At 72.3% G+C, this 169,608-nt stretch carries 156 protein-coding genes, 1 tRNA gene and 3 pseudogenes; 99 read left to right on the top strand and 61 right to left on the bottom strand.

The window, feature by feature from the left end; translation table 11 throughout:
- The first annotated feature begins 107 nt into the window (after positions 1-107).
- From ACFYUZ_RS33895 to ACFYUZ_RS33860, 8 genes are all read left to right on the top strand, one after another.
- On the top strand, positions 108-755 hold the full coding sequence (locus ACFYUZ_RS33895; protein ID WP_389315768.1) for an HAD family hydrolase: 648 nt from the start codon (positions 108-110) through the stop codon (positions 753-755).
- 43 nt (positions 756-798) lie between these two features.
- Complete coding sequence (locus ACFYUZ_RS33890; RefSeq protein ID WP_389315766.1) at positions 799-1,998, top strand: MFS transporter; 1,200 nt, start codon at positions 799-801, stop codon at positions 1,996-1,998.
- A complete protein-coding gene (locus ACFYUZ_RS33885) occupies positions 1,967-3,142 on the top strand; it encodes an acetoin utilization protein AcuC (protein WP_389315764.1) in 1,176 nt (391 codons plus the stop codon). Before ACFYUZ_RS33890 ends, ACFYUZ_RS33885 begins: the two co-directional genes overlap by 32 nt.
- A gap of 94 nt (positions 3,143-3,236) precedes the next feature.
- Positions 3,237-4,052 carry a phosphatase gene (locus tag ACFYUZ_RS33880; RefSeq protein WP_389315784.1) on the top strand — a complete coding sequence of 272 codons (816 nt, stop codon included), beginning with the start codon at positions 3,237-3,239 and terminating at the stop codon, positions 4,050-4,052.
- Between the two features lie 127 nt (positions 4,053-4,179).
- Positions 4,180-4,389, top strand: a complete 210-nt coding sequence (locus tag ACFYUZ_RS33875) for a helix-turn-helix domain-containing protein (protein WP_030223786.1) — start codon at positions 4,180-4,182, stop codon at positions 4,387-4,389.
- Positions 4,390-4,552: 163 nt separating this feature from the next.
- A complete protein-coding gene (locus ACFYUZ_RS33870) occupies positions 4,553-4,651 on the top strand; it encodes a 30S ribosomal protein bS22 (protein ID WP_003948845.1) in 99 nt (32 codons plus the stop codon).
- 138 nt (positions 4,652-4,789) lie between these two features.
- Positions 4,790-5,863, top strand: coding sequence for an NAD-dependent epimerase/dehydratase family protein (locus ACFYUZ_RS33865; protein WP_389315761.1), 1,074 nt, complete (start codon positions 4,790-4,792; stop codon positions 5,861-5,863).
- 15 nt (positions 5,864-5,878) lie between these two features.
- Positions 5,879-6,973 (top strand): lysophospholipid acyltransferase family protein, encoded by a 1,095-nt coding sequence (locus ACFYUZ_RS33860; protein ID WP_389315760.1) that lies wholly within the window; start codon positions 5,879-5,881, stop codon positions 6,971-6,973.
- Positions 6,974-7,028: 55 nt separating this feature from the next.
- Here ACFYUZ_RS33860 and ACFYUZ_RS33855 read toward each other — a convergent pair whose 3' ends face one another.
- The 3 genes from ACFYUZ_RS33855 to ACFYUZ_RS33845 form a co-directional block, all read right to left on the bottom strand.
- Entirely contained in the window at positions 7,029-8,276 is a 1,248-nt protein-coding gene (locus ACFYUZ_RS33855; RefSeq protein ID WP_389315758.1) for a DUF5667 domain-containing protein, read from the bottom strand.
- Between the two features lie 298 nt (positions 8,277-8,574).
- Positions 8,575-9,360: an ECF subfamily RNA polymerase sigma factor, BldN family gene (locus tag ACFYUZ_RS33850; RefSeq protein ID WP_030694341.1), complete on the bottom strand. Its 786-nt coding sequence runs from the start codon at positions 9,358-9,360 to the stop codon at positions 8,575-8,577.
- A gap of 440 nt (positions 9,361-9,800) precedes the next feature.
- A complete protein-coding gene (locus ACFYUZ_RS33845; protein WP_389315756.1) occupies positions 9,801-10,748 on the bottom strand; it encodes an HAD family hydrolase in 948 nt (315 codons plus the stop codon).
- 106 nt (positions 10,749-10,854) lie between these two features.
- Here ACFYUZ_RS33845 and ACFYUZ_RS33840 point away from each other — a divergent pair, with 106 nt between their 5' ends.
- The 6 genes from ACFYUZ_RS33840 (at position 10,855) to hemB (ending at position 17,343) form a co-directional block, all read left to right on the top strand.
- Positions 10,855-11,151: a glutaredoxin family protein gene (locus tag ACFYUZ_RS33840; protein ID WP_389315754.1), complete on the top strand. Its 297-nt coding sequence runs from the start codon at positions 10,855-10,857 to the stop codon at positions 11,149-11,151.
- A 272-nt stretch (positions 11,152-11,423) separates the two neighbouring features.
- Entirely contained in the window at positions 11,424-12,230 is an 807-nt protein-coding gene (locus ACFYUZ_RS33835; RefSeq protein ID WP_389315752.1) for a redox-sensing transcriptional repressor Rex, read from the top strand.
- Positions 12,227-13,582: a glutamyl-tRNA reductase gene (locus ACFYUZ_RS33830; RefSeq protein WP_389315751.1), complete on the top strand. Its 1,356-nt coding sequence runs from the start codon at positions 12,227-12,229 to the stop codon at positions 13,580-13,582. Before ACFYUZ_RS33835 ends, ACFYUZ_RS33830 begins: the two co-directional genes overlap by 4 nt.
- Positions 13,579-14,565 (top strand): hydroxymethylbilane synthase, encoded by a 987-nt coding sequence (gene hemC / locus ACFYUZ_RS33825; RefSeq protein ID WP_389315749.1) that lies wholly within the window; start codon positions 13,579-13,581, stop codon positions 14,563-14,565. Before ACFYUZ_RS33830 ends, hemC begins: the two co-directional genes overlap by 4 nt.
- Positions 14,562-16,232, top strand: a complete 1,671-nt coding sequence (locus ACFYUZ_RS33820) for a uroporphyrinogen-III synthase (RefSeq protein WP_356903115.1) — start codon at positions 14,562-14,564, stop codon at positions 16,230-16,232. The genes hemC and ACFYUZ_RS33820 overlap by 4 nt, the downstream gene beginning before the upstream one ends.
- 106 nt (positions 16,233-16,338) lie before the next feature.
- On the top strand, positions 16,339-17,343 hold the full coding sequence (gene hemB / locus ACFYUZ_RS33815) for a porphobilinogen synthase (RefSeq protein WP_389315747.1): 1,005 nt from the start codon (positions 16,339-16,341) through the stop codon (positions 17,341-17,343).
- Here the strand turns inward: hemB and ACFYUZ_RS33810 are convergent.
- Positions 17,340-18,128 carry a DUF4253 domain-containing protein gene (locus ACFYUZ_RS33810; protein ID WP_389315745.1) on the bottom strand — a complete coding sequence of 263 codons (789 nt, stop codon included), beginning with the start codon at positions 18,126-18,128 and terminating at the stop codon, positions 17,340-17,342. The genes hemB and ACFYUZ_RS33810 overlap by 4 nt on opposite strands.
- A gap of 114 nt (positions 18,129-18,242) precedes the next feature.
- Between ACFYUZ_RS33810 and ACFYUZ_RS33805 the strand changes: the two genes are divergently transcribed.
- Positions 18,243-18,512 (top strand): DUF1876 domain-containing protein, encoded by a 270-nt coding sequence (locus ACFYUZ_RS33805; RefSeq protein ID WP_030691685.1) that lies wholly within the window; start codon positions 18,243-18,245, stop codon positions 18,510-18,512.
- Positions 18,513-18,575: 63 nt separating this feature from the next.
- On the opposite strand, the gene argS is transcribed toward ACFYUZ_RS33805, so the two are convergent.
- The gene (gene argS / locus ACFYUZ_RS33800; RefSeq protein ID WP_389315743.1) at positions 18,576-20,345 is read right to left on the bottom strand and encodes an arginine--tRNA ligase; all 1,770 of its coding nucleotides are present in this window, start codon (positions 20,343-20,345) and stop codon (positions 18,576-18,578) included.
- A 173-nt stretch (positions 20,346-20,518) separates the two neighbouring features.
- Here argS and lysS point away from each other — a divergent pair, with 173 nt between their 5' ends.
- Positions 20,519-22,240, top strand: a complete 1,722-nt coding sequence (gene lysS, locus ACFYUZ_RS33795; protein WP_389315741.1) for a lysine--tRNA ligase — start codon at positions 20,519-20,521, stop codon at positions 22,238-22,240.
- A gap of 80 nt (positions 22,241-22,320) precedes the next feature.
- On the opposite strand, the gene ACFYUZ_RS33790 is transcribed toward lysS, so the two are convergent.
- The 3 genes from ACFYUZ_RS33790 to ACFYUZ_RS33780 form a co-directional block, all read right to left on the bottom strand.
- Entirely contained in the window at positions 22,321-23,604 is a 1,284-nt protein-coding gene (locus ACFYUZ_RS33790) for a DUF2637 domain-containing protein (protein WP_389315739.1), read from the bottom strand.
- Between the two features lie 129 nt (positions 23,605-23,733).
- The gene (locus ACFYUZ_RS33785) at positions 23,734-24,480 is read right to left on the bottom strand and encodes a DUF3558 domain-containing protein (protein ID WP_389315738.1); all 747 of its coding nucleotides are present in this window, start codon (positions 24,478-24,480) and stop codon (positions 23,734-23,736) included.
- Between the two features lie 137 nt (positions 24,481-24,617).
- Positions 24,618-25,544, bottom strand: coding sequence for a DUF3558 domain-containing protein (locus tag ACFYUZ_RS33780; RefSeq protein WP_389315736.1), 927 nt, complete (start codon positions 25,542-25,544; stop codon positions 24,618-24,620).
- 174 nt (positions 25,545-25,718) lie between these two features.
- On the opposite strand from ACFYUZ_RS33780, the gene ACFYUZ_RS33775 reads away from it, so the two are divergent.
- Entirely contained in the window at positions 25,719-26,912 is a 1,194-nt protein-coding gene (locus ACFYUZ_RS33775) for an RtcB family protein (RefSeq protein WP_389315782.1), read from the top strand.
- A 61-nt stretch (positions 26,913-26,973) separates the two neighbouring features.
- Here ACFYUZ_RS33775 and ACFYUZ_RS33770 read toward each other — a convergent pair whose 3' ends face one another.
- The 3 genes from ACFYUZ_RS33770 to ACFYUZ_RS33760 form a co-directional block, all read right to left on the bottom strand.
- Entirely contained in the window at positions 26,974-27,846 is an 873-nt protein-coding gene (locus ACFYUZ_RS33770; protein WP_389315734.1) for a hypothetical protein, read from the bottom strand.
- Positions 27,847-27,988: 142 nt separating this feature from the next.
- The gene (locus ACFYUZ_RS33765) at positions 27,989-28,753 is read right to left on the bottom strand and encodes an SDR family NAD(P)-dependent oxidoreductase (protein WP_389315732.1); all 765 of its coding nucleotides are present in this window, start codon (positions 28,751-28,753) and stop codon (positions 27,989-27,991) included.
- A 65-nt stretch (positions 28,754-28,818) separates the two neighbouring features.
- Entirely contained in the window at positions 28,819-29,154 is a 336-nt protein-coding gene (locus ACFYUZ_RS33760; protein WP_389315730.1) for a YnfA family protein, read from the bottom strand.
- A 76-nt stretch (positions 29,155-29,230) separates the two neighbouring features.
- Here ACFYUZ_RS33760 and ACFYUZ_RS33755 point away from each other — a divergent pair, with 76 nt between their 5' ends.
- Positions 29,231-29,713 (top strand): hypothetical protein, encoded by a 483-nt coding sequence (locus ACFYUZ_RS33755; RefSeq protein ID WP_389315728.1) that lies wholly within the window; start codon positions 29,231-29,233, stop codon positions 29,711-29,713.
- A 49-nt stretch (positions 29,714-29,762) separates the two neighbouring features.
- On the opposite strand, the gene ACFYUZ_RS33750 is transcribed toward ACFYUZ_RS33755, so the two are convergent.
- Positions 29,763-31,178, bottom strand: coding sequence for an FAD-dependent oxidoreductase (locus ACFYUZ_RS33750; protein WP_389315726.1), 1,416 nt, complete (start codon positions 31,176-31,178; stop codon positions 29,763-29,765).
- 114 nt (positions 31,179-31,292) lie between these two features.
- Between ACFYUZ_RS33750 and ACFYUZ_RS33745 the strand changes: the two genes are divergently transcribed.
- Positions 31,293-31,853 carry a TetR family transcriptional regulator gene (locus tag ACFYUZ_RS33745; protein WP_389315724.1) on the top strand — a complete coding sequence of 187 codons (561 nt, stop codon included), beginning with the start codon at positions 31,293-31,295 and terminating at the stop codon, positions 31,851-31,853.
- A gap of 83 nt (positions 31,854-31,936) precedes the next feature.
- Complete coding sequence (locus tag ACFYUZ_RS33740) at positions 31,937-32,422, top strand: MarR family winged helix-turn-helix transcriptional regulator (RefSeq protein ID WP_389315722.1); 486 nt, start codon at positions 31,937-31,939, stop codon at positions 32,420-32,422.
- Between the two features lie 89 nt (positions 32,423-32,511).
- Here the strand turns inward: ACFYUZ_RS33740 and ACFYUZ_RS33735 are convergent, their stop codons facing one another.
- Both ACFYUZ_RS33735 and ACFYUZ_RS33730 read right to left on the bottom strand, forming a co-directional pair.
- The gene (locus ACFYUZ_RS33735) at positions 32,512-33,252 is read right to left on the bottom strand and encodes a Mut7-C RNAse domain-containing protein (protein WP_389315720.1); all 741 of its coding nucleotides are present in this window, start codon (positions 33,250-33,252) and stop codon (positions 32,512-32,514) included.
- A 147-nt stretch (positions 33,253-33,399) separates the two neighbouring features.
- Positions 33,400-34,251, bottom strand: a complete 852-nt coding sequence (locus ACFYUZ_RS33730) for an NAD(P)H-binding protein (protein WP_389315718.1) — start codon at positions 34,249-34,251, stop codon at positions 33,400-33,402.
- A gap of 111 nt (positions 34,252-34,362) precedes the next feature.
- On the opposite strand from ACFYUZ_RS33730, the gene ACFYUZ_RS33725 reads away from it, so the two are divergent.
- Positions 34,363-34,809 carry a GNAT family N-acetyltransferase gene (locus ACFYUZ_RS33725; RefSeq protein ID WP_389315716.1) on the top strand — a complete coding sequence of 149 codons (447 nt, stop codon included), beginning with the start codon at positions 34,363-34,365 and terminating at the stop codon, positions 34,807-34,809.
- A gap of 68 nt (positions 34,810-34,877) precedes the next feature.
- Here the strand turns inward: ACFYUZ_RS33725 and ACFYUZ_RS33720 are convergent, their stop codons facing one another.
- The 3 genes from ACFYUZ_RS33720 to ACFYUZ_RS33710 are packed head-to-tail and all read right to left on the bottom strand — an operon-like array spanning position 34,878 to position 36,559.
- Complete coding sequence (locus ACFYUZ_RS33720; protein ID WP_389315714.1) at positions 34,878-35,396, bottom strand: GNAT family N-acetyltransferase; 519 nt, start codon at positions 35,394-35,396, stop codon at positions 34,878-34,880.
- Positions 35,397-35,410: 14 nt separating this feature from the next.
- Entirely contained in the window at positions 35,411-36,271 is an 861-nt protein-coding gene (locus ACFYUZ_RS33715; RefSeq protein ID WP_389315712.1) for a DUF6597 domain-containing transcriptional factor, read from the bottom strand.
- A gap of 39 nt (positions 36,272-36,310) precedes the next feature.
- Entirely contained in the window at positions 36,311-36,559 is a 249-nt protein-coding gene (locus ACFYUZ_RS33710) for a hypothetical protein (RefSeq protein ID WP_389315710.1), read from the bottom strand.
- 259 nt (positions 36,560-36,818) lie between these two features.
- Here ACFYUZ_RS33710 and ACFYUZ_RS33705 point away from each other — a divergent pair, with 259 nt between their 5' ends.
- Positions 36,819-37,760, top strand: coding sequence for an ABC transporter substrate-binding protein (locus ACFYUZ_RS33705; protein WP_389315708.1), 942 nt, complete (start codon positions 36,819-36,821; stop codon positions 37,758-37,760).
- Between the two features lie 42 nt (positions 37,761-37,802).
- Here ACFYUZ_RS33705 and ACFYUZ_RS33700 read toward each other — a convergent pair whose 3' ends face one another.
- Positions 37,803-38,216 (bottom strand): MerR family transcriptional regulator, encoded by a 414-nt coding sequence (locus ACFYUZ_RS33700; RefSeq protein WP_389315780.1) that lies wholly within the window; start codon positions 38,214-38,216, stop codon positions 37,803-37,805.
- Positions 38,217-38,377: 161 nt separating this feature from the next.
- Positions 38,378-38,980, bottom strand: a complete 603-nt coding sequence (locus ACFYUZ_RS33695) for a hypothetical protein (RefSeq protein WP_185094935.1) — start codon at positions 38,978-38,980, stop codon at positions 38,378-38,380.
- Positions 38,981-39,211: 231 nt separating this feature from the next.
- Here ACFYUZ_RS33695 and hemL point away from each other — a divergent pair, with 231 nt between their 5' ends.
- From hemL to ACFYUZ_RS33655, 8 genes are all read left to right on the top strand, one after another.
- The gene (hemL, locus tag ACFYUZ_RS33690) at positions 39,212-40,558 is read left to right on the top strand and encodes a glutamate-1-semialdehyde 2,1-aminomutase (RefSeq protein ID WP_389315706.1); all 1,347 of its coding nucleotides are present in this window, start codon (positions 39,212-39,214) and stop codon (positions 40,556-40,558) included.
- On the top strand, positions 40,555-41,247 hold the full coding sequence (locus ACFYUZ_RS33685; RefSeq protein ID WP_389315705.1) for a histidine phosphatase family protein: 693 nt from the start codon (positions 40,555-40,557) through the stop codon (positions 41,245-41,247). Before hemL ends, ACFYUZ_RS33685 begins: the two co-directional genes overlap by 4 nt.
- A 324-nt stretch (positions 41,248-41,571) precedes the next feature.
- On the top strand, positions 41,572-42,852 hold the full coding sequence (locus ACFYUZ_RS33680; protein WP_389315778.1) for a hypothetical protein: 1,281 nt from the start codon (positions 41,572-41,574) through the stop codon (positions 42,850-42,852).
- Between the two features lie 77 nt (positions 42,853-42,929).
- The gene (locus ACFYUZ_RS33675) at positions 42,930-43,544 is read left to right on the top strand and encodes a TlpA family protein disulfide reductase (protein WP_389315703.1); all 615 of its coding nucleotides are present in this window, start codon (positions 42,930-42,932) and stop codon (positions 43,542-43,544) included.
- 4 nt (positions 43,545-43,548) lie between these two features.
- The gene (locus tag ACFYUZ_RS33670; protein ID WP_389315701.1) at positions 43,549-44,286 is read left to right on the top strand and encodes a cytochrome c biogenesis CcdA family protein; all 738 of its coding nucleotides are present in this window, start codon (positions 43,549-43,551) and stop codon (positions 44,284-44,286) included.
- 5 nt (positions 44,287-44,291) lie between these two features.
- Positions 44,292-45,992 (top strand): cytochrome c biogenesis protein ResB, encoded by a 1,701-nt coding sequence (locus ACFYUZ_RS33665; RefSeq protein ID WP_389315699.1) that lies wholly within the window; start codon positions 44,292-44,294, stop codon positions 45,990-45,992.
- A 38-nt stretch (positions 45,993-46,030) separates the two neighbouring features.
- Complete coding sequence (ccsB, locus tag ACFYUZ_RS33660; protein ID WP_389315776.1) at positions 46,031-47,077, top strand: c-type cytochrome biogenesis protein CcsB; 1,047 nt, start codon at positions 46,031-46,033, stop codon at positions 47,075-47,077.
- A gap of 37 nt (positions 47,078-47,114) precedes the next feature.
- Complete coding sequence (locus tag ACFYUZ_RS33655) at positions 47,115-47,645, top strand: SRPBCC domain-containing protein (RefSeq protein ID WP_389315697.1); 531 nt, start codon at positions 47,115-47,117, stop codon at positions 47,643-47,645.
- 14 nt (positions 47,646-47,659) lie between these two features.
- Here the strand turns inward: ACFYUZ_RS33655 and ACFYUZ_RS33650 are convergent, their stop codons facing one another.
- From ACFYUZ_RS33650 to ACFYUZ_RS33625, 6 genes are all read right to left on the bottom strand, one after another.
- Positions 47,660-49,207 carry an ABC transporter substrate-binding protein gene (locus tag ACFYUZ_RS33650; protein ID WP_389315695.1) on the bottom strand — a complete coding sequence of 516 codons (1,548 nt, stop codon included), beginning with the start codon at positions 49,205-49,207 and terminating at the stop codon, positions 47,660-47,662.
- Positions 49,208-49,211: 4 nt separating this feature from the next.
- The gene (locus ACFYUZ_RS33645; protein WP_389315693.1) at positions 49,212-51,275 is read right to left on the bottom strand and encodes a hypothetical protein; all 2,064 of its coding nucleotides are present in this window, start codon (positions 51,273-51,275) and stop codon (positions 49,212-49,214) included.
- 120 nt (positions 51,276-51,395) lie between these two features.
- Entirely contained in the window at positions 51,396-52,304 is a 909-nt protein-coding gene (locus ACFYUZ_RS33640) for an isopenicillin N synthase family dioxygenase (protein WP_389315692.1), read from the bottom strand.
- Positions 52,297-52,749 (bottom strand): nucleoside deaminase, encoded by a 453-nt coding sequence (locus ACFYUZ_RS33635; protein WP_389315690.1) that lies wholly within the window; start codon positions 52,747-52,749, stop codon positions 52,297-52,299. Before ACFYUZ_RS33635 ends, ACFYUZ_RS33640 begins: the two co-directional genes overlap by 8 nt.
- A gap of 87 nt (positions 52,750-52,836) precedes the next feature.
- Positions 52,837-53,604 carry a GntR family transcriptional regulator gene (locus ACFYUZ_RS33630; RefSeq protein ID WP_389315688.1) on the bottom strand — a complete coding sequence of 256 codons (768 nt, stop codon included), beginning with the start codon at positions 53,602-53,604 and terminating at the stop codon, positions 52,837-52,839.
- Positions 53,604-54,149, bottom strand: a complete 546-nt coding sequence (locus ACFYUZ_RS33625) for a GntR family transcriptional regulator (protein WP_389315686.1) — start codon at positions 54,147-54,149, stop codon at positions 53,604-53,606. Before ACFYUZ_RS33625 ends, ACFYUZ_RS33630 begins: the two co-directional genes overlap by 1 nt.
- 426 nt (positions 54,150-54,575) lie before the next feature.
- Between ACFYUZ_RS33625 and ACFYUZ_RS33620 the strand changes: the two genes are divergently transcribed.
- Positions 54,576-54,905 (top strand): hypothetical protein, encoded by a 330-nt coding sequence (locus tag ACFYUZ_RS33620; protein WP_389315684.1) that lies wholly within the window; start codon positions 54,576-54,578, stop codon positions 54,903-54,905.
- 187 nt (positions 54,906-55,092) lie between these two features.
- Positions 55,093-55,284, top strand: coding sequence for a hypothetical protein (locus ACFYUZ_RS33615; protein WP_389315682.1), 192 nt, complete (start codon positions 55,093-55,095; stop codon positions 55,282-55,284).
- Between the two features lie 54 nt (positions 55,285-55,338).
- On the opposite strand, the gene ACFYUZ_RS33610 is transcribed toward ACFYUZ_RS33615, so the two are convergent.
- Complete coding sequence (locus ACFYUZ_RS33610) at positions 55,339-55,959, bottom strand: flavodoxin family protein (RefSeq protein ID WP_389315680.1); 621 nt, start codon at positions 55,957-55,959, stop codon at positions 55,339-55,341.
- 162 nt (positions 55,960-56,121) lie between these two features.
- On the opposite strand from ACFYUZ_RS33610, the pseudogene ACFYUZ_RS33605 reads away from it, so the two are divergent.
- Positions 56,122-56,268 (top strand): annotated as a pseudogene (locus ACFYUZ_RS33605) (EamA family transporter); the annotation flags it as partial.
- Between the two features lie 641 nt (positions 56,269-56,909).
- On the opposite strand, the gene ACFYUZ_RS33600 reads toward ACFYUZ_RS33605, so the two are convergent.
- Positions 56,910-57,311 carry a PLD nuclease N-terminal domain-containing protein gene (locus ACFYUZ_RS33600; protein ID WP_389315678.1) on the bottom strand — a complete coding sequence of 134 codons (402 nt, stop codon included), beginning with the start codon at positions 57,309-57,311 and terminating at the stop codon, positions 56,910-56,912.
- A 90-nt stretch (positions 57,312-57,401) separates the two neighbouring features.
- Here ACFYUZ_RS33600 and ACFYUZ_RS33595 point away from each other — a divergent pair, with 90 nt between their 5' ends.
- From ACFYUZ_RS33595 to ACFYUZ_RS33585, 3 genes are read left to right on the top strand one after another with little or no spacing between them, the layout of a single operon-like run.
- Positions 57,402-58,859: a menaquinone biosynthesis decarboxylase gene (locus tag ACFYUZ_RS33595; protein WP_389315677.1), complete on the top strand. Its 1,458-nt coding sequence runs from the start codon at positions 57,402-57,404 to the stop codon at positions 58,857-58,859.
- On the top strand, positions 58,856-59,758 hold the full coding sequence (gene mqnP, locus ACFYUZ_RS33590; protein ID WP_389315675.1) for a menaquinone biosynthesis prenyltransferase MqnP: 903 nt from the start codon (positions 58,856-58,858) through the stop codon (positions 59,756-59,758). Before ACFYUZ_RS33595 ends, mqnP begins: the two co-directional genes overlap by 4 nt.
- 32 nt (positions 59,759-59,790) lie before the next feature.
- The gene (locus ACFYUZ_RS33585; RefSeq protein ID WP_389315673.1) at positions 59,791-60,465 is read left to right on the top strand and encodes a UbiX family flavin prenyltransferase; all 675 of its coding nucleotides are present in this window, start codon (positions 59,791-59,793) and stop codon (positions 60,463-60,465) included.
- Here the strand turns inward: ACFYUZ_RS33585 and ACFYUZ_RS33580 are convergent.
- Positions 60,462-60,599, bottom strand: coding sequence for a hypothetical protein (locus ACFYUZ_RS33580; protein WP_389315671.1), 138 nt, complete (start codon positions 60,597-60,599; stop codon positions 60,462-60,464). The genes ACFYUZ_RS33585 and ACFYUZ_RS33580 overlap by 4 nt on opposite strands.
- A gap of 112 nt (positions 60,600-60,711) precedes the next feature.
- Here ACFYUZ_RS33580 and ACFYUZ_RS33575 point away from each other — a divergent pair, with 112 nt between their 5' ends.
- Both ACFYUZ_RS33575 and mqnE read left to right on the top strand, forming a co-directional pair.
- A complete protein-coding gene (locus tag ACFYUZ_RS33575; RefSeq protein ID WP_030691729.1) occupies positions 60,712-61,167 on the top strand; it encodes an Lrp/AsnC family transcriptional regulator in 456 nt (151 codons plus the stop codon).
- A gap of 49 nt (positions 61,168-61,216) precedes the next feature.
- Entirely contained in the window at positions 61,217-62,380 is a 1,164-nt protein-coding gene (gene mqnE, locus ACFYUZ_RS33570; protein ID WP_389315669.1) for an aminofutalosine synthase MqnE, read from the top strand.
- Between the two features lie 69 nt (positions 62,381-62,449).
- On the opposite strand, the gene ACFYUZ_RS33565 is transcribed toward mqnE, so the two are convergent.
- Entirely contained in the window at positions 62,450-62,983 is a 534-nt protein-coding gene (locus tag ACFYUZ_RS33565; RefSeq protein ID WP_389315667.1) for a GNAT family N-acetyltransferase, read from the bottom strand.
- A gap of 135 nt (positions 62,984-63,118) precedes the next feature.
- Between ACFYUZ_RS33565 and ACFYUZ_RS33560 the strand changes: the two genes are divergently transcribed.
- The 4 genes from ACFYUZ_RS33560 (at position 63,119) to ACFYUZ_RS33545 (ending at position 67,817) form a co-directional block, all read left to right on the top strand.
- Positions 63,119-63,385: a DUF4229 domain-containing protein gene (locus ACFYUZ_RS33560; protein ID WP_389315665.1), complete on the top strand. Its 267-nt coding sequence runs from the start codon at positions 63,119-63,121 to the stop codon at positions 63,383-63,385.
- 367 nt (positions 63,386-63,752) lie between these two features.
- Positions 63,753-65,084, top strand: coding sequence for a dicarboxylate/amino acid:cation symporter (locus ACFYUZ_RS33555; protein ID WP_389315664.1), 1,332 nt, complete (start codon positions 63,753-63,755; stop codon positions 65,082-65,084).
- A 99-nt stretch (positions 65,085-65,183) separates the two neighbouring features.
- On the top strand, positions 65,184-65,852 hold the full coding sequence (locus ACFYUZ_RS33550) for a TetR/AcrR family transcriptional regulator (protein WP_389315662.1): 669 nt from the start codon (positions 65,184-65,186) through the stop codon (positions 65,850-65,852).
- Positions 65,853-65,930: 78 nt separating this feature from the next.
- Entirely contained in the window at positions 65,931-67,817 is a 1,887-nt protein-coding gene (locus ACFYUZ_RS33545; protein WP_389315661.1) for an AMP-dependent synthetase/ligase, read from the top strand.
- A 25-nt stretch (positions 67,818-67,842) separates the two neighbouring features.
- On the opposite strand, the gene ACFYUZ_RS33540 is transcribed toward ACFYUZ_RS33545, so the two are convergent.
- The 4 genes from ACFYUZ_RS33540 to ACFYUZ_RS33525 form a co-directional block, all read right to left on the bottom strand.
- Positions 67,843-69,135 carry a phosphatidylserine/phosphatidylglycerophosphate/cardiolipin synthase family protein gene (locus tag ACFYUZ_RS33540; protein ID WP_389315659.1) on the bottom strand — a complete coding sequence of 431 codons (1,293 nt, stop codon included), beginning with the start codon at positions 69,133-69,135 and terminating at the stop codon, positions 67,843-67,845.
- An 88-nt stretch (positions 69,136-69,223) separates the two neighbouring features.
- Positions 69,224-69,877, bottom strand: a complete 654-nt coding sequence (locus ACFYUZ_RS33535) for a pyridoxal 5'-phosphate synthase (protein ID WP_389315657.1) — start codon at positions 69,875-69,877, stop codon at positions 69,224-69,226.
- Positions 69,874-71,121 carry an FAD-dependent monooxygenase gene (locus ACFYUZ_RS33530; protein ID WP_389315655.1) on the bottom strand — a complete coding sequence of 416 codons (1,248 nt, stop codon included), beginning with the start codon at positions 71,119-71,121 and terminating at the stop codon, positions 69,874-69,876. The genes ACFYUZ_RS33535 and ACFYUZ_RS33530 overlap by 4 nt, the downstream gene beginning before the upstream one ends.
- 112 nt (positions 71,122-71,233) lie before the next feature.
- A complete protein-coding gene (locus tag ACFYUZ_RS33525) occupies positions 71,234-72,397 on the bottom strand; it encodes an acetyl-CoA acetyltransferase (RefSeq protein WP_389315654.1) in 1,164 nt (387 codons plus the stop codon).
- 106 nt (positions 72,398-72,503) lie between these two features.
- Between ACFYUZ_RS33525 and ACFYUZ_RS33520 the strand changes: the two genes are divergently transcribed.
- Positions 72,504-73,694, top strand: coding sequence for an acyl-CoA dehydrogenase family protein (locus ACFYUZ_RS33520; protein ID WP_389315652.1), 1,191 nt, complete (start codon positions 72,504-72,506; stop codon positions 73,692-73,694).
- Positions 73,695-74,165 carry a nitroreductase family deazaflavin-dependent oxidoreductase gene (locus ACFYUZ_RS33515; RefSeq protein WP_389315650.1) on the top strand — a complete coding sequence of 157 codons (471 nt, stop codon included), beginning with the start codon at positions 73,695-73,697 and terminating at the stop codon, positions 74,163-74,165. It begins immediately after the preceding gene.
- Between the two features lie 144 nt (positions 74,166-74,309).
- Here ACFYUZ_RS33515 and ACFYUZ_RS33510 read toward each other — a convergent pair whose 3' ends face one another.
- On the bottom strand, positions 74,310-74,957 hold the full coding sequence (locus ACFYUZ_RS33510) for a TetR family transcriptional regulator (protein ID WP_030691742.1): 648 nt from the start codon (positions 74,955-74,957) through the stop codon (positions 74,310-74,312).
- A 329-nt stretch (positions 74,958-75,286) separates the two neighbouring features.
- Here ACFYUZ_RS33510 and ACFYUZ_RS33505 point away from each other — a divergent pair, with 329 nt between their 5' ends.
- Together ACFYUZ_RS33505 and ACFYUZ_RS33500 are read left to right on the top strand one after the other, a co-directional pair.
- The gene (locus ACFYUZ_RS33505) at positions 75,287-76,078 is read left to right on the top strand and encodes a VOC family protein (protein ID WP_389315648.1); all 792 of its coding nucleotides are present in this window, start codon (positions 75,287-75,289) and stop codon (positions 76,076-76,078) included.
- A 162-nt stretch (positions 76,079-76,240) separates the two neighbouring features.
- Positions 76,241-78,670 (top strand): PQQ-binding-like beta-propeller repeat protein, encoded by a 2,430-nt coding sequence (locus ACFYUZ_RS33500; protein ID WP_389315646.1) that lies wholly within the window; start codon positions 76,241-76,243, stop codon positions 78,668-78,670.
- Positions 78,671-78,682: 12 nt separating this feature from the next.
- On the opposite strand, the gene ACFYUZ_RS33495 is transcribed toward ACFYUZ_RS33500, so the two are convergent.
- Positions 78,683-79,372 (bottom strand): hypothetical protein, encoded by a 690-nt coding sequence (locus ACFYUZ_RS33495; RefSeq protein ID WP_389315645.1) that lies wholly within the window; start codon positions 79,370-79,372, stop codon positions 78,683-78,685.
- 113 nt (positions 79,373-79,485) lie between these two features.
- On the opposite strand from ACFYUZ_RS33495, the gene ACFYUZ_RS33490 reads away from it, so the two are divergent.
- Positions 79,486-80,073 (top strand): hypothetical protein, encoded by a 588-nt coding sequence (locus ACFYUZ_RS33490; RefSeq protein WP_389315643.1) that lies wholly within the window; start codon positions 79,486-79,488, stop codon positions 80,071-80,073.
- A 193-nt stretch (positions 80,074-80,266) separates the two neighbouring features.
- On the opposite strand, the gene ACFYUZ_RS33485 is transcribed toward ACFYUZ_RS33490, so the two are convergent.
- From ACFYUZ_RS33485 to ACFYUZ_RS33475, 3 genes are read right to left on the bottom strand one after another with little or no spacing between them, the layout of a single operon-like run.
- A complete protein-coding gene (locus ACFYUZ_RS33485; protein ID WP_389315641.1) occupies positions 80,267-81,043 on the bottom strand; it encodes an enoyl-CoA hydratase/isomerase family protein in 777 nt (258 codons plus the stop codon).
- Complete coding sequence (locus ACFYUZ_RS33480) at positions 81,040-81,471, bottom strand: Zn-ribbon domain-containing OB-fold protein (RefSeq protein ID WP_389315639.1); 432 nt, start codon at positions 81,469-81,471, stop codon at positions 81,040-81,042. Before ACFYUZ_RS33480 ends, ACFYUZ_RS33485 begins: the two co-directional genes overlap by 4 nt.
- A 6-nt stretch (positions 81,472-81,477) precedes the next feature.
- A complete protein-coding gene (locus ACFYUZ_RS33475) occupies positions 81,478-82,620 on the bottom strand; it encodes a lipid-transfer protein (protein WP_389315637.1) in 1,143 nt (380 codons plus the stop codon).
- Positions 82,621-82,728: 108 nt separating this feature from the next.
- Between ACFYUZ_RS33475 and ACFYUZ_RS33470 the strand changes: the two genes are divergently transcribed.
- Positions 82,729-84,285: a FadD3 family acyl-CoA ligase gene (locus tag ACFYUZ_RS33470; protein WP_389315774.1), complete on the top strand. Its 1,557-nt coding sequence runs from the start codon at positions 82,729-82,731 to the stop codon at positions 84,283-84,285.
- A gap of 80 nt (positions 84,286-84,365) precedes the next feature.
- The gene (locus ACFYUZ_RS33465; RefSeq protein ID WP_389315635.1) at positions 84,366-85,004 is read left to right on the top strand and encodes a hypothetical protein; all 639 of its coding nucleotides are present in this window, start codon (positions 84,366-84,368) and stop codon (positions 85,002-85,004) included.
- A gap of 257 nt (positions 85,005-85,261) precedes the next feature.
- On the opposite strand, the gene ACFYUZ_RS33460 is transcribed toward ACFYUZ_RS33465, so the two are convergent.
- Positions 85,262-85,492, bottom strand: coding sequence for a hypothetical protein (locus ACFYUZ_RS33460; protein WP_389315633.1), 231 nt, complete (start codon positions 85,490-85,492; stop codon positions 85,262-85,264).
- Between the two features lie 219 nt (positions 85,493-85,711).
- Positions 85,712-88,648: a BTAD domain-containing putative transcriptional regulator gene (locus ACFYUZ_RS33455; RefSeq protein WP_389315631.1), complete on the bottom strand. Its 2,937-nt coding sequence runs from the start codon at positions 88,646-88,648 to the stop codon at positions 85,712-85,714.
- A gap of 274 nt (positions 88,649-88,922) precedes the next feature.
- On the opposite strand from ACFYUZ_RS33455, the gene ACFYUZ_RS33450 reads away from it, so the two are divergent.
- The 8 genes from ACFYUZ_RS33450 (at position 88,923) to ACFYUZ_RS33415 (ending at position 100,362) form a co-directional block, all read left to right on the top strand.
- Positions 88,923-90,140, top strand: coding sequence for an amidohydrolase family protein (locus tag ACFYUZ_RS33450; protein ID WP_389315629.1), 1,218 nt, complete (start codon positions 88,923-88,925; stop codon positions 90,138-90,140).
- Between the two features lie 438 nt (positions 90,141-90,578).
- Positions 90,579-91,880 carry a hypothetical protein gene (locus ACFYUZ_RS33445; protein WP_389315627.1) on the top strand — a complete coding sequence of 434 codons (1,302 nt, stop codon included), beginning with the start codon at positions 90,579-90,581 and terminating at the stop codon, positions 91,878-91,880.
- A gap of 239 nt (positions 91,881-92,119) precedes the next feature.
- A complete protein-coding gene (locus ACFYUZ_RS33440) occupies positions 92,120-93,037 on the top strand; it encodes a TIGR03619 family F420-dependent LLM class oxidoreductase (RefSeq protein WP_389315625.1) in 918 nt (305 codons plus the stop codon).
- An 11-nt stretch (positions 93,038-93,048) separates the two neighbouring features.
- A complete protein-coding gene (locus tag ACFYUZ_RS33435) occupies positions 93,049-93,810 on the top strand; it encodes an SDR family NAD(P)-dependent oxidoreductase (RefSeq protein ID WP_389315624.1) in 762 nt (253 codons plus the stop codon).
- Between the two features lie 99 nt (positions 93,811-93,909).
- The gene (locus ACFYUZ_RS33430) at positions 93,910-95,034 is read left to right on the top strand and encodes an LLM class flavin-dependent oxidoreductase (RefSeq protein ID WP_389315622.1); all 1,125 of its coding nucleotides are present in this window, start codon (positions 93,910-93,912) and stop codon (positions 95,032-95,034) included.
- A 314-nt stretch (positions 95,035-95,348) separates the two neighbouring features.
- Positions 95,349-97,076 (top strand): amidohydrolase family protein, encoded by a 1,728-nt coding sequence (locus ACFYUZ_RS33425; protein WP_389315620.1) that lies wholly within the window; start codon positions 95,349-95,351, stop codon positions 97,074-97,076.
- Positions 97,073-98,530, top strand: coding sequence for an aldehyde dehydrogenase family protein (locus ACFYUZ_RS33420; protein ID WP_389315619.1), 1,458 nt, complete (start codon positions 97,073-97,075; stop codon positions 98,528-98,530). The genes ACFYUZ_RS33425 and ACFYUZ_RS33420 overlap by 4 nt, the downstream gene beginning before the upstream one ends.
- Positions 98,531-98,790: 260 nt before the next feature.
- Positions 98,791-100,362, top strand: coding sequence for an APC family permease (locus tag ACFYUZ_RS33415; RefSeq protein WP_389315617.1), 1,572 nt, complete (start codon positions 98,791-98,793; stop codon positions 100,360-100,362).
- Between the two features lie 75 nt (positions 100,363-100,437).
- On the opposite strand, the gene ACFYUZ_RS33410 is transcribed toward ACFYUZ_RS33415, so the two are convergent.
- Positions 100,438-100,656: a hypothetical protein gene (locus tag ACFYUZ_RS33410; protein ID WP_389315615.1), complete on the bottom strand. Its 219-nt coding sequence runs from the start codon at positions 100,654-100,656 to the stop codon at positions 100,438-100,440.
- 152 nt (positions 100,657-100,808) lie between these two features.
- Entirely contained in the window at positions 100,809-101,267 is a 459-nt protein-coding gene (locus ACFYUZ_RS33405; RefSeq protein ID WP_389315613.1) for a carboxymuconolactone decarboxylase family protein, read from the bottom strand.
- Between the two features lie 23 nt (positions 101,268-101,290).
- On the opposite strand from ACFYUZ_RS33405, the gene ACFYUZ_RS33400 reads away from it, so the two are divergent.
- The gene (locus tag ACFYUZ_RS33400) at positions 101,291-101,782 is read left to right on the top strand and encodes a GNAT family N-acetyltransferase (RefSeq protein ID WP_389315611.1); all 492 of its coding nucleotides are present in this window, start codon (positions 101,291-101,293) and stop codon (positions 101,780-101,782) included.
- Here ACFYUZ_RS33400 and ACFYUZ_RS33395 read toward each other — a convergent pair.
- Positions 101,748-102,215 (bottom strand): carboxymuconolactone decarboxylase family protein, encoded by a 468-nt coding sequence (locus ACFYUZ_RS33395; RefSeq protein ID WP_389315610.1) that lies wholly within the window; start codon positions 102,213-102,215, stop codon positions 101,748-101,750. The two genes, ACFYUZ_RS33400 and ACFYUZ_RS33395, sit on opposite strands and share 35 nt — an antisense overlap.
- 128 nt (positions 102,216-102,343) lie before the next feature.
- A complete protein-coding gene (locus ACFYUZ_RS33390) occupies positions 102,344-103,084 on the bottom strand; it encodes a GNAT family N-acetyltransferase (protein WP_389315608.1) in 741 nt (246 codons plus the stop codon).
- 113 nt (positions 103,085-103,197) lie between these two features.
- Here ACFYUZ_RS33390 and ACFYUZ_RS33385 point away from each other — a divergent pair, with 113 nt between their 5' ends.
- The 4 genes from ACFYUZ_RS33385 (at position 103,198) to ACFYUZ_RS33370 (ending at position 109,180) form a co-directional block, all read left to right on the top strand.
- Positions 103,198-103,905: a hypothetical protein gene (locus ACFYUZ_RS33385; protein ID WP_389315606.1), complete on the top strand. Its 708-nt coding sequence runs from the start codon at positions 103,198-103,200 to the stop codon at positions 103,903-103,905.
- A 135-nt stretch (positions 103,906-104,040) separates the two neighbouring features.
- Positions 104,041-104,871: an LLM class F420-dependent oxidoreductase gene (locus ACFYUZ_RS33380; RefSeq protein ID WP_389315604.1), complete on the top strand. Its 831-nt coding sequence runs from the start codon at positions 104,041-104,043 to the stop codon at positions 104,869-104,871.
- Between the two features lie 70 nt (positions 104,872-104,941).
- Entirely contained in the window at positions 104,942-107,527 is a 2,586-nt protein-coding gene (locus ACFYUZ_RS33375; RefSeq protein WP_389315602.1) for a bifunctional FO biosynthesis protein CofGH, read from the top strand.
- 534 nt (positions 107,528-108,061) lie between these two features.
- Positions 108,062-109,180 carry an ADP-ribosylglycohydrolase family protein gene (locus ACFYUZ_RS33370; RefSeq protein WP_389315600.1) on the top strand — a complete coding sequence of 373 codons (1,119 nt, stop codon included), beginning with the start codon at positions 108,062-108,064 and terminating at the stop codon, positions 109,178-109,180.
- 9 nt (positions 109,181-109,189) lie between these two features.
- Here the strand turns inward: ACFYUZ_RS33370 and ACFYUZ_RS33365 are convergent.
- Together ACFYUZ_RS33365 and ACFYUZ_RS33360 are read right to left on the bottom strand one after the other, a co-directional pair.
- Positions 109,190-109,609: pseudogene (locus ACFYUZ_RS33365) on the bottom strand (RNA-guided endonuclease InsQ/TnpB family protein); the annotation flags it as partial.
- Between the two features lie 49 nt (positions 109,610-109,658).
- On the bottom strand, positions 109,659-110,441 hold the full coding sequence (locus tag ACFYUZ_RS33360; protein ID WP_389315598.1) for an SDR family oxidoreductase: 783 nt from the start codon (positions 110,439-110,441) through the stop codon (positions 109,659-109,661).
- 92 nt (positions 110,442-110,533) lie between these two features.
- Here ACFYUZ_RS33360 and ACFYUZ_RS33355 point away from each other — a divergent pair, with 92 nt between their 5' ends.
- Positions 110,534-111,367: a hypothetical protein gene (locus ACFYUZ_RS33355; protein WP_389315596.1), complete on the top strand. Its 834-nt coding sequence runs from the start codon at positions 110,534-110,536 to the stop codon at positions 111,365-111,367.
- Between the two features lie 158 nt (positions 111,368-111,525).
- Here the strand turns inward: ACFYUZ_RS33355 and ACFYUZ_RS33350 are convergent, their stop codons facing one another.
- The 3 genes from ACFYUZ_RS33350 to ACFYUZ_RS33340 all read right to left on the bottom strand — a co-directional run bounded on the left by ACFYUZ_RS33350 (position 111,526) and on the right by ACFYUZ_RS33340 (position 113,681).
- Positions 111,526-111,726, bottom strand: coding sequence for a DUF397 domain-containing protein (locus tag ACFYUZ_RS33350; RefSeq protein ID WP_093875591.1), 201 nt, complete (start codon positions 111,724-111,726; stop codon positions 111,526-111,528).
- Between the two features lie 179 nt (positions 111,727-111,905).
- Complete coding sequence (locus tag ACFYUZ_RS33345; protein WP_093875592.1) at positions 111,906-112,766, bottom strand: helix-turn-helix transcriptional regulator; 861 nt, start codon at positions 112,764-112,766, stop codon at positions 111,906-111,908.
- A gap of 216 nt (positions 112,767-112,982) precedes the next feature.
- Complete coding sequence (locus ACFYUZ_RS33340; RefSeq protein ID WP_116160457.1) at positions 112,983-113,681, bottom strand: GPP34 family phosphoprotein; 699 nt, start codon at positions 113,679-113,681, stop codon at positions 112,983-112,985.
- Positions 113,682-113,864: 183 nt separating this feature from the next.
- On the opposite strand from ACFYUZ_RS33340, the gene ACFYUZ_RS33335 reads away from it, so the two are divergent.
- From ACFYUZ_RS33335 to ACFYUZ_RS33325, 3 genes are all read left to right on the top strand, one after another.
- A complete protein-coding gene (locus ACFYUZ_RS33335) occupies positions 113,865-116,255 on the top strand; it encodes a D-alanyl-D-alanine carboxypeptidase family protein (protein ID WP_389315594.1) in 2,391 nt (796 codons plus the stop codon).
- 134 nt (positions 116,256-116,389) lie between these two features.
- A complete protein-coding gene (locus tag ACFYUZ_RS33330; protein ID WP_389315592.1) occupies positions 116,390-118,315 on the top strand; it encodes an MFS transporter in 1,926 nt (641 codons plus the stop codon).
- A gap of 99 nt (positions 118,316-118,414) precedes the next feature.
- The gene (locus tag ACFYUZ_RS33325) at positions 118,415-118,708 is read left to right on the top strand and encodes a hypothetical protein (RefSeq protein ID WP_389315590.1); all 294 of its coding nucleotides are present in this window, start codon (positions 118,415-118,417) and stop codon (positions 118,706-118,708) included.
- Positions 118,709-118,781: 73 nt separating this feature from the next.
- Here ACFYUZ_RS33325 and ACFYUZ_RS33320 read toward each other — a convergent pair.
- Both ACFYUZ_RS33320 and ACFYUZ_RS33315 read right to left on the bottom strand, forming a co-directional pair.
- Positions 118,782-118,854 (bottom strand) — tRNA-Arg (locus ACFYUZ_RS33320).
- A gap of 142 nt (positions 118,855-118,996) precedes the next feature.
- On the bottom strand, positions 118,997-120,166 hold the full coding sequence (locus ACFYUZ_RS33315; protein WP_389315588.1) for an IS701 family transposase: 1,170 nt from the start codon (positions 120,164-120,166) through the stop codon (positions 118,997-118,999).
- A 165-nt stretch (positions 120,167-120,331) separates the two neighbouring features.
- Here ACFYUZ_RS33315 and ACFYUZ_RS33310 point away from each other — a divergent pair, with 165 nt between their 5' ends.
- On the top strand, positions 120,332-120,985 hold the full coding sequence (locus ACFYUZ_RS33310) for a TetR family transcriptional regulator (RefSeq protein ID WP_389315586.1): 654 nt from the start codon (positions 120,332-120,334) through the stop codon (positions 120,983-120,985).
- A 367-nt stretch (positions 120,986-121,352) separates the two neighbouring features.
- On the opposite strand, the gene ACFYUZ_RS33305 is transcribed toward ACFYUZ_RS33310, so the two are convergent.
- Positions 121,353-121,979 (bottom strand): ScbR family autoregulator-binding transcription factor, encoded by a 627-nt coding sequence (locus ACFYUZ_RS33305; protein WP_389315584.1) that lies wholly within the window; start codon positions 121,977-121,979, stop codon positions 121,353-121,355.
- A 109-nt stretch (positions 121,980-122,088) separates the two neighbouring features.
- On the opposite strand from ACFYUZ_RS33305, the gene ACFYUZ_RS33300 reads away from it, so the two are divergent.
- From ACFYUZ_RS33300 to ACFYUZ_RS33280, 5 genes are all read left to right on the top strand, one after another.
- Positions 122,089-123,033 carry a ScbA/BarX family gamma-butyrolactone biosynthesis protein gene (locus tag ACFYUZ_RS33300; RefSeq protein WP_389315583.1) on the top strand — a complete coding sequence of 315 codons (945 nt, stop codon included), beginning with the start codon at positions 122,089-122,091 and terminating at the stop codon, positions 123,031-123,033.
- A 156-nt stretch (positions 123,034-123,189) separates the two neighbouring features.
- Positions 123,190-123,798: a sigma-70 family RNA polymerase sigma factor gene (locus tag ACFYUZ_RS33295; protein WP_389315582.1), complete on the top strand. Its 609-nt coding sequence runs from the start codon at positions 123,190-123,192 to the stop codon at positions 123,796-123,798.
- A 61-nt stretch (positions 123,799-123,859) separates the two neighbouring features.
- The gene (locus ACFYUZ_RS33290; protein ID WP_389315581.1) at positions 123,860-125,080 is read left to right on the top strand and encodes an MFS transporter; all 1,221 of its coding nucleotides are present in this window, start codon (positions 123,860-123,862) and stop codon (positions 125,078-125,080) included.
- A gap of 303 nt (positions 125,081-125,383) precedes the next feature.
- Entirely contained in the window at positions 125,384-126,589 is a 1,206-nt protein-coding gene (locus ACFYUZ_RS33285) for an IS701 family transposase (RefSeq protein WP_389315580.1), read from the top strand.
- 50 nt (positions 126,590-126,639) lie between these two features.
- Positions 126,640-127,323, top strand: a complete 684-nt coding sequence (locus ACFYUZ_RS33280; RefSeq protein ID WP_389315579.1) for a response regulator transcription factor — start codon at positions 126,640-126,642, stop codon at positions 127,321-127,323.
- Between the two features lie 89 nt (positions 127,324-127,412).
- On the opposite strand, the gene ACFYUZ_RS33275 is transcribed toward ACFYUZ_RS33280, so the two are convergent.
- Positions 127,413-128,165 (bottom strand): arylmalonate decarboxylase, encoded by a 753-nt coding sequence (locus tag ACFYUZ_RS33275; RefSeq protein WP_389315772.1) that lies wholly within the window; start codon positions 128,163-128,165, stop codon positions 127,413-127,415.
- Between the two features lie 285 nt (positions 128,166-128,450).
- Between ACFYUZ_RS33275 and ACFYUZ_RS33270 the strand changes: the two genes are divergently transcribed.
- The 21 genes and pseudogenes from ACFYUZ_RS33270 (at position 128,451) to ACFYUZ_RS33170 (ending at position 152,931) form a co-directional block, all read left to right on the top strand.
- The gene (locus tag ACFYUZ_RS33270; protein ID WP_389315578.1) at positions 128,451-129,605 is read left to right on the top strand and encodes an isopropylmalate synthase; all 1,155 of its coding nucleotides are present in this window, start codon (positions 128,451-128,453) and stop codon (positions 129,603-129,605) included.
- Positions 129,606-129,658: 53 nt separating this feature from the next.
- On the top strand, positions 129,659-129,847 hold the full coding sequence (locus tag ACFYUZ_RS33265; protein WP_389315577.1) for a lysine biosynthesis protein LysW: 189 nt from the start codon (positions 129,659-129,661) through the stop codon (positions 129,845-129,847).
- A gap of 27 nt (positions 129,848-129,874) precedes the next feature.
- Positions 129,875-130,726, top strand: a complete 852-nt coding sequence (locus ACFYUZ_RS33260) for a RimK family alpha-L-glutamate ligase (protein ID WP_389315576.1) — start codon at positions 129,875-129,877, stop codon at positions 130,724-130,726.
- Complete coding sequence (argC, locus tag ACFYUZ_RS33255) at positions 130,723-131,781, top strand: N-acetyl-gamma-glutamyl-phosphate reductase (RefSeq protein ID WP_389315575.1); 1,059 nt, start codon at positions 130,723-130,725, stop codon at positions 131,779-131,781. Before ACFYUZ_RS33260 ends, argC begins: the two co-directional genes overlap by 4 nt.
- Positions 131,778-132,590, top strand: a complete 813-nt coding sequence (locus ACFYUZ_RS33250; protein ID WP_389315573.1) for an acetylglutamate kinase — start codon at positions 131,778-131,780, stop codon at positions 132,588-132,590. Before argC ends, ACFYUZ_RS33250 begins: the two co-directional genes overlap by 4 nt.
- Before the next feature lie 28 nt (positions 132,591-132,618).
- Positions 132,619-133,182 carry a type 1 glutamine amidotransferase gene (locus ACFYUZ_RS33245; protein WP_389315571.1) on the top strand — a complete coding sequence of 188 codons (564 nt, stop codon included), beginning with the start codon at positions 132,619-132,621 and terminating at the stop codon, positions 133,180-133,182.
- A gap of 146 nt (positions 133,183-133,328) precedes the next feature.
- The gene (locus ACFYUZ_RS33240; protein ID WP_389315569.1) at positions 133,329-134,465 is read left to right on the top strand and encodes a Glu/Leu/Phe/Val dehydrogenase dimerization domain-containing protein; all 1,137 of its coding nucleotides are present in this window, start codon (positions 133,329-133,331) and stop codon (positions 134,463-134,465) included.
- A complete protein-coding gene (locus tag ACFYUZ_RS33235) occupies positions 134,462-136,195 on the top strand; it encodes an AMP-binding protein (RefSeq protein ID WP_389315567.1) in 1,734 nt (577 codons plus the stop codon). Before ACFYUZ_RS33240 ends, ACFYUZ_RS33235 begins: the two co-directional genes overlap by 4 nt.
- A gap of 5 nt (positions 136,196-136,200) precedes the next feature.
- On the top strand, positions 136,201-137,496 hold the full coding sequence (locus tag ACFYUZ_RS33230; protein WP_389315565.1) for a pyridoxal phosphate-dependent aminotransferase: 1,296 nt from the start codon (positions 136,201-136,203) through the stop codon (positions 137,494-137,496).
- Between the two features lie 97 nt (positions 137,497-137,593).
- Positions 137,594-138,559, top strand: a complete 966-nt coding sequence (locus tag ACFYUZ_RS33225; protein WP_389315563.1) for a fumarylacetoacetate (FAA) hydrolase — start codon at positions 137,594-137,596, stop codon at positions 138,557-138,559.
- A gap of 91 nt (positions 138,560-138,650) precedes the next feature.
- A complete protein-coding gene (locus ACFYUZ_RS33220) occupies positions 138,651-139,619 on the top strand; it encodes a PDR/VanB family oxidoreductase (protein ID WP_389315561.1) in 969 nt (322 codons plus the stop codon).
- A gap of 125 nt (positions 139,620-139,744) precedes the next feature.
- Complete coding sequence (locus ACFYUZ_RS33215) at positions 139,745-141,124, top strand: acyltransferase family protein (protein WP_389315559.1); 1,380 nt, start codon at positions 139,745-139,747, stop codon at positions 141,122-141,124.
- Entirely contained in the window at positions 141,121-142,194 is a 1,074-nt protein-coding gene (gene pdhA, locus ACFYUZ_RS33210; RefSeq protein ID WP_389315557.1) for a pyruvate dehydrogenase (acetyl-transferring) E1 component subunit alpha, read from the top strand. The genes ACFYUZ_RS33215 and pdhA overlap by 4 nt, the downstream gene beginning before the upstream one ends.
- A gap of 1 nt (position 142,195) precedes the next feature.
- The gene (locus tag ACFYUZ_RS33205; protein ID WP_389315555.1) at positions 142,196-143,218 is read left to right on the top strand and encodes an alpha-ketoacid dehydrogenase subunit beta; all 1,023 of its coding nucleotides are present in this window, start codon (positions 142,196-142,198) and stop codon (positions 143,216-143,218) included.
- 43 nt (positions 143,219-143,261) lie between these two features.
- A complete protein-coding gene (locus ACFYUZ_RS33200; RefSeq protein WP_389315770.1) occupies positions 143,262-144,644 on the top strand; it encodes a dihydrolipoamide acetyltransferase family protein in 1,383 nt (460 codons plus the stop codon).
- Between the two features lie 52 nt (positions 144,645-144,696).
- Positions 144,697-146,559, top strand: coding sequence for an acetolactate synthase large subunit (locus ACFYUZ_RS33195; RefSeq protein ID WP_389315553.1), 1,863 nt, complete (start codon positions 144,697-144,699; stop codon positions 146,557-146,559).
- 27 nt (positions 146,560-146,586) lie between these two features.
- Positions 146,587-147,084, top strand: a pseudogene (ilvN, locus tag ACFYUZ_RS33190) (acetolactate synthase small subunit); the annotation flags it as partial.
- 53 nt (positions 147,085-147,137) lie between these two features.
- The gene (gene ilvC, locus ACFYUZ_RS33185) at positions 147,138-148,145 is read left to right on the top strand and encodes a ketol-acid reductoisomerase (protein WP_389315551.1); all 1,008 of its coding nucleotides are present in this window, start codon (positions 147,138-147,140) and stop codon (positions 148,143-148,145) included.
- A complete protein-coding gene (locus ACFYUZ_RS33180; protein ID WP_389315549.1) occupies positions 148,142-149,860 on the top strand; it encodes an AMP-binding protein in 1,719 nt (572 codons plus the stop codon). Before ilvC ends, ACFYUZ_RS33180 begins: the two co-directional genes overlap by 4 nt.
- 257 nt (positions 149,861-150,117) lie before the next feature.
- Positions 150,118-151,344 carry a cytochrome P450 gene (locus ACFYUZ_RS33175; RefSeq protein ID WP_389315547.1) on the top strand — a complete coding sequence of 409 codons (1,227 nt, stop codon included), beginning with the start codon at positions 150,118-150,120 and terminating at the stop codon, positions 151,342-151,344.
- Positions 151,345-151,464: 120 nt separating this feature from the next.
- A complete protein-coding gene (locus ACFYUZ_RS33170; protein ID WP_389315546.1) occupies positions 151,465-152,931 on the top strand; it encodes an MFS transporter in 1,467 nt (488 codons plus the stop codon).
- Between the two features lie 132 nt (positions 152,932-153,063).
- On the opposite strand, the gene ACFYUZ_RS33165 is transcribed toward ACFYUZ_RS33170, so the two are convergent.
- Entirely contained in the window at positions 153,064-153,774 is a 711-nt protein-coding gene (locus tag ACFYUZ_RS33165) for a DsbA family protein (RefSeq protein WP_389315544.1), read from the bottom strand.
- Between the two features lie 230 nt (positions 153,775-154,004).
- On the opposite strand from ACFYUZ_RS33165, the gene ACFYUZ_RS33160 reads away from it, so the two are divergent.
- Positions 154,005-155,648 carry a class I adenylate-forming enzyme family protein gene (locus tag ACFYUZ_RS33160; protein WP_389315542.1) on the top strand — a complete coding sequence of 548 codons (1,644 nt, stop codon included), beginning with the start codon at positions 154,005-154,007 and terminating at the stop codon, positions 155,646-155,648.
- Between the two features lie 69 nt (positions 155,649-155,717).
- Here ACFYUZ_RS33160 and ACFYUZ_RS33155 read toward each other — a convergent pair whose 3' ends face one another.
- A complete protein-coding gene (locus ACFYUZ_RS33155) occupies positions 155,718-156,989 on the bottom strand; it encodes a M6 family metalloprotease domain-containing protein (protein WP_389315540.1) in 1,272 nt (423 codons plus the stop codon).
- A 289-nt stretch (positions 156,990-157,278) separates the two neighbouring features.
- On the opposite strand from ACFYUZ_RS33155, the gene ACFYUZ_RS33150 reads away from it, so the two are divergent.
- Together ACFYUZ_RS33150 and ACFYUZ_RS33145 are read left to right on the top strand one after the other, a co-directional pair.
- A complete protein-coding gene (locus ACFYUZ_RS33150; protein WP_389315539.1) occupies positions 157,279-157,941 on the top strand; it encodes a TetR/AcrR family transcriptional regulator in 663 nt (220 codons plus the stop codon).
- Between the two features lie 96 nt (positions 157,942-158,037).
- Positions 158,038-159,567: an MFS transporter gene (locus ACFYUZ_RS33145; protein WP_389315537.1), complete on the top strand. Its 1,530-nt coding sequence runs from the start codon at positions 158,038-158,040 to the stop codon at positions 159,565-159,567.
- 141 nt (positions 159,568-159,708) lie between these two features.
- Here ACFYUZ_RS33145 and ACFYUZ_RS33140 read toward each other — a convergent pair whose 3' ends face one another.
- On the bottom strand, positions 159,709-160,215 hold the full coding sequence (locus tag ACFYUZ_RS33140) for a MarR family winged helix-turn-helix transcriptional regulator (RefSeq protein WP_389315535.1): 507 nt from the start codon (positions 160,213-160,215) through the stop codon (positions 159,709-159,711).
- A gap of 81 nt (positions 160,216-160,296) precedes the next feature.
- On the opposite strand from ACFYUZ_RS33140, the gene ACFYUZ_RS33135 reads away from it, so the two are divergent.
- A complete protein-coding gene (locus ACFYUZ_RS33135) occupies positions 160,297-161,085 on the top strand; it encodes a dioxygenase (RefSeq protein ID WP_389315533.1) in 789 nt (262 codons plus the stop codon).
- Positions 161,086-161,089: 4 nt separating this feature from the next.
- Here the strand turns inward: ACFYUZ_RS33135 and ACFYUZ_RS33130 are convergent, their stop codons facing one another.
- On the bottom strand, positions 161,090-162,097 hold the full coding sequence (locus ACFYUZ_RS33130; protein WP_389315531.1) for a questin oxidase family protein: 1,008 nt from the start codon (positions 162,095-162,097) through the stop codon (positions 161,090-161,092).
- A 437-nt stretch (positions 162,098-162,534) separates the two neighbouring features.
- Here ACFYUZ_RS33130 and ACFYUZ_RS33125 point away from each other — a divergent pair, with 437 nt between their 5' ends.
- Positions 162,535-163,536, top strand: coding sequence for an RNA polymerase sigma factor RpoD/SigA (locus ACFYUZ_RS33125; protein ID WP_389315529.1), 1,002 nt, complete (start codon positions 162,535-162,537; stop codon positions 163,534-163,536).
- Positions 163,537-163,720: 184 nt separating this feature from the next.
- Here ACFYUZ_RS33125 and ACFYUZ_RS33120 read toward each other — a convergent pair whose 3' ends face one another.
- Positions 163,721-164,680, bottom strand: coding sequence for a helix-turn-helix transcriptional regulator (locus ACFYUZ_RS33120; RefSeq protein ID WP_389315527.1), 960 nt, complete (start codon positions 164,678-164,680; stop codon positions 163,721-163,723).
- Between the two features lie 62 nt (positions 164,681-164,742).
- Here ACFYUZ_RS33120 and ACFYUZ_RS33115 point away from each other — a divergent pair, with 62 nt between their 5' ends.
- Positions 164,743-166,275 carry an MFS transporter gene (locus ACFYUZ_RS33115; RefSeq protein WP_389315525.1) on the top strand — a complete coding sequence of 511 codons (1,533 nt, stop codon included), beginning with the start codon at positions 164,743-164,745 and terminating at the stop codon, positions 166,273-166,275.
- A gap of 213 nt (positions 166,276-166,488) precedes the next feature.
- Here ACFYUZ_RS33115 and ACFYUZ_RS33110 read toward each other — a convergent pair whose 3' ends face one another.
- The 3 genes from ACFYUZ_RS33110 to ACFYUZ_RS33100 all read right to left on the bottom strand — a co-directional run bounded on the left by ACFYUZ_RS33110 (position 166,489) and on the right by ACFYUZ_RS33100 (position 169,301).
- Positions 166,489-167,331 carry a DUF6227 family protein gene (locus ACFYUZ_RS33110; protein WP_389315523.1) on the bottom strand — a complete coding sequence of 281 codons (843 nt, stop codon included), beginning with the start codon at positions 167,329-167,331 and terminating at the stop codon, positions 166,489-166,491.
- 72 nt (positions 167,332-167,403) lie between these two features.
- Entirely contained in the window at positions 167,404-168,480 is a 1,077-nt protein-coding gene (locus tag ACFYUZ_RS33105) for a P1 family peptidase (RefSeq protein ID WP_389315521.1), read from the bottom strand.
- Positions 168,481-168,521: 41 nt separating this feature from the next.
- Positions 168,522-169,301, bottom strand: a complete 780-nt coding sequence (locus ACFYUZ_RS33100) for an SDR family oxidoreductase (protein ID WP_389315519.1) — start codon at positions 169,299-169,301, stop codon at positions 168,522-168,524.
- Between the last annotated feature and the right edge of the window lie 307 nt (positions 169,302-169,608).

Here is a 169,608-nt window from a genome sequence, read left to right as displayed (position 1 = left end):
TGCAGGGGGGACCCTGTGGGAGAGTAGGACGCCGCCGAACAATTTTTAGCCTCAACCCCCGGACTCCGTCCGGGGGTTGAGGCATTTTTGCGTTCTAGGCTGTGGCCATGCGATACGACCTGGTCATCTTCGACAACGACGGTGTGCTCGTGGACAGCGAGCCGATCTCCAACACCCTGCTGGCCGGCTATCTGACGGAGCTCGGGCACCCCACGACGTACGAGGAGTCGGTGCGGGACTACATGGGGTCCGCCATGCACCGCATCCACGAGCTGGTCGGGGAGCGGAGCGGGCAGCGGCTGCCGGCGGACTTCGACGAGACCTTCCACGCGCGGGTCTTCGCCGCTTTCCAGGCCGAGTTGGAGGCCGTGGTCGGCGCCGCCGACGTGCTCAAGGGGCTGGTCGCCGCCGGCGTTCCGTACTGTGTGGCCTCCTCCGGGAGCCATGAGCGGATCCGGGTCGGACACCGGAAGACCGGGCTCGACGCCTGGTTCCGGGACGACATCGTGTTCAGCGCCGAGGACGTCGGCCGGGGCAAGCCCTGGCCTGACCTGTTCCTGCACGCCGCCGAACGGATGGGCGTCGCTCCCGAGCGGTGCGTGGTCGTCGAGGACAGCGGGCCCGGTGTGCGGGCCGCTCTGGCCGCCGGGATGGACGTGTACGGGTTCACCGCGATGACGCCCGAGGAGAAGCTCACGGGGGCCAGGGGCTTCTTCGGGAGGATGGACGAGCTCCCCGCGATTTTGGGGACGTGATCCATCTACCCAGCGGTAGGTTCCGGCCGTACGCTGTGCCGCCATGACAGATGCGCGGTTGCGGCGTGGGCGGGGATCCCTGGCGGTCAGTTTCTTCGTGCAGGGGGTCACCTTCGCCCTGCTCGTGACCCGGATACCGGCGATCCAGGACCGGTACGGGATCTCGGACGGGCTGCTGCCGGCCTTCCTCGCCGCCGTGCCGATCCTGGCCGGGGTGGCGAGCGTGGCGACCGAGAAGGTCGTCGCCCGGGTGGGTCCCGCGGTGGTCCTCCGGTGGGCGCAGCCCTTCGTGCTGCTGGCCCTCCTCTCCGTGGGGCTGGGCTCCGAGCTCTGGCACGCGGCGGTCGCGCTGGGGTTCTTCGGGATCGCGGTCGGCGCGCTCGACGCGTCCATGAACATGCTGGGGGTGAGCCTCCAGCGGGCGTACGGCCGGAGCATCATGCTCGGCTTCCACGCCTCGTACAGCCTCGGCGGGATCGCGGGGGCCTCGCTGGCCTGGGTGGGGGCGCACTGGCACCTGTCGTTGTTCGTGTCCTACCTGCCGGTGGTGGCCGTGCTGCTGCCCGTCGCGTTCGTCGGCAGCCGGTGGTACGTGGCCGGCGAGGGGTCCGTGCCGGTCGAGGTGGGGGAGGGCAAGGGGAGCGGTGTCGTCTTCAAGGTGCTGCTGCCGCTCTGTCTCGTGATGACCTTCGCGTACATCGGGGACTCGACCGTCTCCAACTGGAGTGCCAAGTACCTCCAGGACGTGCTCGGCGGCTCCGAGGAGCTGGCGACCGTGCCGTACAACGCGTACATGGTGACGACGCTGATCGGGCGGGCCGTCGGGGACTTCGGGGTGCGTCGCTTCGGTGCCGTCGTGGTGGTCCGGGCGGGGGCGGTGCTGGGGGGCCTCGGGTTCGCGCTGGTCGCGCTGGCTCCGGGGGCCTGGGTGGGGATCGCCGCGTTCACGGTGCTCGGGCTCGGTCTGAGCGTGATCGTGCCGCAGACCTTCGCGGCGGCGGGGCGGTTGTTCCCGGGGGCCAGTGACGCGGCGGTCGCGCGGCTGAACGTCTTCAACTACGTCGGTTTCCTCGTCGGCTCCCCCCTGGTGGGGGCGCTGGGGGACGCGTGGAGCTATCGGGGGGCCATGGCGGTGCCGATGGCGCTGGTCCTGGTGACGGTGGTGTATGCCACGTCGTTCGGTTCGCGAGAGGCCCGATACGGTGGCGGGCATGAGCGGCCGCGCACTGTTGATGTGGGATGAAGCTGTCACGCAGTACGACTTCGGGTCCGAGCATCCGATGGATCCGGTACGGCTCGCGCTGACGATGTCGCTGGTGCGGGCCTACGGGCTCGACCGGGCGGTGGACGTGGTGGCGGCGAAGCCGGCCGGGGACTCGACGCTGCGGCTGGTGCACCGCGAGGACTACGTGGCGGCGGTGCGGTCGGCGTCGGCGGATCCGCGCCACGCCGACCAGGCGTACGGGCTCGGCACGGTCGACGATCCGGCGTTCGCCGGGATGCACGAGGTGTCGGCGCTGATCGCCGGGCAGTCGGTGGGGGCGGCGGAGGCGGTCTGGCGCGGGGAGGCCGCGCACGCGGTGAACTTCGCGGGCGGTCTGCACCACGCGATGCCGGGGAGCGCGTCCGGGTTCTGCATCTACAACGACGCCTCGCTGGCGATCGCGCGGCTGCTCGAACTGGGCGCGGAGCGGGTCGCCTACGTGGATGTGGACGTGCACCACGGGGACGGGGTGCAGGCGGCGTTCTGGGACGATCCGCGGGTCCTGACGGTCTCGCTGCACGAGCATCCGCGGACGCTGTTCCCGCAGACGGGCTGGCCGGAGGAGACGGGCGCGGCGGGGGCCGGCGAGGGCGGGGCCGTGAACGTGGCGCTGCCGGCCGGGACGGGGGACGCGGGGTGGCTGCGGGCCTTCCACGCGGTCGTGCCGGAGCTGCTCGCGGACTTCCGGCCGCAGGTGCTCGTGACGCAGCACGGGGCGGACACGCACTTCGAGGATCCGCTGGCGCACCTGGCGGTTTCGCTGGACGCGCAGCGGGCGGTGCAGGAGGCCTGCCACGAGCTCGCGCACGCATACGCGGAGGGGCGCTGGCTGGCCCTGGGCGGCGGCGGGTACGCGGTGGTGGACGTCGTACCGCGGTCGTGGACGCATCTGGTGGGGATCGCCGCGCACGCTCCGGTGGACCCGGAGTCGGTGATCCCGGCGTCCTGGCGGGACGAGGCGTACGCGCGGACCCGGCAGCCGGGGCCGCTGCGGATGACGGACGGGCGGTGGCCGGTGGGCTTCCGGGACTGGGCCGAGGGGTACGACCCGGCGGACCGGCTCGACCAGGCGGTGCTGGCGACGCGGCGGGCGGCCTTCCCGCTGCGGGGGCTGCTGGCCTAGGCGGTCTAGAACGTTCTCCTGGGTGTTACGCCGACTGTGGGGTGTCCGGGAGGTTCGGATCCCCGGGCGGTGGCGTTCGGGCAGCATCGGACGGGTGTTGAGTACCGGGGCGCTGCGGGCGCATCTGTTGGCGTCGGGGTTGGCCGGCACGGTGGCGACCTCGCGGGAGGAGAACCTGCGGAGCTATCGGCTCTTCGCCGCGCGCGATCCGCGGGTGCTGCTCGGGCTCGACCCCGACTGGGGGTGGGACGAGGCCGGTCTGCTGCGGCTGATGGCGGACAAGTGCGGGGTGTCGGGGGATCCGCTGCACCGGGCGGGGCCGGACGTCATCGATCCGGAGCGTACGGTGCGGGGGCTCGACGCCTTCGCGGCGCGGCTGGGCGCGGCGGCCGCGCGGCGGGTTCCGGTGCTCCTCGGGACGGGTCATCCGCACCGGCTGCTCGGTTTCTACGTCGCCCTCGCAGACGCTTTGTCGGCGGCGGGATGTCTTGTCCTCACACCGGCGCAGGGGCGATGTGTCGACATAACGACCCGGTTCGGCGTACGCACGTACCTCCTCGACTACGTACGCGGGGTCGCGCTGGTACGGGAACCCGGGCCGCCCGTGGACGGGCGCGTGCCGGGGGCGCATTCCCACTCGCCGCTGCCGGTTAGGGCCGCCCTGGAGAGCGCGGCCGAGAGCGGCGGGCCGCTGCCGGAGCTCGTGGTGGGGGACCACGGATGGGTCTGCGGGGCAGGTCAGCTGGGTATCGAGGCCATCGGTCTCGCCGATACGGATGATCCGGCGCTGTTCGTCGGGGAGGCCGAGGGGCAGGTGTCGGTGGCCGTTCCGCTTGATGACGGCGTGTGCTCCGCCTCGTACCTCCCGCTGACGCGCTATGTACTCAATCGAGCGTGTCTGTCACGGTAAACGGCCGATGGCAGCTCCTCTTCCCCACTCGTACCACCCGCCCCTAGTCTGGAGAGTGAGCGCTCGGCGACGAAGAGTCACCGGAGGGGAAGCCGGTGGGCGTCGCGGCGGAAGGTACAGGTGGGTCATGGCTGCTGGCGATCGACCTCTCAACGAGGTCAAGTTTCTGACCGTGGCGGAAGTCGCCTCGGTGATGCGCGTGTCGAAGATGACCGTGTACCGCTTGGTGCACAGCGGTCATCTGCCGGCGATCCGGGTGGGCAGGTCCTTCCGGGTGCCGGAACAGGCCGTTCACGAGTACCTGCGGGAGTCCTTCGTGGGGGTGGGGACCGCGTAGCGAGCGCGCGGCCGAACAGCCGGTGAGCGGAGTCCGGCCCTCGGATTACTTGCGCGGTGCTCGGGACGGTAGGCTAGGCCGACGTAGGTCGTGTGGGCCCAGACGCCCCGCACCGATCCCCGCCGGGAGGCGGGGATGTTCCGAGAAGTGAGCGAGGGTAGTCGTGGGCTCTGTTATCAAGAAGCGGCGCAAGCGGATGGCGAAGAAGAAGCACCGCAAGCTGCTCAAGCGCACGCGCGTTCAGCGTCGCAACAAGAAGTAAGGCGACAGCTGCTTCGCAGCGTTTGCGCGTCAGGCGTGGCCCTTCACCGTTCGCGGTGGAGGGCCACGCTTTTGTCCCGGGGAAATGTCGAGGCGCTACGGTGTCGACCAACGGGAGTGACGGACGGAAGGCGCTGCTGTGGGCAAGGTCGTGCTCGTCACCGGTGCAGCCCGGCATCTGGGTGGCCGCTTCGTGCGGCGGATCCAGCGGGACCCGGAAGTGGAGCGGGTGATCGCCGTGGACGCGGTCGACCCCGCGCACCAGCTCGGCGCCGCCGAGTTCGTACGGGCGGACATCCGCCGGCCCGAGATCGCCAAGGTCCTCGCCGAGCACGACGTCGACACGGTGGTCCACCTCGACGTCACCGGCACGGCGCTCGGCGGCGGCGGCCGGACGTCGGTCAAGGAGACCAACGTCATCGGCACCATGCAGCTCCTCGGCGCCTGCCAGAAGTCGCCCCGGATCCGGCGGCTGGTGATCAAGTCCAGTACGAGCGTCTACGGCTCCGCGCCCCGGGACCCGGCCGTCTTCACCGAGACGACGCCCGCGAAGTCCCTGCCGAGCGGCGGCTTCGCGAAGGACGCCGTCGAGGTCGAGGGGTACGTCCGGGGCTTCGCCCGGCGCCGGCCGGACGTGGCCGTGTGCGTGCTCCGCTTCGCGAACATCCTCGGGCCCCGGATCGACTCCCCGCTCGCCGAGTACCTGGCGCTGCCGGTGCTGCCCACCGTCCTCGGCTACGACCCGCGGCTGCAGTTCGTCCACGAGGACGACGTGATCGACGTCCTGCGCCTGGGGGCGCACGAGCCGCGCAGGGCGACCCAGAACAGCGGCACGTTCAACGTGGCCGGGGACGGGGTGCTGCTGCTCTCCCAGTGCGCGCGGCGGCTCGGGCGCCCGACGGTTCCGGTGCTGCTGCCCGCGGTCACCTGGGTGGGCACCGCGCTGCGCACGGTCGGGATCACCGACTTCGCGCCCGAGCAGATCCGGCTGCTCACGCACGGCCGGGTCGTCTCGATGGCCCAGACGCGCGAGGTCCTCGGCTTCTCGCCGCGCTACTCGACGGCGGAGACGCTCGACGACTTCGCGCGGGGCCGGGGGCCGGGGCTGCTGCCGCCCGAGCTGCTCGCCGGGGCGGTCGACCGGCTCGCCGCGCGGCTGGCTCCGCCGGCCGCTCACCCCACCGAAGCCTCCCCCCTTCACCACGGCGCCTGAGGAGACCCGACTGCGATGGCGGACGCCAAGGTCATTCCGTTCGACGACGACCGCTCACGGGCCCGCAGGAGGCCCGCCAGGGCCGAGGGCGAGGCGGCGGCCGTACGGGCCCTGCCCGGACCGCAGCAGGCCCCGGAGGAGTCCGGGGAGCCGGGAGGGTCCGGGAGGGCCTCCGGGGCCCCTGAGGCTTCCAGGGCCCCCGAGGCGCCCGGTGTCTCCGGGCCGGAGGCCGCCGTGGGCCCGGAGCCGGGACGGGGCGCGGCCGGCGGGAGCGGCTGGGAGCGGCGGCTCGCGAGCGGGCTCGCGTTCCTGCGGCGGCGGGTCACCGGCGAGTACGAGGTCGACGAGTTCGGCTACGACGAGGAGCTCACCGACCAGGTCCTGATGTCGCTGCTGCGCCCGCTGTACGAGAAGTACTTCCGGGTGGAGGTGAAGGGCGTCGAGAACATCCCGGCCAAGGGCGGGGCGCTGATCGTCGCCAACCACTCCGGGACGCTGCCGCTGGACGGCCTGATGATGCAGGTCGCCGTCCACGACCACCATCCGGCCGGGCGGCACCTGCGGCTGCTCGCCGCGGACCTGGTCTTCGTCCTGCCCGTCGTCAACGAGCTGGCCCGCAAGGCGGGGCACACGCTGGCCTGTGCGGAGGACGCGGAGCGGCTGCTGCGCGCCGGCGAGATCGTCGGGGTGATGCCGGAGGGCTTCAAGGGGATCGGGAAGCCCTTCGGGGAGCGGTACAAGCTCCAGCGGTTCGGGCGGGGCGGTTTCGTCTCGACGGCGCTGCGGGCCGGGGTGCCGATCGTGCCCTGCTCGATCGTGGGGGCGGAGGAGATATACCCGATGCTCGGGAACGCCAAGACCCTGGCGCGGGTGCTCGGTTTCCCGTACTTCCCGCTCACTCCGACCTTCCCGTGGCTGGGGCCGGTCGGGGCGCTGCCGCTGCCGACGAAGTGGACGATCCAGTTCGGCGAGCCGATCGAGACGGACTCGTACGCGCCGGAGGCGGCGGAGGACCCGATGCTGATGTTCAACCTGACGGACCAGGTGCGGGAGCAGATCCAGCACACGCTCTACAAGCTGCTGGTGCAGCGGCGGTCGGTCTTCTTCTGAACCGGCGCAGCGAAGAAGGGGCGCCCCCGTTCCCGGGGGGCGCCCCTTCTTCCTGCTAGCGAGCGTCCTCGCTGTCGATGCCGAGGCCCGGAAGGAGGCCCGGCAGGAGTGGCGGAAGGGTCACGTCCGGCACGTCCGGGGCCACCTGGTCCGCCGTGGGTGCCGTCGGCGTGCCCGTCGGGGAGGGCTTGAGCAGTCCGCCGGCGCTGCCGCCGAGGAGGCCGTCGTCCTCGGTCGAGCCGGTGCCGCTGCCCGTGCTCGGGGTGGCTCCCGCGCTGGACCCGGACGGGCGGGGCGAGGAGGAGTGGCTGCCCGGGGGGGACGTCTCCTGGCCGGTCGACGGCCGGTGGGTGTCCGTGCCCTGGGTGCCCCTCGGGGCGGAGGGGCTGCTGCGCGGTCCCTCGGAGCCGATCGCGCCCTTCTCGGGGGTGCGGGGCAGCACCGACTGGAGCGGCTCGACGTCTTCGTCTATGGCGTCGAAGACGTCCGTCACCTCGCTGCCGACGTCGGCCAGCTGGACGGGCAGCCGGTCGCGGAGGCCGTTCCAGGTGTCCCGGTGGGCCTGGGCGAAGGAGTTGAGGCGGGCCATCGGGCCGATCTCGCCGTCCCGCTCGTACGCCTCGCGGAGCAGCCGGCGGCCCTCGGAGGCGTCGTGCTTCATGCCGCCCAGGACGCGGCGGATCTCGGCGAGGGACTCGTGGTCGAGCTCCCCGAGGCGGCCGCGCTCCATGAGCCGGCGGGCCTCGCTGAGCCGGGTGGAGGCCTGGTCGAGGTAGATGCCGCCGCGGTCGGCGTCGTCGTCCGCCATGCCCAGCTTGATGTCCTCCATGCCCCGCTTGAGTCCGTAGAGCGAGTCACCGGGGAGGGCGTCGGAGCTGGCGGCGGCGACGCCGCCGAAGGCGCCGGCCGCCACGCCGACCGTGAGGCCGCCGGCGGCGAGGCCCTTGGTCCAGCGGGAGCGGGGGCGCAGTTTCCTCAGGGGGGACGCCCGGTGGGATCCCTTGCCGGTGGACGTCCGCTGCTCCGGCACCGTAGGGCCCGCGGCGGCGCTCCCCTCCAGGAGCATCGCTTCCATGGCGGCGACCAGCTGGGCTCGCTGCACCACCTTGACCTCGGGGTCGAGCTGTGGTCTGGGCAGCTCGCCGAGGCCGTTCGCCAGGGCCAACAGCCGCCCCTGTTCGGCGGGTTCGGCCGGCTCCGCCGGGGCCTCGGGCTGCTCGGCCGCCGCGTCCTCGGACGCCCGGTCCTCCAGGGCCTGGGCGAAGGCGTTCGCCCGCCGGTGCGCCGATACGTTCGCGATCACTGGCGGCACCTCCTCTCGTCATGACGGTCGACTCTCCGGGGTGTCCGGAAGGTTGCACACCTTGAGCACATCCACACGAAAGAGTGAGTGGCTGTGGACAAGGCGTGACCACAGGGAGTCTGCATCCCGCACAACGAGCGGCGCGGCACTTGGGTTACGCGCGAAAGATGATCGGACCAGTGCGTCATCGAGTCGTCACCGACTGTGAGTTGGGCGGGGGTCGTGGGGATGTGGGGGGAAGGCCGGGCGTGGGGGCGCGGGCCGGGACAGGGGGGTGCGTGTGGGGGGCGCGGAGCGGTCAGCGGGCGTCGTCCGGAAGGAGGCGGGCCAGGGTGCGGACGGCCCGGTACTGGAGGGTCTTGATCGCGCCCTCGTTCTTGCCCATGACCCGGGCGGTCTCGGCGACCGAGAGGCCCTGCAGGAAGCGGAGCGTCACGCACTCCTGCTGCTGGGGGTTGAGGCGGCGGACCGCGTCGAGCAGGGCGGCGTTCGACAGGGACTCCAGGACTGAGTCCTCGGGGCTGCGCTCGACCTCGTTGGCGTCGAGCATCTCGCCGGTGGTGACTTCCAGGCGGAAGCGGCTGGACTTGAAGTGGTCGGCGACCAGGTTCCGGGCGATGGTGACGAGCCAGGCGCCGAAGTCGCGGCCCTGCCAGGTGAAGGTGGAGATCCGGCGCAGGGCGCGCAGGAAGGTCTCGCTGGTGAGGTCCTCCGCCGTCGCCTTCCCGCCGACGCGGTAGTAGATGTAGCGGTAGACCGTGTCGCTGTACTGGTCGTACAGGCGGCCGAAGGCCTCGGCCTCGCCGGCCTGGGCGCGCTCGACCAGGTCCATCATGCGGGCGCTGTCGCTGTCCGCGGTGGGTCGGCGGGCAGGGGTCGAGGTTCCGGAGCGGGCGCCCCGTCTGCCCACGGCGGCGCCGCCGTCGGCCAGGGCGTAGCAAGGTCCGGCGGGTGCCGGTGCGGCGAAGGCGAAGGCGGGGACAGGGCCGGCGTACGCGGTGGGGACGAAGCCGCGCAAGTGGTCGAGGACCGTTGCGCGCAGCGTAGCCAGGCCCGAGGTGTCAACCCCGACGTGTGGGTACACGGGACTCCCAGAGGCAGAGCTTCCATCACGTGCAGTGCGGGACCGTTCACCCGTCGTGGCGACGCGAGGGGTCCTTTGTGCGTCTGAGGAGAATAACGCTTCGTACAGGCAGCGCTACACCCAGTTGCTCAAATCACCGGTTCCGTCGTATCTGTTACTGCTTGTAGTCGCATCAAGTCGCAGTTCGTGACCGTTTGTTGATCGGTTTGCTTCCGAGTGTGACTGCGCCGGCGATGCGTTGTGCTCAAGTCCGGGGTGCGTGAGTGAACGGGGCCGCTGCGGGGTAAGGAGGCCGGAATGCCCGGGAGTCGACCTGTGCGGTGCTGTTCGACCACGGACGGGTGAGCGCCCCTGGTCCGGGGTTGTCGCAGATGATCGCAGCCGAAACGTATCGGCAGAGCGGCCGGGCGTGCCGGGGCGCGCCCCCGAGGGGAGCAGCGTCAGTGGCGGCGGCGGTGCAGGGCGACCGCGGCGGCGGTGCCGCCGGCCAGCGCGCCCAGGCCCGCGGCGGCGGGGATGCCGACCTTCGCGGCCTTCCGGCCGGTCCGGTAGTCGCGCAGCCGCCAGTCCCGGTCCTTCGCGTGCTTGCGCAGCTTGGCGTCCGGGTTGATCGCGTACGGGTGCCCCACCAGCGACAGCATCGGGATGTCGTTGTGCGAGTCGCTGTACGCGGCGCAGCGGCCCAGGTCGAGGCCCTCGGCGGCGGCGAGGGCCCGTACCGCCTCGGCCTTGGCCGGTCCGTGCAGGGGCTCGCCGACCAGCTTGCCCGTGTAGACGCCGTCGATCGACTCGGCGACCGTGCCCAGCGCGCCGGTCAGGCCGAGCCGGCGGGCGATGATCGTGGCCGTCTCGACCGGGGCGGCCGTCACCAGCCAGACCTTCTGGCCCGCGTCCAGGTGCGCCTGGGCGAGGGAGCGGGTGCCGGGCCAGATGCGGTCGGCCATGTACTCGTCGTAGATCTCCTCGCCGATCGACATCAGCTCGGAGACGCGGTGGCCCTTGACGATGGACAGGGCGCTGTCGCGGGCGTCCTGCATGTGCTCGGGGTCCTCGACGCCGGCGAGCCTGAACCAGGCCTGCTGCCAGGCGAAGCGCGCGAGTTCGCGGCGCTGGAAGAACTTCCGCTTGTACAGGCCGCGGCCGAAGTGGAAGAGCGCGGCGCCCTGCATCACGGTGTTGTCGAGGTCGAAGAAGGCCGCCGCGCGCACGTCGCCGACGACCGGGAACTCGGGCTCGGCGGCCGCGGGTTCGGTGGCGGCGGCCTCCTCGCGCTCCTGTTCCAGCTGGAGCGAGGACTTGCGCGCCGCCTCGGCGGCGGCCTCGCCTGCCAGGACGCTGCGCGCGGTGGCGGAGCGCCTACGGGGGGTGAGCCATCCCAGTGCGGCCATGTCGTTGAGCATAGCCAGTCTGTTCGGTACTTCCCGACTTGTGAGGATGCCGGGGTGTGAACAGTCGGCGCCGACCGTGTTACCGGGGGGCCGGGGGCCCCGCAGAATGGACGTCATGTTCGGACGTGCGAAGAAGAAGGACGCCGGATCGGGGAAGGCCGCCGCCTCGCGCGTGGTGACCCTGATCGGCAAGCCGGGATGTCATCTCTGCGACGACGCCCGCGCGGTGATCGAGGCCGTCTGCGCGGAGACCGGGGCCTCCTGGGAGGAGAAGGACATCACCCGGGACGAGGAGCTCCACCGGGCGTACTGGGAGCAGATCCCCGTCGTCCTGGTCGACGGCGAGCAGCACACCTTCTGGCGCGTGGACGCCGGACGGCTCCGGCGCGAACTGGGTGCGTGACCGGAGGCCGGTTACCATCATGGACGTTTTGTTGGGTTTCGGGGGCGGCATCGTGAGGAGAGTGTGCGGCTTTGCCCCCTTCGGGTTCTCAACGCTCTGACGCGCTCCGCGGTTCCACGACGATACGAACCGGCCGCGTGACCCCGGTCACTTTGGGCGGACAAAACGGACACCATCTTTGTGCACGCGTTCACAAAGACATAGCCTGCATTCGACGGGGCGGTCTTGGGACATATGGCCGCCTGCAGCCCCGCTCATCCCGCAGGAGCACCGTGGCAACTGGCCGAACTCACCGACCGGCGACCCGTAGCCGAGGAATTCCCGAGGCCACCGTCGCCCGGCTTCCGCTGTATCTGCGCGCCCTGACCGCGCTCTCGGAGCGCTCCGTACCCACGGTCTCCTCCGAGGAGCTCGCGGCGGCGGCGGGGGTCAACTCCGCGAAGCTGCGCAAGGACTTCAGCTACCTCGGCTCGTACGGCACCCGCGGTGTCGGCTACGACGTCGAGTACCTCGTCTACCAGATCTCCCGCGAGCTCGGCCTGACCCAGGACTGGCCCGTCGTGATCGTCGGCATCGGCAACCTCGGCGCCGCCCTCGCCGGCTACGGCGGCTTCGCCTCCCGCGGCTTCCGCGTCGCCGCGCTCATCGACGCCGACCCCGCCATGACCGGCAAGCCGGTCGCCGGGATCCCCGTCCAGCACAGCGACGACCTCGAGAAGATCATCAGCGAGGACGGCGTCTCCATCGGCGTCATCGCGACCCCGGCCGGCGTCGCCCAGCAGGTCTGCGACCGGCTCGTGGCCGCCGGAGTCACCTCCATCCTGAACTTCGCCCCGACCGTCCTCTCCGTGCCCGACGGCGTGGACGTGCGCAAGGTCGACCTCTCCATCGAGCTGCAGATCCTCGCCTTCCACGAGCAGCGCAAGGCCGGCGAGGAGACCAGCGCCGAGGAGGGCCCCGACACGGGCGCCGAACCCGAGGCCGCAGCGGTCGTCGCGCCGCCGGCCCCCCGCGGCGCCACGGGCGACAGCGGCCGCAAGGGACCCGACGGGGACGTCCCCGCGGTGATGCCGGCATGAGCCTCCTCGTCGTCGGACTGAGCCACCGCAGCGCCCCGGTCTCCATCCTGGAGCGGGCCTCGCTGTCGGCGGACACCCGGGCCAAGCTGCTCCAGGACACCCTCGCCGCCGAACCGGCCACCGAGGGCGCCGTCCTGGCCACCTGCAACCGCATCGAGCTCTACGCCGACGTGGACAAGTTCCACGCCGGCGTCGCCGAGCTGTCCACGCTCCTCGCGCAGCACAGCGGCGTCGGCCTGGACGAGCTCACTCCTTATCTCTACGTGCACTACGAGGACCGGGCCGTCCACCACCTCTTCTCGGTGGCCTGCGGACTCGACTCCATGGTCGTCGGCGAGGGCCAGATCCTCGGCCAGATCAAGGACGCCCTCGCCCTCGGCCAGGACCTCCACACCGCCGGCCGGCTCCTCAACGACCTGTTCCAGCAGGCCCTGAGGGTCGGCAAGCGCGCCCACAGCGAGACCGGCATCGACCGGGCCGGACAGTCGCTCGTCACCTTCGGCCTGGAGCAGCTCGCCCAGGACACGGACGTCGAGGCCTGGGCCAAGGGCAAGAAGGCCCTCGTCATCGGCGCCGGCTCGATGTCCTCGCTCGCCGCCGCGACGCTCGCGCGCTCCGGCGTCTCCGAGATCGTCATCGCCAACCGCACCCTGGCCCGCGCCGAGCGCCTCGCCCAGATCCTGACCGAGCCCGGAGGTACGGGGGTCGCCGCACACGCGGTCGAGATGGTTGCCGTCGGCGACGAACTGACACGTGCCGACATCGTCGTCTCCTGTACCGGCGCCACCGGACTCGTCCTCACCGGCGAGGCCGTCGAGGACGCGGCGCGGGGCCGCACGGCTCCGCTCTTCCTGCTCGACCTCGCCATGCCCCGCGACATCGACGCCGCCGCCCACCGCGCCCCCGGCGTCCGGCTCGTCGACATCGAGTCGCTCGCCGAGGCCTCCGCCGACGCGCCCATGGCCGCCGACGTCGACCAGGTGCGCGGCATCGTCTCCGACGAGGTCGCCGCCTTCGGCGCCGCCCAGCGCGCCGCCCACATCACCCCGACCGTGGTCGCCCTGCGCACCATGGCCGCCGACGTGGTGGCCAGCGAGGTCGCCCGCCTTGAAGGCCGCCTCCCCGGCCTCGACGACAAGCAGCGCGCCGAGATCACCCAGACCGTGCGCCGCGTCGTCGACAAGCTCCTGCACGCGCCGACCGTGCGGGTCAAGCAGCTGGCCAGCGAGCCCGGCGGCGCCGGGTACGCGGACGCGCTGCGGACACTCTTCGACCTCGACCCGGAGACGGTGGCTTCCGTCAGCCGGGCCGACCTGAATGACGCCGACGTCAAGAACCGAGGGCGAGTATGACCGAGAGGGCACTGAGGCTCGGGACCAGGCGCAGCAAGCTCGCCATGGCCCAGTCCGGGCACGTGGCCGACGCCGTCCGGCAGCTGACCGGCCGGCCCGTCGAGCTCGTGGAGATCACGACGTACGGGGACACCTCCCGGGAGCACCTCGCGCAGATCGGCGGCACCGGCGTCTTCGTCGCCGCCCTGCGCGACGCGCTGCTCGCCGGGGAGGTGGACTTCGCCGTGCACTCCCTGAAGGACCTGCCGACCGCCCAGCACCCCGACCTGGTGCTGGCCGCGATCCCGCGCCGCGAGGACCCGCGCGACGTGCTGATCGCCCGCGAGGGCCTGACGCTGGACCGGCTGCCCGCGGGCGCCCGGATCGGCACCGGCTCCCCGCGGCGGATGGCACAGCTCCACGCCCACGCGCGGGGCCACGGGCTGGACATCACCTGCGTCCCCATCCGCGGCAACGTCGACACCCGCGTCGGCTACGTCCGCAAGGGCGAGCTGGACGCGGTCGTCCTGGCCGCGGCCGGACTCAACCGCATCGGCGGGACCGACGAGCTCCTCGACGGCCTGACCGCCGAGCCGCTGGCCGTCGACACCGTCCTGCCCGCCCCCGGCCAGGGGGCCCTGGCCGTCGAATGCCTGGCGTCGAACACCGAACTCGTCGCCGCGCTCGCGCCGCTCGACGACCCGCACACGCGGGCCGCCGTGACCGCCGAGCGATCCCTGCTCGCCGCCCTGGAGGCCGGCTGCTCCGCACCCGTGGGTGCGCTGGCCGACCTGCTGGCCGACGACCCCGGTCACGGGCAGGTTGTCACCGAAATGCGCCTGCGCGGCGTCGTCGGCACCACCGACGGCTCGACGCTGGTGCAGCTGTCCACCACCGGACCCGTACCCACCTCGCACGACGAGGCCCTGGCGCTCGGACGCGAACTCGCGGACGAGATGCTCGCCAAGGGTGCGGCCGGTCTTATGGGGGAGCGAGCACTTTGAACCCCACCAGCCCGACCACCAGCCCGCTGTCCCCGGCCTTCGCGGGCCACGGGCACGTCACATTCCTCGGCGCAGGCCCCGGTGACCCCGGACTCCTGACCCTCAGGGCCGTGGAGGCTCTCGCCGGAGCGGATGTCCTGATCGCCGAGCCGGAGGTGCTCGAGGTCGTTCGCGGCCATGCGCGCGCGGGGGTGAGCACGCCTGAGCTGACGGTCGTTGACGAGGCGTCAACAACCGCCGGTGTCCCCGTGTTGAGGGATGCCGCCAATCTTGTCATGGAGGCCGCGCGGGGCGGCAGGCGGGTCGTCCGTGCGGTGACCGGCGACCCCGGCCTCGACGGGAACGCGGGCGCCGAGATGCTCGCCTGCGCCGCCGAGGGCATCCCCTTCGAGGTCGTCCCCGGCGTCGCCACGGCCGTCGGCGTGCCCGCGTACGCCGGTGTGCCGCTGCGCGACGGGCAGGGCACCGACGTGCGCTTCGTCGACGCCCGGACCGCCGACGAGCGGTGCTGGGCCGAGGTCGGCGCCTCCGACGGAACCGTCGTCGTGTCCACCTCCCTCGACTCGGTCGCCGCGGCGGCCGGTGAACTGGTGGCGGCTGGCCGTAAGCCGGACACCCCGCTCACCGTCACCATCGCCGGCACGACCACCCGCCAGCGGACCTGGAACGCGACCCTCGGGACCATCGCCCAGGTCTTCAAGCAGGGCAAGGTCCTCCCCTCGCCCGAGGGACACCGGCCCGTCATAGCCGTGGTCGGCGAGCGCAGCGCCCCGGCGCAGCGGGACCAGCTGTCGTGGTTCGAGTCGAAGCCGCTCTTCGGGTGGCGGGTCCTCGTGCCGCGCACCAAGGAGCAGGCCGCGTCGCTCTCCGACCAGCTGCGCTCGTACGGCGCCGTGCCGCACGAGGTGCCGACGATCGCCGTCGAGCCGCCGCGCACCCCGCAGCAGATGGAGCGGGCGGTCAAGGGACTCGTCACCGGCCGGTACGAGTGGATCGCCTTCACCTCCGTCAACGCCGTCAAGGCCGTACGGGAGAAGTTCGAGGAGTACGGGCTCGACGCCCGCGCCTTCGCCGGCATCAAGGTCGCGGCGGTGGGCGAGCAGACCGCGGCGGCGCTCGTCGACTTCGGCGTGAAGCCGGACCTCGTGCCGTCGGGCGAGCAGTCCGCGGCGGGCCTCCTCGAGGACTGGCCGCCGTACGACCCGGTCTTCGACCCGATCGACCGCGTCTTCCTGCCGCGCGCCGACATCGCGACCGAGACGCTGGTCGCGGGCCTGATCGAGCTCGGGTGGGAGGTCGACGACGTCACCGCCTACCGGACCGTCCGGGCCTCGCCGCCGCCGGCGGACACGCGGGAGGCGATCAAGGGCGGCGGCTTCGACGCCGTGCTCTTCACGTCCTCCTCGACCGTGCGGAACCTCGTCGGCATCGCCGGCAAGCCGCACAACGTGACCGTGATCGCCTGCATCGGGCCCGCCACGGCCAAGACCGCCGAGGAGCACGGGCTCCGGGTCGACGTGCTCTCGCCCGAGCCGTCCGTCCACAAGCTCGCCGAGGCGCTCGCGGACTTCGGCCTGCGGCGGCGGGAGTCCGCGCTGGAGGCGGGGGATCCGGTGACGCGGCCGAGCGAGCGGCGGCCGGGGGCCAGACGGCGCCGGACGACGTAGGCAGTGGTTCCGCGAGGTGCGGGCCCGGTCTCCCCGGGCCCGCACCCTTCGCGTTGCAACACCGTGTCGGTAAAAGCAGTGTTTGGGCGGGCGTAGCCTCGGGTCTATGAACTCGTACGGATCCTTTCCCGGGGCGCGGCCGCGGCGGCTGCGGACGACGCCCGTCATGCGCCGGATGGTGGCCGAGACGCGGCTGCATCCCGCCGACCTGATCCTGCCCGCGTTCGTGCGCGAGGGGATCACCGAGCCCGTGCCGATCCAGGCCATGCCCGGGGTCGTGCAGCACACCCGGGACACCCTGCGGAAGGCCGCCGTGGAGGCGCTGGAGGCCGGGGTCTCCGGGATCATGCTCTTCGGCGTGCCCGAGGACGCCAAGAAGGACGGCGCCGGCACCGCCGGCACCGACCCGGACGGGATCCTCCAGGTCGCCATCCGCGACGTGAAGGCCGAGGTCGGCGACGACCTCGTCATCATGTCGGACCTGTGCCTGGACGAGTTCACCGACCACGGCCACTGCGGCGTCCTGGACGCCGAGGGCCGCGTCGACAACGACGCCACGCTGGAACGTTACGCCGAGATGGCCCAGGTGCAGGCCGACGCCGGCGTCCACGTCGTCGGCCCCTCCGGGATGATGGACGGCCAGGTCGGAGTCGTCCGCGACGCCCTGGACACCATCGGCAAGGAGGACGTGGCGATCCTGGCCTATACGGCCAAGTACTCGTCCGCCTTCTACGGGCCCTTCCGCGAGGCCGTCGGCTCCTCCCTCAAGGGCGACCGCAAGACCTACCAGCAGGACCCCGCCAACCTCCGCGAGTCGATGCGCGAGCTCGCCCTCGACCTGGAGGAGGGCGCCGACATGGTGATGGTCAAGCCGGCCGGCCCCTACCTGGACGTGCTCGCCAAGGTCGCCGAATCGGTCGACGTGCCCGTCGCCGCCTACCAGATCAGCGGCGAGTACGCGATGGTCGAGGCCGCCGCCGAGAAGGGCTGGATCGACCGCGACAAGGCGATCATGGAGACCCTCACCGGCATCCGCCGCGCCGGCGCGCAGATGATCCTCACCTACTGGGCCACCGAGGCCGCGCGGAACCTGTCCGCCGGCCGGGGCTAGTCCCACCAGAAGGACCACACCGGGGCGTCGAGGAGGGCCTTCTCGGCGTACCCCCGCAGGGTGGAGGTGTCACGGTCCCCCTGCGTGATGTTGTCCGGACAGAACGCGAAGTGCTCCGCCGCCACCGCCTCGGCCTCCTCCACGGTCCGGGGCGGTGCCGCCACCGACACCACCAGCTGGTCGAAGGTGAGCGCGACGACCCGGGCGCCGAAACGGTCCTCCCAGGAGCGCAGCACCGCGCACAGGCGGGCCACGTCGTTCTCGTGGTTCAACGGCCCGCTCCAGCCGATGACCGCCGGTACGTCGGCGCTCCGCCGCGCCGGGACCAGGGCCGGACGGGCGTCGTCCAGCCAGAAGCCCGGCTCCGTCAGCATCTCCGCGACATCGGCCGCCGCCCGGTCGGGATCCGCGGTCAACGGCTGTGCCGGAGCCAGGCCCGGCCAGCCGACGGCGGGCGAAGCCCCGATCCCGTCCGCCGCGTAGTACTCCCAGAACGCGGCGAGCACCTCGTCCGCGTCGTGGTCCGCCGGATCGCTCATCCGCTCCGGCTCCAGCTCCCACCTGTCCAGACCCCACTCACCGCCCAGCAGGACCGGCAGCAGCCCCGCCGTACGCGCCGCCGGGCGCAGGGCGCCCCATGCGGTGGGCCCCGCCGCCCCGTGTCCCGACCACAGGTACGGGTCGTCCGCCGGGCCCGTCAGGGCGCCGGGCGGCAGGTCGAGGCCGAGGGAACGGCCGGTCGGATCGGACACGAGCCTGGGCAGCCGGTTCGGGATCATCGCCATGACCAGAAGGTAGGGGGACCCACTGACAACGGCCCGGGGCGAGTGGTGGGGCGGCAGCGCGCGGCGCACTCTGGAGGGGTAGCCGACAGGTCCTCGGTGGAGGTGGTCCTCATGATGCACACGCTTGTCGGATGGCATGTGGAGATGGAGTTCCAGGAGGAAGGCGACCGGACACGGGCCGCAGCCATGGTCCGGCTCGGCGACGGCACCGAGTTCCGGGCCCACGGCACCGCGAACCGTCACCCTTCCGACCCCGACCAGCTGCGGGTGGGCGAGGAGATCGCCGGCGCACGCGCCCTCATGGACCTCGCCTCCCAGCTCCTCCAGAAGGCCCACAAGGAGATCGACGAGGTCTCCGGCCGGACCTCCCACGCCATCCGGTGACGACACGGTGACGACGAAGCCCCCGGCACGGCGCACCGTACCGGGGGCTTCGTACCGGGCGTGTCAGAGGCGCTCGGGCGTCCGGATGCCCAGCAGCGCCATGCCCTGGTGGAGCGTGCGGGCCGTCAGGTCACAGAGGAAGAGGCGGTTCTCCGCGACCTCCCGCGCCGGCTCCGGCTTGATGACCGGGCACTGGTCGTAGAACGTCGTGTACAGCGAGGCGAGCTGGTACAGGTACGCGGTGAGCTTGTGCGGCGCGTACTCCGTGGCCGCTTCGGACACCGTCTCGGCGAACTGGTCCAGGTGCAGACCGAGCGCGCGCTCCGCCGGAGCGAGCTCCAGCTCCGGGTGGGCGACAGGGGTGCGGTCGCCCGCCTTGCCGAAGATCGACCTGATACGGGCGTACGCGTACTGGAGGTACACCGACGTGTCGCCGTTCAGCGACACCATCTGGTCCAGGTCGAACTTGTAGTCACGCGCCGCGGACGTCGACAGGTCGGCGTACTTCACCGCCCCGATGCCGACGTACTGCCCGTTCTCGACGATCTCCGTCTCGGTCAGGCCCACCTTCTCGGCCTTCTCGCGGACGACCGCCGTCGCCCGGTCCACCGCCTCGTCCAGCAGATCCACCAGCCGGACCGTCTCGCCCTCACGCGTCTTGAACGGCTTGCCGTCCTTGCCCAGGACCGTGCCGAAGGCCAGCTGGACGGCCTTCACCTCGTCGTTCAGCCAGCCGGCCCGGCGGGCCGTCTCGAAGACCATCTTGAAGTGCAGCGACTGACGGGCGTCCACCACGTACAGCAGGGAGGTCGCCTTCAGGTTCTGCACCCGGTCCCGGATCGCCGACAGGTCCGTCGCAGCGTAGCCGAAGCCGCCGTCGGACTTCTGCACGATCAGCGGCGTCGGGTTGCCGTCCGGGCCCTTCACGTCGTCGAAGAACACGCACAGCGCGCCCTCGGAGCGGACCGCGACGCCCGACTCCTCCAGGATGCGGCAGGTCTCCACCAGCATGTCGTTGTACCCGGACTCGCCGACGACGTCGCCGTCCCGGATGTCCATGTCCAGCTTGTCGAAGACCGAGTAGAAGTAGATCTTCGACTCGTCGACGAACCGCTGCCAGAGCGCGAGCGTCTCCTCGTCCCCGGCCTGCAGGTCCACCACGCGCGCCCGGGCCCGCGTCTTGAACTCCTCGTCCGAGTCGAACAGGGCGCGCGAGGCCTTGTACAGCCGGTTCAGGTTCGACATGGCCTCCTCGCCGGAGACCTCGGCCTCCGACGAGTGGTCCAGCTCGTGCGGGTGCTCGATCAGGTACTGGATGAGCATGCCGAACTGGGTGCCCCAGTCGCCGATGTGGTGACGCCGGACCACCGTCTCGCCGGTGAACTCCAGGATCTCGACCATCGCCGCGCCGATCACGGCGGACCGCAGGTGGCCGACGTGCATCTCCTTGGCCACGTTCGGCTGGGCGTAGTCGATGACCGTCGTGCCCGCCGACTCGTTGAACGGCACGCCGAGACGCGCGTCCGCCGCGCGGGCCGCGAGGGTGTCGACGATCGCCGCGTCCGTCACCGTGATGTTCAGGAAGCCGGGGCCCGAGACCTCGATCTCCTTCAGGACGTCGTTGGCCGGGATCGCCTCGACGACCTTCGTCGCCAGCTCGCGCGGGTTGCCCTTCAGCTGCTTGGCCAGCGCCAGGATGCCGTTGGCCTGGAAGTCGGCCCGGTCGCTTCGTCGCAGCAGCGGGTCGGCGGACGCGGCGTCCGGCAGGGCCGCCGAGAGGCCGTCCGCGAGGCGCTGCTGCACGGTCGAAGCGAGGGAAGGGACCGAGGCCATGAGCTTCCGTTCCTGTTGAGTCCGTCAGGTCTGATTCGCTTGTCAAGTGTCCCATGGGAGCGCAACGTGATTTCCCCGCCTGTGGACAACCTCGGAGAGTCCCGTTCCGTCTGGGAGAATGGTTGTCGCAGGGCCGTCAGGCAGAACCTCTCAGGAAGAAGGACGTACCGACCGTGGCTCAGAGCAGCACCGAGACCGACTGGGTCTCCCGTTTCGCGGACGAGGTCATCGCCGAGTCGGAGCGACGTGCGCCTGGCAAACCGGTCGTCGTCGCCTCCGGTCTCTCCCCGTCCGGCCCGATCCACCTCGGCAACCTCCGCGAGGTCATGACCCCGCACCTGGTCGCCGACGAGATCCGCCGCCGCGGGTACGAGGTCCGGCACCTCATCTCCTGGGACGACTACGACCGCTACCGCAAGGTGCCGAACGGCATCGAGGGCATCGACGCGTCCTGGGCCGAGCACATCGGCAAGCCCCTGACCTCCGTCCCGGCCCCCGCCGGCTCGCCCCACCCCAACTGGGCCGAGCACTTCAAGGCCGCCATGGTCGAGTCCCTGGCCGAGCTGGGCGTCGAGTACGACCCGATCAGCCAGACCGAGCAGTACACCACCGGCGTCTACCGCGAGCAGATCCTGCACGCGATGAAGCACCGCGGCGACATCGACGCCATCCTCGACCAGTACCGGACGAAGAAGGCCCCGAAGAAGCAGTCCCAGAAGCCCGTCGACGAGGCCGAGCTGGAAGCCGAGGAGGGCTCCGGCGCCGCCGCCGAGGACGACGGCTCCGGCGGCGCCTCCGGCTACTTCCCGTACAAGCCCTACTGCGGGCGGTGCGAGAAGGACCTCACCACCGTCACCTCGTACGACGACGACACCACCGAGCTCGCCTACACCTGCACGAGCTGCGGCTTCTCCGAGACCGTCAAGCTCAGCGAGTTCAACCGCGGCAAGCTGGTCTGGAAGGTCGACTGGCCCATGCGCTGGGCCTACGAAGGCGTCATCTTCGAGCCCTCCGGCGTCGACCACTCCTCGCCCGGCTCGTCCTTCCAGGTCGGCGGCCAGATCGTCCGCATCTTCGACGGCGTCCAGCCCATCGGCCCCATGTACGCCTTCGTCGGCATCAGCGGCATGGCCAAGATGTCCTCCTCGAAGGGCGGCGTGCCCACCGCGGCCGACGCCCTGAAGATCATGGAGCCCCAGATCCTGCGCTGGCTCTACGCCCGCCGCAGGCCGAACCAGTCCTTCAAGATCGCCTTCGACCAGGAGATCCAGCGGCTCTACGACGAGTGGGACAAGCTGGAGACCAAGGTCGCCGACGGCTCCGTCCTGCCCGCCGACGCCGCCGCGCACTCCCGCGCCACCCGCACGGCCGCCGGCGAGCTGCCGCGCACCCCGCGCCCCCTCCCGTACCGCACCCTCGCCTCCGTCATGGACATCACCGCCGGCCACGACGAGCAGACCCTGCGGATCCTCACCGAACTCGACCCCGAGAACCCGGTCACCTCCCTCGACGAGGTCCGCCCGCGCCTCGACCGCGCCGAGAACTGGATCACCAACCAGGTCCCGGCCGACCAGCGCACCATCGTCCGCGACGAGCCCGACGCCGAACTCCTCGGCTCCCTGGACGACGAGGGCCGCGAATCGCTCCGCCTCCTCCTGGAGGGCCTCGACACCCACTGGTCGCTCGACGGACTCACCACCCTCGTCTACGGCGTCCCGAAGGTCATGGCCGGACTCGACCCCGAGGCCAAGCCGACCCCGGAGCTGAAGCTCGCCCAGCGCGCCTTCTTCGCCCTGCTCTACAAGCTCCTCGTCAGCCGCGAGACCGGCCCCCGCCTGCCCACACTGCTGCTCGCCGTGGGCGCGGAGCGGGTGCGCAAGCTCCTCGGCGCGTGAGCACCTGACCCGAGCACGTGAAAGGGCCGCCGCCCGGATCCCTCCGGGCGGCGGCCCTTTCGCACGCGCTCCTCACACCCCTACGGGGCGTCCACGTCGGCCCTCGCCTGCTGAACCCGCTCCTGCGCACCCGGCACCGCCTGCCGCAGCAGATCGATGTCGGACGCCGGGAACTCCGGAAGGCCGTACTGCTCGGCCACCAGCTGCGCCAGCTCGTCCTCGGCCGGGAACCGCTCGTGCTCCAGCACGTACGACCCCATGACCTTGTAGACCACGTCCTCGAACTCGTTGACCGGCTGCTCCGGCTGCTCCACGTACTCCGGGTACTCCACGAACTCCTCGGGACCCGCCGGAGGCACGTCCTCCGGCCCCTGCGGCACCGGCACCGGCATGGGCTCCAGGCCCTCCACGATCTGCGGGTTGTACGTCCCCTCGTACGCCTCCGGAGAGACCTGCGGTGCGTCGAACCACGGGCTCTCGTGATTCACCGGGCCACCCGGAACCTGCGCCTGACCCGGAACCTGCACCTGGCCCTGCACCTGGCCCTGAGCCTGACCCGGAACCTGCGCCGGGCCCTGAGCCTGACCCGGAAGCTGAGCCTGCAGCGCCGCCGGCTGCTGCGCCTGCGCGAACGGCACCGCCTGAGCCGGAACCGGCTGGGAAGACCCCGGCGGAAGCACGGCCGGCTCGATGCCGGCCGCCGCCAGACCCGCCGGCGCCGTCTCCGCCAGCGGCACCCCGTACCGCGCCAGCCGCAGCGGCATCAGCGCCTCCACCGGAGCCTTGCGCCGCCAGCCCCGCCCGAACCGCGCCTGCAGCCGGGCCTGGTAGATCAACCGCTCCTGCTCCAGCTTGATGACCTGCTCGTACGAGCGGAGCTCCCACAGCTTCATCCGGCGCCACAGCCGGAACGTCGGCACCGGCGAGAGCAGCCAGCGGGTGATCCGGACGCCCTCCATGTGCTTGTCGGCCGTGATGTCCGCGATCCGGCCCACCGCGTGCCGCGCCGCCTCCACGGCCACCACGAACAGCACCGGGATCACCGCGTGCATGCCCACGCCCAGCGGGTCCGGCCACGCGGCCGCGCCGTTGAAGGCGATCGTCGCCGCCGTCAGCACCCAGGCGGTCTGGCGCAGCAGCGGGAACGGGATCCGCAGCCAGGTCAGCAGCAGGTCCAGGGCGAGCAGCACACAGATGCCCGCGTCGATGCCGATCGGGAAGAAGTACGAGAAGGTGCCGAAGCCCTTCTGCAGGGCGAGCTCGCGCACGGCGGCGTACGAACCCGCGAAACCGATCCCCGCGATGATCAGCGCACCGCCGATGACGAGGCCGATGAGTATTCGGTGTGTGCGTGTCAGCTGCATCGCGGCCACCCGCGATCCCCTCCCGTCATTCGACATCCGGCGCGCACAGAGTGGCACATGTGAGCGAAGCCCGGCCCTCGGGGGAGGGACGGGCTCCGCGCGAATGTGTCGCTCTGCACGGGTTCGTGACTACTTGTTGGCTGCGGCGACCGCGGCCACGGCCTCCTTGACCGCCGACCCCGCACCGTTCGTGATCGTCTTCGCCGACGGGGTCTCGGCACCCGCGTAACCGGCACCGTTGTACGACAGCAGGACCAGCACGTTGCCCGTGCGCACCAGGATCGACGTGTACACGAAGTCCTCGTCCGTCTTGCGCAGCTGGTACGTGACCGTCTTCGCCTCGTCCCCGACGCCCGATCCCGTGACCGTCCGGAGGTTCTTCGCGCCCGGCGTCTCCTGGACCTTCGCCAGCTCCTTCGCGAAGTTCTCCCGCGCGCGGTCCTGACCGCTGCCGAGCACGACATCGGAGTCGTACCGGTAGAAGGACACGTCCAGCCAGCGGTACTGCGAGCCCTTCACGCCCTTGTCGTCGAGCCCGTTCCACGAACAGCCGCCACGGCTGGTCAGGTCACTGGAGACCGCCGGCGTGCCGCCCTTCGTCTTCGCCTTGGGCACCAGCACCGCCGTCGTCTTCGCCGAGATCGACTTGCAGACCTCCGGCAGCTTCGCGAACCTCGCCGGCTCCACCGTCTTCGTCGACTGCGAGGGCGACGGGGTCGCCGACGCCGACGCGCCCGTCTTGTCCTGACCCTGCGTCTTGCCGGAGCCACCGGAGTCGCCGGAGTCCGAGGAGCACCCCGCGACCACGAGCATCACCGGGACGGCGGCGCAGGCGAGTATGCGGGTGAGACGCGTTCGCGGAGCTGATCGCTGCATGGTTCCTTCAGTCGCTTGTCGTACGGTCCGGCCGACGGCCCGCCGGCCGCAGCCACGGGCGCGCGGCCACGGACACGGCCACGGGTACGCCGACACGTTACGTGGTCGCCGTCCGCTCACGGAGCGGATGCGAACGGCTACTCCTCAAGCCGCTCGGCGAGCTGCCGGGCCAGATTCCGGGCCTTTTCCTGCAGCTCCGCGCTGTCGGGGGCCTCGATGGAGCCCGTGGTCTGCTCCCGGTACCAGACCGTCACGATCACGTTCGATGTGCGGAAGACCACGCTGACGGCACGCTGGTGACTGTTCGCACCGACCGTGCTGAGGACGTCGTCGAGGTACGCCACGTCCCCCAGGCCCTCGAGGACGCGGGGCTCCAGACCGGTCGAGGTCGAGCCGGCGCCGGGGGCCGAGGAGCTCGTGGGGGCACCGGTGGGGGTCCCGGCGGGAGCGCTCGTGGAGGGGGTGCCCGCCGACGGCGCCTTGCCCGCCAGGGCGACGGCGCCCGTGGCCGGCTTGCCCGTGGCGGAAGGGGTGCCCGTCGCCGGAGCCGTCGGGGTCCCCGTGGCGGTGGGCGGCGTCGCCGGCACCGGGATGCCCGCCGCCAGCTGCTTGCGGACGTACACCTCCTGCGCCCGGTCGTCGTCGCTGACGGCCGCGTCGTACGACACCACCCGCTCGATGTCCAGGGAGAGCCGGTGCGAGGTCTCCGGGGTGTCGGCCTTCCACGCGCAGCCGACGCGCCGGTCGGTGTCGTACGTGACGGCCGCGACGCCCCGGTACGCCTTGTCGCGTTCGGCGTCGGGCAGTGCGGCGGCGCCCGGGAGCAGGTCCTTGAGGGTGGCCGACGGGACGGCGCCGCAGGCTTCGAAGAGGGTGCGGTAGCGGCCGGGGGGTGCGACGGGGGCGGCGGCCTGGCCGGCCTTGGCGTCGACGGCGACCTCGTCCGCGGGGGTGCCGGCGGAGCACGCAGTGAGGCCGGCCCCCAGGCCCAGGCCGAGTGCGAGGGCGACGGCGGTGCGAGCCGTGGACCCGGTGCGGCCGGGTGCGTACCTCTTTCGCTGCACGGTCCCAGGCTCCCTTCACCCGAAGTCTTTCCCGAAAACTGTTTGCCGCGCGAACCCGGCCGGTGGACACAATGTCTATCGCACACGCAGCTGTTGATGCCGGTCCCCTGTCACCTGTACGGGCTTTGGCTCCGGTTTTTGCGTTATCAGTCTTTTCGGGGGAATCGAGGAAGTATGTCGTACGTAGAGGTGCCGGGCGCGAAAGTGCCGATCAGGATGTGGGCCGACCCCGCCTCGGTCGAGGGCGGCGCCATGCAACAGCTGCAGAACGTGGCCACGCTGCCGTGGATCAAGGGCCTCGCCGTGATGCCGGACGTGCACTACGGCAAGGGCGCGACGGTCGGGTCCGTGATCGCGATGCAGGGTGCGGTCTGTCCGGCGGCGGTCGGTGTGGACATCGGCTGCGGCATGTCGGCGGTCAAGACCTCCCTGACGGCGAACGACCTGCCGGGCGACCTGTCGCGGCTGCGGTCGAAGATCGAGCAGGCGATCCCGGTGGGCCGTGGCCTCCACCGCGAGGCGGTGGACCCGAAGCGGCTGTACCAGTTCCCGACGGCGGGGTGGGACGACTTCTGGTCGCGGTTCGACGGGGTCGCGGACGCGGTGAAGTTCCGTCGCGAACGTGCAGGTCAGCAGATGGGAACGCTCGGAAGCGGAAATCACCTAATCGAGGTATGTCTCGATGAGTCAGGTTCGGTCTGGCTGATGCTGCACTCCGGCTCCCGCAACATCGGCAAGGAGCTGGCCGAGCACCACATCGGCGTGGCGCAGAAGCTGCCCCACAACCAGGGGCTGGTCGACCGCGACCTGGCGGTGTTCGTTTCGGACACCCCGCAGATGGCGGACTACCGGCACGACCTGTACTGGGCGCAGGAGTACGCGAAGTACAACCGCGCGATCATGATGGCGCTCCTGAAGGAAGTGATCCGCAGGGAGTTCCGGAAGGCGAAGGTGACTTTCGAGACCGAGATCTCCTGCCATCACAACTACGTGGCGGAGGAGCGGTACGAGGGCATGGACCTGCTGGTCACGCGGAAGGGCGCGATCCGCGCCGGCCGTGGCGACTTTGGGATCATCCCCGGCTCAATGGGCACCAGCTCGTACATCGTGAAGGGGCTCGGCAACGAGAAGGCCTTCAATTCCGCCTCGCACGGCGCGGGGCGCAGGATGAGCCGGAGCGCGGCGAAGCGGCGCTTCACCGTGCGGGACTTGGAGGAGCAGACGCGGGGCGTCGAGTGCCGTAAGGACGCGGGTGTACTGGACGAGATCCCGGCTGCTTACAAGCCGATCGAGCAGGTGATGGCGCAGCAGCAGGACCTGGTCGAGGTGGTCGCGAAGCTCAAGCAGGTCGTGAACGTGAAGGGCTGACGCCTGAGAGCGAAAACGAACGGCCCCTGACACGAGGTGTCGGGGGCCGTTCAGTCGTAACCTAGGAGCTGCGCGGATTCGGCTCGATGCCGTTGACCAGGCGCCAACGTCGCACCTGGCAGCTGCTCTGGGACCGGCCCAGTTCTGCGGCGGCGTGAGCCAGAGTGGGCGCCGCGAGCAGGACGCGGTCTTCTTCGGCGGTCCAGGGCTTTCGAGGAGGCCGAATCTTCATACCGGCCGGACGTACCCACTCGACGAGGGACGCGGCGGCGGTCTTCTTGCGCTCCAGGGCGAGGCAGCCGGGGTAGTAGAGGTGTGCGGACAGTTGGACGGCCGCCTCCTTCGTGTACAGGACGTTGTAGATCCGGTCACGAGTGTTCCGCTTGATCTGGCGTTCGGCGCCAGTGACCTTCTTCGCGTAGTGGCACAGGTACGCGCCGATCGCCGTGCTGGCGGTGGTGAGAGAAACGAACGGGAAGCCTTGGCCGGTGAAGCCGATCGAGCCGTCCGCATCGATCACGCCGCGGAGGTAGTCCCGGCGGGAGAAGGGCACGCGGGGCGGCGTGATCTTCTTGGACTTCTTGCCGTAGGGAAGGCCGAGCTGGTTGATCGTGGTCCGTGCTTCCAGCGCGGACAGAGCCCAGGTGGCTGAGTGGTGGCTCTCCGAGAAGTTTGTCGACCGGGTGCGTTCGGTGATGCTGCTGTTGTACGGGGTCAGCCGCTGGAACTCGCGGAGGATGTCGATGTCCCGCACGTTGAGCTCGACGGTCAGCCGCCCCCGGTGACGGGTCTGTTCGCTGAGGTGCCCATCGGCTTGCAGAAAGCCGAACATGTAGGCGTACTCGGGGTCTTCCAGGTCCATGAAGGACGGCGTGTTGGGCGTGAAGGCACTGATGTCGAACAGTGCGGGCGCGCTAGGGTCTTGTTCAGCCATGGGAAGAGTTGCCTTCCTTCTGGTGAGGCCCTCGGCCGGGACGGCAATCCCGGTCGAGGGCCGTTCTGTATGGAGTTGTTTTCGACGTTAGGGCGCGTCTTCGGGTGGCGTGTGGGTGATCGAGGGGGTTCACCCGGACGTGTCAGAGTTCGCGGTGGACCTTCGTGTTGGAGGCCTGGGCTCGGGGGCGGACCACCAGGAGGTCGATGTTGACGTGCGGGGGGCGGGTGCAGGCCCAGGTGATGGTGTCGGCGACGTCGTCGGCGGTGAGGGGTTCGGCGACGCCGGCGTAGACCTTGGCCGCCTTCTCGGCGTCGCCGCGGAAGCGGGTGGTGGCGAACTCGTCGGTCTTGACCATGCCGGGGGCGATCTCGATGACGCGGACCGGGGTGCCGACGATCTCCAGGCGGAGGGTCTCGGCGAGGACGCGGGCGCCGTTCTTGGCGGCGACGTAGCCGGCGCCGCCCTCGTAGGTGGAGTGGCCGGCGGTGGAGGAGAGGACGACCACCGTGCCGTCGCCGCTCGCGGTGAGGGCGGGGAGCAGGGCCTGGGTCATGTTGAGGGTGCCGAGGACGTTGACCTCGTACATCCGGCGCCAGTCCTCGGGGTCGCCGGTGGCGACGGGGTCGGCGCCGAGGGCGCCGCCGGCGTTGTTGACGAGGACGGCGAGGGTGCGGAAGGCGGTGGCGAAGTCGTCGACGGCGGCGCGGTCGGTGACGTCGAGGGCGTAGGCGGTGGCCTGGTGGCCGGCTTCGTTGATCTCGGCGGCGAGGGCTTCGATGCGGTCCTTGCGGCGGGCGGTGAGGACCACGCGGTAGCCGGCGGCGGCCAGCTGTCGGGCGGTGGCGGCGCCGATTCCGCTGCTTGCTCCGGTGATGACGGCGATGGGGGTACCGGGGCCGGTCATGACGTGCTCCTCGCGCAGGTGGTCGATTACGTCGATCGCCCGGTCAGGATAGGTCGGGGCGCGGGTCAGCGGCCTCGTGGGGCGTACATGATCACGGCCATGCCGGCGAGGCAGACCAGGGCGCCGATGACGTCCCAGCGGTCGGGGCGGTAGCCGTCGGCGGCCATGCCCCAGGCGAGGGAGCCGGCGACGAACACTCCGCCGTAGGCGGCGAGGACGCGGCCGAACTCGGCGTCGGGCTGGAGCGTGGCGACGAAGCCGTAGGTGCCGAGGGCGATGATTCCCGCGCCGATCCAGATCCAGCCGCGGTGTTCCCGTACGCCTTGCCAGACGAGCCAGGCGCCGCCGATCTCGAAGACGGCGGCGAGGACGAACAGGGCGATGGAGCGGGCGATCGACATGGGGGGCAGGGTGTCATGGGACACGCGGGCTGATGAGTTGTCAGAACATGTGAAGATTGCTGGGTATTTTGTGGTCATGCGTGGATTGAAGGAAGGTGTGCTCGGGGTCGCTCTCGCGGCCGTCGTGGTGGGCGTGGGCACCAGCGCCGGTGCCGTGGGTCCGGTGGCGGGCGGGAGCGAGGCGGATCTGTCCCATCACGGCCATGTCTCCCTCTGGGACGGGAGGGTCGGGGTCTGGCTGGTGAGCGAGAACCACGGGCCCTCCGACATCCCCCAGGCGACGGTCCGGCTCGCCTTCTCCGAGCCGATGGCGGGCGGCCAGGAGCTGCCGCCGGCCTGTCTGTGGAGCAGCGACCGGGTGGTGTCCTGCCGGACAGGCATGCTCCGGGCCGCGGGCGGCGTGGGTGAGCTGGCGCTCGACCTGCGGACCGCGGCCTTTCCGGACGAGATGACGGTCGAGGTCACCACGGCCTGGCGGGACGGGGTGGCCGACCGGAATCCCCGGAACGACCGGCACCGCGTGCTGGTGCTCGCCACCGGGGATCCCTATGTCTTCTGAGCCGGTGTCTTCCGGGCCGGTGGTTTCTGAGCCGGGGCGGGCCTGATCCTCAGTTGCTCGCCCAGTGGACGTATCCGTCCGGGCGGACCAGCACCGCGGCCTTCTTCTCCGGGTCCGTCCAGGTGGCCCGCACGAGGCGCTTGGGCGTGACGGGGGCGGTCGTCGGCGGCGCCGGCGCCGCTCCTTCGGGGGCGATCAGGACGAACTCGCCCTGTCGGAGCAGCTCGTGGAGCCGTCCTTCGCGCAGCTGGACGTCGGGCGCGCGGCGGCCCGAGGGTCGGGGGGTGCCCGGCGCGGGGGCGTAGGAGATGCCGATGCCGCTGAGCATGCCCATGGCGCGGGCCGAGGCGGGCGGGACCGCGTTCAGGAAGCGGGCGGCGAGGGAGCGGGCGGCGCGGGTGAGGGGGGTGTGGGCCATCGCGAGGCGGACGATCGCGCCGCTGCTGCGGAGCACCGTGGCGCCGACGGGGTGGCGCTCGGACTGGTAGCTGTCGAGGAGGGCCTCGGGGTCGGGTGCGTCGCCGCGGAGCGCGGCGGTGAGCTTCCAGGAGAGGTTGGCGGCGTCCTGGAGGCCGGTGTTCATGCCCTGGCCGCCGGCGGGGGAGTGGACGTGGGCGGCGTCTCCGGCGAGGAAGGCCCGGCCGACGCGGTAGGCGGGGGCCTGGCGCTCGTCGCTGTGGAAGCGGGAGATCCAGCGGGCGTCGTGCATGCCGTGGTCCGTGCCGAGGGCCTTGCGGGCGATCTCGCGGACCTCGTCGAGGTCGACGGGCTCGCTGTCGGCGACCTGGCGGGTGCGGGTCCAGCCCATCACCCGGTACCAGCCGTCGCCGAAGGGGGCGAGGAAGGCGAAGGTGTCCCCGGAGCCGGCGACGCTGAAGGAGTCGGCGGGCTCCTCGGCCAGGCGCACGTCGGCGAGGACGATGGAGCGGATCACGGACCGGCCGGGGAAGGGCAGGCCGAGGGCGGTGCGGACGGAGCTCCGGACGCCGTCCGTGCCGACCAGGTAGCGGGCGCGGAGGGCGAGCGGGGTGCCGTCGGGGTCGGTGAGCCGGGCGGTGACGCCGTCGGCGTCCTGGCTCAGTCCGCGCAGCTCCGTCCCGTACCGGAAGGTGACGCCGGCGGCGACCGCCCGGCGCTCCAGGAGGCGCTCGACCTCGTACTGCGGGGTGACGAGCAGGTGGTTGAAGCGGGTGGGCAGCCGGGTCAGGTCCAGGTCGAGGCGGCCGAAGAGCCGTGCGGTGGTCAGGGCGGTGCCGGTGGTGAGGAGTTCGTCCGCGAGGCCGCGGGCGTCGAGCTGCTCCAGGGTGCGGGCGTGGACGCCGAAGGCGCGGGTCAGGTTGCCCAGGCCGTGCGGGCGGCGCTCGACGAGGGTGACGTCGATGCCGGCGGCGGCGAGGTCTCCGGCGAGGAGGAGCCCGGTGGGGCCCGCGCCGATGACGAGTACGTCCGTGTCCGTGGTGCTCATGGCTGCCTCCAGGGTGCCCACGACCGTTTGCCAACAGTTGTTGGTCAACGCTTGTTGGCAACGTTAGGGCCGCTCGAATGGAGTGTCAACGCCTGTTGGCCTACAGTTGTTGGCATGACGACCGTCCGCCGCTCCGACGCCACCCGGGCCGCCATCCTGGAGGCCGCCCGCGAGCGCTTCGCCTCCGACGGGTACGAGCGCGCCACCATCCGGGCCATCGCCCGCGACGCCGGGATCGACCCGTCGATGGTGATGCGCTACTACGGCAACAAGGAGGGGCTGTTCGCCGCCGCCTCCGAGGTCGACATCGGCCTCCCCGAGCTGGGCGCCCTGCCCGCGCGGCACGTCGGGGCCGTCCTGGTCGCGCACTTCCTGGAGCGCTGGGAGAGCGACGAGGTCCTCACCGCGATGCTGCGGGTGGGCGTCACCAACGAGGCCGGGGCCGCGCGCATGCAGGAGATCTTCGCCCAGCAGCTCGGTCCGGTCGCCCGGGGCGTCTGCCCGGACCCCGCGGACGCCCCGCGCCGGGCGGCGCTCGTCGCGTCCCAGATCCTCGGCATGGCCCTCACCCGGTACGTGCTGCGCCTGCCGCCGGCCGTCGCGATGTCCGCCGAGGAGATCGTGGCCTGGCTGGCGCCCACCGTGCAGCGCTACCTCACCGCCGAGGCGCCCTGAGCGACCGGGCCCCTGGCCCGCCGGGCCCGCCCGGGGTCGGCCCGCTCCGCGCCCCGGGGGTGACCGGCTCGTACAATCTCTGCATGACGCAGAAGAGTTCCGTCCGGCGCCAGGCGCTCATGAGCGAGCTGCACGGGGAGGCCCGCCGCTACATGGCCGCCTACGCCCTGTTCAACCAGGCCGTCGCCGACCACCTGGGGCTCCACCCGACCGACGTGCAGTGCCTGAACCTCCTCAGCCTGGAGGAAGGGCCGGTGACCACCGGACGCGTCGCCGAGCTCACCGGACTCACCACCGGTTCCGCCACCCGCCTCGTCGACCGGCTCGAACGCTCCGGCTACGTGACCCGCGAGCGCGACACCGAGGACCGGCGCCGGGTCCTGGTGACGCTCGTCCCCGGGCGGATGGCGGAGCTCGGCGACCTCTGGCGGAAGCTCAACAGCACCTGGGGCACGATGTTCGACGTCTACAGCGACGCCGAGCTCGCGCTGCTCATCGCCCACATGCGGCGCACCGTCGAGGTCAGCGCCGCACAGGTCGAGCGACTGCGCGGGGGCGACCTCGGCTGACGGGGGCGGCGCCGGGGCCACGGCCGGCGCCGGGCGCGCCCCGGCGCCTTCTGGCGGGCCCTTTCCGGCGGTCCCCCGGCCGGCGCCCTCTAGTGGGTCGTCGCCCCGCCGAACTCCCTCACCGCGTCGGAGACGATCGCCTCCAGACGCGCGTGGTGCGCGCCGCGCCAGTACACCCGGCCGCACTCCACACACTCGGCGAACACGTCGTACGTCTTCTCGGTGCCCTGCTCCAGACGCTCCCGCACCGTGTCCTTGTCGGCATCGCTCAGCTCCCCGTTGCACGCCGTGCAGCGGGTCCAGGGCGCCAGCGGCGGGGCGAACCGCTCCAGCACGTCGCGGAGTTGGTCGTCCGGCCGGTCGCTGTAGACATAGGCTCCCGCCCACAGCTCGCGGCGGCGCAGCAGGCCGCGGTCCCGCGAGAGCATCACGCGCCGCTCGCGCGCGGAGAGCGCGGCGAGGGCGGGGTCGCCGATGTCCTCGCTCTCGTACGCCGCGTCCACGCCGAGCAGTCGCAGGCGCCGGGCCAGCGTGCCGAGGTGCACGTCCAGTAGGAAGCGGAGCGGTGCGCCGGTCGGCACCGGCTGCGGGCGGACCACGCCCTCCACCTCGACGGTCTCGCCCGCGCCGGGGACGTGCGAGGCGTCGACGGGCCGCCCGTCCACCAGGAGCCGGCCGGCCTCGGTGAGCGGCACGCCCAGCGATTCCACGACGTGGCCGAGCGACGAGGAGCCGTCGGTGGTCAGGGGGGTGCGGCCGGAGCGGCGGTCCGCCGGGACGAAGAGGTGGAGGGCGGGGGCGAAGCTGATCTGGATCTCTGGTCCGTTCACGGGGACCAGGATGGCATCGGGGCTTGGGCGGCGGCCAGGGAATTCGGCCCCGGCAAGGGGGCCGTCCGTTGTGCCACCCCCATCGCCCTGGGGGCGCCTCCCGGACGAAGTCCGGGGGAGGAACGACTGCCCACGACGGGGTGGGGGCTACGGCTGGAAGGCGTCCGCGTGGTCTTTCGCCCAGGTGGTGAACGTGCGGGGCTCGTGGCCCGTCAGGGTTTCCACCGTTCTGGTCAGGGGGGTCGGGCGGCCGTCGTGGGAGGACCAGTAGGAGAGCAGGGCGTCCGCGAACGGCTCCGGCACGAAGGCCGCCACCGAGTCCTTCCATTCCTCGGGCGTGACCGTCGTGTACGGCGCCGGGCGGCCCGTGACCTCCGCCAGGATCGCCAGCTGGTCGGTGAAGTCCAGCGACTGGGGGCCGGTCAGCACGTACGAGGAGCCGCGCAGCCGGGGCTCGGTGAGCACTGCGAAGGCTGCCTCGGCGACGTCCCGCTCGTGGATCGGGTCGCCGTGCGCGTGCGGGTACGGCAGCGCCGGGCCGTGGCCGTCCTTGAGGGCCCGTGCCCACTGCAGGGCGTTGGTGGCGAAGGCGCCCGGCTGGAGGTGGGTGGCCTCGAAGGCGCCGGACTCCGCGGCGGCCGACAGGGCGCGCTCGGCCGCGAGGTGCGAGGCCGCGATGGCGTTCTCCGCGGCGTCCGGCGCGAGGACGGAGCTGGAGGAGAGCAGGACGACGTGCTCGACGCCGGCGGCGCGGGCCCGGTCGGCGAAGGTGCCGACGTGCGCGGCCTCGGCGTACAGGAAGACGGCGTCCACGCCTTTCAAGGCGGTGTCGAAGGTGGCCGGATCGGTGAGGTCGCAGCGCACGGTGTCCACGCCCGGTGGTGGGGCGAGGTCCGCGGGGTTCTTGGATCCGGCCCTGGCCTCGACGCCCGCGGCGTCCAGCAGGCCGAGCAGGGTGGTGGCGACACGGCCACGGCTTCCGGTGACGAGGACGGTCATGAGGGGCCTCCGAGTTTCTCTGTGTAGTGCATTCTCTGTGTTCCGCAGATAAATATCCGCGATCACCCCTCGCCCGTCAACCCTGAAAAAACCTGGGGTACCGTCCCCGACATGAAGATCATCGACCTTGCCCCCGGCGACCCGCGGCTGGAGGACGACCTCCTGCCGGTCCTCCGCGAGCTCCGCCCCCACCTCACCCCGGAGCTCTTCCGCGAGGTCTACGAGGCCGGGCACCCGCAGGGGCTGCGGTTCAGCGCCGCCTACACGGACGGCGGCCGCTGCGTCGGCGCGGCCGGCTGGCGGATCGTCAACAACACCAGCTCCCTGCGCCAGCTCTACGTCGACGACCTGGTGACCGCCGCCGCGGACCGCTCCACCGGCGTCGGGCACGCGCTCATCGCCCACCTGGAGGGCCACGCCCGCGAGGCCGGGTGCCACGAGCTCAACCTCGACTCCGGCACCCACCGCACCGGCGCCCACCGCTTCTACCTGCGCGAGCGCTTCGACATCGTGGCCTTCCACTTCGTCCGGCCGCTCACCGCTCCGGACACCGTCTAGCCGACCGGCGCCGACCGTTCGACGGACGCCGACCGTTCGACGGACGCCGACCGGCCGACGGACGCCGGCTAGCCGAGGTCGAACCGCCAGTCGTTGCAGCGCATCGGACGGCCCGGCGGGTACTCGAAGTCCCGCTCGCCGAGCAGTTCGAACCCCGCCTTGCGGCACACCGCGTTCGACGCGACGTTGTCCCCGGACGGGAACGCGTGCAGGTGGCGGTGGAGCCCCGCGGCCCGGGCCTCGGCCACCACCGCCCGCGTGGCGGCCGTCGCCACCCCCCGGCCCTGGAAGCCCGGCAGCACCGCCCAGCCCGTCTCGTACACGGGCTCGCCGTCCCAGGTCCGCGCCCAGAAGCCGATGCTGCCGACCGCGACCTCCTCCGGCAGCAGCACGATCCGGAACATGCGCCCCGCGCCCGTCCCGTCGGCGCTCAGCCTCACGTACCGCCGGTGTCTCCGGACGAGCTGCTCCTCGGTCTCCGGACCGCCGAGGTGGTCCGTCAACTCCGGTGCGTTCAGGGCGCGCAGCAGTCCGGCGTCCCCCTCGGACCAGGCTTCCAGGCGTACGGCTGAGGCGTCGGTGTCCATGTCCCTACGGTAGGTCAGGGCACTGACACCGCACGGGCGTACGCGGTGGGCGGCACCCCGATCGTCGCCGTGAAGTCCCTGACGAGATGGGCCTGGTCGCTGTAGCCCAACTCGGCGGCGAGCGCGGCCCAGTCGGCGTCGGCGGCCGACTCCGCCCGCTCCAGGGCCTCGTGGAACCGGTAGCGCAGGATCACCCACTTCGGGCCGACGCCGACATGGCCGGCGAAGAGGCGCTGGAGCGAGCGCGCCGACAGGCCGCTCGCGGCGGCCAGCCGGGACACCCTGCGGACCGTGCGGTCCGAGCGGATCAGGTCCACCAGCTCCATCGCCTGCCCGGCGGCCGGGTCGGGCTCCGGCCCGTGCGCCAGGAGGAAGGCGTCGAGCGCCGCCACGCGCGCGTGGTCGTCGTCCGGGTACAGCACGGCCGCCGGGGTGCCGACGCCCCCGTCCCCGTCCCCTTCCGGGAACACCTCCTCCAGCGGCACCCGCCGGCCCGTCCAGGCCGACACCGGCCACGCGGGCGCGAAGGGCCGGAAGCCGCCCGGCCGGAACTGCACCCCGCAGACCCGGCCCGCCCCCGTCAGCTTCTGCGTGAACAGGCCCAGCCCCACCCCCGCCACCTCGGCCCACGCGCGCGCCGCCGCCGGGACGCCCGGCGGCCCGTACCGCTGGAAGACGACGTTCACCGAGGGGTGCGGGACGAGGTGGCTCGCGTACGGCTCCGACAGCTCCCAGTCGATCAGCCAGTAGTGCTCCAGGTACGGCCGCAGTTCCGGCGCCGGGACATGGCGGCGGAAGCGGACCCGGGAGAGCAGCTCGGCGGGGTCGACGATGCCCCGGGTGTCCCGGCGGGGGCGGGGGGCGGAGGCGGACATGGTCCGCATGCTAGGCCGGGTGGCCGGGGGCCGGGTCGGTCAGCGCCGGCGGCCCGCCGGGCCCGGAGCGAGCCGGGAGACGACCTGGCCGAAGGCGTGCTCCTCCTCGGGCGTCAGGGGCACCGACTCCTGCGGGTGCCAGACCCGTTCCAGCAGGGTGTCCGCGGGCTCGCGGCGGGCGCGGGCCCGGGCCCGCAGGCTCAGCGTCAGCCACGTCACCGTCGAGACGGCGAGCAGGCCGAAGAACGTGATCACGCGGGGGTCCGAGAACTGGCCGGGCAAGGACATGGCTCGCTCCAGGGCGTGAGGGCCGCCCGTGTCCGGCGCGCCCGGCAGGCGGCGCGTGTGCGTGACGGCGCTGGTGATTCCTGCTGCTTCCTCCCGACCCGTTCAGTTAACACCACTCTGGGGGATTTCCGGCAGGGGGACCGGGACGGAAGCCCCGGCCCGGTCCGCCGGCGGCGGGCGACAGGCCCTCTTGTGCGGTCCGGGGAACCCCTCCAAGGTGACGGACGAGGGAGATTCCGGCCGGGGAGGGAGCAGCCGCATGTCCGGAACAGAGGGATGGGGATTCACGGACGACAGGGGTGCGGAGCTGGGGGCGGACCGCGTGCCGCTGCGCGTCGCCGCCTACGTACGGGCCGGTGCGGCGCTGCTCGACCTCGGGGTGACGCCGGTCGCCGTGTACGGCTCCGGGCACGACGGCGAGGAGCTCGATCCGGCCAAGGCCGGTGGTCTCCGGGCGGCCGGAGTGCCGTACCTCGGGCCGGGTCGGGCCCTGGACGCGGAGGCGCTGAGCGAGCTGCGGCCGGACGTGATCGTCGACGTGACCTATGACGGCAAGAGCCCGTACGCGCTCGACGAGGCGGTCGCCGAGCGGCTCGGGATCCCGCTCGTCGCGCTCTCCGTCGGCAGCGAGCTCCCCCTGCCGGCGATCCTCGACCGCTTCGCCGCACTGGCCGCGAGCCTCGCCTCCGAGCCGGTGCGGCCCGCTTCCGGTGCCGGGTCGGCCGCCGAGCCGGTGCGGTCCGCTTCCGGTGCCGCATCCACCGCGGGGTCCGGGCCCGCCGTCCCCGTCGCCGAGTCCGCGCCCCCCGCCCCCGTCGCAGACCTCGCCGCCGCCGAGGCTCTCCTCCGGGGCGTCGCCGCCAGGTCCGGGGTCGCCGTGCTCGCGCTCTCCGGGGCGGGGGCCGAGCAGGTGCACCTCGCCCGGCCGCAGGCCTGGCCCGAGCTGGCGCGCCTCGCCGGGCTGGGCGTCCGGCTGCTCGACCCCGGCCCGGGGCCCGGCGCCAACTGGCTCACCGGCGACTGGGCCAGGGTCGCCGAGCTCCGTCCCGGCCTGGTCCTCTTCGACGGCCGGGAGCACGCGACCACGCCGTACGGGCTCCCCTCCGGCGTCCGTCTCGTCCCCTGGAACCCCGAGACCCCGCCCAGCCCCGCCGCGTACGCCCGCTTCTTCCGCGACCTGGCCGAGGCCCTGGCCGCATAGGCGCACGAGACCCCCGGGCGGGCCCGGCCCGGAAGGGAGGCGCTAAACGCCCTGTGCGAGGCGCGCGCGGAGGGAGGCGGCGAACTCCTCGGCGCGGGCGAGCTGGGCCCGCAGTTCGGCGACGCGCTCCGCCGCGGCCTCCTCGTAGCGGCGGACGCGGCTCACCAGGGCGGCCCGCTCGGCCGGTTCGAGTTCGCCGTCCGTGCCCGGGCGGTCGGCGGACAGCCGGTCCACGGCGCCGAGGAGCTCGCGGGTCTCGTCGAGGGTGAAGCCGAGCGGCCCCATCCGGCGGACCACCATCAGCCGGGACACGTCCGCGTCCGTGTAGAGGGGGAAGCCGCCCGGCGAGGACGCGGACGGGGCGACCAGCCCGCTGTCCTCGTACTGCCGGATGGTCCGCAGCGACAGTTCGGTCCGTGCGGCGACCTCGCCGATCTGCATGGGCCGGCCGGTCATGCGTACTGCGCTCACGCGTCTGGCTCCTTCCTCGTACGGGGAGTCGCCAGGGCGTACGGACTCCCCTCAGGGTGCGACTTCCGCGCATTCCATAGGATTCGTCCTAATTTCAGCACCTATGAGGGGTGGAAGTGCGGCGAAACGCCTGCGCGCCGTCCGGCTCACGGCCAGACCAGGCAGTACGGCTGGTGCCCCGCCTCGTGGAGGCGGACCGAGAAGTCCTGCCATTCGTGGAGGAGCCGGTAGACGTCGAAGGCGTCGCGCGGGCCGCCGCGGTCCGGGACCGTCGACCAGATGAAGGCGGCGGCACCGACCGACTCCTCGCCGATCCCGCGCAGCGGGTCGACCACGGTCATCGGCAGCTTCACCACCGCGTAGTCCGGGTGCAGCACGACCAGCTCCAGCGGCGGCACCTTGTGCAGGGGCATCCCCTGGATGCCGGTCAGGACCATGGCCGCTATCGTCTCGGGCTTGATCTTGGTGAACATGCCGCCCATGCCGAGCTCGTCCCCGCCGAGCTCCTCGGGGCGCATCGAGATCGGGACCTGGGCCGCGGTGGCGCTGTTCGGCGCGCCGAAGTACTTGTACGTCACCCCCAAGCTCCGGCCCCCGGTCGTAGGGGCCGAATCCGCGACGGGCTCCGGCTTCGGCCGGTGCTCCGAAGCGGTCGGCTCCTCGGATCGCCTGCGCCGGTGCCTTCCCCGCCGGGCAGACTCCGGACCCAGGTCGTCCGTCCCCTCGCCCGGTCCGCCACCGCGATGCATATCTCCACCCGACTGCTTTTTCTCGGCAACACGACCCCGCCGCGCAACCCGATCATCGTGTCAGTGACCTCCCCCGCGTTCGTACGGTGAAACACCTGTCCGCAAGAACGCCGTGGCCTCTGACACCATGGATTCCGTGAGTCATCCCTATGACGCCCCAGTTTCGCAGACGCGGACGGGGAGCGCCTCGGCGTAACAGACAGGATGCTCACCGCCGTCCCTCCGTTCCCGATGTCGTGCCCGAAGTCGTTCTCGCAGGTCAGGATCACAGTGCCGTATTCATACGAAGCCCCAGTCTCACAGACGCTTTTCGACCGCGCTTCCCTCGTGACGCCCGGCGGCGTGAACTCACCGGTGCGTGCCTTCCGGGCCGTGGGCGGAACGCCCCGGTTCATGGTGTCCGGTACCGGTCCGTACCTCACCGACGCGGACGGCCGTGAGTACGTCGACCTCGTCTGCTCGTGGGGACCGATGATCCTCGGCCACGCGCACCCCGAGGTCACCGCCGCCGTGCAGGCCGCCGTGGCGCGCGGCACCTCCTTCGGGACGCCCGGCGAGGGCGAGGTCGCGCTCGGCGAGGAGATCGTCGCGCGGATCGAGCCGGTCGAGCAGGTGCGGCTCGTCTCCTCCGGCACGGAGGCCACGATGTCCGCGATCCGCCTGGCCCGCGGTTTCACCGGGCGCGCCAAGGTCGTCAAGTTCGCGGGCTGCTATCACGGTCACGTGGACGCGCTGCTCGCCGCCGCCGGTTCCGGTCTGGCCACCTTCGCCCTGCCGGACACGCCCGGCGTGACCGGCGCGCAGGCCGGTGACACGATCGTGCTGCCGTACAACGACCTGGAGGCCGTGCGGGAGGCGTTCGCCGCGCACCCGGGCGAGATCGCCTGTGTGATCACGGAGGCCTCGCCCGGCAACATGGGCGTCGTGCCGCCGCTGCCGGGCTTCAACCAGGGCCTCGCGGACCTGTGCCGGGAGAACGGCGCGCTGTACATCTCCGACGAGGTCATGACCGGTTTCCGCACCTCGCGGGCCGGCTGGTACGGCGTCGACGGCGTGAAGCCCGACCTGATGACCTTCGGCAAGGTCATGGGCGGCGGCTTCCCGGCGGCCGCGTTCGGTGGCCGCGCGGACGTCATGGGGCACCTGGCGCCGGCCGGTCCGGTCTACCAGGCGGGCACCCTCTCCGGTAACCCGGTCGCGACCGCCGCGGGGCTCGCGCAGCTGCGGCTGCTCGACGAGGCCGCGTACGACAAGGTGAACGCGGTCTCGGAGGAGATCCAGGGCCTGGTCACGGGCGCGCTGGCGAAGGAGGGCGTGGCGCACCGGCTGCAGACCGCGTCCAACATGTTCTCGGTGTTCTTCACCGCCGACGAGGTGCGGAACTACGACGACGCGAAGAAGCAGGAGGCGTTCCGCTTCAACGCCTTCTTCCACTCGATGCTGGCCGACGGCGTGTACCTGCCGCCGTCCGCGTTCGAGTCCTGGTTCGTGTCGACCGCGCACGACGAGCGGGCGATCGAGCGGATCGCCGCCGCCCTCCCGGCCGCGGCCCGCGCCGCCGCGGAGGCCACGGCATGAGCGAGAACACCCGTGACCAGGACATCACCGTCGTCCACCTGATGCGCCACGGCGAGGTCCACAACCCCGACGGCGTGCTGTACGGCCGCCGGGCCGGCTACCACCTGTCCGAGCTGGGCCGGCAGATGGCGGACCGGGTGGCCGAGTCGCTGGCCGGCCGGGACGTCACGTACGTCGTCGCCTCCCCGCTGGAGCGGGCGCAGGAGACGGCGACGCCGATCGCCAAGACGCACGGTCTGGATCTGGCCACCGACGAGCGGCTGATCGAGGCGGCGAACGTCTTCGAGGGCAAGACCTTCGGCGTCGGCGACGGGGCGCTGCGCAAGCCGGGGAACTGGAAGCACCTCACCAACCCGTTCCAGCCGTCCTGGGGCGAGCCGTACGTCGAGCAGGTCGTGCGCATGATGGGCGCGCTGGACGCGGCGAAGGACGCGGCCCGGGGGCACGAGGCGGTCTGCGTCAGCCACCAGCTGCCGATCTGGATCGTCCGCAGCTTCGTGGAGAAGCGGCGGCTCTGGCACGACCCGCGCCGTCGTCAGTGCACGCTGGCCTCGCTGACCTCGTTCACGTACCGGGGCGACAAGATCGTCTCCGTCGGGTACAGCGAGCCGGCCAGGGACCTCGTCCCGGCGCACCTCCTCGCGGGCGCGAAGCCGGTCAAGGGGAAGTCGAAGGCCTTCGGGGCGTAGCCCCGGAGCTGCCCCGCGGCCCTCGCCGGAGGGCGGCCCTCGGCCCCGCGGGCGGCGGCCCTCGGTCCCGCCGGCGGCGGCGCGCGGTCCCGCGGGCGGCGCCGTGCGGCCCCCACCGGACGGGCGCCGTCCGGTCTCCACTGGACAGCGGGGGGCCGAAGGGCCACAGTTCAGGGCGGTCGGATGATGTTCATGTCATCCGTCCGCCCTAAAATTTTTGTGCGATTTTCCGGAACCTCCGTGTTCCTCCCGGCATCTCACTCATTGTCGGTTTGGATGACGTTCAGGTCATACGTCAGCGCGAATGGGGATGTCATGCGCGGGATCAGCGGGATCAGCCGAAGGGGGCTTCTCGGAGCGGGCGTTGGGGCCGCTGCGGCGATGGGCGTCGCCGCGTGCAGCACCGGCCGGCAGGACAAGCCGGGACGTTCCGGACCCGGCAAGGGGGGTGACGTCTCGGCGGACCCGGGCACGCCCACCCCGACCAAGGACGACGCCCGGCTCATCGGCGACGGTTCCACCGCCGACACCGGCAAGCAGCCGCACCAGCCCGACGCCCCCGTCCCGCTCGAACCCGGCCAGACCCCTCCCCAGTTCGTGGTCTTCTCCTGGGACGGCGCCGGCGAGGTCGGCAACGGCCTCTTCCCGCGCTTCCTCGAACTCGCGAAGAACAACGACGCGGCGATGACCTTCTTCCTCTCCGGGATCTACCTCCTCCCCGAGTCGAAGAAGGACCTCTACCGCCCGCCGAACAACCGCGTCGGCGCCTCCGACATCGGCTACCTCACCGACGACCACATCAAGGAGACCCTGAAGCACGTCCGGCAGGCCTGGCTCGACGGCCACGAGATCGGCACCCACTTCAACGGACACTTCTGCGGCGGCTCCGGCTCCGTCGGCAACTGGACCCCGGCCCAGTGGCAGAGCGAGATCGACCAGGCGGTGAAGTTCGTCACCGAGTGGAAGACCAACAGCGGCTGGACCGACCTCGACCCCCTGCCCTTCGACTACTCCAAGGAGCTCGTCGGCGGCCGCACCCCCTGCCTCCTCGGCCAGGACAACCTGCTCCCCACCGCCAAGCGCCTGGGCTGGCGCTACGACGCCAGCTCGCCCGGCGGCCGGCAGACGTGGCCGACGAAGCGCCAGGGGATCTGGGACCTCCCCCTCCAGGCCGTGCCCTTCCCCGGGCACTCCTTCGAGGTCCTCTCCATGGACTACAACATGCTCGCCAACCAGTCGAAGAACACGACCAAGGGCATGCCCTCGCGCTATCCGGGCTGGCGCAAGCAGGCGGCCGAGGCGTACCTTTCCGGCTTCACGCGCGCGTACGAGTCGAATCGCGCGCCTTTCTTCGTCGGCAACCACTTCGAGCAGTGGAACGGCGGCATCTACATGGACGCCGTCGAAGAGGCGCTCAAGGGAATGGCCGGAAAGAAGGACGTGCGGCTCGTCTCCTTCAAGCAGTTCGTGGACTGGCTCGACGTCCAGGACCCGAAGATCCTGGAGAAGCTGCGCTCCCTGGAAGTCGGGCAGAAGCCCGCGGGCGGCTGGAACGCATTCCTCAGGCCCACTCCCGCGACCCCTCCTTCCACCCCGACCGCTTAGGCGATCTTGACAAGGGGCTTTACGGGCACGTAGGGGGGTGCCCAAGATCCCCCAAACGCCCATGCGAAACTTTTCACATGAGCCTTAGCCGTGCCCCCCGACGCACCCGGCGCACCCTGATCGCCGTCGGAGTGCTGTCCGCCGCCCTCGCGCTCTCGGCCTGCGGCGGCGAGAACAACGGCAAGTCCGGCGGCGGTGGCAACACCAACTTCGTGACCAACACGGGTGGCATCTCCACCGTCGCCAAGGGCGAGCGCACGGCGCCGAACGAGATCGCCGGCGAGACCCTCGAAGGCAAGCGGCTCGACGTCGCCGACTTCAAGGGCAAGGTCGTCGTCCTCAACGTCTGGGGCTCCTGGTGCGGACCGTGCCGCGCCGAGGCCCCGCACTTCGTGAAGCTCGCCAAGGACCTCCGGGGCCAGGGGGTCGAGTTCGTCGGGCTCAACACCCGCGACTTCAACAAGCAGCAGGCGCTCACCTTCGAAGAGGACTACGGGGTGACCTACCCCAGCCTCTACGACCCCAACGGCAAGCTGATCCTCTTCGGCTTCCCCAAGGGCACGCTCAACCCGCAGGCGATCCCCTCCACCGTCGTCCTCGACAAGGAGGGCAAGATCGCCGCCCGCTCCCTCATGGCGCTCGACGAGAAGAAGCTCCGGTCGATGATCGAGCCCCTCCTCAAGGAGAAGTGAGCCCGTGAACGAGACGGTCACCAGCGGAGCCCTGCTGCTCGCCCTGCCCCTCGCGGTGCTCGGCGGCCTGGTCTCCTTCTTCTCGCCGTGCGTGCTCCCGCTCGTCCCCGGCTACCTCTCGTACGTGACGGGGGTCACCGGCACCGACCTCGCCGAGAGCCGCCGCGGCCGGATGACCGCCGGCGCCGTCCTCTTCGTCCTCGGCTTCACCGCCGTGTTCGTCTCCGGCGGCGCGCTCTTCGGCTACTTCGGGTCGACGCTCCAGGAGTACCGCGAGACGCTCACCACGGTCCTCGGCGTGCTCATGATCCTCATGGGCGTCTTCTTCCTCGGCCTGATGCCCTGGTTCACCCAGCGGGAGTTCCGCTTCCACAAGAAGCCCGTCGCCGGACTGATCGGCGCCCCGCTCCTCGGGGCGCTCTTCGGCATCGGCTGGACCCCGTGCATCGGCCCGACGCTCGCCTCGGTCAACGCCCTCGCCCTGGAGCAGGCCAGTGCCGGCCGCGGGGCGGTGCTCGCCTTCGCGTACTGCCTCGGCCTCGGCGTCCCGTTCGTGCTCGCCGCCGTCGCCTTCCGCAAGGCGCTCGGCGCGTTCGGCTGGGTGAAGAAGCACTATGTGTGGGTCATGCGGATCGGTGGCGGCATGATGATCGTCACCGGTGTCCTGCTCCTGACGGGCGCGTGGGACAGCATGGTGGCCACGATGCAGGGCTGGTCCAGCGGTTTCACGGTGGGGATCTGAGTTCCATGAGCAAGACCGATACGACGGAGCAGCAGGAGAGCCTCGGCGAGGCCGGGGCCCAGCTGTCGACCGCTCCCCGGGAGGACACCGCCGTCGGCGGCCCCACCCTCGGGGTCGTCGGCTGGATCCGCTGGTTCTGGCGGCAGCTGACCTCCATGCGGGTCGCGCTGATCCTCCTCTTCATGCTCTCCCTGGGCGCCGTCCCGGGCTCCCTCATCCCGCAGACCAGCGCGGACGAGCTGAAGGTGCAGACCTTCAAGGAGGCCCACCGGACGCTCACCCCGCTGTACGAGAAGCTCCAGTTCTTCGACGTCTACAGCTCGGTGTGGTTCTCCGCGATCTACATCCTGCTGTTCGTCTCCCTCATCGGCTGCATCCTGCCGCGCAGCTGGCAGTTCGTCGGCCAGCTCCGCAGCCGCCCGCCGGGCGCCCCCCGGCGCCTCGACAGGCTCCCCGCGTACACCGCCTGGCGCACCGAGGCGGAGCCCGAGCAGGTCCGCGAGGCCGCGCTCGCCGTCCTCGAGGGGCGCCGCTTCCGCGCCCACACGGCAGGGAACGCGGTCGCCGCCGAGAAGGGCTACCTCCGCGAGGCCGGGAACCTGGCCTTCCACGTCGCGCTGATCGTGATGCTCGTCGCCTTCGCCTGGGGCCAGCTCTTCAAGTCCGAGGGCGGCAAGCTGATCGTCGAGGGCGACGGCTTCTCCAACACGCTCACCCAGTACGACGACTTCAAGTCCGGCTCCCAGTTCGGCACCGACGAGCTGGAGCCCTTCAGTTTCAAGCTGGAGTCCTTCACCGGCACGTACGAGAAGAACGGCCCCCAGCGCGGCACCCCGCGCACCTTCGAGGCGGCCGTCACCTACTCGCGGGGCGGCGCCGACGAGAAGGCGGTCATCCGGGTCAACGAGCCGCTGAAGGTCGGCGACTCCAAGGTCTACCTGATCGCCCACGGCTACGCGCCCGTCGTCACCGTCAGGGACGGCCGCGGCAAGACCGTCTTCCACGGCGCCGTGCCGCTGCTGCCGATCGACAACAACATCACGTCGACCGGCGCGATCAAGGTCATGGACGGCTACCGCGACAAGAACGGCAAGAAGGAGCAGCTGGGCTTCCAGGCCTTCTTCGTGCCGACCTTCGCGGGCGCCGGCAAGGGCACGATGTTCTCGCAGTTCCCGGCGCTCGACTTCCCGGTCATGGCGCTCACCGGCTTCCACGGCGACCTGCGCGTGAACTCCGGTCTGCCGCAGAACGTGTACCAGCTCGACAAGTCCAAGATGACCCAGTTCACGGACAAGTCCGGCAACAAGCTCGCGCAGCGCATGCTGCCCGGCGAGACCATGACGCTGCCCGACGGCGCCGGCTCGATCACCTTCGAGAAGGACGTCAAGGAGTGGGCGAGCTTCCAGATCTCGCAGCAGCCCGGCAACGGGCTCGCCCTCGCGGGCGCGATCGCCGCGATCGCCGGCCTGTCCGGTTCGCTCTTCATCCAGCGGCGCCGGGTCTGGGTCCGGGCCGTGCGCGGTGAGGACGGCGTGACCGTCGTCGAGATGGCCGGGCTCGGCCGGAGCCAGTCCGCCAAGCTGCCGGAGGAGCTGGGCGACCTCGCCCTCGCGCTCACGGCGCAGGCCCCGCCGACGGCCTCAGTACCGGAACCCGCGGAAGAACCCGCAGAAGACCCTGCCCCTTCTGGAGAGGCCGACAAGTGATCCTCGCCGCCACGACGACCAACGAGAGCCTGGCGCGGATGAGCGACCTGCTCATCTACTCCTCGATGGCCGTCTACACCCTGGCCTTCTTCGCCCACATCGCCGAGTGGGTGTTCGGAAGCCGCAGCAAGGTCGGCCGCACCGCCGCCGCCCTCACGCAGCAGGCCCCGGGCGCCCCGGCCGCCGCCGTGACCGTGCGGGTCAAGCAGGCCGGAGGCACCGCCGTCCTCGACAAGCCGAAGGTCGTCACGCGCTCCGCGTCCGGCACCCGTGACGTGCCGGACGGTCCCGGTGCGGCCGGCGGCACGGTCAAGGGCGACCTCTACGGCCGCATCGCCGTCTCGCTCACCGTCCTCGCCTTCGCGGTCGAGGCGGCGGGCGTGGTCAGCCGGGCGCTGTCCGTGCAGCGGGCCCCGTGGGGCAACATGTACGAATTCTCCACCACCTTCTCGACGGTGGCGGTCGGCGCGTACCTCGGCTTCCTCCTCGCGAAGAAGAACGTCCGCTGGATCGGCCTTCCCCTGGTCACCACCGTCCTGCTCGACCTGGGCATGGCCGTCACCTGGCTGAAGACCCCCAGCGACCAGCTGGTCCCGGCGCTCGACTCGTACTGGCTGTGGATCCACGTCTCCACCGCGATCTTCTGCGGCGCCGTCTTCTACATCGGTGCGGTCGGGACCCTGCTCTACCTCTTCCGCGACTCGTACGAGAACAAGCTCGCGACCGGCGGCAACCCGGGCTCCTTCGCCCGCTCGGTCCTGGAGCGGCTGCCCTCCGCGGCCTCGCTCGACAAGTTCTCGTACCGGGTCAACGCGGCCGTCTTCCCGCTGTGGACCTTCACGATCATCGCCGGCGCGATCTGGGCCGGTGACGCGTGGGGCCGCTACTGGGGCTGGGACGCCAAGGAGGTCTGGTCCTTCATCACCTGGGTCGGTTACGCGGCGTACCTGCACGCCCGCGCGACGGCCGGCTGGAAGGGGCGGAAGGCCGCGTACATCGCGCTCATCGCCTTCGGCTGCTTCCTCTTCAACTACTACGGCGTCAACATCTTCGTGAGCAGCAAGCACTCCTACGCAGGCGTCTGAGCTGGCACGGGACCTGTCCCGGGGTGACGCTGGAGGTATGAGCGAGATCTCCCGGGGCAGGAGCGAGACCCACGACGGCGACCGGCATCTGCTGCACTTCGTCGTGGACCTCCCGCAGCCGATGCCGGCGGTCTGGGCGGCCGTGGCCTCGCCCGAGGGCCTGCCGGCCTGGCTCTGCGAGGCGGACCCGCTGGAACCGCGGCTCGGCGGGCGGGTCACCCTCCGCTGGCTCAACAGCGACACCGAGGTCTCGGGGCGGGTGACCGCCTGGGACCCCGACTACGTGGCCGAGTACACGGTCGGCCCGACGCACGGCCGGATCCGGTTCCATCTGGAACCGGGCCCCGGGGGCGGCGGGTCGACCGTGCTGCGTTTCACCAACGAGGTGCGGGGGTCCGCCGAGTACCGGCTGGACTGCCTGGCGGGGTGGCACGACCACTTCGAGCGGCTCGCGGCGGCGCTGGACGGCCACCCCACGGACTGGCGGGACTGGTCACCGGAGCGGTGGCGGCACCTGCGGGAGCTGTACGAGCGCGACGCCGCCCCCTGGCCCAAGTGGGTGCCGTAGGGCGGCGCGGCCGCTCACCCCCTCTTCGGAGGCAGGCACGTCTCCGTCGGGGGCCGGCCCTCCGGCCAGGCCGTCTGGACGAAGCGCTGGGTGCCGTCCTGGGCCAGTTCCACGATCGGGACCGCCTTGTTGTACGGGTTGCCGTAGTTGTCCAGGCAGATCCAGCCGCTCGCGCCCTCCACCCGCAGGGAGCCCTTGACCTGGGGCCACTGGGTCCCCACGTCCTCCTTCGCCGGGTAGAGCGCGCCTTCCGGGGTGGCCTGGCGGATCGCGTGGACCGCCGTCGCCATCGCGTCGTACGCGATGATCGTCTGGCCGTCCGCGAGCGCCACCGGCTTCTTCGCGGCGCGGGCGACGTCCGTCAGGAACGTCGAGTACGCCACCACCGAACCGCCCGTCGCCGGAATCCGCCGCCCCGGCCCCGGCTTCCAGGCGTCCGGATGGGCGAGCGAGGCGTACCGCACGGTCAGCTTCGCCTTCAGCGCCTTGCGGTCGAGCTTCTTGTCCGCGCCCAGGTAGGAGCCCTCGTCGCCGGTGAGGACGGTGAAGGCGCGGTCGGTGCAGCCGCGCGAGCCGAGCGCGTTGATGAACTGCCGGAGCTGGGTGTGGCGGCCCGCGAAGAAGACGGTCTCGGCGCGGGTGTCGCAGATCAGATGGGTGATCTGGCGGAAGGTGTTGGCGGTGGTGCCCTCCTCGGTGGCGTCGGCGGGCGAGGTGAAGAGCCCCGGTTCGTGCGGGGCGCCCTTGAGGTTGGCGGCGAAGGCGGCCTTCAGGGTGTCGGTGTAGTGGTCGCCGGTCCGGGTGTCCTGGACGAGGAAGGCCTTGGTGGCGTCCACCCGGCCGAAGTGCGAGAGGGCCTTGGCCTCGTCGGTGTTGGTGGGGGAGACGCGGGCGAGCCCCGGGTAGCGGTTGTGGCCGGCCCCGGGACCGTTGGCGATGTCGTCGGCGGTGATGGTGGTGCCGACGACGGCTATCCCGGCGGCGGTGAGGGCGGCCACCGACTCCCGTACCTCGGTGGAGGAGGTGGCGACGCCGGAGACGGCCCGCAGCCGGTCGGGGTCGCCCGTCATGGAGACGAGCCGGTCGACGGTCTCGCGCCAGTGGGCGTTGCCCTTGCCGGTGTTGGCGAGGACCAGACGGATCTTCGGGGTCTCGCTGTTGGACTCGTGGTTGGCCCGGTACTGGTAGGCGTACGCGCCCTGGACCTCGTGCAGGACCTTCTCCCGCATGCCGCTGTCGGTGGAGGTCAGCGGCAGGAGCACGGCGACGGTCGCGTACTCGCCGGCCTTCAGCGTGGCGTTCTCGCGCCCGATGGCGCCGGCGACCTCGTCGAGGTCCGGCATGCCGAAGGCGTGGCCGTCGCCGTTGACGCCGACGCACTCGTCGCTGCCGGCGGGGCGCGCCACGCCGGGGGCGCAGGAACGGTCCTCCGGGGTGGTCAGCCGTGAGACGCCGTAGCCGCCGAGACCGAGGACGACGGCGGCGGTGACGAGCGAGGCGACGAGCTTCTGGCGGGGGGTGCGGACGCGCCGGCGCAGCCGGAGGGCCAGTCGGTCGGGCATGGCGTCAGACTCCGTTCTCACGGCCCGGCGGCAGCGACGGCTCCCGCCAGGCACGGATGTCGCGCGGCCAGTGGCTCGCCGCGTCCCAGAGTGAACCGCTGCCCGTCAGATGGCGGCCGGAGAGCCGGCGCAGCTCGTGCGCGAGCCGGTCGGCGACCTCGTCGTCGGGCAGGGCGAGCGGATCGGTGAGCAGCCACACGGCGTGCAGCAGCCGCCTCACGGACAGGTGGAGTTCGGTGGTGTCGGGGTCGAGACCGGTGGGGAGGGCGCCGGGCGGCTCCTGGCCGAGGGCGACCGCCCGGCGCGGGTCGGGGCCCGGCCGGTTCCGCTCGCGCGGGTACGGGGCGGCGGCGATGAACCGGAGCCGGCCGAGCCAGCCGAGGACGTCCTGCCCGGGGAAGGTCTCCCGCAGGTGCGTGACGGCCTCCTCGGCGCGGCCGAGGGCGAGCCCGTGGTGGAGGCGGTACGGCCCGGGGCCCGGGCCGTAGTGCCGGTACAGCGTCTCGTGGACGGCGTGCCAGGCGGCGTACCGCGGATGGTCGTCGTCCTCGAAGCGCAGCCGGTACAGGAGCAGGGCGCGCAGCAGCGGATCGGCGACGAAGTGGCCGGGTCCCTCGCCCCAGTCCTCGGCGCGCAGCTGGTCGCGGACCCGCAGCGCCACGTCCCCGTCCAGGGACTCCGCCTGGAGCCGGGCGTGGGCGAGCATCCGGGCGGACTCCTCGTCGTGGGTCGCGGCCAGCACGGCGTACGGCCCCGGCCTGCGCACCGGCAGGAGCTCGGCGAGGAGCGCGGGGGCGACGGGCACCGGCGGGGCGTCCTCGCGCAGCTCCACCGTCAGGTCGAGCAGCCGCCCCGGGGTGAGACCGGCCCGCAGCTCCGCGGGGGCCTCGCCTGCGGCCCGGCCGAGGAGGGTCACGCCGAGGGGGCGGCCGCCGGTCAGCCGGTGGACGGCGCGGGCGAGCTCGGCGGGGGTGCGGCCCGCCGGGTCGTGGCGGTCGAAGGCGGACCGGGTCTGGGCGGGGGAGAGCGGGGTCAGCTCGACGGCGAGGATGCCCGAGCCGACGCTGGTCCCGCGCGGGCAGGGCGCCCGGTGCGCGGTCTCCGGCAGCCTGGTGCGGGTGGCCTGCCGCAGGCCCTCGTGCTCGCGGACCCGGGAGGTGGCGAGGACGACGACCCGGTCGCGGCGGCCCTCGGCGGCGCGGGCGCGCAGGATCGGTTCGACGAGCTGCCGGCCGAGCGGCTCGTGGGCGTTGTCGAGGAGGAGCAGGGGCCTGCCGATGCGGGCGCCGCGCTGGAGCCCGGTGTAGGCGTGGCGCAGGTCCTCGATGAGGGCGCCGACGAGGAAGGCCTCGGCCTCGCCGCGGCGCCGGCCGCCCTGCTCGAAGTCGATCGCGAGCTGCTGGAGGCCGGCCTTGGCGCGCCCGCCGGCGTTGCGGTAGGTGCCGTACCAGCTCTCGGAGGTGCGCTGGAGGCGGCCGAAGACCTCCTCCAGGACGGTCTCCACGGTCGCCTCGGCGAGCAGCCCGGCGAGCGGGGCGGAGGCCTCGGCGAAGGTGGCGGCGAGCTTGGCGAGGACCTTGCCGACCCAGTTGGCGGCGGCGCCCCTGGTCGCGTCGACGGTCGCGAGGAGCGGCCCGAGGCGCTGGAGGTCGCGCCGGGCCCGCTCGTCGTCCTCCTGGGACCAGGCGAGCGAGGCGACCGCGACCAGGCCGAGCGAGAGCCGGGGGAAGCGCACGGGCCGGGCGCCCGGCACCTTCGGCGACAGCTGCACGGCCAGCTCGGCGAGGGCGCCGGTGACCGGGGTCCAGCCGGGGCCGTGGTCGGCGGGCGGTTCGATGCGGGCGCAGTCGAGGAGGGCGAGCGGGGTGTGGCCCTTGTAGCGGTTGCGGACCTCCTTGAGCAGGGCGGTCTTCCCCATGCCGCGCCCGCCGGTGAAGACCGTCACGGGCGGGTCGTCCCCGTGCTCGTACGCGACGCGCGCGGTCCCCTGCCGGGCGAGCCCGACGAGGCGGGCGACGAGCCCGCCCTCGTCCAGGGCCGCCTCGCGGCCGTACAGCTCTCTGTCCACGCCCCCGCCACCCCCGTCACAGTCAACTCAAGGATATCGACGGCGTGTTGGGAAAGCGGTCGGCTTTTCGACTCTGTTGTGGAGGTGTTTGCGGTCCGTGTCGGTCCGTTTCCACGGGGGTCAGTCCGTCGCGATGGCGTCGAGCTGGGCCCGCAGGTAGCCGTGCGATTCGATGCCGTGGATGGTGGTGCCGGGCGTGCACTCGTAGAAGTACACCAGCGACATCAGCTCCTCGGCGGGCGCGTCGGCCGGCGGCGGCAGCACCCGGTGGCGCCCCGACCTCCACCGGCCCCCGGTCCAACCGGCCATCAGATCCCCGATGTTGACGGTGAACGCGTCCGGATCGTACGGGGCGTCCTGCCAGCCGCCGGCGTCGGTGAACACCTGGAGCCCGCCCTTGCCCGCCTCCCGGTCCAGGACGGTGACCGTGCCGAAGTCCGTGTGCGGGCCGATGCGGAACTGCCCCGGCTCCGGCTCGCCGGTCCGCTCCCGCCCCGGATACCAGTTGACGTTGAAGCCGAACGTCGGGTGCCCGGTGTGCCGGGTGAAGAAGTCCCGCTCCTCGCCGAGCGCCACGCCGAGCAGGTCGAGGACCCGGTCCGACAGCTCCTTCATCCGCGCCAGGTACGTCTCCACCAGCGGCTTCAGCTCGGGCACTTCGCCCGGCCAGGTGTTCGGCAGGAACCACTCGGCGTCCACCGCCGGGTCCCCGGTCGGCTCCTCCGCCGCGAAGGAGAGCGACTCCTTCAGATCGGGCGGGGTCGCCGTGCCCTCCGCGTACCCGTTGGCCTCCGCGCCCGGACCGAGCCACCCGCGCCCGCCGACCCGCACCGCGTACGGCTCCTTGACGGCCTGCGGGAGGTGGAAGAAGGCGCGGGCCGTCTCGCGGATGGCGGCCCGCAGACCGGGGTCCACCCCGTGCCCGGTGACCAGCAGGAACCCGGCCTCGCGCAGGGCGCGGTCGACGGCGGGCAGCTGCGGTGCGGGGTCGCGCCGCAGGTCGACGGTGGGAAGACTCGCCTCACTCATCCCCGATGTCCTCGCTCCACAGGGCGGGGCGGGCGGCGATGAATTCCCGCATCAGACCGGCGCATTCGGCGTCATCGAGCACGACGACCTCGACGCCGTGCTCCGCGAGCCAGTCGTGCCCGCCGCGGAAGGTCTCCGCCTCCCCGACGACCACCCGCGAGATCCCGAACTGCCGCACGAGCCCGGAGCAGTACCAGCACGGCGAGAGCGTCGTCACCATCGTCGTCCCCCGGTACGAGCGCTGCCGCCCGGCGGCCCGGAAGGCGTCGGTCTCGGCATGCGCCGAGGGGTCCCCGTCCTGCACGCGCCGATTGTGTCCCCGCCCGAGCAGCGCCCCGTCGGCGCCGTACAGGGCGGCCCCGATGGGGATCCCGCCCTCGGCGAGCCCGGCGCGCGCTTCGTCCAGGGCGGTGGCCAGCCACCCGCGTGCCTGTTCCTGATCCATGGGAGGAGGCTTCCCCGACGGGGCGCCGGTGTCACGCGCCGGAAGGCTGGTCCTCCGTCGGGGGCTCCGGCGTCGCGTTCCGGAGCGCTACGTCACGGGCAGTCGGTAGCGCATCCGGTAACGGTGCGCCGCCTTCGTCATCAGCGTCACCTCGATCGGGCGCCGGTCGTCGGAGTAGACCACCCGGAAGGCGACCAGGACGGGCATGTCCTTCGGAAGCTCCAGCGCCACGACCTCCTCCTCCGTCGGGATCTCGGACGACAGCTCGTCCACGAACTCACGCGGGGGAAACCCCATCGAGTCGAGCAGTGCCGGGGTGCCGCCTCGAATGCGCTTCTTCTCCAGCACGGCCGTACCCTCGACCAGGCTCAGCGGGTAGTACGACCGGGTGAGCTCCGTCGGCTCCTCGTCCAGGAACAGGATCTGCTTGCGCAGCACGGCCTGCACGCCGTCCTCCAGGCACAGGGCCTCGGCCACTTCCTTCGGCGGGACGACGACCTCGACGTCGAGGAGCTGGGACCTGCCGACCTGCTGCCGCTTCGCGGCCTCGGTCATCCACGGGTGGGCCTCACCCGGTCCGGCCGGCGTCATGTAGGCGATCGGTTCGACGGACTGCTGGGCGTGCTGTCGCACGTATACGCCCTTGCCCGGCAGCCCTTCGAGGAGTCCCTCGGCCTTCAGCATCTGGAGGGCCTTCTGGACGGTCGTGTTCGCCACGCCGCCGTGCTGCTCCATCAGCTCGGCCGTCGATCCCAGCTTGGTCCCCGGAGGAAGGTCTCCGCGGGTGATCTGCCGCCGGAGCTCCGCCGCGATCTTCTGGTGCGGCGATCTCGGGTCCTTGAACTCCTTCGCCATCACACGCCCTGCTTCCCGAGCCGGTACGTGAGGTGCCTGCCGGTCGGCATGGTCATCAGGGATGCCTCCATCGGTGTTCCGTCGGCGGTCCGCGTCAGGCGGAGCAGGTGGAGGACGGCACTGCCTTCGGGCAGCCCCAGGTGCTTCCGTTCCTCCGCGGTCGCGAGGGCGGCACTCACGTCTTCGACGACCTCGGCGCCGGAGTACCCGAGTTCCTTGAGCAGGGTGACGGCGCCACCGGGCACCTTGCGCGGTTCCGCCAGGGGCGTGCCTCCGGCGATGGCCACGGGGTAGTAGGAGTCGGCCAGTTCCACGGGCCGGTCGTCGAGCAGGATCAGCCTGCGCCTGACGACCACGCGCTCGGCGGACGGCAACCCCAGTGCGGTGCGGACGATGTCGGGAGCGTCCACTTCGCCTGCGTGGAGAAGTCGTTGGCCGCCACGGCGGCCATGGCGAGCGGCCTCGTCGGTCCACGCGTCGCTCTGGCCGGGCTCGCGCGGGGCCAGGTACGGCGCGGTCTCGCTGATCCACGCATCGCCCGACATGTTCCTACCTCCAGCTCGCTGTTGTCAGCGACCCTACTTCGTTGCTCCTTCCGGACCGGGTCTCACCTTAAGTGCTCGCCGCTTATGGTTGTTTGCGCTTAAGGTGAGGACTCATGGAAGCCATGGACGCTGACGAATCGCAGCGCGGTGTTCCCGTACCGCCCTCGGGCCTGAGCCCGGCTCTCCACGCTCGGGCCGAAGCCGGACGGCAGAGGTTTCTCGACCGGTGGTTCGACGGCTCCTACGAGGAGCCCGAACAGTGAACCCGGTGGCCATGACACCCCTTCACAAGGGAGCTGACGACATGCGGAACCCTTTCCTGCGGGCCTTGAGCCGGGCACGGATCCCGGTCCTCCTCCGGCCGCCGATGCCGGCTCTGCCGCCCGCCCGGGCCGCACGATGAGCCGCTGCGGGGCGCGGCGCTCCGTGTTCGCCGTCCCGGAGGTCGTACGGCCGGTGTGGGGAGGCTCGGTCTGCGTGCTGGCCATCGGCCACGACGGCCCGCACCGCGACCGCGCGGGCGACGGCTGGTGGGTGACGCCGGAGATCGCGGACGCGGTGACCGTGTCCCTGCTGACCCGCACGCTCACGGCCGAGCCCGAGCCGGAGTTCCGCTCGCCGCGCTGTGTCGTCGGCCGCCACGACCGCTGCCGGGACCACATCCCCCGCGACAGCGGCGTACCGGGGGTGCGTCATCTGGTGTGCGGGTGCCCCTGTCATGGGGTGCCCGCCGCCCTGCTCGCGGGGAAGCCCTGACGCCCGACGGACGCCGCGACGTCCTGCTGCGGCGCCACCCCCGGGCCCCACGTGATCACGTCCGGCCGCATCGGGCTGCCGCCGATCGGCTGAGGCCCGGGGCCGCACCGGCCGGGTCGGGGAGGGCGGGGGGGCGGGAGGGCCTAGCTTGCGGAGTGCTCTGTCGTTCCACCGAGAGGTTTCCGCCATGCGTTCCCTGCTGACCGCCCTCGCCGTCGGGGCCGTCGTCCTCGGCACCGCCGGCGTCGCGAGTGCCGACGTGAACGTCGAGATCGAGCCGGAGGGTTCGCACACCGTCGTCTTCGGCGACTGGCTCCAGTTCGCGCACGACGACGTGTTCAACGCCGGCCACGACAACACCGTCGGCTCCGACAACTGACGTCTCGCGTCGGGTCTCCCGCCCGGGGAGACGGCTTCCCCGGGCGGCCGGACCTCACACGACGGCGCCGGCCTCCTCCTCGTACGGGAACAGGGCGAGCGGGGCCTCGCCCTGGAAGAAGGTCTTGGCGCGGATCATCGCCTGTTCGTCGGCGCGGATCCGGCCCGGCCGGGAGGCGGTGCCCGTCAGGACCCCGCCGAAGCGCATCCCCAGGTAGGCCGCCGAGTGGTTCAGGCCGGTGACCAGGCCGTCCGCGACTTCGTGCTCGTCGTGCGCCATGGCCGTCACCCCCCACAGCGTGCCGCCCGCCATGCGCTCCTTGAAGTCCGAGCCGGGCACGTTCAGCCAGCCCGACCAGTAGTCCAGGTAGCGCTTGGCCTGCGCGGAGAGGCTGTACCAGTACAGGGGCGAGACGATCACGACGTCCGTGGCGTCGACCGTCGCCCGCCGCAGCAGCTCCTCGGTCTCCTCGGCCCGCCGGCCGGCGTCCTCGTGCCGTCCGTCCTGGAAGTCGGGCAGGACCAGCTCGTTCAGGTCCACCCAGCGCTGCGGGACGTCGGCGGGCAGGTGCGCGGCGGCGGCGCGGGCCAGGATCTCGGAGTTGCCGTCGGCGCGGGAGCTGCCGAGGACGAAGAGGAACGCGCGGTCCGGGCCGTGCGCGGCGTCGAGGGTCATGTCTGTCTGCTCCGGTCTCGTGGGGTAGTCGTTGCCAACCCCGCCCCTCCCGGCGGTATTCCGGACGGCGACCGGTCCCATCGGCTCCGCCGATCGCCCCCATCGGGAGGACCGTCCACTGGCCCGTGGACCGCCTCCGGCTCCGTTCGTAGCGTCGTTCTCATGAGGAACGAGACCAGGGGAACCCTTGAACTGACCCTCGCCATGGTGCTCTCCGGCACCCTCGGCGTCTTCGTCGTCGAGTCCGGCGCCTCGCCCTTCGAGGTGGTGTTCTTCCGGTGCCTCTCCGGGATCCGCTCCCGCGGCCTCGCGAGTCGTCCTAGACGTGCCTGTCGGCACGGTCGGGCGGTTGGTTTGCGCACCATGGATTGGTTCACGCGTTCGATCTACCGCTCGATCCGCTTATCGTGCACAGAACTCGCGTCCGAGCCCCATGGCGGTGAGTAGCGTTCACTCGATGAAGCTGGTGGTGCGGGTCCAGCTGCTGCCGACGCCTGCACGACGCTGAAGGCAAATCTGAAGGCCGGAAACTTCGGCAAGCGTGGCTCGAAGCAGTATCGCAAGGCCACCAGTAAGCCGGTCGCGTTCCGGCCGGATGCGGCGCAGCCGTTCGATGACTGCTGCTTGTCGTGGCGGCTGTACGAAGTCTGCCAAGCAGCGGGCGAAGCGGCGTGCGGGCAAGGAAGCACGCCGGGCCCGGGACATCAATCACAGGATCAGTAAGTGCATCGTGGCTGAGGCTCAACGCACCGGTCACGGGATCGCCCTGGAGGCCCTCACGGGCATCCGCGACCGGGTACGCCTACGCAAGCCCCAACGCGCCATGCTGCACACCTGGTCCTTGCCGCAAACCCGGGACTACGGCCCTGGGTGGTCGACCTGGGTTTTCCCCACGACCTAGCCGAGGACGTCGGCCACCCTCTCGAAGGTGGCCAGGAGCCGCAGCTCCATCAGCCCTCGGTCCCCGTGTCCTCGCCGGACGTGCCCTGCTCGCGCCTCTTCAGCTCCTCCTCGCGGCGGCGCAGGTCCGCCTCCCAGTCCTTGAGGAGGGACTCGTCCTTCTTGTTCTCCTCGCGGAGGGACTTGAGGAACTCGGGGTTGTCGTCCGGGGCGACCCACTCGTGACGGTGATTGCGGTGCCACTCGGAGGGCGTACGGCCGCCGGCGGGGGCGTGCCGCATCTTGCCGACGGCGAGCCAGCCCACGGACCCGACGAACGGGAAGAGGAGGATCACGATCACCCAGACCACCTTCGGCAGGTGCCTGACCTCGTCCTCGGGGGTGTTCAGGCAGTCGATGAAGGCGTAGATCAGAAGCGCCAGCGGCAGGATGAACATCAACGCCCTGAGCATGTGGTGCGGCCCCCTGGAAGCGGTGGCGGGGGCGCGTCTCGGCGGCCCCGGTGACGAGCCAAGCCTAGCCCGTGACCGATACTTGCCCCTATGGCTTACGACGATCTCCGCTCGCTGCTCAGGGCCCTGGAGCGCGAAGGCGACCTCAAGCGCATCAAGGCCGAAGTCGATCCGTACCTGGAGGTCGGGGAGATCGTCGACCGGGTGAACAAGGCGGGAGGGCCGGCGCTCCTCTTCGAGAACGTCAAGGGCTCCGCCATGCCGCTCGCGATGAACGTCTTCGGGACGGACCGCCGGCTGCTCAAGGCGCTCGGCCTGAAGTCGTACGGCGAGATCAGCGAGAAGATCGGCGGTCTCCTCAAGCCGGAGCTGCCGCACGGCTTCGTCGGGGTGCGCGAGGCCTTCGGGAAGCTGGGCTCGATGGTCCACGTGCCGCCGAAGAAGGTGAAGAGCGGGGACGCCCCCGTGCAGGAGGTCGTGCTCACCGGGGACGACGTCGACCTGGACAAGCTGCCGGCGCTGTTCACCTGGCCGAAGGACGGCGGCTCCTTCTTCAACCTGGGACTCACCCACACCAAGCACCCCGAGACCGGCGTGCGGAACCTGGGGCTCTACCGGCTCCAGCGGCACGACAAGCGCACCATCGGCATGCACTGGCAGATCCACAAGGACAGCCGCAACCACTACGCGGTGGCCGCCGCGAAGGGCGAGCGGCTGCCGGTCGCCATCGCCTTCGGCTGCCCGCCGGCCGTCACGTACGCCTCGACGGCGCCGCTGCCCGGCGACATCGACGAGTACCTCTTCGCCGGCTTCGTGCAGGGCAAGCGGATCGAGATGGTCGACTGCAAGACCGTCCCGCTGCAGGTCCCGGCGCAGGCCGAGGTCGTGATCGAGGGCTGGCTGGAGCCGGGCGAGATGCTGCCGGAGGGCCCCTTCGGCGACCACACCGGCTTCTACACCCCGCAGGAGCCGTTCCCCGCGCTGAAGATCGACTGCGTCACGATGCGCAAGCGCCCGCTGCTCCAGTCGATCGTCGTCGGCCGGCCGCCGACCGAGGACGGGCCGCTCGGCCGGGCCACGGAGCGGTTCTTCCTGCCGCTCCTCAAGATCATCGTGCCGGACATCGTCGACTACCACCTGCCGGAGTCGGGCGGCTTCCACAACTGCGCGATCGTCTCGATCGACAAGAAGTACCCGAAGCACGCGCAGAAGGTCATGCACGCCATCTGGGGCGCGCACATGATGTCGCTGACCAAGCTGATCATCGTGGTCGACAAGGACTGTGACGTCCACGACCTGCACGAGGTGTCCTGGCGGGCCCTCGGCAACACCGACTACTCCCGCGACCTGACCGTGGTCGAGGGTCCCGTCGACCACCTGGACCACGCCTCCTACCAGCAGTTCTGGGGCGGCAAGGCCGGCATCGACGCGACGAAGAAGCTGCCCGAGGAGGGCTACACCCGGGACGGCGGCTGGCCGGACATGGTGGAGTCGGACCCGGCGACGGCGGCCCTGGTGGACCGCCGCTGGAAGGAGTACGGGCTGTGACCACGGCGGCCGTGCCCGGCGCCCGGCCGGGGCGCACGAAGGCGTTCCTGCGGCTCGTGATGATCGAGCACTCGGTCTTCGCGCTGCCCTTCGCGTACATCGCCTCGCTCACCGCGATGTACCGGCTGGACCGGAACATCCACTGGTGGACGCTCTTCCTCGTCACCGTCTGCATGGTGGGCCTGCGGACCTTCGCCATGGCCTGCAACCGGATCATCGACCGCGAGATCGACGCGCGCAATCCGCGGACGGCCGGGCGGGAGCTGGTGACCGGCGCGGTGTCCGTGCGCTCGGCGTGGACCGGCGCGGGGGTCGCCGTCGTCGTCTTCCTCGGCGCCGCCGCCCTGCTGAACCCGCTCTGTCTGGCGCTCGCGCCGCTGGCCGTCATCCCGATGGTCGTCTATCCGTACGGCAAGCGGTTCACGAACTTCCCGCACGCCATCCTGGGCCTCGCCCAGTCCATCGGCCCGATCGGCGCGTGGCTCGCGGTGACCGGCGAGTGGTCCTGGGAAGCGGTCGTCCTGGGCCTCGCGGTGGGCGTCTGGATCGGCGGCTTCGACCTGATCTTCGCCTGCCAGGACGTGCAGGCGGACCGGGCGCACGGCGTGATGTCGGTGCCGGCCCGCTTCGGCATCCCGGCGGCGCTGTGGGGCGCCCGCGCCTCGGCGGTCGTGACGACGGGTCTCCTCGTCTGGTACGCCCTGGTGACGGACGCGGGCCTCTTCTTCTGGATCGGCCTGGTGATCGTGCTCGTCGCCTTCGGCTACGAGCACACGATCGTGAAGCCGCACGACCTGTCCCGGCTGAACAGGGCCTTCTTCACGACGAACGGCTTCATCGGCATCAGCCTGTTCGTGTGCGCCCTTCTCGACCTGCTGGTCCGCGGGCTCACCCCGTAGGCCCCGGCGCGACGACGGATAGGCTCGACGGCATGAACGACGGCAAGCGCACCCCTTGGATCGTGGGGGTCTCCGGGGCGTCGGGCACGCCGTACGCCGCCGCCGTGCTGAGGGGGCTGCTCGAGGCGGGGGAGAGCGTCGACCTCGTCGTGTCGCGGGCCTCGCGGCTGACGCTGCTCGACGAGACGGGGATCGCCTTCCGGGACGCGCACTGGCGCGAGGACCTGGCGGCGTGGCTGGCGCGGGGCGCCGACGGGAAGCCGGACACCTTCGACGTGTCGGGCGGGCTGGACGACGTGCGGTACTGGGCGGCCGGGGACCTGGCCGCGGGGCCGTCCTCCGGTTCGTATCCGGCGAAGGGGATGCTGGTGGTGCCGGCCTCGACCGCCTCGGTGGCGGGAGTGGCGCTCGGGCTCTCGAAGGACCTGCTGCAGCGGGTCGCGAGCGTGACGCTGAAGGAGCGGCGCCCGCTGGTGGTCGCGGTGCGGGAGACCCCGCTGAACGGACAGACGCTCAAGCACATGGTGGCGCTGGACGAGGCGGGCGCCGTGGTGCTGCCCGCCTCTCCGGCGTTCTACGCGGGGGCGACGCACATCCAGGACCTGGTGGACTTCGTCGCCGGGCGGGTGCTCGACGCGGCAGGGGTGCCGCACCGGCTGTACCGCCGTTGGGAGGGAGAGCTCGGTGGAGCTTCCCGTACGGATTAGCGCTTCTTGGCGGCCTTCTTGCCGGCGCGCTTCGAGGCGGCGGACGTCTGGTGGGCACGCGAGCGGCTGGCCAGCTCCTGCAGCTCACGCATGCGGGCGTAGGCCATCTCGATCGTGTACACGGTGATCACCACTCCTGAAAGATCGTCTTTGATCCACTGAAAGATTCACAGGGTGTCGCCCCTGTGTGCCTTAGATTCTATACCTATACTCGCGGTATCGCTGGACAATGGAAGGTTCCTCTTTATGGACGCCGTGGACAGGCAGCTCATCCAGGCCCTGCGCGAGAACGGCCGCGCCTCCTACGCCGAGCTCGGCCGGCTCGTCGGGCTCTCCGGCCCCTCCGTCACCGACCGCATCAACCGGCTGGAGGCCGCCGGGGTCATCACCGGCTACCGCGCCACCGTGAACGCCGCCTCCCTCGGCCTCGGCGTCACCGCCCTCATCGGCATCTCCCTCTCCGACGCCGCCGACCACGAGGACGTGGCCCGCCGGCTGAAGGACCTCGCCGAGATCGAGGACTGCTGGTTCATCGCCGGCGACGACTCCTTCATGCTCAAGGTGCGCGCGAACGACGTCGACGGCCTGGAGAAGACGATCCGCCGGCTCTCCGGCACCAAGGGCGTCTCCCGCACCCGTACGACGATCGTGCTCTCCACCAAGTGGGAGAACCGGGTCGGGGAGCTGCCCGAGGAGGGCTGAGAGTACGGTGGTCAAGCCTGAATTCGGAGATAAAGGGAGGCGGCCGTACATGGACGCGGGACTCAAGCGCGAACTTGAGCAGAAGGTCCGGGACGGTGAGCGGCTGAGCCGTGAGGACGGCATCGCCCTGTACGAGTCCGACGACCTCGCCTGGCTCGGCGGTCTGGCCCACGAGGTCCGGACCCGCAAGAACGGTGACGTGGTCCACTTCAATGTCAACCGGCATCTGAACATGACCAACGTCTGCACCGCCTCCTGCGCCTACTGCTCCTTCCAGCGCAAGCCGGGCGAGAAGGACGCGTACACCATGCGCATCGAGGAGGCCGTGCGCCTCGCGAAGGCGATGGAGAACGAGAACCTCACCGAGCTCCACATCGTCAACGGGCTCCACCCCAACCTGCCCTGGCGCTACTACCCGCGCTCCCTCTCCGAGCTCAAGAAGGCCCTGCCGAACGTCTCCCTCAAGGCGTTCACCGCGACCGAGATCCACCACTTCGAGACGATCTCCGGGCTCTCCGCCTCCGAGATCCTCGACGAGCTGATCGAGGCCGGCCTGGAGTCCCTGACCGGCGGCGGCGCCGAGATCTTCGACTGGGAGGTCCGGCAGCACATCGTGGACCACCGCACCCACTGGGAGGACTGGTCCCGGATCCACCGGCTCGCGCACGAGAAGGGTCTGAAGACCCCGTGCACCATGCTCTACGGGCACATCGAGGAGCCGCGCCACCGCGTGGACCACGTGCTCCGGCTCCGCGAGCTCCAGGACGAGACCGGCGGCTTCCAGGTCTTCATCCCGCTGCGCTACCAGCACGACTTCGTGGACATGCAGGACGGCAAGGTCCGCAACAAGCTCCAGGCGCGCACCACGATGGCGACCGGCGCCGAGGCCCTGAAGACCTTCGCGGTCTCCCGGCTGCTCTTCGACAACGTGCCGCACGTCAAGGTCTTCTGGGTCATGCACGGCGTCCAGACGGCGCAGCTGGCGCTCCAGCACGGCGCCGACGACATGGACGGCTCGGTCGTCGAGTACAAGATCACGCACGACGCCGACAACTACGGCACGCCGAACAAGCTGGGCCGCGAGGACCTGCTCGAACTGATCCGTGACGCGGGCTTCCGGCCGGTCGAGCGGAACACCCGGTACGAGATCATCCGCGAGTACCCGGGTCCGGACCCGGACCGGCGCGAGTCGCCGCAGCCGATGCGGGTCTGACCCCGTCCGGGCGCGGGAAGGGCCGGTGGGACACCCCCACCGGCCCTTTTCCGTGTCCGCCCCGGCCGCTCACCCCAGCGGCAGCAGCATGATGATGTCGTCGCGGTCGTCGCCGGGGGCGACCCGGATCGCGTCGGGGACGCGGCCGACCTCCTTGTACCCGGACTTGGCGTAGAAGCCGTCGACGCCGGTGCCGCCCCGGCAGGTCAGGCGTATCGCCTCGACCGCCTCGAACCCCTCGGCGGTGCGGGCGGTGCGCTCGACCGCCGCCATGAGGTCGCGGCCGTACCCCCGGCCCTGGTGCCGGGGGTGGACCATCACGGTGTAGAGCCACACCCAGTGCCGCATCAGCGGATGGGTGTTGAAGGTGAAGAAGGCGGTGGCGGCGACCCGGCCGTCCTCGTCGCGGCCGACGAGGAGGCGGGTGTCGCCCTCGGCCATGGCGACCAGGTGCCTGAGCAGGGCGGGGCGGATCTCCTCGGGGGTCACGGGGGGCACGAAGCCGACGGCGCCGCCCGCGTTGGAGACGTCGGCCCAGAGGGAGAGCACGCCGTCGCGCAGGGCGGGGTCGACGGCCGGGTCCACCTCGAACGTAAGGGTCATGAGTGGATTTTATCCATTACTTCTGCGGTGCTCAAGAGGCCCGGTCCCGGGGCGGGCGCCGTCGCGTGCTTCACTGGGAGGCGCTCGTCCCGCTGGGAAACTTCGGGATCTTTCGGAACGGAAGACTGGACTGACATGCTCCGCTACACGCTGATGCGGCTCGGGATCTTCGCCGGGTGCTTCCTCGCCCTGTGGGGTCTCGTCTACGTCGGCGTGCTGCCGCGCGGCCTGGGCGACTCGAACCTGCTCTGGGTCCTCGTCCTCTCCATCGTCGTCTCCGCCCCCCTCAGCTTCGTGCTCCTGCGCAAGGTGCGGGACGAGGCGAGCGCGGAGGTGGTGGCGAAGGTCGAGCGCGCCAAGGGCCGGCTGGACGCGAACCGGTCCCAGGAGGACGCGCTGTAGCCGCGGGCCGGCGCATAAGGGACGCGTAAGCTTCCTCACAGACGTCACACCCCGGGCAGAGCCTTCCAAGGCTGGTGCCTGGGGTTTTCTGCGTTTCGGAGGGTCAGGGCGCCTCCATGGCTCAAAGAAGAGCTTTGAGGTCCTCAAAGTTCAAGTGTTAACGTGTTCGACATGAAGTCTGCAGCGCGCCCCTCACACGCCCCGAGCACCCCGCTCGTGGCGCGCCTGCACGTCGATCTCTGCCGCTGTATGTCCGCGGTCTGTTGCCGCGCGCTCTGATCCGGCATCATGCAGCGGCCCGCGCCCAGCGCGTGCGTGCCGCACCCCCGTCCCCGTATTTCCCGATACGCACCTGTGGAGTGTGCCTGTGTCCGCGTCCGTGACGCCCCAGACGAAGTCCCGGATACCCAAGGTCCCCTTCTGGGTCCAGATCATCGCCGGTCTGGCCCTCGGAGCCCTCCTCGGCTGGATCGCCCGCAGCCAGGACGTCTCCTGGCTGAAGGAGACCCTCGGCCAGATCGGCGACATCTTCGTCCAGCTGCTCAAGCTGGCCGTCGCGCCGCTCGTCTTCTTCGCGATCCTGGTGTCGATCACCAACCTGCGGAAGGTGAACAACGCCGCCCGCCTCGCCAGCCGCACGCTGCTCTGGTTCATGATCACCTCGCTCATCGCGGTCGGCATCGGCCTCGCGATCGGCCTGATCACCGACCCCGGCGCCGGTACCGGCCTCACGCCGAAGGACGGCAAGCTCCCCAAGCACGAGGGCTCCTGGCTCGACTTCCTCACCGGCATCATCCCGACGGACGTCATCACGCCCTTCACCGAGCTGAACGTCCTCCAGATCGTCTTCATGGCCGCCGTCGCCGGCATCGCCGCCCTCAAGCTCGGCGACCGCGCCAAGCCGATCCTCACCCTCTCCGAGTCGGTCCTGGAGCTCCTCCAGAAGGCCCTGTGGTGGGTCATCCGCCTCGCCCCGCTCGGCACCGTCGGCCTCATCGGCTTCGCCATCGCCGACTACGGCTGGGACCTGATCGGCAAGTACGCGACCTTCACCGCCGACATCTACATCGGCTGCGCCCTGGTCCTCTTCGGCGTCTACCCGCTGCTGCTCGCCACGGTCGCCAAGGTCAACCCGCTCCAGTTCTACAAGGGCGCCTGGCCCGCCATCCAGCTGGCCTTCGTCTCCCGCTCCTCCGTCGGCACCATGCCGGTCACCCAGAAGGTCACCGAGCGCCTCGGCGTCCCGAAGGAGTACGCCTCCTTCGCCGTCCCGTTCGGCGCCACGACCAAGATGGACGGCTGCGCCGCGATCTACCCGGCGCTCGCCGCGATCTTCATCGCGCAGATCTTCGACGTCCAGCTGGGCGTCGGCGACTACCTGCTGATCGCCTTCGTCTCGGTCATCGGCTCGGCGGCCACCGCCGGCCTCACCGGCGCCACGGTCATGCTCACCCTGACCCTCTCCACCCTGGGCCTCCCCCTGGAGGGCGTCGGCCTCCTCATGGCGATCGACCCGATCCTGGACATGATGAGGACGGCCACGAACGTGGCGGGCCAGGCCCTGATCCCGGTGATCGTCTCGGCCCGCGAGAAGATCCTCGACCTCACCGCCTACGAGCACGCCTCGTCGTCCCCGATCGACGACCCGGCCGAGGCCGCCGACAGCGACCGGAAGGTCCCGGTCACGGCCGCCGCCTGACCTCCCCGAGCGCCTACGTGCCCCCTGCCCGGACCGGGCAGGGGGCACGTACGCTTCTGCGGGGCATCCAGTGGATCTTGGAAACAGGGGTGGGCCGCCATGGCCGGTGGGGCGAAGGGGCGGCGGTTGCCGCGGGCGGTGCGGGAGCGGCAGATGGTGGACGCGGCCGTGCGGTGCTTCGCCCGGCACGGGTACCAGGCGGCGTCCATGGACGAGATCGCCGAGCTCGCCGGGGTCTCCAAGCCCTTGGTCTACCTGTATCTGGGGTCCAAGGAGGAGTTGTTCACCGCCTGCATCCGGCGTGAGGCGGGGGCCCTGCTCGCTGCCGTGGACGCCGGGGTCGGAGGGGCGGAGGTGCCGCCGGACGAGCGGCTCTGGGCGGGACTGCTCGCCTTCTTCACGTACGCCGCCGAGCACCCGGACTCATGGGTGGTGCTGAGCCGGCAGGCGCGGACGCAGGGGGAGCCGTTCGCCGGCGAGGTGGCGCGGATGCGGGACGAGATCGTGGGCTTCGTGGCGGGGCTGATCGGGGAGGCCGCCGGGGAGGCGGAGGTGGACATCACCGGGCGGGACGTGGACGCGCTCGCGCAGGCGCTGGTCGGGTCCGCCGAGTCGTTGGCCAGCTGGGCGAACGAGACTCCGGGGGTGGCGGCGAAGGAGGCCGCCGCGACGCTGATGAACTTCGCCTGGGCCGGGCTCGGAAACCTCATGAAAAGCGAGCGGTGGTCTCCCCGCCGGCGCTTACCGGGCAGTAAGGTTACCGGCTAGTCCGGGCAGTCAGGACAACTCAGGGCTCAACGTACCGACGCACGACCTCAGTTCATCGCGCAGACCGAGGAGCCGCACGTGTCCGTCGTCACCGCCGCATCCGAGACCGACCCGGAAGAGCCGCGCAAGGTGGTGGTGGACGGGCGGGTGCGGGAGGCGTCCGTCCCCGCGCTCGTCCCCCGGGTGGCCCGCGGCTCGCTCGCCGACCTCCCGTACGACAACGCCCGGCAGGACCCCGGGGCCGTCCTCTTCTCCAGGAAGGACGCGGAGGGGGAGTGGTACGACGTCAGCGCCTCCCGCTTCGCCGCCGAGGTGCACTCCGTCGCCAAGGGCCTCATCGCCGCCGGCCTGCGCCCCGGCGACCGGCTCGCGCTCATGGCCCGCACCAGCTACGAGTGGACCCTCATCGACTTCGCCGCCTGGGCCGCCGGGCTCGTCACCGTCCCCGTCCACCCCACCTCCTCCGCCTTCCAGACCCGCTGGATCCTCCAGGACTCCGGCGCCGCGGCCTGCGTCGTCGAGGACGCGGAGCAGGCACGGCTCGTCTCCGCCGAGCGGCGGCAGCTGTCCGGCCTCACCCACCTCTGGGTCCTCGGCACCGGAGCCGTCGACCAGCTCCGCGCGGCGGGCGCGCGGATCGCCGACGAGGCCGTCACCGCCCGCCGGGGACTGCTCACCCCGGAGGCCCTCGCCACCCTCGTCTACACCTCCGGCACCACCGGCCGGCCCAAGGGCTGCGCCCTCACCCACGCCAACTTCTTCGCCGAGGTCGACAACGCCGTCCGGCTCCTCCACCCCGTCTTCGTCTCGGAGAGCAAGGAGCCCGCCGCCACCCTCCTCTTCCTGCCGCTCTCCCACGTCTTCGGACGGATGGTCGCCGTCGGCTGCGTCCGCGCCCGCGTCCGGGTCGGACACGCGCCCTCCGTCGAGGGCGAGGAGCTCCTCGCCGACCTGGCCGGCTTCCGGCCCACGTTCCTCCTCGCCATCCCGTACGTCCTGGAGAAGGTCTTCGACCGGGCCCGCGCCACCGCCGAGCGCGGCGGGAAGGCCGCCGTCTTCGACCGGGCCGCCCGGACCGCCCGCCGGTACGGGCGGGAGGCCTCGCCCTCGCTCTCCCTGCGCGCCGCGCGGGCGCTGTACGACCCGCTGGTCTACCGGCGGATCCGCCGCGCGCTCGGCGGCCGGGTGAAGTACGTGATCTGCGGCGGCTCCCCGCTCGGCGCCCGGCTCACCGAGTTCTTCGCGGGCGCCGGCGTCGAGGTCTTCGAGGGGTACGGCCTGACGGAGACCACGGCCGCCTCCACGGTCACCCCGCCCCGCCGGCCGCGCCCCGGCACCGTCGGCCGTCCCCTGCCGGGCACGGCCGTCCGGATCGCCGACGACGGAGAGGTCTGGCTCAAGGGCGGTCACGTCTTCGCCGGCTACTGGGACGCGCAGCGGGGGGCGGCCCTGCCGTACACCGACGACGGCTGGTTCCCCACCGGGGACCTGGGCTCGCTCGACGCGGACGGCTATCTGCGGATCACCGGCCGGAAGAAGGACATCATCGTCACCTCGGCCGGCAAGAACGTGGCCCCCGCCCCGCTGGAGGACTGGCTGCGCGCCCACCCGCTGGTCGCCCAGTGCATGGTCCTCGGCGACGACCGCCCGTACGTCACGGCCCTGGTCACCCTCGACCACGAGGGGCTGACGCACTGGCGGCGGATGCGGCGCAAGGACCATCTGGCGCTCTGGGAGCTGGCCCGGGACCCGGAACTGCTCGCCGCGCTCCAGCGGGGGGTGGACGACGCCAACCGGCTGGTCTCGCGGGCCGAGTCGATCCGCGCCTTCCGCGTCCTGACCACCGAGTTCTCGGAGGCCTCGGGCCATCTGACGCCGTCCCTGAAGCTCAAACGGCGGGCGGTGCTGCGGGACTTCGCGCGGGAGGTGGAGGAGATGTACGGCTCCGAGGGGGCACGCCCGTAGTGGCGCGCCCCCTGCGGGCGGGGGGTCAGCAGGTGGCGTCGACGGCGTCGCCGTTGGCGGGCTGGTGCGTGGTCGCGGCGCGCAGCCGGTTGTAGTTGGCGACGTACGCGTCGTGGACCGCGGCGTCCTCGAACTGGAGCATCGTCTCGTCGCTCTGGCGCAGCGAGTTGGTGGACCAGTTGTGGCTGCCGGTCCACACGATCTTGCGGTCGGGGGTGTTGTAGTAGTTGCCCTCGACCAGCAGGTACTTGTCGTGGATCCAGGTGGAGTCCTTGCCGCAGTAGTACTTGGTGATGACGCCGTTGTAGGCGTTCGTCGTCTTGGCGAGGAGCTTCTCCAGAGAGGTCTTGCCCAGACCGTTGGTGCCGTCGTAGGTGAGGGCGACCTCGACGTAGCAGCCCTGGGCGTCGAGCTGGACGAGCTTGTCCGCGAGGTAGGGGCGGGAGAGGATCGTCATGGCGACGCGGATGCGGGTGCGGTGGTTGTCGGTGGTGCCGACGACCGAGTTGCCGAAGCACTGCACGTGGTCGAGGACGGTCGCGACCGTGTCCTCACCGGGATCGTTGTAGAAGACCGAGTCGCTGGTCGCGGCGCGCGGATAGAAGTGGATCTTCGCGTTGCCGGAGGCGACGGGCGCTCTGCCGGTGTCGTAGTAGTTGTTGTTCGGGACCTTGGCGGCGAGGTCGTCGAAGTAGCCGTCGTAGGCGTTGTAGACGCCGTCGTTGCCGGTCAGGACGAGGGCGTTGTTCCAGCCGAGGTAGCCGTCGCGACCGGTGTGCAGGTTCGCCGAGGACTGCATGACGACGCGGGGCGTGCCGTTCGTCTCGGTGAAGAGGATGAACTTGTTGTGGTTGATGGCGTTGACGCCGCCCTTGGCCAGGGTGCCGATGCAGCCGCGGGCGGTGCCGCAGTGGGTGACCCAGGACGGCTTGGAGGTGTCGGTGCCGAGCTTGGCGACGAGCGTGTCGTACGGCGCGTAGCCGGTGGCCTTGACGTCGAAGACCGCCTGGACGCGGACCCCGCGGTCGTGGGCGGCGGTCAGGGCGTTCGTGAGCGTGACGTCGTTGAGGTAGTAGTACGACAGCCGGATCCGGGAGCCGGCCGGGGCGCCGTCGATCAGCTCGATCTGCTTGTCGACGATTGCCCGCTGCTCGGCCGCGGTGCCGATCGGGTTGTTGAAGACGGCCTGGGTGGTCACGCCCGTCGCCGCCGTCGTGCCTGCGGTCTCGGCGCCCGCGGGCGCGGCGGAGACGGTGAGGGCCGAGGCCAGGAGCGCCGCGGCCAGGGAGGCCGCACGGAGCTTGTGCCGGATGTGCATGGAGATCCCTTTCAGGTTTCGGACTCCCGTACGACCCGGAGAGGGGTTCGGCAGTTGCAGCTGATTCCGGTCACATGTGGCGGGATTTCTATGGCCAGAGGAGTTCGCGGGTCCAGCCGTCCGCCGTGCGGCGGTAGCGGAGGCGGACGTGGCGGCGGCGGGCGTCGCCCTGGAAGAACTCGACCTCGGCCGGTTCGACGACGTACAGGGTCCAGGTGGGGGCGGGCGCGTCCGGCTCGGCCTCGGCCCGGCGCCAGGCCGCCTCGCTCGCCCGGGCGAGGGTGTCGGGGGAGTCGAGGACCTCGCTCTGCCGGCCGACGAGCGCCGAGGCGAGGGCGCCGGTGGTGCGGGCGTGGAGGTCCTCGTGCGCCTCCTCGGGGGTGCCGGTGGCGACGTGGCCCCGGATCCGGACCTGGCGGCCCTGGACCGGCCAGTAGAAGCCGAGCGCGGCCTCGGGGCGGGCGGCGAGCTGGCGGCCCTTGGCGCTGGTGGCGTGGGAGGCGAAGTGCCAGCCGCGGGCGTCGGCGTCGTGCAGCATCACCGTGCGGACGTCGGGCCTGCCGTCCTCGTCCACGGTGGCCAGGGAGAGGGTGTGCGGCTCGGTCTGGCCGGCCGCGGCCGCCGCCGTGAACCAGTCGTGGAAGAGGGGGAGCGGCTCGGGCGGGGCGCTCGCCGGGTCGAAGGACGGGAGTTCGGTGTCCCAGACCCGGAGGGAGCGGAGGGCTTGGTGGAAGTCGGTCATGCGGCCACGGTAGGGCGTGCGGTGGTGTCGTAGTCCTCGATCGGGACGGCGTTCGCCGTGGCCTGGATCTCGTCGCGGATCTTCTTCGCGATGAGGTTCTTCCAGGGGGTCTTCGGCAGCGTCCGCACCATGAGCATGCGCAGGGCGATCTTCCACTTCCGGTCGACGACCATCTCCTTGACGAAGCGCTCGGCCATCTTCTGGTTGCGCTCCACGCCGGGCCGCATCCGCTGCTCGTAGCGGGCGAAGGCGACGGTGTGGTCGCCGCCCGCCCGGGCGAGCTCGCCCGCCAGGATGTACGCGCCGGTGAGGGCGAGGCCCGTGCCCTGGCCGGAGGCGGGGGAGGTGCAGTGGGCGGCGTCGCCGAGCAGGACGACCCGGCCGGTGGACCAGTGGTCCAGCTCCACGAGGGCGATGGAGTCCAGGTAGAAGTCGTCGGCTTCGGCGGCGTGCCCGAGCAGGCGCGGGATCTCCCAGCCGTCGCCCTGGAAGGTGCGGGTGAGGAAGCGCTTCTGGGCGGCCGTGTCGCGGTGGTCGGGCTGCTCCTGGGTGGAGGAGAAGACGAAGAGGTTCTTGGCGTCGGTCTCGCCGGCGGAGCTGTAGACGCAGGTCAGCTTCCCGGGGAGCGCGTGGTAGGTCTCCCAGCGGTCCAGGCCCAGGTGGTTGGGGGCCGTGAAGATGGAGATGTACGCGCCGAGGTGGCGCTTGAACCGCTCCTCCGGGCCGAAGACGAGCTTCCGGGTGTGGGAGTGGAGTCCGTCGGCGCCGACGACCAGGTCGAAGCGGCGGACGGTGCCGGACTCGAAGGTGACGGTGACGCCGTCGGCGTCCTCCGCGAGGGAGGCGATCGAGTCGCCGAAGACGTACTCGACGTCCTCGCGGGTCCGGTCGTACAGGATGCGGGCGAGTTCGCCGCGCATGATCTCGTCGTCCTCCTCGACGCGGCCGCCGAAGATGTCGGCGGGCAGTTCGCCGATGGTGCGGCCGGCGTCGTCGACGTACGAACCGCCGCGCATGTCCGTGGAGTTGGCGCGGATCTCGTCGAGGATCCCCATCCGGCGGCAGACCTCGATCGCGGTGCCCCGGATGTCCACCTTGTAGCCGCCGGTGCGCAGTTCGGGGGCGCGCTCGACGACGGTCGGGACGAAGCCGTAGCGGTGCAGCCAGAGGGCGAGGGCGGGGCCGGCGATCGAGGCGCCGGAGATCAGGACGGTCTTGGCGGACTTCGTGGCGTTGTGCGTCATGGCAGGACTCCTTGTCGGGTGTCTGCGGGCCGTTCCCCTGCCCGCGAACATGACTATACGGATGTCCTACACGATTGTCTATGACGCTTGTATAGATTCCTCGGGCGGCCGGTCAGCCTCGGCCGAGGACCACCGTCCCCGAGGAGCAGAACCAGCCCCCCGTCCCCGAGGCCACCGCCAGCTCCGGCAGCGAGCCGTCCGGCCGGCGCACCTGGAGCCCCGGCGCCTCCCCGCGCAGCTGCCGCACCGCCTCCACGAGCAGGAACAGGCCCCGCATCCCCGGGTGGCAGGCCGAGAGCCCGCCGCCGTCCGTGTTCACCGGCAGCCGGTCCTTCTCCTGGACGAACGCGCCGCCCTCGCCCTTCGCGCAGAAGCCCAGGTCCTCCAGGGTCACCAGCGTCATGTAGGTGAAGGCGTCGTAGATCTCGGCGACGTCGATGTCCGAAGGCCGCACGCCCGCCCGCTCGAAGGCGAGCCGGCCGCTGACGGCCGCCGGGGAGACCGTGAAGTCCTCCCACTCCGACATCGTGGTGTGCGAGACGTGCTCGCCCGTGCCGAGCACCCAGACCGGGGCCCTGCGGCAGTCCTGGACGTACTCCTCGGCCACCAGCAGCACCGCGCAGCCGCCGTCGCTGCGGATGCAGCAGTGCAGCTTGGTGAAGGGGTCCGCGATCATCGGCCCGTCCAGGACGTCGTCGACGGTGATCGGCTCGCGGAACATCGCCTCCGGGTTGAGCGCCGCGTTCGCCCGCGCCCGGACGGCCACCTCCGCGAGCTGCTCCAGGGTCGTGCCGTACTCGTGCATGTGGCGGCGGGCGGCCATCGCGTACTTGGCGATCAGGGTGTGCCCGTACGGCACCTCGAACTGGAGCGGGCCGCGCGAGCCGAAGGAGAGGTTCGAGGTGCGGCGCCGGGCGCGGATGTCGGCGCGGGCGGTGGAGCCGTACACCAGCAGGACCGCGTTCGCGTGACCGGCGGCGATGGCGTCGGCGGCGTGCGCGGCCATGACCTCCCAGGTGGCGCCGCCGACGGCGGTCGAGTCCACCCAGCGGGGGCGCAGGCCCAGGTACTCGGCGACCTCGACCGGGGCGAGCGTGCCGAGTCCCGCCGAGGCCAGGCCGTCGATCAGGGAGCGGTCGAGGCCGCTGTCCGCGAGGGCGCGGCGGGCGGCCTGGGCGTGCAGGGCGTAGGGGGTGGCCTCGTCGACCCGGCCGCAGTCGGAGAGGGAGACGCCGACGACGGCGACGCGGCGGGAGCTGCGCGTGGTGGTGGACATGAATCTGACGGTACATCAGATTTCTTGAATCGGGGCCGGCGCCTCTCTGGGCAACCGGGCCCGCACCGCCCTAGCATGACGCACCGTCAGATACGGAGGGAGCTCCATGGACACCTCGCCATCCGCCCCGCCGGCGGAACCGCTCACCGAGGAGCAGCAGGAGATCCGCCGCGTCCTGCGGGACCTGCTCGCCGAACGGGCCGGACCGCACGAGAACCGCGCGGCCACCCCCGAGGGACACGACACCGCGCTCTGGACCCGCATGTCCGACACCCTCGGCCTCGCCGGACTCGCCCTCCCCGAGGAGTACGGAGGCACCGGCCGCGGCCCCGTCGACCTCGCCCTCGCCTGCGAGGAGGCCGGCCGCGCCCTCACCCCCTCCCCGCTCCTCGCCACCACGGTCCTCGCCGCCCCCCTCCTCGCCGCCCTCGGCACCCCGGCCCAGCGCGCCGAACTCCTCCCGCGCGTCGCCGACTCCACCCTCACCTGCGCCCTCGCCGTCCCCTCCGGCATCGCCCTCGCCCTCGGCCTCACCGGCGACAACACCGACGGCGACTGGTCGGGAGGCGGCCGGGCCGGCGGCATCCAGGCCGCGCGCGCGGCGGACGGCGGCTGGCGCCTCTACGGCGAGGCCACTCGGGTCGTCGACGGGCACAGCGCCGGACTGCTCCTCGTCGCCGCCCACACCGGCGGCTTCGCCCGCAGCCGCACGCTCCTCTTCCTCGTCCCCGCGGACGCCCCCGGACTCGTACGGACCCGGCAGCCCGCCCTCGACCCCACCCGGCCCCAGGCCACCGTCCAGTTCCGGGACACCGGCGCCGAGCTCCTCGGCGAGGAACCGGCCGACGTCCTCGGCGCCCTCGCCGCCACCGGCCGCGCCGCCGCCGTGATGCTTGCCGCCGAGGCCGTCGGCGCCGCCGGGGCCGCCCTCGACCGCGCCGCCGGGAGCCTCGGCCCCCGCGAACGGCCCGGCCGCCCCGCCGGCCCCGCCCACGCCGCCCGGCACCGCCTCGCCGACCTCTGCGTCCAGGTCGGGGCCGCCCGCTCGCTGACCTACGGCGCGGCCCGCGAACCCGGTCCCGGACCCGAGGGCGGGCCGCTCGCCCTCGCCCACGCCCTGGAGGCGCTGCGCGCCACCGCCGCGGAGACCCTCCAGCTTCCCGGCGGCACCTGGGAGGACGAGGCGCACCTGTGCTTCAAACGGGCCGCCTCCGACGAACTGCTCTTCGGCCCCGCCCGCCGGCTGCGCGCCCGGGCGGCGGAACGGACCGGACTCTTCGGAGAGGAGGCGGCGTAGGTGCCCGCCGGACGGAAGCTCGTGCAGAAGGTGTCCTCGACCCGGACCTTCGCCAGGGTCGCCCCGCACCTCATCCCGGCCATGGACCGGGCCGTGCACCGGCTGACCAGGGGAAAAGTGCTGCTCAGCGCACGGATGCTGCCCGGGGTGATCCTCACCGCCCGGGGAGCGAAGAGCGGACGGCCCCGGGTCACCCCGCTCGCCTGCATGCCCGAGGGGGACGGCCGCTGGCTCCTCGTCGGCTCCAACTTCGGCCGCCCGGGCCACCCCGCCTGGACGGCGAACCTGCTCGCCCATCCGGACGTCGAGATCAACTGGCGGGGCGAGGACGTGCCCGTACGGGCGGAGCTGCTCGCGGGCGGAGAACGGGCGGCGGCCTGGAAGGCGGCGCTGGAGTTCTGGCCGCCGTACGCCACGTACCAGGCACGGATCGAGCGCGAGATCCGGCTCTTCCGCCTCACGCGCCGATAGCGCCCGCACCGCACCGGGCCGGGACCGCCGTCGACGCGCCGCCGCACCCGGACACGGCGACGCCGACGGCGGTCCCGGCCCCGGTCTCGCGGGGTCGGGTCGCCGTCGGCGTCGACGACAGGACGGATGAAGGAGGGGCCGGCGCTACCTGGTCGGCTTCTTGCCCGTGATGCCCAGGTGCACCAACAGCGCCAGGTTCGGTTTGAGTTCGGCCTGCTTCACGCCCCAGGTCTGGAAGCCCTTCTGGTGGCCGGCGACCGAGGCCAGCATCGCCACCAGGGAGCCGGCCATCGCGGCGGGGCTGACGTCCTTGTCGACCTTCCCCTTGCTCTGGAGCTCCTTCACCGCGTCCGTGAGGGAGTTGGTGACCGAGTTCAGGATCTTCATGCGGATCTTGTAGAACCGCTTGTCGCCCTCGGCGGCGCCGAGGTCCACGACCCGCAGGATCGCGTCGTGCTTCCGCCAGAAGTCCAGGAAGCCCTCGACGAGTTCCTCCGAGGTCTGCCATCCGGCCTTGCCGACCCAGGAGCGACCGCTGACCAGCTCGGTCAACGCGGCTCCCTCCTTGGCCATTTCCTCCGCGATCTCGAGGACCGCTCCCTCGACGTCCGGGAAGTACTGATAGAACGTCGCGGGTGAAGTACCCGCCTTCCGGGCCACATCGATGACCTTGACGTCCCGGTAGGGCGAGGAGCTGAGCATCTCACCGAGGCAGTCGAGCAGCTTCTGCCGCGTCGCCTGACCGCGTCGTCCGGCCACGCGGCCGTCGACGGTGCGTACTTGTCCTGTCATGCCGTCAGCTTACCGAGGGGGGATCAGCGCGCGATTCGGCCGACTGCAAATGGGGTGCACCCCCGGCGCATCCCCGTTCCGCGAGGTCGGCGCGGGTGCGTGGCCCGAGGGGGAGGGGCGGTATCGAGCCAGTGCCGGACGCGGTGCCGGACGTGCCGGCGGCGACCGGGGCCGGCGCGGGGAGTCCCGTACCCGAATAGGCTCATGAACGGGCTGTGGACGAGCCCGGTGGGCGACCCAAGCGCCGCAAGGGCTCCGACCCGGTGAATCGCCCCTCTGTTCGCATCTCGGGGCGTGCGGGGCCGCCCCCGCCGCCCTAGCGTGGGGACATGGCCGTACGTACTGAGGGCACCCCCTGCTGGGTGGACGCACAGCTTCCCGACCTCGAGGCGGGCAAGCGTTTCTACGGCGAGCTCTTCGGCTGGACCTTCGACCCCGACCGCGACGAGGCCCTCCTCGACGGCCGACGGGCCGCCGGCCTCGTCCCCAAGCGGGACGGACGCATGCCCACCACCTGGACCCTCTACCTCGCCACCGAGAACGCCGGCACCCTCGCCACCCGGATCAAGGCCGCCGGGGGCCAGATGGTCATGGAGCCCTACCCCGTCGGCCCGTTCGGCGTCTACGCGCTCGCCGCCGACCCCGGCGGCGCGGTCTTCGGCCTCCGGCAGGAGGGCGACGACGACGGCTTCGAGGTCACGGACGAGCCGGGGGCCTTCTGCTGGATGGAGGTCTACACCCGCCGCCCCGACGCCGTCGACACCTTCTACGCCACCGTCTTCGGCTACCTCGGCCGCCAGGCCGACGCGGCCGGGGAGGGCAGGGGCACCGGCTTCGACTACCGCGTCTGGTCCCCGCCCGGCTCCCGGCCCGGCGGCGCCGACGCCTTCGGCGGCCGGGCCGTCATCACCGACGACTTCCCCGCCGAGATGCCCGGCCACGTCCTCGTCCACTTCGCCGTCGCCGACTGCGACGAGGCCTGCGAGACCACCGTCCGGCTCGGCGGCCGGATCGCCACCCCGGCCCTCGACACCCCGCACGGCCGCGTCGCCGTCCTCCACGACAACCAGGGCGCCCGTTTCGCCGTCCGGGCGGAGCCGAAACCAGCCGCTACGGACTGATCCGTCCCCGGCTGTACCGGCCGGTGCGCCCCGTACCGCGGCGCCCCGATATGACGCGTGACACCCCGATCCGCCCCCGGGTTCGCAACCGGGCCCTCGGACAGGAAGAATCAGGGCCACGGGGCCGTACCCTCATGGCCCGTACGGGGAGGTGGCAGGCAAGTGGAACAGCTGACGCAGCACGACCCGAGACGTATCGGGCCCTTCGAGGTGCTGGGCCGGCTCGGCGCGGGCGGAATGGGCCTGGTCTATCTCGCGCGCTCGGCCTCGGGTCGGCGCGTGGCGATCAAGACCGTGCGCACGGAGCTCGCGGAGGACCAGCTGTTCCGGGTCCGCTTCACCCGGGAGGTGGAGGCCGCCCGGGCGGTCTCCGGCTTCTACACGGCCGCCGTCGTCGACGCCGACCCGCGCGCCGCCGTGCCCTGGCTGGCCACCGCCTACGTGCCGGCGCCCTCCCTCGAAGAGATAGTGAACGAGTGCGGGCCGCTCCCGGCCCAGGCCGTCCGCTGGCTCGCCGCCGGTGTCGCCGAGGCCCTGCAGTCCATCCACGGCGCGGGGCTGGTCCACCGCGACCTCAAGCCGTCCAACGTCCTCGTCGTCGAGGACGGCCCCCGGGTGATCGACTTCGGCATCGCGTCGGGCGTCTCCAACACACGGCTGACGATGACCAACGTCGCCGTGGGCACGCCCGCCTACATGTCGCCCGAGCAGGCCCGCGACTCGCGCAGCGTCACCGGCGCCAGCGACGTCTTCTCGCTGGGCTCGATGCTGGTCTTCGCCGCCACCGGCCACGCGCCCTTCCACGGCGCCAACCCGGTCGAGACCGTCTTCATGCTGCTCCGCGAGGGCCCCGACCTGGAGGGTCTGCCCGAGGAGCTGCGGCCCCTCATCGAGTCCTGCATGCAGATGGACGTCACCCGCCGGCCCACCCCGGCCGACCTCCAGGCACAGCTCGCCCCGCACCTCTTCGGCCCCGGCAGCGACGACAGCGGCACCGCCTCCGCCTGGCTGCCGCAGAGCGCCACCGCCATGATCGAGCAGCGTCGCGGCGGCGGCCGTCAGCTGCCCGGTCCGACCGTGCCGCCCCCGCCCCCGCCCCCGGCGGACCCGCCGGGCCCCCGCCCCGACCCCCGCTTCCCGGAGCGGGCGCCGGAGCGCGCGCCCGAGCACGCGCCCGTCGGCGGCCGGCACGCCGGTCCCGCCGAGAGCGCGGGCGGCCCCGTGCGCCTCGGCGGCGCGACCGTGCCGATCGGCCCCGGCCCCCGGGTCGCCGACACCCGGGCGGCGCTCGCCGTCGGCCGGGGCGCCGACGCGGGCCCCGCGACCGGCTGGATCCGGCCGCCCGGCGGCCCGGGCACCGCCGAGCAGCCCCCGCGGCAGGGCTCCCGCCCCGCGTCCGTGCCCTCGCAGGGCACGGACCAGACGGCGGCCCCGCAGCCCCCGCCGGAGCCCGGCCACTGGCGCCCCTGGCGCTTCCGGATGTCGAACGACGTGTGGGGCACCCCGGTCGTCGAGGGCGACCTGCTGTACGTGACCTCCTTCGAGGTGCACGCCCTGGACACGGGGAGCGGCCGGCGCCAGTTCAAGACCCGGGACGTGGCCTGGTCGATGGCCGTCGCCTCGGGCCGTATCCACGCCTCCGACGGCCCCACCCTGTACGCCCTCGACGCCGCCGACGGCGGCGAGCGCTGGCGGCTGCACACGGACGCCTACGTGTACTCGCTGAAGGTCGACCGGGGCACGGTCGTCACCGGCACGCGCGGCGGCGGGGTGCAGGGCTGGGAGGCCTCCAACGGCGCCAAGCTGTGGGAGATCACCGGCGCGCAGACCGACTTCGAGACCGCGGAGGCGGGGCCCGCCGTGCACGGCGACACCGTGTACGTGTGGCGGGACGCCCGGCTCCAGGCCCTCGACGCCCGCACGGGCGTGGAGCGCTGGTCGTACCCGATCGGCGACGCCGCCTCCTGCGCGAACGTGCCGGTCCGGGTGGCCCCGGCCGAGGACGGCTGCGTGTACGTCTCCGCCGGGACCCGGGTCCTGTCGATCGACATCGCCGCCGGGCACGTCCGCTGGCACTTCGAGGCGCCGGCGGTCTTCCTCTCCCCGCCCGCGTTCGCGCCGGGACCGGCCGTCACGGGCGGCGGGGTGTACCTCTCCGACCACCTCGGCACCGTGTACGCCCTCGACGCCACCACCGGCCAGGACCGCTGGCGGATCGCGACCGAGCCGCGCCAGTCCGCCGAGCCGGTGCTCGTCGCCGACGGCAACGTCCACGTCGGCAGCGGCAGCGCGCTCTACACGCTCGACGCGGTCACCGGCACCCCCCGGTGGCGGTTCGCGGCGGGCGGCGAGCTGGTCGGCTCCCCGGTCGTCGCCGACGGCCGGGTGCACTTCGGCTCGGCCGACCACGTCCTGTACACCCTGGACGCGACCGGCGGTCAGCTCCGCTGGAAGCTCGCCACGGGCGGCGAGATCACCGGCTCGCCGGTGGCGAAGGGCGGGGTCGTGTACGCGTGCAGCAAGGACCGCTGCGTGTACGCGCTCGACGCGGCCAAGGGCACGGCGACGGGCAGGGGCGCCGCGGGGCGCTGACGCGGCGGGGCGCTAACGCCGCGGGGGCGGCGGGGGCGGGGCCGACGGGCTGCCTCCGTCGCCCTCGCCGTGGCCGTCCCGGCCCCAGTCCCGGTCCCGGTCCGGGATGTCGTAGGTCTGGGTGGGGGCCGCGGAGGACGGCCCCGACCGGGGACCGTCCGCGAGGGGACGGTCCGCAGGGGCCTGGTCCGTCGGGGTCTGCTCCGTGGGGGGCCGGTCCCTCGGCGGGCCGTCCAGCGGTGGGTGCTTGTGCCGGGGTGCCCGGCCCACCCGGCTCGGCCGGGGGGCGTGGTGCCGGCCCGGCATGACGAGCGCGCCGATGAGCAGCAGGACCCCGCCGCCGAAGGCGACCGCGACCCCTTCGCCGAGCCCCGTGCCGTCGGCGTCGATGGTGAGGCTGCCCTGCGCCTCGCCGACCCGCACCATCCACAGGATGGTGAAGCCGAGGACGAAGATCCCGGCGAGGGCGACGATCAGCCGGGAGCGGAGCACCACGCCGACGAGGGCGACGAGGGCGGCGAGGGCGAAGGGCAGCAGGATCGAGGCCAGGACGTCGGCCTTGGCGTCGGTGACGCCGGTGAACAGTTCCCCGGTGCCGTAGTCGTGTCCGGGACGGCCGTCGTACCAGGCACGGAAGGGGCTCCAGACGGCGGCCGTCGCTCCGGCGAGAGCCAGGACGGAGCCGGCTGTGTCGCGGATCATCGGTGCGGCCTCCTCGGCGGTCCGGCCCTCGTCTCCGACGCTACGCCGGGTGAGGGGGCCCCGCCACGCGGCGCTAGGGTGGCGCGGACACGACAGACAGGAAGGGGTCGGCGATGGTACGGACACGCTTGAAGCTCGCGGCGACGCTCACGGTGGTGGTCCTCGCGCTGACCGGTTTCCACACCGGCAAGGGCGGCCACGGGAGCAGTGGCGGCGGCGGGAAGGGCAAGAGCGGCAAGAGCAAGAGCCGGAGCCACTCGGACTCCGACGACGATTCGGGCGGCGGCTGCTCCAGCGACGAGCAGGGCAACGACGACTACAGCGGCTCGGGCGGCTCCACGCCCAGCGCCAGCCCTTCCCCCACCCCCGCCGAGGTCGAGGTCGTGGTCGTCGACTGCGTGAAGCCCGCGCAGAAGAAGCGGAAGGGCCGGCCCGCCCGGAAGGCGGACACCACGGCGACCCTGAGGATCTCCTCGGGCAGCACGTCGGCGGGGACGTACGAGGTGACGCTGGAGTTCAAGGGCGTCACGGGTTCCGCGGTCGACTCGGTCACGACGACCGTCACGGTCGGGGACTACGAGGACAGGACCTTCGAGGTCGCGATGAAGAACCCGAAGGTCGTCGACAGGGTGAAGAACTGCTACGTGTACGACGTGCGCGGGAAGGCGACGGCCTCCCCGAGCCCGTCTTCGAGCGGCTGACCGCCGGGTCCGCCCGGTCCGTCGGTTCCAGCGGATCGGCGTGGTGCGGAGCTCGTGCTCCGGGTCCGGGACCGGGGGTCCACGCGGGTGATCTTCTTGGGCTCGCCGCCGGAGAAGTCCCCGTCGGGGGACTGGCAGAAGGCCACGGTGAGGCTGCCCGGCCGCGCGAGCGACGTGGTCCTCGACGCACCTGCTAGCGGAGCCGGTGTCCACCGCTCCTCCGGGTGAACAGCTCCGCCTGCCGGTCCGCCGGGACGTTCCCGAGCGTCACCAGGTGCGGGGCGTGGGCGAAGGCCTGGGCGCGGGCGGCCTCGTCGACCGACCACAGCGCCCGTACGGTCCCCTGGACGGCCTCGGTCGGGTGGGAGGCGATGACGGCGGCGGCCGTCCGTGCGGCGTCGAGCGCGCCGCCCGGCGGGGTCAGCTCGGAGACGAGCCCCGTCTCGTACGCGCGCCGGGCGGAGATCCGTTCGGCGGTGCCCATGAGGGCCATCCGGGCGACTTCTCCGTACGGCATCTTCCGTGCCATGTGGACGGTCTCGAAGGCGCTGACCATGCCGTAGGTGGTGTGCGGGTCGAAGAAGGCGGCGTTCTCGCCCGCGATGACGAACTCCGCCTCGCCGAGCAGGTAGAAGGCCCCGCCGCAGGCCATGCCCTCGACGGCGGCGATCACCGGTTTCCACAGGTCGTTGGCCTTGGGGCCGAGGGTGAGGAGGGGGTCGTCGATCGTGTACGGGGAGGAGGGCTGCGGGATCCTTCCGGCGTCCTCCCGGTCGATCCCGGTGCAGAAGGCCCGGTCGCCGGCGCCGGTGACGACGATCGCCCGGACCTCGTCCTCGTACCGGAACCCCCGCCAGACGGCGCCCAGTTCGCGGGCCATGCCGAGGGTGACGGCGTTGTGCTTCTCCGGCCGGTCGAGGGTGACGACCGCGACCCCGGTCTCCTTGTCGCGCTCGACGCGGATGCTCATGCCCGCTCCAGGAGCCAGCGGGGGACGGTGACGCCGTCGACCTCGGCGAAGGCGACCCGCACGGGGGCGCCGATGCGCAGCCGGGCCGGGTCGACCGAGTTCAGGGGGGCGTCGGGGGCGGCGACGACGTTGCCCACGAGGCGGATGCGGGGGGCGTCGGCGAGTTCGACGATCACCGCGTTGTACGGGGCCTGGGCGGCGTACTCGGGCAGGAGCGGCGGGTGGGGGAGGACGTAGGACCAGATCCGGCCGCGGCCGGACATGAGCCGCCACTCGCTGTCGAAGGACCGGCAGTGGGGGCAGCAGGGGCGGGGCGGGAAGCGGAGTTCGCCGCAGTCGGGCGCGGCGCAGGCCTGGATCCGCAGTTCGCCCCGGGCGGCGTGCTCCCAGAAGGGCGCGCCGTCCTCGTCGGTGACCGGTGTCAGCATCCGGGTTCAGCTCCTCAGCAGGATGGCCGATGTGGGGACGCCCTCGCCCGCCGTGACCAGGCAGGTGGCCGCGTCGGGGACCTGGGCGGTGGAGGTGCCGCGGAGCTGCTTCACGCCCTCGTTGATGAGGTTGAAGCCGTGCACGTACGCCTCGGAGAGCCCGCCGCCGCCGGTGTTGAGCGGCAGCCGGCCGCCGATCTCCAGGGCGCCGCCCTCGGTGAAGGCGCCGCCCTCGCCGCGTCCGCAGAAGCCGTAGCCCTCCAGGGAGAGCGGGACGAGGGGGGTGAAGGCGTCGTAGATCTGGGCGACGTCCACGTCGGCGGGGCCGAAGTCGGCCTGCTTCCACAGGTGGCGGGCGGCGGTCCAGGCGGGGCCGGAGAGCGGGTCGTCGTTCCAGTAGTTGACCATGCCGTGGTGCTGGGCGGGCAGGCCCTGGGCGGCGGCGTGCACGTAGACGGGCTTCTGGCGGCAGTCGCGGGCGCGTTCGGCGGAGACGATCACGCAGGCGAGGGCGCCGTCGGTCTCCAGGCAGTTGTCGAAGAGGCAGAGGGGCTCGCTGATCCAGCGGGCGGTCATGTACATCTCGCGGGTCAGCGGCCGTTCGTACATGATCGCGGCGGGGTTCTGGTTGGCGCGGTTGCGGCAGGCCAGGGCGACGTTGAAGAGGTGGTCGCGGGTGGCGCCGTACTCGTGCATGTAGCGGCGGGCGAGCATGCCGATCTCGTCGGCGGGGCGGAGCAGCCCGAAGGGGCGGGTCCACTGGCCGGGGGTGGGCAGCTGGACGGCGGTGTTCTTCCAGGGGCGGGGTCCCGAGCCCCGCTTCCTGGACCGCCAGGCGACGCCGACGCTCGCCTGGCCGGTGGCGATCGCGGCGGCGAGGTGGCCGACGGTGGCGCAGGAGCCGCCGCCGCCGTACCCCACCTTGCTGAAGAAGGTGACGTCGCCGGCTCCGATGGCCTTCGCCACCTCGACCTCGTCGGTCTCCTCCATCGTGTACGAGGCGAAGGCGTCGACCTCGCCGGGGTCGATCCCGGCGTCGTCGAGAGCGGCGAGGATCGCTCGGCAGGCGAGGGTCTTCTCGGTCTCGTGGAGCTGTTTCGCGAAGGCGGTCTGTCCTATCCCGACGATGGCCGTGGCGTCCTTGAGCACCGAACCTCCTTGTGGGGCAGCACTGCTGACAGCGCGTCAGGCTACAACTAATCTGACGGATAGTCAGCTACAGGGAGGGTGGGCATGGACGTGGACACGGGCAGGGACCTGCGCGGCGACCTGGAGTGGGGCACGATCCCCGGCCTCGTCCGGGCGGCGGCCGAGCGCCACGGGCAGCGCGAGGCCGTCGTCGACGGCCGCGTCCGCGTCACGTACGCCGAGCTCGGCGAGCGCGTCGAACGGGCCGCCGCCGCCTGCGTCGCCACCGGGATACGAAGCGGGGACCGGGTCGCGATCTGGGCCCCCAACACCCTCGACTGGATCGTCTCCGCCCTCGGCGCCGTCACCGCCGGTGCCGTCCTCGTCCCCCTGAACACCCGCTTCAAGGGAACCGAGGCCGCCTACGTCCTCCAGCGCTCCCGCGCCCGGCTGCTCTTCGTCACCGGCACCTTCCTCGGCACCTCGTACGTGGCCTCCCTGCGCCGATCGGGCGTCGAACTGCCCGACCTCGAACGGGTGGTGGTCCTCGGCGACACCGCCCCCGACGACGAGGGCTGGACGACCCTGAAGGCCTTCCTCGCGGAGGGCGACGCCGTCCCGGCCGCCCGCGTCCGCGCCCGCGCCGACGGCATCGACCCCGCCTCCCCCTCCGACATCGTCTACACCTCCGGCACCACCGGCCGCCCCAAGGGCGCCGTCATCAGCCACGCCCAGACCCTGCGCTGCTACGCGATCTGGTCCGAGCTCGCCGGCCTCCGGGAGGGCGACCGCTACCTCGTGGTCAACCCCTTCTTCCACACCTTCGGCTACAAGGCCGGCATCCTCGCCTGCCTCATGCGGGGCGCGGTGATCGTCCCGCAGTCCGTCTTCACCGTGGACACCGTCCTCGCCAACATCGCCGCCGAGCGCGTCACCGTCCTCCCCGGCCCGCCCACCCTCCACCAGTCCCTCCTGGACCACCCGGCCCGCTCCGCGCACGACCTCTCCACCCTCCGCCTCGTCGTGACGGGCGCGGCCGTCGTCCCGCTGAGGCTCGTCGAACGCCTCCGCGTCGAGCTGGGCGTGGGCACGGTCCTCACCGCGTACGGCCTCTCCGAGGCGAGCGGCCTCGTCACCATGTGCCGCCGCGACGACCCGGACACGACGATCGCCACGACCTCCGGCCGCCCGATCCCCGGCACCGAGCTCCGGCTCTCCGGCGACGGCGAGGTCCTGGTCCGCGGCCACCACGTGATGAGCGGCTACTTCGAGGACGAGGAGGCGACGGCGGCGGCGATCGACGCGGACGGCTGGCTGCACACGGGGGACGTGGGGGTCCTGGACCCGTCGGGCAACCTCCGCATCACGGACCGCATCAAGGACATGTTCATCGTCGGCGGCTTCAACGCCTACCCGGCCGAGATCGAGCAGCTCCTCGGCCTGCACCCCGACGTCGCGGACGTCGCCGTCATCGGCGTCCCCGACCCCCGCCTCGGCGAGGTCGGCAAGGCCTTCGCGGTCCGGCGGCCGGGTTCGACCCTGACGGCCGACGACCTGATCGCCTGGTCGCGCCGGGAGATGGCGAACTACAAGGTCCCGAGGGAGGTCGAGTTCGTGCCGGAACTGCCGCGGAACGCGAGCGGGAAGGTGGTGAAGGGGGAGCTGAGGGCGCGGTCCACGGCCTGACGGCGCGGAGCGCAACCAACTCCCTTTGTCTGCACGTCATATGGGAAGCCCTCAGCCTCTCCCCATCCCAGGAGCAGCCGGTGCCGACGCAAGAGATCCCCCTCACGCTCACTCCGCAACAGGCCGCCCAGGGCGTGATCCTCACCGTCCGGCTTCCGTCCGGTCCGGCCCACATCACCGTCCGCCCCTGCCGTCACGGCGAACTCGTCGCGGCGAGGCTCGGCGACGGCACGGTGTACCTGCGCATCACGGTCGCCGGGGCCCCGGCGGCCCCCAAGAAGTCCGGCGGCCTCGGCTGCCTGGTGACGCTCGCCGTCATCGGTGCCCTCGTCGGCGGCTCGTACCTCCTGAACCACGACGAGGACGACGGCCCCGGCGGCACGGGCCCCGTCGTGATGCCGACCTTCTCGTACGAGCCCTTCCCCACCGCCACGCCCACCGAGGAGGAGCCCGACCCGTACGAGAACGGCACCTGCCTCAACGGCACCCTTCCGAACTCCGAGACCGCGCAGAGCGTCAGCGGCGTCGAGGAGGTGTCGTGCTCGGCGTCCGACGCCCACTACAAGGTCATCCAGACCTTCCCGTTCACCTCCGACATGAACCGGTGCAACTCCAACCCCAGGACGGAGTACGCCTTCTCCCACCGGTACACGATGAACGGCACCACCATCAGCCAGTACGTCTACTGCCTCGTCGGCCTCGGCTCCTACGCCCGCTGACGCACGGGCGCGACGATCCCGGACGCGGCGGGGCGCGCGAGCCGCGACGGAAAGGGCGGAGGGGCCGGGCAGATGCCCGGCCCCTCCGTGGTGCGGTGGTCCGATCGCGTTGCGCACGGGCCCTGCCCGGACGGATCCCCCCTGGTTCCGTCAGGCGTCCCCCGAGCCCGTGTGCTCCCCCGTCGACCGGACCCCCCTGGTCGGCCCCGGCGGCTCCCCCGAAGTCGCCGCCGCGGCCGTTCCCCGTCGGGAGTGGCTCAGTTGGCCGGCTCGGACGTGATGTGGATGTTGTCGGTCGAGGCCCCGTCACCGAGGACCTTGTCCGCGATGGCGTCGGCCGGCCCGGAGGTGGCGTGCATGTCCTTGGTGACGATGCCCTCGTCGTGACCGCCCGTGATCTTCTCGGTGATCGCGTCGAGAGCCGGCTCCGAGGTGGCGTGCATGTCCATGGGCTTGATGATCGGGTCCTGCTTGATCGGGTCGGTCATGCTCGTCAACTCCTGCGTGTGATGTCCGAGATCTGAGGAGATTCGCCCAGCCGTTCCCCCGTGGACAGCTGGACGAATCTCCGGGGCCGATCACCCTAGTACTCAGGGGCTGCGACCCTCATCGGCGACCCGCCTGCCCCCCGACGCGGCGGACCGTCCATGCAGAGAAGCATGCCGGGTGGCGATAAACGAACGATGAACGCACTGGCCGCGGGGGGTCTATGCGGCGGTTGCGGGAGCCAGCAGCGCACGGACCTCTTCGGCTTCCGGGGCGCCGAGCTCGTCGAAGATGCCGAGTGCCTCCTGCCAGCAGACGAGCGCACGGCCGGTCTGACCGATGCCGAACAGGGCCCGCCCCAGAACGGTGAGGACATTGCCCCGCCGCCACTCCCCTCCGATGCCCCGCAGCACGGTGAGGGCCATCTCGGCGTTCGACGCCGCCTGGGCGTGCCGGCGGGCGGCGATGTCCACTTCGGACAGCCGGAACAGGGTCATGCCCTCCCACAGCCGCTGCCGGCTGTCGGAGAAGACCGCCAGCGCCTCGCGGAGCTGTTCGCTCGCGGCGGTGAGCCGGTTGTCCTGGGTGAGGGCGAGGCCGAGGGCGTACCGTCCGTTCGCACCCCGGAGCGCGTGTCCCATCGCGTCGTAGATGTCCGTGCCCTGCCGGGCGAGCGCTATGGCGCTGGACGTACGGCCCGTCGCCAGGTGGATGCGCGAGAGGTTGCAGAGCGCGCTGGCCTCCCCGGGCTCGTCCCCGATGCCGCGGAACCGCTCGATGGCCTCGGTGAGGTACTGCTCCCCCTCCGCGAACCGGTTCTGGTACAGCGCGATGATGCCCCGGGCGTTGGCGGACCAGCAGGCCGGTACCGGATCGTCGGCCCGGTCCGCGCACGGCAGGGCGAGTTCGGCGTCGCGGTCCGCCTCCGCGAAACGGCCCGCGGTGTGGTGGACACCCGCGAGGACCATGAGCGCACGGCCCTCGGCCCTGGCGTCCGCATGGGTCCGGGCCGCATCGCGTACGACGACACCCGTCGCCTCGAACTCCTTGGAGTTCGCCCCGGACTCGCCGAGGTCCAGCGACGCCCACAGGAGGTCCACCCCCCGGCGCAGGGTCCTCGGGGACGACGCGGACTGGCGGACGCAGGCCAGGAGGCAGTTGGCCTCCGCGTACAGCCAGTCCTGGGCCTCGTGGCGGTCGGTGAAGGTCAGGCCCTCGTAGGACGTCGGCTCCAGGTGGTCCACCAGGCGGTCGCCCGGGCGCTCGATCGCGTACACCCCGGCCGCCGTCGAGAGGTAGAAGTCCAGGAGGCGCGAGAGCGCCGCCTCCTTCTCCGACGGGAGCTGTTCGTCGCGGTCCGCGCACGCACGCGCGTAGAGCCGGACCAGGTCGTGGTAGCGGTAGCGTCCCGGCGCCGCCGATTCCACCAGGGACGTGTCGACGAGGGCTTCGAGGAGGTCCTCCGTGTCCCACAGGGGGAGGTCCAGGACCGCCGCCGCCGCGGCGAGGGAGATGTCGGGGCCGTCCGCGAGGCCCAGGAGGCGGAAGGCCCTCGCCTGGGCCGGCTCCAGCTGGCCGTAGCCGAGTTCGAAGGTCGCCTTGACCGCGAGGTCGCCCGCCTGGAGCTCGTCGAGGCGGCGCCGCTCGTCGGCGAGCTTCGCCGCCAGGACCGAGACCGTCCACGTCCGGCGCGCCGCCAGGCGGGACGCCGCGATGCGGATCGCGAGCGGGAGGAAGCCGCAGGCCGCGACCACGTCGAGGGCCGCCTCCCGCTCGGCCCGGACCCGCTCCTCGCCCACGATCCTCGTGAACAGCTGGAGCGCCTCCTCCGGCGACATCACGTCCAGGTCGACCAGGTGCGCGCCCGCCAGGTCGACCATGCGGATGCGGCTCGTGACCAGGGCCGCGCAGCCCGCCGTGCCCGGGAGCAGGGGGCGGATCTGGGCCGCGTCGCGGGCGTTGTCGAGGAGGACCAGGACCCGGCGGCCGTCGAGCGTCGAGCGGTACAGCGCCGCCCGGTCGTCGAGCGAGTCCGGGATGGCCGAGTCCGGTGTGCCGAGGGCGCGGAGGAAGGAGCCGAGGACGGTCTCCGGCGCGGCGGCGCGCGCGCCGGCGCCCTGGAGGTCGACGTACAGCTGGCCGTCGGGGAAGTGCGGCCGGGCCTCGTGGGCGACGTGCACGGCGAGCGTGGTCTTGCCGACGCCGCCGATGCCCGCGAGCGCCGAGACCGCCATGACGTGGCCCTCGGCGGTGGCGAGCCGGGCGCCGAGTTCCCGTACGAAGGCCGCGCGGCCCGTGAAGTCGGGGACGGTGGCGGGCAGCTGGGCGGGGCGGGCCACGGGCGCGGCGGCGGGGGCCGGCTCCTCCACGGGGCGGGCGAGCTCGGCGTCGGCCTGGAGGATGCGCTGCTGGAGCCGGGAGAGTTCCGGGGTCGGGTCGACGCCCAGTTCGTCCGCGAGGAGCCGGCGCGTGTCCGCGTACACCGCGAGTGCTTCCGCCTGCCGTCCGCTGCGGTAGAGCGCCAGCATGAGGAGTTCGCGCAGGCGCTCCCGCAGGGGGTGCGCGGCGGTGAGCGCGGTCAGTTCGGAGACGGCCTCCGCGTGCGCGCCGACCTCCAGGTCGATGTCCAAGCGGGTTTCGAGGAGGGTGAGCCGCCACTCCTCCAGGCGGGTCCGCTGGGTCTCGGCGTACGGGCCGGGCACGGAGGCCAGCACCTCGCCGTCCCACAGGTCCAGCGCCTCGGCGAGCCGTGCGCGGGCGGCCGTCCGGTCCCCGGCCGCGCGGAGCTTCTCGGCCTCGGCGGCGAGCTCCTGGGCGGCGGTGACGTCGAGCGCGTCGGCGGGGGTGCGGAGCGCGTAGCCGCCGGACTCGCTGACGAGGACGTTCGGGTCGAGGGCCTTGCGGAGCCGGGAGGCGTACGTACGGACCGCGGCGAGCGCCTGGGAAGGGGGTTCCTCGCCCCAGAGCGCGTCGATCAGCTCGTGCGCGGTGGCGGTGCGGCCGCCGCGCAGGAGCAGCGCGGCGAGCAGGGCGCGCTGCTGCGGGGAGCCGGTGGGGACGGGTTCGCCGTCGCGCCAGGCGCGGACGGGGCCGAGCACGCCGAAGCGGAGCGAGCCGGGGGAGTCCCCGCTCGTGCCGGTGCCCGTGTCCGGGCGCATGCCGGTGTCCGTGGTCCCGTCGGCAGCCGTCGCTTCGTCCACCGGGGCTGCCGGGCCCGGCTTCGGAGCCCGCTGTGCCGGAACTCGCGGCCCGTTCTCACGGTCCATCGCTCCCCCTGCCGCTGCCGCTGGTTTCGCCCAGGACAGTCTGCCTTGTCCGGAGGGGGTCCGTCAGCATCGGGTCGGTCGTTGTGAAGCCGTTGCCCGCCGGTAACCCGGTCGTTCTGGCCCCCGATAGCTGACGGGTCGTCAGATCAGCGCTACCGTGAAGGCCATGGAGACCTTCCCGAAGATCATCTCGGTGGACGACCACACCGTGGAGCCCCCGCACGTCTGGCGGGACCGGCTCCCGTCCCGGTACCACGACACCGGACCGCGGATCGTCCGCGCCCCGCTCAAGGAAATGACCTTCCTCGGCGGCAGGTTCGCCCCGGTCATGGGCGCCCGGGGGGACGAGGGCCCGATCGGCGACTGGTGGGTGTACGAGGATCTGCACAGGCCCCTCACGCGCCTCGACACCGCCGTCGGCTACGACCGGGACGAGATACGCCTCGAAGTCATCACGTACGAGCAGATGCGGCCCGGCTCGTACGACGTCGCCGCCCGGCTCGCCGACATGGACGTCAACCACGTCCAGTCCGCGCTCTGCTTCCCCACCTTCCCCCGCTTCTGCGGACAGACCTTCACCGAGGCGGGCGACCGCGAGCTCGGGCTGCTCTGCGTCCGCGCCTACAACGACTGGATGGTCGAGGAGTGGTGCGGGCCCGAGGCGCACGGGCGGCTGATCCCGCTCGCCCTCATCCCGCTCTGGGACCCCGAGCTCGCCGCCGCCGAGGTCCGCCGCAACGCCGCGCGCGGGGTCCGGGCCGTCGCCTTCTCCGAGATCCCGCCGCACCTCGGCCTCCCCTCGGTCCACACGGACCACTGGGACCCCTTCTTCCGGGCGTGCGACGAGACCGGCACGGTCATCGCGATGCACATCGGCTCCTCCAGCCGGATGCCGTCGACCTCCCCCGACGCGCCGCCGGCCGTCGGCTCCACCATCACCTTCGCGAACTGCTGCTTCTCGATGGTCGACTGGCTGATGAGCGGCAAGTTCGAGCGCTTCCCGAACCTGCGGATCATGTACGCGGAGGGACAGATCGGCTGGATCCCGTACATCCTGGAGCGCGCGGACGTCGTCTGGGAGGAGAACCGCGCCTGGGGAGGCGTCGCCGACAAGGTCACCCGCCCGCCCTCCGAGCTCTTCGCCGACCACGTCTTCGGCTGCTTCTTCGACGACGCCTTCGGGCTCCGCAACCTCGACGCGATCGGGGCGGGGAACGTCCTGTACGAGACCGACTACCCGCACTCGGACTCCACCTGGCCCAAGTCGAAGGAGGTCGGCGAGGCGCAGATGGGGCACCTGCCGGCGGACGTCGTCGAGCGGATCGTCCGCGGCAACGCGATCGAGCTCCTCGGGCTGACGCCGGACGGTCTCTGGCGGCCGTAGCGCCCGCCTTCCGGATGCGGCCGGGTCCTCTTCGGGGGCCCGGCCGCACCCGTGCGGGCCCGTCGTACGCCCTGGTGAGGGGTGCTTGTCGCCCCATCGGCCCAACAAGGCCGTCCCCTGATGGCGACGTGTCATGGACTGCGCACAAATGGTAGTCAAGTGTGCGTTTCTTGCACATCACGAGACAGCCACGGTGGACGTCCCCCCGGGATGTTCACGAACGGAGCCTGTGACATGACCCCCGACCTCCCGCACATCCCACCGGCGGACGACGAGATAGAACCGACCACAGAGCCTCGCCCGGGTCCGTCCCGCCAGCCGCTTGTCTCCTCGTCCCGGGCGCTCGGCGCGCCCCCCTACCCCGATCGTCCGACGACGCCCCCCGCCGTACCGGTGGTTCCGGTCGGATCGGTGATTCCGGGCGGGCCAGCGGCTCCGATGACGACGGTGCTCCCGGCCGGGCCGGAGTCCCCGGTCGCCGTGGAGCCCCCGGTCGCCATGGAGCCCCCGGTCGCCGCCGAGTCCCCGACCGCCTCGGAGCTTCTGGCCGGTCCGGAGCCCCCGGCCCCCACGGAGCCCTCGGCAGGCCCGCACGCCCCGGTCGGCCCGGAGCCGCAGGCCGCTTCGGGCGCCCCGGAGCCCCCGACCGCTCCCGAGCCGTCGGACGATCCGGAGGCCTCGGCCGACCCGGAGGCGCGGGCCGTCCCGGTGTCCCCGGCCGAGCGGGAAACCCCGGTCGCGGCCGAGCCCGAGTCCGGCCCCTCGGCCTCCGCCGAGGCCCCGGCCGCCTCGGAGTCCCCGGCCGGCCGGCAGTCGCACGCCGCTCCCGAACCCCCGGCGGCCCACGACGAAACCGGCGACGAGGCGGTGCACACGCTTCTGCGGACGGCGGCGACCGAGCGTCCGGTGGAGGAGGTCGCCGCGCTGGTGGCCCGCCTCCAGGAGACCGGCGAACTCTCCAGTCCCGCGGACGTGGCGCTCCGCGCCGCGGCCGTCACCCGCCCACTGGACGAAGTGCGTCAGCTGCTCGCGCTGCTGAACGCGTCCGGATACGACCTCCACCAGGCCGAGACCACCCTGCGCGCCGCGGCGGTGGGCCGGCCGGTCGAGGACGTGGTCCGGCTCGTCGGCATCCTCGGCGCCGACAGCAGCGACTGGCAGACCGTCGCGGGCGCGGACGCCGGGACGCGGCAGGCCGAACCCGGCGAGGAGGACCCCGCGCGCGTCGGCGGAGGGGCCGCACCGGCCGCCGCCGCACCGAAGCGCGGCCGGGGCGCCGCCAAGGGGCGGAAGTCCGTCCTGGACGGCGCACTGGCCTCGGGGCCCGGCAGCCACACCGCCTCGCCCGCGCTGCGGTCGGCCCTGCGCTGGCCCGCGGCGCTCGCGCTCTTCGCCTGCGGCCTCCTCCATCTGCCGGTGGACCTCGCGGGCCTGCGCTCGGGCGGCGACGCGGAGGCGGTGTCCGCGGTCGTCACCGTGCTCTGCCTGGCGTGCGCGGTCTGGCTCGCCGCCCGGGACACCCTGGTCGTCTGGGCCGCCGGCGCGGGCCTCGCCATCGTCGTCATCGCGCTCCACGGAGTCGCGAGCGCGCGCGAGGGCGACCTGCTGGGCAGCAGTCTCGCCACCACCTTCGCCTGGGCGAAGGCACTGGCGCTCCTGAGCGCCGTGGGCATCGTCTGTCTGGCCGGCTCGGCCCTGGTGCGCCACGCGAGGGCGACCGGCGCGGCGGACAGCACCTGACCCACCGGATCGCGAAGGCCGTTCCCCCCGCTCGGGCAGCTCCGCTGCCCGAGCGGGCGCATGTCGGGACGACCGGCCGGACGGCGCGCTCCACGGACGGGCCTGATCCGAAAGGCACCCCCGGTCCCGTGGCCCCCACCCCTTGCCTGATGGATCGTCAGGTACGAGCATGGGCCTGCTCGCTCAAGTGACGATCCGTCAGATTCGGGCCGCGCGTCCGGGACGCAAGGGGGTTTTCCATGGTGGTCTACGGCATGCAGCTGCCGGTCCAGTCGCAGAGCACCCTCTACGCCGAGCCCTGGGAGGCGTCCGCGGGCCCGGCGGACCTGCTCGCCGTCGCCCGGGCCGCCGAGGCGCACGGCTTCGACTACCTCGCGAGCTGCGACCACGTCGCCGTCCCGCGGCGGCTCGCCGGAGCCATGAGCACGGTCTGGTACGACCCGGTCGCCACGCTCTCCTTCCTCGCCGCCGCCACCGAGCGCGTCCGGCTCCTCTCGCACGTCGCCGTCGTCGGCCTGCGCCACCCGCTCGTCACGGCCAAGGCGTACGCGACGCTCGACCACCTCTCCGGCGGCCGCCTGGTCCTCGGGGTCGGCGCCGGACACGTCCAGGAGGAGTTCGAGGCGCTCGGCGTGGACTTCGCCCGCCGGGGCGCCGTGCTCGACGAGACGGTCGACGCGCTGCGGGCGGCCCTCGGGCCCGAGGAGTACCCGGAGCACGCGGGGGAGCGGTTCGCCTTCAAGGACCTGGGGCAGCTGCCCCGGCCCGCGCAGGAGCGGGTGCCGCTCTGGGTGGGCGGCTCCTCGCCGGCCGCCGTGCGCCGGGCCGCGCTCAAGGGGGACGGCTGGCTGCCGCAGGGCGACCCGCGCGAGAAGCTCGCCGGGCAGATCCGGAAGCTGCTGCGGCTCCGCGCGGAGGCCGGGATCGCGGAGCCGATCACGGTCGGCGCGATCACCGAGGCGCTGTACGTCGGCGCGCCCGGCTGGGAGGTCGGCCGGCGCACCCTGAGCGGCCGGCCGGAGGAGCTCGCCGCCTCCCTGCGGGCGTACGGGGAGATGGGCGTGCACCAGATCCAGGTCCGGTTCCGCTCCCGGAGCCGTACCGAACTCATCGACCAGATCGCGGCCTTCGGTGCGGAGGTCGCCCCCCACCTCTAGGGAGTGCGGACATGGGAAAGCTGGACGGGAGGGTCGTCCTCGTCACCGGGGCGGCGCGCGGGCAGGGCGAGCAGGAGGCACGGCTGTTCGCCGCCGAGGGCGCGAAGGTGGTCCTCGGGGACGTCCTGGACGACGCCGGCGAGGCGCTGGCCAAGGAGCTGGGGGAGGGCAGGGCCGCGTACGTCCACCTGGACGTGACGAGCGAGGCCGACTGGACGGCGGCCGTGGCGGCGGCCGGGGAGCGCTTCGGGAAGATCGACGGGCTCGTCAACAACGCGGGCGTCCTCCGCTTCAACGAGCTGGTGTCGACCCCGCTCGACGAGTTCCGGGCGATCGTCTCGGTCAACCAGACCGGCTGCTTCCTGGGCATCCGCACGGTCGCGCCGGAGATCGCGGCGGCCGGGGGCGGGACGATCGTCAACACCGCCTCGTACACGGGACTCACCGGCATGGCCGGGGTCGGCGCCTACGCGGCGAGCAAGCACGCGGTCCTCGGCCTCACGCGGGTCGCGGCCCTGGAGCTGGCCGCGAAGGGCATCCGGGTGAACGCCGTCTGCCCGGGCGCGATCGACACCGCGATGAGCAACCCGGAGGGCGTGGACCCCGCGGCCACGGCCGAGCTGTACCGCAAGCTCGTGCCGCTCGGGCGGATCGGCCGGCCGGAGGAGGTGGCGGCCCTGGCGCTCTTCCTGACCGGGGCGGACTCGGCGTACATCACGGGCCAGCCGTTCGTGATCGACGGCGGATGGCTGGCCGGCGTCAGCCTTTTCTGACGCCACATCAGGTATTGACGCTCCTGCGCCGCGGTGCGAGAGTCGGGCACATCAAGGAATCTGACGCATCGTCAGATAAGACGAGGACGGTGAACCCCCTTGGAATTCGGGATCTTCGTACAGGGATACGTCGGCAAGCGCGCCGAGACCGATCCCGAAGCCGAGCACAAGGCCCTGATGGAGGAGACCGAGTACGTCATCCAGGCCGACCGGTCCGGCTTCAAGTACGCCTGGGCCTCCGAGCACCACTTCCTGGAGGAGTACTCGCACCTCTCCGCCAACGACGTCTACCTGGGCTACCTCGCCCACGCCACGGAGCGGATCCACCTCGGCTCCGGCATCTTCAACCCCCTCGCCCCCGTCAACCACCCGGTCAAGGTCGCCGAGAAGGTCGCCATGCTCGACCACCTCTCCGGCGGGCGCTTCGAGTTCGGCTCCGGACGCGGGGCGGGCTCCCACGAGATCCTCGGGTTCATGCCGGGCATCACCGACATGAACCACACGAAGGAGATCTGGGAGGAGACCATCGCCGAGTTCCCCAAGATGTGGCTCCAGGACGAGTACGCCGGCTTCCAGGGCAAGCACTGGTCGCTGCCGCCCCGCAAGGTCCTCCCCAAGCCGTACGGCAAGTCCCACCCCGCCATGTGGTACGCGGCCGGCTCCCCCTCCTCGTACGCCATGGCCGGGAAGATGGGCCTCGGCGTCCTCGGCTTCAGCGTCCAGAAGGTCTCCGACATGGAGTGGGTCGTCGAGTCCTACAAGAACGCGATCAAGGAGGCGAAGGCGGTCGGGGACTTCGTCAACGACAACGTCATGGTGACGTCGACGGCGATCTGCGCCGAGACGCACGAGAAGGCGGTCGAGATCGCGGTGGGCGGCGGACTGAACTACCTCCAGTCCCTGCTGTTCCGCTACCACGACACCTTCCCCCGCCCCGAGGGCATCCCCGAGTGGCCCGAGCTCCTCCCCGAGTACTCGGCCGAGATCATCGAGCTCCTCATCCAGGAGGAGCTGATGATCTGCGGCGACCCGCCGGAGGTCCTCGCGCAGTGCAAGCGGTGGGAGCAGGCGGGGGCGGACCAGCTGTCCTTCGGACTGCCGATCGGGATCTCGTACGAGGACACGATGAACTCGATCAAGCTGATCGGGGAGCACGTGATCCCGGAGATCGACACGGACCCGGTCCACCGCACGACCCGCATGCGCCGGTCCGCAGGCAGCTGACGCACACCTGCGGGACGGCGCCCCCGTCCACCGCCGTGTGGGCGACCGTCCCGCTGGAGCAGGGGGACCCCCCTCGCCCCAGCGGAACGACTGCCCACAACGGGGGCGAGGGTGGGGCGCCGCCCCGGCGGGCGCAGCCCGCAACGGGGGGAGCGGGGCACCGTCCCGGCGGGCGCGCCCGCCACGGGGGCGGTACTGAAGCGCGGGGTGGTGTCTTCCCGGATCGCCGCCCCGTACCGGCCCCGGCCGGAGGCCGTTCCGCGGCGGCCCCGGTCCGGGGCACACCCACGTTCACGGACAGAGAGGGACCGGTCATGCTCGACCACCTGATCAAGGGCGCCACCGTCGTGGACGGCACCGGCGCCCCCGCCCGCGTCGCCGACGTCGGCATACGCGACGGCCGGATCGTCCTCCCCGGGCAGGGGGCCACGGCGCGCACCACCGAGGACGCCACCGGCCTCGTCCTCGCCCCCGGTTTCGTCGACCCGCACACCCACTACGACGCCCAGCTCTTCTGGGACCCGTACGCCACCCCGTCCATGAACCACGGCGTCACCACCGTCGCCGGCGGCAACTGCGGCTTCACCCTCGCACCGCTCCACCCCGACCGCCCCGAGGACGCCGACTACACGCGCCGGATGATGTCGAAGGTCGAGGGCATGGCCCTCAAGGCCCTGGAGGAGGGCGTCGACTGGAGCTGGTCGTCCTTCGCCGAGTACCTCGACGCCCTCGACGGCCGGATCGCCGTGAACGCCGGCTTCATGGTCGGTCACTGCGCCCTGCGCCGGTACGTGATGGGCGCGGACGCGGTCGGCGGCCGGCCGACGCCCGAGCAGCTGGACCGGATGGTCGCCCTCCTCAAGGAGGCCATGGAGGCCGGCGCCTGGGGGCTCTCCACCACCCAGTCCTCGACCCACTCGGACGGCGACGGCGCCCCCGTCGCCTCCCGGCACGCCACGCCCGCCGAGCTGATCGCCCTGTCGAAGGCCGTGGGCGAGCACGAGGGGACGCAGATCGAGGCCATCCTCGCCGGGTGCCTCGACCAGTTCTCCGACGAGGAGATCGAGCTGTTCGTCGAGATGACCGCCGCGGCCGGGCGTCCCCTCAACTGGAACGTCCTCACCATCGACGCCGCGGTCCCGGAGCGCGTCCCGCGTCAGCTCACCGCCTCCGAGCGGGCCCGGAAGTCCGGCGGCCGGATCGTGGCGCTCACGATGCCGATCCTCACCCCCATGAACATGTCCCTCGGCACCTTCTGCGCGCTCAACCTCATCCCCGGGTGGGGCGAGATCCTCGGCCTTCCCGTGCCGGAGCGGATCGCGAAGCTCCGCGACCCGGAGGTGCGCGCCGGGATGCTGCGGCGCGCGGACTCGAAGGAGGCCGGGGTCTTCCGGCGGCTCGCGCACTTCGGCCGGTACGTCATAGGGGACACGTACAGCCGGGAGAACGAGGGCCTCACCGGCCGGGTCGTGCGGGACATCGCGGCCGAGCGCGGCCAGGACCCCTTCCAGGCCCTCGTCGAGATCTGCGCCAACGACGACCTGAGGACCGTGCTGTGGCCGATGCCCAGCGACAACGACCCGGCCTCCTGGGCCCTGCGCAAGGAGACCTGGGAGCACGAGGACGTGCTGCTCGGCGGCTCGGACGCGGGCGCGCACCTGGACCGGATGTGCGGTGCCCCGTACACGACCCGCTTCCTCGGCGACTGTCTGCGCGGCCGGAAGCTGGTCCCGCTGGAGCGGGCGGTGAGGATGCTGAGCGACGACCCGGCCCGCCTCTTCGGGCTGCGGGAGCGCGGCCGGATCGCGGAGGGCTTCCACGCGGACCTGGTCCTCTTCGACCCGGAGCGGATCGACGCCGGCCCGGCGACGCTGGTGCACGACCTGCCGGGGGACAGCCCGCGCCTCGACTCGCGGGCGGTCGGGATCGTGTCGGTGCGGGTCAACGGCGTGGAGACGGTACGGGACGACCAGGTGACCGGCGCGATCCCCGGAAGGGTGCTGCGCTCGGGCCGTGACACGAGGACGGTGAGCACGCGATGACCCTGATCGAGCGCCTCTATATAGGGGGAGAGTGGGTCGAGCCCGACGGCGGCCACTACGAGGTGGTCGACCCGGCCTCCGAGGAGGTCGTCGGGCTCGCCCCGGAGGCCTCCCGGGCCCAGGTGTACGAGGCGGCCGTCGCCGCCCGCGAGGCCTTCGCGACCTGGTCCCGGACGAAACCGGAGGAGCGGGCGGCGATCCTCGACCGGGCCGCGGACCTGATGGCCCGGGACGCCGAGGCGAACACGCTCCTCGCCCGCGCGGAGACCGGCGCCACCACCGGCACCGCCCGCGGGATGCAGGTCGCGGTCGGCGCCTCCCGCTTCCGCCGGTACGCGCGCGGGGCGATGGAGCCGGTCGAGCAGGCGCTGCCCCCCCAGATCAACGAGGCCGGCCCGATGGGGAGGGCCGGGGTGTTCGGTGCGGTGGCGGTGCGGCGCCCGGTCGGCGTCGTCACCTGCATCACCTCGTACAACAACCCCTGGGCCAACCCGGCCGGCAAGATCGCGCCGGCGCTCGCGATGGGCAACACGGTCGTGGTGAAGCCGGCCCCGCAGGACCCGCTCTCCGTGTACGCGATGACCCGGGCCCTGGAGGAGGCCGGGGTCCCGGCCGGCGTGGTGAACGTCGTCACCGGCTCCGCGCAGGCGGTCGGCGAGGCGGCCGTCGACTCCCCGGACGTCGACATGGTCTCCTTCACCGGCTCCACGGCCGTGGGGCAGGCGATCGGCGAGGTCTGCGGCCGCTCGCTCAAGCGGCAGCTGATGGAGCTGGGCGGGAAGGGGGCCGCGCTCGTCTTCGACGACGCCGACCTGGACGCGGCGGTGACGGGGATCGGGACGACCTTCGCCTTCTACAGCGGGCAGATCTGCACCGCCCCGACCCGGGTGCTGGCCCAGCGCGGGATCTACGAGCGGCTGATCGAGAGGCTGACCGGCTACCTTGCCTTCATGAAGGTGGGGGACCCGGCGGAGAAGGGGACGGTGGTCGGCCCGGTGATCTCGGCGGCGCACCGCGACCGGGTGGAGGCGTACGTGGAGCTCGGGAGGAAGGAGGGGGCGCGGGTCGTCGCGGGCGGCGAGCGCCCGGACTTCGCGAAGGGCTTCTACGTGGCCCCGACGCTGCTGGCCGACTGCACCAACGAGATGCGGGTGGTGCGGGAGGAGATCTTCGGCCCGGTCGTCGTGGTCGTCCCCTTCGACGACGAGGAGGAGGGGATCGCGCTCGCCAACGACAGCGACTACGGGCTGATCGACTACGTGTGGTCGGGCGACGTGGCGCGCGCCTTCCGTGTCGCGTCCCGGCTGCGGGCCGGCGGGGTGGGCGTGAACACGATCGGCCGGAACATGGAGGCGCCGTTCGGCGGCTTCAAGAAGAGCGGTGTCGGGCGGGACGTGGGCTCGTACGCGCTGCACGCGTACAGCGAGCTCCAGGCGGTCGTCTGGCCGGGGTGACGACCGGCGGGCGGCCGGGCGGGAACCGTCCCGAAAATTTCTCGGGAAAATTTTTAAACGGACATTTGGGGCACGGCTGCGGTTCCCGCATATCGGACATCCGTCGTCGGACCTGCCGGTTGCCCGGCTCGCTCGGTTGGTCGATCTTTCAATCATTGGTGAGTGTCCGATTCGACCCTCGCAATGCAAGGCGATGATCGATCAATTGAGCGGAGTCCGTCCTTCCGGATATGGAAACCGCAGCATTTAACGTCGAGTTCATGACTCAGGTGGACGTGCGGCCGCAGGCCGGAGACGCGGCAGGGGGCGTCGGCGCCCCGGGAGGCACCCCCGGCGTGCGCACCAAGGGCCTCGGCGGCAACTCCGTGGGCCTCCTCGGCAGCGCCGTCATCGGCATCTCGACCGTCGCCCCCGTATACTGCCTGACCTCCACGCTCGGCTCCACCGCCGGCGAGGTCGGACTGCAGATGCCCGCCGTCTTCCTCGCGGGCTTCCTGCCGATGCTGCTCGTCGCGTTCGCGTACCGCGAGCTCAACAAGCGCATGCCGGACTGCGGCACCTCCTTCACCTGGACCGTGAAGGCCTTCGGCCCCAAGGTCGGCTGGATGTGCGGCTGGGGCCTGGTCATCGCGACGATCATCGTGCTGTCCAACCTGGCCGGCGTCGCGACCTCGTACTTCTGGCTGCTCGCCGGCGAGATCAGCGGCAACCCCTCGATCGCCGCCCTGGACGACAACAAGGCCGTCCACATCCTCACCTGCCTCACCCTGATCGCCGCGGCGACCGCGATCAGCTACCGCGGCATGACCGCCACCAAGGGCGTGCAGTACACCCTCGTCGGTCTCCAGCTGGCCGTCCTCGCGGTCTTCGTGGTCATGGCCTTCTCCAAGGCCGGCTCGGTCGACTTCCCGACCGGCGCCCACTTCTCCTGGTCCTGGCTGAACCCCTTCTCCGTCGGCTCCTTCGCGGCCTTCACCGCCGGCCTGTCCCTGTCGATCTTCATGTACTGGGGCTGGGACACCTGCCTCACGGCCAACGAGGAGACCACCGACAGCGACAAGACCCCGGGCCGCGCCGCGCTCATCTCGATGGTCGTCCTGGTCGGCTCCTACCTGGCCACCGGCATCGCCGCCCAGATGGTCGTCGGCTCCGGCGACAAGGGCCTCGGCCTCGCCAACCCGGAGACCTCCGACAACGTCTTCGCCGCCCTCGCGGGTCCCGTCATGGGCCCCGTCCTCGGCATCGCGCTCTTCGTCGCCGTCCTCGCCTCCGCCGCCGCGAGCCTGCAGACCACCTTCATCCCGGTCGCCCGCACGGTCCTCGCCATGTCCAGCTACGAGGCGCTGCCGCCGTCCTTCGCCCGGGTCCACCCCGTCTTCAAGGTCCCCGGCAAGGCCACGATCGTCGCCGGCGTCGCGACCGGCGTCTTCTACACCGTGATGACCCTGGTCAGCGAGAACGTCCTGGTCGACACCATCTACGCGCTCGGCCTGATGATCTGCTTCTACTACGCGCTGACGGCCTTCGCCTGCGTCTGGTTCTTCCGCAAGGAGCTCTTCGGCTCCGTCCGCGACCTCGCCTTCAAGGGCGTGATCCCGCTCCTCGGCGGCCTGATGCTCACCGCCGTCTTCGGCAAGACGCTCTACGACATGTGGGACCCGGCCTACGGCTCCGGCTCCGCGGTCTTCGGCGTCGGCTCGGTCTTCGTGATCGGCGTCGGCCTGCTGCTCCTCGGCGTGGTGATCATGCTGGTCATGCAGCGCAGGAGCCCCGCCTTCTTCCGCGGCGAGGTCCTCACGAAGGAGACCCCGTCTTTGGTGGTCGCGGACTGACGCCCGGGGCGTCCACGAAACGCGAAGGCGGCGGGCCCGTGGGGGGTCCCGCCGCCTTCGTGCCGTGCGTACGGCTCAGTGGTGGCCGGGCAGCAGGTGCTCCACCGCCGCGTTGGCGGGCGGCAGGTCGGGGGTGCCGGCCGGCTTCGCCCTGGGGGTCAGGACGCCGCTGAGCGGGACGACCGAGGGAAGGTTCATGCCGCCGGTGTCGGCGGCCGCGGTCCCGGCGGCGGCGCCGGCGGCCCCCGCGGCGGCGAAGACGGTCAGGGCGGCTGCGGTGAGGATCCTCTTCATGCCCGCTCCAACGCGGACGACGCGGATCCGGTTACGACCGGCCCGACGCGGGCGGCTCGGCCCCGGCGCGGATCCGGTACGCCCCCTCCCGCGCGGGCGGCTCGGCTCCCCGGTGCGGATCCGGTGACGACCGCGGGCGCCCCTCGCGGCGGCTACCAGGTCGCGCCGACCGGCTGCCGGGTCGTCGCGTTGAGCCGGTTGAAGAGGTTGCTGACCCCGATCCACAGCACGATCTGCGCCAGCTGCCTCTCGTCGTAGTGCCGGGCCGCCTCGTCCCACACCGCGTCCGGCACGGCGTCCGGGCGGTCCGCGAGCCGGGTCGCGTGTTCGGCGAGGGCCAGCGCCGCCCGCTCCGCCTCCGTGAAGTACGGCGCCTCGCGCCAGGCCGCGACGGCGTGCAGCCGCTCGTCCGTCTCGCCCTCCTCCTGCGCCTTCAGGGCCCCGCCGACCACGCAGTACCCGCAGCCGTTGATCTGGCTCGTCCGGAGGTGGACCAGGTGCAGGGTGCTGCCGGGCACGTCGCCGCCCGAGGTGACGGCCTTGATGAGCTGGAAGATCGCCGGCATGGCCTCGGGCAGGACGGCGGCGGGGTTGGGCATGCGTGCGGACACGGGGGACTCCTTAGGATGCGTGCATGTATCGGGAGACGAACTGGGCGCTGCGCCCCGGCCGCGCCGAGGACGTCGAGCCGATGGCCGAGCTGCGGGCCGAGGTCATGCGCGAGGACCTGGTGCGCCTCGGCCGCTACGACGAGCACCGGGTGCGCCAGCGGTTCCGGGACGGCTTCTCGCCCGCGCACACCTGGGTGATCGAACTGGACGGCGCCCCCGCCGGGTGCGTCACGGTGCGCCCGTACGAGAACGGCGAAGGGCTCTGGCTGGAGCACTTCTACCTGGCCCCCGAGACCCGGGGCCGGGGCCTCGGGACGGCGGTGCTGCGCGGACTGCTCGACCGGGCCGACGCGACGGGCGCACCCGTCCGCCTCGTGGTCCTCCAGGGCAGCGCGGCCCGCCGTCTCTACGAGCGGGAGGGGTTCCGGACCGAGTCCGAGGACCCGGTGGACGTGCTGATGGTGCGGGAGGCCAGGTCCGTCACAGGCCCACGCCGGCCGGCTGCCGGACGGTGACGTTGATCCGGTTGAACAGGTTGGTGACGGCGACCATCAGCACGATCGCGGCGAGCTGCTTCTCGTCGAAGTGGTCGGCGGCGGCGTCCCACACCGCGTCCGGCACCGCGTCCGAGACGTCGGCGAGCCGGGTCGCGGCCTCGGCGAGGGCGAGGGCCGCCCGCTCCTCGTCGGAGAAGTACGGCGCCTCGCGCCAGGCCGCGACCGCGAACAGCTTCTCGTCGCCGACGCCGTTCTTCCTGGCGCTCTTGGCGCCGTAGTCGACGCAGAAGCCGCAGTTGTTGATCTGGCTGGCCCGCAGGTGCACCAGCTCCAGGATCGTCTCGTCGACCCCGCCCTGGCGGGTGGCCTTGACCAGGTTCTGGATCGCCGGACCGGCGTCGGCCAGGACGTAGGCGGGGTTGGTCATGCGGGCCCGGGGCGTGTGCGCCATGGTGACGGCTCCTCAGCGGTGTCGTGTGGTGTCGCTTCCACTGCACTGACGGACCGCGCGCCGAGGATGTGACACGACCGGAGAACTTTTCCGGGATTCTTTTCAGGCCCCGCGATCAGGCCCCGCGATCAGGCCTCCGCGATCAGGGCGGTCGCCACCGTGCGGAAGCCGAGCCGGCCGTAGAGCCGGGCCACGTCCGCGTCCGAGGCCGTGAGGAACACGAGCTCCGTGCCGTGGGCGCGGGCGTCCGCGACGAGCGCGGACGTGACCGCGAGCCCGAGGCCCCGCCGCCGCGCCGCCGGGACGGTGCCCACGCCGACGACCTCGGAGACGCCCCCGACGGGCTGGTGCTGACCGGCCGAGAGGGCGCTCCCCGTGGCGTCCAGGGCCGCGGCGAGCCGGGTCAGGCCCGCCGTGAGGCGCTCCGCGACCTGGGCGGCGCTGCCCGGCTGCGGCTCCGTCCCGAAGGCGGCGTACGGGGCGGCGACGGCGCTCTCCAGGGCGGGGTCGTCCGCGCCCACCATCCGTACGGTGACGCCCTCGGGCTCCGGCACGGCGAGCGGCTCGCCCGCCAGGACCATCAGGGGGTGCTCGTGCACGGTGAGGCCGGTCGCCTCCACGGCGGCCCGCAGCCCCGGGGTCGTCTCCGCGACCCACTCGAAGGCCTCGGGCACCCCCAGCTCCCGCTGCCGGGCCCGCACCTTCTCCACGGCCCCGGGGGACACGTCGCCCTCGTGCCCGAGCGCCGGGCGGGCGTAGTAGGGCCAGCCCTCTCCCTCCCGTACGAAGAGGGTCAGCGGTCCGAAGTCCTCGGTGCGGGCGGCGGAGCGGGGGACGGCGTCGTAGTACGCCTCGATTCGGTTCAGCACCCGGTCACGGTAGGGGGCGGCGCGGGAAGTCGCAGGCAATTTTCGAACGGGCCGGGGGAACCGCGCGGGGCGCGACCCCGTCCCACAGCGCGACCGTGGAAGAAGGGGGAGCCATGAGCCGCACGAGAACCACCTGCCCGGGGTGCGACCGCGACGACCGGGTGCAGGCCGTGCCCGCCGTGTACCTCGCGGGCCGGGACGCCGTCACCAGCCGGGAACGGAACCGCGACGGCGACATGCGGACCGTGACGCGGACGGTGACCACCGGCCTCTCGGACGCGCTCGCGCCGGTGCCGCGGCCGCCGACGTACGGCATCGTCGTCCTCGGCATCCTCGCCGCCTTCGTCTCGCTCGCCACCTTCATCGGCGGCACCCAGGCCGGCCACTGGTTCGAGGACGAGCCCGCGGGGACGGACGGCGACGGGGTGCCGCGCGTGGGCGGTGTGTACCTGGTCCCGGACGGATCGACCGCGCCGGACTACTCGCAGCCGCTGGGATCGGCCGGGGCCGCGTCCCCGCCCGACTTCGCGTACCTCGGTCTGATCTCGGCGGCGGCGCTGCTCGCCGTCGTCCTCGTGGCCGTCGTGGTCCACCGCCGCCGGACCGCCTTCGTCCGCCTGACGCGCGGACGCCACCGCGCCGAGGAACTCTGGTCGCACGGCTGGTACTGCCACCGCTGCGGCACGGTCCACTTCGAGGGCGTGCCCGGCGAGGACCGGGCCCCGCTCACCCTCCAGCGCTTCCGCGAGAGGGTCTGGGAGCACGGGGGGTACGGAGACCTGGCGGCGGAACAGCGGGCGGTGGACCCGGGCCGTTCCTGACGGGGCCGCCGCACGGGGCGGGGTCCGGGCCGCCGTACGGGGGCGGGGTCCAAGGCCGCCGTACGGAGGCGGGGCCCGGGGACCGGGTTCGTCGTACCCCTCGGAAATCCGCCCCCCACCCCCTACCGTGCCGCTATGCGGATCTCGACCACGATCTTCCTGACCGACGAGACCATCGGCCCCGTACGGCTCGCGCGCGAGCTGGAGCAGCGCGGCTTCGCGGGGCTCTACCTCCCCGAGCACACCCACATCCCCGTCGAACGGACCACCCCCTACCCGGCGGGCGGGGAGCTGCCCCGGGAGTACGCCCGGACGCTCGACCCGCTCGTGGCCCTGGGACAGGCCGCGGCCGTCACCGAACGCCTCGGCCTCGGCACCGGCATCACCCTGATCACCCAGCACGACCCGATCGTGCTCGCCAAGCAGGTCGCCACCCTCGACCACCTCTCCGGGGGCCGGTTCACCCTGGGCGTCGGCTTCGGCTGGAACCGGGAGGAGGCGGCCGACCACGGCGTCGACTGGTCCACCCGCCGCGAGCTCGGCCGCGACCGGCTGGACCTGATGCGGGCCCTGTGGGCGCCCGAACCGACGGCGTACGCGGGGAAGTCCGGCGCCTCCGTGCGCGCCTCGGAGGTCTGGCCCAAGCCGGCCGGTGGCGCCCCGCGCGTCCTCCTGGGCGGCGCGGCGGGCCCGAAGCTCTTCGCGCAGATCGCCGCGCAGACCGACGGCTGGATGCCGATCGGCGGCCGGGGCCTGACGGAGTCCCTCCCCGTCCTCCGCGAGGCCTGGGAGAAGGCCGGCCGGGACCCGGAGACCCTCCAGCTCGTCCCGTACGCGGTCCTCCCCAGCCCCGGCAAGCTCGCCCACTACGAGGAACTGGGCTGCGACGAGGTCGTCCTCCAGCTCCCGCCGGGCGACGAGTCGGAGGTCCTGACCGTCCTGGACGGGTATGCGCGGTACCTCTGAGGAGAAGCGGGGCCCGGGTTCCTGCGGGGACCCGAACCGCGGCCCCACAGGGCGCTCGTATGCTCGGTTCATGACGGATCACCAGGCAGGACGTCCCACCGAGAACGCCATGCGCCGCGCCCTCAGGCGGGCCAGGGACGGGGTCGCGCTCGATGTCGCCGAGGCCGCCGTGCTGCTGCGGGCGCGGGGGGAGGACCTGGCGGACCTGGTGGCGTCCGCGGGGCGGGTGCGGGACGCCGGCCTGGAGGCGGCCGGGCGGCCGGGGGTCGTCACGTACTCGAAGAGCGTGTTCATACCGCTCACCCGGCTCTGCCGGGACAAGTGCCACTACTGCACGTTCGTCACCGTCCCCGGCAGGCTGCGCCGGGACGGGCACGGGATGTTCATGTCGCCTGACGAGGTCCTCGACATCGCCCGCCGTGGCGCCGAGGCCGGCTGCAAGGAAGCCCTGATCACCCTCGGCGACAAGCCCGAGGACCGCTGGCCCGAGGCCCGCGAGTGGCTCGACGCGCACGGCTACGACGACACCATCGCGTACGTGCGGGCCATGGCGATCCGCATCCTGGAGGAGACCGGGCTCCTGCCCCACCTCAACCCCGGCTTGCTGTCCTGGACCGACTTCCAGCGCCTCAAGCCCGTCGCGCCCTCCATGGGCATGATGCTGGAGACGACCGCGACCCGGCTCTGGTCCGAGCCCGGCGGCCCCCACCACGGGTCCCCCGACAAGGAACCGGCCGTGCGGCTCCGGGTGTTGGAGGACGCCGGCCGTTCCTCCGTCCCCTTCACCTCCGGGCTGCTGCTCGGCATCGGGGAGACCCTGGAGGAGCGCGCCGAGTCCCTCTTCGCGCTGCGGCGGGTGGCGCGCGCGTACCACTCCGTCCAGGAGCTGATCATCCAGAACTTCCGCGCCAAGCCGGACACGGCCATGCGCGGGATGCCGGACGCCGAGCTCGACGACCTCGTCGCCACCGTCGCCGTCGCCCGGCTCATCATGGGCCCCTCCGCCTGCCTCCAGGCCCCGCCGAACCTCGTCGACTCCGAGTACGAGCGGCTGATCGCCGCCGGCATCGACGACTGGGGCGGCGTCTCCCCGCTCACCATCGACCACGTCAACCCCGAGCGCCCCTGGCCGCGGATCGAGGAGCTGGCCGCCCGGTCGCGGGCCGCCGGCTTCGAGCTGCGCGAACGGCTCTGTGTGTACCCGGAGTTCGTCCGGCGCGGCGAGCCCTGGCTCGACCCCCGGCTCCTCCCGCACGTCCGCGCCCTCGCCGACCCCGAGACCGGCCTCGCGAACCCCGACGCGCCCGTGCGCGGCCTGCCCTGGCAGGAGCCCGACGAGGCCTTCACCGCCACCGGCCGCACGGACCTGCACACCACCATCGACACCGAGGGCCGCACGTCCGACCGGCGCGAGGACTTCGACGACGTGTACGGGGACTGGGACGCGCTCCGCGAGGCCGCCGCGCCCGGAATGGTCCCCGAGCGCGTCGACGCCGACGTCCGCGAGGCGCTCTCCGTCGCCGCCGACGACCCGACGAGGCTCACCGACGCGCAGGCGCTGGCCCTGCTGCACGCCGACGGCCCGGCCCTCGACGCCCTGACCCGCGTCGCGGACGACGTCCGCGCCTCGGCGGTCGGCGACGACGTCACGTACATCGTCACCCGCAACATCAACTTCACCAACGTCTGCTACACCGGCTGCCGTTTCTGCGCCTTCGCCCAGCGGCGCACCGACGCCGACGCGTACACGCTCTCCCTCGACCAGGTCGCGGACCGCGCCCAGCAGGCCTGGGACGTCGGCGCCGTCGAGGTCTGCATGCAGGGCGGCATCCACCCCGACCTGCCCGGCACGGCCTACTTCGACATCGCGCGCGCGGTGAAGGAGCGGGTCCCCGGGATGCACGTGCACGCCTTCTCGCCGATGGAGGTCGTCAACGGCGCGACCCGCACGGGCCTGTCGATACGGGAGTGGCTGACGGCCGCGAAGGAGGCGGGCCTCGACTCCATCCCCGGCACGGCGGCGGAGATCCTGGACGACGAGGTCCGCTGGGTGCTGACGAAGGGCAAGCTGCCGACGGCGACGTGGATCGAGGTCGTCAGGACGGCCCACGAGCTGGGCATCCGCTCCTCGTCCACCATGATGTACGGGCACGTGGACCAGCCCCGGCACTGGCTCGGCCACTTCCGCACGCTCTCCCGCATCCAGCAGGAGACCGGAGGCTTCACCGAGTTCGTGACCCTCCCCTTCATCCACACCAACGCACCCGTCTACCTCGCCGGCATCGCCCGCCCCGGCCCGACCGTTCGCGACAACCGCGCCGTGACGGCCATGGCCCGCCTGCTGCTGCACCCCTGGATCCCCAACATCCAGACCAGCTGGGTGAAGCTGGGCACGGAGGGCGCGGCGGAGATGCTCCGCTCGGGCGCGAACGACCTGGGCGGCACGCTGATGGAGGAGACCATCTCCCGCATGGCGGGTTCGAGCTACGGCTCGTACCGCTCCATCCGCGACCTGGAGGCGATCGCGGAGGCGGCGGGGCGGCCGTCCCGGCCTCGGACGACGCTGTACGGGGAGGTGCCGGAGGAACGCCGCGGTACGGCCCGGGCCTCGGACGGCCACCTCCCGACCCTCCTCCCGATCCTGCCCCAGCAGTAACGGGGCCCGGCGGGGGCGGTGCCCCTTCCACACCCGCCCGTGTGGGCGCCGCGCCCGCCGGGGCGGTGCCCCTCCCGTACCCGCCGTGTGGGCAGTCGTCCCGCTGGGGCGAGGGGGTCCCCCTGCTTGAGCGAAGCCGAGAGCTTGGGGGAGGGTGGGCACACGGGACGGCGCCCTTGATCGGCGCCTCCGCGTTCCGCGCCTGGACCCGCACCACTTTGTGCGGCGCACATCCGGTGCGGGTCAGGGCGCGGGAGCCTGGGCCCGGCAAGGGGCGCCGTCCGTTGTGCCCACCCGTTCCGCCCCGGCGGAACGATTGCCCACAACGGGGTGGGCGCCGCCCCGGCGGAACGACTGCCCACAACGGGGTGGGCGCCGGCCCGGCGGAACGATTGCCCACAACGGGTGGGGCCGGGGCCACAACGGTCAAACGTGGCCTGGAGGGCGTCCGGTTACATAAGGATCTGCGCCCCGAACGGACGCACCCGGTCGATTACAGTGCTCCGCAGACCGCCGACGGGGGGAGAGCACGTCGTGGCCACGACCGCCGCAGCCGTGTGGGGCCGCACCGAGCAGCAGGACTTCCGGGCCCGGGTACGGGGCTGTCTGCTCGGCGGGGCCCTCGGCGACGCCCTGGGCGCGCCCGCCGACGCCCGTACGCTCGCGGAGCTGCGGGAGGCCCATGGAGCCGACGGACTCACGGACCCGGTCCCCGCGTTCGGCCGCCGAGGAGCCGTGACCGCCGCGACCCAGATGGCCCTCTTCACCGTGGACGGCCTCATCAGGGCCCAGGTCCGCCGGGACACGGGCGCCTGGCACCCGCCCACCGACGTGCACCGGGCCCATCTGCGCTGGGCGGCCACCCAGCGCGACTGGGGCCCGGACGAGCGCCGCAAGGACAACGGCTGGCTGGCCCGCGAGGAGTGGCTCTACGCCCGCCGCAATCCGCCCCGCCCCTGCCTCACCGGCCTCGGCGACGAGGTCCTCGGCACGCTCGACCGGCCGAAGAACCCGGACGCGCGGGACTCCGGGGCCCTGCCCCGCTCCGCCCCCTTCGGGCTGCTCGTCGGCTGGGAGCCGCAGCTCGTCTGCCAGCTGACGGTGGAGTGCGCGGCGCAGACGCACGGCGCCCCGGAGGCGGGCCTCGCGGCGGGCGCCTTCGCGGTCGTCGTCCACGGCCTCGCGCGCGGAGGCCCGGTGGAGGCGGCGGTGGCCCGTGCCCTGGAGCAGCTCGCGGTGCGTCCCGGCCACGAGCCGGTGACCGAGGCCCTGAGGGCCGCGCTGGCCGCCGTACGGGAGGGGGCACCGGACGCGGACCGGGTGACGGCCCTCGGGGCCGGTGAGGACCGGGCCGAGGGGCAGCTGGCGGCGGCGGTCTACTGCGCCCTGGTCGGCGAGGACGTACGGCACGGGCTGCGGCTCGCGGTGAACCACGACGGGCCCTCGTCGGTGACGGGCGCGCTCACGGGCGCGCTGCTGGGGGCCCTGCACGGCGAGACGGCCCTCCCGCCGGCCTGGCTGGCCGAGCTGGAGGGCCGCGCGACGGTCCTGGAGCTCGCGGACGACTTCGCGATGGAGATGACGCAGGGAGCCGCCCTGCACAGCGCGACGGAGTCCTCCCCGGGCTGGCTGGCCCGTTATCCGAGGGGCTGATCCGTGCGGGCGCACGAGTCGAGTGGTCAGCTTGTGTAGCCCGTCGCGCCTGCGGTCGGCGATGCGGGCGTGGATCTTCGCGACCTTCCGCCGGGCCTTGGCCCGGTTGGCGCCATCGCCTGGAGCCTTGCGAGACAGGGCCCGTTGTGCCCTGGCCAGGGCAGCCCGGTCGCGGCGCTCGTGCCTCGGGTCGGCGATCTTCTCCCCGGTCGAGAGAGCCAGCAGGTAGTGGAGGCCGACGTCGACCCCGACTGCCGTGTCCTCGGCGGGGAGTGGCTTTACGGACGGGTCCTCGCACATCATGGAGATGGACCAGCGACCTGCCGCGTCCTGCGAGACCGTCACCGTGGACGGCTCCGCGCCCTCTGGCAGGGGGCGCGACCACACGATGTCCAGCGGCTCAGTCATCTTCGCCAGAGTCGGCTTTCCGCCCGCGCAGCCGAAAGCCGCACTTGTGGAGGCGCTGGGATCAGGTGGCTCAGCGCATCAGCTCCCCGGCGTTGACCAGCAGCGACTGCCCCGTGACGGCCCGCGCCCGGTCCGAGGCGAGGAAGGCCGCCGCCTCCGCCACGTCCCCGTCCGTCGCGAGCTCCGGCAGCGCCATCCGCCCGGTGAGGCGGGCCAGCACCTCGGCCTCCGGCACCCCCTCGGTGTGCGCGGCGAACTGGACGTACGCCTGGACCGGCGGTCCCCACATCCAGCCCGGCAGCACGGTGTTGACCCGGATCCGGTACGGCCCCAGCTCGTGCGCGAGCGAGTACATGGCCGAGGTCAGCGCCCCCTTCGAGGCCGCGTACGCCGCCTGCCGCACCTGCGAGGGCGCCGCCACCGCCGACTGCGTCCCGATCAGGACGACCGAGCCGCCGTGCTCCTTGAGCGCCGGCAGGCAGGCCCGGGTCATCCGCAGCGTGCCGAGCAGGTTGACGTCGAGCACCCCCTGCCAGGTCCCGAAGTCCGCGTCCTCCAGGCCGCCGAAGTAGGAGTCCCAGGCGGCGACGTGGACGACCGCGTCGATCCCGCCGAAGCGCTCCACGGCGAGCGCGGCGAGGGCCTCGCACTGCTCCTCGTCGGTGATGTCCGTGACCCGGTACGCGGTGCGGCGGCCCTCCGGGTCGATCTCCGCCGCGGACTTGGCGAGGTTGGCCTCGGTGCGGGCGCCGAGCACCGCGTTGCCCCCGTCCCGCACCACCGTCTCCGCGATCCGGTGCCCGAGCCCCGCACCGACCCCCGACACGACGACCGTCTTCCCCTGGAGCAGCATCCGGACCCTCCTCGACCCTGGCCAAGTATCTGACGGTCCGTCAGAGTAGGTGCCCGTCACCGACAAGGGAAGACACGGGAAGGGGTACGAGAGTGAGCGAGGAGACCCGCAGCGAGACGTACGCGGAACTGGCGGCCGTCGGGCCGTACGGCGTGCGCCCCGGCCACGCGCTGATCACCATGGTCGAGCCGCATCCGGGCCACGAGTACGCCTACAACCGCTGGTACGAGGACGACCACTACTACGCGGGCGCCATGGCCATGCCCTGGATGTACGCCGGCCGGCGCTGGGTCGCCACCCGTGAGCTCCAGGAGCTGCGGCGCCCGGAGAAGTCCGCGGTCGCCCAGCCGGTCACCGCCGGCTGCTACCTCTCCACGTACTGGATCACCGAGGGCCGCTACGACGACCACATGAAGTGGACCGTCGGCATCAACAAGCGGCTCAACCGCGACGCCCGCGTCCACCAGGAGCGCACCCACGTCTTCACCTCGTTCCAGGACCACGAGGCGACCGTCTACCGCGACGGGGCGGCCGGCCCGCGCGACTTCCACGCCCTCGACCACCCCTACGCCGGGCTGATCCTCCAGGTGATCGACGCCGAGGGCCCGGAGGCGCGGGACGCCCTCGTGGAACGGCTGCGCTCGCGCGACCTGCCCCGGCGGCTGGCCGGCTCGCCCGCGGCGATGGTGACGCTCTTCCGGCCGACCCCGCTGCCCGGCGACCGCATGACGTACGTGAAGCAGGTCGAGGGCGTCGACACCCGGCTGACGCTGCTGTGGTTCCTGGAACGGGACCCGAGGGAGTGCTGGACGGAGCACTTCGCGGACCTGGAGGCCCTGGCCTCCGGAACGGACCGGGTGGAACTGGTGGCCCCGTTCGTCCCGACGGTCCCGGGCACGGACCGCTACGTGGACGAGCTGCGCTGACGTCTCCGGGGCCCCGGATGCCTCGGGGGTCCAAGGCCTCGGGGGCCTCGGGGGCCTCGGGGGCCTCCGGGCAAAGGCCGAGCCCTCTCGGCCAGGACGGCGGACCGGTCGAGAGGGCTCTTCGCGTACTGCTGGGGGCGGCGTGCGCGCACCGGGGCTCAGAGCGCCCCGTTGCTCACCTCGCCGACGAAGGCGTTCCACGATCCCGGGCCGAAAGAGAGGGACGGGCCCTCGGGCGCCTTGGAGTCCCGCACCGCGATCGCGGCCATGACGGGGGACTTCACTTCGACGCAGGCCCCGTTCCCGCCCGAGTACGAGGACTTCGTCCAGGTGTCCGTACCGCCCTGAATAATCGCCATGCTGCTCACTCCGGTTCTGCCGAGTAGGGTGTCGCGCCAACGTTCTTGATGGCGTGATCGACGCTACTCGCCGGTCCCGTCCGACGGGACCGGCGTTCACACGTCCGAGTGGCATATTCCAACTGGGCTTCCGTGCAAGCGATCACGGGGTGTACGGTGCCTGCCCCACCCGCCGGCGGTCATCCCTGGGCATGCTTCTTCGCCATCTTCGAGATGAACTCCCGCGTCTGCTCCACGTTCAGCGCCTGCGCCCTGAGGTGCTCGTACATGACGGAGTACTTGCCGACGTCCTGCGCCTTCTCCAGGTACAGGTCGCTCGTCACGCCCTCGATGTAGACGACGCTGGAGTCCGAGGTGTCCGGGAACTCCAGGATCGAGTACTGCCCGCTGATCCCCGGATGCGCGCCCATCTCGAACGGGATCACCTGCACGGTGACGTGCGGCAGGTGCGACTGCTCGATCAGGTGCTCCAGCTGCTCGACCATCAGCTGCCGGCTGCCCACGATCCGGTGCAGGGCACCCTCGTCGATCACCGCCCACAGGCGCAGCGGACGCTCCTCGTCCCGGATCCGGTCCTGGCGGCGGGTCCGGACCGTGACCCGCTTCTCGATCTCCGCCGGCGTCGACTCCGGCATCGCGCCGGAGATCACGGCCTCCGCGTACGCGGGGGTCTGGAGCAGGCCCGGGATGATCTGCGACTCGTACATCCGCAGGCTCTCCGCGTCCGTCTCCAGACCGATGTAGACGCTGTACGGGATGTCGCCGAAGGCGTGCCACCAGCCCTGCTGGCGCGAGTCCTTGGCCATCTGCATGAGGGAGTCGACCATGCGCTCGTCCTCGACCTCGTACACACCGCACAGATCCCGGACGTCGCGCTGGCTGATGGAGCGACGGCCGTTCTCCAGCCGGCTGATCTTGGACTGGGAGACGAGGAGACGCTCGGCGACCTGCTCGGCCGTCATGTTCTTCGCCTCGCGGAGCTTGCGCAGCTCCTGGCCCAATCGGCGTCGCCTGACGGTGGGGTTGACGTTGGACGCCACGGAAACTGCACCTCCGGCTGTCTGCTGCGTAGCTGTGAGTACCTACCGCTTGGCAGACTGCCACCAATGGCCGGGTGCGCGCTGGGAAAACAGGACAACGCACATGTGCGGGACGGCCGTCCAGACCGCCCCGCACACCTGTGCGGCTCCCGGAATGGTTCCAGGTGGTTCGTGGTGCCCGTGCATGGTGCTGGTGCTGTTCGTCGCGCGGTCGTGTCAGTGCGCGGCCGCGCGGGCCATGCTGCCGCGAGGCTGCGCCGGGACGCCCGCGGCGCTCCGGCGCGGCTGTGCCGCCGCACCGTTCTGGACGTCCATCACGGCGTGCGCCACGAGTCCGCCCATGGGGTCGTGCCGGATCAGGTCGCGCAGCCGGGACCGCGACGACCGTCCTTCGTTGCCGGGGTACAGGTGCTTGCCGAGACCGACCGCGTGGGCCAGCGCGGCGAGCGCCGCGGTCCGCGGGTCCGGCGGTACGCCGGTGCGGATCGCACTGTCCAGCCGGGCACGGATCTCCCGACTGATCGCCGTGTCCGTCGCCTGGTAGCGAGTCGTCGGCAACACCCCGCACATCTGGCCCTCCACGGCATGCACCATGCCGCATCGCTCCAGATGCGAGAGATACGTCTGGCGGAGCCCCAGCCGGGGCCCGCCGATCCAGTGGACGGCCCGAACCGGGCTGCCGCGCCTGCGCAGCAGTTCCAGTGCGGAGTCCAGTGTCGGATCTCCGGTCGGCCGTGGCATCACCACGGCGATACGATCCCCGTCAGGGGCTATCCGGCCTGCCAGAGCCAGCTCCACTAGCTGTGCTCCGGCCAGACCGAGGTCGAGCGACTGCGGCTGCGCTGTGGTACCCGTGGTCGGGTCCAGAGCGAGCAGCAGAAGCTCTTCCGGAATAGTTCTGCGGCTCCTGCCCATCCATGCCTCCCCGCGTGGATGAATGACAGGGTGACCCCTCTCACATTCATCTGTCGAGAGTGCCTGGGTGGTTCATCCGGGAACCGGCAGGTATGTCGTTCTCGTCTAGCACGGGAGCCAAGGGGTTCACACAGGACACTGTTAGACGGTTCGGACGTACGTATGACGCATGGAGGAGGCACGGTGGCGGGCGAGTCCCCCGACAAGGCGGAGCAGCAGGGGTCGTCGCAGGAGACGGCGGCCTCGGGCGGCGGCGGCCGGGATCCTCGGCTTTCCGTGCTCCGCGGGTCAGAGTCCTCACCGTCCTCGGCGGTCCAGGTCGACCAGCCGACGGCCGTGTTCAAGAACCTGACGCCGCGCACGTCCGAGGACGACGAGCCGAAGACGGACTCGGACCCGGAGTCGAAGACGGACTCGGAGTCGGACCCGGAGCCGGAGTCCGGTGCCGGGGCCGAGTCCGGCGCGGAGGGCGACCGCCTGAAGGCGGCCGTGGCGGCGTGGGTCGCGACGGAGGAGGAGCCGGCGGCTTCGGAGACTTCGGCGGCTTCGAAGGCTTCGAAGGCTTCGGAGGCGAAGGCGTCGGCCGAGGAGGCCGAGGAGCCCGAGCCGGAGGACGAGACCGAGGCCGACGACTCCGGGGCCGAGGACGAGCCGCGGGACGACGCGGCGGACGACGAGCCCGAGGACGGGCCCGCGGGGGCGGACGGCGAGTCCGGCGACGAGACGGACGGGGAGCCCGTCGAGGACGTCGAGGACAAGGCGCCCTCCGCTTCCTGGTTCGCCGCGCGGAAGCCGGACGCCGACAAGAAGCCGGCGGAGCCCTCGGAGGCGACCGGCTCCACCGACTCCACCGACTCCTCGGACGGGAGCGGCTCTTCCGACTCTTCCGATTCATCGGACACGAGCGGTTCTTCCGACTCTTCCGGCTCCTCCGGGGACGAGGAGCCCGTCGACCAGCCGACGACCATGTTCAAGATGGTCCGTCCGCCCGTCGTGGACCAGCCGACGACCGCCCTGAAGCTTCCGTCCGGTCCGACCGCGGACTCCGACAGCGAGCGCACCAGCGTCTTCCGTGCACTGCGTCCCGACATCCCGGCCGAGCAGAAGGCCCAGAAGGCGGCGCAGGCCGAGAAGGCGGCGCAGGAGGCCCCCGAGGCCTCCGCCGCCCCGGCAGCGGCGCCCAAGGCCCCTGAGGCCCCCAAGGCCCCCGCGTCCAAGGCCTCCGCGCCCGCACCGTCGCCGGCGTCGCTGGCCGAGCCCGAGCGGACCCGGCAGCAGCCGCTGCCCCCGCTGCCCCCGCTCGACCTGCTCGCGGAGCTGACGAACACGCCGCCCCCGCCGCCGAGCCCGCTGCGGACGACCCTGCGCCGGGTGCGGATCTGGACCCCGCTGGTCCTGCTCCTCCTGATCGTCTTTGCGATCGTGCAGATGGTCCGCCCGCTGCCCGCGCCCGCGCTGACGCTTTCGGCCGAGCCGACGTTCACCTTCGGCGGCGGCAAGCTGCAGATGCCGTGGCCCGACGAGGGGCAGGGCGCCGTCGAGGTCGAGGGCGTCGGTTCCATGGGCCTGTACGGCGCGCAGAAGCCGGCTCCGATCGCGTCCGTGACCAAGACGATGACGGCGTACGTGATCCTCCGCGACCACCCGATCAAGGGGAAGCAGCAGGGCCCCGAGATCACGGTCGACAAGAAGGCCGCCGACCAGGCGAAGCACACGTCGGAGTCGACGGCGCCGGTCAAGGAGGGCCAGACCTACACGGAGAAGGAGCTCCTGGAGCTCCTGATGATCCCCTCCGCGAACAACGTGGCCCGGCTGCTCGCGCGCTGGGACGCCGGTTCGGAGGCCGCGTTCGTCGAGAAGATGAACGCCGCCGCGAAGGACCTGGGCATGACCCAGTCCACGTACACGGACCCGTCCGGCCTGCTCGACAGCACGATGTCGACGCCGCGGGACCAGCTGAAGCTGGCGAAGGCGGTCATGCAGTACGACGTGTTCCGCGAGATCGTGAACATGCCGAACGTGACGGTCGACGGCATCCCCGGCCGGATCGAGAACAACAACAACATCCTGCTCCACGACGGCGTGAGCGGCATCAAGACCGGCTCCTCCACCCCGGCCGGCGGCAATCTGCTCTGGGCGGCGAACACCGTCGTGGACGGCCAGAACCGCCGCATCCTCGGCATCGTCATGGGGGCGCAGAACGCCAAGATGCTCATCGACAAGCTCCAGCTGGCCATCGACAACAGCCTCAAGCTGATCCAGCAGGCCCAGAAGGACGTCACCTCGGCGGCCGTGGTCAAGAAGGGCCAGGTCCTCGGCTACGTGGACGACGGCCTCGGCGGCCGGACCCCGGTCGTGGCCACCAAGGAGCTCAAGGCGGTCGGCTGGCCGGGCCTGGAAGTGAAGCTGGAGCTCACGGATGGCGGAAAGGCCCTCCCGCACTCCGGCAAGGCGGGCGACATCGTCGGCCAGGTGTCCATCGGCACCGGCACCGGCAAGGTCAGCTCCCCGGTCGCCCTGAAGGCCGACCTGGTGGAGCCCGGCTTCGACAAGAAGCTGACCCGTCTGGGCTGAGGCCACCCGCTCGGCCGGGCGTCCCGGATCCTCCGGGACGCCCGGCTGTTAGCGTCTCCGGGGGGACGGGACGCACGCGTGACCCACGCGAGAAGCGAGCAGCCAGACGGGCAGCAGCACGGGAAAGGGCCGTAGTGACCACCGCCGAGCCGACACGCGCCGACCGCGCGGACTCCGACCCCGACGTCTACCGTGATGCCCATGAAGCTCGTGACACCGACGGCGGCCCGTCCACGGATATCGGACCCTCTTCGCCCCCGCGAATAGTGCTTCCGACGCAGCGGCCCGCCCCGGCCCCGGCACCCGCCCCGGCAAGGGCTCCGTCCGCCACCGCTCCCGCCCGTCCGCCGCGGCGCAAGCGCCGCTACACGGTCATGGCGGCCACCGGGCTCGCCGCCCTCACCCACGTCCTGTGGTTCTTCCTCTTCGCGAACAGCGGCGGGGACCTGGCCGCGCAGGACGCCTGGGCCGAGTTCGTCGGACGGCACCCGGACTCCGCGTACAACCTGGCCTGGTACGGCGGGATGCACCCCGTCTCGTACAGCGTGGTCTCGCCCTACCTGATGTCGGTGCTCGGCGTCCGCAGCACGATGATGGTCGCGGGGACGCTGTCGGCCGGCCTGACCGCGCTGATCCTGGTGCGGGTGCGGGCGGTCCGCAACCCGATGGTCTGCTCGATCGCGGCCGTCTTCGCCTTCCTCTGCAACGCGCTCTCGGGCCGGGTGACCTTCGGCCTCGGCATGACGTTCGCGCTCGGCGCGGTCGCCGCCGTCTTCTGCTGGCCGTACCGCTGGCGCTACAGACGCTGGGCGAAGGCGGCGGTCGCCGCCCCGCTGGCCGGTCTGGCGACGGCGTGCAGCCCGGTCGCGGGCCTGTTCCTCGGCATCGCGGCGGCGGCGCTGTTCCTGAACAAACGGCGGCCGGGCGCGTACGCCCTGGGTCTCGCCCCGGTCGCGGTGGTCGCCCTCTCCTCCTGGCTCTTCCCCTTCTCCGGCACGCAGCCGATGGCCTTCGGCTCGACGGCGCTGCCGCTCCTCTTCGGCGCCCTGACGTTCGCGCTCGTCCCGAAGGCCTGGCGGACGGTCCGCACGGCGGCGGCGGTCTACACGATCGGCACCCTGCTGACCTGGCTGATCGACTCCCAGATCGGCTCGAACATCTCCCGGCTGCCGATGCTCTTCGCGGGCGTCGTGCTGCTCGCGGCCCTGCCGTACACGGCCCCGCGCTCACGCCGCTGGTACGCGCTGCTGCTCGCCGTCGCGGGACTGAACTTCTGGATCGGCTTCAAGGGCGTCGACGACGTCATCCGCACCGCCCCGGACGCGTCCTGGGCGCGCGAGCTCGCGCCGCTCGTCAACCAGCTCCAGGTCCGGGACGCGGGCAAGGCGCGGGTCGAGGTCGTGCCGGCGTCCAGCCACCGCGAGTCCTCCGCGCTCAGCCCGTACATCAACCTGGCGCGCGGCTGGAACCGCCAGGCGGACATGGAGCGCAACCCCCTCTTCTACGACGACACGCTGAACGCCGCGAACTACCGGGACTGGCTCCACCGCTGGGCCGTCCACTACGTCGTCCTGCCCACCGGGGCCCCCGACTCGGGCGCCGAGCAGGAGGCGGAGCTGGTCGGCGAGGGCCTGCCGTACCTGAAGCAGGTCTGGTCGGACGAGAACTGGCGGCTGTACGAGGTGCAGAACCCGACCCCTCTCGCCGACCCGCCGGCCGAGGTGCAGAGCGCCGAGGAGAACGAGGTCGTGATCCGGGTCGACAGCCCGGGCCGGGTCCTGATCCGCGTCCCGTACTCGCCCTGGCTCGCCCTCATGGACGAGAACGGCGGCAAGATCGAACCGCCGAAGGAGACGGAGGCCTCGAAGCTGGCCCGCGAGGCGTCGGAGACCGAGCTCCCCAAGGTGTTCGCCAACGAGGAGGGCTGCCTCTTCAAGGCCGAGGCGGACCCGGAGGGCGACGAATGGACGGAACTCGTCGCCCCGAAGGCGGGCGTCTACCGCCTGGGAGCCCCCTACAAACTCTCGCGCGGCACGGCCTGCCCGGAAGAGCTCCGCTGACCCTCGGCATCATCGCTCTGTGAATCCGCTCGACTACTTAACGCTAGGATTCACGGACGCCGCCGCGGCCGCGCGGCGGACCGAGACAGGGGCGTGCGCATGGCCATCATCGTCACCTTCGACCTGCCCGGCGCCGGACGGGACCTCTACGACACGGTCATCGAAAGGGTGACCGGGGGGCGGGGCTTCACCCGGTTCGCGGACGTGGGGAACCCGGGCCTCGTCTCCCACGCGGCGGGACCGGTCGAGGGAGGGTTCCGCGTGACCGAGGTCTGGGAGAGCGAGGAGGCCCTCGAGAACCACGCGAAGACCTTCGGCCCGATCCTGGCCGACCTCGGCCACGCCGACCTGCGACCCACGATCATCCCGGCGCACAACGTCGTCGTCCGCTAGGGCGATCCGCTCCCGCGAGCGCCCTCATGAGGAAGGGGCGGGTACTGACACCAGTACCCGCCCCTTCTCCTTGTGCCCCCGGCAGGATTCGAACCTGCGACACCCGCTTTAGGAGAGCGGTGCTCTATCCCCTGAGCTACGAAGGCCGGGCTTGGCGGTCGGCCGGTGAGGGCCTGGTCGCCGCCGCCAGTGTAGCGGGTGGTGTGCTCGGCGTACGGGGAGATGCCGCGCCGTCGGGATCTTGTGCCGGTGTGCCGGGCGCCGGGGCGGGGCCTCGTCGTCTCTTCGTCATGTTCCGACGGGCGCGCAGGGCCGGTGGTGGAGGTGGTGGAGGGCGTAGGCGGCGGAGACCAGGGTCATGTGGTGGTGCCAGCCGGGGTACGAGCGGCCCTCGAAGTCGAGGAGGCCCAGGTCGTCCTCCAGGCGGCGGGTGGTCTGGCGGGTGCGGGCGGGCAGGCGGGTGAGGGCGAGGAGGTTCTCCGTGCGGGCGTGGGTCATGTTGGTGAGCCACAGCTGCGACGGGGGCCGGCTCTCCTCGGGGCGGGCCGTGAAGAGGCGGTAGGCGCGGTGCGGGCGGCCCGTCGAGGGGCGGTCGACGGGGTGGACGAGGGCCGTCGCGACCGCGGCGCGGTGCTCGCGGCCTGCGGGGTGGGCCGCCTCCTCGGTGCGGAGCCGGCCCGGGCCCTGGTCCAGCACCCCGCGGGCCGTGCGCACCGGGCCGTACTCCTCGCCGCGGGGGTGGGGCAGGTGGCCGGGGGGCCGGACGGTCCTGACCCGCAGTCCGTCCGGGACGGCTAACACGAAGTCCCTGTCCCGGGCCGCGAGCCCCCGCGCGAGCGCGCCCGCCCTGGGGGTCGCGCCCAGGTGGGCGACGACCGGCACGGAGGCGGCGCGGCTCGCCCCGGCCAGGGCGTCGACGAGTTCGAGGGCGTGCTGCTCGGGCGGCCGGAAGCCCACGTCGCAGGGGATCCGGGCGCGCCGTCGGCGGTGCGGCTCCTTGCCCCAGGCGCCGGGCAGCTGGAGGCGCCAGTCGACGGGGACCGCCTCGCTCGCCGTGGCGAGGAAAGCGCCCACTCCCACCTGGCAGGTGACGGTCCGTCCGGCGGCGGCGACGAAGCGGCGGTGCACCCCGCAGGAGTGCTCCCCGCGCTTCGGCAGCACCGCCAGGTCGACGACCCAGGCCTGCGGGACGAGTCGCCGCTCGGTCCAGCGGACCAGCTCCTCGCGCACCGGGGTCCAGTCCCAGGGGCTGACGTTGACGAACTGGTGCAGGGCCTGGGCCGCCGTCGGCGAGGCGGAGACGCTGGCGGCCAGCCGGCGGACCGACTTCTTGCCGGGGGTGGTCAGCAGGGCCCGCAGGTATCTCCGCGCCCAGGCGCGCTGGTCGGCCCGCGCCAGCGGTTCGAAGACCCGCTCGGTGAAGCGGGAGACGGCGTCGTCGGGCGGGAGGGTGGCCATAGTCAAAGAATAGCGAACGTTCTCTTTCTATGTGTGTGGTGCCCCGGGGTGGGGCCGCAGGTGGAGGGCGAGGAGAAAACGCGCTGCATCTTGACCAACTCGGCGTTGTCGGCCCCCGGGGAGCGCGCCGAGGATGCTCTTTCCAGGAGCTCATTCGGAGTCAGCATGGTGAAACAGGAGAGGGCCGTACGCACCCGCGCGGGACTCGTTCGGTCGGCCGCGGCGGAGTTCGACCGCGACGGATACGCCGGTACGTCGCTGTCCCGGATCAGCAAGGCCGCGGGCGTGTCCATCGGGGCGGTCACCTTCCATTTCGCCTCCAAGGCCGATCTGGCCGAGGCCGTACGGGAGGAAGGACACGCCGTCACGCAGGCCGCGCTGAAGCGGGTCACCGAGGAGCGGACCTCGGCCCTGCGCGCGGTGGTCGACCTCACCGTCGAGCTCGCGCGGCTGATGGAGCGTGAGGTCCTGGTGCGGGCGAGCGTCCGGCTGGCCCGGGAGCTCGCGGAGGGCGCCTCCTGGTCGGGCATCTGGCTGCCGACGGTCCGCGACCTGCTCGACGAGGCCCACCGCGCGGGCCAGCTCCGCGACGGCGCCCCGCCGGAGGACGTGACGACCCTGGTGGAGTACCTGGCCGGCGGGGCGGAGACCTCGCTGCGCGGCCGCCCGGGCGCGGAGGGCGGACCGGAGGGCCCCGTCGACCAGCTGAACCGCGTCTGGCGGGTGGCCCTCGCGGGCGTCTCGGCCACGGGCGACACCGGCGAGGCGCACACCACTCCAAAACCCCGGCAGGCGGGGGAGACGGGCAGGGCGGGGTAGCGGGAGTGCCGGGGGCGGGGCAGCGGGAGTACCGGGGGAGCGGGGTGGCGGGGCAGGCGGAGGCGCCGGGGGGATCCGAGTGATCGGGGTGCCGGGCAGGCCCGAGTGGGGCGGGGTGCCCGGGAGGCCGGGAGGTCAGGGGTGCCCCGGCGGCCCGAGTGGGGCGGGGTGTCCGGGAGGTCAGGGGTGCCCCGGCGGTCCGAGTGGAGCCGGGTGCCGGTAGGTCCGAGCGGAGTCGGGTGCCCCGGAAGCCCGCGTGGGCCTGCCCTCCCCGGGGGACGAAACCGCCCGTCCCCCGGAGGGGCCGGTCGTCGTCCCGGTCGACGCAGCCGCGGCAGTGGGCGTCGCGGCCGGCGCCGAGGGGGTGTCAGGCGGGGAGGCCGCCCTTGCCCGGGTGGATGCGGAGCAGCTCGCGGGTCTCGGGGGTCGCGATGGCCGGCAGCGTGAAGCGCCACAGCAGGGAGACGCGCTGCGGGAGGTCCTTCCGCTCGCTCGCGATGTTCGAGTAGAGCTGGGTCCCGGTGTAGGCGCCCACGAGGGTCGTGGCGAAGTCGGCCTCGTCGACGTCCGGCAGGAGCTCGCCCAGCTCGCGCGCCACGCGCAGGTGCTTCAGGAAGTGGTCCACCCACTCCTGGTAGGCCGTGTCGCTCCGGACGCCGAACTCGCCCTGCTCGACCGCGAGTCGCACGCTCGCGCGGAACAGTACGTTCCGCTGGAGCTCGCGGGCCAGGTAGAAGGTGAGGTCGATCAGCGCCTGGAGGCCCGTGGAGCCCTTGGGGGGCTCCACGAAGTCCTGCTGGCTCGCCATTACGGCCATGGCGAGACCGCGCTTCGACTTGAAGTGGAAGTACATGCCGCCCTGGGTCACCCCGGCCCGGCTCATGATCTTGCTGATGCTGGCTCCGCTGAAGCCGCACTCGTCGAACACCTCGGCGGCCGCGTGGAGGATGGTGTCCCGCGTCTTCACCGCCCGTTCCTGCTTCGGCTCATCCATGGAAGACCGGGTTCCCCTCGACAAAAAAAACGAACGCCCTTATTTTACAGACAAGCCCGTGCGATCGGTAGATCCACTCGGGCACCACATGCGCGCCACGGGGAGAGGCATGCTTATCAAGGAACGCTCTGAGGTTTTAGCTACTCCGCTCACCACCACGGTCCCCCGCGAGTACGTCCACCGGGCGGCCCTGTCCGAGGTCTTCCTGACAGGCTGGCACAGGAACGGCCCCGACTCCTTCACCGTCACCGCCCAGTGGCCGCGTAGCCACTGCTTCTACGGCTCCGAGCACGGGCTGTACGACCCCCTGATGCTGTGCGAGACGGTCCGGCAGACCTTTCCGCTGCTCGCCCACGCCGCGTACGACATGCCCTTCGGCTACCAGCTCAGCTGGCGTGACCTGCGGTACGAGATCGACCCCGCGGGCCTGCACGTCAAGGGCGCGCCGGCCGAGGTCGAGCTGCGCGTCTCCTGTTCCGACATCCGCTACCTCCGGTCCGTGCCCGCCTCGATCCGGATGCACATCGAACTCGTGCGCGACGGGGTGCCGTTCGCCGTGGTCGAGACCGAGTTCGGCTGTCACTCTCCCGAGGTCTACCGCCGGCTGCGGGCGGGCCGCGGCGACGCGGTCGGGATGTTCCTCGGCGCGCCCCTGCCGACGTCGCCCGTCCCGCCGGGCCTGGTCGGCCGCGGCCGGGACCAGGACGTGGTGCTCTCCCCCTCCGGGGAGCTCGGTCGCTGGCGGCTGCGGGTGGACACCACGCACCCGGTCCTCTTCGACCACCCCGTCGACCACGTGCCGGGCATGGTCCTGCTGGAGTCCGTACGGCAGGCGGCCCACGCCCTGAACCCGTCCCGGGGGTCGTTGCTGCCGCTCTTCATGGACGTGCGCTTCAACCGGTACGTGGAGTTCGACTCGCCCTGCCGGATCGAGGCCGAGGCGCTTCCCGGGGAGTCCGCCCCCGGTCGCCACCGACTGCGCGTGAACGCCCTCCAGGGGGAGGCCTCCGCCTTCTCCGCCGTCGCCGAGACGGCGGTCGTCTCCGCCTTCTAGTACGCCCGAAGCCGGCCCGCCGCGTCCCCCACCGCGGCGGGCCGGACCCGTGCCGGAGGGGTCAACCTCACATGTCCTTCCGGAAGTTGCCAAGGTCGTCGCGCATCCTCCGGCCCCAAAAGAAAACCGAACGTTTTCTATGTAATGCTCCCGGGCATGACGGACACGACCCTTGCCCCCGCCACCGAGACGGACGAGCAGCGCACGGCCCGCTTCGTGCGGGACGCCGTCGGCTACCGTCCGCAGCTGTACGCCCAGGCCATGAGGCTCACCGGGAACCCCGCGGACGCGGAGGACCTGGTGCAGGAGACGTACGCCCGGGCGTACCGCGGCTTCCACCAGTTCCGGCCCGGCACCAACCTGCGGGCCTGGCTGCACCGGATCCTCACCAACGTCCACCTGACCGCCTGCCGGAAGCGGCGGGTGGAGCAGACCTACGCGGTCAGCTCGGACATCGAGGACCGGCAGCTCGCCCGCGCGGCCTCGCACACGGCCGAGGGGCTGCCCTCGGTGGAGGCCCAGATCATGGCCCGGGTGCCGGACCCGCTCATCAGCGAGGCGCTGCGGGCGATCCCCTGCGACTTCCGGACCGTCGTCTACCTCGCCGACGTCGAGGGGCTGCCGTACGAGGAGATCGCCTCGCTCGTCGGCGTCCCCTGCGGCACCGTCAACTCCCGTCTGCACCGCGGCCGCAGGCGGCTGCGGACGCTCCTGGACGGACAGTTCGGCTACCGGGCGGACGCCGGTTCCGCCGCCGGGTCCTGAACTCCACCCCTCACCCCACGACACCCGAGCCCGGACGGGCCGAGATGCGAGCTGATACCCCATGACCACACACGCGCCCGCCGACGTACGGACGGAGGAGGCCGAGCCGCAACGGTTGCCGTTGTTCGCCCTGCTCGCCCTCGCCACGGCGGTCTTCATCACCAGCCTCACCGAGACCCTGCCGGCCGGTCTGCTGCCCGCGATGAGCGGCGACCTCGGCGTCAGCGAGTCCGCGGCCGGACAGACGGTCACCGTCTACGCGATCGGCACCGCGCTGACCGCGATCCCGCTGACCGCGGCCACCGCCGCCTGGCGGCGCAAGCGGCTGCTGCTCACCGCGATGGCCGGCTTCGCGGTCGCCAACACGGTGACCGCGGTCTCCACCTCGTACCTGCTGACCATGGGCGCCCGGTTCGTCGCCGGTGTGGCCGCGGGCCTCGCCTGGGCCCTGCTCGCCGGCTACGCCCGCCGGATGGCGCCGACGCACCTCCAGGGCAAGGCGATCGCGATCGCCATGGCGGGCATCCCGGTCGCCCTCTCGCTCGGCGTCCCGGCCGGCACCTTCCTCGGCAAGGCCGTGAGCTGGCAGGTGGCCTTCCTGGTCATGACCGGCCTCACCGTGGTCCTGCTCGGCTGGATCGCCGCGGCCGTGCCGGACTATCCGGGGCAGAGGCAGGAGGGCAAGGGGGCCTCGATGCTGAGCGCGCTGAAGGTGCCCGGCGTGACGCCCGTCCTCTTCGTGACGCTCGTCCTCGTCCTCGCCCACACCATCCTCTACGCCTTCATCGCGGTCTTCCTCGACCAGCTCGGCATGGGCGGCTCGACCGACCTGGTGCTGCTCGTCTTCGGCGGCGCGTCCCTGCTGAGCATCTGGGTGGTGGGCGCCCAGATCAACCGCCGGCTGCGGGCGCTGACGGTCGCGAGCGTGCTGCTCATGGCGCTGGCGGCCGCCGCGCTCGCCCTCCTCTCGGGCGACACCGTCGTCGTCTACGCGGCGGTGACGCTGTGGGGCCTCGGCTGGGGCGGCGTGCCGACCCTGCTGCAGACGGCGGCGGGCGACGCGGGCGGCGAGGAGGCCGCCGACGCGGCACAGGCCATGCTCGTGACCCTGTGGAACGTGGCCATGGCCGGCGGCGGCCTGGTCGGCGGCCTGCTGCTCGACCGGTTCGGCTCCGAGTCCTTCCCGTGGAGCGTCCTGATCCTGATCGTGCCGGTCCTGGCCGTGGTGGTCGGGGCGCGCGCACACGGCTTCCCCGCCAGGAGGGCGGGCGCGGACGCGTAGCGGAGGGCCGGCCGCGCCGGGGTGGACGACCGCGTCGGCGCGGTACGGCCCCGGCGCGGCCGTCCGGCCGTTCGCGCGCGGTCGGCGGCGGGGTGCGGGCGCGGTCTGTGCCGGGGTCCGGACGTGGCGCCGGGGTCCGGGCGTGGTGCCCGGGCGCGGGCGCGGTGCCGTCCCGCCGGCCGGCCGAGAACCGACCGGCCCCGTCGGACTTGGCTAAGTCGGACAGGGCCGGTCTCCCCTCTCGCGAAAAAAAGAGGGTGTTCGTTATTCTTCTGGTGTCGCCTGACGGGGAGGGAACGCAGCATGGCGGAACACCGCATGGCCGGAGCAGCGGATCCGGGCCACGACACACGGGTCTTCCACTTCGCGGACTCGGTCTTCGCCCACCTGCCCAGGGCGGACCAGCGCCGCTGGGCCCAGCTCTACCTGCAGGGGCTGCTGACCACACCGGGCCGGAAGTCCATCCGGCGGCTCGCCGCCGCGGTCTCCGCCGCCCCGGCCACCGCCTCCCAGTCGCTGCACCAGTTCATCAGCGCCAGCCCCTGGGACTGGGTGCCCGCCCGGCAGGAGCTGATCCGGCTGGCGGGCGACCACTTCCCCTTACGGGCGCTGACGATCGGCACCGTCGTCCTGCCCAAGCGGGGCGAGCACACCTGCGGGGTGCACCGCCGCTTCGTCCCCGCCGCCGGGCGGACCATCAGCTGCCAGGTCGGACTCGGGGCCTTCGTCACCACCGGCGACGAGGACCTGCCGGTGGAGTGGCGGCTGCTGCTGCCCGAGCAGTGGAACGAGGACGCCAGGCTGCGCGAGCGCGCCCGGGTGCCCGACGCGGCCCGGCACCGGCCCGTGTGGGAGCACGTCCTCGACCTGGTGGACTCCGTCTCGGACGCCCTGCCCCGCCGGCTGCCCGCCCACGTGCCGGTGGTGGCCGACCTGAGCGAACACCTCGACGTCGGACGGCTCCTCGCGGGCCTCGACCGGCGCGGCCACGACTTCGTGGTGGCGGTGCCCGCCGCCCTGCCGGTGCTCCCCGCCGACTCGCGCGTCTCGCGGGCCGTCCCCGGCGCCGCCGACGCGCCGCTCGGCCCGGTCGGCGCCCGGCAGTTCCTCCAGCACCACCACGTCCTGCCGCCGCGCGCGGTCACCCTGGCCGCGCCGGGCGGCCGGGGCCGGCAGCTGCGGGTGGTCTCCGAGCTGGTGCGGCTGCCCGGCTCCTGCCGGACGTACCGGCTCTTCACCGAGTGGCGCCCCGCCGACTCCCGCGCCCCCCGGGTCTGGATCACCAGCCTGACCGGGCGGCGGGTGGAGCAGCTGACGACCCTCGCCCAGGCGCAGGCCGGGACCTGCCAGACGGTGTCCACGCTCGAACGGGACTACGGGCTCCTCGACTTCGAGGGCCGCTCCTTCCCCGGCTGGCACCACCACATGACCCTGGTTTCCGCCGCTCACGTCTATGACCGGCTCCTCCACGCGGGGGCGCTCGACGAAAGGCTGCCGCAGAGCGCCTGACATTCTCGGGACCGGTATTTCTCAGCCAGACCAAGGGAGTTGACATCCAAATGGTGAATGCGCTCGTGGTGGAGGATTCGGAAACGATCGATTCCACCATTCAGAACCTGCGGCGCCAGGGATATCAGGCGAGGGGAGTGGGGACAGGATCGGACGCGCTGAAACACCTACCACGCGCCGACATCGTGCTGCTCGATCTCGAACTTCCGGACATGGACGGCCTGGAGGTGTGCCGGGCGATAAGAGCCGCCGGTGACACGCCGGTCATAGCCTTCAGCCGCCGTGACACGGAATTGGACCGGGTGCTCGCGCTCCAGGCCGGTGCGGACGACTGCGTGGTGAAGACCTGCGGTTCCCGTGAGGTCATCGCGCGCATCGGTGCGGTGCTCCGCCGGGCGAACGCGCAGACCGCCGACGCCCCGCAGTCGATCTCGCTGCGGCCGCTGCACATCGACGGGCGGTCCCGGGAGGTGCGTCTCGGCGGCCGGCTGGTGGACATGACGTCGAAGGAGTTCGAACTCCTGTACGCGCTGGCGTCCACCCCCGAGCGGGTCGTGTCCCGGAAGGAGCTGATGGCGAAGGTATGGGAGGCCGACCGCGCGGGGTCCAGCCGCACCATCGACACCCACGTCAGCAGCCTCCGGGCCAAGCTCGGCTCCAGCAAGTGGATCGTCACGGTGCACGGGGTCGGCTACAAGATCGGCACGGCCCAGAGGCACCGCGACCGGGTCTGAACGGGGTACGGCCCCGGCGCCGCCGACGAGGGCGCGGACGGTCCCGACGACCGGCCGCGCCCTTTCCGTGCGCCGGAACCCGCGCCGGATCAGGCCGCCACCGCGGTCGTGCGGCGCTCCAGACGGGCGAGCAGCGGGTGGTCGCCGGCCGGGTCCGTGTCGGCCCCCGCCGCGCGCAGGGCCCACCAGGCACTGGCGAGGTTCGAGGTGAGCAGCACCCGGTCGCTGTCACGGCCCAGCTCCTCCAGGGCGGCGAGCGTGCCCATGCCGGTGCCGGTGAAGAGGAGCGCGGTGTCGTCGGAGAGCCGGGCGTCGCGGACCCGCTCCAGTATGGCCGCGGTCGTCACCTCGTACGGGTTGAAGTGGTCCTCCCGGGCCGGGACGAGGAGCGCCTCGTCCACCGTCAGCCCGGCCGCCCGCCAGAACCCGGCGGAGGTGTCCGTCAGCCACGGCTCGTACGGGGAGACCAGGGTCAGCCGCTCCACGCCGAGCCACTCGCAGGCGGTCAGGATGGCCTGGGTCGAGGACCGCACCGGATAGCCGGCCCGGTCGCTGAGCTCCTCGCAGAAGGCCCGGTCGCCCTCGGGCGCGAGCAGGTAGTGCGAGGCGCTGCACGCGACGACGGCGGCGTCCAGGCCCATGGTGCCGAAGCCCGCCAGGGTGTCGGGCAGCGCCTCGTTCCACGCCTCCAGCATCTCCAGGAGCCCCTTGCCGGGCGTCACCGGGAAACGGCTCGTGTACACGTTCATGCGCTCGCCGACCAGCCGGTTGAACTCCGGCTCCGCCGTGGGGTTCTCCGGCGGGACGACGACGCCGAGCCGCGGGGTCGCGAGAAGGTCCATCATGAAATTCCCGTCTCCTGGGGTGATTTCCTGGATTTCCTGTTGCCTGCCCCGATGGAATCCCCAGGGAATGGGGAATCTTCCCGTCCGCTCCAGATGCCTCGTCAATTGACGCTTTTCGCACCCCCCTTCATGCCGTGCTTGCACTCCTTGACAGGCTTCACATCCCCTGACAAAAGTCGAGGAAGCCTGACACGGATCTCCTTGACCCTCCTTCCGCCGGCGGCCGATTCTTGATGTCAGCACCAGCCGCATTCCAACGGCCTCGACCAAGGAGCAAAGGCAATGGCGGTATCGCAGAACGGTGGCAGTGTCCCGGAGGTGCTGCCCCACATATCCGACGCGACCCTGCGGGACTCGGCCCACATGGCCGGCGTCGAATTCGGTCCCCGTGACGCCTCGGTCATCGCGGACCTGCTGGTGAAGACCGGCGTGTCCCTCGTCGAGGTCGGAATGGTCTCCGGACCCTCCTCGAAGGACGCCGACCTGGTCCTCGCCACGCACGAGACCGTGGGCCCCGAGCGCAGCCTCACCCTGGTCGTGGTCCGTGACCGGCGGCAGGTGGAGGAGGCGCTCGACGAGGCGCTGCGCCTGGGCGTGCGGAACGTGATGTTCTCCATCCCCACCTCGGAGGAGCACGCCGCGCTCAAGCTCGCCTCGTCGAGCAGCAAGTACCTGATCAACGTGGCGCGCGCCGCGATCGAGGGGGCCAAGGAGCGCGGCTTCCACGTCACCTTCAGCGGTGAGGACGGCGCGCGCACCCCCAAGGAGCGGCTGGTCCCGTACGTGACCGCAGGCTTCGAGGCCGGGGCCGACCGGTTCCGGCTCGCGGAGACCGTCGCGTACCTCTCGCCGTGGCAGATGGAGGAGAAGATCGCGGACCTGACCGCGATCGACGGCTCCGAGATCGAGATCCACTCGCACAACATGCTGGGCATGGCGGTGGCCAACTCGCTGGCCGCGGTCCGGGCCGGCGCCCGGTGGATCTCGACCACCGTCGGCGGCATCGGCGAGCGCGGCGGCAACGCGCCGCTGGCCGAGCTGCTGACCTCGCTGCGGATCATCCATGGCGACACCCGCTTCGACCTGACCCACCTCACCGAGCTGTCCGAGGTGGCGCTCAAGGGCGCCGGGCTCGGCGAGGCCTTCCAGTCCGGCCCCACCACCCCGCACGCCTTCGCGTACGAGCTGCCCGGCCAGCTCACCCACCCCGAGGCGTACGAGACGCTGCCCGCCGAACTCGTCGGCAACAGCCGCGAGCTGCGCGTGCGCACCCGTCTCACCACGGCCCTCGTCAAGTGGGCACTGGCCGAGGAGGCCGCCGGCCTCGACGTCGCCGCCTTCACCACGTGGCTGACCGAGCGTCAGGAGACCTCCGGCGCCGGGCTGCTGGACCGGGACGGCATCCGCAAGGCCGCCGTCGACTTCCAGTCCCTCTGAACCTCGATCCCCCACACCCACACCCACACCGCACCACCGAAACGGAGACATCCATGTCCACCCCGCTCATCAGCGCCGTCTGCCCCGAGTGCGAGACCGACCTCTCCACCCCGCCGATGGTCCAGGGCGAGACCCTCGTCTGCCCCGAGTGCATGCTCACGCTGCGCGTCGAGGACGTCGAGGACGACGGCACCCTCTCCCTCGCCATGATCGAAGTGACGCTGCGCGACTGGGGCCAGTGAGCCGCACCCCCGGATAGGAGTCCCTCAATGAGCGGCAGCAGTATCGCCATCGTCGCGGACCGGATCGGCTGGGAGGAACGCCGGCTGATCGAGACCGCCCCCGCCTTCGGGCACCGCATCGAGTGGGTCAACGACGAGTCCCTGGCGCTGGGCGCCGAGGACTCCTCGCTCAGCGGCCACGACGTCGTCCTCATCCGCAGCCGGAGCTACACGCGGGGCGGCCTCCTGGCCGTCCAGGCGGAGGCCTCCGGGATCAGGACCCTCAACACGGCCCACGCGATCCAGGCCTGCGAGAACAAGCTCGCCCTGCGCACCCTGCTGCGCAAGGCCGGCGTCCCCGTCGCGGACTACCGCCTCGTCCTCTCCCGCAAGGACTTCGAGAAGACGCTGAAGGAGCTTCCGCTGCCCCTGGTGCTGAAGCCCGTCTTCGGCGGCATGGGCAAGCGGGTCACCCTGATCCGCGACGCGGACACCGCCCAGTCCGTCTACGACTACATCGAGGACCTCGGCCACGGCTTCGAACAGGCCAGCCTGGTCGAGCCGTTCCTCGACGGCGGCAGCTCCGTACGGTGCTTCGTCGTCGGCCGCGAGCTGATCGCCGCCGCCGAGTTCGCCAGCGCCGGCGAGGACTGGCGCAGCAACGCGGCCCTCGGCAACCGCCACCAGGCCATGGACCACGACCCCGAGGTCCAGAAGATCGTCGACGGCGTGGTGAACGAACTCGGCGAGGGCATCTACGGCATCGACCTCTTCAAGACGGCCGACGGCTACGTCGTCAACGAAGTCAACCACGCCCCGGCGTTCCGGGCGATCACCTCGGCGACCGGCGTGGACATCCCCTCCGCCGTCAGCCGCTACGTCCAGGAGATCCTCGCATGATCCGTGTCGGAATCGTCGGCGCCTCCGGGCTCGCCGGCGGTGAACTGATCCGCCTGGTCACCCAGCATCCCGAGCTGGAACTGACCTTCCTCGGCGGCTCGTCCAACGTGGGCCGGCGCCCCTCGGAGCTCCACCCGGGCCTCCGTCTGGACCTGGGCCTGAGCGTGGAGTCCACCGCGGACACGGACCTGTCGGACCGCTGCGACGTCGTCTTCCTGGCCACGCCCGCCCCGGTGTCGGCCGCGCTGGCCGCCCGGCTGGCCGACCAGGTGCCCTGTGTGATCGACCTCAGCGGCGCCTTCCGCATCCGCACCCCGGAGCTGCACGAGCGCTGGTACCCGAAGGTCGAGCGGACGGCCGAACTGGCCGACCGGTTCGTCTACGGCGTCCCGGAGCTCATCGGCGACCAGCTCGCCGGCGCCTCGCTGATCTCGCTGCCCGGCTGCTACGCGACCGCCATCACCCTCGGCCTCGCCCCGCTGACGCTCGGGCTCGGCCTGGACCTCAAGACGGTCATGATCGACGGCAAGAGCGGCTCCAGCGGCGGCGGTCTGTCGCTGCGCACCGCGGACCTCCACCCGCTGCGCAACGGCGCCATCGCCCCGTACGCGCCGACCGGGCACCGGCACGCGGCGGAGGTGAGCGACTTCTTCGAGCGGGCCAAGCCCGGCAAGATCGCCTCCCTGTCGATGTCGGCGTACGGCGTCTCGCACGTCCGAGGGCTGCTGGCCAGCTCGTACGTCCTCACCGACGACCAGGTCGACGCCCGCGAGCTGCAGCGCGCCTACCTCCGGTTCTACAAGGACAAGCAGTTCGTCCGGGTCCGCCGCAACACCGAGACCCTGATCCCGGTGCCCGACCCGCAGGCGGTGCTCGGCTCCAACTACTGCGACGTCACCGTCATGCACGACCCCGAGGGCGGGCGGATCGTGGTCCTGTCGGCCCTCGACAACATGGTCAAGGGCGCGGCCGGGCAGGGCATCCAGGCGCTGAACCTGCGGTTCGGGCTGGCCGAGGAGACGGGTCTGACGGCGCAGCCGGTGATGCCGGCATGACCGAGACCCTGGTCCGCGAGACCCCGTACGCCCCCACCGTCGTCAAGCTCGGCGGAAGCTGCCTGGACGACATGTCCGAGGACTGGTGGGACGACCTGGCCGAGCACGGCCGGAACAACCCGCTGGTCCTCGTGCACGGCTGGTCCAAGCCGCTGCGCGAGCTGAACCCCCGCTACACCCAGCCGTCCGCGATCCTCCGCGACCGCTACGGCAACCAGAGCCGCTGGACCACCCCCGAGGTGATCGCCGACATCAAGACGGTCAGCGAGGACGTCGGCAGGATCGTCACCGAGCGGCTCACCCGCCGCGGCATCACCGTCGAGCGGGTCGTCGGCAGCGACGGCCTGGTCCGGGCCGGCGAGGGCGAGCGCTGGTGGTGGCAGGGCAAGCAGCTCGTCGAGCTGGAGAACCTGGTCGGCCCGATCACCGAGGTGACCCCGGCCCGGCTGACGAACCTCCAGCCCGGCCACTGCTACCTCGTCACCCCGCTCGCCCGCAACGCGGCCGGGCAGGAGGTCAACACCGACGCCGACCGGGCCGCGGCAGCCATCGCCGGCGCCTCGGCGGCCACGTCGCTGACCCTCGTCACCGACGTGGAGCACCTCCTGATCGACGGCGAGCCGGTCCGCCGGATCAGCGCCGACGCCGCCGCCGACTTCCGCGACCGCGGTGCCACCGGCGGCATGCGGAAGAAGCTGCGGGCCGCCGGCGAGGCCCTGGACCGCGGGGTCCAGCGGGTCGTCATCGGCAGCGCGCCCGTGAGCCGGCTGCTCGCCGAGTCCACCGGAACCGTCATCACGAGATCGTGACCCCCGACCACCGAGAGGAGCAGAACTCGTGGCGACTTCCCGGGTTCTCGTAGTCAACAACGGAACGCTCTCCCTTCCGCAGCTGCGCAAGCGCTTCGAGGACCTGGGTTCCGAGACCGACGTGGTGAGCGCCGCCTCGGTCCCCGCCCGCCTGGACCCCAAGTACCAGGCGATCGCCCTGAGCGGCACCAAGGTCCGCGCCTTCGACGGCGACTACTACAAGCCGCTGATCGACCTGGTGATGAACGCGAAGGTGCCGGTCTTCGGGATCTGCGGCGGCATGCAGATCATCGCGGTCGCCAACGGCGGGGAGCTCAAGGAGGGCACCCAGCGCGTCGGCGGCTACGAGGTGCAGGTCGACAAGGAGGAGCCGATCTTCTCCTACGTCAAGCCGACCGTGACGGTCTTCCACCGCCACACCCTGTACCTGCAGGCGGCGCCGGCCGGTTTCCGGGCCATCGGCCGCTCGGAGCACGCCCCGGTCGAGTTCCTCCGGTCCGACGACGGACGCATCTACGGCGCGCAGGCCCATCTCGAGTTCCGCAGCGACGGGATGGAGATCCTGCGGGGCTTCGCCGAGACGTACCGCTGAGCGGCACGGCCGGCTGACCACCGCCCCTTCAGACCCGTGCCGCGGGGCCGTTCGACATCCCCCGCCCGACGGCCCCGCGGCACGTCCCCGACATCGCTTCAGTCCCGACAGAAGCCCCCATCGAATCGATTACGAGGTTTTTGGCCATGAGTTCCCTGAACGGCACTCCCACCACGGACGATCCCCAGGATCCGGCTTTCGTCGTCTCGCTGAACGGCAGCGGGGGATCCATCAAGGGATGGGTCGTCGTCGACTCGCTCTACGACGGTCTGGCCATGGGCGGCACCCGGATGACCCCCGGCGTCACCCAGGAGGAGGTGGCCGGCCTCGCCCGCGACATGACGCACAAGTTCACCCTCGCCGGCCTCCCCATCGGCGGCGCCAAGGCGGGCATCGTCGCCGACGGCAGCGACCGCGAGGAGACCTTCCGCACCTTCGGCCGCACCGTCAAGCCGCTGCTGCACGGCGGCATCCACCTCGGCATCGACATGGGCGTCACGCCCCCGGACCGCGCAGTCTTCTTCGAGGAGGCCGGTTACGACCCGCGCTACCGGCTCGGCGCCCCGGACATGCCGATCGACTGGCGCACCTACTACGAGCCGCTGATCGACTGCACCGGCCACGGCGTCGGCGTCGCCGCGATCACCGCCCTGGAGGCGAGCGGCCGCAAGGGACCGGCCCGGGTCGTGGTGCAGGGATTCGGCGCCGTGGGCCGTGCCGTCGCGCACTTCCTGGAGGAGCGCGGACACACCGTCGTCGGCGTGGCCGACGTCCAGGGCACCATCAGCGCGGACCGGCTGCCGGTCGCCGACCTCGTCGCGATCACCGACGAGTTCGGCAAGATCGACCGCTCCCGCCTGCCGCAGGGCGTCACCGTCTCCGACGAGCAGGACGCCTGGCTGGACGTGGAGGCCGACCTGCTGATCCTCGCGGCGCAGAAGCACGCGATCAACGCCGAGAACGCGCACCGCGTACGCGCCGGCCTGGTGGTCGAGGGCGGCAACCTCAGCTCCAGCGACGAGGCCAAGGAGAAGGTGCGGGCCTCCGGCACCGTCCTCGTGCCCGGCGTGATCGCCAACATCGGCGGGGCCGCCTCGGCCGCCCTGGCCGTCACCCGCGTCGTCCCCTTCGACCTGTCGGCGGACGCCCGCAAGGCCTGGGTCTTCGACTGGGTCGGCGACCGTGTCCGCCGCAACACCCGGGACCTCCTGGAGATCGCCGCGGCGCACGCGGGCGACCCCCTGCCGACCCTGCTCACCGCCCGCCGGAAGGACCGCTCGTGACCACCGAGGTCAAGGAAGCGCCGGTCGAACCGGCGCCGCGGATCGTGGACGGAGTCGTCCTCACCCGCGAGACGATGCCCGTCGTCGAGATCACCAGCCCCATGCCGGACGGCCGCGAGGCCCGCGAGGCGCTCTACTACCAGCGCGGCTGGTGGCGCGAGGAGACCTTCCTCGACGACCTGCGCCGTCAGGCCCGGCTGCGCCCCCACAAGCTGGCCGTGGCCGCCCGTCGCATCAAGGAGGCCCGCACCGACACCCTCGACTACATCGAGCTGAGGCAGCTCACCGACCGGTTCGCCGGCGGTCTGGTCGAACTGGGCGTCAAGCCGGGCGACTTCGTCGCCGTCCAGCTCCCCAACCGGTGGGAGATGGTGCCGCTGCTGTACGCGTGCCTGCGCGTCGGCGCCGTCATCTGCCCGATCGACCCGACCACGCCGGAGGAGCCGCTGCGCCACCGGCTCGGCCTCACCGAGGCTCGTGTGATCGTGACGATGTCGGACTGGGAGGGCAACCCGGTCGGCGAGACGGCGAACCGGCTGCGGCAGGAACTTCCCGGCCTGGAGCACGTGGTGATCGTCGACGGCACCGCTCCCGAGGGGTGCCTCGACTTCCGCAGCCACTTCATCGACACCCTCTGGGAGGACGTGCACAGCGACCTCTCCGGGCGCGAGCGCGGCCCCGACGAGCCGTTCGTGGTGCTCTTCACCTCCGGCACCACCGGCGAGTCGAAGGGCGTGCTGCACAGCCAGAACACGGTCCACTCGGCCATCCGCGGCTACGTCGACACCTTCCTCCTCGACGAGCACCTGGTCGCCGCCGTGACCACCCCGCTGGTCCACTACTCCGGCTTCGGCCAGGGCATCCTCGCCAGCGTCATGCTCGGCGGCACGATCGCCTTCCAGGACCGCCGGAAGAACGACGCGCTGCTCGACCTCGTGCAGAAGTACGGGGCGACCCTGCTGTACGGTCCCCCGCCGACGCTCTTCGACATCGCCCAGTCGCAGCGGGACGAGCCGCGCGACGTGCACACCCTGCGGCACGTCGTCACCGGCTCGGCGCAGGTCCTCCAGCCCCTGGTGGACGACCTCCGCGAGATGCTCGGCGCCCGCACGTACTCGCTGTGGGGCATGTCCGAGAACGGCCCGGTCACCATCACCAAGCTGGACTACAACCAGGACTGGGCGGCGCACAGCAACGGCCGGCCGATCGACGCGATGGAGATCCGGATCGACAAGTGCATCAACCCGACCGAGCGGGCCCCCGTCGGCCGGCTCCGGGTGCGCGGCGCGTCCCAGGCGCTCGGCTACTACAAGCGGGACGCGGAGTACGAGGCGCTGATCCTGGACGACGGCTGGTTCGACACCGGTGACGTGGCCCGCGACGACGGCCGCGGCGGCATCCGCATCCTGTGCCGGGCGAGCGACGCCATCAAGCGCGACGGCATGGTCGTGCCGCTGGCCGAGATCGAGTCGACGATCAACCGGCACCCGAAGGTCGTCGAGACCACTCTCCTCGGCCCCGCGGGCCGGGTCGAGGACCCGATCCTGGCGGTCGTCGTCCCCGCCGGCGACGAGCGCCTGACGCTGGAGGAGCTGCGCGCCTACCTCCTGGAGGCGGAGCTCGACGAGCGGTTCCTGCCGGACCGCCTGGAGACCATCGACGCCCTGCCCAAGACCCTCACCGGCAAGGTCCGGAAGAAGGTCCTCCGCGAGCTGTACGGCGAGGCGTGAGCACCGTGCCCGAAGCCAACCAGGTCACCATGTCGGCGACGCTCGCCGCCGACGAGGCCATCGCCCGACGCCGCGCGGCCGGCGAGTCCGTCCTCTCCATGGCGAGCGGCGAGATCGGCCTGCCGGTCCACCCCGGCCTGCGGGCCCGGCTCGCGGAGGCCGCGGACCTCGGCTCGTACGGCCCCGTCGCCGGCAGCCCCGAGCTCCGTGAGGCCGCCGCCGGCTACTGGGACCGGCGCGGTCTCGCCACCACCGCGGACCAGGTCGTGTGCGGCCCCGGGAGCAAGCCGATGCTCTTCGCCCTGCTCCTGGCGGTCGGCGGCGACGTCGTCATCCCCACGCCCAGCTGGGTCAGTTACGCGGCGCAGGCCGGTCTCATCGGCGTCCGCCACTTCCCCGTCCCGACCCTGCCGGGCCAGGGCGGGGTGCCCGACCCCGACCGGCTGCGCGAGACGGTCGCCGCCGCCCGCGCCGCCGGCCACGACCCGCGCTCCGTCATCGTCACCCTGCCGGACAACCCGACCGGGACGATCGCCGTCCCCGAGACCGTACGGCGGCTCGCGGAGGCGGCCCGGGAGCTGGACCTCGTCGTCGTCTCCGACGAGATCTACTGCGACCTCGTGTACGACCCGGTGGCGACGCCCGCCGTCTCCCCGGCGGTCTTCGCCCCCGAGCGGACCGTCGTCACCACCGGCCTCACCAAGAACCTCGCGATCGGCGGCTGGCGGACCGGCGTGGCCCGGCTGCCGGCCGGCGAGACCGGGCAGCGGCTGCGGGAGCGGCTGGTGGGCGTGGCCAGCCAGATCTGGTCCAGCCCCGCCGCCCCCGTCCAGGCCGCCGCCGCGTACGCCTTCGCCGAGCCCGACGAGATCGTGGAACACATCGCCGCGAGCCGCCGCCTCCACGAGACGGTGGCCCGCGCGATGGCCGAGCGGTTCGCCGCCGCCGGCGCGGTCCTGGAGCCGGTCGTGGCGACCTGCTACCTGTACCCGGACTTCGAGCCGCTCCGCGCCCACCTGGCCGAGGCCCACGGGGTGCGCACCGGCGCCGACCTCGCCGCACTGCTCGTCGAGCGGTACGGCGTGGGGCTGCTGCCCGCGAGCGCCTTCGGCGAGGCGGAGGAGTCGCTGCGGCTGCGGGTGGCCACCAGCCGCCTGTACGGCGACACCGAGGAGCGCTGCCAGGCGGCCCTGCACGCCGAGGACCCGCTCGCGCTCGACTGGATCCGCGCCTCCCTCGACCGGGTCGAGGAGGTCCTCGCGGACCTCACGGCGGGCGCCGCCGTGCGGATCCCCGCCTGACCCCCCCCTTCCAGCTTCCGGATGCCGGCCCCCGGCCGGCGTCCGGACCCTTCCCCGGCGGCCCTGCCGCCGCCCCGGCCTAGGAGGGCCGACCGACATGTCCATCTCCATCCTGTTCGAAGCCGAGTACAAGGGCGAGCGGTACGCGGGCTTCGAGAAGCCGGCCGCCGGCGATCCGCTGACGCTCTTCCCGGTCGCCGACGGCCGGCTGCGGGCGGAGTTCATCGCCGCCTCGTCGCCCGAGGCCGTCATCGCCTCCGTCACCGGCGAGGGCGGGCAGATCGTCGTCGCCACCGACGACCCCGAGCTGCGCTTCCTGCCGCCGCTGCTCCCCGGCTCCGGGAACGCGCTGCTGAGCGGCTTCATGCGCACCCACAAGTCCAAGTACGAGGACGAGCCCACCGACGAGACCCCCTTCGTCGCCCCCAACTGGTTCTTCAAGGGCTTCGGCTCCTGGATCCGGATGCCCGAGGAGCCCCTCGTCGTCCCGGAGAAGGCCGTCGCGCTGATCGAGGAGCCCGAGGTCGCCCTCGTGTACGTCAACGACGACAACGGCGACCCGCACTACGTCGGCTACACCTTCGGCAACGACCTGTGCGACATCGGCCTGCACCGGCTGAACCCGGGCTGGAACCCGTACTGCAAGCTCAGCGACACCTCCCTCTCGCCCTTCGTCTTCCTCGGCCCCCCGCCGACCACCGTCACCGGCCGCGTCACCATCGAGCGCGACGGCGTGTCCGCCTGGGAGGGCGACTTCGACTGCGGCGAGAGCGCCCTCTACTTCAAGGTGCGGGACATGATGGACAACCTCTTCACCTACCCGGCGATCCGCCGCCCCGGGATGGTCAACTACGTCCTCCTCGGCGCCGACGAGGCCAGCTTCCACGACGGCTTCCGCATCGCCGACGGCGACCGCGTGGTCATCGACGTCAAGAGCCACGACGTGAGCTTCGCCAACTCCATCCGGTTCGGCAGGGAGGCCGACCGCGCCGCCGAGACCGCCGAGGTCGCCGACGCCGCGGAGACCGCCGACGCCGCCGAGGCCGTCGAGGCCGCGGCGTAGCGCCGAGCGATCCGGGCCCCCTCCCGCGGGGGGGCCCGTCCCCCTTGCCCCACCGACCCCCGGCCCCCGACGCCGGTAAGGAGGACGAGCCATGAGCACCACCGAGGAGAACCCGTTCGACCTGCTGGTACGCCGGATGACGTGGGAGGCCGACGACGTCCTGTCCGTCGAACTGGTGAGCCCCGACGGCAAACCGCTCCCCGACTGGGCGCCGGGCGCGCACATCGACCTGTACGCCGGTGACCAGGTCCGGCAGTACAGCCTCTGCGGCGACCCCGAGGACACCGCTTCCTACCGCATCGCGGTCCTCAAGTCGCCCGATTCGCGCGGCGGTTCCTCCTTCGTCCACGAGGAGCTGCGGCCCGGCGCGACCGTCACCGTGCGCGGCCCCCGCAACCACTTCGCGCTCGCCGACGCCGACGCGTACGCGTTCGTCGCCGGCGGCATCGGCGTCACCCCGCTGCTCGCCCAGGCCCGCGAGGCCGGAGCGCGCGGCAAGCCCTGGCAGCTCTGGTACGCCGGCCGGTCCCGCTCCACGATGGCCTTCGGCGAGGAGCTCACCGCCCTCGCCGCGCACGGCGGCACCGTGGAGCTGCACCCCAAGGACGAGCGCGGCCGCATGGACCTCCGACAGGTCCTCGGGCGGCTCCCCGAGGGCGCCCACGTCTACTGCTGCGGCCCGCAGGCCCTGATGGACGGCGCCCTGGAGGTCTGCGCCGAGCTCGGCATCGCCGACCGGCTGCACGTCGAGCGCTTCGCCGGCGTCGCCGTCCCGGCCCCCGAGGGCGGCGAGAGCTCCTTCGAGGTCGAGTGCGTCCGCTCCGGGCAGACCGTCACCGTCGGCCCCGACGAGTCGATCGTCGACGTCCTCGACGACGCCGGGATCTACGTGGACGCCTCCTGCCGCGAGGGCGTCTGCGGCACCTGCGAGACCGGTGTCCTCGACGGCGTCCCGGACCATCGGGACTCCCTGCTCAGCCCTGCGGAGCAGGAGGCCGGCGACGTGATGATGATCTGCGTCTCGCGCTGCGCCTCGAAGCGCCTGGTCCTCGACATCTGAGGCACCCCCCCTCCGCACCCCTCCCCGGCACGGCCCCGCATTCCCCACCCCCCACTCCCAGCACGGCCCCGCACCCCTCACCAGCACCCCCTCCCATGCGCATCCATCCAAGGAGAGAGAGTTCCGTGAGCATCGAGAGCCTCACAAGAGCGGACACCGCCGCGTCCCCCGGTACCGGAAAGGGCGTCCCCGGCGGCACCCCGGCCGGCGGCGCACGTCCCGCGGAGGCGGCAGCGCCCCGCGTGAGCCGGCTGCCCACGCTGACCGGTCTGCGCTTCCCGGCCGCACTGCTGGTGTTCACCTTCCACGCGGTCCTGCCCTTCGCCAGCATCCGGATCTTCGCCGACTCCGGCGTGGAGCGCGGGATCTACCACTCGCTGGGCATGGTCGCGGGCCTCACCATGCCGTTCTGGTTCATGCTGAGCGGCTTCATCCTGATCTGGTCCGCCCGCGAGGGCGACACCGCCAAGGCGTTCTGGCGCCGCCGCTTCGCCAAGATCGTCCCGCCGTACCTCGTGGGCTGGATCCTCGCCCTGGTCCTCGTCAACGGCGTCGACGGCGCCCCCACCACCCCCGCGCAGGGCTTCCTCAGCCTCTTCATGCTGCAGTCCTGGGTGCCGGACGTCCCCACCAACTTCGCCGTCAACAACGTGAGCTGGTCCCTCTCGGCCGAGGCCTTCTTCTACGCCGCCTTCCCGGCGCTGTTCCTGGTCCTCAAGAAGATCCCCGCGCACCGGCTCAAGTACTGGATCGGCGGCGTCATCGCCGCCATCGCCGCGACCCCGCTGGTCACGTACGCGATCATCCCCGTCGGCACCGCGGTCGTCCCCAACGAGCCCGGCCAGTCCGCCAACTACTTCTGGTTCGCCTACGTCCTGCCGGCCGGCCGACTCCTCGACTTCGCGCTCGGCATGCTCGTCGGCCGCGCCGTCGTCCTCGGCCGCTGGCGCAACATCGGCATGGCCTGGTCGGGCCTGCTGCTCGCCGTCACCTACGTCGTCGGCCTGTACGTGCCGTGGCTGTGGGGCATCCGCCTGGTCTGCGTCGTCCCGGCCGCCCTGCTGATAGCCGCCGGCGCCATCGCCGACAACGAGGGCCGGTTCACGATCTTCCGCAACCGGACGATGGTCTGGCTCGGAGAGATCTCCTTCGCCTTCTACCTGGTCCACTTCACGGTCCTGGAGTACACCCGCCACCTCCTCGGCGACCGGCTCTACGACACCCCGGCCGCCCTGGGCATCCTCCTCGGCGAGCTCGCCGTCTCCGTCCTCCTCGCCTGGGCGCTCTACTCCTGGGTGGAGGTCCCGCTCACCCGCCGCTGGTCGCGCTCCCGCAAGGACCGGGAGGCCGCCGAGGCCGCGAAGGCCGCCAAGGCCGCGGCCGCCGCGAAGGTCGCCGCGTCGCGGGCCGCCGCCGTGACCGGACAGACCGCCGTCGAGACCGAGCACGCGCCCGCCGTCACCGTCCCGGCGTCCGCCGGGGCCGACGGGGGGAAGGGACTGTGAGCACCGACGCCGTCCAGCTGCTCACCCCCGAGGGCCGGCGCGTCCGGCACCCCGACTACGACATCGACCTCGGCCACGAGGAACTGCGCGGCCTCTACCGCGACATGGTCCTCGCCCGCCGCGTCGACGGCGAAGGCGTCACCCTCCAGCGCCAGGGCGAGCTCGGCCTGTGGCCCTCGCTGCTCGGCCAGGAGGCCGCCCAGGTCGGCTCCGCCCGCGCCCTCGGCACCGGCGACCACGTCTTCCCCAGCTACCGCGACCACGCCGTCGCGCTCTGCCGGGAGGTGGACCCGGTCAACCTGCTCGCCATGTTCCGGGGCGTCAACAACGGCGGCTGGGACCCCACCGAGCGCGGCTTCCACCTCTACACCCTGGTCATCGGCTCGCAGACGCTGCACGCCACCGGCTACGCGATGGGCGTCGCCAAGGACGGCGACGAGACCGCCGTGATCGCCTACTTCGGCGACGGCGCCACCAGCCAGGGCGACGTCAGCGAGGCGTTCAACTTCGCCGCCGTCTACAACGCGCCGGTCGTGTTCTTCTGCCAGAACAACCAGTGGGCGATCTCCGAGCCGACCGAGCGGCAGACCCGCGTCCCGATCCACCGCCGCGCCGACGGCTTCGGCTTCCCCGGCGTCCGCGTCGACGGCAACGACGTCCTCGCCTGCCTCGCCGTGACCAGGGCGGCCCTGGAACGCGCCCGCCGCGGCGAGGGCCCGATGCTCGTCGAGGCCTTCACCTACCGGATGGGCGCCCACACCACCTCCGACGACCCCACCAAGTACCGGGACTCCGCCGAGGTGGAGGTGTGGGCGGGCCGGGACCCGATCGCCCGCCTCAAGGCCCATCTGCTCGACCTCGGCGCCGCCGACGAGACGTACTTCGACGCCGTCGACCAGGAGGCCGGCGAGCTGGCGCAGGGCCTGCGCGAGCAGGTGCGCTCCATGCCCGCCCCCGACACCGAGGCGATCTTCGAGCACGTCTACGCGGACCCGCACGCGCTGGTCGACGAGGAGCGCGCCGCGTTCCGCCGCTACGAGGCGTCCTTCGCCGCCACAGGAGGGAACTGAGATGACGACCCTCACGGTCGCGCGCGCGACGGACGGGGTGCGCCCCGCGACGCGGACGCTGCCCCTGGGCCGGGCCATCAACGAGGCGCTGCGCGCCGCCATGGAGCAGGACCCCAAGGTCCTGGTCATGGGCGAGGACGTCGGCAGGCTCGGAGGCGTCTTCCGGATCACCGACGGTCTGCAGAAGGACTTCGGCGAGAGCCGGGTGATGGACACCCCGCTCGCCGAGTCCGGCATCGTCGGCACCGCCATCGGTCTCGCCCTGCGCGGCTACCGGCCGGTGGTGGAGATCCAGTTCGACGGCTTCGTCTTCCCCGGCTACGACCAGATCGTCACGCAGCTCGCGAAGATGCACGCCCGCTCGCTGGGCCGGATCAAGCTGCCCGTCGTCATCCGGATCCCGTACGGCGGCGGCATCGGCGCCGTCGAGCACCACTCGGAGTCCCCCGAGGCGCTCTTCGCGCACGTCGCCGGCCTCCGGATCGTGTCCCCGTCGAACGCCTCCGACGCGTACTGGATGCTGCGGCAGGCGATCGCGTCCGACGACCCGGTCATCTTCTTCGAGCCCAAGCGCCGCTACTACGAGAAGGGCGAGGTCGACACGGAGACCGCCCCCGGCGACCCGCACCGCGCCCACGTGGTCCGCGAGGGCCGGGACGCCACGCTCCTCGCGTACGGGCCGACGGTGAAGACCTGCCTGGACAGCGCCGCCGAGGCGGAGCGCGAGGGCCACAGCCTGGAGGTGGTCGACCTGCGGTCGGTCTCCCCGATCGACTTCGACACCATCCAGGCGTCGGTGGAGAAGACCGGCCGGCTCGTCGTCGTCCACGAGGCTCCCGTCTTCTTCGGCTCCGGAGCGGAGATCGCCGCCCGGATCACCGAGCGCTGCTTCCACCACCTGGAGGCCCCGGTGCTCCGGGTCGGCGGCTACCACGCGCCGTACCCGCCGGCGCGCCTGGAGGACGAGTACCTGCCCGGCCTGGACCGCGTGCTCGACGCCGTCGACCGCTCGCTGGCGTACTGAGGAGAGAGCACCCGTGACCGAACAGCACGTCCGCGAGTTCACGATGCCCGACGTGGGCGAGGGGCTCACCGAGGCCGAGATCCTCACCTGGTACGTCAAGCCCGGCGACACCGTCACCGACGGCCAGGTGGTGTGCGAGGTCGAGACCGCGAAGGCCGCCGTCGAGCTGCCGATCCCGTACGACGGGGTGGTGCACGAGCTGCACCACCCGGAGGGCGCCACCGTCGACGTCGGCAGGCCGATCATCTCCGTGGCGACGGCCGCCGCGGCCCCGGTGGCCGCGGCTCCTACGGCTCCCGCGACCCCGTCCGCTCCCGCCCGGGAGCCGGTCCTGGTGGGCTACGGCGTCTCCGAGGGCCCGACCCGCCGCCGGCCGCGCAGGCAGGGGGCGGCCGTCACCGCCGTACCGGAGCGGGAGCCGCGGCCGACGACGGCTCCCGCACCGGAGCCGGTGGCGGCCCCGGTGGAGCCGGCCGTGGTGGAGCCGGCCGCCGCGCCGGTCCGGCCGCTGGCCAAGCCTCCGGTGCGGAAGCTCGCCAAGGACCTCGGCGTGGACCTGACGACGGTCACCCCGACCGGCCTCGACGGGATCATCAGCCGGGAGGACGTCCACCGCGCGGCGGCCCCGGCCCCGCAGCCGGAGCCCGAGCGGCGGTCCACCGTCCCGGAGCGGACGCCGGCCCCGGAACCGGTGGCGGCCCCGGCCACGGAGGCCTCCGGCGGCGCCCGGGTGACCCGTATCCCCGTGAAGGGCGTACGGAGGGCCACGGCCCGGGCCATGGTGGCGAGCGCCTTCTCCGCCCCGCACGTCACCGAGTTCGTGACGGTCGACGTGACGCGCACGATGAAGCTCGTCGAGGAGCTGCGGACCGACCCCGACATGGCCGGCCTCCGCGTCACCCCGCTCCTCCTCGTCGCGAAGGCCCTGCTCGTCGCGATCAAGCGCAACCCCGAGATCAACGCGTCCTGGGACGAGATGAACCAGGAGATCGTCATCCGCCATGACGTGAACCTGGGTATCGCCGCGGCCACCCCGCGCGGCCTCATCGTGCCGAACATCAAGGACGCCCACACCAAGACGCTTCCCCGCCTCGCCGGCGACCTCGGCGAGCTCGTGGCAGCGGCCAAGGAGGGCAAGACCCCGCCCTCGGCCATGGCGGACGGCACCGTGACCATCACCAACGTCGGCGTCTTCGGCGTCGACACCGGCACACCGATCCTCAACCCCGGGGAGGCGGCGATCCTCGCCGTCGGCGCCATCAGGCTCCAGCCCTGGGTGCACAAGGGAAAGGTGAAGCCCCGTCAGGTCACCACTCTCGCCCTCTCCTTCGACCACCGGCTGGTCGACGGAGAGCTGGGCTCCAAGGTCCTCGCCGACGTGGCCGGGCTTCTCGAGCAGCCCAAGCGGTTCCTGACCCGGGGATGAGGTGCCTCCGCCGACATGCCAGCAAACTCACCCAACGGCAGTGGGGATTCACATGACGAACGCCGTGCAACACAGCGCGGGGACCGACCGCTTGTCCGCCGCCGCTCCGCCCCGGCCGGGAGGACGGTTCGACACCGCCGTCGAGCACGTGACCGGTGCGCAGTCGCTGATCCGCTCTCTTGAGGAGGTGGGCGCCGACACCGTCTTCGGCATCCCCGGCGGCGCGATCCTTCCCGCCTACGACCCGATGATGGACTCGCAGCGGGTGCGCCACGTCCTCGTCCGGCACGAGCAGGGGGCCGGGCACGCGGCGACGGGTTACGCCCAGGCGACCGGCAAGGTCGGCGTCTGCATGGCGACCTCGGGTCCGGGAGCGACGAACCTGGTGACGCCGATCGCGGACGCCTACATGGACTCGGTCCCGCTCGTCGCGATCACGGGTCAGGTGCCGTCGAAGGCGATCGGTACGGACGCCTTCCAGGAGGCGGACATCTGCGGCATCACGATGCCGATCACCAAGCACAACTTCCTCGTCACCAGGGCCGAGGACATCCCGCGGACGATCGCGGAGGCCTTCCACATCGCCTCCACCGGCCGCCCGGGCCCGGTCCTGGTCGACATCGCCAAGGACGCCCTGCAGGCGAAGACCACGTTCAGCTGGCCGCCGCAGACGGACCTGCCCGGCTACCGCCCGGTGACCAAGCCGCATGCCAAGCAGATCCGCGAGGCCGCCAAGCTGATCAGCGCCGCCAAGCGGCCGGTCCTGTACGTCGGCGGCGGCGTCATCAAGTCCGGTGCGACGGCCGAGCTGAGGATCCTCGCCGAGCTCACCGGCGCCCCGGTCACCACCACCCTGATGGCGCTGGGTGCGTTCCCCGACAGCCACCCGCTGCACGTCGGCATGCCGGGCATGCACGGTGCGGTCACCGCGGTGACCGCGCTGCAGAAGGCCGACCTGATCGTCGCCCTCGGCGCCCGCTTCGACGACCGCGTCACCGGCAAGCTCGACAGCTTCGCCCCGTACGCCAAGATCGTCCATGCGGACATCGACCCGGCCGAGATCGGCAAGAACCGCGCGGCCGACGTCCCGATCGTCGGTGACGCCCGCGAGGTCATCGCCGACCTGGTCCAGGCCGTCCAGGCCGAGCACAGCGAGGGCAACCGGGGCGACTACACCGCCTGGTGGTCGGATCTGAGCCGCTGGCGCGAGACCTATCCGCTGGGCTACGACCTGCCGGAGGACGGTTCGCTGTCGCCGCAGCAGGTCATCCAGCGCGTCGGGCAGCTCGCCCCCGAGGGCACGATCTTCGCGGCGGGGGTGGGTCAGCACCAGATGTGGGCCGCCCACTTCATCGACTACGAGCAGCCGGCGACCTGGCTGAACTCCGGCGGCGCGGGGACGATGGGCTACGCGGTGCCGGCCGCGATGGGTGCCAAGGCCGGCATGCCGGACCGCACGGTCTGGGCGGTGGACGGTGACGGCTGCTTCCAGATGACCAACCAGGAACTGGTCACCTGCGCGCTGAACAACATCCCGATCAAGGTCGCCATCATCAACAACGGTGCGCTGGGCATGGTCCGGCAGTGGCAGACGCTGTTCTACAACCAGCGCTACTCCAACACGGTGCTGCACTCCGGTCCGGACGAGGTCCGGGCGAACAGGGGCACCCGGGTGCCGGACTTCGTCAAGCTCTCCGAGGCGATGGGCTGTGTGGCGCTGCGCTGTGAGGATCCGGCCGACCTGGACAAGGTCATCGCCGAGGCCAACGCGATCAACGACCGCCCGGTGGTGATCGACTTCATCGTCCACGAGGACGCGCAGGTCTGGCCGATGGTGGCCGCCGGCACCTCCAACGACGAGGTCATGGCCGCGCGGGGCGTCCGCCCCGACTTCGGCGACGGCGAAGACGACTGAAGAAGACGGAGAGAAAGGGAAACCGCCATGTCCACCCACACGCTCTCGGTCCTCGTCGAGAACAAGCCGGGCGTCCTCGCCCGCACCACGTCCCTCTTCGCACGCCGGGGCTTCACCATCGACTCCGTCTCCGAGGGCACGACGCAGGATCCCGCCGTCTCCCGCATCACGATCGTCGTGGACGCGGAGGTCTGCCCGCTGACCCAGGTCGTGCGGCAGATCGGCAAGCTGGTCAACGTCCTGAAGGTCGTCGAACTGGAGCCGGGCTCCGCGATCCGCCGCGAGCTGGTCCTCGTGAAGGTCCGCGCCTGCCACGACACCCGCTCGCAGGTCGTCGACCTCGTGAAACTCTTCCGCGCCCGGATCGTGGACGTCTCGCCCGAGGCCGTCACGATCGAGGCGACCGGCACCCGCGACAAGCTCGACGCGCTGCTCACGATGCTCGGCCCGTTCGGCATCTCCGAACTGGTCCAGTCCGGCACCGTCGCCATCGGCCGCGGTCCCGAGGTCCTGAGCGCCTCCTCGTACCCCTCCCCCTCCCATCCGCCCGTTCCCTTCCCGATCCAAGGAGAATCCCCGTGGCCGAGCTCTTCTACGATGCCGACGCCGACCTCTCGACCATCCAGGGCCGCAAGGTCGCGGTGATCGGCTACGGCAGCCAGGGCCACGCCCACGCGCTGTCGCTCCGTGACTCGGGCGTCGACGTCCGCGTCGGTCTGCACGAGGGCTCGAAGTCCAAGGCCAAGGCCGAGGAGCAGGGCCTGCGCGTGGTGACGCCGACCGAGGCCGCCGCCGAGGCCGACGTCATCATGATCCTCATCCCGGACCCCCTCCAGGCCCAGGTCTACGAGGAGTCCATCGCCCCCCATCTGACGGACGGCAAGGCCCTCTTCTTCGCCCACGGCTTCAACGTCCGCTTCGGCTTCATCGAGCCCCCGGCCGGCGTCGACGTCGCCCTGGTCGCCCCGAAGGGCCCGGGCCACCTGGTCCGCCGTCAGTACGAGGAGGGCCGCGGCGTCCCGTGCATCGCGGCCGTCGAGCAGGACGCCACCGGCAACGCCTTCGCGCTGGCGCTCTCGTACGCCAAGGCCATCGGCGGCACCCGCGCCGGCGTCATCAGGACGACCTTCACCGAGGAGACCGAGACCGACCTGTTCGGCGAGCAGGCCGTCCTCTGCGGTGGCACCGCGGCCCTGGTGAAGGCGGGCTTCGAGACCCTGACCGAGGCCGGCTACCAGCCGGAGATCGCCTACTTCGAGTGCCTGCACGAGCTGAAGCTCATCGTCGACCTCATGTACGAGGGCGGCCTGGAGAAGATGCGCTGGTCGGTCTCCGAGACCGCCGAGTGGGGCGACTACGTCACCGGCCCGCGGATCATCACCGACGCCACCAAGGCCGAGATGAAGAAGGTCCTCGCGGAGATCCAGGACGGCACCTTCGCCAAGGAGTGGATGGCCGAGTACCACGGCGGCCTGAAGAAGTACGACGCGTACAAGTCCCAGGACGGCAACCACCTCCTGGAGACCACCGGCAAGGAGCTGCGCAAGCTCATGAGCTGGGTGAACGACGAGGAGACGGCCGCGTGACCGCCTCGGACACCCTGGTCGGGGCCGGCCCCGGAACCGCCGCCACGGCCGGGTTCCGGGCGGCCCGCGACTTCCTCCTCGCCCGGTACGGCGACTACCGGGCCGCGTACGAGGGCTTCGTCTGGCCCCGGCCCGAGCACTTCAACTGGGCGCTCGACTGGTTCGACGTGATCGCCGAGGGCAACGAGCGCACCGCCCTGCACATCGTGGAGGAGGACGGCCGCGAGTCCCGGCACTCCTTCGCCCGCCTCTCCGCCCGCTCCTCGCGGCTCGCGGGCTGGCTGCGCGCCCAGGGCGTCCGGTCCGGCGACCGGATCCTCGTCATGCTCGGCAACCAGGTGGAGCTGTGGGAGACCGCCCTCGCGGCGATGAAGCTGGGGGCCGTCCTCACCCCGGCGACCCCGCAGCTCGGCCCGGTGGACCTGCGCGACCGGATCGAGCGGGCCCGGGTGGAGCACGTCGTCGTCCGGGCGGCGGACCGGGCGAAGTTCGACGGGGTGCCGGGGTCGTACACCCGGATCCTGGCCGGCGGCACCCCGGCCGACGCGGCGGCGGGCTGGCTGCCGTACGAGCGCTTCGAGGCGTACGGGGGAGGGTTCGAGCCCGACGGGCCGACCCGCGCCGACGACCTGCTGATGCTCTACTTCACCTCCGGGACGACCTCGGCGCCGAAGCTGGTGGAGCACACCCATCTCTCGTACCCCGTCGGCCACCTGTCGACCATGTACTGGATCGGGCTGCGCCCCGGGGACGTGCACCTGAACATCTCCTCGCCGGGCTGGGCCAAGCACGCCTGGTCTAACCTCTTCGCGCCGTGGAACGCCGAGGCCACCGTCTTCGTGTTCAACTACGAGCGGTTCGACGCGACCCGGCTGATGTTCGAGATGGACCGGGTGGGGGTCACCTCCTTCTGCGCCCCGCCCACCGTGTGGCGGATGCTCATCCAGTCCGACCTCGGCCGGCTGAGGACGCCGCCGCGCGAGGCGGTGGGGGCGGGGGAGCCGCTCAACCCCGAGGTGATCGAGCGGGTCCGGGACGCCTGGGGCGTGACCGTCCGGGACGGCTTCGGGCAGACCGAGATGAGCCTGGCCCTCGGGAACTTCCCCGGCCAGGACCTCGTCCCGGGCTCCATGGGCCACCCCGCGCCCGGCTTCACGGTGACGCTGCTCGACCCCTCGGGCGCGCCGGCCGACGAGGGCGAGATCTGCCTCGACCTGTCGGGCCCGGCCCGGCCGGTGGGCCTGACGACCGGCTACCACGGCGACTGGGAGCGGACGGGCGAGGCCATGGCGGGCGGCTTCTACCGCACCGGTGACATCGGCCGCCGCGAGGCGGACGGCCGGATCACCTACGTGGGCCGCTCGGACGACGTCTTCAAGGCGTCCGACTACAAGATCAGCCCGTTCGAGCTGGAGAGCGTGCTCCTGGAGCACGAGGCGGTCGCGGAGGCGGCCGTCGTCCCTGCGCCCGACCCGCTGCGGCTCGCCGTCCCGAAGGCGTACGTGGTCCTCGCGGACGGCTTCGAGGCGGGCCCGGACACGGCCGAGAGCCTCTTCGCCTACGCGCGGGAGGCGTTGGCCCCGTACAAGCGGATCCGGCGCATCGAGTTCGGCCCGCTGCCGAAGACGGTGTCGGGCAAGATCCGCCGTGTCGAGCTGCGGGCGGCGGCCACGGGCGGTTCCTCGGCGGAGTACCGCGACAGCGACTTCCGCTGATCACGGGCCGGACCGGTCTAGGTCGGTCCGGCCCGCGTCGGTCCGCCTCGGGCCGGACCGGTTCGGCGCAAGTCAAGTCGGCTGATTCGAAGCGGGTTTGGCAAGTTGCCAAACCCGCTCCCGGGCGCCCCGCTCGACAAAGGTTACCGAACGGTAGCTATGTAATCTCACGATAAGCGAGCCGCGAGATCCGAGTTCCGAGCTCCGCATTCCGAGTTCCTCCTTCCCCTCCGATCCCTCTCAAGGACGGTCAAGACATGTCAGCGGAAACCCTGTCCGTGCCGGAGTCCTCCGAGGTCCCGTTCATCAACGTCATCGACCCCGAGTTCCGCTTCGACCTGCCCGAGGTCGTCCGGGCCCAGGCCGCGGGCTGGTACGCCGAGACCCCGCTCGGCATGCTCGTCCTGCGCCACGCGGAGGCGTCGGAGCTGGTCCGGGACAGCCGGCTGACCCACAACGGCACCGGCTTCATGGAGCAGAACGGCATCAGCGGCGGCCCCGTCTACGACTGGTTCGTCAACGGCCTGGTGAACCAGGACGGCGACAGCCACCGCCGGCTGCGCGGTCTCGTCGGCCGCGCGTTCACCCCGCGCATGCTGGAGAACCTGCGCCCGGTCATCAAGCAGGCCGCCGAGCGCCTCGCCGACGAGATCGCCGCCAAGGACGAGGTCGACTTCTTCGAGGCGTTCGCCGACGCGCTGCCGCTGACCGTCATGTCCGAGCTGCTCGGCGTGCCGGCCGAGGACTACCCGCGCTTCAGCAACTGGAGCTCGGAGATCGGCCTCGTCTTCAGCCTCGCCCTCGGCGGCGACATACCGGGCCGCGTCGAGGCCGCCGTCGTCGGCCTCTACGAGTACGTGGACGCCCTCATGGCCAAGAAGGCCGAGGCGCCGACCCAGGACCTCATCTCCGCCCTCGTCACCGCCCAGAAGGAGGACGTCGACGGGGCCCGGGTCAGCCTCGAGGAGCTCCGCAACCTCGTCGTCACCATGGTGTTCGCCGCGCACGACACCACGCGCCTCCAGCTGGCCAACGCCATGGTCACCTTCTCCGAGCACCCCGACCAGTGGGCCCTGCTCCGCGAGCGCCCCGAGCTCGCCCCGCGGGCGGTCGAGGAGGTCATGCGCTGGCGCCCCTCCTCCAACGCCGTGTACCGCTACGCGGCCGAGGACATCGAGTTCCGCGGGCAGCGGATCCCCGAGGGCACGATGTTCATGATCGGCGTGCAGGCGGTGCAGCGCGACCCGCTCGCCTACCCCGGCGGTGACGTCTTCGACATCACGGCGGACCGCAAGACGGCCGTGATGCAGTTCGGCGGCGGCCCGCACTACTGCCTGGGCGCCCCCCTCGCCCGGATGGAGATCACGGAGGCGCTGCCCGCGCTCGCCCGCCGCCTCGGCGCCCCGAAGGTCGTCGGCGACGTCACCTGGCGCCCCGCGATCGGCATCACCGGCCCCAACGAACTTCAGCTGCGCTTCGGCTGAGCCCTCGTCACGGACGCCCCCGGGTGTCGCCGCGCAGACCGCTCGACTGCGCGGCGGCGCCCCGCCCGCCGTGGACGAACCCCCCGGAAAAAGAAAGACCATGAAGACCATGGAGGTCTTGTGACCACGTCGACACCGGCAAAGAAGACAGGACTCGTCCTCTTCCTGCTGGCCTTCTCCCAGTTCATCATCAGCGTCGACCTCAACATCGTCTACGTCGCGCTGCCCGACATCGGCACCGCCCTCGGCTTCTCGGCCCAGTCACTGCAATGGGTCGTCTCCGCCTACGCGGTGGCCTTCGGCGGTCTGCTGCTCTTCGGCGGCCGCGCCGTCGACCGCATCGGTGCCCGCCGGCTCTTCATGACCGGCCTCACCTTCTACGCCGTCGCCTCGCTCGCCGGCGGTCTCGCCACCACCCAGGGCGTCCTCATCGGCGCCCGTCTCCTCCAGGGCGTCGGCGGCGCGCTGCTCTTCCCGGCGGTGCTCGCCCTGATCGCCACCTCCTTCGAGGGCGCCCAGGTCACCAAGGCGTTCGCCGCCTGGGGCGCCGCCGGCTCGCTCGGCCTCGCGGCCGGCGCCCTGCTCGGCGGTGTGCTGACCGACCTGGTCTCCTGGCGCTGGATCTTCTTCGTCAACATCCCGCTGGCGCTGATCGCCCTGCTGCCGGCCCCGAAGGCGATCCGTCCGGACGGACCGGCGAACCTCTCCAAGGGCTTCGACATCCCGGCCGCGCTGCTCGCCACGATCGGCGTCTCCGCGATCGTCACCGGCCTGGTGACCGGCCCCGACGAGGGCTGGACCTCGCGCCTGACCCTCGGTGCCCTGATCCTCGGTGTCGTCCTGCTCGCCGCCTTCTTCGTCACCGAGGCGAAGACCGCCAACCCGCTCATGCCGCTCCGGCTCCTGAAGAACCGGCCGCTGGTCGTCGCCATGGCCGTCCTCTTCGTCTTCCAGACGGCGCTGGCCGGCGCGTACTACACCTTCACCACCTACGTGCAGCCGATCCTCGGCTACAGCGCGATCCAGGCGGGCCTCGCCTTCCTGCCGCTCACGCTGGTCTCGATCATCGGCTCGGGCAAGCTCGCGCCGAAGTTCATGGAGCGGTACGGCATGCGCGCCACGCTGTCGACCGGCATGATCGTCAACGCCGCCGGCATCGCGGTGACCGTCCTCGGCATGTCGGTCGGCGGTTCCTTCTACGCCCTGCTGCCCGGCTCCGTCATCTGGGGCATCGGCGGCGGTCTCGTCTTCGTCTCCGTCTTCGCCTCCGCCAGCTCGGGCGTGGGCGCGGAGGAGCAGGGCGTGGCGAGCGCGATGGCCTCGACCGCGCAGCAGGTCGGCGGCGCGGTGGGCCTCGCGTTCCTGGTCGCGATCGCCAACTCCACCTTCTCCGGCACCTACGCGGAGGCCGCGAAGGAGGACATCCTGTCGGGTCTGCACCTGGCCGGATACATCGGCGCCGGCCTCCTGGTCCTGGGCGGCATCCTCGCCCTGGCCCTGAAGAAGGACTCGCCGTCGGCCGCCGTCAAGGTCGAGGGCAGCGACCTGTCCGAGTCCGAGAAGGCGCCGCAGCACGCGAACGGCTGAGCGGGGTCGCCCCGTGCGTCGCAGACGGCGCCGTGCTCCTCCCTTCCGGAGCACGGCGCCGTCCGCCGTCTCCCCGCACACGCCAGGGGCGGCCTTCCCGAGGGAAGGCCGCCCCTGGGCGTCTCTCGCGTCTCAGTGGGGAACGGGGCACCCGTCCGGACCGCACGCGTGGGCGTCGTCGGCGCCGTCGACGACCCGGAGCGGGGAGCGGTCGCCCCAGGCCTGGGTGAGGGCCCGGGTGAACGCCTCGGTGGACTGGGCGCCGGAGACGCCGTACTGCCGGTCGAAGACGAAGAACGGCACGCCGGACACACCCAGTTGGGCGGCCTCGCGCTCGTCGGCGCGGACCTCGTCGGCGTAGGCGTTCGGGGCGGCGAGCACGCTCCGGGCGGCGTCGGCGTCGAGCCCGACCTCGACGGCGAGCGCGACGAGCCGCTCGTCGTCGGCGAAGATCGACTCCTCCTCGGCGAAGTTGGCCCGGTAGAGCGCCTTCACCAGCTCGTGCTGCTTGCCGCGGGCCTTGGCGAAGTGCAGCAGCCGGTGGATGTGGAAGGTGCTCCCGTGGTCGCGCCCGGCGACGTACGGCAGTCCCTCGTCGGCGGACTGGATGGTGAGGTTCCGCTCGTTGGCGAGCGCCTGCGCCTCGCTCCACCCCTTCCCCTTCATGAGCACCTTGATGATGGGCTCCACGTCCCCCTTGGCCCGGCCCGGCTCCAACTCGTACGACTTGTGGACCACTTCGACGCCGGCGCGGTGCGGGAAGACGGCCAGCGCCTTCTCGAACCGGGCCTGGGCGACGTAGCACCAGGGGCAGGTGATGTCCGACCAGATCTCTACCTTCACGGCGATTGCCTCTCTGCGGGAACGACGAACGTCGACTACGGACGGTTCTGCCGAATCAAACGGGGAGAACCGGCCCATCCTTCCGTTCCGCCGCCCCGAACAAGGTCTTCGGGCCGACCGCCCCCCACCGGCCCGACGTGGACATCGCCCCCTGATCCGGGAAGGATGACGAGCGGCCGCCGGCTCAGCCGGCGGCCGATCGTGTTCCCCGGTCCGGACAGGAGGTCCTCGTGGCGACGACAGGTGGGGTGGAGCGGCTCTGCGCGCCCGGCGCGCCCTTCGCGGTCGAGGACGGGGCGTACGCCGGCGGCCCGCGGACGCTGCGGGAGTTCGTCGAGGTGACCTGGGGCCACGGGGACCGGACGTTCCTCGTGTCCGAGGACGTGCGGATGACCTATCGGGAGTTCTTCGACGCCGCCTGCGGCCTCGCGCGCCGGCTCGTCGGGGAGTACGGGCTGCGGCCGGGGGACCGGGCCGTGGTGGCCATGCGGAACCTGCCCGAGTGGCAGATCGCCTTCTGGGCCGCGCAGCTCGCCGGGCTCGTCGCCGTGCCGCTCAACGCCTGGTGGACCGAGGACGAGCTCGCGTACGCGCTCGACGACTGCGCGCCCGGCGTGCTGCTCGTCGACGGGGAGCGGGTCGGGCGGGTGCGGGAGTGGGCCGCGCGCAGCGGGGTGCCGGGGATCGTCTTCCGGGGGGAGGCCGAGGAGGGGTTCGCCGCGTACGTCGCCGACACCGATCCGCTGCCCGGGCCGCCGCCCGTGGACGTCCTGCCCGAGCACGACGCCACCATCATCTACACCTCCGGCACCACCGGGCGGCCCAAGGGGGCCGTCGCCACGCACCGCGCGCAGGCCGGGGCCGCCATGAACCCCCGGTACTTCGCCGCCGCCGCGGCCCTCGCGCGCGGGGAGGTGCCCGGGACCGGACCGGAGATCGTGTCCCTGACCACGTTCCCGTTCTTCCACGTCGCCGCGTTCACGTCGTTCTACGCCGTCATGGCGGCCGGCGGGACCCTGGTGATGATGCGGAAGTGGGACGCGGAGCGCGCACTCGGACTGATCCGGGACGAGGGCGTCACCCACTTCGCGGGCGTCCCCACCACCGCGCTCCAGCTGCTCGACCTCGCCCGCGGCACCGGGGACCCGCTGACCAGCCTCACGCTCCTCAGCACCGGGGGCGCCGCCGCCCCGCCCGGGATCGTCGCGGGCCTCGCCGAGGGGTACGGGGAGCGGATCGAGCCCCGGAACGGGTACGGGCTGACCGAGACCTGCGGCGGGGTCCTGTCGAACGTCGGCGCCGAGTACCGGGCCCACCCCGGGAGCGTCGGCCGGCCCTCGCCCGTCACCGAGGTGCGCGTGGAGCGGCCCGACGCCGAGGGCGTGGGGGAGCTGTGGCTGCGCGGACAGTGCCTGATCCGCGGGTACTGGGGGGACGATGCCGCCACCCGTGCCGCCTTCACCGAGGACGGCTGGTTCCGGACCGGTGACCTCGCCCGCGTCGACGCGGACGGTCGGGTCGCCGTCGTCGACCGGCTCACCGACATGGTGATCCGCGGCGGCGAGAACGTGTACTGCGTCGAGGTCGAGGGCGTGCTGCACGGGCACCCGGACGTCGTCGACGCCGCCGTGCTCGGGGTGCCGCACCCGCTGCTCGGGGAGGAGGTCGTGGCCGTGGTGCGGCTGCGCCCCGGCGCGGACGCGGGAGCCGGGACGGCCGAGGCGCTGCGGGCGCACGTGGGGACGCGCCTCGCCGCCTTCAAGGTGCCCGCGCGGATCCTCGTGCGGACGGAGGAGCTGCCCCGGAACCCCACGGGGAAGATCCTCAAGCGGGAGCTGCGGGACGCGCTCGCCGGGGACCCCGGAGCCGTGTGATCCGGTGCCGGGCCGGCCGGAGGGTTCACCGCCGGGCGGTCCGGTGCCGTGCCGAGTGCGCCGGATGCCTCACTGCCGGGTGATCCGGACCCGGTACGTGCCGTTCCCGTCCTCGTCGAGGACGGTGATCCGGATGCCGTTGGCGTGGTCCGTGAAGGTCTCGCCGGGGCGGTACGGGGCGTCCGACAGCTCCGCGTGGACGTTGGCCCGGCGGGTGCAGCCGCCGCTGGCCCGGTCGCTGTCGGCCACGGTCACCGGGCCCTGGCCGGTGTCCACGTCGGACTCCACCCGGTAGACGAGGACCCCCTGCTCGCAGACGGCCTCGTCGTTGCCGCCCTTGCTGCGGACCTCGACGGCGTATCCGGAGGTGCCGGAGAGCGGGACGAAGGCGAGCTTGGGGCCTCCGGAGACCGAGAGGGGCGTGAGGCTGTAGTCCCCGGTCCCGGGCTTCGAGGCACAGCTGACCTGGTCGTTGTCGAGCCAGCCCAGCTTCCACTTGTGCCAGCCGAGGAGGTCGTTGTTGGCGCCCCAGTCCTCGGACATGATGTCCCAGTGCCCGACGGTGCCGCCGCCGTCCGAGGTGTAGAGGTCGGGCAGGCCGAAGACGTGGCCGTTCTCGTGGGGCAGGACGCGGTACCCGGTCTCGGCGAAGCTGCCGGAGCCGTCGTCCTGGCGGCTGTAGACGAAGGACGTGTTGGCGAGCGGCACGCCGTCGGCGTAGGGGGCGTCGTCGTTGCCGGAGAAGGTCACGGACAGGACGGTGTCGAGGGCGGAGGGCCCGGCGTTCGGGGTGACGAGCACGTTGAGCAGGTCGTAGGCGCTGAAGTCCACCCGGGCGTCGGCGGCCTTCACGATGTCCTCGACGAGGGAGCGGTAGCCCGGTTCGTACGGTGAGCCGCGCTCGATGCCGTACGAGGAGAACGGCCGGGGCATCCGCAGCCAGTCGGGTATCGGCGCCTCGGCCTGGTAGCGCAGCCGCCCGTACGAGCTGGTGCGGAACCAGTCGGCGGTCTGCGGGAAGAACTCCCGGAAGCGGCCCATCGCCGTGCCGTCCCCCGGGGCGTCGGAGAAGTCGACCATCAGGTTGAGGGCCCTGACCCGGCCCGTGGAGCGCACGTATCCGGGGGCGGTGGGCAGCCCCTCCGACATCTGCACGCCCATCGTGGTGGCGATGCGGCACGGTCCCAGCTGGGCGCCGGTCGGCGCGGCGGCCACGGGGCCCGCCGAGGCGGGGGCGGGACCGGGGAGGGTGGTGCTCGCCGAGGCGAGCAGGGTGAGGGAGAGGGCCGTGGCCGCCGCCAGGGCGACGGGCCTGCGTATCCGTCGGCGGGGGTGCTGCATACGTCGCCTCTCCGGTGGGGGGCAGGTCGGCGCCGCGGACCCCTTCCGCGGGTGGGCGCCGCGGACCCCTCCGCGGGTCCGCGCTGTGCGATCAGCCTGGAGCGCGGGGTCCGGGGGCGCGCGCCGGGTGGCCCGATCGTGGGTATTCCACGGGGCCGGAGGTTTGTGACGCGGGTCACAGGGGGCCCGGGAAATAACCGGGGACTCGGTCCCCGTTTACGCCTGTGTCGAAGCAAGTGGGGACTCACTCCCCGGATGTACCCCTGGATGACTGTGAGGAGGTCGTGGCGTGACCAGCACCCCCGGCACCGCGCCCGCCCGTCGCGTACCGCGCCCGCGCGCCGACGCCCTGCGCAACCGCGAGCGGCTCGTGACGGCGGCCCGCGAGATGTTCGTCGAGTTCGGCTGCCAGGTGCCCTACGACGAGGTCGCGCGCCGGGCCGGCGTCGGGAACGCCACGCTCTACCGGAACTTCCCCGAGCGCAGCGACCTCGTCCACGAGGTCGTCCTCTCGCTCGTGGACCGCGTCATCGAGGTCGCCGAGCGGGCCACGGAGGAGGAGGGCGACACCTTCGCCGCCCTCCGCCGCTTCGTCCACGGAGCCGCCGACGAGCGCGTCGGAGCCCTGTGCCCGATGCTCGAGGGCGACTTCGACAAGGACCACCCCGACCTGATCGCCGGCCGCGACCGCCTGGGAGAGGTCGTCCAGGGCCTCATCGAGCGGGCGCAGCGGGCCGGCCGGATGCGCACCGACGTGGGCCTCGGGGACCTGATGGTGGCCCTCTCCCAGCTGACCCGCCCGCTGCCCGGCACGGGCTGCGAGTCCTTCGACCAGTTCGTCCACCGCCACCTGCAGATCTTCCTCGACGGCCTGGAGCTGCCCGCCCGCTCCGAGCTGCCCGGGAAGGCCGCGACCCTGGAGGACCTGAGGCGCGACTCCTGTTCGTCGTGACCCGATCCGCCCCACGCCTTATGTGATCCCCGCTTCCCCATCCCCGTTTCCTCACGTCCCTTTTTCACCCGTACGCGCCAAGAGGTGGCTACCCCCATGCCTGAAACCCCCGAGACGACCGCGGTCCAGGCCGACCCCGGCCGCTGGAAAGCCCTGATCTTCATCGCCCTCGCCCAGCTGATGGTCGTGCTCGACGCGACGATCGTGAACATCGCCCTGCCCTCCGCCCAGCAGGACCTCGGGATCTCGGACGGCAACCGGCAGTGGGTCATCACCGCCTACGCCCTCGCCTTCGGCGGTCTGCTCCTCTTCGGCGGCCGCATAGCCGACCTGTGGGGTCGCAAGCGGACCTTCGTCACCGGCCTGATCGGCTTCGCCGCCGCCTCCGCCCTGGGCGGGGCCGCGACCGGCGAGGCGATGATGCTCGGTGCCCGCGCGCTCCAGGGCGCCTTCGGCGCGCTCCTCGCGCCCGCCGCGCTCTCGCTGCTCGCCGTGACCTTCACCGACGCCAAGGAGCGCGCGAAGGCCTTCGGCATCTACGGCGCGATCGCCGGTGGCGGCGGCGCCGTGGGCCTGATCCTCGGCGGCTTCCTCACCGAGTACCTGAACTGGCGCTGGACCTTCTTCGTCAACATCCCGTTCGCCGTGGTCGCCGCCGTCGGCGCGTACCTCGTCGTCCGCGAGCCCGCGGGCGGCCGCAACCGCTCGCCGCTCGACATCCCCGGCGTGATCCTCTCCACCCTCGGCCTCGTCTCGCTGGTGTACGGCTTCACGCGCGCCGAGTCCGCCGGCTGGAGCGACGCCGGCACGATCGGCCTCTTCGTCGCCTCCGCCGTGCTGCTCCTCTCCTTCGCGCTCACCGAGTCGCGGGTGAAGTCCCCGCTGCTCCCGCTGCGCGTCGTCACCGACCGCAACCGCGGCGGTGTCTACCTGTCGCTGGGCCTCGCCGTCATCGCGATGTTCGGCCTGTTCCTCTTCCTGACGTACTACCTCCAGGTCGTGAAGGGGTACACGCCGGTCAAGACGGGCTTCGCGTTCCTGCCGATGATCGTGGGCATGATCACGGGCTCGACCCAGATCGGCACGCGCCTGATGACCCGCGTCCCGCCGCGGTTCCTGATGGCGCCCGGCTTCCTGACCGCCGGCATCGGCATGCTGCTCCTCACCCAGCTGGAGGTCGGCACCTCGTACGCCGGGCTGATCCTGCCCGCGCAGCTGCTCCTCGGCCTGGGCATGGGCACGGCGTTCATGCCGGCCATGTCGCTCGCGACGCTGGGCGTGGACCCGCGGGACGCCGGTGTGGCCTCCGCGATGGTCAACACCTCGCAGCAGGTCGGCGGCGCCATCGGCACGGCCCTGCTGAACACGATCGCCGCCTCGGCGACCACCGCCTACCTGACCGGCCACGCCGCCGGCGCGACCACCCCGGCCGCGCAGAAGCTGCTCCAGCTCCAGAGCATGGTCGAGGGGTACACGGCGGCCATCTGGTGGGCCGTCGGCATCCTGGTCGTCTCGGCCACGATCGCCTTCGTCTTCATCAACACCGGCAAGCCGCGGACCGGCCCGGTCGCCGGGTCCGGCGAGGACGCGCAGGACGAGGTGAAGGTGCCGGTCATGGCGCACTGACGGCCCTCACGCCCTCGGCCCGGTACGGGACCGTTCCTCGGCCGGGTCCGGGACCGCCGCTTCGGCCCGGTACGGGACCGCCCCGGCTCCGCTCTCACTGCGGAGCCGGGGCGGTCCCGTTCTCCGGCCGCCTCGCCCTGCTCAGCGGAGCCAGGGCAGGTCCGCGTCCGCGTCCGTCGGTTCGAGGCCCTCGGCCATGGCGCGCATGATCGTGCCGAGCTGCTCCACCTGCTCGGGGGAGAGCCGGTCGAACATGGCCTGACGGACGGCCGCCACATGGCCGGGCGCGTTGCGCCGCAGGACCTCCATGCCCTCGTCCGTCAGCTGGGCGAACTGCCCGCGCTTGTCGGAGGGGCAGTCCTCGCGCCGCACCCAGCCGTTCTTCTCCAGGCGGGCGACCGCGTGGGAGAGACGGGAGCGGGTGATCTTGGCGCTCCGGGCCAGCTCGGTCATCCGCAGCCGGCGGCGGGGGGCCTGGGAGAGCTGGACGAGGAGCCCGTAGTAGACGTGCGGCATCCCGGCGTCGCGCTGCAACTGGCGGTCGAGGTGGTCCTCCAGGAGCGTGGTGGCATGCAGGTAGGCACGCCAGACGTGCTGCTCCTCGTCGGTCAGCCAGCGGGGTTCGGTCATGTCTCCCATGGGTCCCATCGTACGACTCGTTCTTGAAAGTTGAACTATGTAGGTTTACGCTGCCCCTGGAAGCTTGAAGTTTCAAGAATGGAGGCCGTCATGGAGACCGCACCGGTACGGATGCCCGCCCTCTACCTGTCCCACGGCGCCCCGCCGCTCGCCGACGACCCCGTCTGGCCCGGCGAGCTCGCCGCCTGGTCCGCCGGCCTCCCGCGCCCCAGGGCCATCCTCATGGTCTCCGCCCACTGGGAGGAGGCCCCGCTCGCGCTCGGCGCCACCGAGACCGTCCCCCTCGTCTACGACTTCTGGGGCTTCCCCGAGCACTACTACCGCGTCCAGTACGCCGCCCCCGGCGCCCCGCAGCTCGCCGAGGCCGTCCGCAAGCTGCTCCGCGCCCCCGGCACGCCCGTGCAGGACATCCCCGACCGGGGCCTCGACCACGGCGCGTACGTGCCGCTCGTCGAGATGTTCCCCGGCGCCGACATCCCCGTCCTCCAGATCTCCATGCCCACCCTCGACCCGCGCCGGCTCATGGACATCGGGCGCAGGCTCGCCCCGCTGCGCGACGAGGGCGTCCTGATCGTCGGCAGCGGCTTCTTCACCCACAACCTCGCCGCCCTCCGCCACACCGGACCCGGCGTCCCCGGCTGGTCCGCCGAGTTCGACGCCTGGGGCAGCGAGGCGCTCGCCGCGCACGACGTCGACTCCCTCCTGGACTTCGAGCACAAGTCGCCCGCCGGCCGCCTCGCCCACCCCCGTACGGAGCACTTCGCCCCGCTCTTCGTCACCATGGGCGCGGCGGACGCGGCCGGCGACCTCGACGCGGAGCGCTCGGTGATCGACGGCTTCTGGATGGGACTCGCCAAGCGGTCCGTCCAGTTTGGCTGACCCGCTACAGGACGGGCGGATTGAGGTCGATCGAGCGGACGGCGGCGGCCAGCGCGAGCGGATCGCCCACGTCGAGCGCCGTGTCCGTGAACTTGATCGTGTGGTCGTCGCCGTGGGCCGCCGCCCGCTCGAAGACCTCCTCGGCGGTCAGCCCCGTCCTCCCGTACGGGGCGGCCTCGCGCGGCGCGTAGGCCGCCGTCACCGCGGCCGACGCCGCCCAGGCCGCCGCCACGCTCGGCGCCCACAGCTCGCGGGGCAGCGCGGGCAGGGTCCGCAGGACCGCGTTCGGCGCGGTCGCCGCGTGCACCAGCATGATCGGCTCGCCGTGGCCGTGGGACGCGTACCGGTGCGTCGCCGCCGTCACCAGCTCCACGAGCAGCTCCCTCGCCGTGTCGGGATCCGGGGCCTCGCCCCACACCGGGAACGCCGTCAGCTGCGCGAGCCGGGCCCGGATCCCGCCCTCCTGCTCCGGAACGGGCGGCACGGCGTCCAGCGCGGCCGCCGCGGAGGGCGCCGCGGCCAGCGGGGCGAGCGGCGGAAGCGGCTGGTGGCGGGCCGCCCAGTAACCGAGGGCGTGCGCCAGCTCGGCACGGCGCGGCTCCGTCTCCTCCCCGCCCAGCAGGGTCCGTACGGCGTGACCGGTGCGGATCACCGGATGCGTGGCGCCGCCCGCGATGCCGGGCAGCAGCCGGGGCCACCACTCGGCGAGGACCGACCGCCACGGCCGGTCCGCCAGCTCCCGGGCGAAGAACCGGGTCCAGTCGGTGATCCGGGCCGGATCGCCGAGCGCCTCCCGCCAGCCGCCCGCCGTGACCGGGAGGTGCGCCGGCGGCAGCTCCTCCAGCTTCGGCGCGTAGTGGTCGAGCCAGCGGTGGACGGCCGGGGCCTGGCCGTGGCGGACCAGGGCTTCGACGGCCATGGGGGCGTGGTTGGTGAGCCGGCCGCCCCGCTCGGGCCCCGTGGTGTGGAGCCGTTCGAGAGCCTCGTCAAGGGTGCCGGTGGTGTCGGTCATGGGGCGACGCTAGGCCGGACGGCGGCCCGGCCGGAACGGTCCCGGGGCCTAGGACCCGTCCTAGGCCCCGGGACCCGCCCCGGCTCACGGCCCTCGGCTCACGGCCCTCGGCTCACGGCCGTCGGGTCACCGCCGCGGGAGGCAACCGCGGATCGGGTCACGGCGTCTGAAGGGATGGCGCCGCATGTGATCGCGGTCTCACCGACGGCGTGGTCGGAGACCCCGCGAGGGGCGCCGTCCCACCCTCCGTGCCCGGTCTGACCTGCACCTCCGTGGGCGCCCGCGGTGTGCCCGCGGGGGTGGCGGCGGCGCAGGATACTGCATGATCGCGAAAATCCATGTGCCGCGTGGGAATTCTGTCCTGATTCCAGTCGTTGTTTCCGTCGGATGCAGGGCACCCGGAAGGGTGTCGCGACCTACTCAGCAAGGGAGCACGCATGGCAACCCGTGCCGTCGCCCGTCGTCAGACCTCCGCCCAGAGCGGGGCCGCACGGGCAAGCAGCGTTCGCGCCGTGGGCGGGGAGATCGCCGACCGCGACCTGGTCGGCATGTACCTCGACGAGATCGCGCGCACGCCCCTGCTCGACGCCGCCAAGGAGGTCGAGCTCTCCCAGACCATCGAGGCGGGCGTCTACGCCCAGGAGATCCTCGACGGAGAGGTGGAGAGCGAGGCCGGCGGGGCGACCCGCGAGGAGCTCGAAGCGCTGGTCGCCGAGGGCGAGCGGGCCAAGGACCTCTTCATCAAGTCCAACCTGCGGCTCGTGGTGGCCGTCGCCCGGCGCTACCCGCGCAGCGGCCTGCCGCTGCTCGACCTGATCCAGGAGGGGAACGCGGGCCTGGTGCGCGCGGTCGAGAAGTTCGACTACGCGAAGGGCTTCAAGTTCTCCACGTACGCCACGTGGTGGATCCGCCAGGCCATCACCCGGTCCATCGCCGACCAGTCCCGGACCATCCGGCTCCCCGTCCACCTGGTGGAGGAGCTCGGCCGGATCCGCCGGGTGCAGCGCGAGTTCAACCGCGAGAACGGCCGGGAGCCCGAGCCCGCCGAGATCGCCGCCGAGCTCGGCTCGACGCCCGAGCGCGTCACCGACGTCCTGGACTGGGCGCGGGACCCCGTCTCGCTGAACATGTCCGTGGACGACGAGGGCGAGACCCAGTTCGGCGACCTGCTGGAGGACACCTCGGCGGTCTCCCCCGAGCAGTCGGTCCTGACCCTCCTCCGCAGCGAGGAGCTCGACGACCTCATCGACAAGCTCGACCACCGGACGGCGTCGATCATCCGCATGCGGTACGGCATCGAGGACGGCCGCGAGCGGACGCTGACGGAGGTCGGCAAGGAGCACGGGCTGACCCGCGAGCGGATCCGCCAGATCGAGAAGCACGCGCTGCTGGAACTGAAGAAGATGGCTCGCGACACGGGCTTCGACGCGGTGGCCTGACGCGCCCGGCGTCTCCGTGGGGCCCGCGCCCGGCGGGGCGGCGCCCCGGCCCACCCGCCGTGTGGGCAATCGTCCCGCCCGAGCAGGGGGGACCCCCTGGCCCCGGCGGGACGCCTGCCCACAACGGGGGCGCGGGGCGGGCACCGTCCCGGCGGGACGACCGTCCGCAACGACGGGGCCGGCTTCAGGCGCCCGACGCCGAAGCGAGTCTCGTCGACAGGTCCCTCATGTACGCGATCAGCGGCTCCGGCCCGTGAACCGTGAAGTCGACGTCCATCAGCGCCAGCCGCAGCGCCAGCCATTCCACCGAGTCCGCGACGCGCGCCCGCAGCCGGCAGCGGTCCGGCCCCGTCGCCACCGGCACGAGGTGGGACGGGAGGCGCGCCACGACGAACTCGAGCGGCGCGGCGAACGTCACGTCGAGGTCGACCTCGCCCTGGGCCCGCGCCATGGAGCGGGCCATGTAGGTCGCGGCGTCGCCGGACGGCAGCTCCCGCGGCGCGAAGCGCGCCCCCGTCGGGAAGGGCTCGCTGACCCGGTCCACCCGGAAGGTCCGCCAGTCCTCGCGCCCCAGGTCGTACGCGACGAGGTACCAGCGCCGCCCGGTCGACACCAGCCGGTACGGTTCCACGAGCCGTTTCGTCTCCGTGCCGTCCCCCGCCCGGTAGCCGAACCGCAGCCGCTCGTGCCCCGTGATCGTGCTCGCGAGCGTGGTCAGGGTGGCGGTGGTGACGGTGGCCCCGTCCCCGCGGGTCAGCGGGATCGTCGCGTTCTGGAGGACGGAGACCCGGTGCCGGAGCCGCGCGGGCAGCACCTGTTCCAGCTTCGCCAGGGCCCGTACGGACGCCTCGTCGACGCCCTCGATGGCGTGCCCGGCCCCGGCGCGCAGGCCGACGGCGATCGCGACGGCCTCCTCGTCGTCGAGGAGCAGCGGCGGCATGGCCGTCCCGGCGACGAGGCGGTAGCCGCCGACGGCGCCCATGGTCGCCTCGACGGGGTAGCCGAGGTCGCGGAGCCGGTCGATGTCCCGCCGGATGGTGCGCGGGGAGACCGAGAGCCGTTCGGCGAGCTCGCTTCCCGGCCACTCGCGCGGGGTCTGGAGGAGCGAGAGCAGATTCAGGAGTCGTGCGGGAGTGTCCGTCATGTCTTCCAGGATGCGGCCCATCTAGGACATGACCTGACCTACATGACTTCTATCTTCCTCTTATGAGTTCACACGACGCCGCCACCGAAGCGGCCGCGACAGGCGACAAGCGGCGCTGGATCGCCCTCGCCATCGTCATGACCGCCGCTTTCATGGACCTGGTCGACGCCACGATCGTCAACATCGCGATCCCCAGCATCGAGAAGGACCTCGGGGCCTCGTTCGGGGCCATCCAGTGGATCACCGCCGGATACGCGCTCGCGTTCGCCGCCGGTCTGATCACGGGCGGGCGGCTCGGGGACATCTACGGCCGCAAGCGCCTCTTCCTCCTCGGCACCGCCGGCTTCACCCTCGCCTCGGCGCTCTGCGGCTTCGCGGCCAACCAGGAGATGCTGGTCGGCTCCCGCCTGCTCCAGGGCGCGGCGGCCGCGATGATGGTGCCGCAGGTCCTGTCGATCATCCACGTCACCTTCCCGGCGCACGAGCGCGGCAAGGTCTTCGGGATGTTCGGCGCGATCATCGGCCTCGGCGCGGTCTCCGGCCCGCTGCTGGGCGCGCTGCTCACCCAGTGGAACATCGCGGGCCTGGAGTGGCGCCCGATCTTCCTGATCAACCTGCCGGTCGGCGTCGCGGCCCTGTTCCTGGGCCGGAAGTTCATCACCGAGTCGAAGGCGCCGAAGGCGCTCAAGCTCGACATGGTCGGCGTGCTCCTGGTGACGGCCGCGCTGCTGATGCTGGTCTACCCGCTGACGCGCGGCCGCGAGCTGGACTGGCCGCTGTGGGGCCACCTGATGATGGCCGGCAGCCTGCTCGTCTTCGGCGCGCTCGTGGCGTACGAGAAGTACAAGACGAAGAAGGACGGTTCGCCGCTCGTCGAGCTGTCGCTGTTCAAGGTGAAGAGCTTCGCGGCCGGCATCGCGGTGCAGCTGACCTTCGGCGTCGTGCTCGGCATCTTCTTCCTCGTGTGGACGCTCTACATGCAGATCGGCCTGGGCTGGAGCCCGCTGAAGGCGGGTCTGACCGGGGTGCCCTTCTCGATCGCGGTGTCGACGGCCGCGGGCATGTCGGTGCAGAAGCTGGTCCCGCGCTTCGGCCGGAAGGTGCTCCAGGCGGGCGCGCTGACGATGATCGCGGGCATCCTGCTCTACTTCTTCGTGGCCGGGCGGTACGGGACCGGCATCCACTCCTGGCAGATGATCCCGCCGCTGGTGGTCATGGGCCTCGGCATGGGCCTGATCGTGGCGCCGCTGACGGACGCGGTGCTGTCCGAGGTGCCGAAGGAGCACGCCGGTTCGGCCTCGGGCCTGATCAACACGACCGGGCAGATGGGCAACGCGCTGGGCCTCGGCCTGGTGTCGGTGGTCTTCTTCGGGGCGATCGACGACGAGCGGCTCGCCGAGGCCCCGGCCGAGGTGGGCGCGGCCTTCACGAACGCCTTCCAGAACTCGCTGGGTTGGGCGGCCGGTGTGCTCGCCCTGATCTTCCTGGTGATGTTCGCGCTGCCGGCGAAGCCGAAGCAGCACCTGGAGGGCGGCGGAGGCGACGTCGAGGACGTCGCCCCGGAGATCGGGAAGGAGCCGGCGCTCACGCACTGAGCCCTTCGTGACGGGAGGGGCCGGACCGGGAGGGGCGGTGCGCATCACGAGCGCACCGCCCCTCGGCGGCTTCAGGTCGCTTCTTCGCCTTCGCGGCGTGGTTCGGCTTGCCGGAGTCGGCCATCCGGACCGGCCCGCCGACGGCCGACCGGCCCCGCTCCGTCCCCCGAACGGACGGGGCGGGGCCGGTGCCCGCCACCGGCGGGGAGGCCGTCAGCGGACGCGGGAGCGGGACTCCATCGCGTCGCGGGCCGCGTGCTCGTCCTCGTACACCTCGCACATGTGCCGGCCGTCCGGCGTCGCCGTGTGCTCGACCTCCCAGAGGCTGACCTCGCTGCCGTCGAGCAGCAGGAACTGGTGCTCGTAGAGGGTGAAGCCGGCGTCCCGGCCGCCCTCCACCGCGCAGTGGCGTCCGAAGGCCTGCGTGATGTGGTGCGCGAAGGCCAGCCGGAGACGGCGGGCCGTCCGCTCGCCCGGCCGGTCCGCGTTCTCCGCGCGGCGCAGGACGCGGCGCGCGTGGTCGGCGGAGTTGTCCGGCACGTACATCCGGGGCTGAGCGGGTATCGGACGGGCGAGCAGGGAGCTCAGCAGCTCCAGGTCGTCGTCCTCGTCGAGGACGCGGCCGTCGGAGCGCTCCGCCGCCCAGCCCTGCAGCGGCCCGGTCGGGAGGCGGGAGGCGGCGAGCCGCGCCTCCGACTCCTCCGTGTACAGCTCGTGCTGCTCGGCGCCGTCCCGGCCGGCGTTGTGCACGAGCTCCCAGAGGCTGAGCGCGCTGCCGTCGGCGAGCAGATAGGTGTGGCGGTGGGTCGTGCGGTGCAGCGACGCGCTGTGGTGCGAGGAGTGCAGCGCGCTGGAGTGGGCGAGCGCCGTGCCGAGGCGCTCGACGGTCGAGTCGGGCAGGTCGAAGGAGTTGAGCGCCCGGCCGAGGAGCCGCTCAAGGTGCGTCTCGGTCGTCTCGTACGGATCGTGAGGATCCTGCGGATCGTTCAAGAGGGTCTCCAGGCCGTCGCCGCATGTCACTTGGTGCTTGCTTAACGTAGTCCCTGGGTCTGACATCGTGTCCGGGGTTCCGGCAAAACGAAGGGCCCTCTCGGGAAGTTCCCGCGGATTTTCCCAACTCCCTTCCCCTTACCGGCAGTACGCGCCCGCCTCCGGTCCGTACAGCTCGCCGTACGAGGGGAAGTCGCCGCCGGGACCGCGCAGGCCGCCCGGGGCCGCGAGGACCGCGCGGACGATCGCCCGGGTCACCAGGTCCGCGCCCGCCGCCAGGATCTCGTTCAGGGCGAGCGGGCCCGCCCCCTCCGGCAGTTCCCGCCCCCCGGTGGCGAGCGCGAAGACCGTGTCCCCGTCGTTCATCAGGTGCACCGGACGCACCGCGCGCGCGATGCCGTCGTGCGCCGTGCCCGCGACCTTCCGCGCCTGGGCCCGGGTCAGCGCCGCGTCCGTCGCGACCACGGCGAGCGTGGTGTTCAGCGGGGGAGGGGCGGACGCCCTCCGTGCCTCCGCCAGCCGCCGTCGGGCCGCCTCGTGGACCGCCGGGTCAGGGAAGGCGGGCCGGCCGGCCTCGAAGTAGCTGCCGTACGGGACGCCCGTCGACGGGTCGACGGGCGAACCCACCGCGTTCACCACGACCAGCGCGCCGACCGTGATCCCCGACTCCAGGACGGTGCTCGCCGTCCCCACCCCGCCCCGCAGACCGCCGGCCACGGCCCCCGTGCCCGCCCCTACCGCGCCCGTCTCCACGCGCGCGTGGTCCCCGCTCGCGGCGGCCGCCTCCGCCGCCGCCCGGCCCGTCGCCGCGTCCGGCCGGGCCGTGAAGTCGCCGCCCCGGCCCAGGTCGAAGACGCACGCGGCGGGCACCACCGGCACCACGTGGGACGGGTCGGGACCCACCCGCACGCCCCGGTTCCGCTCCGCCAGCCAGGCCATCACCCCGGCGGCCGAATCCAGGCCGTACGCGCTGCCGCCCGTCAGGACGACCGCGTCGATCCGCTGGACCACGTTCCGCGGGTCCAGGGCGTCCGTCTCCCGCGTGCCCGGCCCGCCGCCCCGGACGTCCACGGCGGCCACGACCCCGCCCTCCGGGGCCAGGACCACCGTGGTGCCGCTCAGCGCCCCGGGACCGGCCACGCGCGCGTGCCCCACGCGCAGCCCGCCCACGTCGGTGATCCCGTCCTGCCCGTCCGTCGCTTCGGGAAGTGTCATGTCCCCTGCCTACCACGGGCCCCGGCTCCCCACGGCCCCGCTCAGCGCTTGGGGCCGAGGTAGGTGCCGCCCGAGGCGTCGAGCACGGTGCCGGTGATCCAGCGGCCTTCCTCCGAGGCCAGGAAGGCCACCGGGTCGGCGATGTCCTCCGGCTGCCCGACCCACGGCAGCGCCTGACCGCCGATCAGCATGCTCTCCAGCTGGGGCATCGCCGCCATGGCGGCGGTGAGGCCGGCGGTCTGCGTCGGGCCGGGGGCGACCGTGTTGACGGTGATCCGGCGCTCCCCGACCACGTTGGCGAGCGTGCGCGTGAAGGTCTCCATCGCCCCCTTCGTCATCGCGTACGCCAGCTCGTCGGCGAGCGCGATCCGGGTGACCGCCGAACCGATGTTGATGATCCGTCCGCCGTCGCGCAGCATCGGCAGCAGCCCCTGCACCAGGAAGTACGGCGCCCGGACGTTGACCGCGAAGACGCGGTCGAACCGCTCGGGCGTCTCGTCCGCGAGGTGACCGCCCGAGGCGGTCGCGGCGGCGTTGTTGACCAGGACGTCGAGCGCGGCCTCCCCGGTGTGGGCGGCGAGCCCGGCCCGGACGCCCGCGACCAGGGCGAGCACCCCGTCGTGCGCGGCCAGATCGGCCCCGACGGAGAAGGCCCGCCCGCCGTCCCGGACGATCAGGTCCACGGTCTCCTGCGCGGCGGCGGCGTCCTGCCCGTAGTGCACGGCGACGAGCATCCCGTCGGCGGCGAGCCGCCGGGCGATCGCCCGGCCGATCCCCCGGGAGGAGCCGGTGACGAGGGCGGTGCGGGTGGTGGTGGTCATGGTGGCGATCTCCTCGGCCTTGGGGCCCGGGGCGTTCCCCGGGGTACGGGAAGAAGACTCACGCGGCCCCCTGACGAACCACTGACAGCCCCCTGACGGACCTACCCGGCCACGGCCGGCCACCCTTGCACGGGCCCGCACCCGCGTGGTGGTGCCGCCCCGCCACCCGCCCGTGTGGGCCGCGCCCGCCGGGACGGTGCCGCCGCCGCCCCCGCCCCGTGTGGGCAATCGTCCCGCTGGGGCGGGACGGGTGGGCACACGGGACGGCGCCCTTCGCGGCGCCTCCGCGTTCCGCGCCTGGACCCGC

Source organism: Streptomyces sp. NPDC004266 (genome assembly GCF_042874095.1).
Taxonomy (GTDB): Bacteria; Actinomycetota; Actinomycetes; order Streptomycetales; family Streptomycetaceae; genus Streptomyces.
The sequence above is the reverse complement of the archived record's forward strand: the minus strand, read 5'-3'. Positions and strand labels throughout refer to the sequence as shown.

Excerpts from the sequence above, each read along its gene's own strand:
- ACFYUZ_RS33895 (WP_389315768.1), top strand. The coding sequence starts at position 108 with ATGCGATACGACCTGGTCATCTTCGACAACGACGGTGTGCTCGTGGAC.
- ACFYUZ_RS33890 (WP_389315766.1), top strand. The coding sequence starts at position 799 with ATGACAGATGCGCGGTTGCGGCGTGGGCGGGGATCCCTGGCGGTCAGT.
- ACFYUZ_RS33885 (WP_389315764.1), top strand. The coding sequence starts at position 1,967 with ATGAGCGGCCGCGCACTGTTGATGTGGGATGAAGCTGTCACGCAGTAC.
- ACFYUZ_RS33875 (WP_030223786.1), top strand. The coding sequence starts at position 4,180 with ATGGCTGCTGGCGATCGACCTCTCAACGAGGTCAAGTTTCTGACCGTG.
- ACFYUZ_RS33860 (WP_389315760.1), top strand. The coding sequence starts at position 5,879 with ATGGCGGACGCCAAGGTCATTCCGTTCGACGACGACCGCTCACGGGCC.
- ACFYUZ_RS33845 (WP_389315756.1), bottom strand. The coding sequence starts at position 10,748 with ATGGCCGCACTGGGATGGCTCACCCCCCGTAGGCGCTCCGCCACCGCG.
- ACFYUZ_RS33840 (WP_389315754.1), top strand. The coding sequence starts at position 10,855 with ATGGACGTCATGTTCGGACGTGCGAAGAAGAAGGACGCCGGATCGGGG.
- ACFYUZ_RS33830 (WP_389315751.1), top strand. The coding sequence starts at position 12,227 with ATGAGCCTCCTCGTCGTCGGACTGAGCCACCGCAGCGCCCCGGTCTCC.
- hemC (WP_389315749.1), top strand. The coding sequence starts at position 13,579 with ATGACCGAGAGGGCACTGAGGCTCGGGACCAGGCGCAGCAAGCTCGCC.
- hemB (WP_389315747.1), top strand. The coding sequence starts at position 16,339 with ATGAACTCGTACGGATCCTTTCCCGGGGCGCGGCCGCGGCGGCTGCGG.
- ACFYUZ_RS33810 (WP_389315745.1), bottom strand. The coding sequence starts at position 18,128 with ATGGCGATGATCCCGAACCGGCTGCCCAGGCTCGTGTCCGATCCGACC.
- ACFYUZ_RS33805 (WP_030691685.1), top strand. The coding sequence starts at position 18,243 with ATGCACACGCTTGTCGGATGGCATGTGGAGATGGAGTTCCAGGAGGAA.
- argS (WP_389315743.1), bottom strand. The coding sequence starts at position 20,345 with ATGGCCTCGGTCCCTTCCCTCGCTTCGACCGTGCAGCAGCGCCTCGCG.
- ACFYUZ_RS33790 (WP_389315739.1), bottom strand. The coding sequence starts at position 23,604 with ATGCAGCTGACACGCACACACCGAATACTCATCGGCCTCGTCATCGGC.
- ACFYUZ_RS33785 (WP_389315738.1), bottom strand. The coding sequence starts at position 24,480 with ATGCAGCGATCAGCTCCGCGAACGCGTCTCACCCGCATACTCGCCTGC.
- ACFYUZ_RS33775 (WP_389315782.1), top strand. The coding sequence starts at position 25,719 with ATGTCGTACGTAGAGGTGCCGGGCGCGAAAGTGCCGATCAGGATGTGG.
- ACFYUZ_RS33770 (WP_389315734.1), bottom strand. The coding sequence starts at position 27,846 with ATGGCTGAACAAGACCCTAGCGCGCCCGCACTGTTCGACATCAGTGCC.
- ACFYUZ_RS33765 (WP_389315732.1), bottom strand. The coding sequence starts at position 28,753 with ATGACCGGCCCCGGTACCCCCATCGCCGTCATCACCGGAGCAAGCAGC.
- ACFYUZ_RS33760 (WP_389315730.1), bottom strand. The coding sequence starts at position 29,154 with ATGTCGATCGCCCGCTCCATCGCCCTGTTCGTCCTCGCCGCCGTCTTC.
- ACFYUZ_RS33755 (WP_389315728.1), top strand. The coding sequence starts at position 29,231 with ATGCGTGGATTGAAGGAAGGTGTGCTCGGGGTCGCTCTCGCGGCCGTC.
- ACFYUZ_RS33750 (WP_389315726.1), bottom strand. The coding sequence starts at position 31,178 with ATGAGCACCACGGACACGGACGTACTCGTCATCGGCGCGGGCCCCACC.
- ACFYUZ_RS33745 (WP_389315724.1), top strand. The coding sequence starts at position 31,293 with ATGACGACCGTCCGCCGCTCCGACGCCACCCGGGCCGCCATCCTGGAG.
- ACFYUZ_RS33740 (WP_389315722.1), top strand. The coding sequence starts at position 31,937 with ATGACGCAGAAGAGTTCCGTCCGGCGCCAGGCGCTCATGAGCGAGCTG.
- ACFYUZ_RS33730 (WP_389315718.1), bottom strand. The coding sequence starts at position 34,251 with ATGACCGTCCTCGTCACCGGAAGCCGTGGCCGTGTCGCCACCACCCTG.
- ACFYUZ_RS33725 (WP_389315716.1), top strand. The coding sequence starts at position 34,363 with ATGAAGATCATCGACCTTGCCCCCGGCGACCCGCGGCTGGAGGACGAC.
- ACFYUZ_RS33720 (WP_389315714.1), bottom strand. The coding sequence starts at position 35,396 with ATGGACACCGACGCCTCAGCCGTACGCCTGGAAGCCTGGTCCGAGGGG.
- ACFYUZ_RS33715 (WP_389315712.1), bottom strand. The coding sequence starts at position 36,271 with ATGTCCGCCTCCGCCCCCCGCCCCCGCCGGGACACCCGGGGCATCGTC.
- ACFYUZ_RS33710 (WP_389315710.1), bottom strand. The coding sequence starts at position 36,559 with ATGTCCTTGCCCGGCCAGTTCTCGGACCCCCGCGTGATCACGTTCTTC.
- ACFYUZ_RS33705 (WP_389315708.1), top strand. The coding sequence starts at position 36,819 with ATGTCCGGAACAGAGGGATGGGGATTCACGGACGACAGGGGTGCGGAG.
- ACFYUZ_RS33700 (WP_389315780.1), bottom strand. The coding sequence starts at position 38,216 with ATGACCGGCCGGCCCATGCAGATCGGCGAGGTCGCCGCACGGACCGAA.
- ACFYUZ_RS33695 (WP_185094935.1), bottom strand. The coding sequence starts at position 38,980 with ATGCATCGCGGTGGCGGACCGGGCGAGGGGACGGACGACCTGGGTCCG.
- hemL (WP_389315706.1), top strand. The coding sequence starts at position 39,212 with ATGTCGTGCCCGAAGTCGTTCTCGCAGGTCAGGATCACAGTGCCGTAT.
- ACFYUZ_RS33685 (WP_389315705.1), top strand. The coding sequence starts at position 40,555 with ATGAGCGAGAACACCCGTGACCAGGACATCACCGTCGTCCACCTGATG.
- ACFYUZ_RS33675 (WP_389315703.1), top strand. The coding sequence starts at position 42,930 with ATGAGCCTTAGCCGTGCCCCCCGACGCACCCGGCGCACCCTGATCGCC.
- ACFYUZ_RS33665 (WP_389315699.1), top strand. The coding sequence starts at position 44,292 with ATGAGCAAGACCGATACGACGGAGCAGCAGGAGAGCCTCGGCGAGGCC.
- ccsB (WP_389315776.1), top strand. The coding sequence starts at position 46,031 with ATGAGCGACCTGCTCATCTACTCCTCGATGGCCGTCTACACCCTGGCC.
- ACFYUZ_RS33655 (WP_389315697.1), top strand. The coding sequence starts at position 47,115 with ATGAGCGAGATCTCCCGGGGCAGGAGCGAGACCCACGACGGCGACCGG.
- ACFYUZ_RS33650 (WP_389315695.1), bottom strand. The coding sequence starts at position 49,207 with ATGCCCGACCGACTGGCCCTCCGGCTGCGCCGGCGCGTCCGCACCCCC.
- ACFYUZ_RS33640 (WP_389315692.1), bottom strand. The coding sequence starts at position 52,304 with ATGAGTGAGGCGAGTCTTCCCACCGTCGACCTGCGGCGCGACCCCGCA.
- ACFYUZ_RS33635 (WP_389315690.1), bottom strand. The coding sequence starts at position 52,749 with ATGGATCAGGAACAGGCACGCGGGTGGCTGGCCACCGCCCTGGACGAA.
- ACFYUZ_RS33630 (WP_389315688.1), bottom strand. The coding sequence starts at position 53,604 with ATGGCGAAGGAGTTCAAGGACCCGAGATCGCCGCACCAGAAGATCGCG.
- ACFYUZ_RS33625 (WP_389315686.1), bottom strand. The coding sequence starts at position 54,149 with ATGTCGGGCGATGCGTGGATCAGCGAGACCGCGCCGTACCTGGCCCCG.
- ACFYUZ_RS33615 (WP_389315682.1), top strand. The coding sequence starts at position 55,093 with ATGCGTTCCCTGCTGACCGCCCTCGCCGTCGGGGCCGTCGTCCTCGGC.
- ACFYUZ_RS33610 (WP_389315680.1), bottom strand. The coding sequence starts at position 55,959 with ATGACCCTCGACGCCGCGCACGGCCCGGACCGCGCGTTCCTCTTCGTC.
- ACFYUZ_RS33600 (WP_389315678.1), bottom strand. The coding sequence starts at position 57,311 with ATGCTCAGGGCGTTGATGTTCATCCTGCCGCTGGCGCTTCTGATCTAC.
- ACFYUZ_RS33595 (WP_389315677.1), top strand. The coding sequence starts at position 57,402 with ATGGCTTACGACGATCTCCGCTCGCTGCTCAGGGCCCTGGAGCGCGAA.
- ACFYUZ_RS33585 (WP_389315673.1), top strand. The coding sequence starts at position 59,791 with ATGAACGACGGCAAGCGCACCCCTTGGATCGTGGGGGTCTCCGGGGCG.
- ACFYUZ_RS33575 (WP_030691729.1), top strand. The coding sequence starts at position 60,712 with ATGGACGCCGTGGACAGGCAGCTCATCCAGGCCCTGCGCGAGAACGGC.
- mqnE (WP_389315669.1), top strand. The coding sequence starts at position 61,217 with ATGGACGCGGGACTCAAGCGCGAACTTGAGCAGAAGGTCCGGGACGGT.
- ACFYUZ_RS33565 (WP_389315667.1), bottom strand. The coding sequence starts at position 62,983 with ATGACCCTTACGTTCGAGGTGGACCCGGCCGTCGACCCCGCCCTGCGC.
- ACFYUZ_RS33560 (WP_389315665.1), top strand. The coding sequence starts at position 63,119 with ATGCTCCGCTACACGCTGATGCGGCTCGGGATCTTCGCCGGGTGCTTC.
- ACFYUZ_RS33550 (WP_389315662.1), top strand. The coding sequence starts at position 65,184 with ATGGCCGGTGGGGCGAAGGGGCGGCGGTTGCCGCGGGCGGTGCGGGAG.
- ACFYUZ_RS33540 (WP_389315659.1), bottom strand. The coding sequence starts at position 69,135 with ATGCACATCCGGCACAAGCTCCGTGCGGCCTCCCTGGCCGCGGCGCTC.
- ACFYUZ_RS33535 (WP_389315657.1), bottom strand. The coding sequence starts at position 69,877 with ATGACCGACTTCCACCAAGCCCTCCGCTCCCTCCGGGTCTGGGACACC.
- ACFYUZ_RS33530 (WP_389315655.1), bottom strand. The coding sequence starts at position 71,121 with ATGACGCACAACGCCACGAAGTCCGCCAAGACCGTCCTGATCTCCGGC.
- ACFYUZ_RS33525 (WP_389315654.1), bottom strand. The coding sequence starts at position 72,397 with ATGTCCACCACCACGCGCAGCTCCCGCCGCGTCGCCGTCGTCGGCGTC.
- ACFYUZ_RS33520 (WP_389315652.1), top strand. The coding sequence starts at position 72,504 with ATGGACACCTCGCCATCCGCCCCGCCGGCGGAACCGCTCACCGAGGAG.
- ACFYUZ_RS33510 (WP_030691742.1), bottom strand. The coding sequence starts at position 74,957 with ATGACAGGACAAGTACGCACCGTCGACGGCCGCGTGGCCGGACGACGC.
- ACFYUZ_RS33505 (WP_389315648.1), top strand. The coding sequence starts at position 75,287 with ATGGCCGTACGTACTGAGGGCACCCCCTGCTGGGTGGACGCACAGCTT.
- ACFYUZ_RS33495 (WP_389315645.1), bottom strand. The coding sequence starts at position 79,372 with ATGATCCGCGACACAGCCGGCTCCGTCCTGGCTCTCGCCGGAGCGACG.
- ACFYUZ_RS33490 (WP_389315643.1), top strand. The coding sequence starts at position 79,486 with ATGGTACGGACACGCTTGAAGCTCGCGGCGACGCTCACGGTGGTGGTC.
- ACFYUZ_RS33485 (WP_389315641.1), bottom strand. The coding sequence starts at position 81,043 with ATGAGCATCCGCGTCGAGCGCGACAAGGAGACCGGGGTCGCGGTCGTC.
- ACFYUZ_RS33480 (WP_389315639.1), bottom strand. The coding sequence starts at position 81,471 with ATGCTGACACCGGTCACCGACGAGGACGGCGCGCCCTTCTGGGAGCAC.
- ACFYUZ_RS33460 (WP_389315633.1), bottom strand. The coding sequence starts at position 85,492 with ATGACCGACCCGATCAAGCAGGACCCGATCATCAAGCCCATGGACATG.
- ACFYUZ_RS33455 (WP_389315631.1), bottom strand. The coding sequence starts at position 88,648 with ATGCGCCCGGACACGGGCACCGGCACGAGCGGGGACTCCCCCGGCTCG.
- ACFYUZ_RS33450 (WP_389315629.1), top strand. The coding sequence starts at position 88,923 with ATGGAGACCTTCCCGAAGATCATCTCGGTGGACGACCACACCGTGGAG.
- ACFYUZ_RS33445 (WP_389315627.1), top strand. The coding sequence starts at position 90,579 with ATGACGACGGTGCTCCCGGCCGGGCCGGAGTCCCCGGTCGCCGTGGAG.
- ACFYUZ_RS33440 (WP_389315625.1), top strand. The coding sequence starts at position 92,120 with ATGGTGGTCTACGGCATGCAGCTGCCGGTCCAGTCGCAGAGCACCCTC.
- ACFYUZ_RS33435 (WP_389315624.1), top strand. The coding sequence starts at position 93,049 with ATGGGAAAGCTGGACGGGAGGGTCGTCCTCGTCACCGGGGCGGCGCGC.
- ACFYUZ_RS33425 (WP_389315620.1), top strand. The coding sequence starts at position 95,349 with ATGCTCGACCACCTGATCAAGGGCGCCACCGTCGTGGACGGCACCGGC.
- ACFYUZ_RS33420 (WP_389315619.1), top strand. The coding sequence starts at position 97,073 with ATGACCCTGATCGAGCGCCTCTATATAGGGGGAGAGTGGGTCGAGCCC.
- ACFYUZ_RS33415 (WP_389315617.1), top strand. The coding sequence starts at position 98,791 with ATGACTCAGGTGGACGTGCGGCCGCAGGCCGGAGACGCGGCAGGGGGC.
- ACFYUZ_RS33410 (WP_389315615.1), bottom strand. The coding sequence starts at position 100,656 with ATGAAGAGGATCCTCACCGCAGCCGCCCTGACCGTCTTCGCCGCCGCG.
- ACFYUZ_RS33400 (WP_389315611.1), top strand. The coding sequence starts at position 101,291 with ATGTATCGGGAGACGAACTGGGCGCTGCGCCCCGGCCGCGCCGAGGAC.
- ACFYUZ_RS33395 (WP_389315610.1), bottom strand. The coding sequence starts at position 102,215 with ATGGCGCACACGCCCCGGGCCCGCATGACCAACCCCGCCTACGTCCTG.
- ACFYUZ_RS33385 (WP_389315606.1), top strand. The coding sequence starts at position 103,198 with ATGAGCCGCACGAGAACCACCTGCCCGGGGTGCGACCGCGACGACCGG.
- ACFYUZ_RS33380 (WP_389315604.1), top strand. The coding sequence starts at position 104,041 with ATGCGGATCTCGACCACGATCTTCCTGACCGACGAGACCATCGGCCCC.
- ACFYUZ_RS33375 (WP_389315602.1), top strand. The coding sequence starts at position 104,942 with ATGACGGATCACCAGGCAGGACGTCCCACCGAGAACGCCATGCGCCGC.
- ACFYUZ_RS33360 (WP_389315598.1), bottom strand. The coding sequence starts at position 110,441 with ATGCTGCTCCAGGGGAAGACGGTCGTCGTGTCGGGGGTCGGTGCGGGG.
- ACFYUZ_RS33350 (WP_093875591.1), bottom strand. The coding sequence starts at position 111,726 with ATGGCGATTATTCAGGGCGGTACGGACACCTGGACGAAGTCCTCGTAC.
- ACFYUZ_RS33340 (WP_116160457.1), bottom strand. The coding sequence starts at position 113,681 with ATGGGCAGGAGCCGCAGAACTATTCCGGAAGAGCTTCTGCTGCTCGCT.
- ACFYUZ_RS33325 (WP_389315590.1), top strand. The coding sequence starts at position 118,415 with ATGGCCATCATCGTCACCTTCGACCTGCCCGGCGCCGGACGGGACCTC.
- ACFYUZ_RS33315 (WP_389315588.1), bottom strand. The coding sequence starts at position 120,166 with ATGGCCACCCTCCCGCCCGACGACGCCGTCTCCCGCTTCACCGAGCGG.
- ACFYUZ_RS33310 (WP_389315586.1), top strand. The coding sequence starts at position 120,332 with ATGGTGAAACAGGAGAGGGCCGTACGCACCCGCGCGGGACTCGTTCGG.
- ACFYUZ_RS33305 (WP_389315584.1), bottom strand. The coding sequence starts at position 121,979 with ATGGATGAGCCGAAGCAGGAACGGGCGGTGAAGACGCGGGACACCATC.
- ACFYUZ_RS33300 (WP_389315583.1), top strand. The coding sequence starts at position 122,089 with ATGCTTATCAAGGAACGCTCTGAGGTTTTAGCTACTCCGCTCACCACC.
- ACFYUZ_RS33295 (WP_389315582.1), top strand. The coding sequence starts at position 123,190 with ATGACGGACACGACCCTTGCCCCCGCCACCGAGACGGACGAGCAGCGC.
- ACFYUZ_RS33290 (WP_389315581.1), top strand. The coding sequence starts at position 123,860 with ATGACCACACACGCGCCCGCCGACGTACGGACGGAGGAGGCCGAGCCG.
- ACFYUZ_RS33285 (WP_389315580.1), top strand. The coding sequence starts at position 125,384 with ATGGCGGAACACCGCATGGCCGGAGCAGCGGATCCGGGCCACGACACA.
- ACFYUZ_RS33280 (WP_389315579.1), top strand. The coding sequence starts at position 126,640 with ATGGTGAATGCGCTCGTGGTGGAGGATTCGGAAACGATCGATTCCACC.
- ACFYUZ_RS33275 (WP_389315772.1), bottom strand. The coding sequence starts at position 128,165 with ATGGACCTTCTCGCGACCCCGCGGCTCGGCGTCGTCGTCCCGCCGGAG.
- ACFYUZ_RS33270 (WP_389315578.1), top strand. The coding sequence starts at position 128,451 with ATGGCGGTATCGCAGAACGGTGGCAGTGTCCCGGAGGTGCTGCCCCAC.
- ACFYUZ_RS33265 (WP_389315577.1), top strand. The coding sequence starts at position 129,659 with ATGTCCACCCCGCTCATCAGCGCCGTCTGCCCCGAGTGCGAGACCGAC.
- ACFYUZ_RS33260 (WP_389315576.1), top strand. The coding sequence starts at position 129,875 with ATGAGCGGCAGCAGTATCGCCATCGTCGCGGACCGGATCGGCTGGGAG.
- argC (WP_389315575.1), top strand. The coding sequence starts at position 130,723 with ATGATCCGTGTCGGAATCGTCGGCGCCTCCGGGCTCGCCGGCGGTGAA.
- ACFYUZ_RS33250 (WP_389315573.1), top strand. The coding sequence starts at position 131,778 with ATGACCGAGACCCTGGTCCGCGAGACCCCGTACGCCCCCACCGTCGTC.
- ACFYUZ_RS33240 (WP_389315569.1), top strand. The coding sequence starts at position 133,329 with ATGAGTTCCCTGAACGGCACTCCCACCACGGACGATCCCCAGGATCCG.
- ACFYUZ_RS33225 (WP_389315563.1), top strand. The coding sequence starts at position 137,594 with ATGTCCATCTCCATCCTGTTCGAAGCCGAGTACAAGGGCGAGCGGTAC.
- ACFYUZ_RS33220 (WP_389315561.1), top strand. The coding sequence starts at position 138,651 with ATGAGCACCACCGAGGAGAACCCGTTCGACCTGCTGGTACGCCGGATG.
- ACFYUZ_RS33205 (WP_389315555.1), top strand. The coding sequence starts at position 142,196 with ATGACGACCCTCACGGTCGCGCGCGCGACGGACGGGGTGCGCCCCGCG.
- ACFYUZ_RS33200 (WP_389315770.1), top strand. The coding sequence starts at position 143,262 with ATGCCCGACGTGGGCGAGGGGCTCACCGAGGCCGAGATCCTCACCTGG.
- ACFYUZ_RS33195 (WP_389315553.1), top strand. The coding sequence starts at position 144,697 with ATGACGAACGCCGTGCAACACAGCGCGGGGACCGACCGCTTGTCCGCC.
- ACFYUZ_RS33175 (WP_389315547.1), top strand. The coding sequence starts at position 150,118 with ATGTCAGCGGAAACCCTGTCCGTGCCGGAGTCCTCCGAGGTCCCGTTC.
- ACFYUZ_RS33155 (WP_389315540.1), bottom strand. The coding sequence starts at position 156,989 with ATGCAGCACCCCCGCCGACGGATACGCAGGCCCGTCGCCCTGGCGGCG.
- ACFYUZ_RS33145 (WP_389315537.1), top strand. The coding sequence starts at position 158,038 with ATGCCTGAAACCCCCGAGACGACCGCGGTCCAGGCCGACCCCGGCCGC.
- ACFYUZ_RS33140 (WP_389315535.1), bottom strand. The coding sequence starts at position 160,215 with ATGGGACCCATGGGAGACATGACCGAACCCCGCTGGCTGACCGACGAG.
- ACFYUZ_RS33135 (WP_389315533.1), top strand. The coding sequence starts at position 160,297 with ATGGAGACCGCACCGGTACGGATGCCCGCCCTCTACCTGTCCCACGGC.
- ACFYUZ_RS33130 (WP_389315531.1), bottom strand. The coding sequence starts at position 162,097 with ATGACCGACACCACCGGCACCCTTGACGAGGCTCTCGAACGGCTCCAC.
- ACFYUZ_RS33125 (WP_389315529.1), top strand. The coding sequence starts at position 162,535 with ATGGCAACCCGTGCCGTCGCCCGTCGTCAGACCTCCGCCCAGAGCGGG.
- ACFYUZ_RS33120 (WP_389315527.1), bottom strand. The coding sequence starts at position 164,680 with ATGACGGACACTCCCGCACGACTCCTGAATCTGCTCTCGCTCCTCCAG.
- ACFYUZ_RS33115 (WP_389315525.1), top strand. The coding sequence starts at position 164,743 with ATGAGTTCACACGACGCCGCCACCGAAGCGGCCGCGACAGGCGACAAG.
- ACFYUZ_RS33110 (WP_389315523.1), bottom strand. The coding sequence starts at position 167,331 with ATGTCAGACCCAGGGACTACGTTAAGCAAGCACCAAGTGACATGCGGC.
- ACFYUZ_RS33105 (WP_389315521.1), bottom strand. The coding sequence starts at position 168,480 with ATGACACTTCCCGAAGCGACGGACGGGCAGGACGGGATCACCGACGTG.
- ACFYUZ_RS33100 (WP_389315519.1), bottom strand. The coding sequence starts at position 169,301 with ATGACCACCACCACCCGCACCGCCCTCGTCACCGGCTCCTCCCGGGGG.